A 226,674-nucleotide genomic window follows, 5' to 3' on the forward strand; every position below is an offset into this window, starting at 1 on the left:
CATGGTGGCCGGGGACGATCTCGTAGTGGACCACCGCCGGGGTGTTGTCCCTGGAGTTCTTGCGGGCGCCGGCCGGGTCCAGCAGCACCGAGGCGCGCAGCTTGTTGTCCGGGTTGTTGTAGGCGCGGCGCACGCCTTCGTTGACCATGTCCTGGACGCTCATCTTGGCGTCCCATTTCACTTCCATGCCGACCTTGAGGAACACCACGGCGATGCCGGTGTCCTGGCAGATGGGGCGGTGGCCTTCGGCGCACATGCGCGAGTTGGTCAGGATCTGCGCGATCGCGTCCTTGGCGGCCGGGCTTTCCTCGCGTTCATAAGCTTCGCCCAGCGCCTTGATGTAGTCCAGCGGGTGGTAGTAGCTGATGTACTGGAAGGCATCCGCGACGGACTGGATCAGGTCTTCTTCGCGAATCACGGTCATGGCGAGGTTCTCCGTAGTGAAGGGCGGGGCCGGCCCCGGACGGGGCGCATCGAAACCCGCAATTCTAGCACCGCGCGGCGCCCGCGCCGGGGAGCGGAGCCGGCGACGGCTCTGTAAGTCGTGTGTAAGATAGATATTCTTCAATAGCGCCCAGTTCGCGGTAGCAGGCGAAGAGAATCCCAAGGCTGGAGCCAACCAGCCAGCCCGCAGATCAAGGGCCAGATTCAACCTGATATTGAACGGTTAGGAGAGGAAAGCATGTCCAACGAGCAGCAAACCCGCGTGTATCACCCGTCCGAAGAAGTGGTGAAGAATGCCGCGGTCTCCGGCATGGACGCCTACCTGGCGCTGTGCAAGGAAGCCGAGCAGGACTACGAAGGCTACTGGGCCCGCCAGGCGCGCGAGCTGCTGGACTGGAAGGTGCCGTTCAACCAGGTGCTCGACGAGAGCAATGCGCCGTTCTTCAAGTGGTTCGCCGACGGCAAGCTGAACGCCTCCTACAACTGCCTGGACCGCAACGTCGAGAAGGGTCTGGGCGACAAGGTCGCCATCATCTTCGAAGCCGACGGCGGCGACGTCACCCGCGTCACCTACAAGGATCTGCTCGCCCGCGTCTGCAAGTTCGCCAACGCGCTGCGCGGCATGGGCGTCAAGAAGGGCGACCGCGTCGTCATCTACCTGCCGATGTCGATCGAAGGCATCGTCGCCATGCAGGCCTGCGCCCGTATCGGCGCCACCCACTCGGTGGTGTTCGGCGGCTTCTCCGCCCAGGCGCTGCGCGACCGCATCAGCGACACCCAGGCTTCGGTGGTGATCACCTCCGACGGCCAGTTCCGCGGCGGCAAGGCCCTGCCGCTCAAGCCGATCGCCGACGAGGCCATCTCGCTGGGCGGCTGCGAGTCGGTCAAGAACGTGGTGGTGGTCAAGCGCACCGGCGGTGATGTGACCATGGTCGCCGGTCGCGACCAGTGGTACGCCGACCTGGTGGCCAGCCAGTCCGAGACCTGCGAACCCGAGTGGGTCGAGGCCGAGCATCCGCTGTTCCTGCTCTACACCTCCGGCTCCACCGGCAAGCCCAAGGGCGTTCAGCACTCCACCGGCGGCTACCTGCTGCAGGCGGTGCTGACCATGAAGTACACCTTCGACATCAAGCCCAACGACGTCTTCTGGTGCACCGCCGACATCGGCTGGGTCACCGGCCACACCTACATCACCTACGGCCCGCTGGCCTGCGGCGCCACCGAGATCGTCTTCGAAGGCGTGCCCACCTATCCGGACGCCGGCCGCTTCTGGAAGATGATCCAGGACCACAAGGTCAGCATCTTCTACACCGCGCCGACCGCGATCCGTTCGCTGATCAAGGCCGCCGACAACAACCCGGCGGTGCATCCGAACAAGTACGACCTCACCAGCCTGCGCATCCTGGGTTCGGTGGGCGAGCCGATCAACCCGGCGGCCTGGGAGTGGTACTACGAGAACGTCGGCGGCTCGCGCTGCCCGATCGTCGATACCTTCTGGCAGACCGAGACCGGTGGCCACATGATCACCCCGCTGCCGGGCGTGACCCCGCTGGTGCCGGGCTCCTGCACGCTGCCCTTCCCGGGCATCATGGCCGCGGTGGTCGACGAGACCGGCACCGAAGTGCCCAACGGCCAGGGCGGCATCCTGGTGGTCAAGCGTCCGTGGCCGTCGATGATCCGCACCGTGTGGGGCGATGACGAGCGCTTCAAGAAGTCCTACTACCCGGACGACTTCAAGGGCAAGCTCTACCTCGCCGGCGACGGCGCCATCCGCGACAAGGACACCGGCTACTTCACCATTACCGGCCGTATCGACGACGTGCTGAACGTCTCCGGCCACCGCATGGGCACGATGGAAATCGAATCCGCCCTGGTGGCCCACGAGAAGGTGGCCGAAGCCGCCGTGGTCGGCCGTCCGGACGACGTCACCGGCGAAGCCATCGTGGCCTTCGTGGTGCTCAAGGGGCCGCGCCCCACCGGCGACGAAGCCAAGGCCGTAGTCAAGGAACTGCAGAACTGGGTCGGTCACGAGATCGGCCCCATCGCCAAGCCCAAGGACATCCGCTTTGGCGAAAACCTGCCCAAGACCCGTTCGGGCAAGATCATGCGACGCCTGCTGCGTCAGCTGGCGAAGGGTGAGGAGATTACCCAGGATACGTCGACCCTCGAGAATCCGGCGATCCTGGCGCAACTGAAGCACTCCGCCTGAGAGCGGGGTTTCCGGTGACCGGCCCGCAAGAGGCCGGCCCGGCAGAATAATGAGGCAAGCCGGCACTGCCGGCATGGGGAGGAGGAGAAAGGCGCGCCGCAAGACGCGCCTTTTTTTTCGCTGCCCGCAGCCCGTGCCCGTCCGGGCGGCTGCGGGCCGTCGCTATAATCGAATGGCCATCGGAGGGCGGCCCTGCGGCCGTCCGCCGCAGTGCCCGCAGGCGCCCGCGCGCGCCCGGGTTCGTGCTCGTTGCGGCGCAAGCCGTGGTCATGGAGGCGCACGATGCGCAGAGGGCTCGCAGGACAGCGGCTGGTGGTGGTGTTCCTCGCCGGCGTCGTGCTGTTCAACTATCCGGTGCTGATGCTCTTCGACCGGCCGGAACTGCCGTTCGGCTTCCCGCTGCTGTATGTCTTCGTCTTCGTGGTGTGGGCGGCGCTGATCGCGCTGATCGCCTGGATCGCGGAGCGCGGTACGCGCTGAAGGGAGCGAGGATGCTGTCCGGCGCCCTCATCGTCAGCGTCTCCTTCGCCTACCTGCTGCTGCTCTTCGCGGTGGCCTACTTCGGCGACCGGCGTGCCGACCAGGGCCGCTCCATCATCGCCAACCCGTGGACCTACGCGCTGTCCCTGGCGGTGTATTGCACCGCGTGGACCTATTTCGGCAGCGTCGGGCGGGCGGCCTCGGGCGGGGTGTGGTTCCTGCCCATCTACCTCGGACCCACGCTGGGTTTCGCGCTGTCCTGGCTGGTCATCCTCAAGATGATCCGCATCGCCAAGACCTACCGCATCACCTCGATCGCCGACTTCATCGCCTCGCGCTACGGCAAGAGCCACCTGCTCGGCGGGCTGGTGTCCATCATCGCGGTAATCGGCACGGTGCCCTACATCGCCCTGCAGCTGAAGGCCATCTCCAGCGGCTACGCGCTGCTGATCGGCGAGCACGACGCCGCCTACCGTGCGGTGCATGCCGGCAGCTGGCTGCAGGACAGCACGCTCTACATCGCCCTGGTGCTGGCGGTGTTCACCGTGTTTTTCGGCACCCGCCACCTGGACGCCACCGAGCGCCACGAGGGCATGGTGGCGGCGATCGCCTTCGAATCCGTGGTCAAGCTGGTTGCCTTCCTCGCCGTTGGCCTCTTCGTCACCTACGGGCTGTTCGACGGTTTCGGCGACATCTTCGCGCGCGCCTTCGCCGATGCCGACCTCGCCGGGCTGTTCACCCTGGCCGGTGCCGACCGCGGCTACGGCGGCTGGTTCGCGCTCACCCTGCTGGCCATGCTGTCGGTGATCTTCCTGCCGCGCCAGTTCCAGGTCACCGTGGTGGAGAACGTCAACGAGCAGCACCTGCGCCGCGCCACCTGGGTGTTTCCCGCCTACCTGCTGGCGATCAACATCTTCGTGCTGCCGATCGCGCTCGCCGGCCTGCTGCTGTTCGGCCAGGGCACGGTGGACCCGGACACCTTCGTGCTCACCCTGCCGCTCGCCTACGGCCAGGATTGGCTGGCGCTGCTCGCCTTCGTCGGCGGGCTGTCGGCCTCCACCGGCATGGTCATCGTGGAGACCATCGCGCTGTCCACCATGGTGTGCAACGACCTGGTGATGCCGCTGCTGCTGCGCCTGCGGCGCTTCAAGCAGGCCGCCTACCCGGACCTCACCGGCCTGCTGCTGGCCATCCGCCGCGGCGCCATCCTGGTGGTGCTGCTGCTCGGCTACCTGTACTTCCGGCTGGCGGGCGAGGCCTATGCGCTGGTGTCCATCGGCCTGATCAGCTTTGCCGCGGTGGCGCAGTTCGCCCCGGCCATGCTCGGCGGCATGTACTGGCGGGGCGGCACGCGGGACGGCGCGCTGGCCGGGCTTGCCGCAGGCTTCCTGCTGTGGGCCTACACCCTGCTGCTGCCGTCCTTCGCCAAGTCGGGCTGGCTGGACCCGGGTTTCCTGGAGCACGGGCTGTTCGGGCTCGCCTGGCTCAAGCCCGAGCAGCTCTTCGGCCTGCAGGGGCTGGACAACATCAGCCATGCGCTGTTCTGGAGCATGGTGGGCAACATCGGCTGCTACATGCTGGTGTCGGTACTGCGTTCGCCCACCGGCCAGGAGGCCAGCCAGGCGACCCTGTTCGTGGACGTGTTCCGGCGCGGCCAGGTGGCGATGCCGGCGGCTTCCTTCTGGCGCGGCGGCGCGGAGGTCTCCGACCTGCTGCCGCTGGTGGCGCGCTTCCTCGGCAACCGCCGGGCGGTGGAGGCCTTTGCCGACTATGCGCGCAGCCGCGGGGTGGAGCGGGTGGAAGACCTCAAGGCCGACGCCGGACTGGTGCATTTCGCCGAGACCCTGCTGGCCGGTGCGATCGGCAGCGCCTCGGCGCGGGTCATGGTGTCCTCGGTGGCGCAGGAGGAGCCGCTGGGCCTGGACGAGGTGATGAACATCCTCGACGAGGCCTCCCAGGTGCGGGCCTACTCGCACCAGCTGGAGGAAAAGTCGCGTGCGCTGGAGGCCGCCACCCGCGAGTTGCGCGAGGCCAACGAGCGCCTCAAGGAGCTCGACCGCCTGAAGGACGACTTCATGTCCTCGGTGACCCACGAGCTGCGCACGCCGCTGACCTCGATCCGCGCCTTCTCGGAGATGCTGCACGACGACCCGATGATCGACCTCGCCGAGCGCAAGCGCTTCCTGGGCATCATCGTCTCCGAAACCGAGCGCCTCACCCGCCTGGTGAACCAGGTGCTGGATATGGCGAAGATCGAATCGGGCCATGCCGAATGGCACAACAGCGACATCGACATGCGCGAGCTGGTGGCGCATGCGGTGAGCACCACCGCGCAGCTGTTCCGAGACCGCGGCGCCAGGGTGGAGCTGAGCCTGCCGGACGAGGTGCCGCTGCTGCGCGCCGACCACGACCGCATGGTGCAGGTCATGCTCAACCTGCTCGCCAACGCGGCCAAGTTCGTGCCGGTCGGCGAAGGGCGGGTGAGAGTGGCGCTGTCGTGCAGCGACGACGCCTTGCGGGTGGACGTGGCCGACAACGGTCCCGGCATCCCGGCGGACTTCCTGCCGGTGATCTTCGAGCGCTTCCGCCAGGGCGGCGACCAGCGCTCGCGTCCGCAGGGCACCGGCCTGGGGTTGCCGATCAGCAAGCAGATCGTCGAACACTTCGGCGGACGTCTGTGGGTGACGTCCGTGCCGGGCGAGGGTGCGACCTTTTCCTTCGTCCTGCCCTTGAACGGCGGCGGCGCGGAATCCGCAGCATCAGCGCACAATGAAATAGAATAGCGAGCGGGAGTGAGGCATAGATGACCAAAAAAATTCTGATCGTCGACGATGAGCAAAACATCGTCATTTCCCTTGAATTCCTGATGAAACGCGAAGGCTACGAAGTCTCCATCGCCAACGACGGCGAGGAGGCGGTGGCCCGCATCCGCAGCGAGCAGCCCGACCTGGTGCTGCTCGACGTGATGATGCCCAAGAAGAGCGGTTTCGAGGTCTGTCAGGAGATCAAGTCCGACCCGGCGCTCAAGATGGTGCGCATCCTGATGCTCACCGCCAAGGGGCGCGACACCGAGGTGGCCAAGGGGCTGGCGATGGGCGCCGACGCGTACATGACCAAGCCCTTCTCCACCAAGGATCTGGTGGAAAAGGTACGCACCATGCTGTCGGAGCGCTGACGCATGCCGGCACGTACCCGCTTCATCCTTGCGGTGGTCGTGCTCGGCTTGCTGATGACCGGGCCGTTCCTGCTCACCGCGGTGCTGATCTGGGCCGGCACGCAGGGCGCCGAGCGCGACACCCTGCTGCAGGTCATCGCCCCGCATCTGCCGCTGGGCACGCTGATCACCGCCTTCGGCTTCGCGCTCGGCGTGGTGGTGGTGCGCAACCTGTTCCGCCAGTACGTCAAGGGGCTGGACCGCCTGGGCGAGCAGCTGCGCCTGATGCTCAGCGCCAACCGTGACTTCCGCGTCAAGCCGTCCGGCCCGCCGGAAGTGCGCGCCGTGGTCAGCGTGGCCAATGAACTGGCCCAGCAGCGCGACGAGATGATGGACGACATCGAGGCGCAGATCGCCCGTGCCAAGAGCCGCGTCGAGGAAGAGAAGAACCGCCTTGCCGCGCTGATGTCCGAGCTCACCCAGAGCGTGGTGGTGTGCAATCTCGACGGCCGCATCCTGCTCTACAACCACCGCGCGCGCGCGCAGTTCCGTGCGCTGTCCGAAGCGCCCGGGGTGGCCGGCGGCGGCGAGCTGATCGGCCTCGGGCGGTCGATCTACACCGTGTTCGAGCGCAACCTGATCACCCACGCGCTGGAGACCATCCGCCAGCGCCTGCTGCGCAAGGCGGTGCAGCCGGTGGCCAACTTCGTCACCACCACCCGCAGCGGCCAGCTGATCCGGGTGCAGATGTCGCCGGTGCTCACCAACCCGCAGGCGGGCGAGGGCGGCGCGGAGGACGAGAACGGCGAACGCGCGGTCACCGGCTTCATCCTGCTGCTGGACAACATCACCCGCGACTTCGAGAGCGAGTCGCGCCGCGACCAGATGGTGCACACCCTCACCGAGGGCAACCGCGCCTCGCTGGCCAACGTGCGCGCGGCGGCCGAGATGCTGGACTACCCCGACCTGCAGGGCGAACTGCGCGAGCGCTTCCGCAAGGTGATCCGCGACGAGGTGCAGGCCATGAGCGCCCGCCTGGACGATGCGGCCAGCGAGTTCGCCGACACGCTCAAGTCGCGCTGGCCGCTGGAGGACATGCTCGGCGCCGACCTGATCTCCGCCGCCCAGCGCCGCATCGAGAGCGTGGTGGGACTGCCGACCAAGGTGGAGGAAGTCGACGAGACGCTGTGGATCAAGGTGGACAGCTTCTCGCTGCTGCAGGCGCTCACCTATCTCGCCAGCCGCCTGTCCGACGAGTTCGAGGTGCGCGAGGTGCGCTTCCGGCTGAGCGGTTCCGGCCGCCTGGTGCACCTGGACCTGATCTGGTCCGGCCAGGCGATGAGCACCGAGACGGTGATGAGCTGGGAGCTGGAGCCGATGCGCTTTGCCGGCGAGAACAGCCCGCTGGCGGTGCGCGACGTCATCGACCGCCACGGCGGTGAGATGTGGCTGGAGCGCGAGAAGGTGCGCCACCGCGCCTTCTTCCGCATCCTGCTGCCGGCCGCGGTGCCGCAGGAGGCGCCCGAGCTGGGCGAGCCGCTGCGCCCCGAGAGCCGCCCCGAGTACTACGACTTCGACCTGTTCTCCTGGTCGGAGCGCGCCCATGCGCTGGACGACTGCCTGCTCACCGAGCTGGCCTACACGGTGTTCGACACCGAGACCACCGGGCTCAACCCCTCCGAGGGCGACGAGATCGTGCAGATCGGCGCCACCCGCGTGCTCAACGGCAAGCTGCTGCGCCAGGAGTCCTTCGAGCAGTTGATCGATCCGCGTCGCCACATGCCGCGCCAGGCGGTGGAGATCACCGGCATCACGCCCGACATGCTGCGCGGCCAGCCGGCCGTCGAGAAGGTGTTGCCGGCCTTCCATGCCTTCTCGGCGGACACCGTGCTGGTGGCGCACAACGCCGCCTTCGACATGCGCTTCTTGCAGCTGAAGGAGGAGGCCACCGGCCTGCGTTTCGACCAGCCGGTGCTCGACACCCTGCTGCTCTCCGCGGTGGTGCACCCCAACCAGGAATCGCACAGCCTGGATGCCATCGCCCAGCGTTTCGGCCTGACCAACGACGGCCGCCACACCGCGCTGGCCGATGCGGTGGTGACCGCTGAGGTTTTGATCAAGCTCATCCCGCTGCTCGCCGAACGCGGCATCCGCACCCTGCGCGAGGCGCGCGAGGCGGCGGAAAAGACCTTCTATGCGAGGCTGAAGTACTGATGCGCCTGCCGGGCCGCGGCACAGGCAGGCGCCTGCAGGCGCGCGCGGGCGCCTGCGCCGCCGTTTGCAGCGGGGCGCGATGAAGGGCGGCTCGCAGTTTTCCCACCAGCTGCGGCGCTACTACGCCTGGTATACCGGCAGCTTCCTGCTGTTCATCGGCCTGCTCGCGGTGGGCGAGTACCTGGGCATGTCCCAGGCGGCCATCGGCCACGTCTTCCTGTTCGCCACCATCCTCATCTACGCCGGCATCGGCGTGATGAGCCGCACCTCCGACGTGTCCGAGTACTACGTGGCCGGGCGCCGCGTGCCGGCGCTGTTCAACGGCATGGCCACCGCCGCCGACTGGATGAGTGCGGCTTCCTTCATCGGCCTGGCGGGCACGCTGTACTTTGCCGGCTTCGAGGGCCTGGCCTTCGTCACCGGATGGACCGGCGGCTTCGTGCTGGTGGCGCTGCTGCTCGCGCCCTACCTGCGCAAGTTCGGCCAATACACCATCCCCGACTTCCTCGGCGAGCGCTACCAGGGCAACTTCGCCCGCCTGGTGGGGCTGGCGGCGGCGGTGCTGGCGAGCTTCGTGTATCTGGTGGCGCAGATCTACGGCGTCGGCCTGGTGGTCAGCCGCTTCGTCAGCGTGGAGTTCGAGATCGGCCTGTTCATCGGCCTGGCCGGCATCCTGGTGTGCTCCTTCCTCGGCGGCATGCGTGCGGTGACCTGGACCCAGGTGGCGCAGTACGTGATCCTGATCATCGCCTACCTGGTGCCGGTGGTGATCCTGTCCTACAAGGTCACCGGCATCCCGGTGCCGCAGGCGGTGTACGGCACGGTGCTGAGCAAGATCAGCGAGCGCGAGGACGAACTGCTGGTCGAGCCGAGCGAGGTCGAGGTCCGCCGCCAGTACGGCCACCGCGCGGCCGACTACGCGCGCAAGATCGAGGAACTGCCGCTGTCGCTGGATGCCGAGCGCGCCGCGCTGATCGAGCGCCTCAACGAGCAGCGCCTGGAGAACGCCGCAGCGCGCGACATCGCCCATACCGAGCGCATGCTGCGCGACCTGCCGCGCACCGAGGAAGAAGCCCGCGAGCGCTGGGCGCGCGACCGCGCCGAGGCGCTGGAGCGCGCCCGTCCGCCGCCGCGCCACTCGCAGGCGCATCCGGGCGACACCCCGGAAGCCTCCGACATCGCACGCAACAACTTCATCGCCCTGGTCTTCGTGCTCATGGTCGGCACCGCCGCGCTGCCGCACATCCTGATGCGCTACTACACCACGCCCGGCGTGGTGGAGGCGCGCCGCTCGGTGTTCTGGGCGCTGTTCTTCATCTTCCTGCTCTACGTCACCGCGCCGGCCTACGCGGTGTTCGCCAAGTGGGAGGTGTACAGCAACCTGGTCGGCTCCAGTCTCAACGAACTGCCCAACTGGGTGGCCTCCTGGGGCAAGGTCGGCCTGGTCGCCATCGAGGATCTCAACGGCGACGGCATCCTGCAGCTCGCCGAGCTCACCATCAACACCGACGTCATCGTGCTCGCCACCCCGGAGATCGCCGGGCTGCCCTACGTGGTGGCCGGCCTGGTGGCCGCGGGCGGGCTGGCTGCCGCGCTGTCCACCGCCGACGGCCTGCTGCTCACCATCTCCAACGCGCTGTCGCACGACTTCTACTACAAGGTCGTCAATCCCAAGGCGTCCACCCACCGCCGCCTGGTGATCTCCAAGTCGCAGCTGCTGGTGGTGGCGGTGGTCGCCGCTTGGGTCGCCTCGCTGCGCCCGGACAACATCCTGTTCATGGTCGGCCTCGCGTTCTCCATCGCCGCCGCCGCCTTCTTCCCCGCGCTGGTGCTGGGCATCTTCTGGAAGCGCGCCAACCGCCCGGGGGCAGTGGCCGGCATGCTGGCGGGACTGGGCGTCACGCTGTACTACGTGACCATCACCCACGGCTTCTTCGGCGGTTCCATGGACAACGCCTGGTTCGGCATCAACCCGATCGCCGCTGGCGCCTTCGGCGTACCGCTCGGCTTCCTCACCATCGTGCTGGTCAGCCTGCTCACCCCGGAACCGCCGCAGGAGATCCAGGACCTGGTCGATTTCGTGCGCTACCCGCAACTGCCGGGGGGCGAGGGGCACTAGGGCGTGATGGGTGACGCCTCATCGCTTCCCTGGGTGCTCGCCGGCCCGGTGCTGCGGCGGTGCACGCCGCAAGGCTGGACCTGCTGGCTGGCGCTGAGCCGGCCGGCGCGGGTACGCGTGCGCATCGCCCCGGAAGGCGGCGCTGCCCATGAATGGGTGCTGGCACCCGGGGAGGCCGGTTGCCGCCTGCTGAGCGCTGGGGCACATCTCCACTATCTGCTGATCGACCTTCGCTTCGACACGCCCTTGCCCGAGGATTGCTGGATCGGCTACTCGCTGGCCCTGCAGCCGCCGGCCGCCGCCGACGAGGCCTGGCTCGAGTGCGCGGACTGGGCGCCGGGGCTGTGTTACCCCGGCAGGCAGACGCCCGGTTTCGTCCTGCCCGCACGCATCCGCAGCCTGCTGCACGGGTCCTGCCGCAAGCCGCAGCACCCCGGCGGCGATGGGCTGGTCGAGGCCGACCGCATGCTCGAGAAGCTCGTTGCGCAGGATGCCTGGCGGGTGGCGCAGGCGCCCGCCAGCGAGCCGCCGCAGCCACTGCCGGCGTGGCCGTCCGTGCTGATGATGAGCGGCGACCAGGTCTATGCCGACGACGTGGCCGGGCCGATGCTGCATGCGATCCACCAGGTGATCGCCCGGCTCGGCCTGCCGGACGAGCCACTGGCCGGCGGGGAAGTGCATGGCGTGGACAGCGCACGCGCGCTGTACCGTCATCCTGCCTGCTTCTATCGTCGCGAGACCCTGTTGCCGCGTCATCCGCGCAACTACGCGCTGATCGAAGTGCTGTTCGGCGGGGTCGAGAAGCCGGTGTTCACCAGCGACAGCGCGCACAACCACCTGATCACGCTCGGCGAGGTGCTGGGCATGTACCTGCTGGTGTGGTCGCCGGCCCTGTGGCCGCAGCTGTGCCTCGATCCCCCGCCCGGACTGGATCAGAACGCCCTGGCGCTCTACCGGACTGAGCGCGAGGCGGTCGAGGAGTTTGCCGCCGGCCTGCCCGCGGTCCGCCGCCTGCTCGCCCATCTGCCCACCGCGATGATCTTCGACGATCACGATGTCACCGACGACTGGAACCTGAGCCGGGAGTGGGAGGAGGTGGCCTACGGGCATCCGTTCTCGCGGCGGGTCATCGGCAACGCGGTGTTCGGCTACCTGATCAACCAGGCCTGGGGCAACAACCCGGAGGTCTTCGACGCGCTGCTGCTCGACGAGGTCCAGCGCAGTCTCGCCGCCCCCGGGACGGCGGAGCACGATGCGCTGATCGACCGCCTGATACGCTTCGACCGCTGGCACTACAGTTGGCCGACCGAGCCGCCGCTGGTGGTGGTCGACAGCCGCACCCACCGTTGGCGTTCGGAGTCCGCCGCCCGCCAGCCTTCAGGCCTGATGGACTGGGAAGCCCTGACCGATCTGCAGCACACGCTGAAGGGGCTGCCGGCGGTGCTGCTGGTGTCGCCAACGCCGGTCTTCGGCGTGAAACTCATCGAATCCATCCAGCGGGTGTTCTCCTGGTTCGGCCAGTCCCTGATGGTGGACGCCGAGAACTGGATGGCCCACCCGGGGGCCGGCCACGCGATCCTCAACATCTTCCGCCATCCCAAGACGCCGCAGCACTTCGTCGTGCTGTCGGGCGATGTGCATTACTCCTTCGTCTATGACGTGGAACTGCGTGGCCGGGTGCGCGGCCCGGACATCTGGCAGATCTCCAGCAGCGGGCTGCGCAACACCTTCCCGCCCCGCCTGCTCGACGTGCTCGACCGCGCCAATCGCTGGCTGTACTCGCCCCGCTCGCCGCTCAACTGGCTGACGCGGCGGCGCCACATGCGGGTGATTCCCCGCAAGCCGGAGGGCACCCCGCACGGCCGCCGGCTGCTCAACGGCAGCGGCATCGGCCTGGTCGAACTCGACGCGCAAGGCGTTCCCTGGCGCATCCGTCAGTGGCTCTGCGACGGGGAAGCGGTGAGTTTTTCCCGCCGCGAAGACGAGTCGCGCTGGGACTGAGTTGCCGGGCTACTACACGGTGATCAGTGTCATCCGACGCAATCCCTGAGTCGTGTTGGCGGGCGGCATCAGCCCCGCTCGCAGACCGGGCTGGCATCTACCGTCTCCCCGCCCACCTCCCGTGCGGCTGACGTGCGTACCGACCACACGCTGTCCGGCACGCCTTCGCGGACGCGGCGCGTGGTCGCCCTTGCCATCCAGGCGAAGGCGAGGGCGCCGCATGCTGCGGTCGCGTCGACCCCCAGCGTTGCGGGCGAGGTGTGAGCCCACATCCCGAGCGCGGGGAAGAGCCAGGCGATCAGCGTGGTGAGCGGAATGGCGAGCGTGAATGCCGCGGCCGTCCACAGCAGATGCACCGAGGCCCGCGCGCCGCCGCGTGCGAAGGCCCAGGCTATCGCGCCGAAGAAGGCCGCGTAGTAGGCGAGTTGGTGCCAGAGATAGAGGTCTGCCACCTGAGCGTGCAGCCATTTGCCGGTGACGATGGTCAGCGAGATGCCGCACACCGATCCCAGGCAGACGCCGACGGTGGCAGCGGCCATCAGGCGGGTATCGAGGCGCTGCACCGGTAGCCCGGCGCCGTCGCGCGCTGCCTTGCGGCGGCGGGTCTCGATCCACAGCAGGTTGCCGCTGTAGAACAGCCAGGCGCCGGCCAGGCCGAGCAGGAAGTACATCCACTGCACTTGGGTGCCGCCGAAGGCAGCCATGTGCAGCGCGAAGAAGCTGCTGACGAGGAGGTTGGGCGTGTTCTGGTGGCCAGGCAGGAAGTCGCTGGTGATCAGCTTGCCGCTGTACGGGTCGACCACCGCAAACCCGCCGCGCGCGCGTGGCGAGACCGCCGCGGCATCCTTGCCCCATACGCGCACCGCGGCGCGCGGCCCGGTGACGTGCTGGTACTGCAGTATGGTGGGCTCGAAACCGGGGGAGATCTCGCGGACGCTGGCGAGCAGTTCGGTCGGCGTCAGCATGGCTGCGGGGTCACGCGCCGGGGCGGCGCCGGGTGCGGCGCGCGGTCCCTGGAAGGCGGCGGTGAGCTTGCCGTCGTGGAGCATCCTGTCCTGCAGGAAGTAGATCCCGTCGTGGAAGGCGAAGATTACTGCCGTCAATGCCATGACGATGTGGAAGGGCAGACTGACGATGCCCACCACGTTGTGCGCGTCCAGCCACATGCGCTTGAGGTTGCGCCCGATCCGCAGGGCGAAGAAGTCCTTGACCAGCGAGGGCAGCAGCACGATGACGCCCGAAACCAGGGCGAGCGCGTAGAGGGCGGAGACGACGCCCATGACCCAGCGGTTCGGATCGCTGTCCACCGGCAGGCCCACCACCCGGTGCAGCACGTCGATGAAGTAGGCCAGCTGGGAGGGCTGCGACTCCTCGACATGCGCCTTGCCTTGCGCGTCCAGCGTGGCGACGTAGTGGCGGTCCGCGGTCTCGTCATGGTCGTCGGCGTCCGGGTCGCGCACCTGCCAGCCCATGCGCGCGGGGACGTTCTCGGCGTCGTGCAGGTGGATGGTGAAGTCCCTGGCTGCCTCGGGGTTCGCGTCCAGGGTGCGGAGGATGAGCGTCTGTGCCTCGGCGAGCGGCACCACGGCCTGCGCAATCGGTGGCGAGGCCCAGCGTGCGAGCGGGCCCTTGAACACCGTCAGGGCGCCCGCGTAGAAGGCGATGAACAGCGCCATGCCGGTGAGGATGCCGGTCCAGGTGTGTACCGACTTGTAGATGCGGATGATGTCGGATCGCATGGCGGCCGCCCTCAGGATTGGATCAGGCGCAGCGCGCCGAAGGTCAGCAGGTTGGCGCCGCCCAGCCACAGCCAGGCGCGCAGGCCGCTGGTGAAGAAGTACACGCAGGACAGCGTGCCCAGCCAGACCGGCGCCACCATCCACATGGCCAGCTGTCCCTTGATCGACAGGGCCATCTCCGGATTCAGGCGGACGAAGAGGCCGCTGCAGCCCAGCGCCAGCGAGAAGCCCAGCAAGGCGCCGGCAAGGGTCTTGGAGATCCAGTCGCGGCGGATCGGTGGCGATTTCGTGCTCATCCTAAGATCTCCGCCGCAGTGAGATCAGCGCGCCGGCATAGGGCAGGAGGGTGAAGGCGAGCATCAGCAAGGTGAGGAAGACGAAGGCGGCGGTGGTGGCCTGCATGACCTGCCCGAAGGCGATCAGGCAGACCACCAGCAAGCCGGCACCCGTCGCGCGCGCCGGGCCGGCGCGCCATGGCGTGCTGCGCCAGCGCTGGTTGGGCGATGCCAGGTAGATGCTCGAACAACCCGCCAGTGCGGATGCGAGCGCCAGGAGGAGGTAAGCGTTCATGTCGGGAAGCGGTCCGGGGGCGTTCCGGCAGCGGCGGCCGGTGGTCGATGGGACGGTGCGTTCTTCCCGGCAGCGGCTGCACTGCCGGGAGGGTGGGGTTCAGAAGTCGACGCTGACCGAGGCCTGTACCGTGCGTCCCTGGGCCAGGGTGGCCCGCGGTTCGGCAAAGCTGCCCGACCAGTAATGGCGGTCGAACAGGTTGTTGACGTTCAGGCGCAGGACCGTCCTGTACGCTGCCACGCGCGTCTCGTAGCGTGCGCCGATGTCGACCTGGCTCCAGCCGGGAATCTCGTAGGTGTTGGCATTGTTCAGATACTGGCTGGAGGTGGCGATCACACGGCCGTTCAGGCTCAGGCCGGCCAGCGGCGTATCCCATTCCGCGCCGAGATTGCCTTGCCAGCGCGGCACACCGAAGAGCTCGTTGCCTTCGTTCACGCCGCCCGCAGCCTTGGTCAGCTCGCCCTTGTTGTAGGCGATGCCGCCCAGCACGCGGATGGTGGGCGTGAGTGCGCCGAAGGTGCTCCATTCCACGCCTCGCACGCGGGATTCGCCGTTGTCGGAGGCGATGCGGTCCGGTGCGGTGCCGCTGGTGATCAGCGCCGGCTTGGCGATCTGGAACAGGCTGATGGTGTTGGTGAAGCTGCCGGTGTTCCACTTCACGCCCAACTCGGTCTGCTTGGTCTTGTAGGGCTTGAAGGTCTGGTCTTCGGCGTAGCCGCCGGCCACCGTCACGCTGTCGCCCTGGCTCAGGCCTTCGACGTAGTTGGCGTAGAGCGAAACATCATCGCCCCAGGGCTTGATCACCACGCCTGCGGCAGGGGTGAGCGCCTGCTCGTCGTAGTCGGCCGTAAGCGCACCGGCGGCGTTGTAGGTGGTCTGCCGGACGCGCTGCTGGCGCAGGCCCAGGGTCAGGCGCACCGCGTCCTGCGCGAAGGACAGCGTATCCACCAGCGCCAGGCTGGACAGGGTGGTGTCGTTGAGCCGGGGGAGGCGTCCGTTCGGCGTGGCCGGCACGGTCGGCAGCGCCGGGTTGTAGATGTTGCTCGGCTGCATTCCGGTCACCGCGGAGAGATAGCCGGACTCCAGCTCCAGCCGGGTGGCCTGCAGCACCAACTCGTGAACCACGGCGCCGGTCTCGAAGTTCATCCGCGCGCCGACGTCGGCACTCCGGCTGTCCTCGTAGCCCACCTGGGCGACCCCCCGGACTTGGGCGCTGCCGTCGGGCTGAACGTTGTGCGCGTGGGTGCCGTTGATCCAGCCGGAGTAGTCGTAGTTCCTCACGCCGAAGCCGGCGAAGGCTGACAATCTGCTGCTGAAGGCATATTCGGCGCGCGCGATCACCGCCTGGCTCTCCAGGTCACCGGCTGCGGATCTCAGGAAGTTGGTACTGGGGTCGGGTGCGGAGGGAACGTCGGGATTGGCGAAGCCGTACATCGCCGGTGCGCCCCCGTCGAAGGAGAGATCGCTGCTGTACACGTCCAGCGAGGCGGTCAGGTACGCGCCGCGGTAATCCAGCGCGGCGGAGAGGAATTTGCGCTTCTTGTCCTGCCCGTCGAGTTCGGTCTCGCCGTCGCCATATGAACCGTTGACCCGCAGGCCGACGGACTTGTCGGCCCCGAAGCGGCGTCCCACGTCCACGCTGGCTTCGGCCTGGCTGTCGGTCCGGTAGCCCATGGTCACGCGGGTCAGCGGTTTGTCCCCGGCACGCTTCGGCACCAGGTTGATCACGCCGCCGATGCCGCCGCTGGGCGACATGCCTGTGAACATGGCGCTCGGCCCCTTGAGCACTTCGACACGCTCGACGAACTCCAGGGTGGAACTGCCGAGCGGCGCGAGCCCGTACATCCCGTCGATCGCCAGGTCCGATCCGTGCACGTCGAAGCCACGCATGCGGAAGTTCTCGAAGGCGTGCGCGCCCGAGGTGGTGAAGCGCACCGAGGGATCGTTGTTCAGCACGTCGGCCACCGTCCGGGCCTGCTGGTTCTCGATCAGTTCGGCGGTGTAAGCGGTGATGTTGAAGGGCGTATCCATGACGCCCTGGTTGCCGAGCAGGCCGAGACGGGCGCCGCGGGCGACCTGTCCGCCGGCATAGGGAGCCGGCAGGTTCGCGGACGATTCCGCGCTGGCACTGACCTCGATCGGCGACAGGGTTGTCTCGGCCTGGCTCCCGGCGCTCGAACTCGCCTGGGCCCACACCAACTGGGGCAACGCAACAATACTCAATGCCAGCGCGACAGGCGTCATTCGCAGCATCGTGATTCTCCTTGCAGGTTTACACGGGCTGGCGGCGGCTGGCTGGTGCGTTTATGGTTTTCCGGGTGGTATGCGCAGACCGTCGGCTTCGGCGCGAAACGGGAGGAAGGCGTTGCCGGCGGCTGAGGGCGAATTGTAAATGCGAATTATTAGCAGATGCAAACGAATGCAGTGCCGGGCGCGTGACTTCGCTTGCCTACCGTACGGAACCGGAGGGCGATCGCAGCCCGGTTCGCCAGGCGAGCGGCGTAGATGCAGCGAGCCGCCAGGGCTAGCGCCGCGAAGCGCTACCCCTGGCGGCTCGCCAGGTCTGTGGTCGGGTCGGGTTTCCGCCGGCCTTACGCGATGTCGAAGCGGTCGGCGTTCATCACCTTGGTCCAGGCGGCGATGAAGTCCCTGACGAACTTCTCCTTGCTGTCGTCCTGCGCATAGACCTCGGCGTAGGCGCGCAGGATGGAGTTGGAGCCGAACACCAGGTCGACCCGGGTGGCGGTCCATTTCAGCGCGCCGCTCTTGCGCTCGCGGACCTCGTACAGGTTCGTCCCCGCCGGCTTCCAGGTGTAGGCCATGTCGGTGAGGTTGACGAAGAAGTCGTTGGTCAGCGCGCCGACGCGGTCGGTGAATACCCCGTGCGGACTGCCGCCGTGGTTGGCGCCGATCACCCGCATGCCGCCGATCAGCACGGTCATCTCGGGCGCGGTCAGGCCCAGGAGCTGGGTGCGGTCGAGCAGCATCTCCTCGGGTTGGACCACGTAGTCCTTCTTCAGCCAGTTGCGGTAGCCGTCGTGCAGCGGTTCGAGCACCTCGAAGGATTCGATGTCGGTCTGTTCCTGGGTGGCGTCGCCGCGGCCCGGCGCGAAGGGCACTTCGATGTCGTAGCCGGCGGCCTTGGCAGCCTGCTCCACGCCGAGGTTGCCGCCCAGCACGATGACGTCCGCCACGCTGGCGCCGGTTTCGGCGGCGATCTTTTCATAGACCGCGAGCACCCGGGCCAGGCGGGCCGGCTCGTTGCCTTCCCAGTCCTTCTGCGGTGCCAAGCGGATGCGTGCGCCGTTGGCGCCGCCGCGGTAGTCGGAGCCGCGGAAGCTGCGGGCGCTGTCCCAGGCGGTGGCGACCATCTCGGCCACCGGCAGGCCGGCTGCGGCGATCTTCGCCTTGACCGCGGCCACGTCGTAGTCCTTGCGGCCGGCGGGCACCGGGTCCTGCCAGATCAGGTCTTCGGCCGGTACGTCGGGGCCGACGTAGCGCGCCTTCGGGCCCATGTCGCGGTGGGTGAGCTTGAACCAGGCGCGGGCGAAGACGTCCTCGAAGTAGGCCTGGTCGTCACGGAAACGCTCGGCGATCTTGCGGTACTCGAGGTCGAACTTCAGCGCCATGTCGGCGTCGGTCATGATCGGCTTGCGGCGGATGGACGGATCTTCCACATCCACCGGCATGTCCTCTTCCTTTATGTTGACCGGCTCCCACTGCCAGGCCCCGGCCGGCGACTTCTGCAGCCACCAGTCGTGCTTGAACAGCATGTCGAAGTAGCCGTTGTCCCACTTGGTCGGGTGTGCGGTCCATGCGCCTTCGATGCCGCTGGTCACCGTGTCGCGGCCGATGCCGCGGGTCGTGTGGTTCTGCCAGCCGAGACCCTGCTCCTCGATCTCCGCGCCTTCCGGTGCGGGGCCGAGCCTGGCCGCGTCGCCGTTACCGTGGGTCTTGCCGACGGTGTGGCCGCCGGCGGTCAGCGCGACGGTTTCCTCGTCGTTCATCGCCATGCGGGCGAAGGTGACGCGCATGTCCTGGGCGGTCTTGAGCGGGTCGGGCTTGCCGTCCACGCCTTCCGGGTTCACGTAGATCAGGCCCATCATCACCGCGGCCAGCGGGTTTTCCAGGTTGCGCTCGCCGGAGTAGCGGGAACCCTCGCTGCCGCTGGGGGCCAGCCATTCCTTCTCGGAGCCCCAGTAGGTGTCCTTCTCGGGATGCCAGATGTCCTCGCGGCCGAAGCCGAAGCCGAAGGTCTTGAAGCCCATGGACTCGTAGGCGATGTTGCCGGTGAGGATGATGAGGTCGGCCCAGCTCACCTTGTTGCCGTACTTCTTCTTGATCGGCCACAGCAGGCGGCGCGCCTTGTCCAGGTTGGCGTTGTCCGGCCAGGAGTTGAGCGGGGCGAAGCGCTGGTTGCCGGTGCCGCCGCCACCGCGCCCGTCGGCCACGCGGTAGCTGCCCGCGGCGTGCCAGGCCATGCGGATCATCAGGCCGCCGTAGTGGCCCCAGTCGGCCGGCCACCATTCCTGGCTGTCGGTCATCAGGGCGTGCAGGTCCTTCTTGAGTGCCGCCACGTCGAGCTTCTTGAGTTCTTCGCGGTAGTTGAAGTCCTTGCCCAGCGGGTTGGTCTTGCTGTCGTGCTGGTGGAGGATGTCCAGGTTCAGGGCCTTGGGCCACCACTCCATCACGGACTTGCCGGCAGCCGTGTTGCCGCCGTGCATCACCGGGCATTTGCTGGTACTGGTCATGACTCACTCCTCCTTCGGTTGATCCGGACAAGGCCGCAGCTGCAACTGCGGTTCGCCTCGTCCTTCATGAGTAGCTCTGGGCCGGACCTTGCGGAACCCTTCCTGTATCGGGCGGGGCCGCGTCATGCCGGCTGCGTGATGAAAGAATGCGCCAGTTGTTTTTTAATTTCAATGCGCACTAGTGATAGCTAAAAGCTATTTTTGATGGGCGCATGCGCGGCGGATGAGCTGGTGTCGATGCGCATGGCTTGATGACATTGCATTCTGGGTCGGCAAGGGCGTTTTTCAAAGGGAGAGATCGACCTCAAGCGCGGGAGTTTCCGGCCGATAATCCGTTTCCCCGATTTCGACGCCGCACCACGACAAGATGGAAACCAAGAAGACGCTGACCATTCGCACCCGGCTGTATGCCGCCTTCGGCCTGCTGTTCCTGCTGGCTGCCTGCATCGGGGCGCTGGGGCTGGACGGCATGGGGCGCACGCTCTCCGGCCTGGATTCGGTCTATGAGGACCGGGTCGTTCCCCTGCGCGATCTCAAGGTGATCTCCGACGAGTACGCGGTGGCGGTGGTGGACGCGGCGCACAAGGCGCGCGACGGGGCGCTGGGGCCGGAGCAGGCCGGCAAGCGCATGCGCGAGGCGCAGCGCACCATCGCCGAGCGCTGGGCGGCCTACCGCGCCACCCGCCTGGTGCCGGCCGAGGAGCAGCTGGTCGCGCGCATCGAGCCGCTGATGAAGAGCGCCGATGCGCTCATCGACCGCATGGCCGGCGCGCTGGAGAAGGGCTGGACCTCGGAGCTGCATGCGGTGGCGGCCAACGAGCTCTATCCCACCATCGACCCGGTGAGCGGCGCGATCAGCGAGCTGATCGAGGTCCAGCTCGACGTCGCCCGGCAGACCTACGACGAGTATCACGCGCTGTACGAGAAGCTGTGGCTGCTGATCGTGCTGGCGGTGGCCGTGTCGGTGGCGGTGGGCGCTGCCGGCTCGCTGTGGTTCATCCGCAGCGTGGTGATGGGGCCGCTGGACGAGGCGCGCGATTTCGCGCGGCGCATCGCCGGCGCCGACCTGTCGTCCTCCATCCGCGTGCATCGTTCCGACGAGATCGGCCAGCTGGCGCTGGCGCTGCGCGAGATGCAGGCCTCGCTGCGCGGCATGGTGGAGCTGATCGGCCACAACGCCGAGCGCATCGCCTCGTCCAGCGAGGAGTTGTCGGCCAGTTCGGGCCACATCGCTGAGGCCAGCGAGGAGCAGTCGCGCGCCGCTTCGTCGATGGCCGCGGCGGTCGAGGAGATGACGGTGAGCATCAACCACGTGGCCGATTTCGCCGCCGACGCCCGCCGCATGGCGGAGGAGTCCGGCGCGGCCTCGCGCGAGGGCGAGCAGGTGATCGGCGACGTGGTGGCCGACATCGGCCGTATTGCCGATTCGGTGGACCAGGCCTCCGGCGTGGTGCGCGAGCTGGGCAGCCATTCGCGCGAGATCGCCTCGGTGGTGAACGTGATCCGCGAGGTGGCCGAGCAGACCAACCTGCTGGCGCTCAACGCCGCCATCGAGGCCGCACGTGCCGGCGAGCAGGGCCGCGGCTTTGCGGTGGTGGCCGACGAGGTGCGCAAGCTGGCCGAGCGCACCGCCGCGTCCACCCAGGACATCGCGCGCATCGTCGAACTCATCACCTCGGGCACCGAGCGCGCGGTGGGCAGCATGGAGCACCAGGTCGAGGAGGTGAAGTCCGGTGTGGCGCTCGCCGCGCGCGCGGGCGAGACCATCGGCCTGATCAACGCCGCATCCGCCAAGGTGGTGGCTGCGGTCGGCGAGATCTCTCTGGCCCTGGGCGAGCAGTCCTCGGCCAGTACCGAGATCGCCCAGAACGTGGAGCGCATCGCCGGCATGGGCGAGCAGAACAGCGGTGCGGTGCGCGAGTCGGCCGCGGCGGCGCGCGACCTGGCGGCACTGGCCGCCGAGCTTCAGCAGGCGGTGGGCCGCTTCCGCATGTAATCGCGGCCCGTCGGGGTCAGCGCGGGGGCTGCAGCACGAGGATCACCGTGCCGAGGCGGGCGTTCAGTCCGTGGATGGGAATCGCCAGGCGCTCGCTGCCATCCTCGCCGGGCAGGGTCTGGATGGCCTCGGCCCGCAGCAGATCGGCCGGGAAGCCGGCGGGCAGGGGGGCGTCGACATAGGCGCGGTCGCTGGCCACCAGCACCGTGCCGGAGGGGTCCGCGAGCAGCGCCAGGTCCAGGCCCTCGGTGCGCACCAGGGCGCTGAAATACTGGTCGATCTGGTCGAGGTTGCCGCGGATCATCTCGGCGCGCACCGCCCAGGCCAGGGCGGTGCCGAACAGCTGGCGGGACTGGCTGTCCGCACGCTGCGTGGCCTCGCCCGCGGCGGTGTGCCGGCTGGCCTGCTGTTCGACCAGCGCGCGGCGCTCGGTTTCCAGCCTGCGTTCGGCGGTCGCCACGGCAAACGATTGCCAGACGAAGACGATCAGCAACAGCACCAGCAGGACCAGGCTGACCCATAGCGGCAGCTTGATCTCGTGCAGTTTGGTCAGGCGGTGCTTGCCCGCGGGCGGCGGCGGGGTAGTGGGTTCGGCTTCCATCGGCAGGCTCCTGCGGGGTCTGGTACGGGTGTCCGCTGCACGCCCCAGTATAGTGGCGCGTTCCGGATGAATCATGGCCCGGTGGTGATTGGCCCCGCATGCCCCGGCGCGCGGTCCGGCCGGTAGGAGCGGGCTTGCCCGCGATGCGGCCTTTGGCAAGCCAGCCGCTGCAATCGCGGGCAAGCCCGCTCCTACATCATCATCGGCAGCCGGATGCCGGCGCGTTCAGCCGATGACCGTGCGGTCGCGTCCCTTGCGCTTGGCGCTGAGCAGCGCATTGTCGGCGCGGCTGACGGTGGCCGAGGCGCTTTCGCCGGCCAGTTGCTGCGCGAGCCCCAGGCTGGCGGTCAGCTGGATGGGGCCGTCCGGTCGCTCGATGCGGATCTCGCTGATGGACTGGCGCACGCGCTCGGCGGTGTTCAGGGCCTCTTCCAGGCCGGTCTCCGGGAACAGCAGCAGGAATTCCTCGCCGCCCCAGCGGCCCACGGTGTCGTACTCGCGCACCGAGCTGCGCAGCACCTCGGAGATGCGCCGCAGCGTCTCGTCGCCGGCCTCGTGGCCCCAGGTGTCGTTGACCCGCTTGAAGTGGTCCACGTCGAGCACGGCAACGCACAGCGGCACGTTCTTGCGGCGCGCGCGCACCGTCTCTTCCTTGAGGCGGTCCATCAGGTAGCGACGGTTGCCCAGGTCGGTCAGCGGGTCCTTGAGCGAGGCCTCGCGCAGCGCCTCGGTGAGTTCGCGCAGGTTGTTCTGGTACAGGTCGGAGATGCGCGCCAGCTTCTCCAGCCGGCGCACCTGGCGCTCGAACTTGTCGGCGAGGTTGCTCGACTGATTGCGGCTCAGGCCGTGGTAGCCGTCGGAGATGCGCACCAGGCGCTCGACACGCTCGTTCTGCTGGCGGTACAGGGCGAGCAGGCGGTCGAGCGGGGCGTGCAGCGGGTTGTCCTGCAGGGCCGGATCGGCGAGCAGGGCGTCGAGTTCCGCGAGCAGGGCCTGCTCGCTGCGGTCGGCGGGCCGCTCGGTGCTCATGGTCAGGCCTGTGCGGTGATGTTGAAGGGGAAGCTGCAGTCCTCGCGGAACTCCTCGGCGAGCATCTCGACCCGCTCGTTGCGCGGGTCGTACAGCCAGTCCACCGACACCGCACGGCCCTTGCCGTGCGCTTCCTCGAGCAGGTCGAAGATGTCCATCATCGCCTTGACCGAGCTGGTGTTCATGTACACCAGGCGCAGTTCCAGGCGCAGCGGACGGTCGCCCTCGGCCAGGAAAGCCTCGATCCACTCGATGGTGGCGGTGAAGAAGTCGAAGGAGTTCTCGGGGTAGGAGTCACCGGCAATGCTGAGCAGGCCGGCATTCCAGTCGGCGGTGATGGCCGGGGTCGACTGGGTGGCGGGAAGCGTGAAATTCTGTGTCATGGTGCGATTCTACTCGTGCTCTGGGTCAGATGACCGCCTGGATGCTGAAGAAGGCCTTGCCGTCCGGCAGGTCGGTGAGGCGGCCGACCAGGGGTTGCGAGGACTTGCGCGCGATGTCGATCAGGCCGAGGCCGGCGCCGGAGCTGGCGGCTTCCTCGCGCGGACGGCGCAGCTGTTCCTTGTAGGCGGCCTTCAGCGCCGCCTTGTCGAGCGCGGCCAGCTCGGCCACGCGCGCGGCCAGCGCCTTGCCGTCGGCCTCTTCCACCATGTTGCCGGCCTGCACCATGTAGGCGCCGGCTTCGTTGCGGGCGACGATGATGGTCGCCGAGCTGTCGGCCTCGCCATAGCCCTGCTTCATCGCATAGTGGCGGATGTTCTGGGTCATCTCGATGTAGGTGCCGAACACGTCCATCGCCGCCGAGGGCTGGGCGTTGTCGGCCTGCAGGTAGTTCTTCAGGGCGTTGCCGATCTCTTCGATCAGGCTGCGCGAGATCGGCCCGTTGAAGCACAGCAGGATGCGGTTGCGGGTAAATAGCTCGCGCAGACCGAAGAAGTCGGTGTCGTTCATGGCAGGGGCTCCGTAGGGTCAGTCGATGCGGAAGGAGAGGATGGTGACGTCGTCGCGCTGCGCGTGGCCGCCGCGGTAGGCGTCGAGCGCGCGGTCGAGGGCGGCGGCCTGTTCGGCCATCGGCAGGCTGGCGTGCCGGCGCAGCAGTTCGGCGAAGCGGCTGTTGCCGAAGCCGAAACCGAGTTCGCCGCCCGCCTGGTCGAGGAAGCCGTCGGTGACCAGGTAGTAGGTGACTTCGGGCCGCAGCTCGAGCTCGGCTTCCGTGTACTGGCCGATGCGCCGGTCGCACAAGGCGCGCCGCGCGCCGGGCAGCTCGCCCACGTCCTTGCCGTCGCTCCAGTACAGCGAGATCTTGGCGCCGGCAAAGCGCAGGCGGCGGGTGGCACGGTCCACGCTGACCAGGCCGGCGTCCATGTTGGTGGCGATCGCGCGCGGCAGCGCCGACTGATCGAGCATGCCGCGCAGGGTGGCGTCGGCCTGGGTGAGCAGGGTGGCCGGTGCGGCGATGCCGTGGCGGTTCATCGCGTCGTCCAGCGCGGCGCGCGCCAGCATGGTCATCAGCGCGCCCGGCACGCCGTGGCCGGCGCAATCGACCACGCCGACCAGGTACTGGTCGCCTTCGGCGCGGAACAGGTAGAAGTCCCCGCCCACCACATCGCGCGGGCGCCACAGCACGAAGTGGTGTTCGCCCAGCAGGCTGGCGAGCTGGGTGTCGGGCAGCAGGGCGCGCTGGATCAGGCTGGCGTACTGGATGGAGTCGCCGATCTTCTTCTGCGCCTCGGCCATGGCCGCATTGCTCTCGCTCAGCGCCTGGGTGCGCGAGCGCACCTTCTCCTCCAACTCCTCGGTATGGGTCTTGATCTGCCGGGCCATGCGGTCGAAGGCGCGGTTCAGGTCGCCGAGCTCGTCACGCCCCGGTGGCGGCAGGTGCACGTCGTACTGCCCTTCGGCCAGCGCGGTGGCGGACTGGTGCAGGCTGCGCAGCGGGCGCAGCAGCAGGCGGTCCACCGCGAAGGTGAAGGCGCCCAGCAGCAGGAGCACGACCAGCACCAGCGCGGCCAGCGCGGCCTTGAGCCAGCCGCTCTCGATGATCTGCGCGGTGTTGAGGTCGACCGCGGTGATCACGTGCCAGCGCAGGGCTTCGAGGTAGGACAGGGCGAGCAGCTGCTTGCGGCCGTCGAGGGTGGCGTCGAGCAGTTGTACCGTGCCGGGGTCGGCGACGGCTTGCGCCATGGCCGCGGCCAGCGCGTCGCGCTCGGCCCGGTCGCCGAGCAGGGCGCCCAGGGTGGATGCCTGGTCGGCGGCCTGCGTGGCCCCGGAGCCGAAGGCGATGCGCTGGCTGTCCGGGTGGGCCTGTATCGCGCCGGCGGTGTCGACGATCATCGGCGTGACGCCGGCATCGGCGGTGCGGATGAAGGACTGGATGAAGGTGGACAGGTCGACGCCGGTGCTGGCGATGCCCAGGCGCTTGCCTTCGTCCTCGATCACCACATTTACCCAGACCATGATCTTCTGCAACCAGCGGTCGGGATTGGGGTTGAGGTTCTCGGTGGCGGGCGCCTCCAGCGAGGCGAAGAACCAGGCATCGTCCGGCTTGGCCGGGTCGAGCAGGTAGCGCGGCGCCTCGCTGTAGTCGGTGGCCTCGTCGTTGTAGTAGTAGGCGAGACCCTTGCGGGAGACCAGCGAGTAGCTGCGGCCGAGGAAATCACGGCGGAAGCCCTCGGCTTCGCGGAAGGCGCGTGCCTTGAGCGCTTCGTCGCCCTCGTCGCGCAGCCATTCGCGCACCGCCACCGAGCCGGCCAGGCGGCGGGTGAGGGCCAGTTCGCGGGCCACCGGCCCCAGGATGCGCTCGGCGTGCAGTTCGGTGAAGTTGCGAGCGTAGGCCTCGCCGAAGTGGCCGCGGATGCCGTCGACCACCTGCCAGCCGACCAGCACTGCCGGCACCAGGGCCACCAGGCAGGCGATCAGCAGTGCCAGGGTTGATTTTGCGCGTATGCCGTGACCCCAGTCCGCCATGTTCGTGCCGTCTCGCCGATGAATTCAGTAAGCGCGCGAGCATAACGGGATTCGGGCGCAGAGGCCAATCCGCGCCCGCCTGGTCAGCCGGGCGCCGCCAGCGCGTGGCCCAGCATGTCGGCGATGCCGTCCATCACGGTCAGGTTGGCGGCCTCCATGGCGGCGAGCGCTTCCAGGGCCGCGTCGGCGCGCCCCTCGTAGTACAGCGCCAGCGCGCGCTTGGCGTGGTCGTGTACCGCCTTGTGGGGCTTTTCGAGTGCGGCATAGCCGGGCAGGCGGGCGAAGCGCTCGCGGCCCTCGCCGTCGAAGTACCACTGGCCGAGGCGGCATTGCGAGTCGTCGGGCAGCTCGTCCGGGCGCAGGGTGGAGATGCCCAGGAAGACCTTGTACACCTCCAGCTTGAGCGTCAGCTCCTCGATGTTGGCCAGCTCCACGTTGGCCAGCAGCGAGGCGCCGGCCACCGTGCGTTCCATGCGTCCGGACAGGGTCATCAGGTGCTGCATGCTGTGCATGGCGGCCTCGCTGTCCTGCGAGTAGCGCGCGGCGTCCTGCGCGCCTTGCTGCATGATGGTCCTGGCGGTTTCGGTTTCGCCCTGGATGGCGCCCACCAGGCTGCCGATTTCGGCGGTGGCCTTGCCGGTGCGTTCGGCCAGCTTGCGCACCTCGTCGGCCACCACGGCAAAGCCGCGCCCGGCCTCGCCGGCGCGTGCCGCCTCGATGGCGGCATTGAGGGCGAGCAGGTTGGTCTGGTCGGCGACCTCCTTGATCAGCCGCACGATGCCGTCGATCTCGCCGGCGCGGTGATACAGGCTGTCGATGTTGCGCGAAGCCTCGTCGATGGTGCCGCACATGCTCTGCAGGTTGCCGGCGATGCGCTCGAAGGCGCTGCGGTTGGTGTCGGCGTGGGCGGCGGCGTCCACGGCGGACTGCTTCTCGTCGCTCAGCGTGGTCGCCAGCCCGAGGAAGGACGTGCGCACCCCGGTGAGCGATTCGCCGAAGCGGCCGATGTTGCGGAACACCCCGTCGAGCGAGCTGCGTTCGTGCGCAAGCTTGTGCGCCCGCTCGTTGAGGTCGTGGTTGTCGTTCTCGAGCGCGGCGATGCGGGCGCGCAGTTCTGCGTTCTCGATTTCCAGGGCATCGCGGCGTGCGGCGTCCCGTTCGCGGGATCTTCGTGCGGCGGTGAGGAACACGGTGGCTCTCCTGAGGGGTCGGGGTAATAGTTGAGTATTTTGCTCGGTTATGGCCCGATTCCCTTGATCGATCTCAATTCCACCGCGCCGAACCCGCCCCGCGCTGCCGCTATAATCGTGGGCTTGCCAACCGCCCGGAAAACCAACGTGCCCGAACGTCTCACCGTCTTGCTGCAGTACCTGCTCCCCAAGCAGGCCCTTACCGTGCTCGCGGGGCGGTTTGCCGGCTGGCGGGGCGGGGCGGTGACCACCCGGGTGATCGGCTGGTTCGTGCGCCGCTACAAGGTGAACATGGCCGAGGCGGCCAATCCGGACATCGCCGCCTACCGCAGCTTCAACGAGTTCTTCACCCGCCCGCTGCGCGAGGACGCCCGCCCGCTGGCGGCGGCCGACTTCGTCTGCCCGGTCGATGGCGCGATCAGCCAGTTCGGCGCCATCGAGCGCGACCAGATCTTCCAGGCCAAGGGGCACCGCTACTCCACCACCGCCCTGGTCGGTGGCGATGCGGAGCTGGCCGCGCGCTTCGACAACGGCAGCTTCGCCACCCTGTACCTGAGCCCGCGCGACTATCACCGCATCCACATGCCCTGCGCCGGACGCCTGACACGCATGATCCACGTGCCGGGCGAACTGTTCTCGGTGAACCCGGCCACCGCGCGCGGGGTGCCGGGGCTGTTCGCGCGCAACGAGCGGGTGGTGTGCGTATTCGAATCCGACTCCGGTCCCTTCGTGCTGGTGCTGGTCGGTGCCACCATCGTCGGCAGCATGGCCACCGTGTGGCACGGGGTGGTCAACCCGCCGCGCTCGGGCAGCCTGCGCGAATGGCGTTACGACGAGACCCCGGTGGAACTGGAGAAGGGGGTGGAGATGGGACGCTTCCTGCTCGGCTCCACCGTGGTGCTGCTGTTCCCGCAGGGCGCGATGAGCTTCAACTCCGCCTGGCAGCCCGCTGCGCCGGTGCGCATGGGCGAGGCGATGGGCAGCCTGCCCGCGCGCCAGTCCTGATCCGTTTCCTGTACGCGGAACGACGAGTGGGCCGCAAGGGTCGGATGCGGATGACACTTCCGCATCCCCACCGCCTGCTCCGATGACGCCTGCCACCCGTTCGGCCCTGACCCAGCGCTTGCGCCGCCTGGTGCGCGGGGTGCCGGCCGGCTATACGCCCCTGTTCGCCGACGGCCAAGGCATCGGCGCCCTGCCGCCGGCCTTTGCCCGTCGGGTGCGTGAGGCGGGGTCTCCTTTTCTTGCCGACGGCGACAGCTTGCGCCTCGATCCGGCATTGCCGGGCGAGGCGCTGGAGGCGGCGTGGATGGCGCAGGTCGAGGCGCTGCGCGAGGAGGGCTGGTTCCGCGCCTGGCGCAACGAGTGCTACGACGTGCGCCTGGGCGCGGCGGACGAATCCGCCGCGGTGCTGTGCCGGCTGGAGCGCGGCGCCTTCCGCCGCTTCGGCCTGCGCAGCCGGGCCGTGCACCTCAATGCGGTGACGCCGGACGGTCGCATGTGGATCGCCCGGCGTGCGGCCGGCAAGGCCATCGACCCCGGTCTGCTGGACAACCTGGTCGGCGGCGGGCTGGCCAGCGGCGAGACGCCGCGCTCCGCGCTGTTGCGCGAGTGCGGGGAGGAGGCGGGCATTGCGCCCGTCCTGGCGTCATGCGCCCGCCCCGTGGGCACGCTGCACGCGCGCCGCGAGGAGGACGAGGGCATGCACGACGAATGGCTGCACGCCTGGCAGCTCGAACTGCCGGCCGACTTCGCGCCGCACAATACCGACGGCGAAGTGGCCGGCTTCATGTTGCTCGACCGCACGGAGCTCGCGGCACGCATCCTGGGCGGCGAGTTCACCGAGGACGCGGCGGCGGTGGCGGCGGCATGGCTGCTCGGCAGCCTCGCGCCGCGCTGATTCCTGCCGTCTTCAGAGCCGTTCGCGCACCCAGCGCACGATGTCCTGGGCGCCCATCGCGCCGGCCTGGCGGGCCAGTTCGCGGCCGCCGACGAACAGCGCCAGCGTCGGGATGCTGCGGATGCCGAGTTGCGCGCCGAGCTGGCGTTCCTCCTCGGTGTTCACCTTGGCCAGGCGCAGCTGCGGTTCGAGCATGGCCGCGGCCTGGGCGAACTGCGGCGCCATCACCCGGCAAGGGCCGCACCAGGGCGCCCAGAAATCCACCAGCAGGGGAATGTCGTTGCGCGCCTGGTGCCTGGCGAAACCCGCGGCATCGAGCTCCACCGGCTGGCCGGTGAACAGCGGGCGGTGGCACTGCCCGCAGTTGGGGGCCTGGCCCAGCCGCGCGGTGGGCACGCGGTTGACCGCCTGGCAGTGGGGGCAGACGAGATGGGTGGCGTCGTTCATGGTGTGCGGGCGGCTCCGGTCGAGAGGCGGGGCAGGGGGTGCCCCTTGCCCGGCATATCGGGCCTTCGCAGTGCATTTCAAGGGCCGGCCCGCCACGTGTGGCCAGAATGGGCAGCGTGCGGTTCACCCCGATCCGGGCAGTGCACTATGATCTCTTCCTACGACTTTCGGGTGGGTGCGGCAGGATGCGGCGCGTAAGGGGATGGTACGGACGGGGCTTGCCGGCTGCGCCTCAGCGGAGGATGCGGCAGTGAGCGAGACGGCGGGCAGCTTCGCCGCGGCGCCGGGTGCCCGCCTGCTGAAACGCTTTCGTCGTTACATCGCGGTGCTGGTGGCAGTGTGGGTCGGCGCCGCGCTGCCCTTCATGCTGCTCGGGGTGCTGGAGTGGCGGCAGATTGCCGCCGACACCGAGGCGCTTGCCCGCGAACGCGGCGAGGCGCTGTTCCGCCTGATCGAGCTGACCCGCGAGTGGAACGCCCGCCATGGCGGCGTCTACGTGCCGGTAACCGGCCATCTGCAGCCCAACCCCTACCTGGTGCACCCGCGCCGCGACCTGGTCGCCAACGACGGCGGGGAGCTGACCATGGTGAATCCCGCCTTCATGACCCGGCAGGTCGCCGAACTGGCGGCCGAGCGCACCGGCGTCCAGTTCCGCATCACCAGCCTCAAGCCGATCCGCCCGGACAATGCCGGCGATATCTGGGAAGGCGACAGCCTGCGGCGCTTCGAGCGTGGCGAGATGGACCAGCGCATCGCCTTCTTCGGCGAGTACCGCCTCGGCGACACCCTGCGCCCGGTGCATCGCTACATCGCGCCGCTGCATGTCACCCCGGCCTGCATGAGTTGCCACGTCACCCAGGGCTACAAGGTCGGCGACATTCGCGGCGGCATCTCGGTGACCATGCCGGCCGAGAGCCTGCTCGCCCATCGTGACGAGCGCCAGCGCGAGTCCGTGCTGGTGCTGCTCGGCAGCTACCTGCTCACCGCCGGCCTGCTGCACGCCTTCGTGGCGCGTGCGCGGCGCCACTACCTGACCCTGGAAGACCTGGCGCGCCGCCAGGAGAGCGTGATCGTCGAGCGCACCCGCGAACTGAAGCTGCTCAACGAGGACCTGCGGCGCAAGGCGCACCACGATCCGCTGACCATGCTGCCCAACCGCCTGCTGTTCAACGACCGCCTGGATTCCGCGCTCAACCATGCGCGGCGCTACGAGCGCAGCTTCGCGCTGCTGCTGGTGGACCTGGACTACTTCAAGGAGGTGAACGACGCCTATGGCCACGCCACCGGCGACGAGTTGCTGGTGGATGTGTCGCGCCGCCTGGAGTCCTGCGTGCGCGAGGCGGATACCGTGGCGCGCCTGGGGGGCGACGAGTTCGCCATCCTGCTGTCCGAGACGACCGATGCAGGCGAGGCGGACGAGGTGGCCCGCCGGGTGGTCGAACTGCTCGGCGAACCCTATGTGCTCACCGCCGGCATGGCCCGCGTGTCCGCGTCCGTTGGCGTGGCGCGCTATCCGGCGCATGGCGAGGATGCGGAAAGCCTGCTGCGTCACGCGGACCAGGCGATGTATGCGGTGAAGCTGGGCGGGCGCAACGGCTGGCGGGTGTATGCGCCGACGATGTCGGCCGGGCGGCCGGGGCACTGAGAATGTGTGAATAAATCTACTGCGCGTGCCGATGGCGGCGTTGCGCGGTGCTCGCTCCCTCGCCTATCCATCTGATATGTCTCGGTCGCTGTGCGCCGCGCGCCTTGCCACCGACCCGCTCGCGACGATTTCTTCACACATTCTGAGCGGCCGGCGGGTGTTCATTCCCTGCGCGGGTGTTCCAGTGCGCACAGCGCGTGCGCCTCGTCCGCGTCGAGGATGCGGCCGGGCAGCGGCAGCAGCGCGTTCACCCGCTGGCGGTAGCGGGCGTACGCCGTGCCGTGCATGGCGAGCAGCTTGCGCTCCTCGAGCATCGATCCCCACCAGAAATACAGGCTCACGCACAGGGCCGACACCAGGCTCGCGGCATCCATGTCGCGTGTCCAGATCATCACCAGCGCGAGGGCGTACCAGGGGTGGCGCACCCAGCGGTGCAGCGGCGACAGGGTGAAGCGCTCGCCGTCGGCCACCGCGGCATCGCGGGTTTTCCACTGCACCAATCCGCCGAAGCGGCCCAGGTCGTAGTAGCGCAGCGACCACAGGAAGCCGCCGACGGCCGCCAGCGCGAGCGCATCGGCCAGCCAGCCGAGCGCACCGTGCCAGGCCCACAAGGCTTCGCCGCGCAGTGCGAAGCTGAGCCAGACCGGCGGCACCAGCAGCAGTACCGCGAGCAGGTTGAAGACCAGGCGGTAGGCCGGCATCAGCTGTGGCCAGCGCGCGGCGACGTGGCGTTTTACCGCGAAGGCGGCGAGCGCCGAGTGCAGCGCGCCGTAGGCCAGCCAGCAGGCGGCAAGCGCGGCGAGTTGCAGCGCGGAGGGTTCGGCGTTCATCCTTGCGCCTCCGCGGCATCGGTCTCGTAGCGTGCCGCCGCTGCGCGCAGGCGGGCGGCCACCGCCTCGCGCAGCGCGGGCGGGGCGAGCACCTCCACGTCCGGGCCGAAGCGCAGGATCTCCATGACCAGCTCGCGTGGATCGCCGTAAGGTACGGTCAGGCGCAGCCCGCCGCCGGCTTCCTGTTCGACACGCTGCTGCGGATGCCAGGTTTCGTTGCCCACCCAGGGCGCCACCTCGGGGGCAAAGCGCAGCACCGCGTGCTCGCTGGGCGCCGAGTCGAAGATGCCGAAGGCGCCGCCCACCGCCTTCTTGAGCACGCGGGGGCCGACCTCGCGGGCCGTCTCCCGGCGGACGCGGGCCTCGCGGATGGCGTCGAGCGCAAAGGTGCGCAGCGCGCCGGCGTGGTGGCACCAGCCGAGCAGGTACCAGTTCTCGCGGTAATGCAGCAGTTGCTGGGGGGAAACGATGCGCTCGCTCTCCTCGCCGCGGCTGCGCGCGTAGTAGCGCAGGGCCAGACGGCGGCGCTTCATGGTGGCCTGGGCGACCGTCTGGAAGGCCGCCGGGGTGGCGCGCCGGCTGGCCGAGTGCAGGATGCGCACGCGGCGGCCGACCTCCTGCGGATCGTCGGCCGCCGAGCCGAGCATCAGGCCGATGCGGGTCATCAGGCCGCTCACCTGGCCGGACACCAGGCCCGGCTCCATGCCGGCGGCGAGGTGCTGCATCATCAGCAGGGCGTAGATCTCGGACGGGTTGAACCACAGCCCGCGAATGCCGAAGCGCTGTGCCGCGTCGCCGCGCTCGCCGGTGAGGACGTAGCCCGAGGGCTCGCCGTTGCCGCCGCGCCGCCAGACGATGGGCGCGCCGAGGCGGTCGCGCAGGTAGTCCAGGTCGCGCTTGAAGGTGGCGCGCGACACCTCCAGGGTATCGAGAAGGCGGGCGAGCGGCACCGGCTGGCGGGCGTCCTCGAGCAGGCGCACGATCTGGTACAGGCGTTCGGTCTGGCTCATCTGGCGAATTCGATCCTCTTGCGGTGGATGCAGCGTATTCAATGAGGTTTGGCAGGCTCACAGGATAAGCCTGCAGCGCCTGCAGAATCCACTCCATCGACCAACGACGACGGAGAGGACGCGATGCGACACGAACTGTTCGGTGAGATCTTCTGCAGCCTGGCACTGTTGTGCGTGCCACTGGCCTTCCAGCTTGCCACCGCGGCGCCTGCCAGCCTGCCGGACGGGCTCTGGCTGATGCTGGTGCTGAGCATCTGGAGCGCGTTGGTCTTCCTGCTGGGGCTGCTGAGCTTGTGCGTGCGCGCCCTGCGACTGTTCTTGCGTGCCTTTCAGGAACGGCGCACCGCGCCCTGGGCGCCGCGGCTCTGTGGCAGGCATCGGCCGGTGGTGTGACTGACAGAGCGCCCGATGGTGGCAGCCGGGAATGCCACGCGTGGCAGTTGTGCCCGCATGCTGTGGCGGGCCTTGAGCGGAAAAGCAAGTGAAAACAATCAGTTGAAGCGCCGCTTCCTGTGCCGAAGCGCTGGCACGCAACTTGATTCCGAATCCTGGCAACACCGCGTGCACGCACGTGCCGCTCCATCATGCCGCTGCCAGGAGAGTCGATCCATGTCCGTTGAACTGTCTGCCGTCCCGCCTGCCGATGCCGCTTCCGGCAGCCGCCTGGCCCACTTCCCGGTGGCGCTCTTTTCCACCGTGATGGGGATGGCCGGGCTGACGCTGGCCTGGCTCAAGGCCCAGCACGTCGGCGGCGCCCCCGGGCTGCCCGGCGAGCTGCTGCGCTGGGTGGCAAGCGGCCTGTACCTGTTCCTGCTTGCGGTGTATGCGCTGAAGATCGTCCGCCATCCCGGCGAGGTGGCCGCAGAGCGCCGCCATCCGGTCAGGCTCAATTTCTTCCCTGCGATCTCCATCGGCCTGCTGCTGCTGGCCACGGCCTGGGCCGCTGCGGCGCCGGGCGCGGCACAGTGGATGTGGGGCGTGGGGGCGGCCATGCACCTTGCCTTCACCCTGTGGGCGATGGGCAGCTGGATCCACCACACCCACTACGACATCAAGCACGCCAACCCGGCCTGGTTCATCCCGGTGGTGGGCAACATCCTGGTGCCGGTGGCGGGCGTGAAGCTCGCCCCGGCGGACATCAGCTGGTTCTTCTTCAGCATCGGCCTGGTGTTCTGGCTGGTGCTGATGACCATCGTGCTCTATCGCCTGTTCTTCCACGAGCCGCTGCCCGCCCGGCTCACGCCCACGCTCTTCATCCTGATCGCGCCGCCGGCGGTGGGTTTTCTGTCCTACGTGGCACTCACCGACAGCGTCGACCCCTTTGCCCGGGTGCTGTACTTCGTCGCCCTGTTCCTGACCCTGCTGCTGGCGAGCAATGCGCTGCGCTTCTTCCGGCTGCCTTTCTTCATCTCCGCCTGGGCCTATTCCTTCCCGCTCGCGGCGATGACCATCGCCACCTTCGAGATGGCGGCGCACGGTGGCGGGGCCTTCTACCTGAACCTGGGCTGGGCGCTGATCTCGGTGCTCAGCGCAGTCGTCGCCCTGCTGGTGGCCAAGACCGTGCTCGCGGCCCTGCAGGGACGGATCTGCGTGCCGGAGTGATGGACGCATCCACCGCCCGCGCGACTTGCCGGGCGGCGGAGCCCGATTCGTACTCAGCCTGCCAAGCTGAGGCGCATTGTCGCCGCCCGCAACGTCGAGTCGGCGGATGACAAGCCCGGCGACGGCCGGAAGCCTGTCGCTGCATGACAGATGCAGCCCCCGCACGCCATAATCGACCCCCAAAAGCTGCCCTCCGCGGCGGCGTACAAGACGTCCAGGGAGTCCTTTCCGTGTCCAGCCTGCAAGATCGCGTCAAGCGCGCGATGCTTTCCATCGTGCCCGCCGACGGCGCCTCCATCGGCAACACCGCGCTGCGCCGCGAGATCGAAGCCCTGCTGCAGTCCGAGGGGCTGTCGATCGGCGAAGATGACTACTGGCAGGCCCACGGTGCCCTGGTGGCCGAGGGAGTGCTGCTTAAAGGGCAGGGGCGCGGCGGTTCGGTGCGCCGCGCGCAGGCCACGGACGCAAACGCACCGCCCCCGGCGGGCGAGCCGGTGCGCGCGGCGCAAACAGTTCAGCCCCAAGACAAAACCACGATGGCACAACGCAAGACCAGCAAGACCAGCAAGACCAGCAACAGCGGCAGAAACGCCAACGGCGGCAACCTCGGCTTCGAGGCCGAACTCTTCAAGGCCGCCGACAAGCTGCGCGGCAACATGGAGCCCTCCGACTACAAGCACGTCGCCCTCGGGCTCATCTTCCTCAAGTACATCTCCGACGCCTTCGAGGCCAGACACAGCGCGCTGCTCGCCGAAGACCCGCAGGCTGCCGAAGACAAGGACGAATACCTCGCCGACAACGTGTTCTGGGTGCCAAAGGAGGCGCGCTGGTCGCACCTGCAGGCTGCGGCCCGCCAGCCCACCATCGGCACCCTGATCGACGAGGCCATGCGCGCCATCGAGAAGGACAACGAATCGCTCAAGGGCGTGCTGCCCAAGGACTACGCCCGCCCCGCGCTCAACAAGGTGATGCTGGGCGAGCTGATCGACCTCATCTCCGGCATCGCGCTGGGTGAGGCCGGCGACCGCTCCAAGGACGTGCTCGGCCGGGTGTATGAGTACTTCCTCGGCCAGTTCGCCGGCGCCGAAGGCAAGCGCGGCGGCGAGTTCTACACTCCCCGCTCGGTGGTGCGCGTGCTGGTCGAGATGCTCGAACCGCTGCCCGACCCCGCGCGCGGCGTCGCCGGCCGGGTGTACGACCCCTGCTGCGGCTCCGGCGGCATGTTCGTGCAGTCGGAAAAGTTCGTGCAGGAGCACGGCGGGCGCATCGGCGACATCGCCATCTACGGGCAGGAATCCAACTACACCACCTGGCGGCTGGCCAAGATGAACCTGGCGGTGCGCGGCATCGATTCCGACATCCGCTGGAACAACGAGGGCAGCTTCCACAAGGACGAGCTGCGCGACCTCAAGGCCGACTTCATCCTCGCCAACCCGCCGTTCAACATCTCCGACTGGGGCGGCGACCGCCTGCGCGAAGACCCGCGCTGGAAGTTCGGCGCGCCGCCGGTGGGCAACGCCAACTACGCCTGGCTGCAGCACATCTTCCATCACCTCGCGCCCAACGGCACCGCCGGCGTGGTGCTGGCCAACGGCTCGATGAGCTCCAACCAGTCCGGCGAAGGCGAGATCCGCCGCGCCATGGTCGAGGCCGATGTGGTGGACTGCATGGTGGCGCTGCCCGGCCAGCTCTTCTACTCCACCCAGATCCCCGCCTGCCTGTGGTTCCTGGCCCGCAACAAGAACCCCGCGCATGGAAAGGACGGGGGCCTGCGCGACCGCCGCGGCCAGGTGCTGTTCATCGACGCCCGCAAGATGGGCGTGCTGGTGGACCGCACCCGGCGCGAACTCACCGATGAAGAAGTGCAGAAGATCGCCGACACCTACCACGCCTGGCGCGGGGAAGCCGGCGCCAGCGAGTACGCGGACGTGCCCGGCTTCTGCAAGTCCGCCACGCTGGACGAGATCCGCAAGCACGGCCATGTGCTGACGCCGGGGCGCTTCGTCGGCGCGGCAGAGCAGGAGGAAGACGGCGAACCCTTCGAAGAGAAGATGGCGCGGCTGTCGGCGCAGTGGCGGGCGCAGCGGGCGGAAGCGGCCCGGCTGGATGCGGAGATCGAGACCAACCTGAGGGAGCTTGGGTATGGCGAGTGAGTGGCTGACTACCAAGCTCTCAGATGTTGCGACGTTTCAAGAAGGCTATGTGAATCCTTCCCAATCGGACCCGTCCTATTTCGACGGCGACATTAAGTGGCTTCGTGCAGTGGATCTGAACAACGGCCGGGTATACGACACTTCACGTCGCCTGACCGACAAAGGATTTCGTAGTGCGGGGAAGAGCGCAACACTGTTTGCGCCGGGAACGCTTGCAATCAGTAAATCGGGAACTATTGGCCGCCTTGGAATCCTTGATGATTTCATGTGCGGAAATCGTGCGGTCATCAATATCAAGCCAACGAACGTGGTGGACACACGTTTTGTGTTCTACAGCTTGCTTCTGAAGCGCACGGATATTGAAGTTCTCGCGGAAGGAAGCGTGCAGAAGAATCTGTATGTTTCTGCGCTTCGCAAAGTCGAAGTGGCGTTGCCGCCGCTAGCCGAACAACGCGCCATCGCCCACATCCTCGGCACGCTGGACGACAAGATCGAACTCAACCGGCGCGCGAACGAGACGCTGGAGGCGATGGCCCGTGCCTTGTTCAAGGCGTGGTTCGTGGACTTCGAACCGGTGCGCGCCAAGCTGGAGGGCCGCTGGCAGCGCGGCCAATCGCTGCCCGGCCTGCCCGCGCACCTCTACGACCTCTTTCCCGACCGGCTCGTCGAGTCGGGGCTGGGGGAGATTCCGGAGGGGTGGGAATACACACGGGCAAGCCAACTCATCGAGTTCAACCCGTCCGAGCCTTTGCGAAAGGGGACGGAGGCACCATACATCGAGATGGCCGCACTCCCGACGTCAGGAAGTTGGCCTGAGCCGCCGGTATCGCGGCCGTTCGGCAGTGGCATGCGCTTTCGCAACGGAGACACTCTGCTGGCCCGGATTACGCCGTGCCTGGAGAACGGCAAGACGGCGTTTGTCCAGTGCCTGCCGGATGACGCCGTGGGCTGGGGTTCCACTGAGTACATCGTGATGCGCTCCAAGGCTTCCGTGCCGCCGGAATTCGGGTACTTGTTGGCACGCGACGCGGCTTTTCGAGAGCAGGCCATCCGGAGCATGACCGGCACCTCCGGTCGGCAGCGTGTTCAGGCTGACTCAGTGGCCGCATTCAAGATTGCGGCGCCCTCGAATGAAGCGGTATGGGACGCTTTCTCGCGCGTTGTCGCGCCGGCATTCAAGAGCATCAAGGCCAATGCCGAGGCGATTGCGATGCTCGCCCAACTCCGCGACACCCTGCTTCCCAAGCTCATCTCCGGCGAGTTGCGCGTGCCGGATGCGGAAGCCTTCCTCAAGGAGCGCGGCCTGTGAAGCCAACGTCCGAAATCGTCATCTACGAAGGCGACAAGGCCCGCGTCGAGGTGCGGCTGGACCGGGAGTCGGTCTGGCTCACGCAGGAGCAGGTGGGCCTGCTGTTCGGCCGCGAACGCTCGGTGATCACCAAGCACATCCGCAATGTGTTTGCCGAGGGCGAGCTGGACGAGAAAAGCAATGTGCAAAATTTGCACATTGCCGGCTCGGACAAACCGGTGAAGTTCTACAACCTCGACGTGATCATCTCGGTCGGCTACCGGGTCAAGTCCATCCAGGGCACGCGCTTCCGCCAGTGGGCAAACCGCGTGCTGCGCGAGCATCTGACCCAGGGCTACAGCCTGGACCGCGAGCGTTTCGAGAAGAACGCCGCCGAGCTGGAAGCCGCGCTGCAACTGGTCCGCAAGGCCGCCGCGGGCGAGGCGCTGACCGCCGAGCAGGGCCGCGGGCTGGTGGATGTGATTGCGCGCTACACCCACACCTTCCTGTGGCTGCAGCGCTACGACGAAGGGCTGCTGACCGCCCCGGCGGGCAGCCCGGGCGGGGTGCTGCCTCGGCTTGACGAAGCACAGGGCGCCATCGCGCGGCTGAAGGCCGACCTGATGGCGCGCGGCGAGGCGTCCGAACTGTTCGGGCGCGAGCGCGGCGACGCCTTTGCCGCGTTGCTCGGCAATCTCGACCAGAGCGTGTTCGGCGAGCCGGCCTATCCCAGCGTCGAGACCAAGGCCGCGCACCTGCTGTACTTCGTCATCAAGAACCACCCGTTCGCGGACGGCAACAAGCGCAGCGGCGCCTTCCTGTTCGTGGATTTCCTGGCGCGCAACGGGCGCCTGGTCCGCAACGGCGAAGCGGTGATCAACGACGTGGGCCTGGCGGCGCTGGCGCTGCTGGTGGCGGAGTCCGACGCCAGGAACAAGGACGTGATGATCCGCCTGATCGAGAACATGCTCGCCCTGCCGGGCAGCACGAAGGAGGCGTAGGCGATGGCGTTTCTGTCGGAGGCCGCGGTGGAGCAGGCGCTGCTGGAGCAGTTGAGCACGCTGGGCTACCGCATCGAGCGGGAAGAGGACATCGGCCCCGACGGGCACCGCCCGGAGCGCGAGAGCCACGACGAGGTGGTGCTCCGGCGCCGCTTCGAGGACGCGGTGGTGCGCCTGAACCCCGGCCTGCCCGCTGAGGCGCGGCAGGACGCGGTGCGCAAGCTGATGCAGTCCGAACTGCCGGCGCTGCTGGAACAAAACCGCCGCCTGCACAGGCTGATCACCGAAGGCGTGGACGTCGAGTACTACGCGACCGAAGGCGAGCAGCGTGGCACGCTCACCGCCGGCAAGGTGGCGCTGATCGACTTCGACCACCCTGAGCGCAACGACTGGCTGGCGGTGAGCCAGTTCGTGGTGATCAACGGGCAGAACAAGCGGCGGCCGGATGTGGTGGTGTTCGTGAACGGCCTGCCGCTGGCGGTGATCGAGTTGAAGGCGCCGGGCAGCGACAACGCCACGCTGGTGGGCGCCTTCAATCAGTTGCAGACCTACAAGCAGCAGATTCCGGCGCTGTTCCACAGCAATGCGCTGCTGGTGACTTCCGACGGCATCGCGGCGCGGGTGGGCTCGCTCTCGGCCGACCTGGAGCGCTTCATGCCCTGGCGCACCACCGACGGCAGCGCGGTGGCGCCGAAGGGCGCGCCGGAACTGTCCACGCTGATCGAAGGCGTGTTCGAGCAGGGCCGGCTGTTGTCCCTGCTGCGGGATTTCACCGTGTTCGGCGAGACTGGCTCGGGGCTGGCCAAGATCATTGCCGGCTATCACCAGTTCCACGCGGTGCGGCATGCGGTGGCGTCCACCTTGCGCGCTTCGGCGCCGGTGCAAGGGGTGGCCGAAGACCCGGCAAACTACGGACTGCCTTCCGTGGCCACGCAGCCCAAGGGCGACCGGCGCGCGGGGGTGATCTGGCACACCCAGGGCTCGGGCAAGAGCCTGCTGATGGCCTTCTACGCCGGGCAGCTGGTCCGCCACCCGGCGATGGCCAATCCGACCCTGGTGGTGCTCACCGACCGCAACGACCTTGACGACCAGCTGTTCGCCACCTTCTCGATGTGCCGCGACCTGATCCGCCAGACGCCGGTGCAGGCCGAGAGCCGCGAGGACTTGCAGAAGCTGCTGAACCGGGCCTCCGGCGGGGTGATCTTCACCACCCTGCAGAAGTTCGGCGAGCTGGGCGAGCCGCTCACCACGCGGCGCAACGTGGTGGTGATTGCGGACGAAGCGCACCGCAGCCAGTACGGCTTCAAGGCCAAGGTGGATGCGAAGACCGGCGAGATTTCCTACGGCTTCGCCAAGTACCTGCGCGATGCGCTGCCCAACGCCTCCTTCATCGGCTTTACCGGCACGCCGATCGAGGCGGACGACGTGAACACCCCGGCGGTGTTCGGCCACTACATCGACGTGTACGACATCAGCCGCGCGGTGGAGGATGGCGCCACGGTGCCGATCTACTATGAATCGCGGCTGGCGCGCATCGAACTGGACGAGGACGAGAAGCCGAAGATCGACGCCGAGGTGGACGCGCTGACCGAGGACGACTCCGAGGCCGAGCAGGAGCGCTTCAAGCAGAAATGGGCCACGGTGGAGGCCCTGGTGGGCAGCGACAAGCGCCTGGCGCTGGTGGCGCAGGACATGGTCGCCCACTTCGAGGACCGCGTGGCGGCGCTGGATGGCAAGGCGATGGTGGTGTGCATGAGCCGGCGCATCTGCGTGAAGCTCTACGACGAAATCATCCGGCTGCGCCCCGACTGGCACAGCGACGACGACAAGGCAGGTGCGGTCAAGATCGTGATGACCGGCGCCGCCTCCGACCCCGCCGGATGGCAGCCGCACATTGGCAACAAGGCGCGGCGCGATCTGCTCGCCAAACGCGCGCGCGACCCGCAGGACCCGCTCAAGCTGGTGATCGTGCGCGACATGTGGCTGACCGGCTTCGACGCGCCCTGCATGCACACCATGTACGTGGACAAGCCGATGCAGGGGCACGGGCTGATGCAGGCGATCGCGCGGGTGAACCGGGTGTTCCGCGACAAGCCGGCCGGCTTGATCGTGGACTACATCGGCATCGCGCAAAGCCTCAAGTCGGCCTTGCAGCAGTATTCCCGGAAGGACCAGGAGAACACCGGCGTGGACGAGGCCCAGGCGGTCGCGGTGCTGCTGGAGAAGTACGAAGTGGTGCGCGACATGTACCACGGCTTCGACTATCTCTCAGCGCTGGGCGGCACGCCGCTGCAGCGCCTGGCGATGATGGCCGGCGCCATCGAGTGGATACTCGCCCTGCAGCAGAAGCTGGCCGCGGCCGAAAAGACCCCGGAAGGCAAGAAGAACGCCCATCGCCGCTACCAGGACGCGGTACTGGCGCTGTCCAAGGCATTCGCGCTGGCTTCGGCTTCCGACGAGGCCCGCCAAATCCGTGAGGAAGTCGGCTTCTTCCAGGCCATCCGCGCCGCGCTGGTCAAGAGCGCGACCGCCTCCGGTGCGGCCCGGCAGGAGCGCGAACTGGCGATCCAGCAGATCGTCAGCCGCGCGGTGGTATCGACCGAGATCGTGGACATCCTCGCCGCTGCGGGTATCAAGAGCCCGGACATCTCCATCCTCTCCGACGAGTTCCTCGCCGAAGTGCAGCAGATGGAGAAGAAGAACCTGGCGCTGGAAGCCCTGCGCAAGCTGCTCAACGACGGCATCCGCTCAAGATCCAAGGCCAACGTGGTCGAGACGCGCGCGTTCTCGGAGCGCCTGGAAGACGCCGTTGCGCGCTACCACGCCAACGCCATCACCACCGCCGAGGTGCTGCAGGAGCTGATCGCGCTCGCCAAGGACATCCGCGCTGCGCGCCAGCGCGGCGAGGAGTCCGGCCTGTCCGACGAGGAGATCGCCTTCTACGATGCACTGGCCGAGAACGAAAGCGCGGTGCAGATGCTGGGTGACGACAAGCTGCGCCTGATCGCCCATGAACTCTTGATGAGCCTGCGCGAGAACGTGACGGTGGACTGGGCGCACCGCGATTCGGCGCGCGCGCGGATGCGGGTGCTGGTCAAGCGCATCCTGCGCAAGTACGGCTACCCGCCCGACCTGCAGGACGCGGCGGTGCAGACGGTGTTGCAGCAGGCCGAGGCGCTGTCGTCGGGGTGGTCGGTGTTGCGGTGAGGCGTGTTGCCTGCGGCCCGGTGGTAACCCGCATGGTGACTCGGCAAAAAACAAAAACCCGCAGAGCCTGTGGCTTTGCGGGTTTTGCAGAATCTCTTGGCGGACAGGGCGGGATTCGAACCCGCGTCAGGGTATTACCCTGAACACGCTTTCCAGGCGTGCGACTTAAACCACTCATCCACCTGTCCGTGGAAGCCGCGCATTCTAGCGTCAAAGGGATCGCAGGGGAAGCCCTGGGAGGCTATGAAGAAGATAGCGAGTTCAGCTGTCGTGCGCTTGCTGGTTGCGCGCTCGCAGGGCCCAGACCGCGGCGACGCCCAGCAGGGCGATGAGGCTCCCCTGGGCGGGGTGGCCGGTGCCGATCAGCAGGCCGGCGCAGATGCCGCAAGCGGCGGGCAGGGCGTTGATCCAGCGTTCCATGTGAGTGCTCCGGAAAGGATTGGGTGCGATGAAGGCTGTGATGAGGCGAACGAGGCGAGCAAGCGCTTGCTCATGAAGTGGTGTAAGAATATACAGTATTGATCTGCAGGGCAAGAAGCCAATGCCCGGCAGCCGGGTTTGCCGTGGCGGGATCGGTCGGTGCGCGGGGGTGCGCGGTCGGTCGGCTCCGTGTCGGATTAGACGCTTGCAATCCGATTGCATCGGCTCACGTGGGGGAGCGTGACGCGTTTAACATCGGCAGCCAGTGGCGCCGTCTAAGGTGTGGCAATCGATTCCGTCGGTCTGCCCGCATCAATGCTGGTCAGGGAGGAAAGACCATGCTGAAGGTTTTCAGCCACTATTTTCCGTCGCACACGTTGTTCCAGATCCTCACCGATGCGGTGCTGCTATGCGTGGCAGTCATCGTCGCGGTGGTGTTCCAGTTCGACGCCGCCAAGGTCGACTGGCGGCTGATCGTTCCGTCTGCGGTGCTGTTCGCCGTGGCGATGATCGCGCTCAACAGCGCGCTGGGCCTGTATCGCCCGCCGCTTTCGGGTTCGCCGCGCGATTCGCTGGTGCGGGTGCTGCTGGGCGTGGCGGTGAGCGTGCCGGTGGCCTACGGCGTTTTCCTGGTGCTGCCGTGGGATTACTTCGCCACCGAGGCCATCCAGGTCACCGTGCTGTTGTTGCTGGGCGGCGTGCTGGCGATGCGCGGCGCACTCAACCGGCGTCAGGAGCGCGCGCTGTTCACCCGTCGCGCCCTGATCGTGGGGGGCGGTGAGGAGGCCGCGTCGGTGGAACAGGTGCTGCGTCACCCTTCGGCCAGCGGCATGGAACTGGTGGGTTTCTACCTGCCGAACGACAGCGACGCCGACCGGATCGATCCGCAGCGCATCGTCGGCCGCGGGACGAGTCTGCTCGACGTGGCGCGCAAGCTGCGGGTCGGCCAGGTGATCGTGGCGGTTCGCGAGCGCCGGGGCGGGGTGCTGCCCCTGCGCGAACTGCTCGACTGCAAGCTCCACGGCATCGCGGTGCATGATCTGTCCAGCTTCTACGAGAGCACTTCGGGCCATGTGCGGATCGATTCGCTCAAGGCGAGCTGGCTGATCTACGGCGACGGCTTCCGCCAGGGGCGGGCGCGCGCCTTCGTGAAGCGCAGCTTCGACCTGCTGGCGGCCTCGGTTCTGCTGCTGCTGGCGATGCCGGTGATGCTGCTGACCATGCTGGCGATCCTGCTCGAGGACGGCGCGCCGGTGTTCTACCGGCAGGAGCGCGTGGGGCAGGCGGGCCGCGTGTTCAAGGTGATCAAGTTCCGCAGCATGCGCCGCGACGCCGAGCGCGACGGCAAACCGCGCTGGGCCGCCGCCGACGACGACCGGGTGACCCGTGTCGGCCGGCTGATCCGCCGTCTGCGCATCGACGAACTGCCGCAGCTGTTCAACGTGCTGTCCGGGCAGATGAGCCTGGTCGGGCCGCGCCCGGAGCGCCCCTTCTTCGTCGATCAGCTGACCCGTGACATTCCCTTCTATGCGGTGCGCCACAGCGTGAAGCCGGGCCTGACCGGCTGGGCGCAGGTGCGTTACCAGTACGGCGCGTCGGTGGATGACGCGGTCAACAAGCTCCAGTACGACCTGTACTACGTCAAGAACCATTCGCTGGTGCTCGACATCCTGATCCTCGTGGAGACCGTCCGGGTGGTGCTGACCGGCGAGGGCGCCCATTGACCAGCGCCCGCTGACGGCCGGCGGCACGCAGCGGATCCGCCGTCCGGCTCCGGGCCGGACCCTAGCCAGATCCTGGATGCATGATGTTCTCTGAATCTTCGGTCGTTGCCGTCTGGGGTTATGGTGTCGCCGCGGCGGCGTATGCGGTCTTTGCCCTGTACCTGCTCCGCGCCTGGCGCGGCGGACGGGCGGGGGGTGCCCTGCTGCTGGCGGTGGCGGCCAGCGTTGCCTGGGCCGCCTGCTCTGCACTGTTGGCCGCCTCCCCGGGCGGCCTGCTGCTGCGTCTTGCTGGGGGGCTCGAAGTCCTCCGCGTGGTGGCCTGGTACGCCTTTCTGCTGGTGCTCCTCCAGCCGCTGTGGGCGGCGGGCAGGCGCTGGCCGGTGCTGCTTGCCGCAGCGGCGTCGGCGGCGATGCTGGCCGCGGTGCTGGTGCCGACGGAACTGCTATTCGACGATGCGGCTGATGCGGTCAAGCTGCCGCTGGGTGTCTTCCTTGCTGCCGCGGTGTTCGGCCTGGTGCTGGTGGAGCAGGTTTTCCGCGGATTGCCGCGCGACTCGCGCTGGGCGCTCAAGCCGCTGTGCCTGGGGCTGGCGGCGAGCTGGATGTTCGAGCTGTACTTCTTCGCCGACGGTTTCCTGTTTGCCCGGCTGGATGCCGACGTGTGGTCGGTGCGCGGCCTGGTGCATGCGATGGTGATTCCGCTGGTGGCGGTGTCGGCGGCGCGCAATCCCTCATGGACCCTGCGCATCGCGGTGTCGCGCGAGATCGTCTTCCATTCCACCGCGCTGGCAGTGGCCGGCGCCTATCTGCTGGTGATCGCCGGGGCCGGCTACTACGTGCGCTATGTGGGCGGCGACTGGGGGCGGGCGCTGCAGACCGCGCTGCTGTTCGCCGGCCTGCTGATGCTCGGCCTGCTGGTCGGTTCGGGGGCCAGCCGCGCCCGCCTGCGGGTGCTGGTGAACAAGCACCTGTTTCCCTATCGCTACGACTATCGCAACGAGTGGCTGCGCTTTACCCAGGCGCTGTCCGCCGCCGACGACGGGCTGGATCTGGGCCAGTCGGTGATCAAGGCCTTGTCGGACCTGGTGGAAAGCCCGGGTGGCGGGCTGTGGCTGCGCACTGCCGACGGGCGCTATCCGCAGCACTCGCGGCTCAACTCGCCGCCCTGCGACGCGGTGGAGGAGGAGGGCGGCAGCCTGTGCGCCTTCCTGGCCGAGCGGGAGTGGGTGGTGAACCTGGAAGAGTTCCGCGTGCGCCGCTCGCACTACGAGGGGCTGGAATTGCCGGCGTGGCTGCTGCACCTGGAGGACGCCTGGCTGGTGCTTCCGCTCGTGTCGGGCGGGCGGCTGGTGGGCTTTGTGGTGCTCAATGCGCCGCGGGCGCCGTTCGAGATCAACTGGGAGGTGCTCGACCTGCTCAAGACCGCGCAGCGCCAGGCCGCCAGCTATCTGGCGCGCATGCAGGTGACCGAGGCGCTGATCGAGGCGCGCAAGTTCGATTCCTTCAACCGCATGTCGGCCTTCGTGGTGCACGACCTGAAGAACCTGGTCGCGCAGCTGTCGCTGATGCTCAAGAACGCCGAACGCCACCGTGACAACCCCGAGTTCCAGCAGGACATGCTGGAAACCGTCGCCCATGTGGAGTCGCGCATGCGCGCGCTGATGGGCCAGTTGCAGGAGAAGCGCTCGATCGACGCGACCCGGGCGGTAGACCTGTGCGCGCTGGTCGAACGCATCCGCAGCACCAAGCGCACCCAGCGTCCGCCGCTGGAACTGGCCTTGCCGGAGCAGGGGAGCGTGCAGGTTGTCGCACATGGCGACCGCCTGGAGCGGGTGCTGGGCCATCTTGTGCAAAATGCCCTCGACGCCACGCCTGACGATGGTAATGTCGCATTGAAATTGCATGACGAAGAGGACGGATTCGTCACCCTCGAAGTCCGCGATAGCGGTTGCGGCATGACGCCGGAGTTCATCCGCGAACGCCTGTCGCGCCCCTTCCAGACCACCAAGGAGGGCGGCATGGGCCTGGGCGTGTACGAAACCAGCCAGTACATCCGCGAACTGGGCGGAACCATTACCTACGACAGCGGCAAGGGATGCGGAACCCGCGTGACGGTGCGCCTGCCCGCCAGCCGGCGCGACGCGCCGGACGGGGGCGACGTATCCGGGGCGCCGGCCCCGACCCGAGCCGAATCGGAGCCCCTGCGTGCCTGAGCCATGTCCGACAAGCGCCGTACCCTGCTGATCGTCGAGGACGACCCCGCGCTGCAGAAGCAGATGCGCTGGGCCTTCGACGCCTTCGACACCGTGGTCGCCGACGACCGCGAAAGCGCCATCGCCCAGTTGCGTCGCCACGAGCCGGCGGTGGTCACCATGGACCTGGGCTTGCCGCCCGAGCCGGACGACGTGGGCGAGGGCTTCCGCCTGCTGGGCGAGATGCTGGACCTCGCACCCGACACCAAGGTGATCGTGCTCACCGGCCAGCACGACCGCGAGAACGCGGTGCGCGCCGTGGGCATGGGCGCTTACGATTTCTTCGCCAAGCCCTTCGAGCCCGAGCTGCTGTCGCTGACCATAGAGCGCGCCTTCCGCCTGCACGACCTGCAGGCCGAGAACCAGCGCCTGCAGGCCGCGCGCGGCAGCGCCCTGGACGGCCTGCTGACCCGCGATCCGGCCATGCTCAAGGTGTGCCGCACCATAGAGAAGGTGGCGCCCGCCAACGTCACCGTGGCGCTGCTCGGCGAGAGCGGCACCGGCAAGGAGGTGCTCGCCCGCGGCTTGCACGCGCTGTCGCCGCAGTCCTCGGGCCGCTTCGTGGCGATCAACTGCGCGGCCATTCCCGAGAACCTGCTCGAAAGCGAGCTGTTCGGCTACGAGAAGGGCGCGTTTACCGGCGCGGTCAAGCAGACCCTGGGCAAGATCGAGCTGGCCCACAAGGGCACGCTGTTCCTCGACGAGATCGGCGATCTGCCGATGTCGCTGCAGGCCAAGCTGCTGCGCTTCCTGCAGGAGCGCGTGATCGAGCGCATCGGCGGGCGCGACGGCATTCCGGTGGAGGTGCGGGTGGTGTGCGCCACCCACCGCGACCTGAAGGCGCGCATCGCCGAAGGCCTGTTCCGCGAGGACCTCTACTACCGCCTGGCCGAGATCGTCATCGACATTCCGCCGCTGCGCGCCCGCGAGGGCGACGCCGCGCTGCTGGCCCACGCCTTCGTGCAGCGCTACGCCGGCGAGAACCGCCGCGGCAGCATGCAACTCACCGACGACGCGCTGGACGCGATCGCCGGGCACGGCTGGCCGGGCAACGTCCGCGAACTGGAGAACTGCCTCAAGCGGGCGGTGATCATGGCCGACGGCAACCGCATCACCGCCGACGACCTGGGGCTGGAAGCGGTCGAGCCGGACGCCGAGTTCTTCAACCTGCGCAGGGTGCGCGACGAGGCCGAGCGCCAGGCCGTGCTGCGGGTGCTTGCCCGCACCAACGGCAATATCGCCCGTGCCGCCGAAATCCTCGGCATCAGCCGCCCGTCGCTGTACGACCTGATGAATCGCTTCGGTCTCAAGAAGGAGTCCTGACCGTGATCCATGCCCAGACACATTCCCGCGCACCCGCCGGCGGGCGCCGTCGCCCCGTCGCCGCCCTGATGATGGTGCTGCTCAGCGGCGCCTTGCTGGCGGGCTGCAGCGATTCGCCGGAGCAGATGCTGGACTCGGCGCGCGAGTACCTGGCCAAGGACGACCTCCAGGCCGCGAGCATCCAGCTCAAGAACGCCCTGCAGCAGAACGGCTCGCTGGCCGAGGCGCGCTTCCTGCTCGGCGAGGTCTATCTGCGACAGGACGACGTCCCGGCCGCGGTGAAGGAGCTGCAGCGCGCCGAGGAACTGGGCGTGCCGTCGGAGCGCGTCGCCCCGCTGCTGGCCGATGCGCTGGTGCGCTCGGCCGAGTTCGACCGGGTGATCCAGAAGTATGCCGAGCTGCGGCTCGCCGACCCGGCGGCCCAGGGACGCGTGTCTGCGGCGCTCGGCACCGCCTATCTGGCCAAGGCGCAGCTCGACCGCGCCCGGCAGACCTTCGAGTCGGCCACCGCCGCCGCGCCCGACGATCTCGACGCCCGCCTGGGGCTGGCGCGCGTCAAGTTCTTCGCCAACGACCTGGACGGCGCCGAGCGCGAGCTGGCCCCGGTGCTGGAGAAGCACCCGAACAAGGCCGAGGCCTACGTGCTGCAGGCGCAGATCATGCTCGCACGCGACCAAGCCGACCGCGCGGTCGAGGCGCTCACCGCCGCGGTGCGCAGCCAGCCGGACTCGGCAAGCTATCGCTACGACCTCGTCACCCTGCTGCTGCGGCAGAACAAGGCCGAGGAGGCGAAGGCGCAGATCGAGGAGATGCGCCGCATCGCGCCCGACGCGCCGGCCACGCACTACCTGACGGCGCTGATCGCCCATCGCGAGGGCCGCGACGCGGAGGCGCGCGATGCCGTCCGCCTGGCCCTGCGCGGCGCCCCGGACTTCCTTCCCGCACACATGCTCGCCGGCAGCGTGATGTACCGCCTGGGCGATCACGCGCAGGCCCAGCTCAGCCTCAACAAGGTGCTCGAACGGGTGCCGCGCCACCTGCAGGCCCGCCAGCTGCTCGCCATGTCGCTGCTGCAGAGCGCCCAGGCGGCGCGTGCGCTGGAAACCCTCAAGCCGCTGATCGACGCCGAACCGCAGGACGCCCGCAGCCTGATGGTGATCGGCCAGGCGCTGCTCGCCAACGGCGAGTTCGAAGCGGCCGCCGACTATTTCTCCCGCGCCTCCTCCCAGGCGCCCGACAGCGCCGGTGCGCGCATGCGCTTGGGCATGGCGCGGATGGTCGGGGGGGATTCCGCCCAGGGTCTGGCCGACCTCGAGGCGGCGACCAACCTGGACGGCACCGGCATCCAGGCCGACGCCGCGCTGGTGCTGGCCCACCTGCGCGGACGGAACTACGACAAGGCGCTGGCCGCGGCCGACAAGATGCTGGAACGTCACCCCGGCAACGCCGAAGCGCACAACCTCAAGGGCGGCGTGCACATGGCGCGGCGCGACATCGCCGCAGCGCGCGAGTCCTTCGAGACGGCGCTCAAGCTGCGGCCGGACATGCTGTCCGCCCTGGTGAACCTCGTGCGCATCGACGTCGGGGATGGCAAGCCGGAGGCCGCGCTCGGCCGTTTCGAAAGCTTCCTGGCCACCAATCCGGGCCATGTGGACGCAACGCTGGCCTTTGCCGAGTTCAAGAGCGCTTCCGGTGCGCCGGCGGGCGAAGTGCGCGCCTTGCTCGACCGGGCCGTCACCGCGGCGCCGGGCGCGCTCGGCCCCAAGCTCGCGCTGGTGCGCCACCTGCTGCGCCAGGGCGAGGCACGTCCTGCACTGTCGCTCGCGCAGGAGGCGGCCGCTGCGCATTCCGCCGATCCGGGCGCGCTCGGTGCCCTGGGCAGCGCCCAGCTTGCGGCTGGCGAACACCAGCAGGCGATCTCCACCTTCGGCCGGCTGGCTGCGCTGTTGCCGCGCTCGCCGGTGCCCCTGATCGACCTGGCAGCCGCGCAGGCCGCCGCCAAGGACCTGTCCGGCGCCGAGCAGAGCCTGCGCCGCGCCATCGGCCTGCAGCCGGCGAACGGACTTGCTCACGAGCGCCTGCAGGCGCTGCTGGTCGAGCAGCAGCGGCTGGACGATGCGCTGGCACTGGCGCGCGAGATGCAGGGCAAGCCCGCGCTGGCGCAGGCCGGCTTTGCCGCCGAAGGCGACATCCAGGCCCGTCGCGAAAACTGGGCCGCCGCGGTCGCCGCCTTCCAGCGCGCCGCGGCGGTAACGCCCAATGCCGAGGTCCAGGTGCGGCTCTACGGTGCGCTGCTGCGCGCCGGGCGCGCGGACGAGGCCGACCGCATGGCGGCTGACTGGATCCGTGCCCAGCCGCGCGACACCATGATGCGCACCCTGGTCGCCCAGCGCGCCATTGCGCAGAACCGCCTGCAGGACGCGCGCCGGCTGTACGAGGAGGCGCTGGCGGTCAACCCGGATGACGCGATGGTGCTGAACAACCTCGCCTGGGTCGAGGGCGAGCTCAAGGAACCGGGCGCGCTCGCCCGTGCCGAGCGTGCGCTGGCGCTGGCGCCGGATCATCCGGCCATCCTCGACACCCTCGGCACACTGCAGATCGCCGGCGGGGACAGCGAGAAAGGCTTGAAGAACCTCCGGCGCGCGGTCGAACTGGCGCCGGATCTCGGCCCGCTGCGGCTGAACCTGGCGCGCGCCTACCTCAAGCTGGAGCGCAAGGCCGACGCCCGCGAGCAGCTCGACATCCTGCTGGGCAAGGTGCCCGCCGGTACGCCGGTGCACCGCGAAGCCACCGAGCTGCGTGCGGCACTCTAGCGCGGCGGTTCGCGGCGCGCGCACGGCACCCCAAACATCTATCGAGGAAGCGTCACATGACGACCACCATCGCAGTCATCGGCCTGGGCTATGTCGGTTTGCCGCTGGCCGTGGAGTTCGGCAAGAAATACCGCACCCTGGGCTTCGACCTGTCCGAGGCCAAGGTGGCCAGCTACCGCCAGTTCGTCGACCCGACCGGCGAGGTCTCCGGCGAGGACCTGCGCGCGGCCACCGGACTGAGCTGCCACACCGACCCGATGGTGATCCGCGAGGCGGATTTCGTCGTGGTGGCGGTGCCCACGCCGGTCGACGTCGCCCACAACCCCGACTTCAGCCCGCTGGTCGGCGCCTCCGAAGTGGTCGGCCGCAACCTGCGGCGCGGCGCCACCGTGGTGTTCGAGTCCACCGTCTATCCGGGCGCCACCGAGGAGGTCTGCATTCCCATCCTCGAGCGCGAATCCGGGCTGAAATGGAAGCAGGACTTCTTCGTCGGCTATTCGCCCGAGCGCATCAATCCCGGTGACCGCGAGCGCACGCTGACCCGCATCGTCAAGGTGGTGTCGGGCGACACCCCCGAGACCCTGGACCGGGTGAGCGCGGTGTATGGCTCCATCATCGCCGCCGGCGTGCATCCGGCCAGCTCCATCAAGGTGGCCGAAGCGGCCAAGGTGATCGAGAACACCCAGCGCGACCTCAACATCGCGCTGATGAACGAACTGGCGATCATCTTCCACAAGATCGGCATCGACACCCTGGACGTGCTCAAGGCCGCCGGCACCAAGTGGAACTTCCTGCCTTTCCGCCCCGGTCTGGTGGGCGGGCACTGCATCGGCGTGGATCCGTACTACCTCACGCACAAGGCGGAGATGCTCGGCCACCACCCGCAGGTCATCCTCTCCGGGCGACGGATCAACGACGGCATGGGCAAGTACGTGGCCGAACAGACCGTCAAGCAGATGATCGCCGCCGGCTGCGCGGTGAACGGCGCGGACGTCATCGTGCTCGGCCTCACCTTCAAGGAGAACTGCCCGGACCTGCGCAACAGCAAGGTCATCGACGTGATCCGCGAATTGCAGAGCTACGGCTGCCGGGTGCATGTCCACGACCCCGTCGCCGCGCCGGAAGAGGCGGTGCATGAATACGGCGTCAAGCTCGTCGACTGGGACGCCCTGCCGGTGGCGCAGGCCATCGTCGCGGCTGTGGGGCACTCGGCCTACGGGGCGATGGGCGTGCCCGCCCTGCTGGAGAAGCTCGCCGGCGGCGGCGTGTTTGCCGACGTCAAGTCGGCCTTCGATCCGCTCGACCTGGTGGCCGGCGGCGCCCGGGTTTGGCGGCTGTGAGCGTGGCTGCTAGAACGCAGTAAACCAATACCGCGAATGCCGAACCGCGCCCCGGGGGCGCGGAGCGGCCAGGGAGGGGCCATGGACCGGAACCAGCCGGTGTGCCTGCATCGGACCCGCAGCCTGCTGTTCGTGCTGTGCGCCGCGGCCGCGCTCTGCACCAATGCCCATGCCGATGCACTCACCGAGGCCTTTGCCGCCCATGCCCGCTACCTGAGCAGCCGTGCGGTGGCCTACGAACATGGCGAGGGTGTCGTCCGCGATCCCGCGCGTGCCGCGGCGATGTACTGCGAGGCCGCCCGCCTGGGCGACGCCGAAGGCATGTACGCGCTGGGCTGGATGTACGCCAACGGGCGCGGCCTGCCGCGCAACGATGCCTATGCGGCGACGCTGTTCGCCATGGCGGCCTACCTGGGGCACGAGCACGCCGGGCGCATGAGCCGCTACACCGGCGACTATCTCGGCGAGGTGCCGGACTGCCTGCAACCGCCGCGCCACCTGCAGTACGCCGACCTGTGGGACCCGGGCCGCTTCCTGGCCACGCTCGACGCCCGGCGCCGGCCGGTTGCCGAACTGGTCACCGCGCTGGCGCCGGAGTACGGCGTCAGCCCGCGCCTGGCACTGGCGGTGGCGCTGGCCGAGTCCGCGCTCGATCCGCTGGCGCGCTCGCCGAAGAACGCCATGGGCGTGATGCAGCTCATCCCCGCCACCGCCGAGCGTTTCGCGGTGCGCCAGCCCTGGGACCCGGAACAGAACATCCGCGGCGGGCTGCGCTACCTGCGCTGGCTGCTCGCCTACTTCCGCGGCGACGTCCGTCTGGCGGTGGCTGCCTACAACGCCGGCGAAGGCGCGGTGGACCGCCATGGCGGCGTACCGCCCTATCGCGAAACGCGCCAGTATGTCGACCGCGTGCTCGGCTTTGCCCAGCAGCGCGCGCATCCTTACGACGAGGAACTCGTCGCCCCCAGTCCCGCCGTCGCCGTGGCGCCGGTGGCCCGCCAGGAGGATCTCGCTCCATGACCGTCCCGTTTTCCCTGCGGCGCCGCGCCGTGCTTCATGGCAGCCTGGCGCTCGGCACGGTGCTCGCCGCGCCGTCGCTGTGCGCCGAACTGGTGGAGGCGGTGCCGCGCATCCGCCCCTCGGTGGTCGCCGTCGGCACCTACATGCCCAACCGCAATCCCGCCTTCCGCTTCCTCGGCACCGGCTTCGCGGTAGGCGACGGTCGGCTGATCGCCACCAATGCACACGTCGTCCCCGAGGTGCTAGACAGCGAGCGCATGGAGGTGGTCGCCATCGCCATGGCGAGCGGGCAGACCGGCGTGGTGCGGCGCGCCGAGCGGGTGGCCTCCGACAAGGAGCATGACCTGGCGGTGCTGCGGATCGAGGGCGCCGCGCTGCCCGCGCTCGAACTGGCGCCGAACGATGGCGTGCGCGAAGGCCAGAGCATAGCGTTCACCGGCTTTCCCATCGGCAACGCGCTGGGCCTGTCGCCGGTCACCCACCGCGGGATCGTCTCGGCCATCACCCCGATCGGCATCCCCCAGGCCAACGCGCGCGACCTCAATCCCGCGCTGATCCGCCGCCTGTCCGGCGAACGCTTCGAGATCTATCAACTCGACGCCACCGCGTATCCGGGCAACAGCGGCAGCCCGGTGTTCGACCCGGGAAGCGGACAGATCATCGGTGTCATCAACATGGTGTTCGTCAAGCGCACCAAGGAAAGCGTGCTCAGCGACCCTTCGGGGATCAGCTATGCGATTCCTGTGACCTACCTGCGCGCGATGCTGCAGGGTCTGCGCTGAGCCGCGCCGGCAAGTCATGCGGCAGGGCGACAAAAAAACCGCAGGGCGCGGGCCGTGCGGTTTTCTTTTCGTGGTCCCCTCGGCAGGAATCGAACCTGCATCTGCCGCTTAGGAGGCGGCCGTTCTATCCATTGAACTACGAGGAGAGGCCGGCATTCTAGCGGTTCGGGGCGTCCGGACCAAGCGTGCCGTCGTTCCGCGCCTCGGTCTGCGCAGCGCGCGGCTGCAGCACGGACGCCACTTCGGTGGGCGGAGGAGGAGCCGGTTCCGTGGGGGCTTCCTTGAGCGGCGGCAGGATGAAATCCTGCGGGCGCGTGAGCAGCCGGGTGAGCACCAGGCGTACCAGCACGCGAGCGTTGGCAAAGGTGATGCGCCGCGCGCGCATGGCCACGTAGAGGGTCAGCGAGAAGCTGACCGCCAGGTTCACCAGGCCGATGCCGGCTACCCCGCCTGCGGCCAGCGCCACCATCTGCCAGCTCATGGCGAAGTCCAGCCCGGTTGCGGCATAGCCCACATAGGCCGAGGAGAAGGCGATGTGGCGGATGTCCAGCGGCAGGCCGAACAGCATGCCCAGCGCGGCGGCCCCACCGAGCAGGAAGCCGAAGAAGAAGTTGCCGGCCAGCGCGCCGAGGTTGTTCTCCACGTAGCCCGCCACCCGCGCGAGGCGGGCTTCGCCCAGCAGGCGGCGCGCCCAGCGCAGCTGGCGCAGGCGCTGCGGCACGCGGTTGTAGGCGGAGAGATTGTCGTAGTAGCCGGCGATCAGGCCGGAGAGGAACAGGCACACGCCGGCGACAGCGGCAAAGAACAGCGCGCCGCCGCGCGGGTCGACCTCGTCCAGCAGGGTCAGTGCCTTGGTGGCGTCGACGAAGGCTTCGCCGCTCAGTGTCTGGATGCCCAGGGCGATCAGCATGGCCACCGGCACCGCGAGCCCGACGTTGCCGAGAATGGCCGCGAACTGGCTGCGCACCGTGCGGGCGATGAGGTCGGCGAGGTTCTCCAGGTTGCGCGACTTGCCCTTGGTTTCACCGATGGAGGCGGCGATGGCGTTGGCGGTCATTGCCGGCTGCTTGGTGGCCACTGTGCCGCCGAGGATATGGATCAGCACGAAGCCGAGGCCGTAGTTGAGGCAGAAGGTCAGCGCCTCGTTGAGGGGGGCGAAGCCCTGGTCGTGCAGCACCAGCTTGAAGGCGGCCATCAGGGCGATGATGAAGCCGCCCACCGCGGCCGAGCCCAGCATGCCGAAGTATTCGCTGCGACTGGTGGTGATGTAGTGCTCGCCGGTCTTGCTGGCGCTTTCGGTCATGCGCAGCGACAGCAGCTCGACGTTCTGCCCCCAGTAGTCGGAGAGCTTGTTCTTGCGGCATTCGGCATGCACCAGCTGCTTGAACAGCGCCACCAGCTGCGGCGTAATCGTGTGCACGCTGCGTTCCTGGTGCAGGCGGCGCAGCAGGTCGAGCAGGTGGGCCATGCGGTCCAGGTGCTGGCGCAGGCGTTCGAGCTTGAAGGTGAGGGTGAGGCTGGTGCCGATCTTGGTGGCCCTGCGGCGCACGCGCTGCAGCACCTCGCCGCACTGGTCGAGCATCACGGTGAGGTGGCGCTCGTCTTCCAGCGGCATGGCCGGGTCGCTCCACCACGTACGGTAATGGGCGAGATAGGCGAGCACTTCCTCGTTCTGCGCGATGAAGGGCGATTCATGCTCCTCCAGCGTCGGGTCGATGCGCACCAGCTCCGGGTCCAGGCCGATGGCCGAGACGTGGTAGGACAGGATGCGCAGGCCCTCGATCAGCTCCTCCAGCGCGTCCGGTACCTTGCCGTCCACCTCGGCCGCGACCGGCGCGGCGGCGGGGTCGTCGGCGGCAAGCAGGCGGTCGAGGAAGGCCACCCATTCCTCATCGGGAATCGCCCGCACCCACAGTTCGTCGTCCGTGCGGTGAAAGACCACGCTCAGCAGGTCCTTCATGTAGGCGGTGTCGACCACTTCCGGCAGCAGGCGGCCGGAGATGCGCCGCGCGGTCTCGGAGAAGAAGCCGGTGGACGGCAGCAGGCCCGAGGCCACGTACATGGACACCTGCTTGCGTTCGCGCACCAGGCCCAACAGCGCGTCGCGCAGGCGGGCGCGCAGGTCCTGCCGGTGGTCGATCAGCTTTGCCAGCTCCTGCAGGTTCTGCAGCGCACGCGCGGTGTCGTGCGCCCGGCGCGGACGCAGGCGATCGACCAGCGCCACCCATGCTGCGATCTGGTCGCGGGCGGGGTCGCCGAACTGTTGCAGGATGCTTGCAAAGTCTTGTTTCAAAGGCATTTTCAGATGTTGCGGGCGGGGTGATGCTGCGCTGCATTATCACCTATCCGGGCGACGATGGTAGCAGACCGGTAGAATCGCGCTCTTTCCGTTACACGCGCCGAAACCGATGCCCTTGCTGACCGTAGAGAACGCCTGCCTGGCCTTCGGCCATGTGGATCTGCTGGCCCATGCCGACTTCCAGCTCGATGCCGGCGAACGGGTGGCGCTGATCGGCCGCAACGGCTCGGGCAAGTCCAGCCTGCTGCGTGCGCTGGCGGGCCAGGCGGCGCTGGATGACGGCACGGTGTGGCGGCAGGACGGCCTCAAGGTGGCCTACGTGCCGCAGGAGCCGGACTTCGTGCTGGAGCGCGAGGTGTTCGCCACCGTCGCCGACGGCCTGGGCGACGCCGCCCGCCTGCTGGTGGACTACCACGCGGCGATGCACGCGGTGGCCGAGTCGGCCACCCCTGCGGCGCTCGCCCGCCTGGACGAACTGCAGCACGCGGTGGAAGCGGCCGACGCCTGGCGGCTGAACCAGCGTGTGGAGCAGATGCTCGCCCGCCTGGGTCTGGCGGCCGACGTGCTGGTCTCCAGCCTCTCGGGCGGTGGCGTCAAGCGCGTGGCGCTCGCCCGCGCGTTGGTCTCCGAACCCGACCTGCTGCTGCTCGACGAGCCGACCAACCACCTCGACCTCGATGGCATCCTGTGGCTGGAAGGGCTGATCCGCGAGTTCCGCGGCGCGGTGGTGGTGATCACCCACGACCGCGTCTTCCTCGACAACGTCGCCACCCGCATCGCCGAACTCGACCGCGGCCGTCTTGCCAGCTACCCGGGCCGCTTCGCCGACTACCAGCGCCGCAAGGCCGAGGAACTGGAAGTCGAGGAGAAGGCCAACGCGCGCTTCGACAAGGTGCTGGCGCAGGAAGAGGTGTGGATCCGCAAGGGCGTGGAAGCGCGCCGCACCCGCAACGAAGGCCGGGTGCGCCGATTGGAGTCGCTGCGCCGCGAGCGCGCCGCGCGCCGGGATCGACTGGGCAATGTCAGTCTCGCGGTGGATACCGGCGAGAAGAGCGGGCAGATGGTGGCCGAGCTGCACAACGTCACCAAGCGCTACGGCAGCCGCACCGTGGTGCGCGACTTCTCCACCCGCATCATGCGTGGCGACCGCATCGGCCTGATCGGCCCCAACGGCGCCGGCAAAACCACGCTGCTGAAGCTCATCCTCGGCGAGATCGCCCCGGACGAAGGCACGGTGCGCCGCGGCACCCGCCAGCAGGTGGCCTATTTCGACCAACTGCGCGAGCAGCTCGACCCCGAGGCGCCGCTCACCGAGGTGATCAGCCCGGGCTCCGACTACGTCGAGATCGGCGGCGAGAAGAAGCACGTCATCGGCTATCTCGGCGACTTCCTGTTCGCCCCGCAGCGCGCGCGCTCGCCGGTCAAGTCGCTGTCCGGCGGCGAGCGCAACCGCCTGCTGCTCGCCCGCCTGTTCGCCCGCCCGGCCAACGTGCTGGTGCTGGACGAACCCACCAACGACCTCGACATCGAGACCTTGGACCTGCTCGAGGAGCTGCTCGCCGGCTACGACGGCACGCTCTTCCTGGTGAGCCACGACCGTGCCTTCCTCGACAACGTGGTCACCCAGGTGATCGCCGCCGAGGGCGACGGGGGCTGGGGCGAGTACGCCGGCGGTTATGCCGACTGGCAGCGCGTGAAGCAGGCGCAGGCAGAATCCGCGGCGCGCGAAACCAAGAGCGCGCCGGCCGCCGCACCCAAGCCTGCCGCCCCGGCCGAGAAGCCCGCCGCGGCGCGCAGCAGCAAGCTGAGCTTCAACGAGAAGCGCGAGCTCGAAGCCCTGCCGGACCGCATCGTCGCGCTGGAAGACGAGCAGGCTGCGCTGCACGCGCGCATGGCCGACCCCGCGCTGTACCAGGACGCGCCGCAGGAAGTCGCCCAGTGCAAGGCGCGGCTGGAGGCGATCGAAGTGGAACTGGAGGCGGCAATGCTGCGCTGGGAAGAGCTGGAGACCCGCGCAGGCGGCTGACAAGGCCCGCGTGTAGGAGCGGCCTTGGCCGCGATTGCCGAGTTGATACATCGCCCGAGCGCCGCATCGCGGCCAAGGCCGCTCCTACGCGCGGAACGCGCCAAGCAGGCCGAACCACGCGGTGGCTGCCGCCGAGCCGAAGAACACCGCGAGATGGAACACCGCCCACCAGCGGTAGCGCCGCGCGATGCGCGCCGGGTCGAGGTCGGAGATCAGGTACAGGCGGCGGCCTTCGGGCTTGCGCATCAGGTGGGCTTCGGCCGCGGCCAGCAGTTCGCGCTGCTGGCGGCTCACCTCCCGGCGCGCCTGGGCGCGGGCCAGTTCCCATTCCTTGAGGTCGATCTCGCCGTTGCCGTCCAGGTCGAAGCGGGCGAGCAGGCCGGCATGGTCGCGCTTCCACTCCGCCAGCAGTTCGGAGACCTGACGCGAGCTGTCGAGATCGGGGGAGATGCTGCCCAGGGTGCTGAACTCGCCCAGCACGTAAACCGGGTCGCGGTCGATCAGCGCCCACTGGATGTGCTGGCGGTCGCCGACCTTGAACACGTCGCGCCGGCGCACCAGCATCTCGGCGCCCTCCGGGTCCACCGCGCAGACGCCGCTGCCGTCGTCGAGCAGGAAGGATGCATCGCTCTCCACCGTGGCGACATGGCGCCACTTGCCGTCCGCCGCGCGCTCACGGGTGACCACCCGGTACCACAGCACCGGCAGGCCGTTGGCCGGCGAGCGCAGCGGCGCACCGTCCAGCGGCCGGCCGCGGCCGCGCAGTTCGGTATAGCCCTGCGCGGCGGAGGCGACGCGGGCGGTGGGGGTGTCGAGGATCAGCCGGGCGTGGCGCACCGAGCGCAGCCAGCCGTAGAGGCCGGTGCCGAGCAGCAGGGCGAGGGCGGCCACGGTGCCGGCGCCCCGGTCGAGCGTCAGCGCGAGGCCGACCAGGCCGAGTTGCAGGGCCGGCAGGCCGGCGTTGGCCAGGTCGCGGCGCAGGCGGACGAGCATGCGGAGGCGGGCCGGCTCAGGCGCCCAACAGCGCCTTCATGTCCACGTCGGCCTTCTCGGCGGCGGCAAAGCGCAGCAACGGCTGGGCGGCATAGCCGAACAGGCGGGCGACGAGGATGTCCGGGAATTGCTCGATGCGGATGTTGTGCACATTGACCGATTCGTTGTACCACTCGCGCCGGTCGGCGATGGCGTTCTCCAGCGCGGTGATGCGGCTGGCGAGCTGCATGAAGTGCTCGTTGGCCTTCAGCTCCGGGTAGGCCTCCACCACGGCGAATATCTGCCCCAGACCAGTGCGCAGCTGCGCCTCGGCGGCGCCCAGCGCGGGCACGTCATGGGCTTCGCGGGCCTGCGAGACGCGGGCCCGCGCCTCGGTGACGCGCAGCAGGGTGTCCTGCTCGAACTGCTTGTAGTGGCGGCACACCTCGACCAGCTTGGGCAGTTCGTCGTGGCGCTGCTTGAGCAGCACGTCGATGTTCGACCAGGCGCGCGCCACGTTGTGCTTGAGCCGCACCAGGCCGTTGTAGATCAGCACGCCGTAGACCAGCAGCACCGCCAGCGCAGCCCACAGCAGGGCGGCCGAAACGCTCATGACTGTATCCTCCCCTCCGTCGGGCCGCATCTTATACTCAAACAGCTTGCATAAGACCAACGATCCCCCGAACGAGCCGCAACGTGACCCCAGTCGATTCCTCCGTTCCGCTGCTGCGCCGGCCTGCCGTGGTGCTGGCCTGCGGCGCGCTGATCCTCACCCTGGCGATGGGCGTGCGCCACACCGGCGGCCTGTTCCTGCCGCCGATGACCGCCGACCAGGGCTGGTCGCGCGAGATGTTCTCCTTTGCCATCGCCCTGCAGAACCTGATGTGGGGCCTGTTCCAGCCCTTTGCCGGGGCCTTTGCCGACCGTTTCGGTGCCGGCCGCACCCTGGCCGGCGGCGCGCTGCTGTACGTGCTGGGGTTGGCCATCATGGCCCATGCCGACACCGCGCTGGGTCTCAACATGGGCGCGGGCCTGCTGGTCGGCATGGGGCTGGCGGGGACCACCTTCAGCGTGGTGCTGGGCGTGGTCGGACGCATGGCGCCGCCGGAGAAGCGCAGCCTGTGGCTGGGCATCGCCAGCGCCGGCGGCAGCTTCGGGCAGTTCGCGGTGCTGCCGGTGGGGCAGGCGCTGATCGTCGGCGTGGGCTGGCAGGAGGCGCTGCTGTGGCTGGCCTTCGGCGTGGCGCTGATCATCCCGCTGGCGCGCGGGGTCACCGGCACCGCCGGTAGCAGTCACGGCAACCAGACCTTCGGCGAGGCCCTGGTCGAGGCGGGCCGCACGCCGAGCTTCCACTTCCTGTTCTGGAGCTTCTTCGTGTGCGGCTTCCAGACCGCCTTCATCATGCTGCACCTGCCGGCCTTCGTGGTGGACGGCGGACTGTCGGCCAACGTGGGCATGACCGCGGTGGCGCTGATCGGCCTGTTCAACATCGCCGGTTCCTTCCTGTCCGGCTGGCTGGGCGGTCTGTACAGCAAGAAGTGGCTGCTGGCGTGGATCTATGCGCTGCGCGTGGTGGCCATCCTGGGCATCCTCTTCCTGCCGCTCGGGCCGCTGGTGCTGTACGCCTTCGCCGCCATCATGGGCCTGCTGTGGCTGGGCACGGTGCCGCTCACCAACGGGCTGGTGGCGCAGATCTTCGGCCTGAAGTTCGTCGGCATGCTGTACGGCATCGTCTTCCTCGGCCACCAGATCGGCGGTTTTCTCGGCGCCTGGCTGGGTGGGCGGATCTTCGACATGACCGGCTCCTACGAGCAGGCGTGGTGGCTGGCCATCGGCCTGTCGGTGATGGCCGCGCTGCTGTGCCTGCCGGTGCGCGAGCGCGCGCTGCTGCGCGGCGGGCAGCAGGCGGCCTGAGTGGAGGAGAGGGGATGAAACCCGCGCGGATGCTGATGCTGCTCTTCGCCGCGGTCCTGCTGGCCGCGGTGCTGGCGCTGCTCTTCCTGGCCTACCAGCAACCGGAACTGCTGATCGGCTTCACCAACCTGGTGTTCTGCTAGCCCGGCTCGGCCGGCAGGAAGCGCGCCAGCGCTTCCTCCGGTGCGCCCAGGCGATGGAGCAGCGGTTCGCGGTTCAGGTGGATGAGCTGTTCGATGGCCGCCAGGTCGTCCGGCAGCGCGGCGTCGTCCCAGCCGTGCGAGACATGGCGGGCGAAGTCGGTGGCGAGCAGGACGTTGCGCACCCGCGGGTTGTCCACCTGGCCTGCGTCCATCAGCGCGACCAGCAGCGCGGGCAGCTGCCAGGTGCGGATCAGCGATTGCTGGATTTCCTGGGCGGTCACGCCGAACACCTCGCGCTGCGCGACCACGCTGCGCAGGCTGCGGTCGGCGCGCTGCATGGCGTAGACGCGCTCGGTGAGCGCCGGGGCGAAGGTCCAGCAGACGATCTCGCTGGCTTCCACCAGCAGGGCCGCGACGGTGATCTCGTCCACGTCCAGGTCGTGACGCACCACCGCCCAGTCGCGCGCATAGTGGGCAGCCTTGCGCGCGCGGCCGATCACCTTGAGCACGCCGATCAGCGCCCTGGGATGCGCGGCCAGCGCGTCCTCCAGCGTGGGCATGTCGCTGAACACGCGGAAGAAGGGCTCCAGGCCCATCATCATGATGGCGCGGTCGATGGTGGTGATGTCGTGGTTCTGCGCCTGCCGCCGGTGGGCCTGCAGGTAGGTGAGCAGCTTCATCGTCATCAGCGGGTCGCCGAGCACGATGGCGGCGAGGCGCTTGCCGCTGACCGTGTCCATGTCGGCGCGCAGGGCATCGAGCTCGCGCACCGTGCGCTTGAGCACCGGCAGGGGCTGCGAGGTGAAGAACTCGACGTAGGCGTCGACCGATTCGAGTGGCTTGGCAAGCAGGACCATGTGCGGACCCCGGCGGAGCGTGTTGAGTGCAACGGATTATCGGCGCGTGCGCAGCCGACGGGAAGCCCCGGCTATAATCGTCCAGAATTTCCGCGCCACGCACAGGAGACCCGCAGTGATTGCACCCTTCAAGGCCCTGCTGATCGAACAGGACGATCAGCGCAAGGTGGTCAGCGGCCTCAAGACCCTCACCGCCGACCAGCTCGACGCCGGCGAGGTGCTGATCCGCGTGCACTATTCCAGCATCAACTACAAGGATGCGCTGGCGGCTACCGGCGCGGGCAAGATCATCCGCCGTTTCCCCTGTGTGGGCGGCATCGACCTCTCCGGCGAGGTGGTGGAGAGCAGCGATGCGCGCTTCAAGCCGGGCGATGCGGTGATCGCCACCAGCTTCGACATCGGCGTGTCGCATCACGGCGGCTATGCCGAATATGCGCGCATCCCGGCCGGCTGGGTGGTGGCGCTGCCTGCCGGGCTGGACCTGTTCGAGGCCATGGCGCTGGGCACCGCGGGCTTTACCGCGGCGCTGGGCATCGTGCGCATGGAAGACAACGGCCTGGCGCCGGCCAACGGTCCGGTGGTGGTGACCGGGGCGACCGGCGGCGTGGGCGGGCTGGCGATCGACATGCTGGCGCAACTCGGCTACCACGTGGTGGCGCTGACCGGCAAGGAAGCGGAGAGCGACTATCTCAAGGGCCTGGGTGCCGCCGAGATCCTGCTGCGCTCGACCATCGACTTCGACAAGGTGCGCCCGCTGGAGAGCGCACGCTGGGCGGGCGCGGTGGACAACGTGGGCGGGCAGATCCTGCACTGGGTGCTGGCCAACATGCAGCAGGCCGGCACCGTGGCCAGCATCGGCAACGCGGCGAGCTTCAACATCAGCACCACGGTGTTCCCCTTCATCCTGCGCGGGGTCAGCCTGCTGGGCGTGGATTCCGGCTACATGGGCTTCCCGACCCGGCAGAAGGTGTGGGACCGCCTGGCCGGCGACCTGAAGCCGCGCCACCTGGCCGAGGTGACCCGCACGATTTCGCTGGACGAACTCCCGGCCGCTTTTGAGGCCTATATCAAGGGCGAGGTCAAGGGGCGTACCGTCGTGCGCATCGCCGCCTGATCACGCAGACCGGAGCCGCCAAGCAGATGAGCGACGAGGACAAGGAAGCGCCCCCCAAGGTTCTGATCGTGGACGATTCGCGCATGGTGCGGGCGTCCATCGTCCGCCACTTGCGCGACCGTTTCCAGGTCCGCGAGGAAACCGACGGCGAAGCCGGCTGGGAGGCCCTGGTAATCGACCCGGAGATCCAGCTGGTGATCACCGACATCGGCATGCCGCGGCTCGACGGCTACGGCCTGCTGGAGCGCATCCGCAGCTCCAAGCTGTCCCGTGTGCACGATCTGCCGGTGGTGGTGATCTCCGGCGAGGAAGACAGCGAGGCGCGCGAGAAGGCCTACAAGCTGGGCGCCAACGACTTCATCACCAAGGGCATCGGTGCCACCGAACTGCTCGCGCGCATCGAGTCGCTCAGCCGCCTGGCCCAGACCAGCCGCGAGCTGGAACAGAGCCGCGCCGCACTGGCCGCGCAGAGCCCGGTCGACCCGACCACCGGGCTGGCCACCGGCGCCTACCTGGCCTGGCATGCCGAGCAGGAGATGGCGCTGGCCAAGCGTCACGGCAACGAATCGCGCGAGAAGCAGACCGACATCAGCGCGATGGTGGTCGAGATCGATCACTACGACCAGCTGGTGGAATGGCACGGCAACCATATCGCCCAGCTCGTCACCCGCAAGCTGTCGAAGATCCTCGCCACCAAAGTGCGCAAGGAAGATACCGTGGCGCAACTGGCCCCCGACCAGTTCGCCGTGCTCTCGCCCAGCACCGACCTGGTGGGCTGTTGCGCTTTCGCCTTGCGGCTGCAGAAGGCCATCGAGAGCCTGGTGATGACCTACCGCGAGGAGCGCATCCGCATCAGCGTGACCGCCGGCGTGGCCTGTTCCTCGGTCGATGGCATGCAGACGGTGAGCCACCTCATCGGCCTCGCGGTGCAGCGGGCCCAGCAGGGGCGCGCCGCGGGCGGCAACAAGGTGGTTGCCGACCAGGGCGAGGTGGGGCGTGATTTCGTCGAGCGCGTCTTCCGCCAGGCGGTCAGCATCGACCACGCGCTGTTCCAGCTCAAGGCCGGAGCGCCGGACGAGGTGGCCGAACGCATGACCGACGTGCTGGCCACGATTCTTCCCTTGCTCGAATTGGTAGAATCCCGACTTCACTGCGGCATCCCGCTTGATGCGCTCCGGCAGCATGCCGGCGATGCCGCAGCCGAGACGTACGATCCGAGACGGACGTCCATATAAAAAGATCTGGCGGCCATGTGCCGGACCAGGCGAACGATGCGGGCAGGGTCGCCCAGCCCCGCACCGCGAAACGCAAGCATGTAGGGATAATTGAAGGGAGAGGATGCTCATGAGCAGTTACAAGGATTTTCACCGCCGTTCCATCGAAGATCGCGACGCCTTTTGGGCCGAGCAGGCCGGACTGGTGCACTGGAACAAGCCCGCCGACGAGGTGTGCGATTTCTCTCGCCCGCCCTTCGTCAAGTGGTTCAAGGGCGGTGAGACCAACCTGTGCTACAACGCGGTGGACCGCCACGCGGCCAAGCGCCCGGACGACAAGGCGCTGATCTACATCTCCACCGAGACCAACGAGGAGAAGGTTTACTCCTTCGCCGAGCTGCAGCGCGAAGTCGAGCGCATGGCGGCGATCTACCAGGAGCTCGGGGTCAAGCGCGGCGACCGTGTGCTGATCTACATGCCGATGATCGCGGAAGCGGCCTTCGCCATGCTGGCCTGCGCGCGCATCGGCGCGATCCACTCGGTGGTGTTCGGCGGCTTCGCGGCCGGCTCGCTCGCCACCCGCATCGACGACGCCAAGCCGGTGCTGATGGTCAGCTCGGACGCCGGCATGCGCAACGGCAAGCCGGTGCCCTACAAGCATCTGGTGGACGAGGCCTGCAAGCTGGCCGAATTCCCGCCCGCCAAGGTGCTGATCGTCGATCGTGGCCTGGACAAGGGTTTCCCCAAGGTCGAAGGGCGCGACGTCGATTACGCCACCCTGCGCGCCAAGCACATGGACGCCCAGGTCCCGGTGACCTGGCTGGAGTCCTCCGAGCCCAGCTACATCCTGTACACCTCCGGCACCACCGGCAAGCCCAAGGGCGTGCAGCGCGACACCGGCGGCTACACCGTGGCGCTGGCCGCGTCGATGAAGCACATCTTCACCGGCTTCGAGGGCGAGACCATGTTCTCCACCTCGGACATCGGTTGGGTGGTCGGCCACAGCTACATCGTTTACGGCCCGCTGGTCGCCGGCATGGCCACGGTGATGTACGAAGGCACGCCGCTGCGCCCGGACGCCGGCATCTGGTGGAGCATCGTCGAGAAGCACAAGGTCAACGTCATGTTCTCCGCGCCCACCGCGGTGCGCGTGCTGAAGAAGCAGGACCCGGCCTTCCTCAAGAAGTACGACCTGTCCTCGCTCAAGCACCTGTTCCTGGCCGGTGAGCCCCTGGATGAAACCAGCCACAAGTGGATCATGGACGAGCTGGGCATCCCGGTGATCGACAACTACTGGCAGACCGAGACCGGCTGGCCGATGCTGGCGATCTGCCGCGGCGTGGAAGACTCGCGCATCAAGCTCGGCTCGCCCGCCTTCCCGGTGTACGGCTACGACCTGCGCATCTTCCGCGAGGACGGCACCGAGTGCGGCGCCAACGAGAAGGGCATCGTCGGCATCGTGCCGCCGCTGCCGCCGGGTTGCCTGTCCACCGTGTGGGGTCAGGACGAGCGCTTCGTGTCCACCTACTTCAGCCTGTTCAAGGACCCGGTGGTGTATTCGTCCTCCGACTGGGGCATCAAGGACGAGGACGGCTATCACACCATCCTCGGTCGCATGGACGACGTGATCAACGTCGCCGGCCACCGCCTGGGCACCCGCGAGATCGAGGAAGCGGTGCAGGCTCACTCGGCGATCGCCGAAGTGGCGGTGGTGGGTGTGGCCGACGAGGTCAAGGGCCAGATGCCGATGGCCTTCGCCGTGGTCAAGAACGCTGCCACCATCGAGACGCCGGAGCAGCGCGCTGCGCTCGAGAAGGAGGTGATGAAGACGGTGGACAGCATGCTGGGCGCCATCGCCCGTCCGAGCCGGGTGCATTTCATCACCGGCCTGCCCAAGACCCGTTCGGGCAAGATGCTGCGCCGCTCGATCCAGGCCCTGGCCGAAGGGCGCGACCCGGGCGACCTGACCACCATCGACGATCCGTCCACCCTGGAGCAGATCAAGGCCGCCCTGGCCGGCTGATCCACCCCGGTAGTTGAGCAAGTCAGAAGGCCCGCCGCGTGCGGGCCTTCTTGCGTGCACATCCGCACGGCCGCGGCGCGGCTGCGGGAACCGGCGCCGTGGCGCGCCGGTCTGTCCGTGCATACTGCAAAGAAATCTGCCCGGATGCCCGCATTGTGGGCCGGGCATGCTCAGGGAGGCTGCATGCGTAACCGGACGGACCGGGGAGGGCTGTCGTGCTGAATGCGGTGCTGGGCATCGTGTTGGCGATGATGCTCGCGCCGGTGCTGTCGCGCGTGCTCGACACGCGGGCGGGCTTTCTGCTCGCACTGGCGCCGCTGGCGGCCTTCGTCTGGTTCGTCCTGCAGGTGCCGGCGATTGCCGCGGGTGGCCAGATGCTCGAGTCGCTGCCCTGGGTCCCGGGGCTGGACATCGCGCTCAGCTTCCGCCTGGACGGCCTGTCCCTGCTGTTCGCCCTGCTGATCAGCGGTATCGGCACGCTGATCGTGCTGTATGCCGGCGCCTACCTCTCCGACCACCACCACCTCGGCCGTTTCTACGCCTATCTGCTCGGCTTCATGGCCTCGATGCTCGGCCTCGTGCTGGCCGACGACCTGGTGGCGATGTTCGTCTTCTGGGAGCTGACCAGCGTCTCCTCCTACCTGCTGATCGCCTTCCAGCACGAACGCGCCGAAGCGCGGCGCTCCGCCCTGCAGGCGCTGCTGATCACCGGCGGCGGCGGGCTCGCGCTGCTTGCCGGTCTGGTGCTGCTGGGGCTTGCCGGCGAGGCCTGGCAGTTCTCCGCGCTGTCTGCGGAGGCCGTGGCCGACCATCCTGCCTGGACGGCGATCGTGGCGCTCATCCTGCTGGGCTGCTTCACCAAGTCGGCGCAGATGCCTTTCCACCTGTGGCTGCCCAATGCCATGGTGGCGCCCACGCCGGTGTCGGCCTACCTGCACTCGGCCACCATGGTGAAGGCCGGTGTCTATCTGCTCGCGCGCCTGAACCCGGTGTTCGGCGGCGAGGACGGCTGGGGCGACGTGCTGGTGGTGGTCGGCGCGGCAACCGCCCTGCTCGGCGCCGTGCTGGCCATCCGCCAGACCGACCTGAAGCGCTTGCTGGCCTACACCACGGTTACCGTGCTCGGCCAGCTCACCATGCTGATCGGCACCAATACGTCTTACGGGCTGCAGGCCTTCGCGGTCTATCTGCTGGCCCACTCGCTGTACAAGGGCGCCCTGTTCATGGCGGCCGGTGCGGTGGACCACGCCACCGGGACGCGGCAGATCACGCGCCTCGGCGGGCTGATCCGCTACATGCCGCTCACCGGTGCGGCGGTGGCGCTGGCGGCCTTCTCCAATGCCGGGCTGCCGCCTTTCTTCGGTTTCATCGCCAAGGAGTTCAAGTATTCCGGGCTCATCGAGTTCGGGCCGCTGGGGTGGGTGACCATCTTGGTGATGATCGCGACCAACGCCCTGTTATTGACCGCCGCCGGGGTGGTGTTCATCCGCGTCTTCCTTGGCCGTCGCGGGCGTTATCCACGCGAGCCGCACGAGGTCGGGCTGCCGATGTGGCTGGGGCCCATGGTGCTGGCCTTGGGTGGTTTCTTCCTCGGTGTGTTCAACAAGCTGCCCGAGGCCTGGGTGGTCAATGCGGCGGTGCAGGCGGTATCGCGCGGGCCGGTGGATGTCGACCTGCACCTGTGGGGCGGCATCACGCCCGCGCTGGCGGCCAGCGCGCTGACCACTGCGCTCGGGGTGCTCGGCTACGTCTATCGCTACGGCTTGCGCCGCTGGCTCAACCGCCTGCGCGTGCTGTGGCGGATCAGCGGCGACCTCATCTGGGATCGCATGCTCAAGCGCCTGTTCGTGTTTGCCGGGGCGATGGCGAGCAGCTTCCAGCACGGCTCGCTGCGCCGGCACATCCTGCTGCTGGTGCTGGTGGCCAGCGGCGTGCTGCTGGCCGCTGCGGTGCCCGCGCTGGGACGATCCGGCGTGGCATGGGACGCTTCATCGCTGTCGCCGGTGGCGGTTGCCGGCTGCCTGCTGGCGGTGCTCGGCGCGGGCGGCGCGGCGGTGATGCGCGGCCGGCTGGCGCTGGTGGCCGCGCTCGGCCTGTCCGGCCTGGGGGTGGCGCTGTTCTTCCTCGGCGCCAACGCCCCCGACGTGGCGATTACCCAGGTCATGGTGGAAACGCTGACCGTGGTTTTCCTCGGGCTGGTGCTGCGGCGCCTGCCGCCGATGCGGGTGGTCGGATCGCGGGCGCCGGTGATCCGTCGCCTCCATGCCCTGGTCGCCGCGCTGTTCGGCGTGGCAGTGAGCCTGGCGCTGATCGCGGCGGTCAGTCAGCCGCTGCCGGGGGATATCGCGTCCTGGCTGCTCGCTGCCAGCTTGCCGCAGGGCCATGGTGCCAATGTGGTCAACGTGGTGCTGGTCGATTTCCGGGCGCTGGACACCCTGGGCGAGATCCTGGTGGTCGCGCTCGCCTGCGCGGCGGCCGGCGCCCTGCTCGGCGAGCGACGCAGGGCGCTGGCACGAGGCGGCCGGCCGGAGTTCGACTCCCCGCTGCTGCGCGAGGGCGTCAAGCCGCTGGCCGGCCTGCTGGTGCTGGTTGCGCTGGTCCTGCTGTGGCGTGGTCACAATCTGCCCGGCGGCGGCTTCATCGGCGCCTTGGTGGCGGCCTGCGCGGTAGTGCTGATCGCGGTCCTGCTCGGCAGTCCGGCGGCACGGCGCCTGCTGCGCGTGGGCGCCTTGCGCGTGTCGGCCTTCGGCCTGGTGCTGGCCGCGGGGGCGGGGGGTATCGGGCTGGCGGCCGGGGCGGACTACCTGACCGGCGCATGGATGTTCCCCGGCGGCCTGCCGCTGGGCACGCCGCTGCTGTTCGACGTCGGGGTGTTCTTCACGGTGTTCGGCGCAGTGGTGCATCTGCTGTTCCGCCTGCTGGAAAGCGAGGAGGGCTAGATGGAGATCGTTGCGGCGCTGACCGTGGGCGTGCTGGTGGCCATCGGCACCTGGATGCTGCTGGACCGCAACCTGGTGCGCGTGGTGCTGGGCGTGGTGGTGCTGGGGAACGCGATCAACATGGCGGTGCTGACCGCCGGCCGCCTGGGCAGCGAGGTGGCGGCCTTCGTGACGCCCGCAGGCGTGCCCGCCGGGGCGGCCAACCCCTTGCCGCAGGCGCTGGTGCTGACCGCCATCGTCATCGGCTTTGCGCTGTTCGCCTTTGCGCTGGTGGTGCTCAAGCGCACCTGGGAGGAGCACGGCAGCACGGAAACCGACCGGATCACCGCGCGCGCGGAAGCGCCTGCGCCCGATCTGCCGGACGAGCCGTCGGTGGCCGCTGCCGGCGGACGTGAGGAGGTGCGCCGATGAAGTTCCTGCTGGTCGCGCCCATCGTCCTGCCCCTGCTGACCCTGATCGCCTGCCTGTTGCTGCGCCGGCGTCATGAGCGTCTGGCGGCGGCGGTCAGCGTGGCCGGCGCCGTGCTGCTGACCCTGGTCGGCGTGGAGCTCGTGGTGCTGGCCGCCTCCGGGGAGATCCTCGCCGGCCAGATGGGCGGCTGGGCGGCACCCTACGGCATCACCCTGGTGATCGACCGCCTGGCGGCGGCGATGGTGGCCATCGCCGGGCTGATCGGCCTGGCCACCGTGGTGTACGGACTGCGCTCGGATGGCGATCCGGCCGGCGGCAAGGATTTCCACTGTTTCGTGCATGGCCTGCTCACCGGGGTGTGCGGCGCCTTCATCACCGGCGACGTGTTCAACCTCTACGTGTGGTTCGAGGTGATGCTGATCGGCTCCTTCGCCCTGATCGTGCTCGGCGGCGGCCCGCGGCGGCTGTCGGGCACGGTGGTGTATCTGTTCCTCAACCTGCTGGCGACGCTGCTGTTCCTGCTGGCGGCCGGCCTGCTGTATGGCGCCACCGGCACGCTCAACATGGCAGGGCTGGCCCAGCAGGCGGCGGCCGGCGGCCTGCCGCCCGGTGCCAGCGTGGCCGTGGTGCTGATGCTGCTCGCCTTCTCGATCAAGGCCGCGCTGTTCCCGGTGTTCGGCTGGCTGCCGGCCTCCTACCACGTGGCCTGGTCGCCGGTCTCGGCGATGTTCGCCGGGCTGCTGACCAAGGTCGGCGTCTATGCGCTGATCCGCCTGGTCACGCTGGTGTGGCCGCAGGCCGGGCCGGCGCACGAGGTGCTGCTGTGGATTGCCTGCGCGACCATGCTGGTGGGGGTGCTGGGCGCGGCGGCGCAGACCGAGGTGCGGCGCATCCTGTCCTTCCACATCGTCAGCCAGGTCGGCTACATGGTGCTCGGCCTGGCGCTGGCCACGCCGCTGGCGCTGGCCGGCGCGGTGTTCTACGTGATCCACCACATCGTGGTGAAGGCGAACCTGTTCTTCGTCGGCGGCGTGGCCGCGCGGATGACCGGCTCGGAGCGGCTGGCCGCCATGGGCGGGCTTTATGCACGGGCGCCGTGGCTTGCCTTGCTGTTCGCCATCCCGGCGCTGTCACTGGCGGGCATTCCGCCCTTGTCCGGTTTCTGGGCCAAGTTCGTGCTGGTGCGTGCGAGCCTGGAGGCCGGCATGTGGCTGGCCGCCACGGTTGCGCTGCTCACCGGGCTGCTGACCCTGCTGTCGATGAGCAAGATCTGGAACGAGGCCTTCCTCAAGGCCCACCCTGCGGGAGATGGCGGCCTGCGCGTTCCGCCCGGTCCGCGCCGGGCCTACGCGGTGATGGCGGGGCTGGGGGCGATCACCGTGCTGTTCGGTCTCGCCGCCGGTCCCTTGTTCGACTACGCCACGGCGGCCGCCGAGCAACTGGTCGATCCGGCCGGCTACATCCGCGCGGTCCTCGGCGGGGGAGGGCACTGAGATGTTCGGCCTGCACATCCTGCTGGCCGCCGGGCTGGCAGCCTTCTCCGGTGGTCTTTCGCCACTCGGCGTGCTGGTGGCCTTCGTGCTGGTATACCTGTTGTTGAAGATGTCCGTGCGCCTGACCGGCCTGCGCGGTTACCTGCTGAGGCTGGAACTCGGGCTGCGCTTTGCCGGCTGGTTCGTGGTGGAGGTCTGCCGCGCCAGCCTGGACGTCGCGCGCCTGGTGCTGGCGCGGCGGGTGGAGGTTTCGCCTGCGGTGGTGCCGGTGGCGCTCGCGCGCGCCGACGACCGGGTGGCGACGCTGATCGCCGCGCTGGTCACGCTCACACCCGGCACGCTGGCGCTGGCCTATCGGTCGGAGAGCCGCACGCTCTACGTCCATGCGCTGGACGCCGGTTCGGCAGCGGAGGTGGAGGAAGGCGTGCGGCGCATCGAGGCGCGCCTGCTCGCCTGGCTGGATGCGGGCGATGGCTTGTGGGAGGCGAAATGACCGTAGACATCGTGGGCGCCGGCTGGGTGCTGCCGCTGGCCTTCTTGCTGCTGGCGATCAGCGCCGTGCTGGTGGCGGTGCGCCTGCTGCGCGGACCGACCGCCCCCGACCGCGTGGTGGCGATCGACGCGCTGGCCCTGCTGGGCATCTCGGTCGTCGGCCTGCTGGCCCTGGCCACTGCCCAGTCCGAATTGCTGGATGTGGCGGTGGTGCTGGCACTGGTGTCCTTCCTTGGGACCACCGCCTTCATGCTGCTGTTCGCGCCGCGCAAGACCGACGCGCAGCGCCGCGCAGGGGAGCTGGCGACCGGCGAACGACGGGAGGGCGACGCATGAACGCATCGATCACCGCCTGGCTGGCGACGGTGCTGATCCTGGGCGGGGCATTGCTGGGATTGGTCGGCGCAATCGGCGTGCTGCGCCTGCCGGACTGCTACAGCCGCATGCATTCGGCCAGCAAGGCCGGCGCGCTGGGGGCGGCCCTGATCCTGGCCGGGGTGGCGGCCGCCAGCAGCGGGGAGGCCGCGCTGGAGGCGATGTTCGCCCTGGTGGTGGTGCTGGCCACTGCGCCGCTGGCGGCGCACGCGGTGTCGCGAGCAGCGCACCGGGTGGGGGTGTTGCCGGAGGTGGGGCCGCTGGGCGACGCACTCGCAGCCGACAAGGGCGCAGCCGGCGAGGCCCAGGCGACAGGCGGGAGCGCACCGGGTGATGCGCCGCCGGGGCAGGACTCAGGGCGGTCCGGGCGGTCCGGGCGGCCGGTCGGTAAGCCGTGATCCGCCGGCGCCGCGTTCGTAGCCGACTTCGATCTCTTCCCGGATCACGCGCCAGATCGGCTTCACGATCATGCGCATGTTCTTGATGATGCCCTGCACGTCCATCATCGACGGCACCCGCAGGCCGCGGTGATCCACGCCCCCGCCGATCTGGCGGATCTCCACCCCGAGCTTGGCGAAATGCGAGGCCAGGCGCGGCTCGGTGAGCACGAACAGGGTGTCGATGCCGCTGCGCGCGGCCAGCGCCACCGCGCCCAGGTAGAGCCCGATGGGGATGTAGGGAAAGCGCGGGCGTTCGGGCAGGCCGAAGTCCTCGTCGTGGATCGACATCTCCTCATGCCCGTCGGCGCGCCGGCGGCGATAGCTGGCGCGCACGGCCAGGCGCGACACCTCGGCGATGCGGTCGCGGGGCAGGCGTGCCGGATCGACGATGCGGCGGTCGATGGTTGCGGCGCAGGTGCGCTCGAACGGCAGCGGAAAATCGGGGTCGTCCGGCCGCGCCAGGACCACGCGCGTGCAGCCCACCGGCCGTTCCGGCTCGGAGTTGGTGGTCAGCAGGCAGTGCAGGCTGTGCGGATCGTACTCGTCGGTTTCGCGGCGGTCCGGGCGTTCGGGCTCGAACTTCAGCTCCTCGCAGTAGACCTCGTGGCGGATGCGGTAGACGCGATCGCGCAGGGGGTCGTCCACCGCCGGCGCGATGCGGAAGTACTTGCGGAAACCGTGTCCGAGGTTGAAACGTTCGAAGAGCAGCATGTTTGAGCTCCCGGAGCCGCTCAGGTGCCCTGTCTCAAGGCCTCAACGACCGGGGTTGCCGAAACCCGGCGCGCCGGGAACAGCGCGGCCAGGACCGTGGCCGCAAAACCGATGAGGAAGGCGGTCAGCACCGTGAGCGGGACGATGCGTATGAAGGCAGTGTAGCCGACGTTCGCGTTGGGTGGCGGGGGCATGGGAATGCCGATCGCGGATATTCCGAGTGCAAGCGTGATGCCGGTCACGACCCCGAGCAGGCTGCCGATCAGGCCCAGCAGCAGGTTTTCCGCGAGGATGAGGCGGAACACGTCGCGCTTGCGGTTGCCCAGGGCCTGCATGGTGCCGAACTCCGGCAGGCGCTCGAAGGCGCTCATGTTCACGCTGTTGGCCACCGACAGCAGCACCATGAACAGGATGATCAGTTGCAGCACGCCGAACTGGCGGTCGTAGAGCTGCAGGGTCTTGTCGTAGAAGTCCGACAGCTGCCGCCAGCTGCGCGCCTCCAGTTGCGCGGGGTCGAGCAGGGCGCCGATGGACGCCATGGCCGCATCGGTGTCTTCGGTGCGGTGCAGGGTGGCCACCAGCACGTTGGCGCCGGGGGTGTACATGAGCTCCTGTGCGGCGGCCAGCGGGATGCGCACCGCGCGCGCGTCGAAGTCCTTGGAGAAGCTCTGGAAAATGCCCACCACCTCGAAATCCAGGGTGTTCAGGGCGCCGTCTGCGGTGTTCATCACCAGGGTCAGCGGATCGCCGGGCTTCACGCTCAGCGAATGGGCCACGCCCTGGCCGAGCAGGATGCCGAAGCTGTCGCGGTCGGTGAGCTGGCGCCCGGCGGTGATCTGCAGATAGGTGCCCAGGCGGGCCTCCTTGTCCGGCTCGATGCCTTCGCCGATGATCGCCAGGTCGCGCCGGCCGTTGTTGAGCAGCCCGGCGAAGTTGAGCCGGGCGGCCACCTCGGCCACCTCGGGCAGGGCGGCGATGCGGCCGGCCAGTTTCTCGGGCTCGTCGATCAGGAAGCGGTCGGGCTGGCGGCTGCCGCGCTCGAGGAAGTCCTTGCGGAAGACCTGCACGTGACCGGTCTGCGAGTGGATGATGGCTTCGCCGAGCTGGTGGAAGATGTCCTGCACGAAGCCGCCGGAGAGGATCAGCCCGCACACCCCGAAGACGATGGCGCCCAGCGTCATCGCGGTGCGCAGCTTCTGGCGGAAGATGTTGCGTAGCGCAAGCTTGAAGAGCATGGCGGCTACCTCTGGTGGCGCAGGGCGTCGACGATGTTCATGCGCGAGGCCTTCCAGGCCGGGAAGATGCTCGCCACCAGGGTGGTGACGAAGGCGAGCAGGAAGGCGTCCAGCGCCAGCGCGGGCGAGATGGCGATCTGCCCGACGTAGCCGCGCGCCATGCCGGGCGGCGGCGGCATCGGGATGCCGATGGCCGACACCAGCGCGCCGAGCGCATGGCCGGCGAGCACGCCGATCACCCCGCCGGCCACCCCCAGCAGCGCGCCTTCGGACAGGAACAGCGCGAGGATGCCGCGCCGGCGCACGCCGATGGCCATTGCGGTGCCGATCTCTCCGGTGCGCTCGATGACCGCCATCGACAGGGTGTTGGAGATCGACAGCACCACGATCAGCGCGATCAGGATGCGCACCACGCCGACCTGGCGGGAGAACAGCTCCACCGTCTTGTTGTAGAAATCCGCCAGATCGGACCACGGGATGATCTCGAAGCGGTCCGCGGGCAGGCGCTGGCCGAGCGCGGCAACCGTGCGCGTGGTGGCGTCGGTGTCGTCGAGCAGCACCACCCAGCTGGTGGCACCCTCCACCCGCATCAGCTGGCGGGCGACCTCGATCGGCGCGCGCAGCACGGTGTCGTCGTAGGCCTTGGTGATGGTGGCGAACAGGCCTGCGACTTCGAGCTCCACCGCGTTGATGCCGCCGTCCGCGGTGGTCGCGAGCAGCACCACCATGTCGCCGGGCTGTGCGCCCAGGTTGGCCGCCAGGCCCTCGCCGAGCAGCACCGATGCGGGCGGCGCATCGGTCAGGTCGCGGCCGGCGACGATGGTGATGGCGCGGGTCACCGGCGCCTCGCGCTGCGGGTCGATGCCCTCGCCCACGAAGGAGATGGTGTCGTCCCCCTTGCTCACCAGGCCGTTGAAGGCGAGGCGGGGGGCGATGGTGCGGAAGCCGCCGTCCGCATCGGCGCCAAGCGCCGCGGTGTCTGCCGGCAGCAGGTAGCTGTAGGGGTCGCCCAGGCCCTCGCGGAAATAGCCCGGCCGGGTGATCTGGATGTGGCCGAGTTGGGAATGGATGGTCGATTCCCGCATGTCCTGGAAGATCCAGTGGATGAAGCCGCCGGCAAGCAGGTAGGCCACCACCCCGCCGCACACCGTGGCCAGCGCCAGCAGCGCGCGGCGGCGCTGGCGCAGCAGGTTGCGGGCGGCCAGGCGGAGGGTCTGGATCAGGCTGGCAATCAATGCTCACCTCGTCGAACAGGTCAATCGCAGCAGGACCGCCATCTTCGTCCGTCCTGCGCCTGAGCGGACAGGGCTCCTGTAGTAGCGGCCTTGGCCGCGATTCTCACGGAGGCCGGCACGGCAATCGCGGCCAAGGCAGCTCCTACGAAAGCGCGGACGGTTTCAACGGCGGAAGGGCTTCTCTATGATAGCTGCAGGATCCGGCGATGACTGAGGAGTTATTCCATGACCGTGGGCTTCGACTACGAGGCGGCCTTCTCGCGCAACATCGGCTGGGTGACCGAGGCCGAGCAGCAGGCCCTGCGCGGCAAGCGGGTGGCGATCGCCGGCATGGGCGGGGTGGGCGGCGTGCATCTGCTGACCCTGGCAAGGCTGGGCATCGGGGCGTTCAACATCGCCGACTTCGACACCTTCGACCTGGTCAATTTCAACCGCCAGGCCGGCGCGATGGTCTCCGCGCTCGGCCGCCCCAAGGTGGACGTGCTGGCCGAGATGGCCGCCGACATCAACCCGGAGCTGGACATCCGGCGCTTTCCGCAAGGTGTGGCGCAGGACAACCTCGATGACTTCCTGCGCGGGGTGGACCTGTACGTCGATGGCCTGGACTTCTTCGCCTTCGATGCGCGCCGCGACACCTTCGCCGCCTGCCACCGGCTCGGCGTGCCGGCGGTCACCGCGGCGCCGCTGGGCATGGGCACGGCCGTGTTGGTGTTCATGCCGGGCGGCATGTCCTTCGAAGACTACTTCTGCCTCGAAGGCTGCGACGAGGACGAGATGGCGGTGCGTTTCCTGCTCGGGCTGTCGCCGGCCATGCTGCAGCGCGGCTACCTGGCCGATCCCTCGCGGGTGAATCTCGCCGAGCACCGCGGCCCTTCCACCATCGCCGCCTGCCAACTGTGCGCCGGGGTCACCGCCACCGAGGCGCTGAAGATCCTGCTGGGCCGCGGCGAACTGCGTCCGGCTCCCCACGGCTACCAGTTCGATGCCTACCGCCTGCGCCTGACGCACACCTGGCGCCCGGGCGGCAACCGCCATCCGCTGCAGCGCCTGGGCTTGTGGATTGCCCGCCGGCAACTGACGAAGATGCGCACCTCCGGAGGCCGACATGGCTGATCGCGACACCCTGACCAAGATCCTGGACCTCGCCCGCTGGGCGCCCAGCGGCGACAACACGCAGCCGTGGCGCTTCGAGATCGTGGCCGACGGGCACATCGCCGTCCATGGCAACGACACCCGCGACTGGTGCCTGTACGACTTCGACGGCCACGCCAGTCACATGGCGCACGGCGCGCTGCTGGAAACCCTGCGCATCGCCGCCACCGGCGCCGGGCTGCGCGCGCAATGGTCGCGTCGTGCGGGGACGCCGGACACCGCGCCGGTGTTCGATGTAAAACTGGCCGACGATCCGGCGCTGGCGGCCGACCTGCTGATCCCCTTCATCGAAACGCGCTGCGTGCAGCGCCGGCCGATGAGGACGACCCCGCTGAGCGCCGCGCAGCGCCGCGCGCTGCAGGCGGCGCCGGGTCCGGGTTACAGCGTCCGCCTGTTCGAATCCGCGGCCGAGCGCCGGCAGATCGCCCGCCTGCTGTGGGACAACGCCCGCATCCGGCTGACCTGCCCGGAGGCCTTTCCGGTGCATAAGGAAATCATCGAGTGGGGCGCGCGCTTCAGCGCCGACCGCATTCCCGAGCAGGCCGTCGGCGTCGATCCGCTGACCGCGCGCCTGATGCGCTGGGTGATGCAGAGCTGGGAGCGGGTGGACTTCTTCAACCGCTACCTGTTTGGCACCGTGGCGCCGCGTGTCCAACTCGACTACCTGCCGGCGATCCGCTGTGCGGCCCATGTGCTGATCTGTCGTGACGTCGCCCCCCGGACACTGGAGGACTACGTCGACGCTGGGGCGGCCATGCAGCGGCTGTGGCTCACCGCCGAGTCGGTGGATCTGCGCCTGCAACCCGAGATGACCCCGCTGATCTTCCGCTGGTACGCGGCCAACCGGCGCAGCGTTTCGCGTTCGCCGGAGGTGGATGCGGGCGTGGCGCAGGTGGGCGCCCAGGTCGATGCGCTGCTCGGCGCCGAGGGGCGGGGCGTGTTCTTCTGCCGGGTAGGCAGCGGTGCGGTGCCGCGGTCCCGCTCGCTGCGCCGGCCACTGGAAGAACTGATGGCGGAAGCCGGTGCCGGGAAGGCGGTTTGACGGTGTCGGCATTCTTTACAGTCGGCTGGCGGGCCAGTTGGTGTCTTGCTGTGGTGATATAAAAATATCTACAAAAACAATGAAGTAGGAGTTGTTAAGGCCGGTGGCACGCATTCTGCTAAATGTTGGTCGAGCGTTCTGAGAAGTCAGGTCCGGACGGTCAGCACTTAGGAGATCGACATGAACATCCGCAAATTGCTTGCTTCGAGCCTCGTCGCCACCGGTCTGGTGATGAGTTCCGCGGCGCAATCGGCAGTCCTCACCAACTGGTATCTCGATGCCGACGGTGCGGGTGGGGCCGGGAGCGCTACCAATATCATCAGCTTCCTCGACATCGTCGGCGGTGCTTACATCACGCTGACGCCTACCGGTGGACTCAGCTTCGATTTCGAGGAGTGGGGTGCAGTACGGTCCACATCCCACGACTTCGGCCTGAGCTACTCCGGTGACCAGACCGCTGAACTCGCCGCGCTGTTCGACGCCACTGGCAGCGGCACCTTCGGCGGTTCGGCCTCCTTCACGGGCGGCACCCTGCACCTGTATTCGATACCGCTCGGTCAGTGGGGCTCCACGACGGGAACCTTCGGTGTGGACGGCACGCCGATCGCGACCTTCGAGATCACTGGCGGCGGCCTGCAGGTCAATCCTGACGGCACCCCGATCGCCAACGGTCAGGTCGAACTGGTGGCGCGGGCCACTTCGATGGATAGCGGCTACTTCTTCTTCGATGCCGGGCTGACCCAGGACATGGCCGATCTGGTCAATGATCCGAACGGTCTGCTGTTCGGCTTCGCAACGGTGAACGCCAACCAGATCCCGACCGCCCAGCTCAACACGACCTTCGCCGACGAGGTCTTCGATTACTCGGGTCTTCCGGGTACCTGGGTGAACGATCCGGCTGACGGTTCCTTCTTCGTCAGCAACAACGGCCAGTTCCGCCTGGCGGTGCCGGAGCCGGGAACGGTGGCGCTGATCGGTATCGGCCTGCTGGGCCTGGGTGTGGCACGTCGCAAGAAGGCTGCCGCCTGACCGGAAGCCGACCAACTCGCCCCTCCGGGGGCGGGTGCAGGAAAGAGAAAAGGGAGCCGCGAGGCTCCCTTTTCTCATGCGCATTCCGGGGGGGCGTAGTCCGGTCCGGCGATGATGGGCGATTCAGCGCACCACCATGTTGTTGCGATGGATCAGTTCCGGCTCGTCGATGTAACCGAGGGTTGCCTCGATCTCGCTGCTCGGCTTGCGCGCGATGCGGCGCGCCTCGGTGCTGTTGTAGTTGATCAGCCCGCGGCCCAGTTCCTCGCCGGCAGCATCGTGCAGCGATACCGCGGCACCCCGCTCGAAGTCGCCCCTGACCTCCAGCACGCCCACCGGCAACAGGCTGCGCCCGGCGCGTAGCGCCGCTGCCGCGCCTTCGTCAAGCACCAGGCTGCCGACCAGTTGCAGGTGGTCGGCCAGCCATTGCTTGCGCGCCTGCAACGGGGTGCTGCCGGCGTACAGCAGGGTGCCCAGGCCGTCGCCGGCCGCCAGGCGGAGCAGGGCGTCGGTTTCGTGGCCGCTGGCGATGCAGGTGTGTGCGCCGCTGCGCGCGGCGCGCTGGGCGGCGCGCACCTTGGTGATCATGCCGCCCTTGCTGATGCCGCTGCCGGCGCCGCCTGCCATGGCCTCGAAGCGGCGATCCTCGGCCTGGCCCTCGCTGATGAGCTCCGCGGCCGGGTCGCGACGCGGGTCGGCAGTGTACAGGCCCTTCTGGTCGGTGAGGATGATCAGTGCGTCGGCTTCGATCAGGTTGGCGACCAGCGCGCCCAGGGTGTCGTTGTCGCCGAACTTGATCTCGTCGGTGACGATGGTGTCGTTCTCGTTGATGATCGGCACCACACCGAGGTCGAGCAGCGTATTCAGCGTGGATCGCGCGTTGAGATAGCGCTTGCGGTCGGCGAGGTCGTCGTGGGTCAGCAGGATCTGCGCGGTGTGCAGACCGTGGCGTGCGAAGATTTCTTCGTAGGCCTCCACCAGACCCATCTGGCCGACCGCAGCGGCGGCCTGCAGGCGGTGCATCTCGTGCGGGCGCTTGGTCCATCCCAGGCGCTGCATGCCGGCGGCGATGGCGCCCGAGGACACCAGCGCCACGCGCTTGCCGGCGCTGCGCAATTGCGCGATCTGGCGGGCCCAGTCGGCCATCGCCTGCTTGTCGAGGCCGGCGCCGTTGTTGGTCACCAGCGCACTGCCGACCTTCACCACCAGCCGGCGGGCATCACGAATCTTCGCTCTCATGGTTCGAACCGGATTCAGTCGCGGGAACGCTGCCCGCCGTACGTATCGTCTGCGTCGTCCTCGAGGTCGGCGTCGTCCTCGTCGAGGCTTTCGTCCTCTTCATCCCCCTCTTCATCGCCGAGCGGACGCGCCCGCTCGGCGAGCAGGGCGGCCTGGGCGGCCTCGTGTGCGGCACGGCGTGCTGCGCGTTCGGCCTCGATGCGCTCGCGCTCGGCGTCGATGAAGTCCTGCAGCGCGTGGATCAGCGCCTGGCAGCCGTCGCCCTTGAGCGCGGAGATCTCGAAGTGGCGGTCGACCGGGCCATAGGCGGCCAGGAAGTCGGCCACGCGCTGCGCACGCTCGTCCTCGGGAATCAGGTCGAGTTTGTTCAGCGCCAGCCAACGGGGCTTGTTGTAGAGCTCCTCGTCGTACTTGCGCAGTTCGTCGACGATGGCCAGCGCGTCGCGTACCGGATCGGCTTCCGGATCGAAAGGCGCCAGGTCCACCAGGTGCAGGAGCACCTGGGTGCGGGCCAGGTGGCGCAGGAACTGGTGGCCCAGGCCGGCACCTTCGGCTGCACCCTCGATCAGCCCCGGGATGTCGGCGATGACGAAGCTGCGCGCTTCACTGGTGCGCACCACGCCGAGATTGGGCGCGAGCGTGGTGAACGGGTAATCCGCCACCTTGGGGCGCGCGGCGGAGACTGCGCGGATGAAGGTGGACTTGCCGGCGTTGGGCATGCCCAGCAGGCCGACATCGGCCAGCACCTTGAGCTCCAGGCGCAGCGCCCGGCGTTCGCCTTCCTCGCCCATGGTGCGCTTGCGCGGCGCGCGGTTCACGCTGGACTTGAAGTGGATGTTGCCCAGTCCGCCCTTGCCGCCGCGGGCGAGCAGGGCGCGCTTGCCGTCCTCGTCCAGGTCGGCAATCAGATCGCCGGTTTCCTGGTCGGTGATCACCGTGCCGACCGGCATGCGCAGCACGATGTCCTCGCCGCCCTTGCCGTAGCAGTCCTTGTTGCCGCCGTTCTCGCCGCGCTGGGCGCGATGGATGCGGGTGTAGCGGAAGTCGATCAGGGTGTTGAGATTGCGGTCGGCAACTGCGTAGACGCTGCCGCCGCGACCGCCGTCGCCGCCGTCCGGGCCGCCGCGCGGCACGAACTTCTCGCGCCGGAAGGAGGCGATGCCGTTGCCGCCGTCGCCGGCGATGACCTCAATGCGCGCTTCGTCGAAAAACTTCATGGGTATGAGCCTGTGATGGCCAAAAACAAAAAAGCCCTACCGCAAGGATAGGGCTTTTCGGACCGGTAAACCGGGATCAGGCAGCAGCGGGCACGATGGTGACGGTGCGGCGCCTTTGGGAACCCTTCACGGAGAACTGGACGGTGCCGTCCTTCAGCGCGAACAGGGTGTGGTCCTTGCCGATACCGACGTTCTCGCCCGGGTGGTACTGGGTGCCGCGCTGGCGAACGATGATGTTGCCTGCGAGGACCTGCTGACCGCCGTAGCGCTTGACGCCGAGTCGTTTGGATTCTGAGTCGCGACCGTTACGGGAACTGCCGCCAGCTTTTTTGTGTGCCATGACGAATTACCTCCTGGTCTTGACTTAGGCCGAAATCGCTTCGATGCGGATTTCGGTGTAGTTCTGGCGATGGCCCTGGTGCTTCTGGTAGTGCTTGCGACGACGCATCTTGAAGATCTTGATCTTGTCGTGACGGCCGTGGGAAACCACAGAAGCCTTGACGGTAGCGCCGGAAACCACCGGGGTGCCGATCTTGACCGACTCGCCCTCGCCGACCATGAGAACCTGGTCGATGGTGATTTCGGAGCCCACGTCTGCCGGTATCTGTTCTACCTTGATCTTTTCGCCGGTGGTGACGCGATACTGCTTGCCACCGGTTTTTATCACCGCGTACATGGTGTTGCTCCAGTTGATAGGTGTTGCGAAGAATCGCGCACTTTAGTGAAAAAAGCCTTATCGGTCAATAGCGAGGCGCCTACCCGAGGTCGGCCTCGTTGTCCAGGGTGGGCAGCAGGGCGTCCAGGGCCTGCTGCTCGGTGCGGAACTCGCTTTCGGGAGAAAGACGCTCCCACAGACCGTCGCGTTCCATCGCGTCTATCACCTGCTTCTTCAAGCCGCAGAAGGCCATGCGCTGGCGCTGGGTGCGCAGGCGCTCGACCAGACCGTTGAGCGTATGCAGGCCGGTGGCGTCGATGTCGTTGATGCCCGCGCCGGACACCAGCACCACGCGCACATCTTCCTGGGCGCGGACCGCACGCAGCATGCCCTCCTCGAAGGTCGCAGCGGTCACGAAGGTGAGCGGGCTGTCGAAGCGCAGGATGACGAGCCGGGGGTGAGGGTGTTCCAGCCCGAAGCGCTCGAGGTCGCGGTAGGTGCCGTCCGGATGCAGGCCCAGCAAGGCGATGCGGGGCTTCATGCCGCGGTAGAGCATCAGCGCGAGCGAGAGCAGCAGGCCGGTGAGGATGCCGTTCTGGATGTTGGGCGCGAAGGCCAGGGTGGAGACGAAGGTGAGCACCGCCGCCAGGCCGTCGTTGCGATTGGCCCGCCAGGCACGCGACAGCGCGCCGAAGTCGATCAGGTTGGCGACCGCCTGCAGGATCACCGCCGCCAGCACCGGCACCGGCAGGTGCCACAGCAGGGGCGTGAAGTAGAGCAGGGCGAGCAGCACCAGTGCGGCGGTGATCAGCGAGGAGAGCCCGGTCTGCGCGCCGCTGGCGTGGTTGAGTGCGGAGCGCGAGAACGAGGCGCTGACCGGCATCGAGCCGCAGGCCGCGGCGGCGATCTTTGCCAGGCCCTGGCCGATCAGTTCCTGGTTCTGCCGCCAGGGCTGGCGCGTCCTGCCCGAGATCAGCCGGGCACTGGAGGTGACCTCCATGAAGCTCACCAGCGCGATCACGAAGGCGGCAGGGAGCAGGGTGACCGCGGCACCGAGGTCCACCTCGGGCACGGCCAGGGTCGGCAGCCCCGCCGGAATCGCGCCGACCACCCGTCCGCCACCTGCCTCGAAGCCGATCAGCGCGGAAAGCGCCGTGGCTGCGGCAACCACCAGCAGCACGCCGGGCAGGCGCGGCAGCAGGCGGCGCAGCGCGACGAGCGTGGCCAGCGCACCCAGGCCGAAGGCGGCGGAGGGCAGGTGCAGGGCGTCGAGCCGCGCAAGCGCGCCCGCGAGGTCGGTCAGGAACTGGTCGCTGCGCGCCATCGACAGGCCGATCAGGGGTGGCAGCTGCGAGAGGCAGATGATCAGCGCGGCGGCATTGACGAAGCCCATCAGTACCGGATGCGAGAGCAGGTTGAGCAGCCAGCCCAGGCGCAGCCCGCCGAGGGCAAGCTGGATCAGCCCGGAGAGCAGCGCCAGCAGGATGGCCAGGGCGACGAACTCCGGGGTCTCGGGGCGCGCCAGGGGCAGCAGGCTGGCGCCGGTGAGCAAGGCGGTGAGCGCCACCGGGCCGGTGGACAGCTGTCCGCAGGAGCCGAACAGCGCGCCCACCACCGCGGGCAGCAGCGCGGCGTACAGGCCGATGTAGGGTGGCAGCGAACCGAGTTGGGCGTAGGCCAGCGATTGCGGCACCATCACCAGCGCCACCGTGACGCCGGCGATCAGGTCGCCGCGCAAGGTCGCGCCCGACCACTGGCGGGGCCAGGCGAGGAAGGGCAGCAGGCGTTCGAGCAGCGGGACGGGGCGCATGGGCTGCGGCGTGCGGCCAGAAGGAAAGTGCGGAATGTTAGCAAACCCTGTTGTGCGCGTCCGTGGGAGCGGCCTTGGCCGCGATGCAGCCTATGGGAAACCACCGCCGCATCGCGGCCAAGGCCGCTCCTACGCATTCTTGGCGCAGAATCATGGCTTCGTCGAACCACGCAGCCGAGATCCGCGCCATGCCCCGTTTCAGCGCCAACCTGTCCTTCCTCTACCAGGAACTGCCCTTTCTCGAGCGCTTCGCCGCGGCCGCGCGCAGCGGCTTTCGCGGCGTCGAGTTCCACTTCCCCTATGAATGGCCCGCCGACCAGGTGGCGCGCGCGGCGCGCGAGGCCGGCGTCGAGGTGGTGCTGTTCAACTTTCCGGCTGGCGACTGGGCGGCCGGCGAGCGCGGCCTGGGCTGTCTGCCCGGGCGGGTGGCGGAATTCCGTGCCGGCGTGGCGCGCGCGCTCGACTACGCACGCGTGCTCGGCTGCCGGCAGCTCAACTGCCTGGCCGGCATCGCACCGGCCGAGGCCGCGGCCGGCGAGCTGTTCGATACCTTGGCCGACAACCTGCGCCATGCCGCCGATGCGGCCGCGGCGCACGGCATCCGCGTGCTCGCCGAGCCGCTCAATACGGTGGATACGCCGGGCTTTTTCCTCAAGCACACGGCGCAGGCGGCGACGCTGATGGAAGCGGTCGGGCGCGACAATGCCTTCATCCAGTACGACATCTATCACGCCCAGGTCATGGAAGGCGACCTCGCGCGCACGCTCGCCCGCCACCTGCCGCGCTTCGGCCACATCCAGTTTGCCGACAACCCCGGGCGCGGCGAGCCGGGCAGCGGCGAGATCAACTTCCCCTGGCTGTTCGCCGAGATCGACCGCCTGGGTTATGCCGGATGGGTCGGTGCCGAGTACCGCCCGCGCGGCGCGGACACCGAATCCGGGCTGGGCTGGCTGCAGGGGTGGTGAAGGCGCGCCGTGCATGGTGGATTGCCCCAATGGCCGGTGCTGGTGAGCGCGCGTAGCATCGCTGCGCAGTTGTAGGAGCGGCCTTGGCCGCGATGCGGCGGTACGGAACCGAGCGCGATGATCGCGGCCAAGGCCGCTCCTGCAGGAATGAACGGACCGCCCGGAGGCGGTCGCAACTGGATCGAGAACCATGTCGGAAACCCAAGTCCTGCCCGACGAGCCGCTCGCCTCCGAGCGCGAAGCCGATTTTTCCGCGGTGGACAAGGCGCGGCTGATCGAGGCGCTGGCGCGTGTGCTGCCGGTGGGCGCGCTGATGTACGACCCGGAGGACCTGCGTCCCTACGAGTGCGACGGCCTCACCGCCTACCGCGCAGTGCCGCTGGCGGTGGCCCTGCCGGTCACCGAGGAGCAGGTGGTGGCGGTGCTGCGCGCCTGTCACCAGATGGGCGTACCGGTGGTGGCACGCGGGGCGGGTACCGGGCTGTCGGGCGGGGCGCTGCCGCACACCCGCGGCGTGCTGCTGTCGCTCGCGCGCTTCAACCGCATCCTGCATCTGGACCCGCATTCGCGTACCGCGGTGGTGCAGCCCGGCGTGCGCAACCTGGCGATTTCGGAAGCCGCCGCACCGCACGGCCTGTACTACGCGCCCGACCCCTCGTCGCAGATCGCCTGCACCATCGGCGGCAACGTGGCGGAGAACGCCGGCGGCGTGCATTGCCTGAAATACGGCCTCACCGTGCATAACCTGCTGCGGGTGCGCGGGGTGAGCATCGAGGGCGAGATCGTCGAGATCGGCAGCCACGCGCTGGACAGCCCGGGCTACGACCTGCTCGCGCTGATGACCGGCTCCGAGGGCATGCTGGCGGTGGTCACCGAGGTCACGGTGAAGCTGACTCCGAAGCCGGTGCTCGCACAATGCGTGCTGGCGGCCTTCGACGACGTGCTCAAGGCGGGCGACGCGGTGGCGGCGATCATCGCCGCCGGCATCATTCCGGCGGGCCTGGAGATGATGGACCAGCCGGCTACCGCCGCGGTCGAGCAGTTCGTGCATGCCGGTTATCCGCTGGACGCCAAGGCCATCCTGCTGTGCGAGTCCGACGGCACGCCCGAGGAAGTGGCCGAGGAGATCGCGCGGGTGCGCGCGGTACTCGAGCAGGCCGGCGCCACCGAGATCCGCGTCTCCAGCTCGGAAGCCGAGCGCCTGAAGTTCTGGGCCGGACGCAAGGCGGCCTTCCCGGCCGCGGGGCGGATCTCGCCCGACTACCTGTGCATGGACGGCACCATCCCGCGCCGCCGCCTGGGCGAGATGCTGGAAGCCATCCAGGCCATGGAAGGCAAGTACGGCCTGCGCTGCATCAACGTGTTCCACGCCGGCGACGGCAACCTGCATCCGCTGATCCTGTTCGATGCCAACCAGCCCGGCGAGCTCGAACGTGCCGAGCACTTCGGCGCGGAGATCCTCGAGCTGTCGGTGACCCTGGGCGGCACGATCACCGGCGAGCACGGGGTGGGCATCGAGAAGATCGGCCAGATGTGCTCGCAGTTCGCCACTGCCGAGATCGCCCAGTTCTTCCGCGTCAAGGCGGCCTTCGATCCGCCCGGGCTGCTCAATCCGGGCAAGGCCATCCCGACGCTGAACCGCTGTGCCGAATACGGGCGCATGCACGTCAAGGAAGGCCACGTCCCGTACCCGGACATTCCGCGTTTCTGAGCGGGCGCCACACGGCTCCCGTGTCCGCCGAAACGATGAACAAGGCCTGGATCCAGTTCCTGCTGGTCGCGGTGCCGGTGCTCTCGCTGGTGGGCGCCTGGCTCGCCCTGCGCGTGGTCTCGCGGCGGCACACATCGAACATCCGAAAGAAGGCATCTGAGAAATGAGCGACAGTCTCGACACCATCCTGACCGAGTGGTCCGAGCGCATCCGCGCCGCGGCGGCCGACGGCACCGCGCTGCAGCTGCGCGGTGGCGGCACCAAGGACTTCTACGGGCGCAGCCCGCGCGGCGAGCGCTTCGACACCACCGCCTACCGCGGCATCGTCAGCTACGAACCCACCGAGCTGGTGGTCACCGTGCGCGCCGGCACGCCGCTGGCCGAGCTTGAGGCCGAACTCGCCACGCGTGGGCAGATGCTCGCCTTCGAACCGCCGCATTTCGGCAGCGGCGCGACCGTGGGCGGTGCGGTATGCGCTGGCCTATCCGGGCCGCGCCGTGCCGCGGTCGGCGCACTGCGCGACTTCGTGCTCGGCGTGAAACTGGTGGACGGCCGCGGCGAGCTGCTGCGCTTCGGCGGCCAGGTGATGAAGAACGTCGCCGGCTATGACGTCTCGCGCCTGGTGGCCGGCAGCCTGGGCACGCTGGGCGTGCTGGCCGAGGTCTCGCTCAAGGTGTTGCCGCGCCCGGTGGCCGAAGCCTCGCTGCGCTTTGCGATGAACGAGATGGAGGCGATCGACCGCCTCAACGCCTGGGGCGGCCAGCCGCTGCCGATCTCGGCTTCCGCCTGGGCGGACGGCGTTCTGACCCTGCGCCTGTCCGGCGCCGAGGCCGCGGTGCAGGCCGCGCTCGCCTCCCTGGGTGGCGAGCGCGTGGGCGAGGACGAAGCCGCCGCCTTCTGGCAGGGGGTGCGCGAGCAGAGCCTGCCGTGGTTCGGCGCCGATGTGGCCGGCGGTGCGCTGTGGCGCCTGTCCATGCCCAGCGCCGCCGCACCGCTCAAACTGGCCGGCGAACAGTTCGTCGAATGGGGCGGCGCGCAGCGCTGGCTGCGCACCGGCGAGACGGCCGAGCGCATCCGCGAGCGCGCGGTGCAACTGGGCGGTCATGCCACGCTGTTCCGCGGCGACCACGCCGGCGCGGTCTTCCACCCGCTGCCCGCGCCGCTGCTGACCATCCATCGCCGACTCAAGAACGCATTCGATCCGGCCGGCATCTTCAACCCCGGTCGCCTCTACCAGGAACTCTGACCATGCAGACCCAGCTTGCCGACTTCATTCGCGACACCGCCGAGGGACGCGAGGCCGACGAGATCCTGCGCAAGTGCGTGCATTGCGGCTTCTGCACCGCTACCTGCCCGACCTACCAGCTGCTCGGCGACGAACTCGACGGCCCGCGCGGGCGCATCTACCTGATCAAGCAGGTGCTCGAAGGCCAGCCGGTCACCGAGAAGACCCGTCTGCACCTCGACCGCTGCCTGACCTGCCGCTCCTGCGAATCCACCTGTCCGTCCGGCGTGCACTACAGCCGCCTGGCCGACATCGGCCGCCATGTGGTCGAGGCCCGCGTTCCGCGCCGTGGCACCGATCGTGTGGTGCGCTGGGCGCTGCGCGAGTTCGTGCCGCGCACCCAGCTCTTTGGCATGGCAATGAAGGCCGGGCGCATGGTGCGCGGCCTGCTGCCCGAAACCCTGCGCGCCAAGGTGCCGCTCGCGCGCCCGGCCGGCCCCTGGCCGCGCCCGCGCCACGAGCGCCGCATGCTGGCGCTGGCCGGCTGTGCGCAGCCCGCGATGGCGCCGTCGATCAACGCCGCCACGGCGCGCGTGCTCGACACCCTGGGCATCTCGCTGGTCGAGCAGGCCGGCGCCGGCTGCTGCGGCGCGGTGCGCTTCCACCTCAACGACCAGGACGGCGGACGGGCCGACGCGCGGCGCAACATCGACGCATGGTGGCCGCTGGTCGAGCGTGGCGAGATCGAGGCCATCGTCATGACCGCCTCGGGCTGCGGCGTGCAGGTCAAGGACTATGGCCACATGCTGCAGGGCGATCCGGTCTATGCCGATCGTGCGCGGCGCATCAGCGAACTCACCGTCGATGTGAGCGCTGTGGTGGCGGCCGAGGCCGACCGCCTGAGCGCGCTGCTCAAGGGGCGGCGCAACGAGGTGGTCAAGGTGGCCTGGCATGCGCCGTGCACCCTGCAGCACGGGCTGAAGATCCGCGGTGTGGTCGAAGGCCTGCTGGTCACTGCCGGCTTCGAGCTGGTGCCGGTGCGCGACGCCCATCTGTGCTGTGGCTCGGCTGGCACCTACTCGCTGCTGCAGCCGGAGCTGTCCACGCAGCTGCGCGACAACAAGCTGGCTGCATTGTCCGAGGGGGGCGCGACCCTGATCGCTTCGGCGAACATCGGCTGCATCTCGCATCTGCAGGGTGGCACCGAGCTGCCGATACGCCATTGGATCGAGCTGGTGGACGCCCGTCTCAACGGGTTTGCGATCTGATAGCGCTTTAGTCGTAATCTGGCGGGGCGTCGCGGGCATGATTCGGCCTGCTTGAGCGAGCGTGACATTTGTCACGCTCCGGGGCTTCATTCGCCGAATCCGCCCGCCTGCAGACGCCCCAGTTCGGGGCGTCGTTGCTATGATTGGCGACGTTCACCATCGGGCTCCGATCAATGCCGCTCACCATAGAAACCTGCGTAGCCCGACACACCGGAGACCGCAAGGAACAGCAGGACCGCGTGGCGCTTTTCGCCCATCCGAGGATGTCCGGAACGATGCTGGCAGTGCTTGCCGACGGCATGGGCGGCCACTCGGGCGGCGCCATGGCGGCCGAGCAGGTCTTGCTCAAGGCCAAGCAGAATTTCGAGGCCTATGCTCCGCGCTCGGAAACGCCGGAGCACCTGCTCGCCAGCGTGGTGAATGAGGCGCACCTGGTGATCAAGCTCACCCGCTTCACCAGCGAGCAGGACCCGCACAGCACCGCGGTGGTGTTCATGCTGCAGCCCGGGCGCGCCGACTGGGCGCATTGCGGTGACTCCCGGCTATATCACTTTCGCGGTAGTCAACTGGTTTCCCGGACACAGGATCACTCCCTGGTCGGCGAGATGCTGCGCAGCGGCAAGATCGACGAGGAGGCCGCACTCAAGCATCCCCAGCGCAACGTGCTGCTGTCCTGCCTGGGCAGCGAGCGCGAACCCAGGATAGGACATGGAAATCAGGCGCCGCTGATGGCCGGGGATAGCTTCCTGCTGTGCTCGGATGGCCTGTGGGGTTATTTTTCCGACGCGGAACTGGGTGCCGCAGTGGCCGGCATGCCCCCGCGTGAGGCAGCCCAGAAGCTGATTTCCCAAGCACGCGAGCGTGCGGGCGGCTACGGTGACAACATCACCGTGGCGATCGTCAGGCTGGTGGAGGCACCGGCGCGCAACGGCAACGGCAACGGAAACGGTGCCGTCCGACGCTGACGAAGCGCTGCGGCGGGTATGAGTGGTTGCGCATATCATTAATATCAGTAATATCTGATGAGCGCCGCGTGCACCGGGACGGTGTGCGAGAGGGAGACATAACAAAAGGCAGGGACGGCGCGCATCCTTTCACACCCATCGACAGGGAGGAACGCCTCATGCCTCTGATTCTCGGAGTGCCTGCGGAAACCATGCCCGGCGAACGACGCTTGTCGGTCGTCCCGGACGTGGTGAAAAAATACCAGGGGCTCGGCGCACAAGTGCTGATGCAGTCCGGTGCCGGCGTGCCGGCGCATTATCGCGACGAGGCCTTTGCCGGCGTCGAGTTCGCTGCCGACGCCCCGGCGCTGTACGCCGCGGCCGACGTGCTGCTCTGTGTGCAGCCGCCCACCGCCGAACAGATCGGCGCGATGAAACCGGGCAGCGTGCTGCTCGGCATGCTGCAGCCGTGGGGCGACGCCGATCGCGCGAAGCTGCTGATGGACAAGCAGATCACCGCCTTCGCGCTGGAACTGCTGCCGCGCATCACCCGCTCGCAATCGATGGACGCGCTGTCCAGCCAGGCCGCGGTGGCCGGCTACGAATGCGCGCTGATCGCCGCCGACCACAGCCCCAAGTTCTTCCCCATGCTGACCTACGCCGCCGGCACCATCCGCCCGGCCAAGGTGCTGGTGATCGGCGCCGGGGTGGCCGGCCTGCAGGCGATTGCCACCGCGCGGCGCATCGGCGCCATGGTCGAAGCCTACGACGTGCGCCCCGAAACCCGCGAGCAGGTCGAATCGCTCGGCGCCAAGTTCGTCGACACCGGCGTGTCGGCCGCGGGCAGCGGCGGCTATGCGCGCGAACTCACCGACGAGGAACGCGCCCAGCAGACCGAACGCCTCGCCAAGGCGGTGGGCCAGTGCGACGCGCTGATCACCACCGCGGCGATTCCCGGCAAGCGCGCGCCCAAGATCATCAGCGCCGACATGATCCGCCGCATGAAACCCGGCGCGGTGGTGGTGGACATGGCCGCCGAGACCGGCGGCAACGTCGAGGGCACGGTGCCCGGCGAGAAAACCTGGATCGACGACGTGCTGGTGATCGGCCCCATGCACATCGCCAGCCGCATGCCGGTACATGCCTCCGAGATGTACGCCAAGAACCTCTTCAACTTCATCTCACCCTTCATCAAGGACGGGGCGCTTGCGCTCGACTGGGAGGACGAGGTGATGGCCGGCTGCTGCCTCACCCATGCGGGTGAGCTGCGCCATGCCGGCGTGAAGCAGGTTCTGGGACTTTGACCGGGGAGGCACACATGGACGGCATTACCGCTTTGTATATTTTCATGCTGGCCGCGTTCACCGGTTACGAGGTGATCTCGCGCGTGCCGGTGATCCTGCATACGCCGCTGATGAGCGGCTCCAACTTCGTGCATGGCGTCGTGCTGGTCGGCGCCATGGTCGTGCTCGGCCACGCCGATCCGGAGGATCCGCTGCAGCTGGCGATCGGCTTCGTCGCGGTCTTCCTCGGGGCGGCCAACGCGGCCGGTGGCTACGTGGTCACCGAGCGCATGCTGGCGATGTTCAACAAGGGTGACAAGAAGAAGGAGGGCGCCTAAATGTTGAACGGATTCATTCAATTCTCGTACTTCGTCGTGGCGGTGGTGTTCATCCTCGGCCTCAAGGCGATGAGCTCGCCGGTGACCGCGCGCAAGGGCATCGTCTGGGCCGGCTGGGCGATGGTCGCGGCCACCCTGGTCACGCTGCAGACGCCGGGCATGCAGAACTACGGCCTGATGATCCTTGCCATCGTGCTCGGCGGGGCGCTGGCCTGGTGGTCGGGCAAGGCGGTCAAGATGACCGACATGCCGCAGATGGTCGCCATCTACAACGGCATGGGTGGCGGAGCGGCGGCGGCGATCGCGGCGCTGGAGTTCGCGCGCGGCGAGGTGCACGGCACGGTAGTGGCCACGCTCGCGGTGCTGGGCGCGCTGATCGGTTCGGTGGCGTTCTCCGGCTCCTGTGTGGCCTTCGCCAAGCTGCAGGGCATCATGAAGAAGGCCTTCCGTCTGCCGCAGCAGAACAAGGTGAACATCGCCCTGGCCGCGGTCACCGCGCTGCTTGGCTTGGCGATCATCGCCTCCGACACCCCGTCGGGTTCGCTGATCGTGCTGTTCTTCGTGCTCGCGCTGGTGCTCGGTGTGATCCTCACCAGCCCGATCGGCGGCGCCGACATGCCGGTGGTGATCTCGCTCTTGAACGCCTTCACCGGCCTGGCGGTGGGCTTCGAAGGCTATGTGCTGGGCAATCCGGCGCTGATCGTCGCGGGCATCGTCGTCGGTGCCTCGGGTACGCTGCTCACCCAGCTGATGGCCAAGGCCATGAACCGGCCGATCTCCAACGTCATCTTCACCCCGCTCACCGGTGCTGCCGCGGGCGGCGAGGGTCAGGAGATCGAGGGCACGATGAAGGAGTTCTCGGCGCTCGATGCCGCCTCGGTGATGCGCTACGCGAGCAAGGTCATCATCGTGCCGGGCTACGGCATGGCGGTGGCCGGCGCCCAGCACAAGGTGTGGGAGATGGCGCAGTTGCTCGAAGAGGGCGGGGTGGAGGTGGCCTTCGCCATCCACCCGGTAGCCGGACGCATGCCGGGGCACATGAACGTGCTGTTGGCGGAAGCCGGGGTGCCCTACGACAAGATCTTCGATCTCGAGGAGATCAACGCCGACTTCCCGCAGGCCGACGTGGCGCTGGTGATCGGCGCCAACGACGTGGTGAACCCGGTGGCGCGCACCGACAAGAGCAGCCCGATCTACGGCATGCCCATCCTCAACGTGGACATGGCGCAGAACGTCATCGTCGTGAAGCGCGGCAAGGGTGCGGGCTACTCGGGCATCGAGAACGCGCTGTTCTACAAGGACAACTGCCGCATGCTGTACGGCAGCGCGCAGCAGGCGATTGCCGAGGTGATCACCCACGTGAAGGCGCTGGAAGCCTGACGCGTGCCGGCGCGCGGCGTCCCTCGTGGCGTCGCGCGCCGTTCAAGCTCGGTGGGGAAACTGCCGTAAGAACGGGGGCTGCCACTTTGCCGCGCTGACGATCTGCCATGACCCCAAACCGTATCGTTTCCTGCCTGATCTGCCTGCTGCTCGCCGGTGCGGTGCAGGCGCAGCAGGCGCCGCCTGCCGCCGCACCGCCTGTGGCGAACACGGCGCCGGCGGGTGCCGATGGCGAGGAAGCCGGGGACCAGGACGACCGGGCCTGGCGCGATACCAGCGCGTATCCCTTCGGCGCGCTGGCCGATACCGCCTTGCGCCTGGAACTCGTGGCGAAGGCCATGCAGTTGCGGGACTACTGCGCCGACCGGCGTGTGCAGGACGAATTCGTGCGCGAGCGGCTGCGGCGTTTCTCGGCCCTGTCAGGTCGGCCGGAGGACTGCCGGAGTCTGCTGGACTATTGACACGGCCTCCGGCCAGATCCCGTAGGAGCGGGCTTGCCCGCGAGCATGGCGGAGCTTCCGCCAAGGGCCGCATCGCGGCCGGGGCCGCTCCTACGAAGCGGTGCCGCGGTCGGCCACGTAGGCGGCGAACTCTTCCGCACCCATCGGCCGGCCGAACAGCGGGCCTTGCTGAAGATGGCAGTCCAGCGCGCACAGGAAGGCCTGCTGCGCCTCGCCCTCGACCCCGCGGGCGAACACTTCCAGCCCCAGTATGCCGGCCATGCTGGTCATGGCTTCGACCACCGCTTCGGCCTCCTCGCGCACGCCGACGTCGCGCACCAGCGCAGGGTCGAGCTTGATGGCGCGCAGCGGATAGCGCTTCAGGCGCGGGATGGAGCTCAGCCCGCGACCGAAATCGTCGATCGCCAGTCGCACACCCAATGCGGCAAGCTTCTCCAGCGTGCCGAGGATGCGGCTGTGCTCTTCCTTCAGCACGATCTCGTCGATGTCCAGTTCCAGCCTGTCGGCCGCAAGCCCGGAAGCCTGCAGCGCCATCGCCACACGTTCGGCCAGGTCGCCTTGCATGATCTGCTCGATGGCGACGTTGATCGTCAGCAGGGGCGGGTGCTCGCCGTCCGCGGGCCAGCGGGCGGCGTGGCGGCAGGCAGCGTGCAGCACCCAGTCGCCGAGCTCGGCGAGGATGCCGCCGTCGCGCGCGGTGCCGAGAAAACGGCGGAAGGGAATCAGTCCGAGGTCCGGGTGCCGCCAGCGCAGCAGCGCCTCACCGCCGCGCAGGCTGCCGTCGCGGCCGTCCACCAGCGGCTGGAAGTGCACTTCCAACTGTTCGCGCTCCACCGCGTGGCGCAGGTTGATCTCGAAGGCGGTGCGTTCGATCTGGGCGCCGTCCATCTCGTCGGCGTAGTACTGGTAGTTGTTGCCGCCCAGCTGACGGGCATGGGCAAGCGCCGCTTCCGCGTGGCGGGCGAGCACGTTCAGTTCGCTGCCGTTGTCGGGGAAAACCGCGATGCCGATGCTCGCGCCCAGTCTGATCTGGCGATCCTCGGCCTCGAACGGACGGCCGAGCGCGGCGAGGATCGCTTCGGCGCTGCGCCCGAACTCGCTGGTCAGGTTGGCGTCCGGCAGCAGCGCGAGGAAGGTGTCGCTGCGTTCGCGTGCCACGGTGGTGCCCCGCGGTACCGCCATCTGCAGGCGGCGGGCGATCTGTTGCAGGATGTCGTCGCCGATGTTGTCGCCGAACTCGCGGTTGACCGTCTTGAAACTGTCGAGATCGATGCGCATCAGGCCGACGCTGCGGTGGGTGTCGCGCGCGCGTTCGGTGGCCTCGATGAAACGGCGTTCGAACAGCCGCCGGTTGGGCAGGCCGGTGAGGATGTCGTGGGTGGCGACATAGTCGGCACGCGACTCGGCCTGGCGCCGTGCGGAGAGATCCGAGAACACGCCGATGTAGTGCAGCACCTCGCCGCGCGCATTGCGTACCGCGGTGACGCTCAGCCACTCGGGATAGGTTTCGCCGTTCTTGCGCCGGTTCCAGATCTCGCCCTGCCACTGGCCGGTGCTCGCCAGTTCGCGCCACAGCGTCTCGGCGAAATTCCTGTCAGGGCGGTCGGCCCCCAGCATCGCCGGATCCTGCCCGCGGACGTCGTCGAGGGTATAGCCGGTGATCTCGGTGAAGGCCTTGTTCACGGCGAGGATGCGGTTGGCGGCATCGCTTACCAGGATGGCCTGGTTGGCGGCGTCGAGCACATCCAGCGGAATGCGCAGGCTTGCGCCGAACAGCGGGGCGTCGGGCAGGTCGTGAGTCAGCACGACCGTGTGCGGCGCCTGGGGCAGTTCGAGCGGATAGCACAGCACGTCGGCGCGGAAGTCGCGGCCGTCGCGGGTGCGCAAGTGCCATTCGCCGCTGTCCGGGGATGCTCCGGCGTGATCTTCGGCAGCACGCAGATCGGCCACGGTGAGGCCGGCCATCTCCGCCTCGCTGTAGCCGTAGAGGCCGGCAGCCGCAGCGTTGGCCGCGAGAATGCGCAGTTCCGTGCCCTGACACAGCAGGGTCGGCAGGGGACTGTCGGCGAACACGCGCCTGAAGACCTCGGCCGAGGCCCGCGGCACCGGCGCCGCGTCCCGTCTCGCGGCCGCTTGCTGAGGGGCGGAAGAGTGCGCGGCGATGGCGGCGACCGGCGGCAGGATCAGCAGGCGCCAGTCGGGTTTGGGGCCGGGCAGTACGCGTGCGGTGAGTGCCGGGCCGGCAGGCGGCTGCAAGGTGGCCAGCGGCGCGGCGTCGGCCGCGGGCCAGTCGACCTGCACGCAGTCTTCGAGCGGATGGCCGACCAGCGCGGCGCGCTCGACGGTGAGGGTGCGCAGCGCGGCGGCGTTGGCGGCGGCGACATATCCGCCATCGTCGATGACCAGCACGGGCTGTTCGAGGGCTGCGGCAAGGCGCGGCCACAGGGTGTCCTTGCCGCTGTCCTCGCCGGCTGCTTCGGCATAGCCTTCGGCCGCCAGGTCGGGGCTGAGGATCAGCGCGTGGATGCCGGGGCGGATGCGCGCGGCGGCGATGAACTTGAGGTCGCGGGTGCCGGCGGGCGTGGCGACCTGCAGGCTGCCGCGCATCTCGCCCTGGATGAACAGGCGGGCGCGTGCGGTGAGGAAAGCGCGCTCGGAGGGGAAGATATCGGAGAGCGGCTGGCCGGCGAGCTGGCGGTAGTCGCGCCCGAGCAGGCGGCAGGCGGCGCTGTTGACCTCGAGGATGACCTCGTCGCCAGTGATGATCAGGCCCTCGTCGAGCAGTTCGAGCAGGGCCAGGTACAAGCCTGTCTCCGCGCCTTCCGAGAAGTCGGGCACGAAGGGCTCGTCGGGGTTTTCATCGCCCCCGGGGCGACGGGCTGTGTTCATCGAAGCGGACATTTCCAGGTCGTCGGACGTCTTAACGGCTGAGGTCCACGATACTTGAAGCCGCTCCGCCGATAGGCGGGAAAAGGCGGGGCCGAAGGCCCTATTTCCGCCCCAGCCCGCCCAGGAGGAAGGCCACCGGGCGCTGGCCGCGTCGCGGCGGCTCGTCCGGCTTGGCCGTGGTGCCAGCGGTTTCCGCAGCAGGCGCGGCGATGCTCGACTCGTAGGGCTTGCTGAAATCGAAGCCGTCCGGCGCGATCGTCGAGCGGCCCGGACGCTTGCCGCCACGCTCCGCGCGGGGCGCGGCCGGCTGGGCCGCGCGCGGCGCGCGTTCGCGCCCGCCGTCGGCCTTGTCGGCACTGCCACGGCGGCCGCGACCGCCCCTGCTGCCGGCCTCGAAGAACTCCGGTTCGGGCTCGAAGCCGGGGACGATCTCCTGCGGGATCTCCAGCTTGATCAGCTTCTGGATGTCGTTGAGCCAGTGCTTCTCTTCGGCGCACACCAGCGACACCGCGTTGCCCTTGTGCCCGGCGCGGCCGGTGCGGCCGATGCGGTGCACGTAGTCTTCGGCGGTGTGCGGCAGCTCGAAGTTGATCACGTAGGGCAGTTCGTCGATGTCGATGCCGCGTGCGGCCACGTCGGTGGCCACCAGCACGCGCAGCTTGCCGGCCTTGAAGGCTTCCAGGGTCTCGGTGCGCTGCTGCTGGCTCTTGTCGCCGTGGATGGCGTCCGCGGAGATGCCGTGGCGCTCGAGGAAGTGGGCCAGGCGGCCGCACACGATCTTGGTGTCGACGAAGACCAGCGCCTGGGTGTCGGGCTGGTGGCGCAGCAGGTGGGCGAGCAGGTTGCGTTTCATGCCCGAGGAGACCGGGTGCACCACGTGGGTGATGGTCTCGGACACCATGTTGCGGCGGGCCACTTCGATCAGCTGTGGGTTCTTCAGCATCTGGTCGGCGAGCTTCTTGATCTCGTCGGAGAAGGTGGCCGAGAACAGCAGGCTCTGGCGGGCGGCCGGCAGCAGGCCGAGGATGCGGCGGATGTCGGGGATGAAGCCCATGTCCAGCATGCGGTCGGCTTCGTCCAGCACCAGCATCTCGACCTGGGAGAGGTTGATGGTCTTCTGCTGCACGTGGTCGAGCAGGCGGCCCGGGGTGGCGATGACGATCTCGATGCCGCGGCGCAGTTCCTGGATCTGCGCGTTCATGTCCACGCCGCCGTAGATGCAGGTGGCGCGCAGCGGCACGTACTTGGAGTAGGTCTTGACCGATTCATACACCTGCATCGCCAGTTCGCGCGTGGGCGCAAGGATCAGGGCGCGCGTCTGGTGGCGGGCCGGCGAGGTGCTGGTGCTGGCATGGCGCGCCAAGCGGTGCAGCAGTGGCAGCGTAAAGCCGGCAGTCTTGCCGGTGCCAGTCTGTGCCCCGCCCATGACGTCGTGGCCGGCGATGACGATGGGAATCGCCTGGCGCTGGATCGGGGTGGGTTCGGTGTAACCGGCGTCGGCTACGGCTTTCTGCAGTTCGGGTATGAGGCCGAGTTCGGCGAAGCTCATGGGCGCCTTTCTGGTTCCGGGGCCACGGGGGCCGGAAGCGTTTGAAAACCCGGGATTATACACCTTGCGTGAGTCGCGGCCGGTTGCAGCTTCCGTGCGTGACCGGCGGGCTACTTGCGCAGCGCCAGGTAGGCGGTGACCTCCTCGCGGTCGTGGTACAGGTGCTTGATGCGCAGGTCGTAGGGGCCGACGCTGGCCAGGCGCTTCCTGATCAGTGCGCGGCATTGTTCCACTGCGTCCAGGCGGCGCTTCATCGGCAGCTTGAGGTTGAAGATGCTGCGCCGGCAGCGCCCGGTGGCCACCCACTCGGCCACCAGCGAGGCGATGCGAGAGGGCTGGTCGACCATGTCGCACACCATCCATTCCACCGTGCGCTGCGGCCGCCAGGTGAAGCCGTCGGCGCGCAGGTGCTCGACCATGCCGGTAGCCATCACCGCGTCGCCCATCGGGCCGTTGTCCACCGCGGTGACGTGCAGGCCGCGGCTGGCGAGCTGCCAGGTCCAGCCGCCGGGCGAGGCGCCCAGGTCCACCGCGCGCAGGCCGGCGCGCAGGGTGGCGGTGCGCTCGTCCTCGCCGAGCAGGGTCATGAAGGCTTCCGACAGCTTGAGCGTCGAGCGGCTGGGTGCGCCGCCGGGCATGCGCAGGCGCGGGATGCCCATCGGCCAGGGCGAGCTCTCCTGCGGCATCGCCGCGGCCAGCCAGGCGGTGGTGGCACTCTCGAACATCACGTGCAGCACCGGCAGGCCGGCCTTGCCGGTGCGTAGTGCCCCGGTCTTCTCCAGCACGCGGGCGAAGGGCTCGGTGAAGCGGCGGCAGAAACCCGAGCGCTGCTTGGCCTCGTCGGTGTCCGGGGTCTCCAGCACCAGCTCGGTGAAGCGCTGCCCGCTGCCCTTGACCGCGTCGAGCAGCGGGGTGGCGCGGTCGCGCTCGGGCAGGTCGGTGACGCGCGCGAACCACAGCATCAGCTGGCGGGCGAACACCGGGCGGCGCCAGTCGGTGAGGCCTTCGAAGGCGGTGGCGGGCAGCGGCTCGAAAGTCTCGTAGACCACGAAGCCGGTGTCGGGCTTGGCGCGCACATGGCCGATCAGGCCGGCGTCGGCGGCCAGTTCGTCGAGTTCGGCGGCGAGTTCCTTCTCGAAACCGGCGCGGCAATAGGCGAGCAGGCCGGAAACCAGCAGGCCGGAGGGCAGGGAGGCGGACATGGGGGTGGGCGGGCGCGCCAGGCGCTGGGTATCATCGGGACGAAGGCGTGGATGATAAGCCCCGTCGCCGGGGGCGCAAAATCTGAATTTTCAGGTAGGAGCGGCCTTGGCCGCGATGCGGCGATTCCAGACGCTGGCCGCCGCATCGCGGCCAAGGCCGCTCCTACCACCGCAAAGGAGAATGCAATGGAATACAGAGTGCTGGGCGAGGGCGGGCCGAAGGTGTCGGCCGTCTGCCTGGGAACGATGACCTTCGGGCAGCAGAACAGCGAGGCGGAGGCGCACAGCCAGCTCGATTGCGCGCTGGAGCGCGGCATCAACTTCATCGACACCGCGGAGATGTACGCGGTGCCGCCGCGTGCCGAAACCTACGGTGCCACCGAAACCATCGTCGGCAACTGGCTGGTGCGCCAAGCGCGCGAGCGCATTGTGCTGGCGACCAAGGTGGCCGGCCCGGCACGCAGTTTGGACTGGATCCGCGGCGGCCCGCCGGCGCTCGATCGCGAAAACATCCGCGCGGCGGTGGAAGGCAGCCTGCGCCGGCTGAAGACCGACTACATCGACCTCTATCAACTGCACTGGCCGGAGCGCAACCAGCCGATGTTCGGCCAGTGGCAGTATGACCCGGCCAAGGAGCGCGCGTGCACGCCGATCCGCGCCCAGCTGGACGCCCTGGCGGAGCTGGTGGCCGAGGGCAAGGTCCGCCATGTCGGACTGTCCAACGAACATCCCTGGGGGGTGATGCAGTTCGTCCGCCTGGCCGAGGAGCACGGCCTGACGCGGGTGGTGTCCACGCAGAACGCCTACAACCTGCTCAACCGGGTGTTCGAGTACGGTCTGGCGGAGGTCTGTCACCGCGAGCATGTCGGCCTGCTGGCCTATTCACCGCTGGCCTTCGGCCATCTCTCCGGCAAGTACCTGGACAACCCCGGCGCGCCCGGCAGGCTGACCGCCTTCGAGAATTTCGGCCAGCGCTATGCCAAGCCCGGAGTGAGGCCGGCGGTGGAAGCCTACGCCGCGCTGGCGCGCCGCCGCGGCCTGAGCCTGACGCGCCTGGCACTGGGCTTTGTGTACCACCGCGGTTGCGTGGCCAGCACCATCATCGGTGCGACCAGCCTGGCGCAACTGGAGGAGAACCTGGCCGCCTGGGACGCGCGCCCCGACGAGGAGCTGCTGGCGGAGATCGACGACATCCACCTGCGCTGCGGCAACCCCGCGCCCTAGCTAGCCGGCGGCTTGATCGGCGTGAACGGTGCGCCCGGCACGATGGCGGGCGCATCGCCGCCCTCGGTGCCGGCAGACGGTTTCATCGGCGCGGGGATGAGATGGGAAGGCACTTCCTGCAGGTTGTGCTCCATCATGTAGTCGTTCATCTCCCGCCAGCCGGCAAACACCGCGGACTTGGGCGCCTTGGGGTTGAGCGCGTAGCAGTCTTCCAGCGAGCGCCCGGTCTGCCGGCAGGCGCTGCCGATGGCGCGCCCTTCGGCTTCGGCAATCATCGCTTCCTTTTGCGGATCAGGCAGTTCGAGCAAATCGGCCAGGCGCTCGCAACCAAGCAGCATGGGCAGGAAGAGCAGGGGCAGGATGCGGCGGACAGCGGTCAACATAATTTCTTACAGCCTGTTAGGAGGCATACACCGAAAAATAACGTCACCTGACGCAGAATCTTGAAACACTTCGCGAGCGACCATCAATATGAAGTTCTCCAACAAGCCTGTGCGATGGGCCGGACGCGCGTGCGCCCTGCTGTGCATGCTTCTACCGGCAGCCCCGTCTCTTGCGCAACCGCTGGCCGCGCGTGCGAGCACGGTCCAGGACGCGCAGGAGATCGAACTGGCGCACCGCTTCGATCTTGCCAGAACGGAGGCCCTGCAGGCCCTGGTCGACCGCTTCAACGCGGGCAGCAAGGACTACCGGATCGTATTGACGCGGCGTGACTGGCAGCAGGAGGCCTTGCCGCACCTGATGGTGCTCGAAGGCGAGGAAGAGGAACGCTTCCTTGCCGGCAAACCGCGCTACCGCCCGCTGCACGAGCTGATGCGGGCGGCTGGCGTACCGCTCAAGAGCGGCCGCCCGCCGGTGACGATGACGCGCAAGCCGGTCGACGGGCAGGGGCGCTTGCAGGCATTGCCGGTGGGGCTGACCACCCCGGTGCTGTACGTGAATCGTGAAGCCTTCCGCCGTGCCGGGCTGGACCCGGCGGTGCCGATCAACACCTGGCAGGACCTGCAGAACGCGCTCGGCCAGTTGTTCGACACCGGCCATGCCTGCCCCTACACGGTGTCGGAGCCCGGCCGCGTCATGGTGGAGAACCTCAGCGCCTGGCACAACGTGCCGGTCACCGCGCGCCGCGGCCGCACCGACGCGCCCGCCTTCAACGGCATGGTGCAGATCAAGCACGTGGCGATGATGGCCAGCTGGTACCGCGCCCGCTACCTGCACATCTTCGGTCGCGGCCCCGAGGCCGAGCGGCGTTTCGCCAGCGGCGAATGCGCGGTGATCGCCGCGCCTTCGGCCAGCTGGGCGGCCTTCCGCCGGCAGACCGGGCTGGACGTGGGCGTGCTGCGCCTGCCGTTCTACGACGATTTCCCCGGCGCACCGCAGAACACCCTGGCCGACGGCGCCTCGCTCTGGGTGGCAGTGGGCAAGAAGCCGGCCGAGTATCGTGCGATGGCCCGCTTCATCGACTACTGGCTCAAGCCCGAGAACCAGCTTGCCTGGCAGCGGGACGCGGGCTTCCTGCCGCTCAACAGCGCGGGGCTGCCCGCCGGTGCGAGCGAACTTGCCGGAGCCGATCTGGACAATCTGCGGGTTGCCGTGGGTCAGCTCAACAACAAACCCGCCACGCAGGAGTCGTCGGCATCCGCGCTCGTCGGTCGCGACGGTGTGCGCCGCATCCTCGATGAGGAACTCGACGCGGTGTGGGCCGACCTGAAGCCCGCGAAGGAAGCGCTGGATACGGCGGTCATGCGCCTGGGCGCGCCCCCGGTCCGCTGAGCGCGCCCCTGCAATGACATCGGCGGTGTGGCCCTGGCCGCGCGTCCTTGCCCACCGCTGCGGCGGCGCGCTGGCACCCGAGAACACCCTGGCGGGCCTGGCGGCCGCGGCACGCAGCGGCTGCCGTGGCGTCGAGTTCGACGTCATGCTCGCCGCCGACCACGTGCCCGTACTGATCCACGACGAAACCCTGGAGCGCACCACCAACGGGCGCGGACGGGTGGCCGACACTCCATGGGGCGCGTTGAGTCGCCTGGATGCGGGCGGCTGGTTCGACGAGCGCTTCGCCGGCGAGCCCTTGCCCAGCCTGCAGGACGCCGCCGCGCGCTGTATCGAGCTGGGACTGGCCGTGAACCTGGAGATCAAGCCGGCAGCCGGGTTCGAGACGGAGACCGGACAGGTCGCCGCCCGGGTGGCGGTTGCCTGCTGGCGCGATGCCGCGCTGCCGCCATTGCTGTCGTCCTTCTCCGAATCCGCCCTGCTCGCCGCCGCCGGCGAGGCGCCCCGGCTCCCGCGTGGCCTGCTGGTCGAGCAGGTGCCCGAGGACTGGCGGGCTCGTTGCCAGCGGGTGGGGGCTGTCGCCCTGCACGCCCATCACGATGCCCTCGATGCCGGCATCGTCGCCGACGTGCGTGCGGCCGGCCTGTGGCTGGCCTGCTACACGGTGAATGATCCCGCGCACGCGGCCGAGCTTTTCGCCTGGGGCGTGGACTGCGTGATCACCGATCATCCCGACCGGGTAGGCGTGCGCTGAGCCGTCGGCGAAGGGTTTCCCCCTTCGTCTTGACGCCGCGCCAGCCGGCCTCCTACCATCCCGCTTTTTCCCGTGAGCGCGTCCGCCTTGTCCATCCAGCAGCTCTTCGCCCCGATCGCAGCCGACATGCAGGCGGTCGACGCGGTGATCCGCCAGCGTCTCCATTCGGACGTGGTGCTGATCCGCCAGGTGGCGGAATACATCATTCACAGCGGCGGCAAGCGCCTGCGCCCAGCGCTGGTGCTGTACACCGCCGGCGCCATGGGCTACCGCGGCACGCATCACCATGAACTGGCCGCGGTGGTGGAGTTCATCCACACCGCCACGCTGCTGCACGACGACGTCGTCGACGAGTCCGAACTGCGCCGCGGCAACAAGACCGCCAACGCCATGTTCGGCAACGCCGCCTCGGTGCTGGTGGGCGATTTCCTCTATTCGCGCGCCTTCCAGATGATGGTCGGGGTCAACGACATGCGCGTCATGCAGGTGCTGGCCGACGCCACCAACGTCATCGCGGAAGGCGAGGTGCTGCAGCTGCTCAACTGCCACGACGCCGATGTCGGCATCGACGGCTACCTGCGCGTGATCCGCTACAAGACCGCCAAGCTGTTCGAGGCCGCCACCCGCCTGGGCGGCATCCTCGGCGGCGCCTCGCCGGAGCTGGAGGAGCGCCTGGCCGCCTTCGGCATGCACCTGGGCACCGCCTTCCAGATCATCGACGACGTGCTCGACTACTCCTCGGACGAAGCTGCAACCGGCAAGCACCTCGGCGACGACCTCGCCGAAGGCAAGCCCACCCTGCCGCTGATCCACGTCATGCAGCAGGGCAGTGCGGAGCAGGCCGCGGTGGTGCGCAAGGCCATCGAGACCGGCGGCCGGGACGACTTCGAAGCCGTGCTCGCCGCCATCCATGCCACCGGCGCACTCGAAGAGAGCCGCCGCCACGCACGTGCCGAGGCGCAGCTGGCCATCGATGCCCTCGATGCATTGCCCCCTTCCATTTTCAAGGATGCGCTGCTACAATTATCGGACTTTGCAGTTGCGCGAAATCACTGATATATTAGTGGGCTTCGCAAGGCAGTGAAAAAAGTGTCGGGGAATAGCTCAGCCTGGTAGAGCACTGCGTTCGGGACGCAGGGGCCGGAGGTTCGAATCCTCTTTCCCCGACCAAAAATTCCCGAGGAAAAACCGCCGGTTACGGCGGTTTTTTCGTTTACGGCGCGAAGTGCAAAGACGGTTGAATTTTTGCAGACTGGTGTCCCAGCTGTCCCAAGCTTGTCCCACGTCGACGGCGCCCGACTGGCGTGGACGAAACTCCTTGTCCGGGAGACTCCTCGTACCCGGACGCCGGGCGTCCGAGGAGGCCGATCAACGGGGCGTGCCCAGTTCGTGGGTGCTGCGTCCCGGGAAGTGGCGCAACGCTTCCACGCTGCGTAGGCGAAAACGCAGCTGTACTGATGCGGTATTCAGCCCCAGCTCAAGAGTTCTTCTCTTGCCTCTCGGCGTCAGCCTTTTCCTTGGCGGCTTGAGCATCCTTTTCCATCTTCCGTTTGGCAAAAAAGATCGCCACATTTCCAACCACGATCAGCAGGCCACCCACCAGAACGATATGCAGCAACGAAGCCCGATTGTCTGAAGCCGCACTCGTCGCTTCCGCCGCCAAGGCCATTCCGTTCGGAAGACCAACGCAAAGCGTGGTCAGCAATGCCGCCATGTGCTTCATGTGATATCTCATCTCTCGATCCCGATAGTGCCCGCGCATGCGGCATCCCGACTGACGGATTCTGTAGCCTCGTCCGCATTGTACTGAATCGCCTTGTGACGGCCCAAAAAGGCCGCCGCGTACTTTTCCAGGCATTCCGGGTGAAGTACGCCTGCATCGACGCCCACTCCATGCAGTACCCGGTGCATCGCCCGTGTTCAGTACGGGCGGTTCATCTGCGTGCTTACTACGCGCAGAAGCAGTAGGGCACGGCGTGAGGGTATCGACCGTCGGTAGGACTCTTGCGGTTTTCGCGCATTGACAGCGCTCGTGCCGTCTCAAGATAATCGAACTACTGCGGGAGAGAGGGTTGCCGGATCTCCGGGCCCCGCCGAAGGCGCAAACTCCCATGATCGCTCAGGCATACCGAACCGCAGGAATCATTTGCCGGCTGGAGAGCGGTTGCGGGCCAGATGGGGCCCGGCAACCCACCGAAGGGGCAGGTCCGCGCAGGGCCGAAACTCTCAGGTAAAAGGACAGGGGGAGAGGCGTTGCGAATGCTCCGATGAGGGGCTTTCGCCTATCGACGGAGCCTCTCCCGATGTCGCACAGCATCGCCCAGTTCTTCCAGTCCTTCTCCCTTCCGCAGCTCGACCTGCTGCTGCTCGTCTATCTGATCGCCATCAGCACCGAGGCCATGTCCGGCGCATTGGCCGCGGGGCGGCGCAACATGGACATCTTCGGCGTGGCGGTGATTGCCTTCGTCACCGCGCTGGGCGGCGGGACCATCCGCGACGTGGTGCTCGGCAACTACCCGATCGGCTGGACCCAGCATCCGGAGTACGTGTACCTGGTCATACTCGCCGGCCTGGCCACCACGGTGCTTGCCCGCTTCATGCACCACATGAAGCGCAGCTTCCTGATGCTGGATGCGATGGGGCTGGTGGCCTTCTCGCTGATCGGCTGCGACGTGGCATTGCGCTTCGACTACCCGGTGGTGGTGGTGATCATGGCCGGCATGCTCACCGGGATCAGCGGCGGCATCCTGCGCGACGTGCTGTGCAACCAGGTGCCGGTGGTGTTCCGCCGCGAGCTGTATGCCAGCGTGTCGCTCTTCGTCTGCGTGCTTTTCCTGGGCCTGCGATCGGCGGGCGTGGATGACGGGCTCAACATGCTGAGTTGCTTCGTCCTGGGCTTCGGTTTCCGCATGCTGGCGCTGCGCCAGAGCTGGCGACTGCCGACGTTCTCCTATCAGCAGCGCTGGGAGTAGGCGCGGCCGGCGCGCCTTTCACCGACCGGGTGTATCCAGTCGAATCGCCGCAAACTGCGGTGCCCGATGTGGGCGTATGATTCAGCCGTGTATCCCCCAGGCATGATAATGGTGCCTGACATCCGGATTGGGCGGCGCATGAACGGACATCGAGGTTTCCTGGCGGCACTGGTTCTGGCCGGGCTGCTGATTGCCGCGGGTTGCGGCAGCGACAGCCCGGCTGGGCGCCGTACCGTGAACATCGGCCTCTACCAGAACGCTCCCAAGGTATATACCGCTGCAAACGGCAAGCCGGCCGGGCTGTTCGTGGAGCTGATCGAGGCGGTGGCAAAGGCCGAAGGCTGGACGCTGAACCACGTGCCCTGCGAATGGGCCGACTGCCTGCGCCGCCTGGAAGCGGGCGAGCTGGACCTGATGCCGGACGTGGCCTTCTCATCCGAACGCACCCGGCGCTTCGACTTCCACCAGGTATCGGTGGCCAACAGCTGGTCACAGGTCTACGCGCATCCCGGCCGGGTGATCCAGGACCTGGAGGATCTCGCCGGCATGCGGGTGGCCATCCTCGACGGCGGCATCCAGCAGTCCTTCCTGGCCCAGCTGGCGGCCGGCAGCGGTGTGGCCTATCAGGCCGTGCCGGTGAAGTCGCTCGACGAGGGTTATCGCGCGGTCGTCGAGGGGCGGGCTGACGCGGTGGTCACCAACAGCTTCTTTGCCGCGCGCAACGGCAACCAGTACCGGCTGGCGGAGACACCCATCGTCTTCCTGCCGTCCACACTGTATTTTGCCGCGCCCAAGGGGCGCAGCCTGGACCTGCTGGCGCGTATCGACCTGCATCTGAACGAATGGCGGGGTGACGCGGACTCCATTTACTTCGACGCCCTGCGCCGCACCATGGCCGCACCGCCGGAGGTGCGGATGCCGCACTGGGTGAAGTGGTCGCTGATCGGCGCCGGCGCGGGCCTGCTGCTGCTGATCAGCGTCAGCCTGCTGCTGCGCTGGCAGGTGGCGCAGCGCACCCGCGACCTGCTCGCCACCACCCGCGAACTGGAGATCGAGCGGGCCAGCCTGGAGCATCAGGTGGCCGCGCGCACCGCCGAACTGCTGGCGGCCAAGGAAGAGGCCGAGCACCTGTCGCGGGTGAAGAGCGACTTCCTGGCCAACATGAGCCACGAGATCCGCACGCCGATGAACGCCATCCTCGGCATGCTCTACCTGGCGCTCAAGGGCGAACTGTCGTCCCCCCTGCGCAACCAGCTCACCAAGGCGCAGGGCGCGGCGCATTCGCTGCTCGGCATCATCAACGACATCCTGGACATTTCCAAGATCGAGGCCGGCAAGCTGGAGATCGAGCATATCGAGTTCGGTCTGGAGGCGGTGCTCGAGCAGTTGTCCGATGCGGTGGCCTTCCAGGCCGAGCACAAGGGCATCGAATTCCTCATCCGCTATGACCCGAAGATTCCGCCCCGCCTGGTGGGCGACCCGCTGCGCCTGGGCCAGATCCTGCTCAACCTGTGCAGCAATGCGGTGAAGTTCACCGAGCATGGCGAGGTCGAACTGGCCTTCCGTTGCATATCCGCCAGCGAGAGCCGCGTCTCCATGCAGGTCAGCGTGCGCGACTCGGGCATAGGCATGAGTCCCGAGGTACAGCGCAAGTTGTTCGAGAAGTTCACCCAGGCCGACCAGACCACCACCCGCCGCTTCGGCGGCACCGGCCTGGGGCTGGCGATCAGCCGCAACCTGATCGAACTGATGGGCGGGCGCATCTGGGTGGAGGACTCGCAGCCCGGCCGCGGCACCACCATGTGCTTCGCGCTGGAACTGGAGGTCGCACACCAGGCGCAGGCGGGCCAGCGCGAGCTGGTCGAGCGCGCCGGTCCGCTGCTCGAAGGCGTGCGCGTGCTGGTGGCGGACGACAACGAGGTGTCGCGCGCCATCCTCACCGAGATGCTGCACTTCTTCCGCCTCTCGGTGCACGGCGTGTCCAACGGCGCCGATGCGCTGGCCGCCATCCGCGAGGCCACGACGCCCTTCGACCTGGTGCTGATGGACTGGCGCATGCCGGGCATGAACGGCGACGAGGTGACCCGCCGCATCCAGGGCGATCCGGCGATCGCGCACAAACCCCGCGTGGTGATGGTCACCGCCTACGGGCGCGAGGACGTGATCCGCCTTGCCGAGCAGGCCGGGGTGGACGGCTTCCTGATCAAGCCGGTGTCGCCGTCCACGCTGCTCGACACCATCCTCTCGGTGCTCGGCCGCGGGCGCTTCTTCGGACAAGGCGAACAGCGCCGCGAGGCGGCCGCGGAGCTGGCCACCAGCGGACAACTGGCCGGCGCGCGGCTGCTGCTGGTGGAAGACAACGACATCAACCGCGAATTCGCCGTGGAGCTGCTGCGCAGCGAAGGCATCGTGGTCGATGAGGCGGCCGATGGCCGGCAGGCGCTCGAACGGGTGCAGCAGCAGGATTACGACGCGGTGCTGATGGACATCCAGATGCCGGTGATGGATGGCCTGGAGGCGGCGCGCCGCATCCGCGCGCTCGCCGCCGAACCGGGCGGCGAGCGCTTCGCCCGCCTGCCCATCGTTGCCATGACCGCGCTGGCGATGGCGCAGGATGCCGAACGCAGCCGCGCCGCCGGCATGAACGACCATGTCACCAAGCCGATCGCGCCGGAGCGCCTGATGGCCGCGCTGGCGCGCTGGGTTAAGCTGCCGGCGGGGCGGCGCACGCAGCGGCCCGCGGCGTCGGACGGCGGCGGCCTGCAGGGCACCGAGCTGCCGCCGGAACTGCTGGCGCTGGGCAGCCTGGACGTGCGCGAGGGGGTGCGGCGCATCGGCGGCAAGGCAGAGGCCTACCGCAGGCAGCTCGGGCGTTTCCGCGAACACTACGCCGACGCCGCCCAGCACCTGCAACGCCTGCTGGACGAGCAGGGCAGCCAGGCGGCGGCCGAGTACTGCCATGCGCTCAAGGGCGTTACCGGCAACATCGGCGCAAGCGCGCTGTGCGAGCGGGTCGGCGCGCTCGAGGGCCAACTCCGCCAAGGGCAGCGCCTGCAGGCCGGCGACCTCGAGGCGCTGCGCAGCCTGTTGCAGCAGGTGCTGGACGACATCGATGCACTTGCCGAGCGCAGCGCGGAGGCTGCTCCGGCCCCGGGCACTTCCGCACCGCTTGCCAGCGCACGGCTGGGTGAACTGTTGCACCGCCTGGCCGATGCGCTCACCCATGACCTGGGCGTGGTCGAACCCTTGCTCGCCGAACTGCGTGCCGGTACCGTCGGCACTCCGCTGGAGGCGGAGATCGTCGCCATCGCCGCCCTGGTCGACGTCTTCGACATCGATCGCGCGCTGGCGCGGCTGCATGCCCTGCAGGTCTCCCACAGAGAAACCACACCATGACCGAAACCGACAAACCTTCCGCAGGCGAGCGCCCGCGCATCCTCATCGTCGATGACGTGCATGAGAACCTGCACGCGCTGATGAACGTGCTGCGCGACGACTACGCCATCCTCGCCGCGACCAGCGGCGAGAAGGCGCTGGAACTGGCGCGCCGCAGCCCGCAGCCCGACCTGATCCTGCTGGACATCCGCATGCCGGGCATGGACGGCTACTCGGTACTGGCCGAGCTCAAGATCGATCCGGCCACCGCCGAGATCCCGGTGATCTTCGTCACCGCCCTGTCGGAGGCCGCCGACGAGGCGCGCGGGCTCAAGCTGGGGGTGGCCGACTACATCGTCAAGCCGGTCAATCCCGAGCTCTTGCACAGCCGCATCCGCACCCAGCTGGAGCTGCAGCGCCACCGGCGCAACCCGGCGCTGTTCGACCTGGTGGCCCATGCCAACGGCGAGCGCCAGTACTCGCTGCTGGTGGTGGACGACGTACCGGAGAACATCCACGAACTGCTGGAAGCCCTGAAGGACAGCTACCGCATCCAGGTGGCCTGCTCGGGCGAGAAGGCGCTGGAGATCGTGCACGGCGCCCACCCGCCGGACCTGGTGCTGCTCGACGTGGTGATGCCCGGCATGGATGGCTACGAGGTTTGCCGGCGGATCAAGGCCACGCCCACCGGCAACCGCATCCCGGTGATCTTCGTCACCGTGATGGACGCGGTCGAGCAGAAGCTCAAGGGCTTCGAGCTTGGCGCGGCCGACTTCATCACCAAGCCCTTCGACATCGACGAGGTGCGTGCCCGGGTGCGCACCCATCTGGAACTGAGCCGGCTGCGCCGCTTCCTGGAGGACCTGGTCGCCCAGCGCACCGCGATGCTGGAGGTCAGCGAGGAGAAGTACCGCATCCTCGCGCACCGCGACCCGCTCACCGGCCTGCCCAACCGCGTGCTGTTCGCCGAGCAGCTCGAGCAGGCCATCCTGCATGCGGAGCGCAACCGCGGCCAGTTCGCGCTGCTCTTCCTCGATCTGGACAACTTCAAGACCATCAACGAGAGCCTCGGCCACAGCCGCGGCGACCAGCTGCTGATCGAGGTCGGCCGCCGCCTGCAGGCAGTGCGTCCGGGCAGCGACGCCATCGCCCGTATCGGTGGCGACGAGTTCAACATCATCATCGAGCGCCGGCCGGGCATGCCGTGGGTGGACCTGATCGCGCAGCGCATGATGGAAGCGCTGGCCGAACCCTTCCTGCTCGACGGGCAGGCAGTTTATGTCGGCGCGACCATCGGCATCGCCCTGTACCCGGCCGATGGCGCCAGCGCCGAGGTGCTGCTGAGCAATGCCGACGCGGCCCTCCACCAGGCCAAACTTGCCGGGCGCGGCACCCTGCGTTTCTTCTCCCCCGAGATGTCCAGCCGCGCCAGGAGCCGCCTGAGCCTGGAAGCCGACCTGCGCCGCGCGCTGGAGAACGACGAGCTGTGCCTGTACTACCAGCCCCTGGTCGACCTGGTCAGCGGGCAGATCGTCGGGGCGGAGGCGCTGGTGCGCTGGAACCACCCGGAGCGCGGCATGGTGTCGCCCGGCGAGTTCATCCCGCTTGCCGAGGAGAGTGGCCTGGTGGTGCGCCTGGGCGACTGGGTGCTGCGCGAAGCCTGCAGGCAGATCCGCCTGTGGTGCGATGCCGGGCTGGCGCCGCGCCAGACCTCGGTCAATGTCTCCGCGGTGCAGTTGAGCCGCGACGGGCTGGTCGAATCGGTCAAGGACGCGCTGGCCTGCTCCGGCGTGGCCGCCGAACGGCTGGAACTGGAGATCACCGAGAGCTCGGTGATGGCCGACCGCGAACGCTCGCTGCGTGCGCTGGCCGATCTGCGCCGGCTCGGCGTGAGGCTGTCGATCGACGACTTCGGTACCGGCTATTCCTCGCTGGCCTACCTGCAGCAGCTGGAGGTGCACAAGCTGAAGGTGGACATGTCCTTCGTGCGCGACATGACCACCAACAGCGGCAAGGCCTCCATCGTGCGCGCGGTCGTCGCGCTGGGGCACAGCCTGGGGCTGGAGGTGATCGCCGAAGGGGTGGAGGACGCCGGGCAGGCCCGCTTCCTCAGGGCCATGCAGTGCGACGTGATGCAGGGCTATCTCGTCAGCCGGCCGCTGCCGGCCGAGGCGATGACCCGCTTCCTGACGGAGTTCAGCCCGCTTCACGTGCCGGTGGAAGACGAAGCCCTGTCCACCCTGCTGCTGGTCGATGACGAACCGGCCGTGCTGTCTTCGCTCAAGCGGCTGCTGCGGCGCGAGGGCTATCGCGTGCTCACCGCGGGGAGCGGCGAGGAAGCGCTGGCCCTGCTGGCCGAGCACGAGGTGGGCGTGATCCTAGCCGACCAGCGCATGCCGGGCATGAGCGGCACCGAGGTGCTCGCGCGGGCGCGCCAGATGCACCCGAAGGCGGTGCGCATGGTGCTCTCCGGCTACACCGACGTGGACAGCCTCACCGAGGCGGTCAACCGCAGCGAACTGTTCCGCATCCTGCTCAAACCCTGGGAGGAGGCGGAACTGCTCGAAGCCATCCGCCAGGGCTTCCGCAGCTACGACAGGGCGGCGCAGCCCTGAGCGGTGAGGCCGGCCCCGGGGCTCGTGCCTTGGTGGTGATGCGGGAACAAGCCGGGGTGGCGGGCGGGTCGAAGCGCTGACAGGGTAGCGCAGGCGTGCGCGCCCCTGCGCCGCTTCCGCGATAATTGCGCTGTCCGACCAGGAGACCCCCATCGATGTCCGAGCTTCCCGAAAAGGCCCGCAAGGCCGGCTTTCTCGCGCGCAGGCTGCTCAAGTCCGCCTTGAGAACGGCCGGTTCGGGCGCGCACGAAATGGCCGCGCGCAAGGATGCGGTGAGCAGCGCGGTGAGCGAGGGGGTGGGTGAAGCCGCCCGCGTGGCGGCGCAGGTGCTCGGCAGCGCGGCGAACGGACTGGGTTCTGCAGCGCGTGCGCTGGACGAGGGCCGGCGCGCGCAGTCCGAAGAGGATGCCGCGGAGCAGGCGGCCACGCTCGCCGGGCGCGGCCGCGAACTGGGCGCGCGCGCCCTGCAGCGCAGCAGTGCCGCGCTGGACAAGGCGGCCGGCGGTGTGGCCGCGGCGCGTGCCGCCGGAGCGCCGCTGGGTGCAGCGGCCGGTGGCGCCTTTGCCAGTGTGGCCGGCACGCTCGGCGCTACGCTGGATGCGGCCGCACTGGACGACAGGGATTTCGCCACGGTGATGCAAGGCATCGCCGTCAATGCGGCGCGCTACGCGCAACTGAGCGCCGCCCGTGCGGCGAGGGCGGATTGCGAGGGCAGCGCTGGCGGGCAGCACGCGCAACTGCCTGCGCTGTATGTGGACTGGCTCAACCGGGGCAATTTGCCGGGCGCCTTCCATGCCCGCCTGGCGGACGAGGGATTCGCGGTTCTCGACGGGAGCGGAGCGCCCAACGAGGCGCTGCAGCGCAAGGCGGAGGAGTCCTTTGCCCACCTGCAGGCGGCGCTGGCGCGTCATCCGGACATCGTGCCCACCGACATCGAGGAACTGGCGGCCGAACTGCTGCTGCGCGCCATCCTGGAGCAGGGCCGGGACGACCGCCCCGACCTGCAGGCGGTGGAGCGCGCGCTGGCCGGCCGCGGCGTGGACGGTCTGCGCGACGCCCAGCCCGACGGCGGCTGGCTGACCAGCTCGGCCGGGCTGGCCTTCCTCGCCCTGGCCACCTTCAGCGACCGCTCGCGCAGCCTGCTCGAACGCAGCGAAAATTTCGGCGCGCGCAGTGCCGAGATCCTGCTGGCCTCCGGTGCCGGCCGGCTGGCGCTGGCCGCCGGGCATGTGTGGTGGATCGGCGCGCTGGCCGGCGCCGGCAGCTCACTGCTGTGGGGCCGCGGGCGTGCCAAGCGGGCGCGGCTCGACGCCCTGCAGGCCCTGGCCGACAGCACCGACCGCGTGCTGCGTCGCCTGGAGAACTGATGCGTCCCATCCTGCTTGCCGCGCTGGCGGCGTCTTGCCTGCACAGCGCTGCGGCAGTGGCGGACAGCGCGCCGCCAGAGGGCGGCACGAGCGAGATCCGCCCCGGCGTGGCGCTGGTGCTGTCCGGGGGCGGGGCACGCGGCGTGGCGCACCTTGGCGTGCTGAAGGTGCTGGAAGAACTGCGCGTGCCGGTCGACTGCGTGGTGGGCACCAGCATGGGCGCGATCGTCGGCGGCGCCTACGCTTCCGGCATGCCGCTGGACGAGATGGAACACCGCGTGCGCGCGGCGGACTGGACCGAGATGTTCCAGAACGCGCTGCCGCGGGACCGCCAGCCCTTTCGCGAGAAACAGGACGCCGCCGGCAACCGCGCGGCGATCACCCTGGGCTGGGGCGCTGGCGGCTTCCTGATGCCACAGAGCGCGATTGCAGGCCAGCAGCTGGACCGTTTTCTCACCGGCCTGGCGGGCGATGCCGAGTCGCTCAGCGGGTTCGACACGCTGGCGCTACCCTACCGCGCCATCGCCACCGACCTGGAGAGCGGCGCCATGGTGGTGATCAACGACGGACCGTTGTGGCGCGCAATGCGGGCCAGCATGGCGGTGCCAGGCGTGTTCCTGCCGATCGAGCACCGGGGGCGGCTGCTGGTCGATGGCGGCCTGGTGATGAACCTGCCGGTCGACATCGGTCGCGAACTGTGCGGCGGGCGGGTGATCGCGGTGAACCTCGGCACCCTGCCGCTGGGCCGCGAGCGGCTTACCACCGCTACCGAGATCGTGCTGCAGGCGATCAACCTGGCCCTGGAGCAGAACGTGCAGCAGCAACTCGGCCGGCTGGATGCCGACGATGCGCTGGTGCAGGTTGATCTGGGCGACATCACCTCGCGCGACTTCGACCGCGTGCTGGAGACCATTCCGCTGGGCGAACAGGCGGCGCGCGCGGCCGCCGCCTCGCTGGCGCGCTTCGCGGTGGACGAGGCGTCCTACGCGCAGTGGCAGGCCCGCCGGCAACTGCGCCTGCTGCGCCCGGCGCCGGTGATCACCGCGGTCGAAGTGGAGGGCGCACGGCATGTGCCCCCGCGCGGCGTGCTCGCCGGCCTGCGCCAGCGCACCGGGCTGGCGCTCGATGCCACTGCGCTGGAGGAGGATCTGGAGAGCCTGTACGCGCAAGGCGATTTCGAACGCCTGCGCTACCGGGTCGAGCGCGACGGCGCCTATGGGCGCCTGAAGGTGGAAGCGGTCGACAAGTCCTGGGGCCCCAACTACCTGCGCTTCGGCGGCGGCTTGGCGGCGGACCTGCAGGGTGACGGCGCGGTGGCCCTGTTCGCCGGGCTGTCGCGGCGCTGGATCAACGACTGGGAGGGGCGGCTCAACGTCGACCTGCAGGTCGGCACCACCAACCGCCTGCGTGGGGAGCTGTTCCAGCCGCTGGGCCTGAAGAGCCAATGGTTCCTCGCCCCGGTGCTGCAGGCCGGCAGCCGCACCGTGCCGGTCTTCCAGGATGGCCGCAAGGTGGCGGATTTCCGCGTGCGCGAGCGCAGCGCGGGGCTGGATCTGGGCTACGAGGCCGGCGCATGGGGCGAACTGCGCGTCGGCTTGCATCGCGGGCGCGAGAAGGCCGACATCGTCAGCGGCGCGGCGGTCTATCCCGGTCAGTCGGTGGCGCAGGGCAAGCTGCGCCTGAGCGCGGTGCTCGATCGCCTCGACAGCCCGTTCTTTCCGCGCCGGGGCTACAGCGCCCGCCTGCTCGGCGAGTGGCACGACGGGCGTTTCGGCAGCGATCTCGACTACCGCTATGCGGAGTTCGACGCGTCCTGGGCGGGCTCCGGCGGTCCCCACACCCTGATGCTGGGCCTCACCGTGGCCGGCAGCCCGGATCGCGAACTGCCTTCCGCGGGACGCTACACCCTGGGCGGCCTGTTCCGCCTGTCCGGCTACCGTTACGGCGAACTGGCCGCCGACCAGGTGGTGCTGGCGAGCGCCTCCTACTACCGGCGCATCTCGACCCTCCCCGAGGCGCTCGGACGTGGCGTGTATCTCGGCGGCACGGTGGAGTGGGGAAACCTGCGCAACTATGCCCTGGACGCGGCCTCTCCCGGTTCGCGCAGCTCGATGTCGCTGTTTCTCGGCGCCGACACCGTGCTGGGGCCGCTCTACGTGGGCATGGCCTACGCATCGCGGGTGGGCGAGCCGCGCTACTACCTGCTGTTCGGCCAGCCGTACTGAGGACCGTGGGTGACGCCCGTTTGACATGCCTTTGGCGCGCCGGCTAAGCTGCGCACCGCCTACGGTTTGCTGGTCGGAATGCCGACCGCGATTAAAAGGGAATCCGGTGACGTGCCTGGCGCATTGAATCCGGAGCTGCCCCCGCAACTGTGAGCGGCGAGCTGCGTGCCAAATCCATGCCACTGGCGATTCTGCCGGGAAGGCTGGCGCGACGCGATGACCCGCGAGCCAGGAGACCTGCCGTGTGCAACGTCAATCAATCCTGACAGGGGCGGGGTGTCCCCGGAGGAGCGTGAATGTCATGTTGCCAGGTCGTCGACCCGGCGGATGCGTCGCGCGGGCGCCGGCGCCACCGGTCCGCCCCCCTCTGAGCGTGCCTCCTCCTGTCCCATGCACACAGGAGATGCGCATGCAACAGCAAGGGTTCATGGCCGTCGTGGGGACGGCCGACGACAATCGTCACACTTTCCCGGAAGATGCCCACGGTTCGGCCACGCCGACCCTGATGGTCGACATGGTGTTTCCCGAGCAGGCCAATCACCACGGCACGCTGTTCGGTGGAGCGGCGCTGTCCATGATGGACAAGCTCGCCTTCCTTGTGGCCACGCGCGCCACCCGCCGGCCGATGGTTACCGCGTGCAGCGGGCAGATCGATTTCCGCTCACCGGTCGCGCAAGGGCGACTGGTCGAACTGGCGGGTGAGGTGGTGCGGCGCGGTACGCGCTCGGTGGACGTGGAGGTTCGGGTGATCGCCGAGGACCTTGCGACCGGTGAGCGTCATGACAGCCTGGGCGGCCGGTTCACGCTGGTTGCGGTGGGAGGGGAACGGGCGCGGCCGAATGCGGTGGAGTTGGCGTCGCCCGGGCCCGAAGGCATCGGTCCCGTTTCATCGATGGTGGAGATGGTCTTTCCCGGGCACACCAACCACTTCGGCACCTTGTTCGGCGGCCAGGCGCTGGCCTGGCTCGGAAAGGCTGCTTTCGTCGCCGCGGCGCGCCATGCACGCATGCCGGTGGTCATGGCCGCGTCTGAGCGCATCGATTTCCATGCGCCGGTGCTCGAAGGCGAGATCGTCGATCTGGCCGCCCGCGTGTTGCGGGTGGGCAATAGCTCGATGAGCGTGGAGGTGATCATGCATGCGGAGGAGTTGCTCACCGGCCAGCGTCGCCTGTGTACCCGTGGCCGCTTCACGATGGTCGCGCTCGGCTATGACGGTCGCCCGGTGCCGGTGCCCCAGCCGGCCGAACCCACTTGCTGAGCGCGGCGGCACGGAGCTTAGATTCGCGCCGCTTTATCTACTAAATGTAGTGTGTTCATTGGAAAAATGGGCTGTAGATAGTGTGTTCGGCTTGTACGGCAAGCCGGCACGGCGCTACACTGTCCATCGCGACGGTTCCCGCAAGGGATGAAGAGGGAATCCGGTCAGGGGCGCACAGCGATGCGCGCCCCGATGCCGGAGCTGCCCCCGCAACTGTAGACGGCGAGTCCGCCACCGATTCGAGCCACTGGAAGCTGCGTCTTCCGGGAAGGCCGGTGGCGGGCGAGGACCCGTGAGCCAGGAGACCTGCCGACGCCGTTCCGGCCCCGATCCGCGGGCCGGTTTTCTGACCTGGGGCGGGGTGTCTCCATGGCGGAGCGTGCGGCCCCGTCCGCAGTGCGTCCCGTCGTGCCGGCATACCGCTTCCGATGCTACGGGAGTGCAAGCATGCAGGCAGTCGCCAGCCATACCGAAACCGAATCCTCCGTCCCCCGCAAGGGCCCGCCGCCGTCCGAGCTGGCACAGGCGGCGCGCGCCTTTGAGGTGATCCGCCGCAACGGTGCGATCGTGCCCTTCAATGCCGACAAGATCGCGCTGGCGATGACCAAGGCCTTCCTCGCCGTCGAAGGCGGGCAGGGCGGGGCCTCCGCGCGGGTGCGTGACCTGGTGGCCCGGCTGACCAGCGCCGTGGTGCAGGCGCTCACCCGCCGCCTGCCGGGCGGCGGCACGGTGCACATCGAGGACATCCAGGACCAGGTGGAACTCGCGCTGATGCGCGAAGGCTGCCACGACGTGGCGCGCGCCTACGTGCTGTACCGCGAACGGCGCGCGGCCGAGCGCGCGGCCGAAGCCGCCGCCGGTGGCGGGCAGGCGGCCGCCGAGCCGCTGCTGCATGCGGTCGATGGCGAGCGCCGCATCCCGCTGGAGCGCGCGGTGCTGCGCGCGCGCTGCGTCGAAGCCTGCGAAGGTTTGCGCGGCGTGTCGCCCGACACCGTGCTCGAGCACGCGCTGACCAACCTCTACGACGGCGTGCCGCTGGCGGCGGTGCGCCAGGCGCTGGTGCTGGCCGCGCGCACGTTGATCGAGCGCGAGCCGGACTACGCCAAGGTCGCTGCCCGCCTGCTGCTCGACAGCCTGCGTGCGGAAGTGCTGGGCCGCGCGGCAAGCCAAGCAGACATGGTCGCCGGCTACGCCGAGTGCTTCCCTGCGCTGATCAAGCGCGGCATCGAAGCCGCGCTGCTCGACCCGCGCCTGGGCGAGTACGACCTGGCGCGCCTGGCTGCCGCGCTCGATGCGACCAACGACCTGCGCTTCAACTACCTCGGCCTGCAGACGCTCTACGACCGCTACTTCCTGCACGTGGACAACACCCGCATCGAGCTGCCACAGACCTTCTTCATGCGCGTGGCGATGGGCCTGGCGCTCAACGAGATCGACCGCGAGGCGCGCGCCATCGAGTTCTATCGCCTGCTCGCGACCTTCGACTTCATGAGCAGCACGCCGACGCTGTTCAACAGCGGCACGCGGCACTCGCAGCTGTCTTCGTGCTACCTCACCACAGTGGCCGACGACCTGGAAGGCATCTACCAGGCGATCAAGGAAAACGCCCTGCTGCAGAAGTTCGCCGGCGGCCTGGGCAACGACTGGACCCCGGTGCGCGCGCTGGGCAGCCTGATCCGCGGCACCAACGGCAAGAGCCAGGGGGTGATCCCCTTCCTCAAGGTGGTCAACGACACCGCGGTGGCGGTGAACCAGGGCGGCAAGCGCAAGGGGGCGGTGTGTGCCTACCTGGAGAGCTGGCACCTGGACATCGAGGAATTCCTCGAGCTGCGCAAGAACACCGGCGACGAGCGCCGCCGCACCCACGACATGAACACCGCCAACTGGATTCCGGATCTGTTCATGAAGCGGGTGATGGAGGGCGGCGAATGGACGCTGTTCTCGCCGGTGGACGTGCCCGACCTGCATGAGCGTTTCGGGCGCGATTTCGAGGCCGCCTACTTGGGCTACGAGGAGCGCGCCGCGCGCGGCGAGCTGAAGCTGTTCAAGAAAATCCCCGCGCTGCAGCTGTGGCGCAAGATGCTCACCATGCTGTTCGAGACCGGGCATCCGTGGATCACCTTCAAGGACGCCTGCAATGTGCGTTCGCCCCAGCAGCATGTGGGCGTGGTGCATAGCTCCAACCTGTGCACCGAGATCACCCTGAACACCTCGGCCGACGAGACCGCGGTGTGCAACCTCGGTTCGGTGAACCTGCCGGCCCATCTGGTGCAGGGCGCTGACGGGCGCTGGACGCTGGATCACGACAAGCTCGCGCGCACGGTGCGCAGCGCCATGCGCCTGCTCGACAACGTCATCGACATCAACTACTACGCCACCCCCAAGGCGCGCACCTCCAACCTGCGCCACCGCCCGGTGGGCCTGGGGATGATGGGCTTTGCCGACTGCCTGCACCGCATGGGCGTGGCCTATGCGTCCGACGAGGCGGTGGCCTTTGCCGACGTCTCCGCCGAGGCGCTGTGCTACCACGCCTACCTGGCCTCGACCGAGCTGGCCGAGGAGCGCGGGCGCTATTCGAGCTACGAGGGCAGCCTGTGGTCGCGCGGCGTGCTGCCGGCCGACACCCTGGCGCTGCTGGCCGAGTCGCGCGGCGGCTTCGTCGAGGTCGAGCGCGGCGGCGCGCTCGACTGGGAGGCGCTGCGCGAACGCATTGCGCGCCACGGCATGCGCAACTCCAACTGCGTGGCGATCGCGCCGACCGCCACCATCGCCAACATCGTCGGCGTGTCGGCCTCGATCGAGCCGGACTACCAGAACCTCTACGTCAAATCCAACCTGTCGGGCGAGTTCACCGTGGTCAACGAATACCTGGTGGAGGAACTGAAGGCGCTCGAGCTGTGGGATGACGTGATGATCGCCGACCTCAAGTACTTCGACGGCTCGCTCGCCCCCATCGACCGTGTGCCCGCCGAGCTCAAGGCCCGCTACGCCACCGCCTTCGAGACCGACCCGGCCTGGCTGGTGGAAGCCGCCGCGCGTCGCCAGAAGTGGATCGACCAGGCGCAGTCGCTCAACCTCTACGTCGCCGCGCCATCCGGGCGCAAGCTCGACGAGCTGTACCGGCTGGCGTGGACGCGCGGGCTGAAGACCACGTACTACCTACGCACCCTGGGCGCCACGGCGATGGAGAAGACCGGCGCGCGCGGCGCGGAACCGGCCGCCGAAGCGCAGTTCTGCGCCATCGACAACCCGGACTGCGAGGCCTGCCAATGAGTGCCTTCCGCTTCGATGACTGGGACGATGCGCCGGCGCGCCCGGCACCCTCCGCCCCTGCGGAGCTCTCTGCCGAGCTGGCCGTACCACTGACCCCGCGCCCCGCGCTCGCCCCGGTCAACCCGATGGACAAGCGCGTGGTCAATGGCCACGCCGACATCAACCAGCTTGCGCCCTTCCGCTACCCGTGGGCCTGGGAGTTCTTCCTCAACGCCAACAAGAACCACTGGACGCCGCTGGAAATCTCCATGGCGCAGGACGTGCACGACTACCACCACAAGCTCACGCCGGCCGAACGCCACGTGTTCGAGAACGTGCTGGCCTACCTGACCACCTCCGACATCCTCGCCATGCGCAACATCGGCCTGGCGGTGATGGAGAAGATGAGCGCGCCCGAACTGCAGATCTACCAGGCCCGTCAGGTGTACGAGGAGGCGCTGCACACCTGGACCTACCAGCACTGCATCGAGAGCCTGGGCCTGGACCAGCAGGAGATCTACAACCGCTACCGCGTGGTGCCCGAGATCCACGGCAAGATCGCGCTCGCCAACCGCAGGCTGGAGCGGGTGATGCGTTCCGACTTCGACCTGAGGAACCGCGACAACCTGCATGAGTTCGCGCTCTCCTACCTGTTCTTTGCCGGCATCTTCGAGGGCTGCTGGTTCTACAACGGCTTCACCCCGATCTTCGCCCTGCAGCGCCGCGGGCTGATGAAGGGCGCCGCCGAGCAGCTGCAGTACATCATGCGCGACGAGGTGCTGCATTGCGCCTTCGGCATCCGCGTGGTGCGCCAGCTGCTGCAGGAAGAGAACCTCACCCTCGACCCGGTGCGCCTGCGCGAACTGTGGGACGAGGCCGAGGCCGCGGAAGCGGCCTACGCGGCGTTCATCCTGCGCGAGCCCATCCTCGGCTACTCAGCCGCGCAGCACGTCGGCCAGTTCCGCTTCATCGCCAACCGCCGCGCCCGCCAGCTGGGCCTGGACGAACCCTTCCCGGGCGCGCAGAACGTGCTCTGCTGGCTGGATGAGCAGGCCAACCTGCGGAAGGAGAAGAACTTCTTCGAAACCCGGGTCACCGAGTACCAGACCGGCGGGGCGCTGAGCTGGGAGTAGCGTGCGGCGACCGTCGGCGGCGGTGCCGGAGGGAGTGCCTTGCCTGGCTTGCGCCGGGACGGCACACTCCGCCCTCCTGCACCGCCGGCATGCAAGCTGGTGGTCGATGTCATAGGGAGAACAAGTCATGAACATCAACATCAGCCTCGCTCCGCTGCTGGCGCTGATCGCCGGCATCCTGGTCCTGCTGGTGCCCAAGCTGCTCAACTACATCGTCGCGCTCTACCTGATCATCATCGGGGTGATGGGGCTGCTGGGGATCGGCAGCATCCACCTGCGCTAGGGCGATGCGGCACGCAGGGCCGGACCTGGGTTGACGGGGCCAGTCGAGTAGGAGCAGCCTTGGCCGCGATACGGCTTTCGGTGGCACCAACGCTGGAATCGCGGCCAAGGCCGCTCCTACAGGATGTGCCGTAGCGCAGCGGCGCCTCTCAAGTGCCGCACTGCACTGGACTTCTTCCCTTTGGGCCCGGTGCCGTCATGCTGCGGCGCAGATCGACCGCGCGGCGACGATCCGTTAGCGTATGCCGATATTCCGATGCGAGGTGGCGGTCATGGGTGTCCTGCGGGCGGTAGCGATGGTGATGTGCGGCTTGCTGGCGGCGGTCGCGGTGCGTGCGGCGGACATGAAGCCGGTGCAGGTGGGGCCGCACAGTTGGTACGTGATGGGCCAGGCGGGCATGGCCTCGGCGGTCAACGAGGGCTTCATGTCCAACGCCGGCTTCGTGATCACCGATGAGGGCGTGGTGGTGTTCGACGCGCTGGGTACGCCGGTGCTGGCCGAGCAGTTGATCGGCGAGATCCGCAAGCTCACCGCGCAGCCGATCCGCAGGGTGATCGTCAGCCACTACCACGCCGACCACTTTTACGGCCTGCAGGCTTTCAAGGCGGTCGGCGCGGAGGTGTGGGCGCACCAGGCCGGGCGAGCGCTGCTCGAATCCGAGGGCGCGCAGGCGCGTCTGGCGCAGCGACGCGCGGACCTCTTTCCCTTTGTCGACGACAAGACCCGCCTGGTGCCTGCCGACCGTTGGCTGGAGGGCGACAGCGAGTTCGTTCTGGGTGGGCTGACCTTCCGTCTGGTGCGCCTGGGGCCGGCGCATTCGCCCGACGACATGGGCATGGAAGTGGTGGAAGACCGCGTGCTTTACGCCGGCGACATGCTGTTCCGCGGCCGTGTGCCCTTCGTCGGTGAGGCGGACACCGCGCGCTGGCTGCAGGCGCTCGACCGCCTGATCGCCGCTCAGCCGGCGGTACTGGTGCCCGGACACGGTCCGGCGTCGACAGACCCGCAGGCCGATCTGGTGCTGACCCGCGACTACCTGCGCTTCCTGCGCGAGGAGATGGGCCGCGCGGTGGCCGAGCTGAAGTCCTTCGACGAGGCCTACGAGGAGGTCGACTGGAGCCGCTGGGCCAAGCTGCCGGCCTTCCGCGAGGCCAACCGCAACAACGCTTACAACGTGTTCCTGCAGATGGAGCGCGGCTCGCTGAAATGAAAACGGGCGGACAGCGTTCGCCTGTTTCGCTAGAACGGGCGGCTCCCGGGCCGCCCGTTCCTGCTGCGCTCAGTCGAGGGCCAGCGAGGCCTTCACCCACAGCGTGCGGCCCGGCTCGTTCACCCGGGTGTCGGCCTCGTAGCCGGTGATCGCGGCGCCGCTCTTCGACAGGTGCTCGGCGTACTTCTTGTCGAACAGGTTGTCGATGCCGGCGGTGATCTTCACCCGCTTGTTCATCCGGTAGCCGCCGTTGATCGAGAACACGCCGAAGCCGGAGGTTTCCCCGACGTCCTGGCCGGCGATGTTGCCCTTGCCCGGGTCGACCCGGTTCTGCGCGGCCACCAGCCGCCACAGCGCGCCGGCCGACCAGGTGCCGTTGTCCCAGTTCAGGCCGAATCGCGCCTCGAGAGGCGGTTGCTGCGCGAGCGCGGTGTCGTCGGTCCGGTTGCGGCCGTGGACCCAGGCGAGGCTGGCGTCGGTCTGCCAGTTGCGGGCGAAGCGCCAGGCCAGACCGGCCTCGAGGCCGTAGCTGCGGGCGTCGATGTTGCGCACGGTGGTGACGCCGCCGCCCTTGGTGACCTTGTCGATCAGGATGTAGTCGTCGATGTCGGCGTAGAAGGCCGAGACGCTGCCCGACACGGTGCCGGCGTCCCAGTTGATCCCGAGGTCGAGCTGGGTGGTCTGCTCGGGTTTGGTCAGGAAGGCGCTGTTGGTGGTCAGGCTCTGCTTGTTCTGCGAGATCAGTTCCCAGTAATCCGGGAAGCGTTCGCTGCGCCCCAGGCCGGCATAGGCGGTGGTCGCGCCGTCGGCCAGGTCATGCTCCCAGCGGGCGAAGCCGCTGGTCAGCGTATCGCTGCGGCGCTGCCCGGCGGTGACGATTGCGCCGCGGCGATGGTCCTTCGCGCGCCAGCGGTCGACCCGCAGGCCACCGATCAGGCGGTCCTGGTCGCCCAGTTCGTGGCGCAGTTCGCCGAACACGCCGTGATTGCGGAAGGTGGCGTCGGTGCTGCGGGCCTTGTCCTGGTACGCATCCTCCGCGTTGACGCCCATGGCCGAACGGAGGGTGTGATCGTTGCTCTGGCCGTCGACGCCGACGGTCAGCAGGGTCGGCTCGGCCAGGCGCAGGTCGGCGGCGACGCGCGCGCCGCGCGTCAGGCGGTCCGGGTTGCTCACCATGCGCATGCCGGGCATGGTGCCGTCGCGCAGGCTGAAGTTGTCCATCACGTGGTCGATGTAGTTGCGATAGACCAGGGCTTCCAGCTTCTCGACCACCGGGCTGAGCTTGCGCTTCTCGAAGCGCAGGCCGACGTTCTCGCGGTCGAACACCGTGCCGTCCATCGTGCGGTCGGCGTAGGCGGCCTCGCCGTCGCTGCGCGCATAGGTCAGTTCCAGCACGGTGTCGTCGTCCGGCGTCCAGCCCAGGGCCACGGTGCCGCTCCAGCGCTTGTAGGCGGAGTGCACATCGTTGCCGTCGCCGTCCTCGTAATCGTCCGCGCGCGTGCGGGTTGCGGTGCCGCGCAGGTAGAAGTCCGGCGTGGCGTAGCGGCCTTCGCCCATCAGGTCGAGGCGCTGGAAGCTGCCCGCGGTGATGCTGGCGTCCACCGCGCCGCCGGCCTCGCTCGCACGTTCGCGGCTGCGTTCGAACAGCACCGTGCCGGCCGAGTTGCCGGGGCCGTGGATCACGGTCTGCGGGCCTTTCAGCACCGTCATGCGGTCATAGGATTCCGGGAAGACGTAGGCGGTGGGCGGGTCCATGCGGCCGCCGCAGCCGCCCAGGATGTTCTCGCCGTCGAGCAGGATGTTGAGCCGCGAGCCGGCCATGCCGCGGAACACCGGGTCGCCGCTGGTGCCGCCCTTGCGGATCACCGAGAAGCCCGGGATGGTCTTGAGGATGTCGGCGCCGTCCAGTGCGGGGATAGGCTGGCGCGGTGCGCGCGGGTCGGTGACCACGGTGAGCGGTTCGCTCATCGGCGCGGCGGTGACGACCTGCGGGGCGAGGGTGGTCTCCTCTGCGGCCGCGACGGGCAGGGCGAAGGGCAGCGCGATGAGCGCGGCGGTAAGACGGGTTTGACGGTGTTGCATGAGCGTGATTCCTGAGCAGGTGCGCGGACGGGCCGCGGGCGCGGCGCGTCGGGCGCGACGATTCGACGTGGGCATTCCGCGCGGCACGGTTTCGCGGCAGGCCTTGGGCCGCGCGAACGGACGGCGGAAGCGGAGGGTGGGCTCAGGAAAGTGCGGGGGGCGCGCGCGGTGGAGGGAGCAGGCCCGGCGTCGCGGCCGGGTGGGCGAGCGTTCGTGGCGGTACCAGCCTGTCGGCTGCCGCCGTGGGGGCGGCGGCCAGCCCCTGCGCCTGCGCCGGCACCGGATCGAGCAGGGCGGCGGCGCACACCGCGCAATGCATGCCACCGCTCAGCCGGGTGGTGTCCTCGCCGGCAGGCGCCTCCCCGAGCAGCGTGTCGAGGCTGATGTACTCGACGCCGTCGGGGGTGCAGATCGCCTCCCAGGCGCCCGGCCCCGCGGCCAGCATGCGGGTCTGGTGCTGGGCGCTGGCGATGCCGAGCGCAAGCTGCGCGAGCACGGCGAAGATCGCCAGCCGGAGCGCCAGATGCCAGGTTCGGGGGGTGAGGATGCCGCGTGGATTCACGCGGTGCAGTCTAGCAGGACGGGATCATCGTCCGAGTTGAGATCCGTCAAATTTGGGGAGGCTCAAGCGCCGGTCCAGTGCCCCGATTTGCCGCCCTTTTTCTCCAGCAGGCGCACCGCTTCGATAGCCATGCCGCGATCCACCGCCTTGCACATGTCGTAGATGGTGAGCAGCGCCACGCTGGCGGCGGTGAGCGCTTCCATTTCCACCCCGGTGCGGCCGACGGTCTCCGCGGTGACGGTGCAAGCAACCGTGCTGGCCGCCTCGTCCAGTTCGAACTCCACCGCCACGCGGGTGAGCGGAATCGGGTGGCACAGCGGGATCAGCTCGCTGGTGCGCTTGGAGGCCTGGATGGCGGCGATGCGCGCCACGCCGAGCACGTCGCCCTTCTTGGCGCTGCCGGAGCGGACCATTCCGAAGGTGGCCGGTTGCATGCGGATGCGCCCGGTGGCCACCGCCACGCGGCGGGTCTCGGACTTGTCGCCGACATCGACCATGTGGGCCTGGCCGTCGGCGTCGAAATGGGTGAGGGAGTCGCTCATCGGGAGGGCGGATGCTGAGGTCTGCGGGGGCGCCGGAGGAGACCTACATGCGGATACACGCGGTGCGGAACCAGCGGCGAACGGGCGCTATCATAGCACCCGATGATGCGCCGACTTCTCGCCCTGCTGCTCAGCCTCGCGCTGGCATTTCCCGCCGCTGCGGTGGACCTGCCCGACCTCGGGGACGTCGCCTCCAGCGATCTTTCACCGCTGGCCGAGCGCCGTATCGGCAAGTCCATCATGCAGGAGATCCGCGCGCGCGACCCGGCCTGGCTGGACGACCCGGAGGTGGAGGAGTACCTCGAACGCCTGGGCCGCAAGCTCGCCGCCGCCAGCCCCAACCCCCAGCAGGAGCTGGAGTTCTTCGCGGTGCGCGACAACACGCTGAACGCCTTTGCGCTGCCCGGCGGCTACATCGGCGTGCACACCGGGCTGATCCTGGCGGCCGAGTCGGAGTCCGAACTGGCCTCGGTGCTCGGCCACGAGATCGCCCACGTCACCCAGCGCCACATCGCCCAGCTGGTCGGCAAGCAGAGCCAGGCCGGCATGGTCATGCTGGCCTCCATCCTGGTGGCCATCCTCGCCGCGCGCAGCAATTCCGAGGTCAGCGAGGCGGCACTGGCCGCCGGGCAGGCCGGGGCCATCCAGTCGCAGCTGGCCTACACCCGCGACTTCGAGCGCGAGGCCGACCGCGTCGGCCTGCAGACCCTGGAAGGGGCGGGCTTCGACGTGCGCGGCATGCCGTCCTTCTTCGAACGCCTGCAGCGCGGTAGCCGGCTGTACGAGAACAATGCGCCGGCCTACCTGCGCACCCACCCGCTGACCACCGCGCGGATTGCCGACATGGAGAACCGCGTCGGCCAGCTGCGCTACCGCCAGGTGCTCGATTCGGCCGATTTCCGCTACGTGCGCGCCAAGCTGCGCGCGGCCGGCGGCTCGCCGGTGGACACTCTCAAGGACATGGAGGCGCGCGCCGCGGATCCTGCGGCCGACGAGACCGCGCGCTACAGTCTGGTGCGTGCCCAGTTGCGCGCCGGCAAGGTGGACGAGGCCGTGCGCGGCGCGCAGGCGCTGCTGGCCGAAGCGGCGCCGTCGCCCTTCGTGGCCACGCTGGCGGCCGAGGCGGAGCTGGCAGCGCGGCGGCCTGCCGCGGCGGTGGACATCCTGCAGGATGCGCGCGACCGCTTCCACGCCAGCCGCAGCGTGCGCTATGCCCTGGGCGACGCGCTGCTGGCCGCCGGACGGGCGGAGCAGGCGGTGGCGCTGGCGCGCGAAGGCGTGCAGCAGCGCGGTGAGGACATCCGCCTGTGGACTGCGCTGGCGCGGGCCAATGCGGCGCTCGGCAAGCAGACCGCGCAGCACCGCGCCCAGGCCGAGGTCTATGCGCTGCAGGGCGCGCTGCGGGCGGCCATCGAGCAGCTGGAGATCGCCCGGCGCGCCGGTGACGGCGATTTCTTCGAACTGTCGGCGGTGGATGTGCGGATGCGCGAACTGAAGGCGGAGTTCGACCAGGAACGGCGCGAGCGCCGGCAGTGAGTAGCAGTTGGCTTCCGACGAACTGCATAAGCCATTAAAATCGAGCGATTTACTGATCCAGAGCAAGGACAAGAACCGATGGATTTCGACAAGGAAGTGGACGCCCGCGGGCTCAATTGCCCCCTCCCCATCCTGCGCGCCAAGAAGGCGCTGGCCGAGATGCTGCCGGGCCAGGTGGTGCGCGTGATGGCCACCGACCCGGGTTCGGTGAAGGACTTCCAGGCGTTCACCAAGCAGACCGGCAACGAACTGCTGCGCCAGTCGGAAACCCAGGACAAGGCTTTCGAGTTCTTCATCAAGCGCAAGTAAGCCGGGGGGAAGGGCAAGAGAAAGGGCGCCGTGGTCGGCGCCCTTTTGTCGTGCACTCAGCCGGGTAGCGGGATGAACTCGGTGTCGTCGCCCGGCACCGTCGGAAAGCGCCCTTCGCGCCAGTCGCGCTTGGCCTGTTCGATGCGTTCCTTGCGGCTGGAGACGAAGTTCCATTCGACGAAGCGCCTGCCCAGGGGCTCGCCGCCGATCAGCGCGATGCGTGAGGCCTCCAGCGCTTCGACCTCCACCGCGGGTTCATCCGTCAGGATCGCCATCGAGTGTCCGGGCAGCGCGGTATCCCGCAGCTTGAGGCTGCCCTCGGCGACGTACAGCGCGCGTTCTTCGGCATCCGGCAGGGTCAGCGTCTGGCCCGGCTGCAGGTGGGCCTCCACGTACAGGGTGCGGGCGAACACCCGCACCGGCGAGCTGAGGCCGTAGGCCGAGCCCATCAGCACCCGCACCGGCACGCCGTCCACCTCCACCGCCGGGATGTCGGCCGAGGGGTAGTGGTGGAAGGCCGGTTCGACCTCCTCGTCGGCTTCGGGCAGCGCCAGCCATAGCTGCAGGCCGTGCAGGCGGTGCGCTGCGGCGGTCACCTCCGGGCGCTCGCGCTCTGAATGCACGATGCCGCGTCCGGCCACCATCAGGTTGATGTCGCCGGGGCGGATGGCCTGCAGGCTGCCGAGCGAGTCGCGGTGCAGGATCTCGCCCTCGAACAGGTAGGTCACGGTGGCAAGGTTGATGTGTGGGTGCGGGCGCACCGCGATGCCCTGGCCGGCGGGGAAGTCCGCCGGGCCCATGTGATCGAAGAAGATCCACGGTCCGACCGTCTTGCGCCGCGCGGTGGGCAGCAGGCGGCGCACCGCGAAGCCGCCCAGGTCCTTGTCGCGCGGCGTCAGCACCAGCTCGATCGCACCGCAGCCCTGCTGCTCGGCGCATTCGCGTTCCACTTCCAGCGTCGTGTTGCTCATGCCTGTCTCCTTTTCAGGTGGAACCTGCCGTGTTCTGCGTCAACGGTACAGCCACTTGGCGACCAGGCGCGTGTAGCGCGGCATGATCACGAAGACCATCAGGAACACGATCAGTGTGGCAACCAGCAGCTTGCCCAGCAGCAGCGCGGCAATACTGCCGCCGCCGGCCAGCGGGCCGAGTGCCCAGGGCACCGCCACGGTGAGCGGGAAGATCGCCGACAGGGTGAGCAGGAACTGCTTGTAGCGCTTCGGCGGCTTGGCGGCCGGCGGGGCGAACCAGAAGTCCAGCCCGGTCTGGATCACGTAGCGGTCGCCGTCCTCCAGGGTGTGGGCGATGCGTTGCAGGTAGTCGCGGCGCACCTCGGAGTCCATCCAGGCGCGCAACTGCTCGACGCCGGCAAAGCGGATGATCACCGTGTAGCTGTTGTGCTCGCCGATTGGGCGGATGACGTCGGTGGACAGGTAGCCCGGAAACTGCCTGCACGCTTCGCGGATATCGGCCAGCCAGCGCTCGTATTCCTCATAGGCCTCGCGGCGTGGCTGGTGCACGATGATGGCGGTCACCGTCTGGCCGGGGGGCTGCTCGGACGCTAGCGTCTCGCTCATGGTGCTGCTCTCCTCCTGGTGATGCACCTTGGCCGAGACCGCCAGGGTGCCTTGGCTGCGCGGCGCGATGCTCCGCGCAGTTCATATCGCGGCCAAGGCCGCTCCTACAAGGGGTTCCATGCGTCTGGGCGCGCGCGCTAGGTTCCAATGCGCGCCACGCCCGGCAAGCTCGGCCCGAACGGCAGTTGCTTGCCGGGCTGGTCGCTCAGGCGCCGCCCTTGAGGGTGGTGTAGCTGGTGATCAGGTTGCGATAGTCGGGAATATGGTTGGAGAACAGCGCGCCGAGGCCTTCGACGTCGTTCCGCCAGTCGCGGTGCAGCTCGCAGGCCACGCCGAACCACGTCATCAGCTGCGCGCCGGCGGCGGACATGCGCTCCCAGGCGGACTGCCGGGTCAGCTCGTTGAAGGTGCCGGAGGCGTCGGTGACCACGAACACCTCGAAACCTTCCTCGATGGCGGAGAGCGCCGGGAAGGCCACGCAGACCTCGGTGACCACGCCGGCGATGATGAGCTGCTTCTTGCCGGTGGCCTTCACCGCGGCGACGAAGTCCGCATTGTCCCAGGCGTTGATCTGCCCGGGGCGGGCGATGTAGGGCGCCTCGGGGAAGGTCTCCTTGAGCTCGGGCACCAGCGGGCCGTTGGGGCCGTCCTCGAAGCTGGTGGTGAGGATGGTGGGCAGGCCGAAGTACTTGGCCGCATCGGCCAGCGCCAGCACGTTGTTCTTGAAACGGTCCGGGTCGATGTCGCGCACCAGGGACAGCAGGCCGGCCTGGTGGTCGACCAGCAGCACGGCGGCGTTGTTCTTGTCCAGGCGCACGTAGGGCTTGCTCATGATCTGCTCCTTCTCTTCCGTTGGGGGAAACCGCCCGATGCCGGCGTGAGACGCTACGGCGCTTCGGGTTCGGTTCCGGTGACTTTAGGCGCCCGGAAGGTCGGCGGGAAGACTGCAGACTCCGCATGCAGCGTTCTATAAATGGAACAATGGCGGTTGAAGAACAACTCAGGCGGAGTTCTCCATGCAGGATCTGAACGACCTCTACTATTTCGCCCGCGTGGTCGAGAACGGCGGCTTTGCCGCGGCCGGGCGCGCGCTCGGGGTGCCGAAGTCCAAGCTCAGCCGCCGCATCGCCTTGCTCGAGGAAGGCCTGGGCGCCCGCCTGCTGAACCGCTCGACCCGGCATTTCTCGGTCACCGAGCTGGGCCGGACCTTCTACGAGCACTGCCGGGCGATGCTGGTCGAGGCCGAAGCGGCGCGCGAGGCGATCGAGGCGACCCGCGCGGAGCCTTCCGGCACGGTGCACCTGAGCTGTCCGATCGCGCTGCTGCATGCGCATGTGGGGCGCATTCTGGCGGAATTTCTCGCGGCCCACCCGCGGGTCAAGGTGCAGCTGGAGGCCACCAACCGCCGGGTGTCGCCGGTGAGCGAGGGCATGGACCTGGCGATCCGCGTGCGTCCGCCTCCCTTGCCGGACAGCGAGCTGGTGCTGCGCGTGCTCTCCGACCGCGGGCAGTGCCTGGTGGCCAGCCCGGCACTGCTCGCGCGCCAGGGCAGTCCTGCGCACCCCGCTGATCTGGTCGCCTGGCCCAGCCTGTCGCTTGGTCCGCCGCAGGAAGAGCATGTGTGGACCCTGTTCGGCCCGAATGGAGAGGAGGCCACGCTGCGGCATCAGCCGCGCTACATTACCAGCGACATGGTGGCGCTGCGCGCGGCGGCGTGTGCCGGTGTGGGCGTGGTGCAACTGCCGCGCCTGATGGTGGGCGAGGACGTCGAGGCCGGGCGGCTCGTCCATGTGCTGCCCGAGTGGGCGCCGCGCCGCGAGATCATCCATGCGGTCTATCCCTCGCGCCGCTGCCTGCTGCCCGCGGTGCGCGCGCTGGTCGACCATCTGGTCGCGCGCTTCCAGGCGCTGGACGAGGAGTGAGGGGGGCTCTGCCGCCAATCGCAAGGGCCGGGCGGCGCACGTGTGGCGCGCGCTTCCTGTAGGAGCGGCCTTGGCCGCGATTGCGGCGTCGTTCCCGCACAAGGCCGTATCGCGGCCAAGGCCGCTCCTACGGGTGGTGGCACGATTTGCGCATTGAGCGCTGCTCTACACTAGATTGAAGTGACAGGCGGGCGAAGCGGTCGCGCGGTGACGCGGCCCGGGAACAACCCTTTTCTGCAAGGGAGACGCACCGTGAAGGATCGACGCATACAGCCGAGCACCGTTGAGAAGCTCATGCGCGAGGACGATTTCATCGTCTCCAAGACCGACCTGAAAGGCCGCATCACCTACGGCAATCGCATCTTCATGGAGTTTTCCGGCTATTCGGAACGCGAGCTGATCGGCACCCAGCACAACATCATCCGCCACCCGGACATGCCGCGCGCCGCGTTCGCCCTGGTGTGGAGCGAGATCCAGGCCGGCCGGGAGTGCTTCGCCTACGTGAAGAACCTCGCCAAGGACGGCAGCTTCTACTGGGTGTTCGCCAACCTCACGCCCGATTTCGATGCCGAAGGCAGGATCACCGGCTACTTCTCCGTGCGCCGCAAGCCGCGCCCCGCCGCGGTGGCGACCGCGGCGGGCCTGTACGCGGCGATGCTGAGCGCGGAACAGGCCGCCGGCCCGCGCGACGCCATCGCTGCCGGTACCCGTGTACTGACCGATCTGCTCCAGGACAAGGGGATGAGCTATGAAGAACTCGTTCTCGCCATCTGAGTTGTTGCTGCGGCTGCCGCAGGGGGTGCTGGTCGCCGCAGGGGTGATGGCCCTTGGCGCCCAGCTTCTGTTCATTGCCGGTGGCTATGCCGGCAGTCTGTTTGCGCCGCAGCTCGCGCTTGCGGGCTGTGCCGCGGCGCTGGCGGTGCTGCTCGTGGTCGCGGCGCTGCTCGGCCTGCGGCTGCGCAAGTCGATTGCCGACACCGCGCATGTCGAGGCGGAGATCCGCGGCCTCGCGGCCGGGCGCTTCTCGCGCCGCATCACCCACATCGACACGCTCTCGCCCGAGGTGCGCACCATCGCCTGGTCGCTCAATGACGCGCTCGACCAGCTGGAAACCTTCTTCCGCGAGGTCGGTACCTGCGTGCGGGCGGCGGGCAGCGGACGCTTCGTGCGCCGGCCGCAGCAGGCCGGCCTGCACGGCGAGATCGCGCGTGCCGCGGGCACGGTGAGCCGCGCGCTGGACGAGATGGCGAGCCAGCATGAGGCCATCGAGCGCAACAAGCTGTTCTCCGAGCTGTCCGGGCTGAATGCGAGCCATACCTTGTCCAACCTGTCGAGCAGCCGCGACAAGGTGGGGCGCATCGTGGGCGGCATGGAGCGCGTGAGCGAAGTCGTCCACGCGGCGAGCGGGGTGATGAGCGAAGGGCGCAGCCTGCTGCAGCAGGCGATGGACGACCAGAGCGCCGCGATTGGCGCGGTCGACGCGGCCGAGCGCATGTCGCGCGAGCTGGAGGAGAAGAACCGCGAAGTGGCCGGCGCCATGGTGCGCATCCGCGAGGTGGCGGAAAAGACCAATCTGCTGGCACTCAACGCCGCCATCGAGGCGGCGCGCGCCGGGGAGGCCGGACGCGGCTTCGCGGTGGTGGCCGACGAGGTGCGCAAGCTCGCCGAGGTGTCGCGCAACGTGTCGGCCGAAGTGGATGAGACGCTGGCCTCGTTCGACGCACGCCTGTCCGCGCTGCTGAGCGAGATCCACGGCGTGGCGCGTGTCAGCCACGCGTCGAACGCCTCGGTGGCCTCCTACCAGCAGCAGGTCGCCAGCGCCTTCGAGGCCGCGCAGCAGGCGGCGCGCGCGCTGGAAGAGGTGCTCCTCGAACTCTCCAGCCACGCCGCCAGCGTGGAGATGGTGGTCATGAAGCAGCGCGTGTATGCGGGGCAGAGCGCCGATGCGGCCCAGCCGGACCTGAACGGTTTTCCGCCCGAGCGTCGGCGGGCGATCGGCGCGGCCTGGCAGCGCTTCGACGAGGCGCTGGCCGCGGCGGCGGCCCTGCTGGCGAGCACCCGGGACACGATGTCCGACGGCGAGCGCAGGACCCTGGTCGAGAAGTTCCGCCAGGCCGAGGAAGCGAGCGACGCGATCGCCGCCATCCTCGGCTAGGGGATGTTGCCCGGTTTTCCGTAGGAGCAGCCTTGGCCGCGATTGCTTCCGATGCAAGGACGTGCGGTGAAATCGCGGCCAAGGCCGCTCCTACGGGGCTGCGCCGGCTCAGCGCCCGGCGAGCTTGTCGAGCTGTGGCTTGAGCTGCGCCAGGGTGGCGCTGAAGCCGGCCAGGCGCTCGCGCTCCTGGGCCACCACTGCGGCCGGTGCGCGCTCGACGAAGCTGGCGTTGCCGAGCTTGCCTTCGGCCTTGGCGATCTCGCCTTCCAGGCGGGCGATCTCCTTGGCGAGGCGCTCGCGCTCGGCGGCGACGTCGATCTCCACCTTGAGCATCAAACGGGTCTCATTGACCACCGCGACCGGCGCCAGGGCGTCGGCGGGGATGTCGGCGACCAGCTCGACTTCGGAGAGCTTCGCAAGGCCGGCGAGATAGGGCACGAAGGCCTGCAGGGAAGCGGCATTCCCGGCGGCCAGCAGCGGCAGGCGCTGGGCCGGGGAGATGTTCATTTCGCCGCGCAGGTTGCGGCAGGCGTGCACCAGGTGCTTGAGTTCGACGACCTGCGCTTCGGCAGCCTCGTCGATGCGTGCGGCGTCGGCCTGCGGGTAGCGCGCCAGCATCAGGCTGTCGGCCTCCTTGCGTCCGGCGAGCGGGGCGACGGTCTGCCACAGCTCCTCGGTGATGAAGGGGATCAGCGGATGCGCCAGGCGCAGCACGGTCTCCAGCACGCGCAGCAGGGTGCGGCGGGTGGCGCGCTGCTGGGCCGGGCTGCCGGTCTGGATCTGGATCTTGGCCATCTCCAGGTACCAGTCGCAGTACTCGTCCCAGACGAACTCGTACACCGTCTTGGCGGCCAGGTCGAAGCGATAGGCCTCGAACTGCTCGGCCACTTCCGTCTCGGTGCGCTGCAGGCGGGAGACCACCCAGCGGTCGGCGAAGCTGAATTCCAGATCGCCGTCGGCCGCGTCGATGCCGCAGTCCTGGCCTTCGCAGTTCATCAGCACGAAGCGGGTGGCGTTCCACAGCTTGTTGCAGAAGTTGCGGTAGCCTTCGCAGCGCGCCAGGTCGAACTTGATGTCGCGCCCCGGGCTGGCGAGCGAGGCGAAGGTGAAGCGCAGCGCGTCGGTGCCGAAGGCGGGGATGCCTTCCGGGAATTCCTTGCGGGTCTTCTTCTCGATGCTCTGCGCCTGCTTGGGGTTCATCAGCCCGAAGGTGCGTTTCTGCACCAGCTCGTCGAGCGAGATGCCGTCGATCAGGTCGATGGGGTCGAGCACGTTGCCCTTGGACTTGCTCATCTTCTGGCCCTCCGCGTCGCGGATCAGGCCGTGCACATAGACGTGCTTGAAGGGGATCTTGCCGGTGATGTGCTTGGTCATCATCACCATGCGCGCCACCCAGAAGAAGATGATGTCGAAGCCGGTGACCAGCACGGTGGAGGGCAGGTAGAGGTCGAGGGCGTCATTGCTCTTGGCCGGCCACTCGGGCGTCCAGTCCAGGGTGGAGAAGGGCCACAGCGCGGAGGAGTACCAGGTGTCGAGCACGTCGTCTTCCTGGCGCAGGCGGCCTTCCTCGTGACGGGCATGCAGCACCGCGAGGCGCTGGGCGAGTTCCGGGTACTGCTCGGCGGTCTGGCCCTGGCTCTGGCGTGCGGCGACTTCGGCTTGCAGCTTGCCGATCTCGGCTTCGAGATCGGCCTTCCAGGCGTGGATGGCCTCTTCCTCGTTGGCGGCGACGTAGATGCGGCCTTCCTCGTCGTACCAGGCCGGAATGCGGTGGCCCCACCACAGTTGGCGCGAGATGCACCAGTCCTGGATGTTGTTCAGCCACTGGTTGTAGGTGTTGATCCAGTTCTCGGGGTAGAACTTGATCTCGCCGGAGGCGACGCATTCGAGCGCCTTTTCGGTGATGCTCTTGCCGTCCGCGCCCGGCTTGCTCATGGCGACGAACCACTGGTCGGTGAGCATGGGCTCGATGACCACGTTGGTGCGGTCGCCGCGCGGCACCTGCAGCTTGTGGGCCTTGATCTCCAGCATCAGGCCGAGCGCTTCCAGTTCGGCGACCGTCTTGTCGCGCGCCGGTACGCGATCCAGCCCGGCGATGCCGGCCGGCATGGCGACGCGGCCCTTGGCCTGGCCCTGGGTGTCGAACACTTCGGCTTCCACCGGCACCGCGCCTTCGAGGGTGAGCACGACGATCATGTCGAGCTTGTGGCGCTGGCCGACCGCGTAGTCGTTGAAGTCGTGCGCCGGGGTGACCTTGACGCAGCCGGTGCCGAATTCGCGGTCCACGTAGTCGTCGGCGATGATCGGGATGTGGCGGCCGGTGAGCGGCAGTGCCACGGTCTTGCCGATCAGGTGGGCGTAGCGTTCGTCTTCCGGGTGCACCATCACCGCGACGTCGCCCAGCAGGGTCTCGGGCCGGGTGGTGGCCACGGTGAGGCCTTTCAGCTCGCCGATCGGGCCTTCCGAGAAGGGGTAGAGGATGTGGTAGAGCTTGCCGTCCTCTTCCTCGGACACCACTTCCAGGTCGGACACTGCGGTGCCGAGCTTGGGGTCCCAGTTCACCAGGCGCTTGCCGCGGTAGATCAGGCCTTCGTTGTAGAGGCGCACGAAGGTCTCGGTGACCGTCTTCGACAGGCCTTCGTCCATGGTGAAGCGCTCGCGCTTCCAGTCCGGGCTGGTGCCCAGGCGGCGCATCTGGCGGGTGATGGTGCCGCCGGAGTATTCCTTCCACTCCCACACCTTCTCGAGGAACTTCTCGCGCCCGAGGTCGTGGCGGGAGACGCCCTGGGCGTCGAGCTGGCGCTCGACGACGATCTGCGTGGCGATGCCGGCGTGGTCGGTGCCCGGCTGCCACAGGGTGTTGTCGCCCCGCATGCGGTGGTAGCGGGTGAGCGCGTCCATGATGGTCTGGTTGAAGCCGTGCCCCATGTGCAGCGTGCCGGTGACGTTGGGCGGCGGCAGCAGGATGCAGAAGGCGTTGGGGTTCGACGTGTCGAGTCCGGCGTCGAAATAGCCGCGGGATTCCCATTCCGGGTACCAGCGACGTTCGATGTCGGCGGGCTCGAAGCTCTTGGCCAGTTCCATGGTGTTCTACGCGCGTGAAGGCAAAGCGCGGATTATAGCGGATGGGGCCGGCCGCCCCGGCGCGTCTCGATCCGGCCACTGTGGGAGCGGCCTTGGCCGCGATGCGGTGGTGGCAAGAATGTGGTCGCGATCGCGGCCAAGGTCGCTCTACAGGGTCTCGGCGGACTCGCCCCAGTCGCACTCGGTCCAGGCCGGGTCGGCGAAATGCGCCTGCAGGAAGCCGATCCAGGCCTGCACCTTGGCCGGCACCAGGCGCGGCGAGGGATACACCGCATGCATCGGCTGGGCGGGCAGGTGATGGCCCGGCAGCAGGGGCACCAGGTCGCCGCGTTCGATCGCCGGCCGTGCCAGGTACACCGGCAGGATGGCAACGCCGAGCCCGGCGCAGACTGCCTGCAGCACGCAGGCGACGTCGTTGGTGCGCACCGGCCCGCCGACCGCGACCGAGCACGATCCCTGGTCCGCGTGCTGGAAGTGCCAGCGCTGGTCGCCTTGCACGCTGCTGTAGACGATGCAGTCGTGCATGGCGAGCTCGGCGGGTGCCGAGGGCGTGCCGTGACGGGCGAGGTAGGCGGGGCTGGCGGCGGTCAACCACGGGTTCAGGCCCAGGAAACGGCTGCCGAGGGCGGAATCGGCGAGCTGGCCCATGCGCAGCGCGACGTCGATGCCGTGTTCGACCAGGTTCACCATGTGGTCGTCGAGCTGGAAGTCGAAATGCACCCCGGGGTGCTTCAGCATGAAGGCTTGCGCCATCGGCATGATGACATTGCGCCCTATGCCGGCGGGGCAGGCGATGCGCAGCGTGCCGCGCATGTCGTCGCCCAGCGCGGTGACCAGCCTGTCCGCCGCTTCGAGTTCGCGTTCGATCAGCTTGCAGCGTTCGAAGTACACCGCGCCGGCTTCGGTGAGATGCATGCCGCGGGTGTTGCGGTTGAGCAGGCGCACGCCGAGACGGGCTTCCAGCGCGGCGATGTGCTTGGTGACGGTGGGTTGCGACAGGCGCATGTCGTGCGCGGTGCGCGAGAAGCTGCCGCTTTCGACCAGGCGGATGAAGAGCTGCATGTCGGTCAGGCGATCCACGGGCGCGTCTCCCCTGCAGGGCTGCGATTCATTCTAGACGGGAATAAGAGATATGCCCGTTGCCGTGTTTTTCCCGGTCGTGAAACAGCGCAAGATTCGGGAACGTCGCGCCTGCGCACCCGGGGACGGCTGTGAATCCGGCCTGGCCGGATGCCGGACGAGTGGGGCGGGCGTGTCGGGCATGAGGAGGAGACAAACGCAATCTGACCATTGCTGGCGGACGTCTGCCGCGCAACAAGCCGGCGTCATGGGCTCTCGACCGCCATACAAGAACAGGGAAGGAGGCAAGATGACCACGACAATCACCCGGCGTGAACTGCTCAAGTCCGCCGCCGCCGGCGCGCTGGTGTCGGCGCCGTTCATCGGCAACGCCCAGGCGCAGGCCGGTACCGTGTGGAAGGTGCAATCCACCTGGGACGCGGGCACCACCGGCTACCAGTTGTTCGAGGAGTGGTGCAACGGTTTCAAGGAGAAATCCGGTGGCGAGCTGACCATCCAGCCGTTTCCCGCCAAGGCGGTGGCGGCCGACAACAACTCGCTGTTCGATTCGGTGCGCAGCGGCGTGCTGCAGGGCATGAATCCCTTCACCCTTTACTGGGCGGGCAAGATCCCGGCCACCGTGTTCCTGTCTTCCTACCCGATGGGGCCCGACCAGCCGGCGCAGTGGGACACCATGTTCTACGGCCTGGGCATGCTGGAGATGGCACGCGAAATCTACGCCAAGCAGGGCCTGTTCTTCGTCGGGCCGATCCACCACGACGCCAACATCATCCACTCCAAGGTGCCGATCCGTTCGGTCGATGATCTCAAGGGCAAGAAGCTGCGCGTACCCGGCGGCATGGTCTCGGAGGTCTTCCAGCAGTTCGGCTGCTCGACGGTGTCGCTGCCCGGATCGGACATCTTCCCGGCGCTGGAGAAGGGCACCATCGACGCCGCTGACTACGTGGGGCCGGCGGTGAACTACGACCTCGGCTTCCACCAGGTGACCAAGTACATCCTGTTCGGTCCGCCGGGCACGATGAGCGTGTACCAGCCGGTGGACCTGATGGACCTCACCATCAACATGGGGGCCTGGCGGCGGCTCAACAAGAAGATGCAGGAGCTGGTCGAGGACCAGGTCAAGTCCTACTCGCTGCGGCACTTCGTGGCCATCCAGAAGGCCAACATGGTGGCGATGGACAAGTTCATCGCCGCGGGCAGCGAGGTGTCGCGCATGGGGCCGTCGGACATCGAGAAGTTCCGCAAGGCGGCGATCCCGATCTGGTTCAAGTGGGCCAAGAAGGACGCGGACGCCGCGCGGGTGTTCAAGCTCCATCTCGACTACATGAAGAACGAGATCCTGGGCTATGTGAGCGCCGAGGATCTCCAGGGCCAGAGTCTGTAGCCTGTCGCCAGCCTGCGCCGGGTGCGGCCGTGAAGGCGGCACCCGGCGGCCTTGCGTGGAGTGCCGCACATGGACGACCTCCAGGGGTTCGGATTCGTCATGCCCCACTGGGCATACTGGGGCTGGCTCGCGCTGATGCCGCCGGTCCTGATGGCGCTGGCGAGCGCCAAGCGCATCCTGCCGCCGGTGCCTCATGCCGAAGGGGCCGGTCCCGTCGAGCGGCTGATCGACTGGATCAGCGACCGCTCCGGCATGTTCGTGGCGCTGTGGAGCGTCAACGCGGTGCTGGCCTACACCTTCGAGGTGGTGATGCGCTACGCCTTCAACATGCCGACCATCTGGGTTCACGAGAGCAGCTACCTGCTGTTCGGCATGCAGTACGTGCTGGCCGGCGCCTACGGCCTGCTGCATGGCGCGCACGTGCGGGTGGACGTGATCTACACCAAGCTTTCGCAGCGCGCCAAGGGCGCGGTCGACATCATCACCTCGGTGTTCTTCTTCGCCTTCGTGGTGGTCATGCTGGCAACGTCCTGGCGCTTCTTCGCCGACAGCTATGCGCAGCAGGAGCGCACGCTGGAGACCTGGCAGATCCAGTACTGGCCGCTGAAGGCGATGATGGTGCTGGGCGCGCTGCTGATCCTGCTGGCCGGCATCGGCAGGCTGATCAGGGACATCCGTGTATTCGAACGCGCCTGCAGGGAGGGCTGACATGCCGGGTAGGTCGAATGCCGCCGGGCGCTCCAGCGCCGCCGGCCTGCGCTTTGCGGTCTATGGGCTGACCTTGCTGCTGGCAGCGGCGATGGCGGTCGAGGCGGTCAATATCGCCTTCTACGATCCGTGGGGCGAGGACTACTTCCTGTTCCGCCTGCAGGGCGTGCTGGACGGGGTGTCCATGGTCACCCTGACCTGGGTGATGTTCGGCTCGCTGTTCGTGCTGCTGATGGCCGGGCTGCCATTGGCTTTCGTGGCGGGCGGGCTGGGGGTGATCTTCCTCTACCTCGTGGGCGATTCGGCGATGCTCAACATCGTGCCCAGCCGCATCTTCCCGATGATGACCAACCCGGACCTGGCGGCCATCCCGCTGTTCATCTTCATGGCCACAATGCTCGAGCGCGCCGGGCTGATCGAGGAGATGTTCGACGCGGTGTACCAGTGGATGGGCGGGCTGCGCGGCGGGCTGGCGGTGGCCACCATCCTCGCCTCCACCATCCTCGCGGCCATGGTCGGGGTGGTGGGCGCGGCCATCGTCACCATGGGCATCATCGCCTTGCCGGCGATGCTCAAGCGCCATTACGACGAACGGATCGCCATGGGTTCGATCATGGCCGGCGGCGCGCTCGGGGTGCTGATCCCGCCGTCCATCCTGGCCATCCTCTACGCGGTGGTGGCGCAGCAGTCGGTGGGCGAACTGTATGCCGGCAGCGTCATGCCGGGGCTGATGCTCTCCGGCCTGTATGCGGCCTATGTGCTGATCCGCGCCTACCTGAATCCGGCCGTTGGGCCGGCCGTGCCGGTGAGCGAGCGGCTGGCGCTGGGCGCCAAGCTGGTGCTGCTGCGCGGGCTGATCGCGCCCATCCTGCTGGTGGTCGTGGTGCTGGGCCTGCTGTTCACCGGCATCGCCACGCCGGTGGAGGCCGCGGGGCTGGGCTCCTTCGGCGCGATGCTGGTGGCACTGATCCACCGTCGGCTCACGCTCAAGACGCTGTTCGGTGCCAGCCTGTCCACCGTGAAGGCCACCGCGATGGTGTTGTGGATCATCTTCGGCGCGTCGATCTTCGTCGGCCTCTACATCCTCAAGGGCGGGCAGACCTTCATCACCGACACCCTGCTCGGCACCGGATTGTCGGCCTACGGCATCCTGTTCCTGATGATGCTGTTGCTGGTGATCCTGGGGATGTTCCTCGACTGGGTGGGCATCCTGCTGCTGGCGGTGCCGATCTTCGTGCCCATCATCAAGCAACTGAGCTTCGACGGCCTGTTCGGGTTGCCGGGGCCGAGCCCGGACGAGGTGCTGGTGTGGTTCGGCGTGCTCTACCTGGTGAACATGCAGATGAGCTTCCTCAGTCCGCCCTTTGGTTATGCGCTGTTCTACATCCGCGGGGTGGCGCCGGAGTCCATCACCATGGCGAGCATCTTCCGCTCCTCGCTGGTGTTCCTCGCCATACAGGCGCTCGCGCTGGCTCTGGTGGTGCTGTTCCCGGCCCTGGCGACCTGGTTGCCGGGCCTGATGTACGGGCGCTAGCGGTCGTCGCCGGCGGTATCCTGCGCCTGGTCGAGCAGGCGGCTGATGCGCTCGGACAGTTCGGGCAGCAGCACGGCGCGCAGGTGGGCGATCATCTCGGCCTGCATGCGTTCGGTGAGGCGGTCGAGCTCACGGCCGAGAATCTGCGGGAACTCGCTGCTCACCCAGCTCTCGATTTCGCGGTTGAGCTCGGTGTCGAGGCGGATCAGCCGTTCCGCGAGCGCATCCGGAATCGCTTCGATGCGCGACGGTGTGCCGCTCGGTTCGGCAGCGGGTGCAGCGCTGGCCGGCGGGGCGGCCGGGGCGGTGTCCGCGACCTCGACCAGCAGGGGCAGCTCGGGGTCGGATTCGTCCACCACGTCGGTGAGGATGGGGAGGTCGTCGCCGTCGACCGGGGCGAGCGCCCCGGGCGGTGCGTCGGCGCCGCGGTGGCGGCGGAGCAGGGCGTTGGCCTGGTCGAGCAGGCGGTCGGCCGCCTCCAGGTCGTCGTCGTGCAGCGGCGGGGTGGGGGGCTGCCAGTCGCTCACATGGCCTCCCGGCGCACCGCGTCGAACAGCTGGATGGGCAGGTCGAGCGCCTTGTAGTGCTTGTAGCGCAGGCGCCCCGGTGCCTTCTCGGCCTCGCTCTGGCCGATGATCTCCACCACCACGCGAAAGGCCTGGAAGTCCGGCGGCAGGTCGTCGCCGAGGTTGAGCAGGATGTCCTGGTGGGACTGGGGTACCGGCGTGTCGCCGTGGCCGATGAGTACCGGCGTTTCGCCGGCCAGCGGCGAGTCGGCCATCACGTGGGGCACGAAGGCGAGCTGCTCGAAGTTCCACAGCGCCTGGTCGATACGGCGTGCATGCGCCGCGTCGGCCGTGCGCAGCGCCACCCGCCGCCCACCGGCGTAGGCGCGCGCCGCCAGCTCGCAGGCGAGCGCGACCCGGTCCGGGGCGTCGTGGTAGAACTGCACGCGCGGCAAGGCCTCAGCCTCCGGCGGCGCGCTTGATCAGGAATTCGCTCAACAGCGGCACCGGGCGGCCGGTCGCGCCCTTGGCATCGCCCGACACCCAGGCGGTGCCGGCGATGTCCAGGTGCGCCCATTTGTAGGCCTTGGTGAAGCGCGCCAGGAAGCAGGCTGCGGTGATGGTGCCGGCGTAGCGCCCGCCGATGTTGCCCATGTCGGCGAAGTTGCTCTTGAGCAGGTCCTGATATTCGTCCCACAGCGGCAGTTGCCAGGCGCGGTCGCCGGATTCGTTGCCGCGCGCCAGCAGTTCGGCAGCCAACTCGTCGTCGTTGGCCAGCAGGCCGCTGGGAATCTTGCCCAGGGCGACGACGCAGGCGCCGGTCAACGTGGCGATGTCGATCACGCAGGCCGGCTTGAAACGCTCGGCGTAGGTGAGCGCGTCGCACAGGATCAGGCGGCCTTCGGCGTCGGTGTTGAGGATCTCGATGGTCTGCCCCGACATCGAGGTGACCACGTCGCCGGGCTTGGTGGCGCCGCCGCCGGGCATGTTCTCGGTGGTCGGGATCAGGCCGACCACGTTGATCGGCAGGGCCATGCGCGCGAGCGCCTTGAAGGTGCCGAGCACGCTGGCCGCGCCGCACATGTCGTACTTCATCTCGTCCATCTCGGCTGCGGGCTTCAGCGAAATGCCGCCGGTGTCGAAGGTGATGCCCTTGCCGACCAGCACCACCGGCTTGTCCTTGGCCTTGCCGCCCTTGTACTGCATGACGATGAAGCGCGGCGGCTCATGCGAGCCGCGGGTCACCGACAGCAGCGAGCCCATGCCGAGCTTCTCCATCTCGGCGCGGTCGAGCACCTCGACCTTGAACTTGAACTGCTTGCCGAGCGCCTGAGCGGTTTCCGCCAGGTGGGTGGGGGTGCACACGTTGGCCGGCTTGTTGCCCAGGTCGCGCGCCAACGCCATGCCCTCGGCCACTGCCTGGCCGCGCCTGACTGCGGACTCGAGTTCGGCATTCACCTTGGCGGAGATCGCCAGGGTGATCTTCTGCGCGCCGCGCTCCTTGGCCGGTTTGCCATTGGCGGCCTTGGGCGCGTCGTAGCGGTAGGCGCCGTCGGCGAGCAGGCGCGCGGCCTGCTGCAGGCGCCAGGCCAGATCGCGCCCCGGCAGTTCGAGGTCGGCGAGGAACACCGCGGCGTCGGGTGCCGGGCTGCCCGCCAGGACCTTGGCTGTCGCCGCGACCGCATCGCGCCAGGGTTTGTCGCCGAACTCGTCCAGCTTGCCGAGGCTGACCAGCAGCACGCGCTCGCAGGCGGTGCCGGGCAGATCGTGCAGCAGCAGTTGCGAACCGGCCTTGTCGTCCAGGTCGCCGCGCTTGAGCAGGGCGGCGAGTTTGCCTTTGGAGGCCTTGTCGAGTGCCGCGGCGGCGCCGGCGGGCTTGGCGCCCGCGAACACGCCGACCACCAGGGTGCCGGTTGCGAGCTTCTCCGGGGAGGCCGTCTTTATGGTAAATTCCATCGCTATTCCTTGGGCGGGCATCTGGTGCAAAGTGTGGCCGATTATGGCCCGCGCGTGTCGAAGCCGTCAAAAGCGACGCCCGGGCACGATACCCTCCCGCACAACAAGAACCTGGCTCCCGAGTTTTCCCGCGCGATGATCTTCCGGCGCGCTCTTCAGCGCGAATTCGCCCATTCGGCCGCCGCGGTGTTCGTGGCGCTGTTCGCCATCCTGCTTACCACGGTGCTGATCCGCATGCTGGGCGATGCCGCGGGCGGCAAGGTGCCGTCCGATGCGGTGCTGGCGCTGATCGGTTTCGGCGCCCTGGCGCGCCTGCCGGTGGTGCTGTCGCTGACCCTGTTCATCGCCGTGCTGATGTCGCTGTCGCGCGGTTACAAGGATTCCGAGATGGTGGTGTGGTTCGCCTCGGGCGTGCCGCTCACCGCCTGGATCCGGCCGGTGCTGCGCTTTGCGCTGCCGCTGGTGGCGGTCGTGGCGGCCGCCACCCTGTTTCTCTCGCCGTGGGCCGAGCGCATGAGCATCGAGTATCGCGACAGGCTGGAGAGTCGCGACGACAGCTCGCGCATTGCGCCGGGTGTGTTCCGCGAGTCGACCAGCGCGCAGCGGGTGTTCTTCGTCGAGACCGGTGCGGGCGAGGACGGCAAGGTGCGCAACGTGTTCGTCAGCAGCGAGGAAGGTGGCCGGCAGGGGGTCATCGTGTCGGCCGAGGGTTCGATCATCGTGGACGAGGACGGCGACCGCTACGTGGTGCTCGACAAGGGGCGGCGCTATGAAGGTACGCCCGGTACGGCCGAGTACCGGGTGCTCGAGTTCGATACCTACTCGGTGCTGATCGAGCCGCGTGCGGCGGTTGCCCAGGCCCTGCGGACACGGGCGATGCCGACTGCGGAACTCGTCGATCGCCCCGACGGGCGCAAGCTCGGCGAACTCCTCGCGCGTATCGGCATGCCGGTTGCAGCGCTGTTGCTGGCGCTGATGGCAATCCCGCTGTCCTTCGTCAATCCGCGCGCCGGGCGTACCAACAACCTGATCGTCGCGTTGCTGACCTACCTCGTCTATAGCAATGCAATTTCGGTGTGTCAGGCCTGGGTGAACCGCGGACGCCTGTCCTTCGAGCTCGGCCTGTTGTTGCCCCATCTGGTGGTCGCCCTGCTGCTAGCGGTGATGTTCTATAGACGCCTGGCGGTGTCGCCCTTCTGGCGGGCGCGCGCATGAGCCGGGTGCTGCGACGCTACCTTGCGCGCGAGATTCTGTCGTCCACCGCGCTGGTGTTGGTGGCGTTTCTCGGTCTGTTCGCCTTTTTCGATGTCATCAACGAACTCGAGGACGTCGGCAAGCAGGGCTACGAGTTGCACCATGCGTTGATCTACGTCCTGATGACGCTGCCGAGCCGGGTCTATGAGCTGATGCCGGTGGCGGTGCTGATCGGCAGTCTGTATGCGCTGACCACGCTGGCACGTCACTCCGAGATCACCGTGATGCGGGCCTCGGGGCTGTCCAATGGAGCCATGATGCGCACGCTGGGCTTGATCGGCCTGGTGTTCGTCACGCTCACCTTCGTGTTCGGCGAGTACCTGGCGCCTCCGGCGGAGCGTGCGGCACAGCAGTGGAAGCTGGTCGCGACCCAGGCGACGGTGTCCCAGCAGTTGCGCTCGGGTTTGTGGGTCAAGGACGGCCCGCGCGTGGTCAATGTGCGTACGCTGCTGCCGGACCGTAGCATGGAGCGCGTGCGCATCTTCGAGTTCGACGAGCAACTGCAGATGACCTCGGTCAGCGAGGCGCAAGCCGGACGCTACGATGCGCAGGAAGGTAGCTGGCGACTGACCGGCGTGCGCCAGACTCAGTTCACCGACGGTGCAACCGCAGTGGTGGAATTGCCTGAGATCGCCTGGCGTTCCGAACTTACGCCCGACGTCCTGAGTGTGTTGATGGTGGCGCCGGAACGCATGTCGGTGGATGCGCTGTACGCCTACATCCGCCATCTGCAGGAAAACCGCCAGAGCGCCGAGCGCTACGAGATCGCCCTGTGGAAGAAGCTCACCTATCCGCTTGCGGCGCTGGTGATGATGGCCCTGGCGCTGCCCTTCGCCTTCATGCACGACCGGCACGGCGCGGTCAGCGTCAAGGTGTTCTTCGGCGTGATGCTCGGCGTCGGCTTTCACCTGCTCAACGGCCTGTTCTCCAACCTGGGGGCGATCAATGCCTGGCCGCCGGTGATGGCGGCCATCACGCCCAGCCTGATCTTCCTGCTGGCGGCCGGCGCGCTGCTGTACCTGGTGGAGCGGCGCTGAGCCGGGGCGGCACGGGCGCTGCGATCGCGGGCAACCCCCTGCAGGCAGGAAGCGGCCAGCGAGGGCGTGTAGGAGCTGCCTTTGTCGCGATGCGCTGCGCGGCGAAGCCGTAAACGACAGAACGGGCCCCGCGGGGCCCGTTCTGCGTTGCCAGGACCGGAAACCGGTCAGGCTTGTTGCTGCTTCTTCGCTGCGACAGCCTTGTAGTCGAGCTTTTCCTTGATCCGGGCGGACTTGCCCGAACGCTGGCGCAGGTAGTACAGCTTGGCGCGACGCACGTCACCGCGACGCTTGACCTCGATGCTGGCCACCAGCGGGGAGTAGGTCTGGAAAGTCCGTTCCACGCCCTCGCCGGAGGAGATCTTGCGCACGATGAAGTTGGAGTTGAGACCGCGGTTGCGCTTGGCGATCACCACGCCTTCGTAGGCCTGGAGACGTTCGCGGTTGCCTTCCTTGACCTTGACCTGCACCACCACGGTGTCGCCGGGGGCGAACGCCGGAATGGTCTTGCCTTCGGTCAGGCGGGCGATTTCTTCCTGTTCGAGCTGCTGAATCAGGTTCATCTATGACTCCTGTCGTTTCAATGGCCTGTGGCCTTGCATGCAGAGCAGGCGGACCTGGTGCGATGCGGTTTGTAATGGAACGTTCAGCCCGTGTTGCGGCCGGACGTTCCTTCCTGTTCCTGCTCGAATTCCTCGAGCAGGTTCAATTCTTCCTTGCTCAACTGCCGCCCGGCCAGCAGGTCGGGGCGCAGTAGCCGGGTGCGGCCCAGCGACTGCTTGAGCCGCCAGCGGCGGATTGCCGCGTGGTTGCCCGACAGCAGTACCGCCGGCACCGCCTCGTCCCGATAGACCTCGGGGCGGGTGTAGTGCGGGCAGTCCAGCAGCCCGTCGGCGAACGAATCCTCGCGAGCGGAATCCGCGTCGTTCAGCGCGCCGGGCAACTGGCGCACGATCGCGTCCAGCAGCACCATCGCCGGCAGTTCGCCGCCCGACAGCACGAAGTCGCCGAGCGAAATCTCTTCATCGACGCAGCGGTCCAGCAGGCGCTGGTCGACCCCTTCATAGCGTCCGCACAGCAGCACCAGGGCGGGCTGCGCGGCAAGCTCCAATACCTTTTCGTGATCCAGCCTGCGCCCCTGGGGCGACAGGTAGATCACGCGTCCTGCCTCGCCCAGCGCGTCACGCTGCGCCTGGCGGGCCTGGTCGATCGCCTGTGCAAGCGGCTCGGCCAGCATCACCATGCCCGGTCCGCCACCGTAGGGGCGGTCGTCCACGGTGCGATGGGCGTCGCTGGTGAAGTTGCGTGGGTTGTGGAAGGCGATCTCGTAGAGGCCGCGATCCTGCGCCCGCCGGGTGATGCCGCTGCCGGTCAGGGCGGCGAACATCTCGGGGAACAGGGTCACCACGTCGAAGCGTCGCACGCCTGCTCCTTCTTCACCCGGCTTGTTCTGCTTCACCGGTCCCTTGTTACCAATCTCTTTCCCAGGCCACCCGGATGCGCCGGCTGGCCAGGTCGACGTCCAGCACGTAGGCGGCGACGAAGGGGATCAACCTCTCCGCGTCGCCATCGGCCACCTGCAGTACGTCATGCACACCGGTCGACAACAGGCCGGAGACGGTGCCCAGCGCTTCGCCGGCTTCGTTCTCGACCACGAGGCCGACCAGATCGTGCCAGTAGTATTCGTCCTTCGCCGTATCCGGCAAGGCTTCACGCGGCGCACCGATGTACCAGCCGTCGAGCGCCTCGGCCGCGTTGCGGTCCGGGGCTTCCTCGAAGGCCGCTACCAGCCCCTTGCCATGCACCCGACAGCCCTTCAGCGTCATCGGCTGCCATGCGTCGGCGGGTGCGTCGTCGGTCGGCGCGAGCCACCACTGCGGCATCTTGCGCCAGGACAGCGGATCGTCGCCGAAGGGGTGGATCTTGACCCAGCCCTGAACGCCAAAAGGGGCGACGATGCGCCCCAGTACGATCATGGTGCTACGCGAAGCCCGCTGTTCAGGCAGCCGCGGCAGCCTGCTTCACGAGACGGGCGACCGTATCGGAGAGCTGGGCACCGTTCTGCTGCCAGTAGGTCAGGCGCTCGGTGTTGATCACCAGATTTTTCTCGGCGCCGGAGGCCACCGGGTTGTAGAAACCGACGCGCTCGATGAAGCGGCCGTCACGACGGTTGCGCGACTCGGCGGCGACGATGTTGTAGAACGGGCGCTTTTTGGAGCCACCACGGGCAAGACGAATGACGACCATCTGGGTATCCTGATCGGAAGATTCGGAAAACGAAGAACTATATCCGATCGGCTCTTCGCGGACAAGTGCGACGTGTGGAGGCGTTGTGGCCGACAGCATGCGCGACCTGGCGCATTTAATTTCTCCCCAAGGTGGGCAGGTGGAGCCTGCGCGCGGCGATTTTGAATAGAATGCGCTGAACGATAGCGATATGACCTAGACGATGCAGGCGTCCGAACGACAATCCGCCCCGGTCGAGGGGGCGCTGACCTGGTTGGCAACCGAGCCGGATGACGATCCGGTGGCCGACCTGGCCGCGCTGCGCGGACATTTCGGGCGGGTACGGGATCCGGCGGTGCCCAGCGCGGAGTTCGCCAGCTGCCTCGAGCAGTTCGACCTGCGGGTGCTGGACATCTGCGAGCGTTTCCGCGCAAGGCTGCTCGATGCCCCGCTGCCGCTGCCGGCCGATCTGCGCCTGCCGACCGAAGGCCTGATCGATGCCTTGCTCGATCTGGCGGCAGGGTTCCAGCGCGTGCTCGAGGATGTGCGCAGCCGGTGGCTCGGTGGGCAGCGCAGCGATGCGCATGCCCTGATCGTGCGCGCGATGCGGCTGTCGGCCGAAGCCTACCTGTTCGCCTGCATGATCGGTGCGCCCGCGCCCGCGGGGTTCTGGTTGCGCACCTATGCCTTGCTTGCCGTGGCCGTCCGCATCGAGGACGAGGGAGGCGAGGACGGTGGCAAGGCAGGCCCTGCACTTGCGACCGCCCAGGCCATCATGGCCGTTGCCGCCTTGCAGCCGGAAAGCCTGACAGGCCGCGAACTCGTTTGGGTTCGCGATTATCTTGACGGGGCCGAATCCGAAACCCAGATCGGACAGCGCCGTGTCGGCGATGCGAACTCGCTCTACTGGATGGACCCCGAGGCCGATGCTCCGCCGACCGCCTTGTCCCGCAGGGCGGCACCGGAAGGGGAGGGACTGTTCTACTTCAATTCCGGCGCGCTCGCCGCAGATGTGGCGAGGCGCCTCGAGTGGCTGGAACTGCGGATTGCGCAGGCCGAAGTGGTGGGGCTGGAGCGCGATGTGGACCTGCTCAACGCCGATGGTCCCGCGCTGCCGGCCGGTTTGACACCAGTCGAGGCATTGTCGCTCCTCCGCCGCATGCACGAGCGCTGGTCCGCGCCGCCGCATCGCGTGGCGCCGCGCCGCCAGCATGAGTACACGGTCCAGGTGTGTGCCGGCCTGAGGGCCATCTGGGAGATGTTCCGCCGCGGCGAAGCTCAGGCGCGCATTGCCGAATGGATGGTGTGCAACGAGAGCCCGGGCGGTTACGCGATCATGAGCGTGTCGGGTGTCTCCGGCGTGCTCAGCGCGGGAATGGTGCTGGCGCTGCGGCCGGACGCCGGCAAGCCGTGGAGTCTGTGCATCGTCCGCTGGATCCGCAGCGACAACGCGGATCAGGTGGAACTCGGCCTGCAGGTCGTCGCGCACGGCGGCACCGCGGCGACCATCGCCTTCAGGGGGGGCGATGTGAAGACCATCCTGCCGGCCCTGATCCTGCCGCCGCTGAGTGGGGTGCGGCACAACCCGGCCGTGCTGGTGAAGACGGGGTCCTACGCCTCGCGGCGCTTCGTGCTCGTTCGCGACCTGGAGCAGCGCCTCTACGTGGCGCAGGGACGGGTGATCAGTCTGGACATGCAGACGGCGAACATCGAACTCCTGCAGTACGAGATCGACCCCTATCCGATCTGATCCCCGGTCTGGTTGTCGAGCAGGTCGGCTAGCGAGATGTCTGCCTGCTGCAGGGCGGCTGAAAAGCGGGTCGCGGCCGTCCGCGCCGGAGCGCTCTGCCCGGCAGTGTCGAGCCAGGCCTGGGGCGAAAGTGCGAACTGGGCGATGATGTCGGACAGGCGCAGCCTGTCGGGCGCGATGCTCAACACCCAGTGTCCGTTTTCGGTGCGCGCGACCCAGCCTGCCTCGCACATGGCGCCGAGAACCGCCTCGCATTGATCGTCCGGCAGGCCCACCCGGCCCTGCAGGTGCCGGAACTCCGCGGATTCTCCGGTGCGCTGCGCGCTCGCCAGGTCCACCAGCATGCTGGTTGCGGCGTGCGTGCGATCGCCGGGGAAGGGCGGTGCCACCCGGCGGCGCTCGATGAAGGCCGGCAGGGTGGCGCTGAGCAGCGCGCCGAGCAGCACGATCACCCACGAGAGGTAAAGCCAGACGAGAAAGATCGGCAGCGCCGCAAAGGCACCATAGACCAGCGTATACGTGGGAAAGCGCGCGATGAACAGGCCGAATGCGCGCTGCATCAGGAAGAACGCGATGGCTGCGGCGAGCCCGCCTGCCAGGGCGTGCAGGGCCCGGACCGGGTGGTTCGGCACCGCGAAGTAGAGGTAGCTGAACAGCAGGCCGAGCATCAGCGGCGGCAGCAGGCGGGCCGCCATCTCGCCCAGCCAGGGAACGTGGTCGACCAGTTCCATCGACGCGCTGACGAGGTAGCCGGAGGCGAACACGCTGGCGCCGAGTACCAGCGGCCCCAGGGTGAGCGCGAACCAATAGACAGCGATGCGAAAGAGCAGCGGCCGCGGCTGGCGCACGCCCCAGATCTGGTTGAACACGCGCTCGATGGTGGACAGCAGCATCAGGGCGGTCACCACCAGCAGTGCGGTACCGAGCAGGGTCAGCCCGGTTGCCTTCTGCGAGAACTGCAATGCGTAGGTGGTGATGATCTTGCCGGCGCGTTCCGGCAGCAGATTCTCCAGCAGGAAGATCTTCAACGAGGTGCCGAGCTCGGCGAAGCCGGGGAAGTTGCTGAACAGCGCGATCGCCACCGTTACCAGCGGTACCAGGGCGAGCAGGGTGGTGAAGGCAAGACTGCCCGCCACCTGAGGACAGCGGGTGGCCTTGAAGCGGGTCAGCAGCAGACGGGCCAGGTCGCGCGTGGCGGAGAGCGGTTTCATCTAAGGGGCGGGTCAGGGGCGCAGGGCGTGGCGGTGACGAACGGTATAATCGCGCGATTCTAGCCGGCATTGCCCTGGCCGGCAGGCCGCGTTTCCCGCAATCGATATCCATTATTCATGAAAGAGATCCTCGTCCTCTACTACAGCCACCGCGGTTCGGTGCGCGCCCTTGCCGAGCAAATCGCGCACGGAATTCATCAGGTGCCGGGCGCCGTGGCACGCGTGCGCACCGTGCCGCGCGTGTCTACCGTGTGCGAGGCGGTGGCAGATGACATTCCGGCCGAAGGGCCGCCTTACGTCGAGGAACGCGATCTGGCCGAATGTATCGGCCTGGCCCTGGGCAGCCCGACGCGTTTCGGCAACATGGCCGCGCCGATGAAGTATTTTCTCGATGGTCTCGCCGGCGCCTGGGTGAACGGTACGCTGGTGGGCAAGCCCGCCTGCGTGTTTACCTCCACCGCCAGCCTGCACGGCGGGCAGGAGAGCACCCTGCTGTCGATGATGCTGCCGCTGATGCACCACGGCATGCTGATTGCCGGTCTGCCCTACACCGAACCGGCGCTGAACGAGACGCGCAGCGGCGGCACGCCCTATGGCGCAAGCCACGTGGCCGGGCAGGAGGGCAGCGCGGCGCTGAGCGCGGACGAGATCGCCCTGGCCCAGGCGCAAGGTCGCCTGCTGGCCGGGTACGCGCTGAAACTGGCGGTGGCGCGATGAGGCCGGCTCATCTGTCCCTGGCGGCGAGCGCCAGCCTGATCGCGCTGATGGTGCTGTGCGTGCTGTGGGAAGGCTGGCTGGCGCCGGTGCGTCCGGGGGGCTCCTGGCTGACGCTCAAGGCTTTGCCGCTGCTGCTGCCCTTGTTCGGTATCCTGCGTGGCCGGCGCTACACCTATCAATGGACGTCGATGCTCTCGTTGCTGTACTTCACCGAGGGTGTGCTGCGAGTGGGCGATCCGGGCTTGATGGGCGTATTCGCCGCGCTGGAACTGATGCTGGCGATGGTGCTGTTCTTCTCCACCATGTTCTACGCGCGGGTCACTGCCCCGTCGCGTCAGAAACCGGCCGAAGACTGACATGAGCGCACGGGCGGTGTGCGGCCAGGCCGCAGACCGCCCGCGTCGCGCCGCTCAGACCTGCGGATTGACCCGCTCGAGCTTGCTGTGCAGCTTGTTCAGCGCATTGAGATAGGCCTTTGCCGAGGCGACGATGATGTCGGTGTCCGCCCCCTGGCCGTTGACCACCTTGCCATCCAGCGCCAGGCGCACCGTGACTTCGCCCTGCGCGTCGGTGCCGGTGGTGATCGCATTGACCGAGTAGAGCAGCAGTTCGCTGCCGCTTCGCGCCACCGTCTCGATGGCCTTGAAGGCGGCGTCGACCGGCCCGGAGCCTTCGGCGGCGATGTGCGTTTCCTGTCCGCCGACCGCCAGCGTGAGCTCGGCCTGCGGAGTCTCGCCGGTTTCCGAATGGAAGCGTGAGGAAACCAGGCGGTAGTGCTCGAGCTCGGGCGTGGTGGCTTCGTCGCTCATCAGCGCGTGCAGGTCCTCGTCGAAGATCTCGTGCTTCTTGTCGGCCAGTTCCTTGAAGCGCGCGAAAGCGTGGTTGAGGTGGTCCTCGGACTCGACCACGATGCCCAGTTCCTGCAGGCGCGAGCGGAAGGCGTTGCGCCCGGAGTGCTTGCCCAGCACCAGCTTGTTGGCGCCCCAGCCGACGTCCTCGGCGCGCATGATTTCGTAGGTTTCGCGGTGCTTGAGCACGCCGTCCTGGTGGATGCCGGACTCGTGCGCGAAGGCGTTGGCGCCGACGATGGCCTTGTTGGGTTGCACCGGAAAGCCGGTGACGCCGGAAACCAGCTTGGATGCCGGCACGATCTGCGTGGTGTCGATGCCGGTGTCGCACTGGAAGACGTCGCGCCGGGTGCGCACCGCCATCACCACCTCTTCCAGCGAGGCGTTGCCGGCGCGTTCGCCCAGGCCGTTGATGGTGCATTCCACCTGACGCGCGCCGGCGCGCACCGCGGCGAGCGAGTTGGCCACCGCCAGGCCGAGGTCGTTGTGGCAATGCACCGACCACACCACCTTGTCGGAATTGGGCACGCGTTCGATCAGCGTCGCGATGGTGGCGGCGAACTGCTCGGGGACGTTGTAGCCCACGGTGTCCGGCACGTTGATGGTGGTGGCGCCCGCGTCGATGACCGCCTCGAAGATGCGGCACAGGAAGTCGATCTCCGAGCGGCCGGCGTCTTCGGCCGAGAACTCGATGTCGTCGGTGTATTCCTTGGCCCAGCCGATCGCCTTGACCGCCTGCTCGACCACCTGGTCGGGCGTCATGCGCAGCTTCTTCTCCATGTGGATCGGGCTGGTGGCGATGAAGGTGTGGATGCGCCCGCGCGCCGCGGAGCGGATGGCCTCGCCGGCGCGGCGGATGTCGTTCTCGTTGGCGCGCGCCAGCGAACAGACGGTGGACTCCTTGACCGCCTCGGCGATCGCGCGCACCGACTCGAAGTCGCCGTTGGAGGCGGCGGCGAAACCGGCCTCGATCACGTCCACCCGCATGCGCTCCAGCTGGCGGGCGATGCGCAGCTTCTCGTCACGGGTCATCGAGGCGCCAGGGCTCTGTTCGCCGTCGCGCAAGGTCGTGTCGAAGATGATCAGCTTGTCGTTCATGTTCGGCTCCAGCAGGAGAGAGGTCGATGCGGATAGAAGCATCCGCCTGCGCGTCTGGCAGGGGTGCGGCTAGGGGGAAGAAAGGGTATGTGTGGTCAGCGCGCGGGGCGCAGCAGCGGGCCGAGCGGTAGCAGGCTCGCCGGCAGGAGGCGAAGCGACAGGAGGGAGGGGTCGCGTTCGGTCGTCATGCGGCTGACTATAGATCAGCTTCCGCGACGCGCGCAAGCAAGTGGCGCGCGTCCCCGCCGCGCGCACCCCGTCAGTCGGCTTCTGTATCCTGGCCCGGCTCTCGCTGCTCGTGGCGGTGCGCCTCAGCGGCTTCCGCGCGGCGTCGGCGGCGGTTCATCCAGCGCCAGCCGTAGAGCACATAGCCGGAGAAGGCATAGGCCAGGAAGAGCGCGAACAGCACCCCGGGCGGGTAGCTGGACACCAGCGCGAAGGCGAGCACCAGCGCGATCAGCACGATGAAGGGCACGCTCTTCTTCAGGTTGATGTCCTTGCCGCTCCAGAAGAACACGTTGCTGACCATGGAGATGCCGGCGAACACGGTGAGGAAGCAGGCCAGCCAGCTGACGTCCTCGCCGGTCAGGCCGTTGTCGATCACCACCCACACCATGCCGGCCACCAGTGCGGCGGCAGCCGGGCTGGGCAGGCCCTGGAAGTAGCGCTTGTCGACCACGTCGATGTTGGTGTTGAAGCGTGCCAGGCGCAGCGCGGCGCCGGCGCAGTAGATGAAGGCGGCGATCCAGCCCAGCTTGCCGAGGTCCTGCAGGGCCCACTCGTACATCACCAGCGCGGGCGCGGCGCCGAAGGACACCATGTCGGAGAGCGAATCGTACTCGGCGCCGAAAGCGCTCTGCGTCTGGGTGAGGCGGGCGACGCGGCCGTCCAGCCCGTCGAGCACCATGGCGATGAAGATCGCCACCGCGGCGTACTCGAAGCGGTCGTTCATCGCCTGCACGATGGCGTAGAAGCCGGCGAACAGGGCGGCGGTGGTGAACAGGTTGGGCAGGATGTAGATGCCGCGGCGACGCTTTGCGATCGGGATCAGGGTCATGGATGGATTCGTTTCCGCCATGGCGCGGGCGTGCGCGTGGTTGAAGATACGGATTCTACCGCATGCGCCGGACCGGCAATCTCGCTGGGCGGGCATCGGGCCGCACTGATGCGGATTCAAACGAAAAAGGCCGGGGTGGCTCGCGCCCGTCCCCGGCCTTGCTCAAGCAGTGGCGCCGATCAGTTCTTGGACTGGTCCACCAGCTTGTTCTTGCTGATCCACGGCATCATGCCGCGCAGCTGCGCACCGACGGTCTCGATCGGGTGATCGGCGTTGAGGCGGCGGCGGGCGGTCATGCTGGGGTAGCCGGTGCGGCCTTCCAGGATGAACATCTTGGCGTATTCGCCGGTCTGGATGCGCTTGAGGGCTTCGCGCATGGCGTAGCGCGACTCCTCGTTGATGACCTCGGGGCCGGTCACGTACTCGCCGTACTCCGCGTTGTTGGAGATGGAGTAGTTCATGTTGGCGATGCCGCCTTCGTACATCAGGTCGACGATCAGCTTCAGTTCGTGCAGGCACTCGAAGTAGGCCATCTCGGGGGCGTAGCCGGCTTCCACCAGGGTCTCGAAGCCCATCTTGACCAGTTCCACGGCGCCGCCGCACAGCACGGCCTGCTCGCCGAAGAGGTCGGTTTCGGTCTCTTCACGGAAGTTGGTCTCGATCACGCCACCCTTGGTGCCGCCATTGGCCGCGGCGTAGGACAGGGCGATGTCGCGGGCCTTGCCGGACTTGTCCTGGTGCACGGCGATCAGGGTCGGCACGCCGCCGCCCTTGAGGTACTCGGAGCGCACGGTGTGGCCCGGGCCCTTGGGGGCGACCATGATCACGTCCAGGTCTTCGCGCGGCACCACCTGGTTGTAGTGCACGTTGAAGCCGTGGGCGAAGGCCAGCGCCGCACCCTTCTTGATGTTGGGCTCGACTTCTTCCTTGTACACCTGCGGGATGTTCTCGTCCGGCAGCAGGATCATCACGACATCGGCGCTCTTGACCGCCTTGGCGATTTCCTCGACCTTCAGGCCGGCGCCCTTGGCCTTGTCCCAGGAGGCGCCGCCCTTGCGCAGGCCGACGGTGACCTTGACGCCCGAGTCGTTGAGGTTCTGCGCATGCGCGTGGCCCTGCGAGCCGTAGCCGACGATGGTGACCTTCTTGCCCTTGATCAGGGAGAGGTCGGCGTCCTTGTCGTAATAAACTTTCATGGTTTTCCTTTCGGTTTTCGGTAAGGGTTGGGTCGCTCCGGCGCGCTCGCCGGCGCTTCCCCGCCTAAACTCAGGGGAGCCTGCAGCTCCGATTGGAACCCTGGTCTCGCACATGCCCCGGCATCGATGCCTGCCGTCGCGACGACTCGTGGTCAGACCGGCGGCGGCAATGATAACGGCGCTTTCGTCCGGCGCGAAACCCCTGCGGGAATCAGAGCTTGAGGATGCGGTCGCCGCGGCCGATGCCGCAGATCCCGGAGCGTACGGTCTCGAGGATCAGGCCGTTGTCGATTGCGCCGATGAAGGCGTCGAGCTTGGCCTGGTTGCCGGTCAGTTCGACGACGTAGGAGGCTTCGGTGACGTCGATGATGCGTGCGCGGAAGATGTCCGCGGTGCGCTTGACTTCCTCGCGGTCCTTGCCGGTGGCGCGCAGCTTGATCAGCATGAGCTCGCGCTCGATGTGTGCCGCCTCGGAGATGTCCACCACCTTGACCACCTCGACCAGCTTGTTCAGCTGCTTGGTGATCTGCTCGATGATGTCGTCCGAACCGGTGGTGACGATGGTCATCCGCGACATCGAGGCGTCTTCGGTGGGTGCAACGGTGAGCGATTCGATGTTGTAGCCGCGCGCGGAGAACAGCCCGGACACGCGCGACAGCGCGCCGGCCTCGTTTTCGATCAGCAGGGAAATGACGTGACGCATGGTGTTGTTCTTTCCTGGATGTCTGGGGCTGCGGTTACAGGTCTTCGGCGGAGAGGATCATCTCGGTCAGGCCCTTGCCGCCCTGGACCATCGGATAGACGTTCTCGGTCTGGTCCACCTGGAAGTCGAGAAAGACCAGTTCGTCCTTGTGCCGGGTGAAGGCCTCGCGCAGCGCCGGCTCGACGTCGGCCGGGCGGTCGACGCGGATGCCCACGTGACCGTAGGCTTCGGCCAGCTTGGCGAAGTCCGGCAGCGAATCCATGTAGGACTCGGAGTAGCGCCCGCCGTGGAACAGCTCCTGCCACTGGCGCACCATGCCCAGGTAGCGGTTGTTGAGGTTGCAGATCTTGATCGGCAGGCGGAACTGCTTGCAGGTGGACAGTTCCTGGATGTTCATCTGGATGGAGGCCTCGCCGGTGATGCAGGCCACCTGCATGTCCGGATTGGCGAGCTTGGCACCCATGGCGTAGGGCATGCCCACGCCCATCGTGCCCAGGCCGCCGGAGTTGAGCCAGCGGCGCGGCTTGTCGAAGCGGTAGTACTGCGCGGCCCACATCTGGTGCTGGCCCACGTCAGAGGTCACGATGGCGTCGCCGCCGGTGACTTCCCACAGCTTCTGCACCACGAACTGCGGCTTGATGATCTCGTCCGAGTTCTTGTAGACCATGCAGTTGCGGCTGCGCCACTCCTCGACCTGCTTCCACCACGCCGCAAGGTTGTCCGGGTTGGGACGCGCTTCGCCGGATTCGATCTGGCGGATCATCTCGTCGAGCACTTCGCGCACGTCGCCGACGATGGGCACGTCAACCTTGACGCGCTTGGAAATCGACGAGGGGTCGATGTCCACATGGATGATCTTGCGCGGCTCCTCTGCGAAGTGCGCCGGGTTGCCGATCACGCGGTCGTCGAAGCGCGCGCCCACGGCCAGCAGCACGTCGCTGTAGTGCATGGCCATGTTGGCTTCGAAAGTGCCGTGCATGCCGGGCATGCCCAGGTACTGGCGGTCGCTGGCCGGGTAGCCGCCCAGGCCCATCAGCGTGTTGGTGATCGGGAAGCCCAGCAGGCGGGTGAGCTTGGTGAGTTGCTCGGCCGCGTCGGAGAGGATGACGCCGCCGCCGGTGTAGATCATGGGCCGCTTGGCTTCGAGCAAGAGTTGCACCGCCTTGCGGATCTGCCCCTGGTGGCCGCGGACCACCGGGTTGTACGAGCGCATCGCGATTTCCTGCGGATACTCGAACTCGCACTTGTGCATGCTGACATCCTTGGGGATGTCCACCAGCACCGGGCCGGGACGGCCGGTCTTGGCCAGATAGAAGGCCTTCTTGATGGTCGGCGCGATGTCGCGCACGTCCTTGACCAGGAAGTTGTGCTTCACGCAGGGGCGGGTGATGCCCACGGTGTCCACTTCCTGGAAGGCGTCCTGGCCGATCGCCGCGGTGGGCACCTGGCCGGAGATGATGACCATGGGGATGGAGTCGCAAAACGCGGTGGCGATGCCAGTGACCGCGTTGGTGGCGCCCGGGCCGGAGGTCACCAGCGCGACGCCGACGTTCTGGGTGCTGCGCGCGTAGCCGTCGGCCGCGTGCACCGCCGCCTGTTCGTGGCGCACCAGCACGTGGCGAACCTGCTCCTGCTGGAAGAGGGCGTCGTAAATGAAGAGGACCGCGCCGCCGGGATAGCCGAACACGTGTTCAACCTTTTCTTCCTGCAGACACCTGATTACAATTTCCGCGCCCGTCAGCACCATCGCAAGCTCGCTCAGTATTACGTTCGAAACAGGCGACGTTACCGTGCGACCGGGTTTTGGTCAAGAACGTCGCGGCATTGCAGCATGACGTCCGGCTGAGCCTTGCGGCCGGGTATCTCAGCTTGCCAGTCGGGCGCCCGCAGGCACGCCGTGTTTCGGGCAAGCGCCAGCCCCGATCCCCTTCCGAACACACCCGATTTTTCCCCTCAGACGCGCGCCGCGTGCGTCGCAGAAGGACTTGTCCGATGACCGCCCCCGATGCCCGTTCCGCTTCCACCGCCGACGCCTCTTCGGCCCGCCTGGTGGTCGAGTCGGCCGGACTGCGCCGCCGCCTGGCGAGCATGCTGTACGAATCCCTGCTGCTGCTCGGCGTGCTCGCGCTTGTGTTCCTGGTGCCCTGGCTGATCCTTGGCGTGGTCTTCGGCATCGCCCCGCCGGGTTGGCTGGCCTGGATCCATGTCGTTACCGCGCTGGGTGCGTACTTCGTCTGGTACTGGCGGCGCGGCGGGCAGACGCTGGCGATGCAGACCTGGCGGCTGCGCATCGTCGACGCGGCCAGCGGCCGCCTGCCGGACGACCGTCAGTGCCTGCTGCGCTACGCGCTGGCCTGGCCCTCGGTGCTGTTCTTCGGCGCCGGCCTGCTGTGGGCGCTGATCGACCGCGACCGCCAGTTCCTGCACGACCGCCTGGCCGGCACCTGCATCGTGTTGCTGCCCGGCAACATGGGCGCCCCCAAGTAGCAGACGGCACCCGTGCGTCGCGGGGAACGGTAAGGCCGCCGTGGTGTCATTGAGGGGGTCTTCACCGATGACGAATCCATGATCTCTGCAAGAACAGGCGATACGCCCGCGGTCCACACCAAGACGGAAACTCCTGCTCACGCGGCAGCGGCGGAGAGCGTGCTGCGCGCCCAGGACGTGCTCCGGCACCTCGGCCTCGATACCTCCGAAGCCGCCCAGCGCCTGCAGCAGTACGGCTCCAACACCCTGCCGCCACCCGCGCGGCGCGGTCCGCTGCTGCGCTTCATGCTGCAGTTCCACAACGTGCTGATCTACGTGCTGCTTGCCGCCGGCGTGGTCACTGCGCTGCTCGGCCACCTGATCGACAGCGGGGTGATCTTCGGCGTGGTGCTGATCAACGCGGTGATCGGCTTCATCCAGGAGGGCAAGGCCGAGCGCGCGCTGGACGCGATCCGCAACATGCTCTCGCTGCGCGCCCAGGTATTGCGCGACGGCCGGCGCCAGGAGATCGCCGCGGACGGACTGGTGCCGGGCGACATCGTCTTCCTGGCCTCGGGCGACAAGGTGCCGGCCGATCTGCGGCTGGTCGAGGTGCGCGGGCTGCGCGTGGAAGAGGCCGCACTCACCGGTGAATCGGTGGCGGTGGAGAAGGGCGTCGATCCGGTCGCCGCGAGCGCGGTACTCGGCGACCGGCGCTGCATGGCCTACTCGGGCACGCTGGTGGCCCACGGCCAGGGCGCGGGCGTGGTGGTGGCCACCGGTGCGCAGACCGAGATCGGCCGCATCAGTGCGATGCTCGGCGAGGTGGAGACGATCACCACCCCCTTGCTGCGCCAGATGGCGGCCTTCGGGCGGCTGCTCACCTGGGTGATCCTGGCGGTCGCCGGCCTCACCTTCGCGTTCGGCACGCTGGTGCGCGGCTACACGGCGGGTGAAATGTTCCTTGCCGCGGTCGGCCTGGCAGTGGCGGTGATCCCCGAGGGGCTGCCGGCGATCATGACCATCACGCTGGCGATCGGCGTGCAGGGCATGGCGCGGCGCAACGCCATCATCCGCCGCCTGCCGGCCGTGGAGACGCTGGGTTCGGTCACGGTGATCTGCTCGGACAAGACCGGCACGCTCACCCGCAACGAGATGACCGCCCAGCGAGTCATCACCGCCGCCCATGTGTTCGAGGTGGATGGCGGCGGCTATGCGCCGCATGGCGGTTTTGCGATCGACGGCGGTGAGGTGGCGGTGGCGGCGCATCCGCTGCTGCTGGAAATCGCCCGCTGCGCGGTGTTGTGCAACGATGCCGCGCTCCACCGCGATGGCGATGACTGGCGGGTGGCCGGCGACCCCACCGAGGGCGCGCTGCTCACCCTGGCGCGCAAGGCCGGGCTGGAAGAAGGCTTCGAGCGCGAGGCGGCGCCGCGCACCGACGTGATTCCCTTCGAATCCGAGCATCGCTTCATGGCCACGCTCAATCACGACCACCACGGGCGCGGGCTGCTGTGCCTGAAGGGCGCCCCCGAGCGCGTGCTCGGCCTGTGCGCGACGCAGCGCGGCCCGCATGGCGATGAGCCGATCGACCACGCGCACTGGGATGCCGCCATGCATGCCGCCGCCCGCGACGGCATGCGCCTGCTGGCACTGGCGGTGCGCGAAGGCGAGGATGCGCTCGAGACGCTGACCTTTGCCGACGTGGAGCGCGGCGGCTTCACCCTGCTCGCGGTGCTGGGCCTGTCCGACCCGCCGCGCGAGGACGCCATCCGTGCGGTGGCGCGCTGCCGCAGCGCCGGCATCCAGGTGAAGATGATCACCGGCGACCATGCCGCCACGGCGCGCGCGATCGGCGAACGCCTGGGGCTGGCCGCCGAGGTCAACGCGATCAGTGGCGCGCAGATCGAGAGCATGAGCGACGAGGCCTTGCAGCGCATCGTCGCGGACACCGAGATCTTTGCCCGCGCCAGCCCCGAGCACAAGTTGCGCCTGGTGCGCGCGCTGCAGGCACGTGGCGAGGTGGTGGCGATGACCGGCGACGGGGTGAACGACGCCCCCGCGCTCAAGCGCGCCGACGTCGGGGTGGCGATGGGGCGCAACGGCACCGAGGCCGCCAAGGAGGCCGCCGAGATGGTGCTGGCCGACGACAACTTCGCCTCGGTGGCCGCCGCGGTCGAAGAAGGCCGTACGGTTTACGACAACCTGCGCAAGGCCATCGCCTTCATCCTGCCGACCAACGTCGGCCAGGGCGGCATCCTGCTCGCCGCGGTGGTGCTGGGCATGACGCTGCCGATGACGCCGGCGCAGATCCTGTGGGTGAACATGGTCACCGCGGTGACCCTGGCGCTCGCGCTGGCCTTCGAGGCCCCGGAGCGCGACATCATGGCGCGTCCGCCGCGCGACCCCGCCGAGCCGCTGCTGACCCGCTTCCTGGTCTGGCGCGTGCTTTTCGTCGGCCTGCTGCTGGTGGGTGGCGGGCTGGGGATGTTCGTCTGGGAGATCGGGCAGGGCGCCAGCGTGGAGTTCGCCCGCACCGCCGCGGTTAACGCGCTGATGATCGGCGAGGCCTTCTACCTTTTCAACGTGCGCAGCTTCACCGGCTCGGTGCTCAACCGTGGCGGCTTCCTCGGCAACCGCTACGTGCTGATCGCCATCGGCCTGATGCTCGCCTGCCAGGCGGCCTTCACCTACCTGCCGGCCATGCAGGCGCTGTTCGGCACCGCGGGGCTGGATGTTGCTGCCTGGACGCGTATCCTAGGCTTCGGCGTGCTGACGCTCCTGCTCGTGGAAGCCGAGAAGGCGCTGATCAAGAACCTGAACCACGGCCGCAAGGCCGGCAACACAAGAACGACACAATGAGAACCGAACAAGCCCCCATCATCCACCGCAGCGACTATGCCCCGCTGGCGTGGACCGTCACCCGGGTCGACCTGCACTTCGCGCTCGACCCGCAAGCCACCGTGGTCACCAGCCGGCTCGCGTGCCGGCGCAACCCGGAAGCGGCCGCCGGCCCCATCCTGCTCGACGGCGAGGAACTGGAGACCCTGTCGCTCACCGTCAATGGCCTGGACCCGGCCGCCGGCACGGTGCGCCGCGGCGAGACCCGCATCGAGATCGACGTCGAGGGCGACGAGGCCGAGCTGGAGATCGTCACCCGCATCAACCCGCAGGCCAACACCGCGCTCTCCGGCCTGTACCGCTCGCGCGGCGGCTACTTCACCCAGTGCGAGGCCGAAGGCTTCCGCCGCATCACCTGGTACCCGGACCGCCCGGACGTGATGGCGCGCTTCACCGTCACCGTGGAAGGTGACAAGGCGACCTGCCCGGTGCTGCTCTCCAACGGCAACCTGGTGGAGGAGGGCGAACTGCCCGACGGTCGCCACTACGCGCGCTGGGAAGACCCCTTCCTCAAGCCCTGCTACCTGTTCGCCCTGGTCGCTGCCGACCTGGTGGTGCTGGAGCGCCGCGAGCTCACCGCCTCGGGCCGCGAGGTGCTGCTGCAGTTGTGGGTGGAGAAAGGCAACCTCGACCGTACCGAGCACGCCATGGAGTCGCTGGTGCACTCGATGCGCTGGGACGAGGACAGCTTCGGCCTGGAGCTCGATCTCGACCGCTTCATGATCGTCGCGGTGAGCGACTTCAACATGGGGGCGATGGAGAACAAGGGCCTCAACATCTTCAACGCCAAGTACGTGCTGGCCAAGCCCGACACCGCCACCGACACCGACTACGAGCATATCGAGAGCGTGGTGGCCCACGAGTATTTCCACAACTGGACCGGCAACCGCGTGACCTGCCGCGACTGGTTCCAGCTCACCCTCAAGGAAGGCCTCACGGTGTTCCGCGACCAGCAGTTCTCCGCCGACATGCTGGCGAACGCTGCGGGCGCGGAAGGCGCGGATTCCGCCCGCGCGGTCAAGCGCATCGACGATGTGCGCGTGCTGCGTGCTGCGCAGTTTTCCGAGGACGCCGGGCCGATGGCGCACCCGATCCGCCCGGAGAGCTACCAGGAGATCAACAACTTCTACACCGCCACGGTGTACGAGAAGGGCGCCGAGGTCATCCGCATGCTGCACACCCTGCTGGGACCGGAGGGTTTTCGCAACGGCATGGACCTCTACTTCAGCTACCACGACGGCCAGGCCGTCACCTGCGACGACTTCGTCGAGGCCTTGTCCGAAGCCAACGGCGTGGACCTCGACCAGTTCATGCGCTGGTACAGCCAGGCCGGTACGCCGCGGGTGCGCGCCACGGGCGATTGGAACGCCGCCGACGGCAGCTACACCCTGACGCTCGCCCAGCACACCCCGCCCACGCCGGGGCAGGCCGACAAGCTGCCGCTGGTGATTCCGGTGGCGGTCGGCCTGATCGGTGCGGACGGTACCGACCTGCCGCTGCAGCTGGACGGCGAGCAGCATGGCGGCGCCACCACCCGCGTGCTGCAGCTCACCGAGGCCACCCAGCAGTGGCGCTTCACCGGTCTCGCGGCCGAGCCGGTACCCTCGCTGCTGCGCGGCTTCTCCGCGCCAGTGATCCTCGAACTGGACGAGGACGATGCGCGCCTGGCCTTCCGCATGGCCCACGACAGCGATGCCTGCAACCGCTGGGATGCCGCCCAGCGTTACGCCGAGCGCGTGCTGCTGGCGCTGGCCGCCGATGCCGCGGCGGGCCGTGCGCTGAACGTGCCCGCGCCCTTCGTCGAGGCCTTCGCCCGGCTGCTGAGTGACGAGCGGCTCGACCCGGCCTTCCGTGCGCAAGCGCTGACCTTGCCGAGCGAAGCCTATCTGCTGGAGCGCATGGAACCGGCCGATCCGGCGGCCTTGCGCGCGGCGCAGATCCACCTCACCGCAGCGCTCGGCAAGGTGCTGTCGGACGACTGGCAGAGTCTGGCCGAGGCGCTCGCGGTGCCCGGCGAGTACCGCTATCACCCGGCCGATGCCGGCCGGCGCGCGCTGGTGAACCTCGCGCTGCGCTACCTGGCGGCCGGGCAGGTGGAAGAGGGTGTGGCGCTGGCGGTGCGGCGCAGCGAATCGGCCACCAACATGACCGACCGTTTCGGCGCGCTGGCCGCCCTGGTGCACGGCGCGGTGCCCGCGGCACAGGCGGCGCTGGGCGCCTTCTATCGCCGCTATCGCGAGGACGCGCTGGTGCTGGACAAGTGGTTCGCGCTGCAGGCCGGTGCCTGGCGGCGCGACCCGGCGGCCGCGCCGGTGCTTGGCCGGGTGCGCGAGCTGATGGCCGATCCGGCCTTCAGCCTGTCCAATCCCAACAAGGTCTATGCCCTGCTGGGCGGCTTCTTCCGCGCCAATCCGGGTGAGTTCCACGCCGTGGACGGCAGCGGCTACGCCTTCTGGGCGGAGCAGGTGATTGCGCTCGATGCCGCCAACCCGCAGGTCGCCTCGCGCATGGCGCGCGCGCTGGAGAACTGGCGGCGCTTCACGCCTGCCCTGCAGGCCTTGATCCGTCCGCAGCTCGAGCGGGTGCGCGATGCGGACGGGCTGTCGCCGGATGTGGGCGAAATCGTCGGCAAGGCGCTCGCCGACTGAGCGCGCGCACCAAGCCCCCGCGGGCGCGTGCCCGCGGGGGCGTTGATCCTGCGACAGCCGGTGCGCCGAACCTCAGCGCAGGCCGATCACCATGCTGAGCGCGAGCACCAGCACCACCATCAGGGCGGCCCAGGCGATGATGCCGGCGCCGAGCACGAAGCTGCCCATCAGGCGTGACTTGTTCTCGTCCTCGATGTCGAACAGCGGCTTCACGCCGTGGTAGATCAGCGCGGCCGAGGCCACCCAGGCCGCCGCCACGACGATGCCAACGACCCAGCTGGAGGGGATGAACAGCGCCAGCGCCGATAGCCACAGCGGCGTCGGTGCGACCGCTGCGAGCATGAAGGCGTCGTGGTAGTCGGGCTTCACGTTCACCACGTCGCCCATCTGCTGGATGATGGACGCCATCAGCGGCACCATGGCCAGCTGGGCCAGGTAGAAGGCCACCACGACCGCCAGAGCTTCCATCGGCGTGATCTGCGGCACCAGGGCCGGGAAGATCGCCCCGGGCGTCACCGCGACCGCATAGATGAACATGGCCGGCGGGATCAGCGACATCGGCATCACGTATTGCAGGAACATCTTCTGCACCGACGGATGGATACGGATCAGCTCCGGCCAGCCTTCGGTGTAGGAGACCATCATCTTGGGAAGATCCTGGAGGGTCATGGCGTACCTCCTCTGCGGTTCTCTTTGCGTGGGAAAAAGAGCGTGCCGGACGCCGCCTGGACCCGAACCACCGCAGCCCGCCGTGGGGCGATGATCCGTCGAGAGTCAGGACGTCCGGCACTCGGTTGACCGGTCCGCACGTGAAAGGTGCCCGGCGCGCGGGTTGACCCCCGCGGGCGATTCATGGTCTGGTAAAAAAACGTCATCAAGCGAGGCGGTCCGCGTGGCGGGCTGCGAACCGGACCCATGGCAGAACTGCACGCGCTTGACTACGCCGTCCTGGCCGCCTATTTCCTCGTCGTCGTTGCGCTGTGCGCCCGCGTCACGCGGCGCAGCCCCGACAGCGACGAGCTCTTCCTCGCCGGGCGCAGCCTGGGTGTCGGCGTGGTCGGCATGTCGCTGTTCGCCTCCAACATCTCCTCGACCACGCTGATCGGCCTGCCCGGCGCCGCCTGGGCCTCGGGCATCGCGGTGGCCAACTACGAATGGATGGCCGCGCTGGTGCTGGTGTTCACCGCGATTTTCATCGCCCCGGTGCTGGTCGGCCGGCGCCTGTCCACCATCCCCGAACTGCTCGAGCGCCGCTTCGACGCGCGCCTGCGCAAGTACCTGTCGGCGGTCACCGTGTTCCTCGCACTGGTGCTGGATACCGCCGGCAGCCTGTACGCCGGCTCGGTGGTGCTGATGCTGTTCTTCCCGCAACTCGGCCTGCACCTCACGGTGGCGCTGATCGCCGCTTTCGCTGGGCTGTATACCGCGGCCGGCGGGCTGCGCGCGGTGGCCTACACCGACGTGCTGCAGGGCATCGTGCTGCTGAGCGGTTCGGTATTGATGTTCGTGCTGGTGTTCGGCGAGTTCGACTACTCGTGGGCGGCGGTGCGCGAGGCGCTCGGCCCCGACCGCCTGTCGCTGCTGCGCCCGCTGGACGACCCGGACCTGCCCTGGCTCGGCACGCTGGTCGGCCTGCCCATCCTCGGCTTCTACTACTGGACGATGAACCAGTACGTCAGCCAGCGCCTGCTCGGTGCGCGCGACGTGCAGACCGCCGGCTACGGCGCCTTGCTCGCCGCCGGGTTGAAGCTGCTGCCGCTGTTCCTGATGGTGCTGCCCGGGGCGATGGCCTTTGCGCTGTTCTCCGACCTGGAGCGTGCCGACGCGGTCTATCCGCGGCTGATCGCCGAGTTCGCCCCGGTGGGCGTGGCCGGCCTGATCCTGGCCGGTTTGCTGGCGGCGATCATGTCCAGCGTGGATTCGGCGCTCAACTCCTCGGCCACCCTGATCACCCTGGATTTCGTCCAGCCGCGCCGCCCGCGCATGAGCACCGAAGCGATGGCCCGCCTGGGTCGCGTGCTGGTGCTGGTCATGGTGGTGCTGGCCGCGCTGTGGGCGCCGGCCATCGACCGCTTCCCCGGCCTGTTCGCCTACCTGCAGCAGACCTTCGCCTATGTCACGCCGCCGCTGGTCGCGGTCTTCCTGCTCGGCTTCTTCGGGCGTTGGCTGGGCGCGCGGGCGGCGCTGCGCGCACTGGCGAGCGGCCATGCGCTGAGCGCGGCCTGGTTCGTCGCCACCCAGCTGGGTTGGGTCACGCTGCATTTCACCCTGGTGGCCGGCGTGCTGCTGGCCTTCACCGTGCTGGTCGCGCTGTTCTGGCAGAAGCTCGACGGGCAGCCGCCGCGGGCGGAACAGCTCGACGCGGTCGACCGCCGTGCCGTGCCGCGGCCTTCGTCCGCCCTGCGCGCACTCGCCGCCGCGCTGGCAGTGGCAAGCTTGGTGCTCGTGTACTTGTTCCGCTAGCGCGTTGCAGTGCGATGGCGTGTGAGCGCGGCCTGGCTGCGACTGCGGTGCTGCTTCGTCATCCGCGGTATCGCGGCCAAGGCCGCTCCTACCCATGCGCCTGAGGCGCTTGCCTCTTACTGGCCGGCTTCCCAGTAGGGTCGCGCTCCGATGCGCTCGGCCAGGTAATCGACCAGCACGCGCACCCGGTGCGGCACGTAGCGGCTCCCCGGCAGTACCGCGTGGATGCCCAGTTCCGGCGTGGGGTAGGCGGTGAGGATCTCACGCACCAGGCCGGCACGGATGGCCGGGCCGGCGATGAAGGTAGGCTGGCAGGAGATGCCCAGGCCGCGGATCGTCGCGTCCAGGATCGCGTCGCCGTTGTTGGCGCGCAGCCGTCCGCGCACCGGCACCTGCTGACGCTTGCCGTCGATCAGGAAGTTCCAGCCGGCCTGCTGGGAGGGGATGTAGACCAGGCATTGATGGCCGGCGAGTTCGGTAGGGTGCCCGGGTTCGCCATGGCGGGCGAGGTAGTCGGGCGAGGCCAGCACGGTCAGGCGGCTGCTGCCGATGCGGCGCGCCACGTCCAGCGGGTCGAGGTGGGCCGCGATGCGGACGGCGAGGTCGAAGCCTTCCTCGATCAGCTTCACCCGCCGGTCGGTGAAATCCAGCTCCACGTTGACCTCCGGCCAGGCCACGGTGAAGTCGGCGATCAGCGGGGCAAGATGGCGCAGGCCGAAGCTCAGCGGCACGCTCACCCGCAGGGGGCCGCGCGGCGCCTGGTGCTCCTCTTCGACCACGCTGTCGGCGGCTTCCACCAGATTGAGGATCTCGCGGCATTTCTCCAGATAGGCGGCGCCAGCGGCGGTGAGTGCCTGGCTGCGGGTGCTGCGCGCGATCAGCTTGCTGCCCAGGCGGGCCTCCAGCGCCGCGATCTGGCGGGTGACCACCGAGCGGGCCACGCCCATCTGCCGCGCCACCTCGGAAAAACTGCCGAGCTCGGCCACGCGCACGAAGGTGCTCATGCTGTCGAGGCGGTCCATTGTTGCTCCATTTGCAACGGTAATTTGCGCATTGTCGTCTATTTCATCGTCTGCCGCCCGACTACAGTAGACCTGTGAGCGGCAAGTGACCCAGCCGCCGGACGAGGACCCTAATGCCCGACACCCGCTACACCACCACCGCGATGACCCTGCACTGGCTGATGGCCGCACTGCTCATCGGCCTGTTCGGCTTCGGCCTGTACATGGTCGAGCTGCCCCTGTCGCCGCGCAAGCTGCAGCTCTATTCCTGGCACAAGTGGGCCGGCGTGACCGCCTTCGCGCTGGTGCTCGCCCGCCTGGCATGGCGCCTGACGCATCGTCCGCCGCCCCTGCCGGCGACGATGACAGGCCTGGAGCGGCTGGCCGCCGAGGCCGCGCACTGGGGGCTCTACCTGCTGATGATCGCCGTGCCGCTGTCCGGCTGGCTGATGAGTTCGGCCAAGGGCTTCCAGACCGTGCTCTTCGGCGTGCTGCCGATTCCCGACCTGCTGGACAAGGACAAGGCCTTGGGCGACCTGCTGCTGAGCGTTCATGTGACGCTGAATTACACGTTGGCGGCGGTGGTCGTCGGCCATATCGCCGCCGCACTGAAGCACCGCCTGATCGACCGCGACGAGGTGCTCGCCCGCATGCTGCCGGCCGGAGCCGGCAGGAACCGAACCATGGAGGAATCCCGATGATCCGTACTTTGTCGCGGCTGCTTGCGCCGCTGATGTTGCTCTCTGCCGGTGCCGCGTTTGCGGCCACCTACGCCCGCGTGCTGCCGGAGCGCAGCGCGGTGGAGTTCGTCTCCAAACAGATGGGCGTGGAGGTGGGCGGCAGCTTCGAGCGCTTCGACGCCCGCCTTGAATTCGACCCGACCAAGCCCGAGCAGGGCAGCGCACGGCTGGAGATCGACCTTGCCAGCATCGATGCCGGCTCGGCGGACGCCAACGAGGAGGTGGTGGGCAAGGCCTGGTTCAACGTCAAGGAACACCCGCGGGCGACCTTCGTGTCCGAATCGGTCAAGGCGCTGGGCGGCGGTCGCTACGAGGTGAGCGGCCAACTCACCATCAAGGGCCGTACCCGGCCGGCCACCGCGCCATTCACGTTCCGCCAGGACGGCGAGGCTGGCGTCTTCGAAGGGCAGTTCACCATCAATCGCCTGGACTTCGCCATCGGCGAAGGCATGTGGTCGGACGTCGGCGTGGTCGCTGACGAGGTGCAGGTCCGCTTCCGGGTCATGGCCGCTGCCGGCCGATGAGCCCGGCACGGTTACCCCCACAACCGCAATGCCCCGATACCCCTGATACCCCCAACCAACGGAGATCATCCCCATGAAAAAACAGATCGCCCTCCTTGCCATCGCGTCCATGCTCGCCGCCCCGGCGCTGGCTGCGCCCGAAACCTTCGTGGTCGACAACACCCACACCTTCCCGCGCTTCGAGTACAACCACTTCGGCTACACGAACCAGATCCACCGCTTCAACAAGACCAGCGGCACCATCGTGTGGGATCGCGTCAAGCGCACTGCCGCGCTGGACATCACCATCGACGCCACCTCGGTGGATACCGGCTACGCGCTGTTCAACGGGCACATCCAGGGCGAGGACTTCCTGCACACCGCCGCGTACCCGACCATCACCTACAAGTCGACTTCGGTGCACTTCGACGGCGACAAGCCGGTGGCGGTGGAGGGCGAGCTGACCATCAAGGGCATCACCCGCCCGGTCAGGCTGGAGCTGACCTCCTTCCACGAGATGCCGCACCCGATCGCCAAGAAGCCGGCCATCGGTGCCAATGCGGTGGCGAAGATCAAGCGTTCGGACTTCGGCGCCGGCAAGTACGCGCCCAACGTCAGTGACGAGCTCACGCTGTCGATCGCGGTCGAGGCGATCCAGCAGTAAGTGCCGCATGAAAAAAGGGCCGGTGCCCCCGGGGGGTGCCGGCCCTTTGTTATTCCTGCGGCGGTGTCGCTCAGGTGGCGATGTCGCCGGCGATGTAGTTGGACAGGTGGGAGATGGTGCGGCGTTGCTGGTCGATCACCGACTTCACCACGTCGCCGATGGAGATGATGCCTGCGATGCGGCCGTCGTCGAGCACCGGCAGGTGGCGGAAGCGTTTCTCGGTCATGATGTTCATGACCTCGTCCACCGTCTGATCCATGCCCACCGTTGCCGGCGAGGTGGTCATCAGCTCGCGGACGCTGACGTCGGTGGAGCGCAGACCTTTCAGCACCACCTTGCGCGCGTAGTCGCGCTCGGTGAAGATGCCGACCAGCCGCTCATTGTCGGTCACCAGCACGGCGCCGATGTTGTGCTCGGCCATCAGCCCGAGCGCCTCGAACGCCGTCACCCCCGGCGCCACGCAAAAGGCCTTGCCACCCTTGGCGTCCAGAACCTGCCGAACCGTCGTCGTCATCGTCCATCCCTCCTGTTGTTGGCGGTGCACATGCCGCCAGTCTGATTGTTCTTCTGGCAATAGGTTCTTACGAACCGTCCGCCAACGCAAGGTTCGGAAAACCCCAATAGGCGGATGTCGTGCATGTCCATGGGACCATGAGGGCGGGCGAAGGGTTCGCCGGCCGCGGGCCGGGAGGGCGGGGCGTTCAGATCTCCAGGTTGTCGATCAGCCGCGTCTTGCCCAGGCGGGCGGCCGCCAGCACCACCAGCGCGGCGGTCTCGCCGTGCGCGGGCGGCTGCAGGTCGGCACGCCGGCGGATGCTGACGTAGTCTGGCTGCCAGCCGTGGGCGGCCAGTTCCGCCACCGCCTCGGTCTCCAGCTTCAGGTAGTCGCGCTCGCCGGCCTGCACCGCGTCGCGGATGCGGGCGAGCTGGCGGTACATGCGCGGCGCCTCGGCTCGTTCCCCGGCGGACAGATAGCCGTTGCGCGAGGACAGCGCCAGGCCGTCCTCGGCGCGCGCGGTTTCGCCGCGCACGATGTCGATGGCCAACGCGAACTCGCGCACCATGTTCTGGATCACCATCAGCTGCTGGTAGTCCTTCTTGCCGAATACGGCGACCTGCGGACGGACGATGCTGAAGAGCTTCAGCACCACGGTGGCCACGCCGCGGAAATGCCCCGGGCGCGCCGCGCCGTCGAGCATGTCGACGTGGGCGGGTGCCGGGTCCACATGGTAGGTCTGCGGGCTCGGGTACATTTCGCCCTCGTCGGGGGCGAACAGATGATCGACCCCGGCCGCTTCCAGCTTGGCGCAGTCGTCGCGGAAGGTGCGCGGGTACTTGTCGAAGTCCTCGCTGGGGCCGAACTGCAGGCGATTGACGAAGATGCTGGCGACCACGCAGTCGCCGTGGGCGCGCGCCTGCGCCATCAGGCCGATGTGGCCGGCGTGCAGGTTGCCCATGGTCGGTACGAAGACGATGCGGCCGGCCCCGGCAAGGGCGGCGCGCAGGCTGGCGATGGTGTGATGGATCTGCATGATGCCGCGCTTCAGTAGCAGTGTTCCGGCGCCGGGAAGCTGCCGTCCTTGACCGCGGCCACATAGCGCGCCACGGCCTCTTCGATGCTGGTCGCGCCGTCCATGAAGTTCTTGACGAAGCGCGCGGTCTTGCCGGGGTAGACGCCCAGCATGTCGTGCAGCACCAGCACCTGGCCGTCGCAATCCGGGCCTGCGCCGATACCGATGGTGGCCATGCTGGTGAGCGCCGCGGTGACCTCCTTGGCGACCGCCGCGGGCACCATCTCCATGACCATCAGCGCTGCGCCGGCCTGTTCGAGGGCCAGGGCGTCGGCCTTCAGGCGCGCCGCGCCTTCCTCGCTGCGGCCCTGCACGCGGTAGCCGCCGAGCTGGTGCACCGACTGCGGGGTGAGGCCGATGTGGGCGCACACCGGCACGCCCCGCTCGACCAGGAAACGCACGGTCTCGGCCATGAACTCGCCGCCTTCGAGCTTGACCATCTGCGCGCCGGCGGCCATCAGGCGGGCGGCGTTGCGCATCGCCTGCGCCGGGCTCTCGTGGTAACTGCCGAAGGGCAGGTCGGCGACGATCAGCGGTCGGTTGCAGCCGCGCACCACCGATTCGGTGTGGTAAGCCATGTGCTCGACGGTGACCGGCAGGGTGGATTTCTGGCCCTGCAGCACGTTGCCGAGCGAATCGCCGACGAGGATGACGTCGACCCCGGCGCGCTCTTCCAGCGCCGCGAAGCTGGCGTCGTAGCAGGTGAGCACGGCGATCTTGCGCCCTTCGGCGCGCATCTTGCCCAGTTCGAACAGAGTGACCGGGCGGGTGTCCTGGAGGTAGCTCATCACGCTCTCCCGTAAGGGGGTGCAGGAAAAGGACGGGAGTGTTCCCGATCCTATTGCGTTGCACAAGCCTGTTGGTGGAAATGCGTCGCGTGGCGCGAGGAAGGCGCTCAGCCCGCGTAGGCGAAGAACTCGCGGTAGCTGCGCATGTTGCGCAGGCGGTCGAGCAGCAGTTCGAAGTCGTCGTCGCGATCGACCGGATTGAGCACTTCGGCATCGACGATGAACAGCGGCGCGGCGTCGTACTGGTAGAAGAACTGGGCGAAACGCTCGGCCACGCGCTGCACGTAGCTCTCGGAGATGCGCCGCTCGGCGTCCATGCCGCGGCGGCGGATGCGTTCCATCAGCGTCTCGGGACGGGCCTGCAGGTAGATCACCAGGTCGGGCTTGGGCGGCGCGGGCGGCATCATGGTGTCGTAGATGCGCTGGTAGATCGCGAGTTCGTCCGCAGGCAGGTTCAATGCGGCGAACAGCGGGTCTTTCTGCAGGATGAAGTCCGACACCACGCGGCGCTCCGGGTCGCCGGCGACGAATTCGGCGAGCTGGTCGATGCGCTGGAACAGGAAGGAGACCTGCGTGGCGAGCGCCCAGCGGTCCATGCTCTGGTAGAAGCGGCCGAGGAAGGGGTTGGCCTCGGGCTGTTCGAACAGGGTTTCGGCCGGCAGGCGTTCGGCCAGGCGGCGGGCGAGCGAACTCTTGCCGGCGCCGATCGGCCCCTCGACGACGATGTAGCGAGCCTTGTCGAGCATGAATGGTGGATGCCGCTAGCTGCGGAAGATGAAATAGACCGCGCCAAGCATACACAAGGCGGCCCAAAGATAGTCAAGCTTGATCGGCTGCTTCATGTACAGCACGACGAAGGGGACGAAGACCAGCAGGGTGATGACCTCCTGCATGATCTTCAGTTGCGGCAGGCTGAGCGCGGTGGCGCCGATGCGGTTGGCCGGCACCTGCAGCATGTACTCGAAGAAGGCGATGCCCCAGCTGATCAGCGCGGCGTAGAACCAGGGCCGGGCCTGCAGGCCCTTGAGGTGGCCGTACCAGGCGAAGGTCATGAACACGTTGGACAAGGTGAGCAGGAAGGCGCTCTGCAGCCACACCGGCACGGTGTGTACGGTGGCGGGCAGTGCTTGCAACCAGGCAGGCATGGTGGAACTCCTCGCAAGGAGAACGTGGGATCAGAGTCGGGCGATGCGCTGCTCGGCCACGCCGGGCAGCAGGTCGGCCACCGCGCCGCGGCCTGGAATCGTCGCCTCGGGGGCGATCTCGGCGAGCGGCAGCAGCACGAAGGCGCGCTGGTGCATGCGCGGGTGCGGCACCTCGAGCTGCGGCAGGTGGATCTCGGCGTCGCCATAGAGCAGCAGGTCGAGATCCAGCGTGCGCGGCGCCTGGTGGTAGTCGCGAGTGCGCCCGGCGGCGTGCTCGATGGCGAGCAGGGCGGAAAGCAACTCGGCGGCGGGCAGCGTGGTGTCCGCGGCGATCACCGCGTTGAGGTAGTCCGGCTGGCCGGCAACGCCGACCGGGGCGCTGCGGTAGAGTGAGGAGCGCGCCACCACGTGGGTGCCGGGCAGGGCGGCGATGCGCTCGCAGGCCAGTTCCAGCGCCGCGGCCGGTTCGCCCAGGTTGGCGCCGAAGGCGATGTAGGCCCGCACCGGACCGTGGCCCGGAGAAGGGTGGCTCACGATGCGTCGGCGGTTTCGGCGGCGCCCGCGCCGGCCGGCTTGCGGCGCCGGCGGCGGCGCTTCTTGGCCGGGGCATCACCCGTGGCCGGGGCGGCGCGCAGCAGGGCTTCGCGCTCGTCGTGGCCGGCATGGGCGAAGCGGTCCCACCAGTCGGGCAGTTCCATGTCGATCTCGCCCGATTGCGCGCGCAGGCGCAGGAAGTCCCAGCCGGCGCGGTAGCGCGGCTGCTCGATCAGGCGGTAGGGCACTTTGCCGCTGCGCTTCTCGAAGCGCGGCTGCAGGGCCCAGATGTCCTTGATGTCGCCGACGATGCGCCGGGTGATCGCCAGCTTGCCGGCCTGTGCGTCCAGCACGTCGTCCATGGCCTGGAAGAGCGCGGGCTGGGCGTGCTCGCCCTCGGCCTTCTTGGCTTCCCAGGCGGCCAGCACCTCGTGCCACAGCAGGGTGGCGAACAGGAAACCGGGGGACACGGACTTGTCGGCGCGCACGCGCTCGTCGGTGTTCTCCAGCGACAGCCACACGAAGCGCTCGCCCAGCGGCTGCTCCAGGATGACGTCGAGCAGCGGCAGCAGGCCGTGGTGCAGGCCTTCCTCGCGCAGCTGCTTCAGGCAGCGCACCGCGTAGCCGGAGAACAGCAGCTTGAGCATCTCGTCGAACAGGCGGGCGGCGGGCACGTTTTCCAGCAGCACCGCCATTTCGCGGATCGGGTTGCGCGCCGCCGGGTCGATCGCCAGGCCGAGCTTGGCGCCCAGGCGCACCGCGCGCAGCATGCGCACCGGGTCCTCGCGGTAGCGGGTGCGCGGGTCGCCGATCATGCGCAGGGTCTTCTGCTGCAGATCGGCCACGCCGTGATGGTAGTCGATGATCTGTTCGGTGGTGGGGTCGTAGTACAGCGCGTTGACCGTGAAGTCGCGCCGGGTGGCGTCCTCGGCCATCGAGCCGTAGACGTTGTCGCGCAGCACGCGGCCGTGCTCGTCGGTTTCGGCGCTTTCGGCGTCCTGGCTGGCGCGGAAGGTGGAGACCTCGATGGTCTCCGGGCCGCTCATCACATGCACGATCTTGAAACGCCGGCCGATGATGCGCGAGCGGCGGAACAGCGCGCGCACCTCCTCGGGCGTGGCGCTGGTGGCGACGTCGTAGTCCTTGGGCGGGTGGCCGATCAGCAGGTCGCGCACTGCGCCGCCCACCACGTAGGCCTTGTGGCCGGCTTCCTGCAGCACCTTGCAGGTCTTGCGGGCGGCGGGCGAAACCTGCTCGCGGCGGATGCCGTGGCGGTCGACCGGGATCAGGGCGGGTTCGGAGACGGTGTCGTCAGCGGCGCGGCGGAACACCTTGCGCAGCAGTTTGCGGATCATTGGCGGGAAAATTCAGCGTGCGACATAAGCGCGCAATCATAACTCATGCGCCTTGCGGATAGCGGATGCAGGTGGTGTGCGTCGTTCAGCGCGGCGCGCCGAATGCATCGACCAGGGTGTCGATGAAGGCACGCACCCGCGCTGGCGGGCTGAGGCGCAGGGGCGGGAACCGTGCCGGCCGATGGCGGCTCATACCGCAGCAGGCGCGCATTCCTGCGCCCGCCGCCAGGGCGGGCCGACCGTCCCGGCATTTTTCCGTCTGCAAGGAGGCACTGCCATGACCACCACCGTCACCGCCACCTTCGACTCCCGCGAGGCCGTGCACAACACGCTGGACGATCTGGTCGACATCGGCCTGTCCCGCGAGACCATCTACACCAACGACCAGGCACAGCTGGTCAAGGTGGTCGTGCCCGACGACATCATGCCCGAGGTGTCGGAGATCATCGGGCGCCATCACCCGCTGGACATGAATTCGGTCCCGCCCTACAGCCCGACCCACTGATCCCTTGGGCAATCCGCGGCGGGCGCTTCAGCCGCCCAGCCAGGACAGCAGCCACAGCGCGGACATGCCCGCCAGGATGGTGGCCATCACCGAGCGGCTGGCCAGCGCCACCGCGATGGCCACCAGCCCGGCGAGCAGCCGGGCGTTGTCGGCGCCTATCGACAGCGCGCCGTCGCGCACCAGCAGTTCGGGGGCGATCAGCGCGGCGAGCACCGCCGCCGGCACGTAGCCCAGCACGGTGTGCAGGGCGTCGCTGCGCGGAAGCCAGCTTTCGCCGGCGATGAAGGACAGGCGGATCAGGAAGGTCGCCAGCCCGGAGACCAGCAGGGTGAGGAGCAGGCCGAGGTCGCTCATCGCGCCGCTCCGGTGACGGCGCGCGGCGCGTCCAGCGCGCGGCTGGCCAGCCCGGCCAGGATGCCCGCCGCGGCGGCCGCGAGGATCCACAGCTTGTGAGGCAGCGGCTGGGCGATCACCGCCACCGCCGCGGCCACCAGCGCGGCGACCAGTTCACTGCGTCTGTGCACCGCCAGCACCAGCAGGGCGATGAAGGTGAGCGCGATCGAGAAATCCAGCGACCACGAGGCGGGGATGGCGGCGCCCACCATTACCCCGGCCACGGTGGCCAGCTGCCACCCGGTCCACAGCGTGATGCCGGTGCCGAACAGGAACCAGTGGCGATGCGCGCCGGGCGGTCCGTCGCGAAAGCGCACCAGCGCCGCAGCGTAGGCTTCGTCGGTGAGCAGGTAGGCGAGCAGCAGCTTCCAGCGCCAGGACAGGCCGCGCAGCCATTCGGCCACGCTGGCGCTGTACAGCGCGTGGCGCAGGTTGACCACCGCGACCGTGGTGCCGATGACCGCGGGCGGCGTCATCGCGGCCCAGAGCTGGGCGAACACCACCTGCGAGGCGCCGCCGAAGACGATGGAGGACATCGCCACCACCGCCCAGGCGGGCAGGCCGGCGGCCAGTCCCAGCAAGCCGTACATCAATCCGAAGGGCACCACGCCGAGCAGCAGGGGCAGTTCCGCGCGGATGCCGGCGAGCAGTTCCGCCCGTGCGGACGGGCCGGTATCGCGGCGGCTGGCGGGTGTGTCGGGGTCGTGCATCGTGCCGGGTTCTCGTGCGTGGCGAGGCAGCATTATCGCCCATCGCAGCGGTGCTCCCGAAGCCGCGGGTGCCGCCCGCGCCCTACCTGCGGGTTTTGATTTATGCGGACACGGTGCGCTAAGGTGAAATAGCCGATCACTACCGGAGGAATGCACCATGGCGAATGAGGGCTATCACGAACCGGTTTCCGAGTTGTCGCTGGAAACCCGCGACATGCACCGCGCGATCGTCTCGCTGATGGAGGAACTCGAAGCGGTCGACTGGTACAACCAGCGGGTGGATGCGTGCTCCGACCCCGAGCTGAAGTCCATCCTGCGGCACAACCGCGACGAGGAAAAAGAGCACGCCGCCATGGTGCTCGAATGGATACGCCGGCGCGATCCCTCCTTCGACAAGGAGTTGCGCGACTGGCTGTTCACCGACAAGTCCCTGGATCACGAATGAGCGACCGGTCGTCGCGATCCGGTGAAGCCGGGGCGGAGCGGCACCAGGCCTACCGCCTGCCGCCGGTGCGCCAGGCCGCCGACGGCCGGGTGCGCACCGTGGGTTTCGAGCTGGAATTCTCCGGTCTGACCCTGGACGCGACCGCCGCAGCCGTCCGGCACGCCCTGGGCGGCGAGATCCACCGCGTGTCGGCGGCCGAGCGCCGCGTGCGTTCGGCCGAACTTGGCGAGTTCAACATCGAGATCGACTGGGCCTATCTCAAGCAGGCTGCCGGGCAGGACGGCGACGACAGCGAATGGCTGGAGCGCCTGTCGGAGCTCGCCAGCCTGCTGGTGCCCATCGAGGTGGTGTGTCCGCCGGTGGCGCTCGACCGGCTGGAGTCGCTCGATGCCATGGTCGCCGCGCTGCGTGCGGCTGGCGCGGTCGGCACCGAGGAATCGCTGATCGCCGCCTACGGGGTGCATATCAATGCGCAGATCCCCAGCCTGGATGCAGCGACCCTGGATGCCTACCTCAAGGCCTTCGCGCTGCTGCAGTGGTGGCTGGTCGATGCCCACCGGGTGGACCCCGCCCGCAGGCTCAGCCCCTACATCGACCTCTATGCCGAGGACTATGTGCGGCGCGTGCTGACGCGCGAGGCGCCCACGCTGGACGAGCTGTTCGACGACTACCTCGCCTTCAACCCCGACCGCAACCGCGCGCTCGATCTGCTGCCCTTGCTGGCCGAGATCGACCGTGAGCGGGTGCGCCGTGCGGTGGACGACCCGCGGGTGAAGGCCCGCCCCACCTTCCACTACCGCCTGCCCAACTGCCACATCGAGCGTGCCGGCTGGTCGCTGGCCGAATCCTGGAACACTTGGTGCGTGGTGGAGGCGCTGGCCGCGCAGCCGACCGCTCTGCGCGAACTGGGGGCGGAGTTCCTGGGGGGCGCCCGGCCCTTGCTCGGGGTGTCGCGCGCGGACTGGGTGGCCCGGATCGACCGATGGCTCGGAGACCACGAGTCGGCGTGACCGGTAACGCCCGGCGCTGGTCGCCGGGCTGGTGGTGCACCGCGCTGGCCCTGCGCCTGGCCGGTGCGGTGCCCGAGCGCCTGAGCGTGCGCCACCGCCCCAGCGGGCAGCCGCTGGACGCGCTGGTGATCGGCGGTGGCGACGACATCAGCCCGGAGCACTACGGCGGCGACCTCGACGCCAAGGTGGTGCTGGACCCCGCCCGCGACCGCCTGGAGATCGACTGGATCCGCCACGCGCTCGAACACGGCTGGCCGCTGCTGGGCATCTGTCGCGGCGCGCAGCTGATCAACGTGGTGCTCGGCGGCGCGCTGCACCAGGACATCCGCCCGATGCGGGTGCATACCCACAACCGGCCCGGCCTGCTGCCGACCAAGCGGGTGACGGTGGCGGACGGCTCCCGCCTGGCGGCGATCTGTGGCACCACCCGGCTGCAGGTGAACAGCCTGCATCATCAGGCGGTCATGCGCACCGGCCGCGGGTTGCGGGTGGTGGCGCGCGACCGCGACGACATCGTGCAGGCGGTGGAGGCCGAGGAACGCGGGCGGGCGGTCGTCGGCGTGCAGTGGCACCCCGAGTACCTGTTCTACCTGCCGGCCCAGTTCGCCCTGTTCCGCTGGCTGGTGCGCGCCGCGGGGCGCTCGGGTGAGGGCGCCTAGACACAACGGTGCGACAATGCGGCCTGCGTGCCGCAAAACGATACCCGCCCGCCGAAACGGAAGCCGCCCTACGTGACCAGTCCCGACCACGCCAGCCCCCGCAGCGAGACCGACGACATCCTCCAGGCCCTGGAGCAGGGCCGCTACAAGCGCGTGCGCAAGCGCCTGCGCCACATGCATCCGGCCAAGATCGCCGGCCTGCTGGAAGCCCTGGAGCCTGGCCAGCGCACCGCGGTGTGGCAGCAGGTGGACGCAGGCAGCGAGGCGCGCGTGCTGGCCCACCTGAATGCGGAACTGGTCCGCCAGCTGGCGGGCGATTCCGCCGAAGCCGCGCACGAGCTGCCGGAGGCCGAGGCCGCCGAGCATCACGACGCCGCCACCCAGGTGCAGGCGGTGCGCGAGGCGCTGGCCGCGGGCAAGCTCAAGCGTGTGGGCAAGATCCTGCACCACATGCACCCGGCCAAGGTGGCTGCGCTGCTCGAGGCGCTGCCGCCTCCCGAGCGCAAGGCGGCGTGGAGCATGGTGGAGACCGACCGTGCGGGCAAGGTGCTCACCTACCTGCACGACGAGATCTGCACCGCGCTGGCGCTGGAACTGGAGCACGACGACCTGGTGGCCTCGGTGCAGCGCCTGGAACTGGACGACCTGGTCGATCTGATCCAGTCTCTGCCCGACGAACCGGGCCGCGAGCTGGTGCACGCCATCGGCGGCGCGCGCCGCGCACAGCTCGAATCGATGCTGTCCTACCCGGAGGATTCGGCCGGCGGCATCATGAACGCCGACCCCATCGTGGTGCGCGCCGACGTCAAGCTCAACACCGTGCTGCGCTACCTGCGCCTGCTGGAGAACCTGCCGGCGCAGACCGACGTGCTGATGGTGGTCGACCGCAAGGGCCATTACCAGGGCGCGCTGCGCCTGGCTACCATGCTCACCGCCGCGCCCGAGGCGCGGGTGGCGGAGCTGATGGACACCACGCTGGCCGCCATCCCGGTGAATACCGCTGCCGGCGAGGTGGCCCGCCGTTTCCAGGATCTGGACCTGCTCTCCGCGCCGGTGGTGGACGACGAAGGCGTGCTGCTCGGGCGCATCACCGTGGACGACGTGGTCGACCTGATCCGCGAGGACTCCGACCGCGCGGTGATGCAGATGGCCGGCCTGGACGAGGAGGCCGACATGTTCGCGCCGGTGCTGGTCAGCTCGCGCCGCCGCGCGGTGTGGCTGGGCATCAACCTGGTCACCGCTTTCCTGGCCGCCTGGGTGATCGGCCTGTTCGAGTCGACGCTGCAGGACCTGGTCGCGCTCGCCGTGCTCATGCCCATCGTCGCCAGCATGGGCGGCATCGCCGGCAGCCAGACGCTGACCCTGGTGATCCGCGGCCTCGCGCTGGGCCAGGTGCAGAAGGGTAATACCCGGCTGCTGCTCAACCGCGAGGTCGGCGTGTCCATCCTCAACGGCCTGCTGTGGGCCGCGGTGGTGGCGCTGCTGGCCGTGCTCTGGTTCGGCAACTGGGGGATAGGCGGGGTGATCGCCGCGGCCATCCTCATCAACCTGCTGGCCGCCGCGCTCGCCGGCCTGGCGATTCCGCTGCTGCTCGAGCGTATGGGCATCGACCCGGCGCTGGCCGGCAGCGTCATCCTCACCACCGTCACCGACGTGGTCGGCTTCTTCGCCTTCCTGGGGCTGGCGACCGTGCTGCTGATCTGAGCGGATGGCTGCAGGCCATCTCCCTTGTGTGGCGATGACGAACGGGTTGATTCATGCGCTGAGACGGCTCGCGTAACGCCCGGGCAACATGTGTTGGGCATGCTGCGCGACGTTGCCGCCGGGCGTGTCGCCCATCCTGCCGCGATCGGCGAGCGGACTGTGGACATCCGCAATTGCCCGGCAAGGACGGGGGCCGAACAATCCGGTGGTTCGTCAGGAGATGATCCGCCATGTCACGAGTACTCCGCAGTTTCAGCGTCGTCGCCAGCCTGCTGGCCTTCTGCCTCCCGCTCGACCTCGCCGCCCAGGGGCGCGAGATCGTCGTCGGCCAGGTGGCGCCGTTCTCCGGGCCGCAGGCGGTCACCGGGCGGGCGATCCACGCCGGGGTGAAGCTCTACCTCGATCATGTCAACGCGCAAGGCGGCGTGCGTGGCGCGAAGATCCGCCTGCTCACCCGCGACGATGCGCAGCAGGCGGCGCAGACCGTGGCGCTGACCCGGGAGCTGATCGCCAGTGAGTCGCCGGTGGCCCTGATCGGCACCGTGGGCACCGCCAACGTGGAGGCGCTGATCGCCGACGGCGTGCTGCAGAAGAGCGGCGTGCCGCTGGTCGGCGCGGTATCCGGCGCCTCCAGCGCCATCGCCGGCAACAAGGTGTTCGTCATCAAGGCGAGCTATCACGAGGAGGTGAACCGCCTGTTCACCAATCTGGCGGGACTGGGCATCAAGCGCGTCGGGCTGGTGTATCAGGACGATGCGCTCGGCCAGGACGTGATCGCCGGCGCCGATGCCGCCGCGCGCCGCCATGGCATCGAGCTGATCGCCCGCGCCGGCTATCCGCGCAACACCGTGGAAGTCGGGGAGGCGGTCGCCGCGATGGTGAAGGCCGAGCCGCAGGTGGTCTTCCTCGGCGCCACCACGGCGGCGGCGATCGAGTTCGTGCGCCAGTACCGCGAGGGCGGAGGACTGGCGACGCTGTACGGCATGTCCATCATCGACACCCGCCAACTGCTTGCCAAGCTCGGCCCGGAAGGCGCGCGCGGCTTCGCCTTCTCGGTGGTGCTGCCGCTGGAGACCCAGCGCACCATCGCGGTCAATCTCGAATACCTGCGCCTGCGCGACCAGAGCAAGGACGCGGACCTGTCGGCGCGCTCCATCGAAGGCTTCATCGCTGCCAAGGCGCTGGTCCATGCGCTGCACAACGCCGCAGTGGGCGGCGCGCCCACCCCGGCGGCGGTGGTGAAGAGCCTGCAGGCGATGCGCAAGGTGGATCTCGGCGGCTACACGCTCGACTTTGGCCAGCAGGGCCGGTCGGGTTCCAGCTACGTTGACTTCGCCATGCTCGGCGACGGCGGGCGGGTGGTGCACTGAGTCACAAAGTGGCCCAGCGCGCGAACTCGCTGCCGAAGAAGGCAATGCCCAGCAGCGCCAGCGGTGTGAAGGCGACGAAGGCGTAGACCAGCCCGCGGATGAAGGGATGCGCGTGCGCCGTCTCGATGAAGCGGCGCGCCACCAGCATGCCCTTGAGCCAGATCAGCAGGGCCACCACCGGCTGCAGCCAGGCCGCGCCGTGGAAGGCGGCGCCCAGCGCGAGACCGAGCAGGGTCAGGGCGACCAGCGCCGCCCAGGCGGTGGCGAGCGGGGCCAGGGTGGCCGGCGGATGGGCTGTGGAGGGGGAGCGATCCATGATTCAGGCCAGCACGTAGAAGAAGGAAAAGATCACCAGCCAGATGATGTCGGTGGCGTGCCAGTAGCTCGCCAGCGCCTCCAGCCCGCCGTGGTTCTCCGCGCTGTAGCTGCCCGTGCTGTGGCGCGCCAGCACCCACAGCATGCCCAGGATGCCCCAGAAGGCGTGCACCAGGTGGGTGAGGGTGAGGTAGTAATACACCGTGAAAAAGATGCCCGCCTCGCCGGTGATGCCCTGCGCCATGTTCCAGCGGAACTCCAGGTACTTGGCCAGCGGATAACCGAGGGCAGTGACCAGTCCGGCCACCAGCCAGGCGATAGACGCGCGGCGCCGGCCGGCGCGCAGGCTGACAACCGAGCTGGCGACGAAGAAGCTGCTGGTCACCATGATCAGGGTGATCGCGGTGCCAGCCAGGGTGTTCAAGCGCCCGGAACCGGCCTCGAAGTCGGCCGGGAAGTGCGCGCGGGCGACGAAATAGACGATGAACAGCACCGCGAACTCGACGAACTCGCAGCCGATGCCGGCCCAGATGCCGTGGTTGCCGGGCACACGTCCGCGCGCCGGGGGCGCAGCGGGGGAGTCGGCGGGCAGGGCGAGCGTGCTCATGGATGCTCCATGGCGGTTGGCGAAGCGGGCATGTTGCCGGGATTGCCGCGGCCGGCACAGACTCAGAACGCTGGATTTCCGATCCGCACAGTTTGCCGCCGCGCTGCCCTGCCTGCCTTGTCGCCGGGCAAGAAGGGCGAACGGGCCGTGCTCGCTTCATCGTGTAGGAGCGGGCTTGCCCGCGATGCTGCCTGCGACAGGACCACCGCCGCATCGCGGCCAAGGCCGCTCCTACGGAAGGCGACGATCGGTTTGCTAGACTGGCCGCCCGCCGCCCGTACGACACCTTGTCCATGACGCTCTACCAGCAGATCGCCGAACAGACCGGCCAGCTGATCGCCGCCGGCGTGCTGCGCCCCGGCGACCGCCTGCCCTCGGTGCGCCACGTATGCCGCAGCCACGGGGTGAGCGCGGTCACGGTGATGCAGGCCTACTACCTGCTGGAGAGCCGCGGGTTGATCGAGGCGCGGCCCAAGTCCGGCTACTTCGTGCGCGCCCGTCTCGGCCAGCGCCTGCCCGAACCGCACATGCCGCGTCCGGCGGCCGGCAGCGCGCCGCTGGCGGTGAGCGACTTCATCTTCCAGATCCTGGAGAGCGTCAAGGATCGCAGCGTGGTGCCGCTCGGCTCCAGTTTCCCCGCGCCGGAACTGTTCCCGTTCGCCAAGCTCGGCCGCTTCCTGGCCGCCGCGGCTCGCCGGCTCTCCCCCGGCGACACGGTGGCCGACCTGCCGCCGGGCCGTGCCGCGCTGCGCCGGCAGATCGCGCTGCGCTACCACGCGCGTGGCGCGGCAGTGTCGCCCGAGGAGATCGTCGTCACCTCGGGGGCGATGGAGGGGCTCAACCTCTGCCTGCAGGCGGTGACCCGCCCGGGCGACGTGATCGCGGTCGAGTCGCCGACCTTCTACGCCGGCCTGCAGGCGAGCGAGCGCCTGGGCCTGAAGGTGATCGAGATCCCCTCGCACCCGCGCGAGGGGGTGAGCGTGGAGGCGCTGGAAGCGGCGCTGCGCACGCATCCGGTGAAGGCCTGCCTGTTGATGCTGAACTTCGCCAACCCCACCGGCGCGCTGGTGCCGGCGGCGCGCCGCGAGGCACTGGTGGAACTGCTGCGCCGCCACCAGGTGCCGCTGATCGAGGACGACGTGTATGCCGAGCTCTTCTTCGGCGCCGAGCCGCCGCCGTGTACCCGCGCGCTGGAAGCCGACGGCCTGCTGATGCACGTGTCCTCGTTCTCCAAGAGCCTGGCGCCGGGTTTCCGGGTCGGCTGGGTGGCCGGCGGGCGTTTCGCGGCGCAGATCGTGCGCCAGAAGCTCACCACCAGCCTGGCGACCACGGTGGCGGTGCAGGACGCGCTGGCCGAGTTCCTGCAGCACGGCGGCTACGACCGCCACCTGCGCCAGCTGCGCGAGCGCCTGGCGCAGGGCGAGGCCGCGCTGGTGGAGGCGGTGGAGCGCCACTTTCCGCCCGGCACCCGGCTCGCGCGCCCGGCCGGCGGTTACTTCCTGTGGCTGGAACTGCCGCCCGGCGCGGATGCGCTGGCGCTGCACCAGGCGGCGCTGGCACGGGGCATCAGCCTCGCGCCCGGGCCGATCTTCTCCGCGCAGCGCGAGTTCGGCCGCTGCATCCGGCTCAACTTCGGCCATCCGCTCGATGGCGGGGTCGATGAGCCGGTCGCCACGCTCGCTGCCTTGTTGCGCGAGCAGCTCGGTGCTGCGGCATCTGTTGCTATCGGAAATCGCGTCGACTGAATCTGCTGCCATCCGCGCCCGGGTGGTGTACTGCGTCGCATCGATTCTCCGGGAGCGGAAGGTGGCAAGTGCGGCGAGCAGGGTTCAGGAAGCGCGGATCGAGTTGTACCGGCGCAAGGGCAAGATCCACGCGCGCGAGACGCGTGGGCGCTGGAACAGCCTGCGCTGGGCAATGGTGTGGCTCACCCAGATCGTTTTCTATGGCGGTTGCTGGCTGAGCTGGGAACGCGGCGGCCAGGTGCAACAGGCAGTGCTGTTCGACATCGCCGGGCGCAAGTTCCATCTCTTCGGGCTCACGCTGTGGCCGCAGGACGCGCTGCTGCTCGCCATCATGCTGATCGTCGCCGCGGCGGCGCTCTTTCTCGCCACCGCGCTGGCCGGGCGGGTGTTCTGCGGTTTCGCCTGTCCGCAGACGGTCTACACGGCGATCTTCGCCTGGGTGGAGGCGCGCGTCGAAGGCGACCACCTGGCGCGCGCGAAGCTCGACGCCGCGCCGCTCAGTGTGCGCAAGGCCGCACTGCGAGCCACCAAGCATGGGGTGTGGGCGCTGATCGCCGGATGGACCGCGATCAGTTTCGTCGGCTACTTCACCCCGATCCGCGAGCTGCTGCCCGCGCTCGCCGGCCTGCAACTCGGGCCGTGGGAGGGGTTCTGGCTGCTGTTCTACGGCAGCTTCACCTACGTGCAGGCCGGGCTCGCGCGCGAGGCGGTGTGCCAGCACATGTGTCCCTACTCGCGCTTCCAGGGCGTCATGGTCGACCGCCACACCCGCAACGCCTCCTACGACGCCGCGCGCGGCGAGCCGCGCCGGGCCGGGCGGCGCGACGGAGCCTGCGTCGATTGCGGCATCTGCGTGCAGGTGTGCCCGACCGGCATAGACATCCGCGACGGCCTGCAGTACCAGTGCATCAACTGCGGCCTGTGCGCCGATGCCTGCGACACGGTGATGGCGAAGCTCGGCGCGCCTGCCGGGCTGGTGCGCTTCGCCTCGGAGGCGGAACTGGCCGGCGAGCGCGTGGCGGCCGGGCTGCGGCCGCGGGTGTGGGTGTATGGCGCGCTCGCCGTCGCCTTTACCGTCGCTGGCCTGTGGCTGCTGGTCGAACGCCCCTTGCTGCGCGTGGATGTGCTGCGCGACCGCGGCACGCTGCTGCGCGAAACCCAGGACGGGCAGGTGGAGAACGGCTACACCTTGAACGTCGCCAACCTGCTGGAAGCGCCGCGCCGGCTCGCGGTGGCGGTGGAAGGCCTGGGCGGTGCGCAGATTGTCGGCGAACGGGTGTTCCGCGCCGGGGCCGGCAGCGTGACCCCGCTGCGGGTGACTGTGGCCATGCCGGCCGGCGGCGGCCTGTCCGGCGTGCAGGCGCTGCGCTTCGTGGTCACCGACGAGGGCGATGGCGCCACGCGGGTGGTGGAGCCCAGCACCTTCATCCTGCCCTGAGCAGGTGAGGGTGGCCGGCGGGCCAACCGCCGGCCAGCGCGTGCCTGTCTCTCAGGCGCCGCGCAGCGAGATCACCGGCCAGCCATTCTGCTGCGCGTGGGCGCGCAGGGTGTCGTCCGGGTCGACCGCGACCGGCTTGTCCACCCGCGCCATCAGCGGCAGGTCGTTGTGCGAGTCGCTGTAGAACCAGCTCTGCTCGAAGCTGCCGAAGTGCAGGCCGAGCGATTCCAGCCAGGCTTCGACGCGCTCGATCTTGCCGGCCTTGAAGGCCGGGGTGCCGCGCGGCTTGCCGGTGAAGGCGCCGTTTTCCATCGCCGGAATCGTCGCCACCAGATGCGGAATGCCGAACTCGCGGGCGATCGGCCCGGTGACGAAGGCGTTGGTGGCGGTGACCACCGCGACCAGGGCCCCACGATCCAGATGGTGGCGCGCCAGTTCGCGGGCCGGCTGGCCGATCATCGGCGCGATGGCGCTTTCCATGAACTCGCGGTGCCAGGCGTCCAACTGGGCGCGCGGGTGGCGGGCGAGCGGGGCGAGCTGGAAGTCGAGGAACTCGAAGATGTCCAGCGTGCCGGCCTTGTACTGCTCGTAGAAGGCGACGTTCTTCGCCTCCTGTACTTCGCGGTCGAGCACGCCCTTGCCGATGAGGAACTGCGCCCAGGCGAAGTCCGAGTCGCCGATGAGCAGGGTGTTGTCGAGATCGAAGAGAACCAGGTCCACTTGGGTGTTTCCGTTCAGGGGTGGGTGAAGAGGGATGGGGCGGGCGGACGAACCGTCCGATCGCGGGCAAGCCCGCTCCTGCCTGAGGTGTTGGATGTAGGAGCGGGCTTGCCCGCGATCATCCGCCAGCCGCAGCATGGGCGAGCGGGCGGCTAGATGTCCAGCCCGCCCTGCATCAGTTCGCGCAGCAGGGGCAGGGTGATGGCGCGCTTGCGCTCCAGCGAGGCGTCGTCGAGCGCGTCCAGCGTGGCCAGCAGGCTGGGCAGGTCGCGGCGGCCGTGGCGCAGCAGGTAGTCGAGCACATCGTCGCCGAGGCGCAGGCCGCGGCGTTCCGCCTGGCCGGCGAGGATGGCGGCGCGCGAGGCGTCGTCCAGCGGCTGCACTTCGTAGATCAGGCACTGGCCGATGCGGGTACGCAGGTCCTCGCGCAGGGCGAGCGCGAGCGGGGCGCAGGGGCCGGCGAGCAGCAGGGTCTGGCGGTTGGCGCGGGCGCGGTTGAAGGCGTTGAACAGCGCCACTTGCGCGTCCTCCGCAAGGCGGTCGACGTCGTCGATGGCGAGCAGGGCGTCGAGGGTGTCCGGCAGGCTGTCGCATACCTCGCCGCCGGGCAGATAGACCACCGGCCGGCCGGCGGCCTGTGCCTCGGCCACGCTGGCCTGCAGCAGGTGGCTGCGCCCGCCGCCGAGCGCGCCCCACAGGTAGAGGTGGGACTCGCCGAGGATGGTCGCGCGCAGCGCGGCGATCAGCTCTTCATTGTTGCCGGCGACGAAATTGTCGAAGGAGGGCGCCGCGTCGCGGCGGATGTCGAGGACGAGCTGCTTCACGCGCCGTCCCCGTTGCCACCCTCACCGCGGTACAGGCGGCTGGCGAACCAGGCGCCCTTGACCTCGCGCAGGCCCACCAGCAGCGCGGCGCTTACCGGCAGCGCGACCAGCATGCCGACGAAGCCGAACAGCTGGCCGAAGGCCATCAGCGCGAAGATCACCGCCAGCGGATGCAGGCCGATGCGCTCGCCCACCAGATAGGGCGTGAGCACGAAGCTCTCCAGCAATTGGCCCAGGCCATAGACCACTGCCACGCCGATCAGCGGCGCCCAGCCGCCGCCTTGCAGCAGCGCGGCGAGGATGGCCAGCAGCAGGCCGCCGCCGAAGCCGACATAGGGGATGAACACCAGCAGGCCGGTGATGACGCCCACCGGCAGCGCGAAATTGAGCCCGGCCAGCCACAGCCCCAGGCTGTAGAACACCGCCAGCAGCATCATCACCGAGAGCTGCCCGCGCAGGAATTCGGACATCACCGAGTCGATGTCGCCGATGATGCGCATGCTGCGCTCCAGCCAGGGGCGCGGCACGATGTCGCGCAGGCTGGCGAGCAGGCGCGGCCATTCCTGCAGCAGGTAGAACATCACGATGGGGATCAGGAAGAGGTTGGCGACCAGCGCGATCAGCGCCATGCCGCCGCTGCGCGCATGGGTGAGCAGCACGCGCAGCAGGTCCTGCGCGTTCTCGCCGTGTTCGCGCACCAGCTCGCGCAGGAAGGCGGCGTCGAGCTGGACGTCCACGTTGAAGCGCTCGGTCAGCCACGGGGCAACGCGCTGGTTGAAGTGGTCCAGCAGGTCGGGCAGGCGGCGGAAGAGGGCGGTGGTCTCGGAATACACCATCGGCACCATGATGCCCACCAGCAGGGTGAGCAGCAGGCCGATGCCGAGGATGACCAGCAGCACCGCGGCCGGGCGCGGTACCCGGCGTGCCACCAGGGCGTTGACCGCCGGGTCGCAGATGTAGGCCAGTACCGCGGCAATGGCGAAGGGCGCCAGGATGGGCGACAGGACGTAGAACAGCGCCAGCAGGGCCAGGCCGACCCCGATCCAGACCAGGGTCTGGCGGGTATCGGACGCGCGGGAAGGGGTCATTTCAAGTAAAATCGCGGACTTGGCGCGGGGCTGCCGGCCCCGCAGAATCCGTAAATGTAGCCATTTGGCGTGACGCCCTCAAGCTCGCGGGGCGCAGGCACAGTGGCCCGCCCGACTCCATTGCCCGCTAGAGGACCGATCTTGACCGCCTCCAAACCCTCTCTTTCCTATCGTGACGCCGGTGTGGACATCGACGCCGGCGACGCCCTGGTCGACCGCATCAAGCCGCTCGCCAAGCGCACCATGCGCCCCGAAGTGCTGGGCGGCATCGGCGGCTTCGGCGCGCTGTTCGAGCTGACCGGCAAGTACCGCGAGCCGGTGCTGGTGTCCGGCACCGACGGCGTGGGCACCAAGCTCAAGCTCGCCTTCCAGTGGAACAAGCACGACACCGTGGGCCAGGACCTGGTGGCGATGAGCGTGAACGACATCCTCGTGCAGGGTGCCGAGCCGCTGTTCTTCCTCGACTACTTCGCCTGCGGCAAGCTGGAAGTGGATACCGCCGCCGATGTGGTGTCCGGCATCGCGCGCGGCTGCGAACTGTCCGGCTGCGCGCTGATCGGCGGTGAAACCGCCGAGATGCCCGGCATGTACCCGGCGGGCGAATACGACCTGGCCGGCTTTGCGGTCGGCGCGGTGGAGAAGTCCGAGATCATCGACGGCTCGAAGATCGTGCCGGGCGACGTGGTGCTGGGGCTGGCCTCCAGCGGCGCGCATTCCAACGGCTATTCGCTGATCCGCAAGATCATCGACCTGGCCCGGCCGGACCTGGATGCCGACTTTCACGGCCGCCCCTTCCGCGACGTGGTGCTGGAACCCACCCGCATCTACGTCAAGCCCATGCTCGCGCTGATGCGCGCGATGCCCGGCGCGGTGAAGGGCATGGCCCACATCACCGGCGGCGGCATCACCGAGAACGTGCCGCGCATCCTGGCCGAGGGTCTCACCGCGCGCATCGACGCCGCGGCCTGGACCCTGCCGCCGCTGTTCCAGTGGTTGAAGGAGGCCGGCAACGTGGACGCGCAGGAAATGTACCGCGTGTTCAACTGCGGTATCGGCATGGCGGTGATCGTCTCCGCGGCCGACGCCGACGCCGCCCAGGCCAAGCTCGCCGAGGCGGGCGAGACCGTGTTCCGCATCGGTCGTATCGACAGCCGCGTCGAGGGCGAGGCGCCGACCATCGTCGGCTGACTCACGGCGGCCCGCGCGGCGTGCAACTTGTACGTGCCGCGCGGGTCTTGAAACCGGGCATTCCATGAACTGAACTTCCCCGGCTGCGCGAAGCGGCCTTGGGGCAGAAGGGACCACGTACGCATGCCGGGAAATCGGAAGTTGACCGTGGTGGCGAGCCTGGCGGGCATCGTTGCGCTGGCCGGCGCCGCCTGGTATGCCAATCGCACGCCGCCCGCAGCGCCGGTCGCGACTGCTCAGGGCAATGCGGCGACCGTCGTCGAGACGGCCGAGGTCCGCCGCGTGGCCATGGCCGACGAGGCCGCCGCGCTGGGCACGCTGCGCTCCAACGAATCGGTGGTGCTGCGCCCGGAGGTGGCCGGACGCATCAAGGCCATCCTGTTCCGCGAAGGCACGCCGGTGAAGCGCGGCGCGGTGCTGGTGGAGCTCGACGCCGCGGTGCAGCGCGCCGAACTGCAGCAGGCGCGGGCCAGCCTGGATCTCGCGGAATCCAACTTCCGTCGTACCGAGGACCTGTTCGCCCGCCGCTTCGTCAGCCAGAGCGCGCGCGACGAATCCGCCAGCCGCCTGGAGGTGGCACGTGCCGCGGTGGCGCTGGCCGATGCCCGCCTGCGCCGCATGCTGCTGGTCGCGCCTTTCGACGGCGTCGTCGGCATCCGCCAGGTCAGCGTGGGCGACTTCGTCAAGGATGGCGATGCGTTGGTGAACCTGGAGGACATCTCGGTGCTGAAGGTGGACTTCCGCCTGCCCGAGACCCTGCTGCCGCGCCTGCGTGTCGGCCAGGCGCTGGAGGTGGGCAGCGATTCGCTGCCCGGCGAGCGCTTTGCGGCGCAGGTCGATGCGATCGATCCGCTGGTCGACGCCCAGGGCCGCGCGGTGCTGATCCGTGCCAGCCTGGACAACCCGGAAGGCCGCCTGCGCCCCGGCATGTTCGCCCGCGTGCGGCTGATCCTGGAAGAACGCCCCGAGGTTGCCGTGGTGCCGGAAGAGGCACTGGTGCCCTCGCCGGGTGACACGCAATACGTGTTCCGCGTGGTCGGCGAGCGTGCCGAGCGTGTGGCCATCCGCACCGGCGTGCGGCGCGATGCGCTGGTGGAAGTGCTCGAAGGCCTCGCCCCCGGCGACCGGGTGGTGACCGCAGGCCAGCTCAAGCTGCGCGACGGCGCGGCCGTGCGTGTGGTCCCCGGCGCCGCCGGCGGCTGAGCGGGGCGTGCGGTCATGGTGATCTCCGATACCTGCATCCGCCGCCCGGTGTTCGCCACCGTGCTGTCGCTGCTGGTGGTGCTGGTCGGCGTGGTGTCGTGGACCAAGCTCACGGTGCGCGAGTACCCCAACATCGACGAGCCGGTGGTCACCGTGGACACCACCTACCGCGGCGCCAGTGCGGAGATCGTCGAATCCCAGGTCAGCAAGCCGCTGGAGGATTCGCTCGCCGGCATCGAAGGGGTGGACGTCATCCAGTCGATCAGCCGCCAGGAGCGCAGCCAGATCACCGTGCGCTTCCGCATCGAGCGCGACCCGGACAGCGCCGCGGCCGACGTGCGCGACCGCGTCTCGCGGGTGCGCCGCCGTCTGCCGGACGACGTAGACGAACCGGTGATCGCCAAGGTCGAGGCCGACGCCAGCCCGATCATCTGGGTGGCCTTCTCGTCCGACCGCCACAGCCCGCTGGAAGTCACCGACTTCGCCACCCGCATCGTCAAGCCGCGCTTCCAGACCCTGCCGGGCGCGGCCGATGCGCGGGTGTACGGCGGTCGCGACTACTCGATGCGCATCTGGCTGGACCGCGACCGCCTTGCCGCCTACGGCCTCACCGTGCAGGACGTGGAGGACGCGCTGCGCCGGCAGAACGTGGAAGTGCCCGCCGGGCGCATCGAGAGCACGCGGCGCGAGTTCGCCGTGGTTGCCGCCACCGACCTGACCCGCCCCGAGCAGTTCGAGGCCGTGGTGGTGCGCGCGCCTGCGAGCGCCGACGACTACCCGGTGCGCCTGCGCGACGTCGGCCGGGTGGAGGAGGCCGCCTCCAGCGAGCGCACGCTGGTGCGCTTCATGGGCAAGCCGGCCGCCTCGGTCGGCCTGATCAAGCAGGCCACCGCCAACCCGCTGGATCTGAAGCGCGGGTTGGTCGAGATGATGCCGGTGCTGCAGGCCGAGCTACCCGAAGGCATGACGATGACCATCGCCAACGACACCACGGTGTTCATCGAGCGCTCGATCTCGGCGGTGTTCGCCACCATCTTCGAGGCCATCCTGCTGGTGGCGCTGATCTGCCTGTTCTTCCTGCGCAACTGGCGCGCCATGCTGGTGCCGCTGGTGACCATCCCGGTGTCGCTGATCGGCGCCTTCGCGCTGATGCTGGTGTTCGGCTTCTCGATCAACACGCTCACCCTGCTCGCCCTGGTGCTGGCCATCGGCCTGGTGGTGGATGACGCCATCGTGATGCTGGAGAACATCTACCGCCACATCGAGGAAGGCGTGCCGCCACTAAAGGCCGCCTTCCAGGGTTCGCGCGAGATCGCCTTTGCGGTGATCGCCATGACCCTCACGCTGGCCGCGGTGTATGCCCCGGTGGCCTTCATGAGCGGGCGCACCGGCAAGCTGTTCACCGAATTCGCGCTCACGCTGGCCGGCGCGGTGCTGGTGTCCGGCTTCGTCGCGCTGACCCTGTCGCCGATGATGTGCTCGAAGATGCTGCGCCACGAGCCCAGGCACGGCCGGCTCTACAACGCCATCGAGCGCTTCCTCGAAGGCCTCACCGCCGGCTACCGCGCGACCCTGGTGCGCGCCCTGCGCGTGCGCTGGCTGGTGATGCTGGCTTTCGCGCTGGTGGCCGGCAGCGCGGTGGTGCTGCTCGGCCAACTCAAGCAGGAACTCGCCCCGATCGAGGACCGCGGCCGGGTCATCGGCCTGTTCTCGGGGCCGGAAGGCGCCACCGTGGACTACATGGCGCGCTACGCCGAGCAGATCGAACGCATTTACGCGAAGACCGCGGACGTGGACCGCTACATGGTGATCAGCGGCAACCCCACGGTGTCGCAGGGCATCTCCTTCGTCGGTTTCACCGACTGGGACGAGCGCACGCGCAGCGCCACGCAGATCGCCACCGAACTGCGCCCGCAGATGAACGACATTCCCGGGGTGCGCGCCTTCCCCAGCCTGCCGGCGGCCTTCGGCCAGAGTTCGCGTTCGCGCCCGGTGACCTTCGTGGTGATCGCCTCGGCCTCCTACGAGGAACTGGCGCACTACACCGACCTGATCGTGGACGAGATCGCCGACCATCCGGGCTTCATCTCCCCGGAGAGCGACCTCAAGCTCACCCAGCCGGAGCTCGCGGTGGAGGTCGACCGCGACCGCGCAGCCGACCTGGGGGTGTCCGTGGAAGTCATCGGCCGCACGCTGGAGACCATGCTCGGCGGCCGCCAGGTGACGCGCTACAAGCGCGAGGCCGAACAATACGACGTGCTGGTGCAGGTGGAGCCCACCAGCCGGGTGAATCCGGCCGACATCCGCGACCTCTACGTGCGCGCGCGCGGCGGTGAGATGGTGCCGCTGGCCAGCGTGGTCAAGGTGCGCGAGACGGTGAGCCCGCGCGAGCTGAACCACTTCGCCCAGCGCCGTGCGGTGAAGATCAGCGCCAACCTGGCACCGGACTACTCGCTGGGCGAGGCCCTGGCGCACCTCGAGCAAGTGGCCGGCCGCATCCTGCCGGCCGGCTATGCGATCGACTACGACGGCCAGTCGCGCGAGTTCCGCACCAGTTCGGCCAGCCTCGCAATCACCTTCCTGCTCGCCCTGGCCTTCATCTACCTGGTGCTGGCGGCGCAGTTCGAGAGCTTCCGCGACCCGCTGATCATCATGCTTACCGTGCCGCTGTCGATGGCCGGCGCGCTCGGTGCGCTCTACCTGACCGGCGGCACGCTCAACGTCTACAGCCAGATCGGCCTGATCACCCTGGTCGGGCTGATCACCAAGCACGGCATCCTGATCGTCGAGTTCGCCAACCAGCTGCGCGACGCCGGGGAGCAACTGTTCGACGCGGTGATCGAAGCCTCCGTGCTGCGCCTGCGTCCCATCCTGATGACTACCGGGGCGATGGTGCTGGGCGCGGTGCCGCTGGCGCTGGCCACCGGGGCAGGCGCGGAGAGCCGTCAGCAGATCGGCTGGGTGATCGTCGGCGGGCTGCTGCTCGGCACCTTCTTCACCCTGTTCGTCGTGCCGACGGTTTATACTTTGCTTGCACGCCGCGAACGCAACCCGCTCGCCGCGGCGTCCGACCACTCAGCCGCGCCGCTTTCGACCGGAAAGCCGGATCTTGCGGCAGACAGGAGGGGATGATGGATACCTCGATCACGCTCGCCAACGCCAGCACTGCACCGCTGCAGACCACGCGGCCCCTGCCGCCGCGCGGCGAGGAGCGCGAGGCGACGCCGGGGGCGCCTGCCGCCGCACCCGAGAGCACCCAGGTCAATATCAGCGCCGAAGCGCGTGCCGCCGAACAGGCTGCCCGCAGCGCAGGCGTGCCGCCCGCAGCGGCGCCGGTGGCGCAGGCAGCCAGCGCCGACCCGGTGCAGGCATCGTCGGCCACGCAGCGCGCGGAGGCAACGCCGTCGGCCACCGCCCGGCCTGCGGCGGCCGCGGAATCGGCCAACGCCGCGCGTGCGGTCGGCGCACCGGCCGAAAGTCCGGCCGGTGGCAGCGCGCCCGCCGGGCAGCCGGATGCCCCGACGACGGCCGCCAGCCCCGCGGCCCAGCTCTACCTCGATAACGCAGGCCGCCCGGAGACCCAGCCGACACCGTCGGCGGTGCGCACCTCCGCCTGATCCAGGCGGGACGAACCGGCAGGACGCCGGACGCCCGCTTCCCGTACATGTGCCGCCGGCCGGAGTCTTCCGGCCGGTTTTTTTCTTGTTCCCCGCCCGTCTGCAGACGCACTCCGCGATCGTGTCCGATCCCTTGCCCCACGCCTTGTCCCGCCCGCGCGCCGCCGGTGCCGCCTGGGCGATGTGCGCGATGATCCTGCTGGCGCTGCTGTACGGCGCCCGCGCCTTGCCGGCCTGGCCGGCCGGCATCGCCGCGTGGACGGCCGGCGTGCTGCTGTGGCCGCGCCTGGACCGGCGGCAGAAGCGCTTCGCCATGGGGCTTTCCGCGCTCGGCGGGCTGGCGCTGGCCGGGGCGGTGTGGCAGGGGCTGGCGCCGGAGTGGTCGCGCCTGCTCACCCAGAACACCGCGCTGCTCGGCATGCTGGGCGCGGTCAGCTTCCTGCAGCTGGTCGGCCTCGGGGTGGGGGCGGACGACCTGCCGCGCGGCGCGAAGGCGCGCTGGCTCACGCTCGGCGGCGTGCATCTGTTCGGCGCGGTGATCAACATGTCGGCCATCTTCATCATGGCCGAGCGCATCTCCGCCGGTGGACGCCTGAGTCCGCGGCAGGCGGCGGTGCTGGCGCGCGGCTTCCTGGCGGCGGCGCTGTGGTCGCCCTTCTTCGCGGCGATGGCGGTGGCGCTCACCTATGCGCCCGGCGCGCGGGTGGGCGAGGTGGTGCTGGCCGGGCTGCCGCTGGCGCTGGGCGTGCTGTGGCTGGCCGGTCGCATGCCGGTGCGGCGCGACCCGGCGGCCGAAGCGGAGGCCGCCTTCATAGGCTTCCCGATGCGTCTCGGCGCGCTGTGGCTGCCGGTGGTGCTCAGCGTGGCGGTCATCGTCGGCCACGCCTGGCTGCCGGGCTGGAGTTCGCTGGGCATCATCAGCGCGGCGGCGCTGGGCCTGGCGCTGCTGGCGGCGCTGGCGGCCAATGGCCTGCGCGACGGCGCCGGGCGCGTGCTGCGCCACGCCGAGCACCGCCTGCCGGCGATGTCCGGCGAGATGCTGCTCTTCCTCTCCGCCGGGGTGTTCGCCACCGGCCTGCAGGCGCTGTTCGGGGCGCAGGCGGGCTGGATGCCGTTCTCGCACTTCGGTCCGCTGCAGGCGGCGCTGTTGCTGGCGGGCATGATGCTGCTCTCCGCGCTCGGCATCCACGCGGTGGTCAGCATCGTCATGGTCTCCGCCTGGCTCGCGCCCTTGTCGCCCGACCCCCTGCTGCTGGCGATGATCTTCCTGCAGTCCTGGGCCATCGGCCTGGCGGCCAATCCGATGGCCGGCGTCCACCTGTCGCTGCAGGGGCGCTTCGGCCTGTCGGCGCTCGCCCTCGCACGCGGCAACCTGCGCTACTGCATGGCGGCCTACGGGCTGTGCGTGCTGTGGCTGGCGGTGGTCGGCACCTGGCGGGGGTTGTGGTGAGTCAGCCGCCGAAGAGGTAGGGGAACAGGCGGCGGCGTTCTTCCGGGCTGAGCGCCTCGACCCGCGCGATGTTGCGCTCGGGGATGCCTTCCACGTCCGGGTGGCTGGACAGCGCACGGTCGATGCTCGCTTCGCGGATCAGGTGAAACACCGGCCAGGGCGAGCGGTTGGTGAGGTTGCCGGGGTCGTCCGGGTCGGTGTCGGCGAACTGGTAGTCGGGGTGGAAGCTCGCCACCTGGTAGTCGCCTTCCCAGCCGAACTCGCGCAGCCAGACGTCGACCAGATCGAAGAAGGCGTTGTACTGCTCGAAATCGTCGAGCATGTGCGGGGTGACCAGCAGGGTGGTCTCGATCTCGCTCTCCTCGCTGGCGTCGAGCAGGCTCATCTCGTCCTGCAGCGCCTCGAGCAGGCTCTCCTCGTCGGCGGCTTCGCTGACCGCGATGCGGATGCGGCCGAGCTTGTTGGGCTGGTGGGCGAAGGGGCACAGATTGAGCCCGATCACCACCTCTTCCAGCCAGCGGCGTACCTCTTGTTGGATCTCGGCGTTGTCGTCCATGGCGTGTAGTCCTTTCAGTTCGGTTCGAGAAGGCGGCGGGCGGTGGCGAGCACCGTGCCGGCGAGGTTCGGGGCGAGGCAGTCGATCTCCACCAGTTCCGGCCAGGTTTCGCGGAACTGGCGCTGCCAGGTGAGCTGACGCTTGGCGAGCTGCCGGGTGGCGGCGATGCCCTTGAAGCGCAGGGTGTCGAGGTCGTACTGGCCGTCGAGGTGCTCCCAGGCCTGGCGATAGCCCACGCAGCGCATCGACGGCATGCCGAGGTCCAGCCGGTACTTGGCGCGCAGGCGGCGCACTTCGTCGAGCAGGCCGGCGGCGAGCATGGCGTCGAAGCGTTGCGCGATGCGCGCGTGCAGCACGCTGCGGTCCGAGGGCGCGAGCGCGATCGGCAGCAGGCGCCAGGGAGGGGTGGCCATCTCGCGGCGCGCGTAGCTGTCGGCCAGCGGGCGGCCGGTGAGGCGCACGATCTCCAGCGCGCGCTGGATGCGCTGCGCGTCGGTGGGTTCCAGGCGGGCGGCGGCGGCCGGGTCCAGGGCGGCCAGCTCGGCGTGCAGCGCCGGCCAGCCGCGTTCCAGGGCGGCGCGGTCGAGTTCGGCGCGCAGCGCGGCGTCGGCCGGCGGCAGGTCGGAGAGCCCCTCGCGCAGGGCCTTGAAATACAGCATGGTGCCGCCGGCGAGCAGTGGAATACGCCCGCGTGCGGCGATCTCGTCCATCACGCGCAGCGCATCGGCACGGAAGCGTGCGGCCGAATAGGCCTCTTCCGGCGAGACGATGTCGATCAGGTGGTGCGGGCAGGCGGCCAGTTCTTCCGGCGTGGGCTTGGCGGTGCCGATGTCCATGTCGCGATAGACCAGCGCGGAATCCACGCTGACGATCTCCACCGGCAGCGCGGCGGCGAGCGCCAGCGCGCAGGCGGTCTTGCCGCTGGCGGTGGGGCCGAGCAGGAGCAGGGCGGGTGGATGGGGGGCGGACACGGGGCGTTACGAGAAGGGCTGCGTGCGGGGCGGCCATTATCCTTCATCGCGGGTATGATTGCGCCCCGGAATGGCCACTCCCCCTGCCAGGAAGGACGACAGTCGCGTGAAAATCTTCTCCCCGCTCTATGAACGCGCCATGCGCTGGGCGCGCCATCGCCACGCCCCCTGGTACCTGGGCGGGCTGAGCTTTGCCGAATCCTCCTTTTTCCCGATTCCGCCTGACGTGATGCTGGCGCCGATGAGCCTGGCGCAACCGGCGCGCGCCTGGTGGTTCGCGCTGCTCACCACGCTCGCGTCGGTGGCCGGCGGGCTGCTGGGCTACGCGATAGGGATGTTCGCCTTCGACCTCATCGAGCCCGTGCTGCGCGGCAGCGCCTACTGGGAGAAGTACCAGGTGGCGCAGGAATGGTTCGGCCGCTGGGGCTTCTGGGCGGTATTCCTGGCGGGCTTCTCGCCGATTCCCTACAAGGTGTTCACGATTGCCGCCGGCGTGGCGGCGATGACGCTGGGCCCCTTCGTGCTGGCCTCGCTGATCGGTCGCGGCGCACGCTTCTTCCTGGTTGCCGGGCTGATGGCTTGGGGCGGGCCGCGCATGGAGGCGGCGCTGCGCCGCTCGGTGGACCTGATCGGCTGGGTCACCGTGGCGCTGGTGGTGCTGGTGGTCGCGGTGATGCAGTTGAGGGGCTGAAGATGGGCTTCGTTGCGGATTTTTCGCCAACGTCGCCGACTCGGGACGAGGTGGATGCCTTGTCCGGCGCGGTGCTGCTGGAGTTCGGCACGCCCTGGTGCGGCCACTGCCGCGCGGCCCAGCCGCTGCTGGCTGCGGCATTGGCCGCGCATCCGGCGGTGCGTCACATCAAGGTCGAGGACGGCCCCGGCCGGCGGCTGGGGCGCAGCTTCCGGGTCAAGCTGTGGCCGACGCTGGTGTTCCTGCGCGACGGCGCAGTGCTCGCCGAACTGGTGCGCCCGGCCGACGAGGCGGCGATCAACGCCGCGCTGGCGCAGATCGACCAGTAGGAGCGGGCTTGCCCGCGATGCGGCCGGTGGGATGACGGCAGCCGCATCGCGGGCAAGCCCGCTCCTGCACGCGAAAAATCGGCCGCGCGGTTCGTCCCCGGTGGGAGCGGCCAACGCCGCTCCTACTGGCCGCGCATGAAGAAGCGGTCGAGCTCCTGCATGCTGAGCTGGGTCCAGGTGGGGCGGCCGTGGTTGCACTGGTCGGCGCGTTCGGTGGCTTCCATCTCGCGCAGCAGCGCGTTCATCTCAGGCACCGTGAGCTGGCGGTTGGCGCGCACCGCGCCGTGGCAGGCCATGGTGGCGAGCAGTTCGTTGCGCCGCGCGGTGATGACCTCGGTGGCCGGAAACTCGCGCAGTTCCTCCAGCAGCTTGCGCACCAGCTCCGCCACCGGCGCATTGGCGAGCAGGGCGGGCACGCTGCGTACCGCAAGCTCCTGCGGGCCGGCTGGGGCGATCTCGAAGCCCATGCGGCTCAGCACCTCTTCATGTTCCTCGGCCGCGGCCATGTCGCGTGCGCTGACCCCGAACACCGCCGGAATCAGCAGGCGCTGCACCGAGGGGCGGCCGTCGATCACGGTCTTCAGCTTCTCGTAGAGGATGCGCTCGTGAGCGGCGTGCATGTCCACCAGCACCAGGCCGTGCTCGTTCTGCGCCAGCACGTAGATGCCGTGCAGCTGGGCGAGCGCGTAGCCGAGCGGCGGTGCATGTTCGGTGCTCGGTAGCGGACGCGGCGCGAGGGCCTGCGCCGGCGCGGGGATGGCGCCGGCCCCGGGCGCGCTGCCGCCTGCCGCCGGGCGCACGCCGCCGACGAAGTCGTAGTAGGCGCGGCTGGCCGATTCCATCGCCAGCTGGCCCTGTACCGGCGGCGCCGAGGGGTAGGGCGCGCGCGGCGTGGCGGCTGCAGGCGCGGGCGTTGCCGCGGTGGGGGTTGCCGGTTCGGCGACGGCCTCCCGCCCGGCGAGCGCGGCGCCCGATTCGGCCAGTGCGCGGGTCAGCGCGTGGAAGACGAACTGGTGCACCGCGCGCGAGTCGCGGAAGCGCACCTCGATCTTGGCCGGATGCACGTTCACGTCTACGCCGGCCGGGTCCAGGGTGAGGAACAGCACGTAAGCCGGATGGCGCGCGCCGTGCAGGATGTCGGCGTAGGCCTGGCGCACCGCGTGGGTGAGCAGCTTGTCGCGCACGAAGCGGCCATTGACGAAGAAGTACTGCGCGTCGCGGCTGGCGCGCGAGTAGGCGGGCAGTGAGGCCAGGCCGGTGAGGCGCAGTACGCCGGATTCGGCCTCCACCTCGCGTGCGTGGGCGACGAAATCGTCACCCATCAACGCCGCCACGCGGGCGAGCGGGGTGGCCACCGGCAGGCGGTGCGAGACCCGGCCGTTGTGCGCGAGCTGCAGCGCGATGTCGGGGCGGGCCAGCGCCACGCGGCGGAACATCTCGTCGCAGTGGGCGAACTCGGTGCCTTCGCTCTTGAGAAATTTCCGTCGCGCCGGGGTGTTGTAGTAGAGGTCGGCCACGTCCACCACGGTGCCGTGGTTGAGCGCGGCCGGGGCCAGGCTGCGGTCGTCGCCATCTATCCGCCAGGCGTGCGCGGCGCCCGTCGCGCGGCTGGTGATGCTGGTGCGCGCCACCGCGGCGATCGCCGCCAGCGCCTCGCCGCGAAAACCCATGGTGCCCACGCGCTCCAGGTCGTCGAGGCTGGCGATCTTGCTGGTGGCGTGGCGTTCCAGCGCCAGCGCGAGATCCTCGCGCTCGATGCCGCAGCCGTCGTCGGCCACCCGGATGCGGCGCACGCCGCCCTGTTCGAGTTGCACCTCGATGGCGCGCGAACCGGCATCCACCGCGTTTTCCAGCACTTCCTTGAGCACCGAGGCGGGCCGTTCGACCACCTCGCCGGCGGCGATCTGGTTGACCAGCAGGTCGGGCAGGCGGTGGATCACGGACATGGCGGGAGGCGCATCGACGGAAAGGGGCGGATTATACGCCGCGCCGCAGGGGCACCCCGGGCGTGCGGCAGGGCGTAATGCACGCCGTGCCGCGGATGCGTTCCGGTATCATGTGCGGCGCAAACATTTTGGTGCAATAGGCCTTGCGCATGTCCTTGCCTCGCACGTTGCCATTCTCCCGTCGCCTCGCAGGCATGCGCCTGGGCGTTCTGGCGGTGGGCGCCGCGCTGCTCGCCGGCTGTTCCTCGCCGGGCACCGCCCCGCGCGATGCGCGCCTGCCGTCCTTTGCCCCCCAGCACCTGATCAAGACCGATGTCGACCGTTTTGCCGAGGCGAACCAGCAGCGCGTATTCGCCAGCCTGCGCCGGCTCGCCGAGAAGCTCTACAAGCGCAATCCGCGCGAGTGGCGCAAGAGCGGGGCGGCAGGGCCGGATGAGGCGGTCGCGCGCATCTTCGCGCGCAACCACGGCTGGCGGCTGGAGGAACTGGGCTACCGCCGCGACATCGACGCGCTGCAGATCGCCTTTCATGCCGACTACCGCGGCGACAGGGTGGCGGCCTTCATCGTCGGGCTGGCCAGCATGGTGCAGACCGCCTTCGGCGACAGGGTCGAGTTCTATCTTCTTGATGAACTAAACGCGCAGCGCATCTACAATGCGGCCCGCAACGTCGAGATCGCGGCCTGGAAGCTGGCCAGCGCGCGCGACGGGAACGGCGAACCGCTGCTGCTCTCCAACGAGATCGGCGAGGTCACCAATCTCAGCTTCGAGCGCGAGTTCGGCCGCATCATCGGCCATCTGGAAGTGCTCTCCGACGTTGTTGAGGAAAAGACCGAACGTACGGTCACCCGGGTGGTCCAGAACATGGCCACTGCCGTCTTCCTGCCCGTGCACTGAGCCTGTGCGGGCGCATTCCCTCACAGGATCATGAAGTCCATCGTCATTCTCGTTTCCGGCCGCGGCAGCAACATGGAGGCCATCGTGCGCGCGGCCATCCCCGGTGCGCGCATCGCTGCGGTGATCAGCAACCGCCCCGACGCCAAGGGCCTGCAGTTCGCCGCCGAACAGGGCATCGCCACCGCGGTGGTCGATCACAAGGCCTATGCCGACCGCGAGGCTTTCGACACCGCGCTGGCCGAATCCATCGAAGCCTACGCGCCGGACCTGGTGGTGCTGGCCGGATTCATGCGCGTGCTCACCGACGGTTTCGTGCGCCGCTTCGAAGGCCGCCTGCTCAACATCCACCCCTCGCTGCTGCCGTCCTTCCCGGGCCTGCATACCCACCGCCGCGCGCTGGAAGCCGGGGTGCGGGTGCATGGTGCCACGGTGCATTTCGTCACCCCCGCGCTCGACTGCGGACCGGTGGTGATCCAGGCGGTGGTGCCGGTGATGGATGGCGACGACGAGGAGCGCCTGGCCGCCCGGGTGCTGGTCGAGGAACACCGCATCTATCCGCAGGCGGTGCGCTGGTTCGTCGACGGCCGCTTGCGGCTCGACGGCAACCGCGTGCACCTGGCCGACGAGCCGCAAGCGGGCGCGGCGCTGGTGGTGCCGGCACTGGAGTCGGTGCGATGAACGCCTTGTTGCTGCGCGCGGGACGGCGTCTGGCGCTGCTGGTGCTGATGGCCGTGATGCCCATGTTTGCCCAGGCCGCTGACTGGCCGGCAAGCGGGGAGATCGTCTACCAGATCACCATGGGCGACGGGCCGCAGATCGGCGAGGCGCGGCACAGCTGGTCGCATGACGGACGGCAGTACCGCATGCAGACCGCGGTACGCACGGTCGGACTGGCGGCATTGATCAAGAACCTGCATTACGTGCAGCGCAGCGAAGGCGAAGTGACGGCCAAGGGCTTGCGCCCTGCGCGTTTCAGCGTGGAGCGTGAAGGGAAACTGGCCGAACTCGCCGAATTCGACTGGCAGCGCAAGCTCGTGGCCCATACCCGCAAAGGGCGCACCCGCGAATCCGCACTGCTGGCCAACGACCAGGATGTGCTCAGCCTGTGGCATCAGGTGTCCATCGGCAACGGACGGCCGCTGCCCGGGACGCTCAATGTGGTGACTGGGCGCAAGGCCGCCGATTCGACCCTGGCCTGGGTGGGCGATGAAACCGTCGAACTGCCGATGGGGCGGATCAAGGCCAGGCGGCTCAAGGCACGGGCGGTCGATGGCAGCATGGAGATCGAGGTGTGGTTCGCGGCCGAGCAGCACATGCTGCCGGTGCGGATCCGGATGACCGACGACGATGGTGAGGTGCTGGACCAGCGTGCCAGCGAACTGCGCATCGGCGAGGCCACAACTGGAAAGGGTTCATGAAGGCGAACGGAAAGCAGGGCAAGCAGAACAAGAAGCCGGTGATGGCACCGAAGGTCAACGCCGCGGGGGTCAGCCGCCCGCTGCTGGTGCAGGCCACCCAGGTGCTGGGGGCGGTGCTGAGCATGGAACATCCGGCCGATGCGGTGCTCTCGCGGCATTTCCGCGAGAACCACGCGCTGGGCCAGCGCGACCGTGCTTTTGTCGCCGAGGCCATCTACGGCGTACTGCGCCGGCTGCGCTGGCTGCACCGCCTGGCCGGTGCCGAGGCGACCGCGCGCCAGTTGCTGCTGGCCTGGCTGGCACGCGGCGAAGGCTGGCCGATGCGCCACTTCGAGGACGTCACCTCGCCCGCCGAGCGCGAATGGATCGCCGGGCTGAAGGCGCAGGACATGGACGAGGGCAGTCTCGCCGAACGCGCCGACCTGCCCGACTGGCTGGCCGAGCGCCTGCTCGCCGGCACCGACGAAGCCGGTCTGCTGGCCCTGGCGCACAGCCTCAACCGCCCGGCGCCGCTCGACCTGCGCGCCAACCTGATCAAGACCGACCGTGACGCGCTGCTCGCCCGCCTGAAGGCCGACGGCATCGCGGCCGAGGCCGGTGCCCTGTCGCCGCAGGCTATCCGCCTGGCCGGCAAGCCGGCGCTGCAGAAGCATCCGGCCTTCCTCGACGGCAGCTTCGAGGTGCAGGATCAGGGCTCGCAGTTGCTCGGTTTCCTGGTGCAGCCCAAGCGCGGCGAGATGGTGGTGGATTTCTGCGCCGGCGCCGGCGGCAAGACCCTGCAACTGGGCGCGATGATGCGCTCGACCGGGCGGCTCTACGCCTTCGACGTGTCCGAGCGGCGGCTGGCCAAGCTCAAGCCACGCATGGCGCGTGCCGGGCTTTCCAACGTGCATCCGACGGTGATCGCCCACGAGAACGATGCCAAGGTCAAGCGCCTGGCCGGCAAGGCCGACCGCGTGCTGGTCGACGCGCCCTGCAGCGGCCTGGGCACGCTGCGCCGCAACCCCGACCTGAAGTGGCGCCAGAGTCCCGAATCGGTGGCCGAGATGGTCGCCAAGCAGGGCGGCATCCTGGCCTCGGCCGCGCGCCTGGTGCGCCCCGGCGGCCGGCTGGTGTATGCCACCTGCAGCCTGCTCGCCGAGGAGAACGACGGCGTGGTGGACGCCTTCCTGGCCGCGCACCCGGAATTCCGCGAGGTGAGCGCGCAGGAAGTGCTGGCGAAACAGGACATTGCGCTGGAAACCGGCACCCGCCTGCGCCTGTCGCCGGTGGAGCACGACACCGACGGGTTCTTCGCCGCGGTGCTGGAGCGCAATGCGGGTTGAGGTCGTGCTCGCGCTGGTGGCGTTGGGCGCCTGCGCGCCTGCAGCCGCCGGCGAACGCCTGCCCGCACAGGGCAGTGTGGAAGTGGTCTTTTCCCCGGCGGACGACCCCGAGGCGGTGCTGGTCGAGCTGATCGGCGCCGCACGCCGCAGCCTGCAGGTGCAGGCCTACGTGTTCACCAGCCGCAAGCTCGCCACGGCCCTGGTCGAGGCGCAGCGCCGCGGGGTGGTGGTGGAGGTGCTGGCCGACGCGCAGATGCACAAGAGCGGGCGCAACGCGCTGCCGCAGCTGCTCGAGGCCGGCATTCCGGTGGCCTTCGAGACCGCCTATGCGGCCGCGCACAACAAGGTGCTGATCGTCGACGCGGCCGGTCCCGGCTGTGCGGTGGCGACCGGTTCGTACAACTACACCTGGTCTGCGCGCAACCGCAACGCCGAGAACCTCATCGTGCTGCGCGACAACTGCGCGCTGGCGCAGCTCTACCTGCGCAACTGGCAGCGCCACCGCGAAGCGGCCACCGAGCTGCGCAGCCTGCCCTGGGAGCCCCGGCCCGGGGCTTCGCCGGACGGCTGAACTTACGTCCCGTGCCGGAGTCTCTGCAGGGGTCGCCGGGCGCTTGTCGGGCGGCGTGTGCGGCGTAGAATCTTCCGGCCGCATCATCCACAAGAAGGACACACGCACGCATGTATCTCGGTCTGATCGATCTGCCCTGGTGGGGCTACGTCCTCGTCACCCTGGCGCTGACGCATGTCACCATCGCCTCGGTGACCATCTTCCTGCACCGTCACCAGGCCCACCGGGCGCTGGAGCTGCACCCGATCGCCAGCCATTTCTTCCGCCTCTGGCTGTGGCTCACCACCGGCATGGTGACCAAGGAATGGGCCGCCATCCATCGTAAGCACCACGCCAAGTGCGAAACCGTCGAGGACCCCCACAGCCCGCAGACCCGCGGCCTGCTGAAAGTGCTGCTGGAGGGCGCCGAGCTCTATCGCGCCGAGGCCAAGAACCCCGAGACGCTGGCGCGCTACGGCCACGGCACGCCGGACGACTGGCTGGAACGCAAGGTATACCGCCACTCCGTCCTGGGCGTGTCGATCATGATGATCATCGACCTGGTGCTGTTCGGCCCGGTCGGCCTGAGCATCTGGGCGATGCAGATGGTGTGGATCCCGTTCTGGGCGGCCGGCGTGGTCAATGGGCTGGCGCACTTCTGGGGCTACCGCAACTTCAACTGCGCGGATGCCTCCACCAACCTGCTGCCCTGGGGCATCCTGATCGGCGGCGAGGAACTGCACAACAACCACCACAGCTTCGCCACCTCGGCCAAGCTGTCGGCCAAGTGGTACGAGTTCGACATCGGCTGGATGTACATCCGCATCCTCGCCATGCTCGGCCTGGCCACCCCGCGCAAGGTGATCCCCAAGCCGCGCTTCGATGCGGCCAAGCAGGTGGCCGATCTCGATACGCTGCAGGCGGTGATCACCCATCGCTACGACGTGATGACGCGCTACGTGGCCTCGCTCAAGCGCATCTGCAAGGACGAGATCGCGCAGCTCAAGACCCGCCATGCGGGCCGCTTCGACCCCAAGGCGCTGCGCCGCTGGGTGCTCTCGGGCGAAGACCGCCATCTGGACGAGCACGAGAAGCGCCAGTTCGCCGAGGTGCTGCGCGACAGCACGGCGCTGGCCACGGTGGTGGCGATGCGTGAGGAACTGGCGGCGATCTGGGCGCGCTCCAATGCCACCCGCGAGCAGTTGCTGGCCCAGTTGCACGACTGGATCCAGCGTGCGGAGCAGAGCGGCATCCAGCAACTCCAGGAGTTTTCGCTGCGCCTGCGGCGCTACGCGCTGTAACCCGCACCGGGCGGGTTCACGACAAAGGGCGGGGAATCATCCCCGCCCTTTGTTTTGCGCATGCGTGTTACGTGAAGCGGCTCAGCGATAAGCCCCTTCGTTCTTGTTGAAGATGATCCAGGTCAGGTGGCCGCTGCTCCAGTCGCCCACCGAGCCGCCGGAGAAGATCAGGCGGCCCTGGCCCTTGTAGATCAGTTCGTGGCGGTAGCGGTCGGCGCCGAAGTAGAAGGGGATCCAGGCCTTGCCGGTGACGTAGGAGCCCTGGTCCGAGGGCTGGCCGATCAGGTCCATCACCTGCCGCATCGGCATGCCGATCTTGAGCTTGGTGAACTTGCTGCCCGGGAAGGGCTTGCCGGTGATCTCACCTTCCCAGTCGTTGAGGCCCTTGACCTGCTGGCCGTGGCCGGCTTCGATCTTGGTGGAATCCACCACCTCGCCATTGGCGTTCATGCCCGGCGGGATTGCGCTGCTCTTCTGTTCCGCCGGCTTCTGCTCGGTCTGCGCGGCGGTGGCGGTCTTGCTGCTGTCGCTGGCCTCGCCTGCCTGGTCGCTGCTCTTGTTGAACGGGTTGGAAACGCAGGCGCTGAGCACGAATGCGCTGCACAGCGTCAGGGAAACGGTTCGGATGGTGTTGTGCTTCGACATGGCATCGTCCTGTGCGGATTGGGGCGAAAACCCGCGCAGCCCAGGGTGTGATCACAGTATCCGGGAGGGATCGCAGGGTGCTGTGAACATGCCCTGACGGCGGGGCGTTTCAGTGTAGTCGATGATCATGGCGCGCGTCGATCATCCGCCCGGTCAGGGAAAGCCCCAGTGCTAACCGCAGAAACTGTCGCCGGCCGCGAGCGTCGAAACCGCATGCAGGCAAGACCCGGCTGGCGGGCGGCATGGCGTTCAGCACGAGGCCCCTGCGTGCGCACCCGAGGAGGGACGGGACATGGGACAAAGATGGAATCGACTGCCGGGTTCGAGGCGCGAGCCGCCCGGCCTGGAGCGCACGGTGCTGCGCAAACTTCCGCTGCTGGCCTTGTGGGGTACCGCGGTGGCCGTCTTGCCGGCGCTGTTCGCCCGTGTGGCCTGGGGCGCGAGCACGAGCCCGGAAGTGTATCGCGCGGTGCACATGGCCGACATCTGGGCGCTGGGCAGCGTGACCCTGTTCTGGGCCGCGCTGCTCACCGTGGGCATCTTCTGCGTGGTGGTGCTGGTGATGAAGGGGCCGGCCTACATCGCCGACCGTTACGATCTGCCGGACAGCGACCGGCCCGACTGAGCCGGTCGCCCCGGGCTCAGGGTGCCTTGCGCGCCGTGGCAGGCTGCGCGCCGGGCTCGTGTTCGTCTTCGTCCTCCCAGCCGGTGATCATCGCCTTGATGTGGGCGAATACGGTGTGCCCGGTGGTGGTCAGATAGACGTGCACGATGAAGAACACCAGCATCATGAAGGCGCCGGCGGTGTGGGCGGTGGCCACCCAGTCCAGCGACAGCCAGCGGTCGATGCCGTAGTCGCCCCAGTAGGCGTAGAACAGGTAGAGCAGGCCGGACACCCAGATGATGGGCGAGACCACCGCCAGCAGGGCCAGGTAGGCCAGGCGCTGCAGCGGATTGTGCTTCTTGAGCACGGTCTTGCGGTAGGGGTGGGGCGCGCCGCGGAAGATGCCCCAGGCGTAGTAGCGCACCATGGCGTCCACCTTCTTCAGCGTGGGGATGTACTGGCGCCATTCCCCGGTGGTGAATTGCCAGAAGATGGTGAAGGCCCACAGCACCAGCAGCGTCCAGGCGGCCAGGGTGTGGTACTCCACCGCGCGCTGGAAGCCGAAGTTCTGGTAGGTGCCGGCGATCTCGAAGCCGGTGAGCATCATGAATATGATCAGCGCGGCCTGCGACCAGTGCCAGAAACGCTCGTAGCGCTTGAAGACGTACATGCGGCCGCTGGTTTGATGTTCGCTCATGGTCACTTCCCCCGGTAGTGGGTGAGGATGCGCAGCGCGCCGTGGATCAGCACGCCGGCCAGCGCGGCGGCTGCAGCCAGCCAGCCGAGCATGCGCAGCCAGGGCAGGCCGTCGCGGCCTGGCAGGTAGACGCCCTCTATGCCGGCGAGCCGCCCGTCGCGGCTGTGGCATTCGTGGCAGGCCACCGCGTCTTCCTTGGGGGCGACCATGTGGGTGATCGGCCAGATCATGCGGGTGGCGACGAAGTCGAACTTGCCGCTGTAGGGTTGGCCGGTGGCTGCGGCGCCGGCGGCCAGCGCGCGGGGCCAGTCGAAGTTGTACCAGAAGGCGGTGTCGTCCGGCGTGGCGGTGTGCGGCACCAGCAGGGTGCGGTGCTCCACGTCGTAGGGCTGCTTGCCATGGAAGACCTTCACCGGCCAGATGCGTGCGTCCGGGTCGCCGGGTTTGCCGTGGAAGGTGTTGATCGGCACTTCGGCAGACGGGTCGATGCGGGTGTCCACCGTGGTGTAGGTGACCTGGCCGTTGAACCACAGGTACTCGGGCACCACGTCCTCGCCGAGGACGAAGTCGCCCTTCTTGCTGTCGTAGATCACGTGGCCCTTGTCGTCCTTCTTCTGGAAGGGCTTGCCCGCGTCGGTGAGCTTGCCGGCAGTGGACCAGTCCCAGCCCATCTTGGTGGGCACGCCGCCGCGCGCGAAGCTGGGGATGTGGCAGGCCTGGCAGGCTAGCGTGTCGGTGTGGGCGTTGAGCCGGCCGGCCTGCAGCAGGCTCTCCTTGTGCGGCTTGTCACCGTGGCAGGACTGGCAGGTCGCCGGGTTGCGCTCGCTCTTCTGGCCACGTACCAGCGGGCCGTGCGGGTCGGCGGCGGTCATGGCGATGCGGCTGCCCGGCACCTTGTGCTCTTCTGCCTTGTGGCAGTCGCTGCAGGCGAAGTTCAGGCCGTCGGTGGCCATGTGCACATCCAGCTCGCGGCTCGCCTTGTTGAGCGAGGAGTCGAGGTCGCCATGCTTGACCCCGTCGCCGCCACCGCCGTAGTAGTGGCAGCTGCCGCAGGTCTCGCGCGAGGTGGGGCCGACATGCTGCGCCACCCAGGCGAGGTCGGTCGGTTCGAGGAACTTGCCCGATTTCGGCGGCCATTCCATGCGTTCGTAGGCCGGATGTCCGGCGAGGCCGGCGATCTTCTTGTAGCCGCCGGTGTTGTGGCAGGCCAGGCAGTCGACCTTGTCCTCGGCCGTGAAGTCGAAGCTGTCGTCCTTCCAGCCGTAGCCCACATGGCAGGACTGGCAGAAGGCTTCGTTGGACTTGTCGCCGATGCAGAAGCCGTTGAGCATGGTCTTCTTGCCCAGCTTGCTGCCGTCGACAGGGTTCTCGTATTCCCAGGTCCAGTGGCGGGTGGCCATCACCTGCTTGGCGGCCTCGGTGTGACAGGACAGGCAGGCGCGGGTGACCTCCTCGCCGCTGGCAAATGGCCCCTGCAGTTCCTTGAACTTGCCGTGGTCCGCTGTGGCGGCCAAAGCGGCGCCGCCGGCCCACAACGCGATGCCGACGGCGAGCGCCGCCGCCCGGCTGATGATTGTTTGCATGCTCGTCTCCTCCCTTATCGTTATCGTAGGTTTCGTCAGGCTGCGCCGCCGCCATCGTCACCGATCAGCAGCTTGGTCGCGCTGAGCCAGGCATGTGGCGGTATCTCCAGGTTGGTGGGCGCCGGCTGGTGGCGGAATACCCTTCCGGCGAGATCGAAGATCGAGCCGTGGCAGGGGCACAGGAAGCCGCCGGGCCAGTCCGCTCCCAGCCCGCTGGCCGGGCCGGCCTGCAGCTTCTCGCTGGGCGAGCAGCCCAGGTGGGTGCAGATGCCGATCACCACCAGGTATTCCTCGTTGATCGCACGCTGGCGGTTCGCGGCATAGTCCGGCTGTAGCGATGCGGCGGACAGCGGGTCGGCCAGGCGATCCTCGTGTCCGCTGAGGCTTGCAAGCATCTCGGGCGTGCGGCGCAGGATCCAGACCGGTTTGCCGCGCCACTCCGCGGTCATCATCTCGCCGGGGGCGAGCTTGGCGACATCGGCTTCGACCGGTGCGCCGGCGGCCTTGGCGCGCTCAGAAGGGGTCAGGCTGGCGACGAATGGGACGGCCGTTGCCGCGGCGGCGGCGGCGCCTGCGGCCGAGGTGGCGATCAGCAAATTGCGACGATCCCTGGCAAGTTCCGGCATCGCGGGTACTCCCTGAACGGATTCAAAAAAAGTGCCGGGCATCATCGATGCCCGGCAGCCAAGGTGAAGCGGGAGCCCGGAGACTCGGGTAACGGCCCCTGCTGGGGGTTGGGGGACGTCGAGGTGACGCTGCAGCGACCGTTTGGGCAAGTACTCCCGCTTCTGACGGGAGTTAACTCAAGTAGCGTGCCAGCCGGGTCTATTGGTCGAATTTTGGTGAGCGTTCGTTAAAAAACAAAGGCTTAAATAATGTGTCCAGCCGTTCCAGATGATCAGGTTGACTGCCAGAAATGCCGTTTGTGGCGTTTTCTGGCAGACGCTGGCGGACGACTGGCAGCTTCCCGGTCAGGCCGCTATTCCTGCTGGTACTGCCTGAGCTTGCGGTACAGGGTGCGCTCGCTGAGTCCGAGCTTCTCGGCCAGCGCCTTGCGGCTGCCGCGGTGGGCATGCACGACCTGCAGGAAGCTGCGCCGCTCGATGTCGTCCCAGCTCGGTGCGCCGTCCGCGCTGCGGTGGCGCTGTCCATCGGCGTCGCTTGCGTCGGCAGTCGCCGCGGGGATGCGCAGCTCCTCGTCCAGATGCTCCGCGCCGATCTCGTCGCCGTCGCACATCAGGCTGGCACGCTCGAGCACGTTGCGCAGTTCGCGCACGTTGCCCGGAAAGCTGTAGGCAGTGAGCACCGCCATGGCGGCCGGCGAGACGCGCAGCCGGCGCCCGGCGGCGACACGGGCGAGCAGCGACTCCACCAGCAGGGGAATGTCGCTGGCGCGCTCGCGCAGCGGCGGCACGGTGATCGGGAAGGTATTGATGCGGTAGTAGAGATCCTGGCGGAAGCTGCCCTGCGCGATCATGCGCTTGAGCGGCCGGTGAGTGGCCGATACCAGGCGGATGTCGGCGCGGCGCAGTTCGGTGGAGCCCACCCGGCGGTAGGTGCCGGTTTCCAGCAGGCGCAGCAGCTTGACCTGCATGCCCAGCGGGATGTCGCCGACTTCGTCGAGGAAGAGGGTGCCGCCGCTGGCCGCCTCCACCAGGCCGGGCTTGCGGCTGGTGGCACCGGTGAAGGCGCCGCGTTCATGGCCGAAGACTTCGCTCTCGAACAGGGTCTCCGGCAGGCCCGAGCAGTCCACCGCGACGAAGGGATGGTCCGCCCGGTGGCTGGCGGCGTGAATGGCGTTGGCCACCAGCTCCTTGCCGGTGCCCGATTCGCCCTGCAGCAGGATGCTGGCGTTGGAGGGCGCGGCGCGTGCGATCAGCCCCAGCATGTGCTGGAAGCTTGGTGCGCGACCCACCAGTCCGGCATGGTCGGAGAGGCCGCGCGCCACGTTCATCGGCTCCATCTTTTCGATGAACCAGGCGATCTCGCCGCTGGCGTCGCGAATCGGCGAGAGCTCGATGTTCACGTATTCCTCGCCGCGCGGGGTGTGGTGCAGGTGCAGCACGCGCTCGCGCTGGCCGGACTTCAAGCCCTTGGCCAGTGGGCAGGACTCACCGGCCTGGTCGCAGGGGACGTTGTAACGGTGGGAGACCTCGTAGCAGGTGCGCCCGATCACGCTGCGCCCGGTGGCGAAGCCGGCGCGGTAGGCCGCGTTGGCCGCGATGATGCGGTAATCGCGGTCGCACAGGATGTGCGGCTCCGGCAGGGTGTCCAGAAAGGACAGGAGTTCGGGCAGGGGGCGGGTGTCGTTGTGCATGGCGCTGTCCAGAGTGGCAGCGGACTGGCAGTCCGCACTGTCAGAGTGTCCTTGCTGGCAGTTCCGCGGTCAATCCTGTTGTGTCGGTTCGTGAGCGAAACTTGATTCAAAGCAATGATTTGCCGCGCCCGCGGGGTGACTGGCACGCCCCTTGATACATGCGGGACGTACCCCGGAGAAAGACATGCAAGCATCCGACCGGAAACTGCTGCGCGAGATCGTCGTGGTCGTCGTGCTCAAGCTGGTGCTGATCACCGCCCTGTGGTGGGTGTTCATCCGCGACCACAAGGTCGAGGTGGATACCGCACGCATGGCGGTGCACGCGGCCGGGGGCGTACAACAACCTGACGACGGAGAGACCGATGGTCACAGAGCAACTCGTTGACCTCTCGCGGCTGCAGTTTGCCGCGACCGCGATGTACCACTTCCTGTTCGTGCCGCTGACCCTCGGGATGGTCTGGCTGCTGGTGATCATGGAAAGTGCGTACGTGATGACCGGCAAGCTCATCTACAAGGACATGACCCGCTTCTGGGGCAAGCTGTTCGGCATCAACTTCGCGCTGGGCGTGACCACCGGGATCACGCTGGAATTCCAGTTCGGCACCAACTGGGCCTACTACTCACACTACGTGGGCGACATTTTCGGCGCGCCATTGGCCATCGAGGGGCTGATGGCCTTCTTCCTGGAATCGACCTTCATCGGCCTGTTCTTCTTCGGCTGGGACCGCCTGTCGCGGGTGCAGCACCTGATGGTGACCATCCTGATGGCGGTGGGCACCAACCTCTCCGCGCTGTGGATCCTGATCGCCAACGGCTGGATGCAGCACCCGGTGGGTGCCGAGTTCAGCTACGAGACCATGCGCATGGAGCTCACCGACTTCTGGGCGGTGATGTTCAACCCGGATGCGCAGGCCAAGTTCGTGCATACCGTGTCGGCCGGCTACGTGACCGGGGCGATGTTCGTGCTGGCGATCTCGGCCTGGTATCTGCTGCGCCGTCGCGATCTGGAGTTCGCCCGGCGCTCGTTCTCGATCGCCGCGGCCTTCGGCTTCGCCTCGGTGTGCTCGGTGATCGTGCTGGGCGACGAATCCGGCTACGTGGTGAGCGAGGCGCAGCAGACCAAGCTCGCCGCCATGGAGGCGATGTGGGAGACCGAGCCCGCACCGGCCAGCTTCAACGTCATCGCCATTCCCAACGAAGCGGAGATGAAGAACGACTACGCCCTGCACATCCCCTGGGTGATGGGCATCATCGGCACCCGCTCGCTGGACAAGGAGATGCCGGGCATCCGCGAGATCGTCGCGCGCAACCGCGAGCGGGTCGAAGTGGGCGTCGAGGCCGTGCGCCTGCTCGAAGCCCTGCGCGCCGACCCGGGCAACGCAGAGCTGCGCCAGCGCTTCGACGCGGTCAAGGACGATCTGGGCTTCGGCCTGCTGCTGAAGAAGTACGTCACCTCCATGGACGACGTCACCCCCGAGCTGATGGACCGCGCCGCGCGCGACACCATCCCGAAGGTGGCGCCGCTGTTCTGGAGCTTCCGCATCATGGTGGCGCTGGGCTTCGCCATGCTGGCGCTGTTCGGCCTGGCGCTGTGGTACTCGGTGAAGGGCAGCTTCGAGCACAAGCCCTGGCTGCTGCGCTGGGCGCTGTGGTTCCTGCCGGCGCCGTGGATCGCCTCCGAACTGGGCTGGATCGTCGCGGAGTATGGCCGTCAGCCCTGGACCATCTACGGCGTGCTGCCCACCCACCTGTCGGTGTCCACGCTGTCGGTGGAAAGCCTGTACGGCTCGCTCGCCGGCTTCGTCGGCTTCTACACCGTGCTGCTGATCGTCGAGATGTACCTGATGGTGCGCTTCGCCCGCCAGGGACCGGGCAGCCTGGGCACCGGCCGCTACATGAACGAAACCGCGCACGCCTGAGAGGATCCCGGATCATGATCATCGACTACCCGACCCTGAAACTCATCTGGTGGCTGCTGGTGGGCGTGCTGCTCGTCGGCTTCGCCATCATGGACGGCCACGACATGGGCGTGGGCACGCTGCTGCCCTTCGTCGGCAAGAACGACACCGAGCGCCGCGTGGTGATCAACACCGTCGGCCCGCACTGGGACGGCAACCAGGTGTGGTTCATCACCGGCGGCGGGGCGATCTTCGCTGCCTGGCCGATCGTCTATGCCACCGCCTTCTCCGGCTTCTACTGGGCGATGCTGGCGGTGCTGTGGGCGTTGTTCTTCCGCCCGGTAGGCTTCGACTACCGCAGCAAGATCCACAACGCCACCTGGCGCAGCACCTGGGACTGGGGCCTGTTCGTGGGCGGTTTCGTGCCGCCGGTGATCTTCGGCGTGGCCTTCGGCAACCTGTTGCAAGGCGTGCCCTTCCACTTCGACGACACCCTGGTGCCGTACTACACCGGCAGCTTCTGGGGCCTGCTCAATCCCTTCGCCCTGCTGTGCGGCGTGGTGGCCAGCGCGATGATCACCCTGCAGGGCGCGGTGTACCTGATGCACCGCACCGAGGACGAGATCTACGCCCGCAGCCGCAAGGCCATGCTGGGCGCGGGCATCGTGCTGCTGGCGGCCTTCAGTGCGGCCGGCGTGTGGGTGCAGGACATCCCCGGCTATGTGATCACCAGCGCCTTCGACTCCGCGGCGCTGCCCAACCCGCAGGCCAAGACGGTGGCGCGCGAGGCCGGCGCGTGGATGGCCAACTATCGTGCCATGCCTGCCACCTTGCTGGTGCCGGCGCTCGCCTACCTGGGCGTGATCGGCGCCGTCTGGCTGGCCTGGCGCGGACGTACGCTGGCGGCCTTCGTGGCCTCCTCGCTGGCCATCGTCGGGGTGATCGGCACCGCAGGGGTGTCGATGTTCCCCTTCGTGATGCCTTCGATCAGCGCGCCGGACATGAGCCTCACGGTGTGGGATGCGGTCTCCAGCCACCGCACGCTGACCATCATGTTCTGGGCCACGCTGATCTTCATGCCGCTGATCGTGCTCTACACCAGCTGGGCCTACAAGGTGATGTCCGGCAAGGTCACCGCGGCCTACGTGCGCGAGAACGAACACTCCGCCTACTGAAACAAGGAGAACACGAATGTGGTACTTCACCTGGATGCTGGGTATCGGCTTCGCCGTTCTGATGGCGATCCTCAACGTGCTGTGGATGGAGAATGAAGATGGACGGCGCAACAGCCTGCGGGCACGACGGGAAGGCGATGACGCCTGAGACCGGACGGGAGGTGGCGGCGCCGGTCGGGCAGGTCAAGCTGCTGGCCATCGCAGTTGCGCTGGCGATCACGCTCGGCGTCACCATCTACCCGCATGCGCTGGCCGGCCCCGACGGGGCGGCCGACCACTGGGCGGCCATGGCGGCCTTCTGGGCGATGAGCGCCGGCTATGTGAGCGGCGTCGGCTTCCGGCCGCAGCGCCTGGTGTTCCGCCTGATCTTCTCGGGCTGGACCTGCCTGGCGGCCTTGCTCCTGGCCGGTGCGCGCATGGCCTGGCTGTGGGGGTAGGGCGATGTACTTTCGCATCATCGAGGACAGCCGCTCCAGCGCCGTGGGCTACCTGCTGGCCGATGCCGAGCGGCAGTCCGCGGTGGCGATCGACCCGCCGCCCGGCCAGGAGGCGCTGATCTGCGCACTGCTCGACGAGTGCGGCCTGCGCCTGCAGCACGTCGCGCGGACCCATGTTCACCGGCCGGACCATGCCGGTTGCACGGGCCTGTGCAGCCGCACCGGCGCCTCCTGCGTTGCCGGTGTCGAAGCCGGCCTCGCGGACGCTGCGCGACAACTGGTGCATGGCGACACGCTGGTGTTCGGTGACGAGGTGCTGCATGTGCTCGCCACCCCCGGACATACCCCGGGCTGCATCAGCTTCCGCTGGCGGGACCGGCTGTTCTGCGGCGACGTGTTCGAGGTAGGCGGGTGTGCCGTCGGCGGCAGCGAATCCGACCCGGCGCTGCTCTACGACAGCCTGACGCAACGCATCTTCACCCTGCCCGACGAGACGCTGGTGTTTCCGTCCCATCGCTCGAAGGGGCGGACCGTGTCGACCGTGGCCGACGAACGGCGCCGCCACGCGCGGGTGATCGGTGGTTCGCGCGAAGGCTTCCTGACCGAGATGGCCTTCCGCCGGGTCGTCCATCCACGTTTGACGCAGGCCCTGAACGCTGCGGGGGATGAGCCCCGCGCAGGCAAGGGCGGGCTCGAGCGATGAGTCTATAACCATATAAGCGTACGATGATATACTGACGCCGAAACATCATTCGGCCAGGCGGCAAGGGGTCGCTTCGCCGGTACACGGAGGAGGCGAGGATGAGCTCTCAAGAACACGAAAACCGATTGCTGCAGAGTCTGGCGCGTGCGCCGCTCGATCGGCGAACCTTCCTGACCCTGGGTGCCGCCGGCGCGGGCAGCCTGATGCTGGGCGCCAAGCCGGCCCGGGCGGCCGAACGGGTCAGGACGGCGGCGCACATCGTCATTGCCGGCGCGGGCGCTGCCGGGCTGGCGACCGCGTCGCGGCTGGCCGCGCGTCTCGATGGCGCGAAGATCACCCTCATCGATGCGCGCAAGCCGCATTTCTACCAGCCCGGCTTCACCCTGGTGGCGGCGGGCATCAAGCCGGCCGACTACGTGGTGTCGACCACCGCCGAATACGTGCCGGGCGGTGTCGAGCTGATCGAGGAGGCCGTGGCCGAGTTCGACCCCGAGGGCAAGCGGGTGGTCACCGCCAGCGGCCGCGCCCTTGCCTACGACTACCTGGTGGTCGCCACCGGCCTCAAGCTCGACTACGAGGCCATCGAAGGCATGGACGTCTCGCTGATCGGCCAGAACGGCATGGGCAGCATCTACCACAGCCCGCAGGCCGCGGCGGCCACCTGGGGTGCGCTGTCGCAGTTTGCCGACCGTGGCGGGGTAGGGGTGTTCAGCCGCCCGGCCACCGAGATGAAATGTGCGGGCGCACCGCTCAAGTACACCTTCATCGCCGACGACCACCTGCGCCGGCGCGGCAATCGCGGCAAGGCGGAGATCATCTACAACGCCAACAACAAGTCGCTGTTCAGCGTGCCCATCGTGCATGAGAAGGTGCGCATGCTGTTCCGCGACCGTGGCATCAAGACCCACTACGACCGGGTGCTGACCCGCATCGAGCCGGGTCGCCGCGTGGCCACCTTCAGCACGCCGGACGGCCTGGTCGAGCAGCCCTACGACTTCATCAACGTGATCCCGCCGATGCGCGCGCCCGATGCGGTGCGCAACAGCCCGCTACGCTGGCAGGACGGCCCCTGGGCCGCAGACGGCTGGATGGACGTGGAGCGCGGCAACCTGCGCCACAAGCGCTACCCGGAGGTGTTCGGCATCGGCGACATCGCCGGCGTGCCCAAGGGCAAGACCGCGGCCAGCGTGAAGTGGCAGGTGCCGGTGGCGGTCGATCACCTGGTGGCGGACATCGCTGGCCGGCAGAGCGACGCGGTGTATGACGGCTACACTTCCTGCCCGCTGATCACCCGCCTGGGCCGGGCGATGCTGGTCGAGTTCGACTACGAGAACAACCTCACCCCGTCCTTCCCGGGCATCGTTGCGCCGCTGGAGGAACTGTGGGTGAGCTGGGTGATGAAGACCATGGCGCTCAAGCCCACCTACATCAGCATGCTGCGCGGTCGCGCCTGAGGAGGACGGAAAGATGAAAGAACTCGACCCGATGGTCTTCCTGGCCGTGTTCCAGGAAATGCTCGGCCCCTTGCTGTGGTTGCTGGTGTTGCTGGCGGTGGGCGGCATCGCCGCCTTCGTCGCGGTGCTGGTGAAGGAGCGCCACATCGTCAGCCGGCGCCTGGTGCGTGCCGAACTGCTGGGCCTGGTCGGCGGCGCGCTGTCGCTGGTGCTGATGGCCAAGGTGTCCTCGTCGGGCTTCACCGACGCGGGCGGGCCGGCCGACTGGTTCCTGATCGCGCTGGTGTTCGGCGTGGGTCTCGCCGGCACCACCATCCTGGTCTATGCGTTGGCCGGCTGGCGCGACCTGCTGAGCGGTTCGCGCTGAGCCGCAATGCGGGGCCGGTTCAGCCGGCCCCGCGAATGGCGTCCGCCCAGCAGTTGGGCGTCTCGAACAGGCGCACCTGCTCCAGTCGCAGGTCGTTGCCGTAGCTGTCCCGATACAGCGGGTCCAGGATCTCGAAGGCAAGCCGGGCAAGGTTCTCGGCCGTGGGGATGACGTCCAGCACCACGGTCTTGTGGCCCGGAATGCGGGCCAGCAGGTCGACCACCACGGTGTCGCCGCGATAGACCAGGAAGGCGTGATCCCACAGATCCACCAGATGGTGCTTGGCGATGGTCTTCACGTCGGCAAAATCCATCACCATGCCGTTGACCGGCTGGCCGGCCGCGTCGATGATGCGTCCTGAGAGCGTCACCTCGATCGCGTAGCGGTGGCCGTGCATGTGACGGCACTGGCTCGCGTGATCGGGAATCCGGTGTCCGGCGTCGAACTCCAGTCGGCGGGTGATGCGCATGATCAATCTCGGCGGTAAAGGGCGCGGATTATACACCGCGTGCAGTGCCGCCGCTGGCCGTTTTTCCTTCCGCCACAATGACTTCCAGCAAGATTGAGCTGAGCGTTCGCAATCATGACCGCGATCTTGCGGGCATGACCTACGTGTACCCGGTCCTGTCCCGCCGGGCCGGCGGCGTGTCGGTGGGGGTGAATCTCAACCCCAACAACGCCTGCAACTGGCACTGCGTGTACTGCCAGGTACCGGACCTCGTTCGCGGTGCCGCGCCGCTCATCGACCTGGCGCGGCTGGAGGCGGAACTCGACGGCTTTCTCAACGCGCTGGTCAACGGCGACTGGCTGCTGCGCAATGCGCCGGAAGGCGCGCGCGAAGTGCGCGACATCGCGCTCTCCGGCAACGGCGAACCGACCAGTGCGGCGGCCTTTCCCGAGGTCGTCGAACTCATCCATCGCCTGCGGCAGAAGTACGGTCTGACCCGGGTGCCGCTGCGGCTTATCACCAACGGCAGCCTGCTCGGCCGGGAGCGTGTGCGTGCCGGCATCGCGCGCATGGGCGAGATCGGCGGCGAGGTGTGGTTCAAGGTGGATGGCGGGCGGCCCGAGGATATCGAGCGCATCAACGGCGTGCGCATGCCGGTGGCCCGCGTGGTGCGCAACCTGGCCGCCTGCGCGCAGCTGTGTCCCACCTGGGCGCAGACCTGCGTGTTCCGCTGGGATGGCGTCGGACCGGATGCCCAGGCCCTGGCGGCCTATCTGGACGTGCTCGAGCGCGCCGGCAGCGACCGCCTGCGCGGTGTGCTGCTCTACGGCGTCGCGCGCCCGTCCATGCAGCCGGAGGCGCCGCGCGTCAGCCCGGTGAGTCTGGACGAGCTTGAATGCGTGGCCGAAGCCATCAGAAAAAAGGGGCTGACCGTAACGGTCAGCCCCTGATGCAGCCAGCCGCCGACGGCGGCGCTGCAGTGTTCAGCTGCGTTCCTTGCGCTTGGCGCGGGCTTCCTTCTTGAGCGACTTGTAGAGCTCGGGATTGCTGGCCTTGAGGTATTCGGCCACTTCCACGTCTTCCTTCTTGACCTTGTTGATGTCGATCTGCTCGATATGCACCAGGCGGAGCAGCGCCTGCACCGGGCGGGGGATGTTGCGGCCGCTCTCGTAGCGCGAACCGCCGCTCTGGGTGACGCCGATCTTGGACCAGAACTGCGACTGGTTCATGCCGAGCTTGCGGCGGATCTCGCGGACATCGATGTTGTCAACGTTTTTCATTGCCTCTCTTCCTGTCGAGTAATGTCAGGCGCGTTATGAGACACGACTGACTGATAATGGTTCCATACAACTTAAGTTGTATGATGAGCGCAGTATAGATCAGCATGTCCGGAACATACAACCACGATATGAACATAACTAGGGTTAACCACAGTCGACATGCGCTTACCCACTAGCCTGAAAGGGAAATTCGAAAGTTGTAACCCTATGTGAGTAGTGCTTTCGGCCGGTTTTCGTGCCCACTCCGGGCGCTTTCAGAAGGGCGTCCGGGAGGGCTTGAGCGCCACGTCTCGCGGCGCAGCGCGGCCAGTCATGCGGCCGCCTGCGGATTGGGCCGGCAACGCCCGCCGGGATGCCGGAAAACCCGCCTTCAAGCTGCCCTTTCGCTGCCACATTCGTTAGAATTGCGCCTTTTATCCACAGGCACTGGATACGACGATGGCACTGATAGTTCAGAAGTACGGCGGCACCTCGGTCGGCAGCCCGGAGCGCATCAAGAACGTCGCCAAGCGGGTGGCGAAGTTCCAGGCTCAGGGCCATCAGGTGATCGTCGTGGTTTCGGCGATGAGCGGCGAGACCAACCGCCTGATCGCGCTGACCAAGGAGGTTGCCGCCAACCCCGATCCGCGCGAGCTCGACGTGGTGGTGTCCACCGGCGAGCAGGTCACCATCGGCCTGCTGTGCATGGCCCTCAAGGACATCGGCCAGAAGGCCAAGAGCTACACCGGCGGCCAGGTGCGCATCCTCACCGACTCCTCGCACACCAAGGCGCGCATCCTGAACATCGACGAGGCGCCGATCCGCCGCGACCTCAACGAAGGCAACGTGGTCGTGGTGGCCGGCTTCCAGGGCGTTGACGAGCACGGCAACATCACCACCCTGGGCCGTGGCGGCTCCGACACCACCGGCGTGGCGCTGGCCGCCGCGCTGAAGGCCGACGAGTGCCAGATCTACACCGACGTCGACGGCGTCTATACCACCGACCCGCGCATCGTCCCGGAAGCGCGCAAGCTCGACACCATCACCTTCGAGGAAATGCTGGAAATGGCCAGCCTGGGCTCCAAGGTGCTGCAGATCCGCTCGGTCGAGTTTGCCGGCAAGTACAAGGTCAAGCTGCGCGTCCTCTCCAGCTTCCAGGAGGAAGGCGAGGGCACGCTCATCACTGTTGAGGAAGATTCGAACATGGAACAACCCGTCATCTCCGGCATCGCCTTCAACCGCGACGAAGCCAAGGTCACCGTGCTGGGCGTGCCCGACAAGCCCGGCATCGCCTACCAGATCCTCGGCCCGGTGGCCGATGCCAACGTCGACGTGGACATGATCATCCAGAACGTCAGCCACGACGGCACCACCGACTTCTCCTTCACCGTGTCGCGCGGCGACCTGGACAAGGCGGTCGGCATCCTGGAAGGCGTCAAGGCCCACATCGGCGCCCGTGCGGTGGAAAGCGACAAGACCGCCGCCAAGGTCTCGGTGGTCGGCGTCGGCATGCGCTCTCACCCCGGCGTGGCCTCCAAGATGTTCCGCACCCTGGCCGAGGAAGGCATCAACATCCAGATGATCTCCACCTCCGAGATCAAGATTTCGGTGGTCATCGAAGAGAAGTATCTGGAACTTGCGGTGCGCGTGCTGCACAAGGCTTTCGGCCTCGACGCCGCCTGAGCGCAAGTAAATTGACCGGGAGGCGCCGAATCGCTATGATCGCGCCTTCCTGACGGAGACGTGGCCGAGAGGTCGAAGGCACTCCCCTGCTAAGGGAGCATGCGGGCTAAAACTCGCATCGAGGGTTCGAATCCCTCCGTCTCCGCCAAGCAAAGCAAAAAGCCCTTGAGTTTCAAGGGCTTTTTCTTTTTCTGCGGCGCTTGGGCTAAGCACTGCCCTCGTGCGCGCACTCCGCGATCAGCGCTGCGAGCGCTGGCAGTCCCTCGCGGATGGCCACCGGTCCGGGCGAGAGAATGATCGCCGACTTGATCTCGTGCAGGCGGCCGGTGCGTACCGCCGGCACGGCTTCCCAGCCGGGGCGTGCGGACACTTTCTCGGCACGGAAGCGCTTGCCGCACCATGAACCGATGACCAGTTCAGGCGCTCGGCGTGCGGCCTCCAGCGGATCGGCGAGGATGCGGTCGCGCGCCGAGGGGCGGGTGGCAAGTTCGGCGAAGATGTCCTCGCCGCCGGCGATGGCGATCAGTTCCGATACCCAGCGGATGCCCGATATCGGCGGTTCGTCCCACTCCTCGAAGTACACCCGCGGGCGCCGCGGCAGGGTTGCGGCCGCGGCGCGGGCCTGCGTAATGACGCCTTCCAGTTCGGAGATCAGTGCGCCGGCACGCGCCTCGGCGCCCACCAGCCGGCCGACGGTGGCGATCATCGCCAGGATGTCCTCGACACTGCGCTGGTTGAACACGTGCACCGCCACGCCGGCCTTGACGAGGTCGCGGGCGATGTCCGCCTGCAGGTCGGAGAAGCACAGCACCAGGTCCGGCCGTACCGCGAGGATGCGTTCGAGATCGCCGCTGGTGAAGGCGAACACCTTGGGCTTTTCCTTGCGTGCAACGGGCGGGTACACGGTGTAGCCGGAGATGCCGGCAATCCGCCGTGCTTCGCCCAGCGCGTAGAGCACCTCGACGGTTTCGGTGCTGAGGCAGACGATGCGTTCGGGCAGTCGGTTCATGCGGTCGATGTGCGGTGGATGGCGGGACAATGGGGCGCAGAGTATCGCGGATGGCGCGTGCGGCGGTCCACTGCGGGCGGATGACGCGACCGGCTTGTCATGTTGCGGACATGTTCTGCCGCTAGGCTGGCGGCATCGCAAAGTGCATGGCAGAACGGTGGATACTGCGGCAATCATGGGTTTGGCGTCGCCGGGGGCGAGCCCGCATGGCGGGGCGCCGGCGGCTGAGGGGGTGCCGCTGCTGCGCCCGCTGGGTGCGGCGGATGCGACCGCGCTGGGCGCCTTCGTGAGCGCTCTGTCTTACGGCGCGCGCTACTTCCGCTTCGGCCATGGCGATACGGTGCTGGCCGCGGACGAGTTGCACGCGCTGTGCACGCCCGACCCGCGCGACGGGGTGAGCTACGGGGTGTTCGCCACGGCCGGTGGCCGAGTGGACATGGTCGGCCTGGCCGGGTACTGCGTGGGGCGCGATCCGCGGGCCTGCGAGTTTGCCCTGGTGGTGGCCGACGCCTGGCAGGGGCGGGGCATCGGCCGCCGGCTGATCGCCACGCTGGCCGACGATGCGCGGCGCCGCGGCTTGTGGCGCCTGACCGGGCGGGTGCTGGCGAGCAACCGGCGCATGCTCGACTGCGCGCGCGAGTCCGGCTTCCTGGTCGAGCCCTGGGAGGGTTCGGCGGTGGTGATGCGGGTCACGCTGCCGCTGGCGCTGAGTCAGCCTCCGTCCGGCATCGCCAGCCAGTCCTCCGCAGGCTGCGGCCGGCCGAACAGATAGCCCTGGTGGATGAGTTCGCCGCGGGCGTTGAGGAAATCCGCCTGCTCGCGGGTCTCCACGCCTTCGGCCACCACCTGCAGGCCGATGCGCGAGGCCACCGCCAGGATGGCGTCGACCAGCGCGGCGTCGTTGTCGTCGGTGGTGAGGTCGCGGATGAAGCTTTTGTCGATCTTCACCTCGTGTATGGGCAGGCGCTTGAGGTAGGCGAGACTGGAGTAGCCGGTGCCGAAATCGTCGAGCGAGAAGCGCACGCCCAGCGCCTTGAGCTCGCCCATGCGGGCGATCACCGCGTCGATGTCGTCGATGACCAGGCTTTCGGTGACCTCCAGCACCAGCCGCGCGGGATTGGCGCCGCTTTCGGCCAGGCACTGGCGCACCCCGTCGACGAAGTCGCTGCGGCGGAAGTGCCGCGCGCTGATGTTCACCGCCAGCGTCATGGGCCCGGCGTCGGTGGTCGCCGGGGTGCGGTCGCTGCGCGCTAGCAGGCGGCAGACTTCGGCGAGCACCCAGCGGTCGAGGGCGACCACCAGGTCGGATTCCTCCGCCAGCGGCACGAACTCGATCGGCGCCAGCAGGCCGCGTTCCGGGTGTGCCCAGCGCACCAGCGCCTCGGCGCCCACCGGCCTGCCGCTGCGGTCGACCTGGGGCTGCAGATACACCCGGAGCTGGTCCTGGGCGATGGCGGCGCGCAGGGCCTGCTCGGTCTGCGAGCGGCGGCGGATGGCCTCGCCCATGGCGAGCTCGAAGAACACGCTGCGGTTGCCGCCCTGGGTCTTGGCCTGGCGCATCGCCACGTCGGCCTGGCGCAGCATGTCGGGCGCGGTGATGTTGTGCGACAGCGGAAACAGGGCGATGCCGGTGCTGATCTCCAGCTGCAGGGCTTCGCCGCCCACCGTCATGCCGGCGTTGAGCGTGGCGCGGATGCGTTCGGCCACCGCCAGGGCGTGCTGGCCGGCCAGATCGCGGGCGCTGCGCGGACGGCGCAGCATGACGGCGAACTCGTCCGACCCCAGATGGGCCACCACGTCGTCGGCGTGCAGGCGATGGGTGAGAACCTCGCCGACCATGCGCAGCAGGGTGTCGCCAAAGCCCAGGCCGCGGGCCTCGTTGACCGTCTTGAAGCGGTCAAGGTCGATCAGCAGCACGTCGGCGTAGCGGTCCTCGCGGTGCGCGGTGGCTAGGGCGTGGTCGAGCTGGCGCAGGAACTGCGCGCGGTTGGCCAGGCCGGTGAGCGGGTCGCGCCACATCAGGCGTTCGGCGGCCTCCTGGGCGCGGCGGATCTCGGTGAGGTCGTTGAGCACCGCGACGTAGTGGCTGACCTTGCCGTGTTCGTCGCGCAGCGCGGTGACGCTGTGCCACAGCGGGCGGATCGCGCCGTCGCGGCAGCGGTACCACAGCTCGCCCACCCAGCGTCCGCTGTACTGCAGGGTCTCCCACATTTCCGTGTGGTAGGCCTCGTCATGGCGGTCGGCGGTGAGAAAGCGCGGGCTGCGGCCGGCGACCTCGGACTCGGTGTAGCCGGTGATCTGCGTGAAGCTGGCATTGACGCGCTGGATGACGGTCTGCGGGTCGGTGACCATCACCGCCTCGCCCATGGTCTCGAAGATCAGCGCGGCCAGGCGCTGGCGACCCTGCGCCAGCTTGAGGTCGGTGATGTCCAGGCAGTGGCCGACGTAGCCGCTGAACTCCCCGCGCTCGTCGTAGCGTGGCGTGCCTTCCACCGACATCCAGCGGTACTCGCCGTCGTGCCGGCGCAGGCGCCAGGCGAGCTGGAAGGGTTCCTGGCGCTCGAAGGCGGCAAAGTAGATGCGCCGGCAGGGGCCGATGTCCTGCGGATGCACGCCCTTGACCCAGCCCCAGCCGCGTTCTTCCCCGGCGCTGCGGCCGGTGAAGGCGAGCCAGGGGCGGTTGAAGAACTCCAGCTTGCGGTCCGGCCCGGAGGTCCAGATGAGGATCTGACCGTTGTCGATCACCGCGCGGTAGTGCGCCTCGCTCTGGCGCAGGTGGGTCTGCACCCGGGTTTTTTCGGCGATCTCGTCCTGCAGCCGGCGGTTGAGTTCCAGCAGTTCCAGGCTGCGCAGGGCGACGTCGTCGTAGAGATCGCTGACCACGTCCGCCAGGCCTTTCTCCGGTGCGGCGGCGGCGGGTGTGTCGGCTCGGGCAGCTCCACCGGGCGGCCGCGAGTCGCCGCGCAGCTCCTGGATCTCGCGGGCGAGGCGGGCGTCCACGCTGCCGATGTGGTGCAGCAGCCAGCGGGCCAGGAAGGCGAGCAGGTTGGCCAGTACGTCGCGCTGCGGTTGGGTGATCAGCTCGCCGACACGGTCCAGGTACTGCACGAAGCCGGCGTGCGCACGCAGATGGCGCGCGCGATTGGCCGGGTCGACCGGCCAGGCGGCCATCAGCGCCGCCTCGGTGTCGAAGTGATAGCGGGTGTAGTCGCGCAACTGGTGGTAGAGCGCCTGCACCCGCTCGGCGTCGGGCGGTGCGGCCTGCAATACCGCCAGTTCGCCGACCAGGCCGATCAGGTGGCGGTGCTGGTCGTCGATCTCCGCCAGCCCGGTGGCCAGTCCGTCGTGCCAGACCAGTTCGTGCAGCATGTTCATGCGGTGTCGTCCCCGTCCCTGCCGCCAGCGCACGGTGCGCCGAGCCGGCGCGCGGTGTCGGCCAGGGCCGGCAGCAGGGCGGTGGCCTGGGCGGGATCGAAGCCGGTCTTCTTGCGCTTCTTCACGCCGAGCAGATCCAGGCGCACGTGTTCGGCCGGCACGATGCCCTCGGTGGCCAGCGTCTCGCGCACGCAGGCGAGCACGCAGCCGTCCAGCGCCAGGATGGGACGGCCCGAATGGGCGATCTTCAGCAAGGCCGGCACCTTGCCGCCGATGCCGGCGATGCAGGACATCTCGGCCACGCCCAGCGCGTCGAGGT

Annotated in this window: 199 protein-coding genes, 4 tRNA genes and 3 riboswitches (2 of these 206 running past the window's edge); of the genes, 118 read left to right on the top strand and 85 right to left on the bottom strand. The window is 68.5% G+C overall.

What is annotated here, in order from left to right; genetic code table 11:
* Window positions 1-424 carry the 5' portion of a fumarate hydratase gene (locus IAI53_RS03340; RefSeq protein ID WP_187716722.1) on the bottom strand. The gene continues 1,109 nt to the left of window position 1, outside the view, so 424 of the gene's 1,533 nt are visible here — the first part of the coding sequence; the start codon lies at window positions 422-424; the stop codon falls past the left edge of the window.
* Between the two features lie 258 nt (window positions 425-682).
* Between IAI53_RS03340 and acs the strand changes: the two genes are divergently transcribed.
* From acs to IAI53_RS03375, 7 genes are all read left to right on the top strand, one after another.
* Complete coding sequence (gene acs, locus IAI53_RS03345; protein ID WP_187716723.1) at window positions 683-2,653, top strand: acetate--CoA ligase; 1,971 nt, start codon at window positions 683-685, stop codon at window positions 2,651-2,653.
* 282 nt (window positions 2,654-2,935) lie between these two features.
* On the top strand, window positions 2,936-3,133 hold the full coding sequence (locus IAI53_RS03350) for a hypothetical protein (RefSeq protein ID WP_187716724.1): 198 nt from the start codon (window positions 2,936-2,938) through the stop codon (window positions 3,131-3,133).
* Between the two features lie 11 nt (window positions 3,134-3,144).
* Window positions 3,145-5,916 carry a sensor histidine kinase gene (locus IAI53_RS03355; protein ID WP_187716725.1) on the top strand — a complete coding sequence of 924 codons (2,772 nt, stop codon included), beginning with the start codon at window positions 3,145-3,147 and terminating at the stop codon, window positions 5,914-5,916.
* A 20-nt stretch (window positions 5,917-5,936) separates the two neighbouring features.
* The gene (locus tag IAI53_RS03360; protein WP_187716726.1) at window positions 5,937-6,308 is read left to right on the top strand and encodes a response regulator transcription factor; all 372 of its coding nucleotides are present in this window, start codon (window positions 5,937-5,939) and stop codon (window positions 6,306-6,308) included.
* A gap of 3 nt (window positions 6,309-6,311) precedes the next feature.
* Window positions 6,312-8,501 carry an exonuclease domain-containing protein gene (locus tag IAI53_RS03365; RefSeq protein WP_187716727.1) on the top strand — a complete coding sequence of 730 codons (2,190 nt, stop codon included), beginning with the start codon at window positions 6,312-6,314 and terminating at the stop codon, window positions 8,499-8,501.
* A 79-nt stretch (window positions 8,502-8,580) separates the two neighbouring features.
* Complete coding sequence (locus IAI53_RS03370; protein ID WP_187716728.1) at window positions 8,581-10,620, top strand: VC_2705 family sodium/solute symporter; 2,040 nt, start codon at window positions 8,581-8,583, stop codon at window positions 10,618-10,620.
* A gap of 6 nt (window positions 10,621-10,626) precedes the next feature.
* Window positions 10,627-12,621 carry an alkaline phosphatase D family protein gene (locus tag IAI53_RS03375; protein ID WP_187716729.1) on the top strand — a complete coding sequence of 665 codons (1,995 nt, stop codon included), beginning with the start codon at window positions 10,627-10,629 and terminating at the stop codon, window positions 12,619-12,621.
* 68 nt (window positions 12,622-12,689) lie between these two features.
* On the opposite strand, the gene IAI53_RS03380 is transcribed toward IAI53_RS03375, so the two are convergent.
* The 5 genes from IAI53_RS03380 to katG all read right to left on the bottom strand — a co-directional run bounded on the left by IAI53_RS03380 (window position 12,690) and on the right by katG (window position 19,681).
* Window positions 12,690-14,360: a PepSY-associated TM helix domain-containing protein gene (locus IAI53_RS03380; RefSeq protein ID WP_187716730.1), complete on the bottom strand. Its 1,671-nt coding sequence runs from the start codon at window positions 14,358-14,360 to the stop codon at window positions 12,690-12,692.
* Between the two features lie 11 nt (window positions 14,361-14,371).
* Window positions 14,372-14,656, bottom strand: a complete 285-nt coding sequence (locus IAI53_RS03385; protein ID WP_187716731.1) for a hypothetical protein — start codon at window positions 14,654-14,656, stop codon at window positions 14,372-14,374.
* Window position 14,657: 1 nt separating this feature from the next.
* Window positions 14,658-14,930 (bottom strand): hypothetical protein, encoded by a 273-nt coding sequence (locus tag IAI53_RS03390; protein WP_187716732.1) that lies wholly within the window; start codon window positions 14,928-14,930, stop codon window positions 14,658-14,660.
* Window positions 14,931-15,029: 99 nt separating this feature from the next.
* Window positions 15,030-17,183 (bottom strand): TonB-dependent receptor, encoded by a 2,154-nt coding sequence (locus IAI53_RS03395; protein WP_187716733.1) that lies wholly within the window; start codon window positions 17,181-17,183, stop codon window positions 15,030-15,032.
* Between the two features lie 338 nt (window positions 17,184-17,521).
* The gene (gene katG, locus IAI53_RS03400) at window positions 17,522-19,681 is read right to left on the bottom strand and encodes a catalase/peroxidase HPI (protein WP_187716734.1); all 2,160 of its coding nucleotides are present in this window, start codon (window positions 19,679-19,681) and stop codon (window positions 17,522-17,524) included.
* A 367-nt stretch (window positions 19,682-20,048) separates the two neighbouring features.
* Here katG and IAI53_RS03405 point away from each other — a divergent pair, with 367 nt between their 5' ends.
* Entirely contained in the window at window positions 20,049-21,677 is a 1,629-nt protein-coding gene (locus tag IAI53_RS03405; RefSeq protein ID WP_187716735.1) for a methyl-accepting chemotaxis protein, read from the top strand.
* 16 nt (window positions 21,678-21,693) lie between these two features.
* On the opposite strand, the gene IAI53_RS03410 is transcribed toward IAI53_RS03405, so the two are convergent.
* The 6 genes from IAI53_RS03410 to IAI53_RS03435 all read right to left on the bottom strand — a co-directional run bounded on the left by IAI53_RS03410 (window position 21,694) and on the right by IAI53_RS03435 (window position 27,464).
* Window positions 21,694-22,278, bottom strand: coding sequence for a hypothetical protein (locus IAI53_RS03410; RefSeq protein ID WP_187716736.1), 585 nt, complete (start codon window positions 22,276-22,278; stop codon window positions 21,694-21,696).
* 225 nt (window positions 22,279-22,503) lie between these two features.
* The gene (gene siaD / locus IAI53_RS03415) at window positions 22,504-23,307 is read right to left on the bottom strand and encodes a biofilm regulation diguanylate cyclase SiaD (protein WP_187716737.1); all 804 of its coding nucleotides are present in this window, start codon (window positions 23,305-23,307) and stop codon (window positions 22,504-22,506) included.
* A 2-nt stretch (window positions 23,308-23,309) separates the two neighbouring features.
* Complete coding sequence (gene siaC, locus IAI53_RS03420) at window positions 23,310-23,690, bottom strand: biofilm regulation phosphoprotein SiaC (protein WP_187716738.1); 381 nt, start codon at window positions 23,688-23,690, stop codon at window positions 23,310-23,312.
* 25 nt (window positions 23,691-23,715) lie between these two features.
* On the bottom strand, window positions 23,716-24,258 hold the full coding sequence (siaB, locus tag IAI53_RS03425; RefSeq protein WP_187716739.1) for a biofilm regulation protein kinase SiaB: 543 nt from the start codon (window positions 24,256-24,258) through the stop codon (window positions 23,716-23,718).
* Between the two features lie 18 nt (window positions 24,259-24,276).
* Window positions 24,277-26,274, bottom strand: coding sequence for a biofilm regulation protein phosphatase SiaA (gene siaA / locus IAI53_RS03430; protein ID WP_187716740.1), 1,998 nt, complete (start codon window positions 26,272-26,274; stop codon window positions 24,277-24,279).
* A gap of 83 nt (window positions 26,275-26,357) precedes the next feature.
* Window positions 26,358-27,464: a methyl-accepting chemotaxis protein gene (locus IAI53_RS03435; protein ID WP_349771883.1), complete on the bottom strand. Its 1,107-nt coding sequence runs from the start codon at window positions 27,462-27,464 to the stop codon at window positions 26,358-26,360.
* Between the two features lie 147 nt (window positions 27,465-27,611).
* Between IAI53_RS03435 and asd the strand changes: the two genes are divergently transcribed.
* Entirely contained in the window at window positions 27,612-28,469 is an 858-nt protein-coding gene (gene asd, locus IAI53_RS03440; protein ID WP_187716741.1) for an archaetidylserine decarboxylase, read from the top strand.
* A gap of 82 nt (window positions 28,470-28,551) precedes the next feature.
* Window positions 28,552-29,364: an NUDIX hydrolase gene (locus tag IAI53_RS03445; RefSeq protein WP_187716742.1), complete on the top strand. Its 813-nt coding sequence runs from the start codon at window positions 28,552-28,554 to the stop codon at window positions 29,362-29,364.
* Between the two features lie 12 nt (window positions 29,365-29,376).
* On the opposite strand, the gene trxC is transcribed toward IAI53_RS03445, so the two are convergent.
* Window positions 29,377-29,811, bottom strand: a complete 435-nt coding sequence (gene trxC / locus IAI53_RS03450) for a thioredoxin TrxC (protein ID WP_187716743.1) — start codon at window positions 29,809-29,811, stop codon at window positions 29,377-29,379.
* A gap of 250 nt (window positions 29,812-30,061) precedes the next feature.
* Between trxC and IAI53_RS03455 the strand changes: the two genes are divergently transcribed.
* The gene (locus IAI53_RS03455) at window positions 30,062-31,456 is read left to right on the top strand and encodes a diguanylate cyclase domain-containing protein (protein ID WP_349771884.1); all 1,395 of its coding nucleotides are present in this window, start codon (window positions 30,062-30,064) and stop codon (window positions 31,454-31,456) included.
* Between the two features lie 161 nt (window positions 31,457-31,617).
* Here the strand turns inward: IAI53_RS03455 and IAI53_RS03460 are convergent, their stop codons facing one another.
* Together IAI53_RS03460 and IAI53_RS03465 are read right to left on the bottom strand one after the other, a co-directional pair.
* The gene (locus IAI53_RS03460) at window positions 31,618-32,286 is read right to left on the bottom strand and encodes a methyltransferase family protein (protein WP_187716745.1); all 669 of its coding nucleotides are present in this window, start codon (window positions 32,284-32,286) and stop codon (window positions 31,618-31,620) included.
* A complete protein-coding gene (locus IAI53_RS03465; protein WP_187716746.1) occupies window positions 32,283-33,296 on the bottom strand; it encodes a helix-turn-helix transcriptional regulator in 1,014 nt (337 codons plus the stop codon). The genes IAI53_RS03460 and IAI53_RS03465 overlap by 4 nt, the downstream gene beginning before the upstream one ends.
* Before the next feature lie 123 nt (window positions 33,297-33,419).
* Here IAI53_RS03465 and IAI53_RS03470 point away from each other — a divergent pair, with 123 nt between their 5' ends.
* From IAI53_RS03470 to IAI53_RS03495, 6 genes are all read left to right on the top strand, one after another.
* Complete coding sequence (locus IAI53_RS03470) at window positions 33,420-33,689, top strand: hypothetical protein (protein ID WP_187716747.1); 270 nt, start codon at window positions 33,420-33,422, stop codon at window positions 33,687-33,689.
* A 216-nt stretch (window positions 33,690-33,905) separates the two neighbouring features.
* The gene (locus tag IAI53_RS03475) at window positions 33,906-34,898 is read left to right on the top strand and encodes an SLAC1 anion channel family protein (protein ID WP_187716748.1); all 993 of its coding nucleotides are present in this window, start codon (window positions 33,906-33,908) and stop codon (window positions 34,896-34,898) included.
* A gap of 230 nt (window positions 34,899-35,128) precedes the next feature.
* A complete protein-coding gene (locus IAI53_RS03480; protein WP_349771885.1) occupies window positions 35,129-37,051 on the top strand; it encodes a class I SAM-dependent DNA methyltransferase in 1,923 nt (640 codons plus the stop codon).
* A complete protein-coding gene (locus tag IAI53_RS18560) occupies window positions 37,041-38,360 on the top strand; it encodes a restriction endonuclease subunit S (protein WP_187716749.1) in 1,320 nt (439 codons plus the stop codon). The genes IAI53_RS03480 and IAI53_RS18560 overlap by 11 nt, the downstream gene beginning before the upstream one ends.
* The gene (locus tag IAI53_RS03490) at window positions 38,357-39,340 is read left to right on the top strand and encodes a virulence RhuM family protein/type II toxin-antitoxin system death-on-curing family toxin (protein ID WP_187716750.1); all 984 of its coding nucleotides are present in this window, start codon (window positions 38,357-38,359) and stop codon (window positions 39,338-39,340) included. Before IAI53_RS18560 ends, IAI53_RS03490 begins: the two co-directional genes overlap by 4 nt.
* A 3-nt stretch (window positions 39,341-39,343) precedes the next feature.
* A complete protein-coding gene (locus tag IAI53_RS03495; RefSeq protein WP_187716751.1) occupies window positions 39,344-42,547 on the top strand; it encodes a type I restriction endonuclease subunit R in 3,204 nt (1,067 codons plus the stop codon).
* 97 nt (window positions 42,548-42,644) lie between these two features.
* On the opposite strand, the gene IAI53_RS03500 is transcribed toward IAI53_RS03495, so the two are convergent.
* Window positions 42,645-42,735: transfer RNA gene (locus IAI53_RS03500), tRNA-Ser, on the bottom strand.
* A 73-nt stretch (window positions 42,736-42,808) separates the two neighbouring features.
* Window positions 42,809-42,967: a hypothetical protein gene (locus tag IAI53_RS03505; RefSeq protein WP_187716752.1), complete on the bottom strand. Its 159-nt coding sequence runs from the start codon at window positions 42,965-42,967 to the stop codon at window positions 42,809-42,811.
* A gap of 338 nt (window positions 42,968-43,305) precedes the next feature.
* Here IAI53_RS03505 and IAI53_RS03510 point away from each other — a divergent pair, with 338 nt between their 5' ends.
* From IAI53_RS03510 to IAI53_RS03540, 7 genes are all read left to right on the top strand, one after another.
* The gene (locus IAI53_RS03510) at window positions 43,306-44,691 is read left to right on the top strand and encodes a TIGR03013 family XrtA/PEP-CTERM system glycosyltransferase (protein ID WP_187716753.1); all 1,386 of its coding nucleotides are present in this window, start codon (window positions 43,306-43,308) and stop codon (window positions 44,689-44,691) included.
* Window positions 44,692-44,774: 83 nt separating this feature from the next.
* A complete protein-coding gene (gene prsK, locus IAI53_RS03515; protein ID WP_222948221.1) occupies window positions 44,775-46,904 on the top strand; it encodes an XrtA/PEP-CTERM system histidine kinase PrsK in 2,130 nt (709 codons plus the stop codon).
* A gap of 3 nt (window positions 46,905-46,907) precedes the next feature.
* Window positions 46,908-48,266, top strand: a complete 1,359-nt coding sequence (gene prsR / locus IAI53_RS03520) for a PEP-CTERM-box response regulator transcription factor (RefSeq protein ID WP_187716755.1) — start codon at window positions 46,908-46,910, stop codon at window positions 48,264-48,266.
* Window positions 48,267-48,268: 2 nt separating this feature from the next.
* Window positions 48,269-51,079: an XrtA/PEP-CTERM system TPR-repeat protein PrsT gene (prsT, locus tag IAI53_RS03525; protein ID WP_187716756.1), complete on the top strand. Its 2,811-nt coding sequence runs from the start codon at window positions 48,269-48,271 to the stop codon at window positions 51,077-51,079.
* 56 nt (window positions 51,080-51,135) lie between these two features.
* On the top strand, window positions 51,136-52,419 hold the full coding sequence (locus tag IAI53_RS03530; protein WP_187716757.1) for a nucleotide sugar dehydrogenase: 1,284 nt from the start codon (window positions 51,136-51,138) through the stop codon (window positions 52,417-52,419).
* Window positions 52,420-52,500: 81 nt separating this feature from the next.
* Window positions 52,501-53,439 (top strand): lytic transglycosylase domain-containing protein, encoded by a 939-nt coding sequence (locus IAI53_RS03535; RefSeq protein ID WP_187716758.1) that lies wholly within the window; start codon window positions 52,501-52,503, stop codon window positions 53,437-53,439.
* Window positions 53,436-54,221 (top strand): S1C family serine protease, encoded by a 786-nt coding sequence (locus IAI53_RS03540; RefSeq protein WP_187716759.1) that lies wholly within the window; start codon window positions 53,436-53,438, stop codon window positions 54,219-54,221. The genes IAI53_RS03535 and IAI53_RS03540 overlap by 4 nt, the downstream gene beginning before the upstream one ends.
* 71 nt (window positions 54,222-54,292) lie before the next feature.
* On the opposite strand, the gene IAI53_RS03545 is transcribed toward IAI53_RS03540, so the two are convergent.
* Together IAI53_RS03545 and IAI53_RS03550 are read right to left on the bottom strand one after the other, a co-directional pair.
* Window positions 54,293-54,367, bottom strand: a tRNA-Arg gene (locus tag IAI53_RS03545).
* Between the two features lie 11 nt (window positions 54,368-54,378).
* Window positions 54,379-56,520, bottom strand: a complete 2,142-nt coding sequence (locus IAI53_RS03550; protein WP_187716760.1) for a site-specific recombinase — start codon at window positions 56,518-56,520, stop codon at window positions 54,379-54,381.
* Between the two features lie 109 nt (window positions 56,521-56,629).
* Between IAI53_RS03550 and IAI53_RS03555 the strand changes: the two genes are divergently transcribed.
* On the top strand, window positions 56,630-58,546 hold the full coding sequence (locus IAI53_RS03555; protein ID WP_187716761.1) for an ATP-binding cassette domain-containing protein: 1,917 nt from the start codon (window positions 56,630-56,632) through the stop codon (window positions 58,544-58,546).
* A gap of 84 nt (window positions 58,547-58,630) precedes the next feature.
* On the opposite strand, the gene IAI53_RS03560 is transcribed toward IAI53_RS03555, so the two are convergent.
* Both IAI53_RS03560 and IAI53_RS03565 read right to left on the bottom strand, forming a co-directional pair.
* Window positions 58,631-59,539 carry a hypothetical protein gene (locus IAI53_RS03560; protein WP_187716762.1) on the bottom strand — a complete coding sequence of 303 codons (909 nt, stop codon included), beginning with the start codon at window positions 59,537-59,539 and terminating at the stop codon, window positions 58,631-58,633.
* Window positions 59,540-59,555: 16 nt separating this feature from the next.
* Entirely contained in the window at window positions 59,556-60,131 is a 576-nt protein-coding gene (locus IAI53_RS03565; RefSeq protein WP_187716763.1) for a LemA family protein, read from the bottom strand.
* 83 nt (window positions 60,132-60,214) lie between these two features.
* Here IAI53_RS03565 and IAI53_RS03570 point away from each other — a divergent pair, with 83 nt between their 5' ends.
* Together IAI53_RS03570 and IAI53_RS18565 are read left to right on the top strand one after the other, a co-directional pair.
* A complete protein-coding gene (locus tag IAI53_RS03570) occupies window positions 60,215-61,432 on the top strand; it encodes an MFS transporter (RefSeq protein ID WP_432813909.1) in 1,218 nt (405 codons plus the stop codon).
* Window positions 61,433-61,446: 14 nt separating this feature from the next.
* The gene (locus IAI53_RS18565; protein ID WP_262407727.1) at window positions 61,447-61,575 is read left to right on the top strand and encodes a hypothetical protein; all 129 of its coding nucleotides are present in this window, start codon (window positions 61,447-61,449) and stop codon (window positions 61,573-61,575) included.
* On the opposite strand, the gene IAI53_RS03575 is transcribed toward IAI53_RS18565, so the two are convergent.
* Complete coding sequence (locus IAI53_RS03575) at window positions 61,572-62,432, bottom strand: HDOD domain-containing protein (RefSeq protein WP_187716764.1); 861 nt, start codon at window positions 62,430-62,432, stop codon at window positions 61,572-61,574. The two genes, IAI53_RS18565 and IAI53_RS03575, sit on opposite strands and share 4 nt — an antisense overlap.
* Before the next feature lie 118 nt (window positions 62,433-62,550).
* Here IAI53_RS03575 and IAI53_RS03580 point away from each other — a divergent pair, with 118 nt between their 5' ends.
* From IAI53_RS03580 to mnhG, 9 genes are all read left to right on the top strand, one after another.
* The gene (locus IAI53_RS03580) at window positions 62,551-63,546 is read left to right on the top strand and encodes an oxidoreductase (protein WP_187717942.1); all 996 of its coding nucleotides are present in this window, start codon (window positions 62,551-62,553) and stop codon (window positions 63,544-63,546) included.
* Between the two features lie 26 nt (window positions 63,547-63,572).
* Complete coding sequence (locus IAI53_RS03585) at window positions 63,573-64,781, top strand: response regulator (protein ID WP_187716765.1); 1,209 nt, start codon at window positions 63,573-63,575, stop codon at window positions 64,779-64,781.
* 109 nt (window positions 64,782-64,890) lie between these two features.
* Window positions 64,891-66,783 (top strand): propionate--CoA ligase, encoded by a 1,893-nt coding sequence (locus IAI53_RS03590; protein WP_187716766.1) that lies wholly within the window; start codon window positions 64,891-64,893, stop codon window positions 66,781-66,783.
* A 215-nt stretch (window positions 66,784-66,998) separates the two neighbouring features.
* Complete coding sequence (mbhE, locus tag IAI53_RS03595; protein WP_349771886.1) at window positions 66,999-69,722, top strand: hydrogen gas-evolving membrane-bound hydrogenase subunit E; 2,724 nt, start codon at window positions 66,999-67,001, stop codon at window positions 69,720-69,722.
* Window positions 69,723-70,133, top strand: a complete 411-nt coding sequence (locus tag IAI53_RS03600; RefSeq protein ID WP_187716767.1) for a sodium:proton antiporter — start codon at window positions 69,723-69,725, stop codon at window positions 70,131-70,133.
* Window positions 70,130-71,626 (top strand): proton-conducting transporter transmembrane domain-containing protein, encoded by a 1,497-nt coding sequence (locus IAI53_RS03605; RefSeq protein ID WP_187716768.1) that lies wholly within the window; start codon window positions 70,130-70,132, stop codon window positions 71,624-71,626. The genes IAI53_RS03600 and IAI53_RS03605 overlap by 4 nt, the downstream gene beginning before the upstream one ends.
* A gap of 1 nt (window position 71,627) precedes the next feature.
* On the top strand, window positions 71,628-72,119 hold the full coding sequence (locus IAI53_RS03610; protein WP_187716769.1) for a Na+/H+ antiporter subunit E: 492 nt from the start codon (window positions 71,628-71,630) through the stop codon (window positions 72,117-72,119).
* Window positions 72,116-72,454 (top strand): MrpF/PhaF family protein, encoded by a 339-nt coding sequence (locus IAI53_RS03615; protein ID WP_187716770.1) that lies wholly within the window; start codon window positions 72,116-72,118, stop codon window positions 72,452-72,454. Before IAI53_RS03610 ends, IAI53_RS03615 begins: the two co-directional genes overlap by 4 nt.
* Window positions 72,451-72,891, top strand: coding sequence for a monovalent cation/H(+) antiporter subunit G (mnhG, locus tag IAI53_RS03620; protein WP_187716771.1), 441 nt, complete (start codon window positions 72,451-72,453; stop codon window positions 72,889-72,891). Before IAI53_RS03615 ends, mnhG begins: the two co-directional genes overlap by 4 nt.
* On the opposite strand, the gene IAI53_RS03625 is transcribed toward mnhG, so the two are convergent.
* From IAI53_RS03625 to IAI53_RS03635, 3 genes are read right to left on the bottom strand one after another with little or no spacing between them, the layout of a single operon-like run.
* Complete coding sequence (locus IAI53_RS03625; protein WP_187716772.1) at window positions 72,847-73,644, bottom strand: PEP-CTERM/exosortase system-associated acyltransferase; 798 nt, start codon at window positions 73,642-73,644, stop codon at window positions 72,847-72,849. The genes mnhG and IAI53_RS03625 overlap by 45 nt on opposite strands.
* Window positions 73,645-73,664: 20 nt before the next feature.
* Window positions 73,665-74,879: an ABC transporter permease gene (locus IAI53_RS03630; protein WP_187716773.1), complete on the bottom strand. Its 1,215-nt coding sequence runs from the start codon at window positions 74,877-74,879 to the stop codon at window positions 73,665-73,667.
* A 5-nt stretch (window positions 74,880-74,884) separates the two neighbouring features.
* Window positions 74,885-76,114, bottom strand: coding sequence for an ABC transporter permease (locus IAI53_RS03635; RefSeq protein WP_225433128.1), 1,230 nt, complete (start codon window positions 76,112-76,114; stop codon window positions 74,885-74,887).
* Window positions 76,115-76,339: 225 nt separating this feature from the next.
* On the opposite strand from IAI53_RS03635, the gene IAI53_RS03640 reads away from it, so the two are divergent.
* The 3 genes from IAI53_RS03640 to pepA all read left to right on the top strand — a co-directional run bounded on the left by IAI53_RS03640 (window position 76,340) and on the right by pepA (window position 79,337).
* Entirely contained in the window at window positions 76,340-77,227 is an 888-nt protein-coding gene (locus tag IAI53_RS03640; RefSeq protein WP_187716774.1) for a ThiF family adenylyltransferase, read from the top strand.
* Window positions 77,220-78,308, top strand: a complete 1,089-nt coding sequence (locus IAI53_RS03645; protein ID WP_187716775.1) for a nitroreductase family protein — start codon at window positions 77,220-77,222, stop codon at window positions 78,306-78,308. Before IAI53_RS03640 ends, IAI53_RS03645 begins: the two co-directional genes overlap by 8 nt.
* Before the next feature lie 180 nt (window positions 78,309-78,488).
* The gene (gene pepA, locus IAI53_RS03650) at window positions 78,489-79,337 is read left to right on the top strand and encodes a flocculation-associated PEP-CTERM protein PepA (protein WP_187716776.1); all 849 of its coding nucleotides are present in this window, start codon (window positions 78,489-78,491) and stop codon (window positions 79,335-79,337) included.
* Window positions 79,338-79,460: 123 nt separating this feature from the next.
* On the opposite strand, the gene proB is transcribed toward pepA, so the two are convergent.
* The 5 genes from proB to IAI53_RS03675 form a co-directional block, all read right to left on the bottom strand.
* A complete protein-coding gene (gene proB / locus IAI53_RS03655) occupies window positions 79,461-80,576 on the bottom strand; it encodes a glutamate 5-kinase (RefSeq protein WP_187716777.1) in 1,116 nt (371 codons plus the stop codon).
* Between the two features lie 14 nt (window positions 80,577-80,590).
* Complete coding sequence (gene cgtA, locus IAI53_RS03660) at window positions 80,591-81,793, bottom strand: Obg family GTPase CgtA (protein ID WP_187716778.1); 1,203 nt, start codon at window positions 81,791-81,793, stop codon at window positions 80,591-80,593.
* A gap of 76 nt (window positions 81,794-81,869) precedes the next feature.
* Window positions 81,870-82,133 (bottom strand): 50S ribosomal protein L27, encoded by a 264-nt coding sequence (rpmA, locus tag IAI53_RS03665; RefSeq protein ID WP_187716779.1) that lies wholly within the window; start codon window positions 82,131-82,133, stop codon window positions 81,870-81,872.
* 24 nt (window positions 82,134-82,157) lie between these two features.
* A complete protein-coding gene (gene rplU, locus IAI53_RS03670) occupies window positions 82,158-82,469 on the bottom strand; it encodes a 50S ribosomal protein L21 (protein ID WP_187716780.1) in 312 nt (103 codons plus the stop codon).
* 79 nt (window positions 82,470-82,548) lie between these two features.
* The gene (locus tag IAI53_RS03675) at window positions 82,549-84,258 is read right to left on the bottom strand and encodes a SulP family inorganic anion transporter (protein WP_187716781.1); all 1,710 of its coding nucleotides are present in this window, start codon (window positions 84,256-84,258) and stop codon (window positions 82,549-82,551) included.
* A 188-nt stretch (window positions 84,259-84,446) separates the two neighbouring features.
* Between IAI53_RS03675 and hyi the strand changes: the two genes are divergently transcribed.
* From hyi to IAI53_RS03720, 10 genes are all read left to right on the top strand, one after another.
* Window positions 84,447-85,223, top strand: a complete 777-nt coding sequence (gene hyi / locus IAI53_RS03680; RefSeq protein WP_187716782.1) for a hydroxypyruvate isomerase — start codon at window positions 84,447-84,449, stop codon at window positions 85,221-85,223.
* Between the two features lie 190 nt (window positions 85,224-85,413).
* Window positions 85,414-86,934: an FAD-linked oxidase C-terminal domain-containing protein gene (locus tag IAI53_RS03685; RefSeq protein WP_187716783.1), complete on the top strand. Its 1,521-nt coding sequence runs from the start codon at window positions 85,414-85,416 to the stop codon at window positions 86,932-86,934.
* 35 nt (window positions 86,935-86,969) lie between these two features.
* Window positions 86,970-87,101, top strand: a complete 132-nt coding sequence (locus IAI53_RS18570) for a hypothetical protein (RefSeq protein ID WP_262407728.1) — start codon at window positions 86,970-86,972, stop codon at window positions 87,099-87,101.
* Window positions 87,098-88,180 (top strand): glycolate oxidase subunit GlcE, encoded by a 1,083-nt coding sequence (glcE, locus tag IAI53_RS03690; protein WP_187716784.1) that lies wholly within the window; start codon window positions 87,098-87,100, stop codon window positions 88,178-88,180. Before IAI53_RS18570 ends, glcE begins: the two co-directional genes overlap by 4 nt.
* Window positions 88,181-88,182: 2 nt before the next feature.
* On the top strand, window positions 88,183-89,427 hold the full coding sequence (gene glcF / locus IAI53_RS03695) for a glycolate oxidase subunit GlcF (protein WP_187716785.1): 1,245 nt from the start codon (window positions 88,183-88,185) through the stop codon (window positions 89,425-89,427).
* Between the two features lie 173 nt (window positions 89,428-89,600).
* A complete protein-coding gene (locus IAI53_RS03700; RefSeq protein WP_187716786.1) occupies window positions 89,601-90,392 on the top strand; it encodes a PP2C family protein-serine/threonine phosphatase in 792 nt (263 codons plus the stop codon).
* Window positions 90,393-90,550: 158 nt separating this feature from the next.
* The gene (locus tag IAI53_RS03705; RefSeq protein WP_187716787.1) at window positions 90,551-91,675 is read left to right on the top strand and encodes an NAD(P) transhydrogenase subunit alpha; all 1,125 of its coding nucleotides are present in this window, start codon (window positions 90,551-90,553) and stop codon (window positions 91,673-91,675) included.
* A 14-nt stretch (window positions 91,676-91,689) separates the two neighbouring features.
* Entirely contained in the window at window positions 91,690-91,992 is a 303-nt protein-coding gene (locus IAI53_RS03710) for an NAD(P) transhydrogenase subunit alpha part 2 (protein WP_021248654.1), read from the top strand.
* Window positions 91,993-93,372 carry an NAD(P)(+) transhydrogenase (Re/Si-specific) subunit beta gene (locus IAI53_RS03715; protein WP_187716788.1) on the top strand — a complete coding sequence of 460 codons (1,380 nt, stop codon included), beginning with the start codon at window positions 91,993-91,995 and terminating at the stop codon, window positions 93,370-93,372.
* 107 nt (window positions 93,373-93,479) lie between these two features.
* Window positions 93,480-93,833 carry a hypothetical protein gene (locus tag IAI53_RS03720; protein WP_187716789.1) on the top strand — a complete coding sequence of 118 codons (354 nt, stop codon included), beginning with the start codon at window positions 93,480-93,482 and terminating at the stop codon, window positions 93,831-93,833.
* A 90-nt stretch (window positions 93,834-93,923) separates the two neighbouring features.
* Here the strand turns inward: IAI53_RS03720 and IAI53_RS18575 are convergent, their stop codons facing one another.
* The 3 genes from IAI53_RS18575 to rlmM all read right to left on the bottom strand — a co-directional run bounded on the left by IAI53_RS18575 (window position 93,924) and on the right by rlmM (window position 99,473).
* Window positions 93,924-96,722, bottom strand: a complete 2,799-nt coding sequence (locus IAI53_RS18575) for a putative bifunctional diguanylate cyclase/phosphodiesterase (protein ID WP_225433130.1) — start codon at window positions 96,720-96,722, stop codon at window positions 93,924-93,926.
* A gap of 100 nt (window positions 96,723-96,822) precedes the next feature.
* The gene (locus tag IAI53_RS03740) at window positions 96,823-98,271 is read right to left on the bottom strand and encodes a DEAD/DEAH box helicase (RefSeq protein ID WP_187716790.1); all 1,449 of its coding nucleotides are present in this window, start codon (window positions 98,269-98,271) and stop codon (window positions 96,823-96,825) included.
* Between the two features lie 110 nt (window positions 98,272-98,381).
* Window positions 98,382-99,473 carry a 23S rRNA (cytidine(2498)-2'-O)-methyltransferase RlmM gene (gene rlmM / locus IAI53_RS03745; RefSeq protein ID WP_187716791.1) on the bottom strand — a complete coding sequence of 364 codons (1,092 nt, stop codon included), beginning with the start codon at window positions 99,471-99,473 and terminating at the stop codon, window positions 98,382-98,384.
* A 186-nt stretch (window positions 99,474-99,659) separates the two neighbouring features.
* Between rlmM and IAI53_RS03750 the strand changes: the two genes are divergently transcribed.
* A complete protein-coding gene (locus tag IAI53_RS03750) occupies window positions 99,660-100,697 on the top strand; it encodes an aldo/keto reductase (protein WP_187716792.1) in 1,038 nt (345 codons plus the stop codon).
* On the opposite strand, the gene IAI53_RS03755 is transcribed toward IAI53_RS03750, so the two are convergent.
* A complete protein-coding gene (locus IAI53_RS03755) occupies window positions 100,694-101,077 on the bottom strand; it encodes a hypothetical protein (RefSeq protein ID WP_432813910.1) in 384 nt (127 codons plus the stop codon). The two genes, IAI53_RS03750 and IAI53_RS03755, sit on opposite strands and share 4 nt — an antisense overlap.
* Before the next feature lie 148 nt (window positions 101,078-101,225).
* On the opposite strand from IAI53_RS03755, the gene IAI53_RS03760 reads away from it, so the two are divergent.
* The 4 genes from IAI53_RS03760 (at window position 101,226) to IAI53_RS03775 (ending at window position 104,394) form a co-directional block, all read left to right on the top strand.
* On the top strand, window positions 101,226-102,470 hold the full coding sequence (locus IAI53_RS03760) for an extracellular solute-binding protein (protein WP_187716794.1): 1,245 nt from the start codon (window positions 101,226-101,228) through the stop codon (window positions 102,468-102,470).
* Between the two features lie 25 nt (window positions 102,471-102,495).
* Window positions 102,496-103,224, top strand: a complete 729-nt coding sequence (gene ugpQ, locus IAI53_RS03765) for a glycerophosphodiester phosphodiesterase (protein WP_349771887.1) — start codon at window positions 102,496-102,498, stop codon at window positions 103,222-103,224.
* Between the two features lie 87 nt (window positions 103,225-103,311).
* Window positions 103,312-104,280: a polyprenyl synthetase family protein gene (locus IAI53_RS03770; protein WP_187717946.1), complete on the top strand. Its 969-nt coding sequence runs from the start codon at window positions 103,312-103,314 to the stop codon at window positions 104,278-104,280.
* Window positions 104,281-104,317: 37 nt separating this feature from the next.
* Window positions 104,318-104,394 (top strand) — tRNA-Pro (locus IAI53_RS03775).
* Window positions 104,395-104,701: 307 nt separating this feature from the next.
* On the opposite strand, the gene IAI53_RS03780 is transcribed toward IAI53_RS03775, so the two are convergent.
* Window positions 104,702-104,947 (bottom strand): hypothetical protein, encoded by a 246-nt coding sequence (locus IAI53_RS03780; RefSeq protein ID WP_187716796.1) that lies wholly within the window; start codon window positions 104,945-104,947, stop codon window positions 104,702-104,704.
* A 327-nt stretch (window positions 104,948-105,274) separates the two neighbouring features.
* A riboswitch (glycine riboswitch) is annotated at window positions 105,275-105,370 on the top strand.
* A gap of 157 nt (window positions 105,371-105,527) precedes the next feature.
* Between IAI53_RS03780 and IAI53_RS03785 the strand changes: the two genes are divergently transcribed.
* The 10 genes from IAI53_RS03785 (at window position 105,528) to IAI53_RS03830 (ending at window position 122,914) form a co-directional block, all read left to right on the top strand.
* The gene (locus IAI53_RS03785; RefSeq protein WP_187716797.1) at window positions 105,528-106,196 is read left to right on the top strand and encodes a trimeric intracellular cation channel family protein; all 669 of its coding nucleotides are present in this window, start codon (window positions 105,528-105,530) and stop codon (window positions 106,194-106,196) included.
* Window positions 106,197-106,334: 138 nt separating this feature from the next.
* Entirely contained in the window at window positions 106,335-109,592 is a 3,258-nt protein-coding gene (locus IAI53_RS03790; protein WP_187716798.1) for a response regulator, read from the top strand.
* Entirely contained in the window at window positions 109,589-112,186 is a 2,598-nt protein-coding gene (locus tag IAI53_RS03795; RefSeq protein WP_187716799.1) for an EAL domain-containing protein, read from the top strand. The genes IAI53_RS03790 and IAI53_RS03795 overlap by 4 nt, the downstream gene beginning before the upstream one ends.
* 155 nt (window positions 112,187-112,341) lie before the next feature.
* Window positions 112,342-113,553 (top strand): hypothetical protein, encoded by a 1,212-nt coding sequence (locus IAI53_RS03800; RefSeq protein WP_187716800.1) that lies wholly within the window; start codon window positions 112,342-112,344, stop codon window positions 113,551-113,553.
* The gene (locus tag IAI53_RS03805) at window positions 113,553-115,778 is read left to right on the top strand and encodes a patatin-like phospholipase family protein (RefSeq protein WP_187716801.1); all 2,226 of its coding nucleotides are present in this window, start codon (window positions 113,553-113,555) and stop codon (window positions 115,776-115,778) included. Before IAI53_RS03800 ends, IAI53_RS03805 begins: the two co-directional genes overlap by 1 nt.
* A gap of 45 nt (window positions 115,779-115,823) precedes the next feature.
* A riboswitch (cobalamin riboswitch) is annotated at window positions 115,824-116,037 on the top strand.
* Window positions 116,038-116,181: 144 nt separating this feature from the next.
* Window positions 116,182-117,036: an acyl-CoA thioesterase gene (locus tag IAI53_RS03810; RefSeq protein ID WP_222948153.1), complete on the top strand. Its 855-nt coding sequence runs from the start codon at window positions 116,182-116,184 to the stop codon at window positions 117,034-117,036.
* Between the two features lie 115 nt (window positions 117,037-117,151).
* A riboswitch (cobalamin riboswitch) is annotated at window positions 117,152-117,364 on the top strand.
* 119 nt (window positions 117,365-117,483) lie between these two features.
* Window positions 117,484-120,309 (top strand): ribonucleoside-diphosphate reductase subunit alpha, encoded by a 2,826-nt coding sequence (locus IAI53_RS03815; protein WP_187716802.1) that lies wholly within the window; start codon window positions 117,484-117,486, stop codon window positions 120,307-120,309.
* Window positions 120,306-121,421, top strand: coding sequence for a ribonucleotide-diphosphate reductase subunit beta (locus IAI53_RS03820; protein WP_187716803.1), 1,116 nt, complete (start codon window positions 120,306-120,308; stop codon window positions 121,419-121,421). Before IAI53_RS03815 ends, IAI53_RS03820 begins: the two co-directional genes overlap by 4 nt.
* Window positions 121,422-121,548: 127 nt before the next feature.
* Entirely contained in the window at window positions 121,549-121,704 is a 156-nt protein-coding gene (locus IAI53_RS03825) for a DUF3096 domain-containing protein (RefSeq protein WP_187716804.1), read from the top strand.
* 271 nt (window positions 121,705-121,975) lie between these two features.
* Window positions 121,976-122,914, top strand: coding sequence for an MBL fold metallo-hydrolase (locus IAI53_RS03830; RefSeq protein WP_187716805.1), 939 nt, complete (start codon window positions 121,976-121,978; stop codon window positions 122,912-122,914).
* A gap of 69 nt (window positions 122,915-122,983) precedes the next feature.
* Here IAI53_RS03830 and IAI53_RS03835 read toward each other — a convergent pair whose 3' ends face one another.
* From IAI53_RS03835 to moaC, 3 genes are all read right to left on the bottom strand, one after another.
* Window positions 122,984-124,996 carry a TonB-dependent copper receptor gene (locus tag IAI53_RS03835; protein WP_187716806.1) on the bottom strand — a complete coding sequence of 671 codons (2,013 nt, stop codon included), beginning with the start codon at window positions 124,994-124,996 and terminating at the stop codon, window positions 122,984-122,986.
* A gap of 142 nt (window positions 124,997-125,138) precedes the next feature.
* The gene (locus IAI53_RS03840; RefSeq protein WP_187716807.1) at window positions 125,139-125,558 is read right to left on the bottom strand and encodes a DUF2946 family protein; all 420 of its coding nucleotides are present in this window, start codon (window positions 125,556-125,558) and stop codon (window positions 125,139-125,141) included.
* A 62-nt stretch (window positions 125,559-125,620) separates the two neighbouring features.
* Entirely contained in the window at window positions 125,621-126,100 is a 480-nt protein-coding gene (moaC, locus tag IAI53_RS03845; RefSeq protein ID WP_187716808.1) for a cyclic pyranopterin monophosphate synthase MoaC, read from the bottom strand.
* 102 nt (window positions 126,101-126,202) lie between these two features.
* On the opposite strand from moaC, the gene IAI53_RS03850 reads away from it, so the two are divergent.
* Both IAI53_RS03850 and IAI53_RS03855 read left to right on the top strand, forming a co-directional pair.
* Window positions 126,203-127,636 (top strand): M48 family metalloprotease, encoded by a 1,434-nt coding sequence (locus IAI53_RS03850; RefSeq protein WP_187716809.1) that lies wholly within the window; start codon window positions 126,203-126,205, stop codon window positions 127,634-127,636.
* 78 nt (window positions 127,637-127,714) lie between these two features.
* Window positions 127,715-127,945 (top strand): sulfurtransferase TusA family protein, encoded by a 231-nt coding sequence (locus IAI53_RS03855; protein ID WP_187716810.1) that lies wholly within the window; start codon window positions 127,715-127,717, stop codon window positions 127,943-127,945.
* Between the two features lie 56 nt (window positions 127,946-128,001).
* Here the strand turns inward: IAI53_RS03855 and IAI53_RS03860 are convergent, their stop codons facing one another.
* From IAI53_RS03860 to ycaC, 3 genes are all read right to left on the bottom strand, one after another.
* Entirely contained in the window at window positions 128,002-128,916 is a 915-nt protein-coding gene (locus tag IAI53_RS03860) for a pirin family protein (protein WP_187716811.1), read from the bottom strand.
* A gap of 39 nt (window positions 128,917-128,955) precedes the next feature.
* The gene (locus IAI53_RS03865) at window positions 128,956-129,522 is read right to left on the bottom strand and encodes an antibiotic biosynthesis monooxygenase (protein ID WP_187716812.1); all 567 of its coding nucleotides are present in this window, start codon (window positions 129,520-129,522) and stop codon (window positions 128,956-128,958) included.
* A gap of 205 nt (window positions 129,523-129,727) precedes the next feature.
* Complete coding sequence (ycaC, locus tag IAI53_RS03870; protein ID WP_187716813.1) at window positions 129,728-130,354, bottom strand: isochorismate family cysteine hydrolase YcaC; 627 nt, start codon at window positions 130,352-130,354, stop codon at window positions 129,728-129,730.
* Window positions 130,355-130,538: 184 nt separating this feature from the next.
* Between ycaC and IAI53_RS03875 the strand changes: the two genes are divergently transcribed.
* From IAI53_RS03875 to IAI53_RS18580, 3 genes are all read left to right on the top strand, one after another.
* The gene (locus tag IAI53_RS03875; protein ID WP_187716814.1) at window positions 130,539-131,444 is read left to right on the top strand and encodes a LysR family transcriptional regulator; all 906 of its coding nucleotides are present in this window, start codon (window positions 130,539-130,541) and stop codon (window positions 131,442-131,444) included.
* Between the two features lie 294 nt (window positions 131,445-131,738).
* Window positions 131,739-132,218 carry a PAS domain-containing protein gene (locus IAI53_RS03880; RefSeq protein ID WP_187717948.1) on the top strand — a complete coding sequence of 160 codons (480 nt, stop codon included), beginning with the start codon at window positions 131,739-131,741 and terminating at the stop codon, window positions 132,216-132,218.
* Window positions 132,193-133,599: a methyl-accepting chemotaxis protein gene (locus tag IAI53_RS18580; RefSeq protein ID WP_187716815.1), complete on the top strand. Its 1,407-nt coding sequence runs from the start codon at window positions 132,193-132,195 to the stop codon at window positions 133,597-133,599. Before IAI53_RS03880 ends, IAI53_RS18580 begins: the two co-directional genes overlap by 26 nt.
* 108 nt (window positions 133,600-133,707) lie before the next feature.
* Here IAI53_RS18580 and IAI53_RS03890 read toward each other — a convergent pair whose 3' ends face one another.
* Together IAI53_RS03890 and IAI53_RS03895 are read right to left on the bottom strand one after the other, a co-directional pair.
* Window positions 133,708-136,683 (bottom strand): valine--tRNA ligase, encoded by a 2,976-nt coding sequence (locus tag IAI53_RS03890; protein ID WP_187716816.1) that lies wholly within the window; start codon window positions 136,681-136,683, stop codon window positions 133,708-133,710.
* 147 nt (window positions 136,684-136,830) lie between these two features.
* A complete protein-coding gene (locus tag IAI53_RS03895; RefSeq protein ID WP_187716817.1) occupies window positions 136,831-137,763 on the bottom strand; it encodes a LysR family transcriptional regulator in 933 nt (310 codons plus the stop codon).
* A gap of 289 nt (window positions 137,764-138,052) precedes the next feature.
* Here IAI53_RS03895 and dctP point away from each other — a divergent pair, with 289 nt between their 5' ends.
* The 3 genes from dctP (at window position 138,053) to IAI53_RS03910 (ending at window position 141,389) form a co-directional block, all read left to right on the top strand.
* Window positions 138,053-139,147: a TRAP transporter substrate-binding protein DctP gene (dctP, locus tag IAI53_RS03900; protein WP_187716818.1), complete on the top strand. Its 1,095-nt coding sequence runs from the start codon at window positions 138,053-138,055 to the stop codon at window positions 139,145-139,147.
* A gap of 69 nt (window positions 139,148-139,216) precedes the next feature.
* A complete protein-coding gene (locus tag IAI53_RS03905) occupies window positions 139,217-139,855 on the top strand; it encodes a TRAP transporter small permease subunit (RefSeq protein WP_187716819.1) in 639 nt (212 codons plus the stop codon).
* A 1-nt stretch (window position 139,856) separates the two neighbouring features.
* Window positions 139,857-141,389, top strand: coding sequence for a TRAP transporter large permease (locus tag IAI53_RS03910; RefSeq protein WP_187716820.1), 1,533 nt, complete (start codon window positions 139,857-139,859; stop codon window positions 141,387-141,389).
* Here the strand turns inward: IAI53_RS03910 and IAI53_RS03915 are convergent.
* From IAI53_RS03915 to IAI53_RS03925, 3 genes are read right to left on the bottom strand one after another with little or no spacing between them, the layout of a single operon-like run.
* Window positions 141,386-141,916, bottom strand: a complete 531-nt coding sequence (locus IAI53_RS03915) for a hypothetical protein (RefSeq protein WP_187716821.1) — start codon at window positions 141,914-141,916, stop codon at window positions 141,386-141,388. The genes IAI53_RS03910 and IAI53_RS03915 overlap by 4 nt on opposite strands.
* Window positions 141,913-142,341: a DNA polymerase III subunit chi gene (locus IAI53_RS03920; protein ID WP_349771911.1), complete on the bottom strand. Its 429-nt coding sequence runs from the start codon at window positions 142,339-142,341 to the stop codon at window positions 141,913-141,915. The genes IAI53_RS03915 and IAI53_RS03920 overlap by 4 nt, the downstream gene beginning before the upstream one ends.
* A 13-nt stretch (window positions 142,342-142,354) precedes the next feature.
* On the bottom strand, window positions 142,355-143,851 hold the full coding sequence (locus IAI53_RS03925; RefSeq protein WP_187716823.1) for a leucyl aminopeptidase: 1,497 nt from the start codon (window positions 143,849-143,851) through the stop codon (window positions 142,355-142,357).
* A gap of 135 nt (window positions 143,852-143,986) precedes the next feature.
* On the opposite strand from IAI53_RS03925, the gene lptF reads away from it, so the two are divergent.
* Together lptF and lptG are read left to right on the top strand one after the other, a co-directional pair.
* Window positions 143,987-145,066 (top strand): LPS export ABC transporter permease LptF, encoded by a 1,080-nt coding sequence (gene lptF / locus IAI53_RS03930; RefSeq protein ID WP_187716824.1) that lies wholly within the window; start codon window positions 143,987-143,989, stop codon window positions 145,064-145,066.
* Window positions 145,063-146,142 carry an LPS export ABC transporter permease LptG gene (gene lptG, locus IAI53_RS03935; protein WP_187716825.1) on the top strand — a complete coding sequence of 360 codons (1,080 nt, stop codon included), beginning with the start codon at window positions 145,063-145,065 and terminating at the stop codon, window positions 146,140-146,142. The genes lptF and lptG overlap by 4 nt, the downstream gene beginning before the upstream one ends.
* Before the next feature lie 167 nt (window positions 146,143-146,309).
* On the opposite strand, the gene rplS is transcribed toward lptG, so the two are convergent.
* The 4 genes from rplS to rpsP all read right to left on the bottom strand — a co-directional run bounded on the left by rplS (window position 146,310) and on the right by rpsP (window position 148,389).
* Window positions 146,310-146,705: a 50S ribosomal protein L19 gene (gene rplS, locus IAI53_RS03940; RefSeq protein ID WP_187716826.1), complete on the bottom strand. Its 396-nt coding sequence runs from the start codon at window positions 146,703-146,705 to the stop codon at window positions 146,310-146,312.
* A gap of 83 nt (window positions 146,706-146,788) precedes the next feature.
* Window positions 146,789-147,565, bottom strand: a complete 777-nt coding sequence (gene trmD / locus IAI53_RS03945) for a tRNA (guanosine(37)-N1)-methyltransferase TrmD (RefSeq protein ID WP_349771888.1) — start codon at window positions 147,563-147,565, stop codon at window positions 146,789-146,791.
* Between the two features lie 46 nt (window positions 147,566-147,611).
* A complete protein-coding gene (gene rimM, locus IAI53_RS03950) occupies window positions 147,612-148,118 on the bottom strand; it encodes a ribosome maturation factor RimM (RefSeq protein WP_187716827.1) in 507 nt (168 codons plus the stop codon).
* A gap of 22 nt (window positions 148,119-148,140) precedes the next feature.
* The gene (rpsP, locus tag IAI53_RS03955) at window positions 148,141-148,389 is read right to left on the bottom strand and encodes a 30S ribosomal protein S16 (RefSeq protein WP_187716828.1); all 249 of its coding nucleotides are present in this window, start codon (window positions 148,387-148,389) and stop codon (window positions 148,141-148,143) included.
* A 202-nt stretch (window positions 148,390-148,591) separates the two neighbouring features.
* On the opposite strand from rpsP, the gene IAI53_RS03960 reads away from it, so the two are divergent.
* Entirely contained in the window at window positions 148,592-150,118 is a 1,527-nt protein-coding gene (locus IAI53_RS03960; protein ID WP_187716829.1) for a cyclic-di-GMP receptor FimW-related protein, read from the top strand.
* Here the strand turns inward: IAI53_RS03960 and IAI53_RS03965 are convergent.
* A complete protein-coding gene (locus tag IAI53_RS03965; RefSeq protein WP_187716830.1) occupies window positions 150,106-151,329 on the bottom strand; it encodes a YihY family inner membrane protein in 1,224 nt (407 codons plus the stop codon). The two genes, IAI53_RS03960 and IAI53_RS03965, sit on opposite strands and share 13 nt — an antisense overlap.
* A 117-nt stretch (window positions 151,330-151,446) precedes the next feature.
* Between IAI53_RS03965 and wrbA the strand changes: the two genes are divergently transcribed.
* A complete protein-coding gene (gene wrbA, locus IAI53_RS03970; RefSeq protein WP_187716831.1) occupies window positions 151,447-152,046 on the top strand; it encodes an NAD(P)H:quinone oxidoreductase in 600 nt (199 codons plus the stop codon).
* Window positions 152,043-152,402 carry a DUF2069 domain-containing protein gene (locus IAI53_RS03975; RefSeq protein WP_187716832.1) on the top strand — a complete coding sequence of 120 codons (360 nt, stop codon included), beginning with the start codon at window positions 152,043-152,045 and terminating at the stop codon, window positions 152,400-152,402. The genes wrbA and IAI53_RS03975 overlap by 4 nt, the downstream gene beginning before the upstream one ends.
* 54 nt (window positions 152,403-152,456) lie before the next feature.
* Here IAI53_RS03975 and IAI53_RS03980 read toward each other — a convergent pair whose 3' ends face one another.
* From IAI53_RS03980 to IAI53_RS04000, 5 genes are all read right to left on the bottom strand, one after another.
* Window positions 152,457-153,992 (bottom strand): 2-isopropylmalate synthase, encoded by a 1,536-nt coding sequence (locus IAI53_RS03980; protein ID WP_187716833.1) that lies wholly within the window; start codon window positions 153,990-153,992, stop codon window positions 152,457-152,459.
* 259 nt (window positions 153,993-154,251) lie between these two features.
* Window positions 154,252-155,049, bottom strand: a complete 798-nt coding sequence (pssA, locus tag IAI53_RS03985; RefSeq protein WP_222948154.1) for a CDP-diacylglycerol--serine O-phosphatidyltransferase — start codon at window positions 155,047-155,049, stop codon at window positions 154,252-154,254.
* A gap of 179 nt (window positions 155,050-155,228) precedes the next feature.
* On the bottom strand, window positions 155,229-156,245 hold the full coding sequence (gene ilvC, locus IAI53_RS03990) for a ketol-acid reductoisomerase (RefSeq protein ID WP_187716835.1): 1,017 nt from the start codon (window positions 156,243-156,245) through the stop codon (window positions 155,229-155,231).
* A gap of 211 nt (window positions 156,246-156,456) precedes the next feature.
* The gene (gene ilvN / locus IAI53_RS03995) at window positions 156,457-156,948 is read right to left on the bottom strand and encodes an acetolactate synthase small subunit (RefSeq protein WP_187716836.1); all 492 of its coding nucleotides are present in this window, start codon (window positions 156,946-156,948) and stop codon (window positions 156,457-156,459) included.
* Window positions 156,949-156,982: 34 nt separating this feature from the next.
* Entirely contained in the window at window positions 156,983-158,695 is a 1,713-nt protein-coding gene (locus IAI53_RS04000; RefSeq protein ID WP_187716837.1) for an acetolactate synthase 3 catalytic subunit, read from the bottom strand.
* A 245-nt stretch (window positions 158,696-158,940) separates the two neighbouring features.
* Between IAI53_RS04000 and IAI53_RS04005 the strand changes: the two genes are divergently transcribed.
* From IAI53_RS04005 to pepN, 3 genes are all read left to right on the top strand, one after another.
* Window positions 158,941-159,435: an RDD family protein gene (locus tag IAI53_RS04005; protein WP_187716838.1), complete on the top strand. Its 495-nt coding sequence runs from the start codon at window positions 158,941-158,943 to the stop codon at window positions 159,433-159,435.
* Window positions 159,436-159,513: 78 nt separating this feature from the next.
* Complete coding sequence (locus IAI53_RS04010) at window positions 159,514-162,276, top strand: cation-transporting P-type ATPase (protein ID WP_187716839.1); 2,763 nt, start codon at window positions 159,514-159,516, stop codon at window positions 162,274-162,276.
* Complete coding sequence (gene pepN, locus IAI53_RS04015; protein WP_187716840.1) at window positions 162,273-164,963, top strand: aminopeptidase N; 2,691 nt, start codon at window positions 162,273-162,275, stop codon at window positions 164,961-164,963. Before IAI53_RS04010 ends, pepN begins: the two co-directional genes overlap by 4 nt.
* 72 nt (window positions 164,964-165,035) lie before the next feature.
* Here the strand turns inward: pepN and IAI53_RS04020 are convergent, their stop codons facing one another.
* Entirely contained in the window at window positions 165,036-165,632 is a 597-nt protein-coding gene (locus IAI53_RS04020; RefSeq protein ID WP_187716841.1) for a Yip1 family protein, read from the bottom strand.
* A gap of 246 nt (window positions 165,633-165,878) precedes the next feature.
* Between IAI53_RS04020 and IAI53_RS04025 the strand changes: the two genes are divergently transcribed.
* Window positions 165,879-167,426, top strand: coding sequence for a sodium:solute symporter family transporter (locus tag IAI53_RS04025; protein ID WP_187716842.1), 1,548 nt, complete (start codon window positions 165,879-165,881; stop codon window positions 167,424-167,426).
* Between the two features lie 116 nt (window positions 167,427-167,542).
* Here the strand turns inward: IAI53_RS04025 and IAI53_RS04030 are convergent, their stop codons facing one another.
* Window positions 167,543-168,448 (bottom strand): LysR family transcriptional regulator, encoded by a 906-nt coding sequence (locus IAI53_RS04030; protein ID WP_187716843.1) that lies wholly within the window; start codon window positions 168,446-168,448, stop codon window positions 167,543-167,545.
* A gap of 113 nt (window positions 168,449-168,561) precedes the next feature.
* Here IAI53_RS04030 and IAI53_RS04035 point away from each other — a divergent pair, with 113 nt between their 5' ends.
* From IAI53_RS04035 to IAI53_RS04045, 3 genes are all read left to right on the top strand, one after another.
* Entirely contained in the window at window positions 168,562-169,128 is a 567-nt protein-coding gene (locus IAI53_RS04035; protein WP_187716844.1) for a cytochrome b, read from the top strand.
* A complete protein-coding gene (locus IAI53_RS04040; RefSeq protein ID WP_187716845.1) occupies window positions 169,125-169,691 on the top strand; it encodes a YceI family protein in 567 nt (188 codons plus the stop codon). The genes IAI53_RS04035 and IAI53_RS04040 overlap by 4 nt, the downstream gene beginning before the upstream one ends.
* Before the next feature lie 73 nt (window positions 169,692-169,764).
* On the top strand, window positions 169,765-170,334 hold the full coding sequence (locus IAI53_RS04045) for a YceI family protein (RefSeq protein WP_187716846.1): 570 nt from the start codon (window positions 169,765-169,767) through the stop codon (window positions 170,332-170,334).
* Window positions 170,335-170,404: 70 nt separating this feature from the next.
* On the opposite strand, the gene IAI53_RS04050 is transcribed toward IAI53_RS04045, so the two are convergent.
* The 7 genes from IAI53_RS04050 to pcnB all read right to left on the bottom strand — a co-directional run bounded on the left by IAI53_RS04050 (window position 170,405) and on the right by pcnB (window position 175,727).
* Entirely contained in the window at window positions 170,405-170,848 is a 444-nt protein-coding gene (locus tag IAI53_RS04050) for a CBS domain-containing protein (protein WP_187716847.1), read from the bottom strand.
* 187 nt (window positions 170,849-171,035) lie between these two features.
* The gene (gene panC / locus IAI53_RS04055; RefSeq protein ID WP_187716848.1) at window positions 171,036-171,866 is read right to left on the bottom strand and encodes a pantoate--beta-alanine ligase; all 831 of its coding nucleotides are present in this window, start codon (window positions 171,864-171,866) and stop codon (window positions 171,036-171,038) included.
* An 11-nt stretch (window positions 171,867-171,877) separates the two neighbouring features.
* Entirely contained in the window at window positions 171,878-172,693 is an 816-nt protein-coding gene (gene panB / locus IAI53_RS04060) for a 3-methyl-2-oxobutanoate hydroxymethyltransferase (protein WP_187716849.1), read from the bottom strand.
* Window positions 172,694-172,800: 107 nt separating this feature from the next.
* The gene (locus tag IAI53_RS04065; RefSeq protein WP_187716850.1) at window positions 172,801-173,439 is read right to left on the bottom strand and encodes a deoxynucleoside kinase; all 639 of its coding nucleotides are present in this window, start codon (window positions 173,437-173,439) and stop codon (window positions 172,801-172,803) included.
* A 15-nt stretch (window positions 173,440-173,454) separates the two neighbouring features.
* On the bottom strand, window positions 173,455-173,838 hold the full coding sequence (locus tag IAI53_RS04070; protein ID WP_222948155.1) for a DMT family protein: 384 nt from the start codon (window positions 173,836-173,838) through the stop codon (window positions 173,455-173,457).
* Between the two features lie 30 nt (window positions 173,839-173,868).
* On the bottom strand, window positions 173,869-174,375 hold the full coding sequence (gene folK, locus IAI53_RS04075; protein ID WP_187717951.1) for a 2-amino-4-hydroxy-6-hydroxymethyldihydropteridine diphosphokinase: 507 nt from the start codon (window positions 174,373-174,375) through the stop codon (window positions 173,869-173,871).
* Complete coding sequence (gene pcnB, locus IAI53_RS04080; protein WP_187716851.1) at window positions 174,369-175,727, bottom strand: polynucleotide adenylyltransferase PcnB; 1,359 nt, start codon at window positions 175,725-175,727, stop codon at window positions 174,369-174,371. The genes folK and pcnB overlap by 7 nt, the downstream gene beginning before the upstream one ends.
* Window positions 175,728-176,004: 277 nt before the next feature.
* Here pcnB and IAI53_RS04085 point away from each other — a divergent pair, with 277 nt between their 5' ends.
* The gene (locus IAI53_RS04085) at window positions 176,005-176,232 is read left to right on the top strand and encodes a hypothetical protein (protein ID WP_187716852.1); all 228 of its coding nucleotides are present in this window, start codon (window positions 176,005-176,007) and stop codon (window positions 176,230-176,232) included.
* A 27-nt stretch (window positions 176,233-176,259) separates the two neighbouring features.
* Here IAI53_RS04085 and IAI53_RS04090 read toward each other — a convergent pair whose 3' ends face one another.
* Window positions 176,260-176,586, bottom strand: coding sequence for an AzlD domain-containing protein (locus tag IAI53_RS04090; RefSeq protein ID WP_187716853.1), 327 nt, complete (start codon window positions 176,584-176,586; stop codon window positions 176,260-176,262).
* A complete protein-coding gene (locus IAI53_RS04095) occupies window positions 176,583-177,335 on the bottom strand; it encodes an AzlC family ABC transporter permease (RefSeq protein ID WP_187716854.1) in 753 nt (250 codons plus the stop codon). Before IAI53_RS04095 ends, IAI53_RS04090 begins: the two co-directional genes overlap by 4 nt.
* 157 nt (window positions 177,336-177,492) lie before the next feature.
* On the opposite strand from IAI53_RS04095, the gene IAI53_RS04100 reads away from it, so the two are divergent.
* From IAI53_RS04100 to IAI53_RS04120, 5 genes are all read left to right on the top strand, one after another.
* Entirely contained in the window at window positions 177,493-177,780 is a 288-nt protein-coding gene (locus IAI53_RS04100; protein WP_187716855.1) for an encapsulin-associated ferritin-like protein, read from the top strand.
* The gene (locus IAI53_RS04105) at window positions 177,777-178,790 is read left to right on the top strand and encodes an amidoligase family protein (RefSeq protein ID WP_187716856.1); all 1,014 of its coding nucleotides are present in this window, start codon (window positions 177,777-177,779) and stop codon (window positions 178,788-178,790) included. The genes IAI53_RS04100 and IAI53_RS04105 overlap by 4 nt, the downstream gene beginning before the upstream one ends.
* On the top strand, window positions 178,787-179,449 hold the full coding sequence (locus IAI53_RS04110; protein ID WP_222948156.1) for a gamma-glutamyl-gamma-aminobutyrate hydrolase family protein: 663 nt from the start codon (window positions 178,787-178,789) through the stop codon (window positions 179,447-179,449). Before IAI53_RS04105 ends, IAI53_RS04110 begins: the two co-directional genes overlap by 4 nt.
* A gap of 72 nt (window positions 179,450-179,521) precedes the next feature.
* The gene (mgtE, locus tag IAI53_RS04115; RefSeq protein ID WP_222948157.1) at window positions 179,522-181,153 is read left to right on the top strand and encodes a magnesium transporter; all 1,632 of its coding nucleotides are present in this window, start codon (window positions 179,522-179,524) and stop codon (window positions 181,151-181,153) included.
* Window positions 181,154-181,383: 230 nt separating this feature from the next.
* On the top strand, window positions 181,384-182,523 hold the full coding sequence (locus IAI53_RS04120) for an ABC transporter substrate-binding protein (RefSeq protein ID WP_187716858.1): 1,140 nt from the start codon (window positions 181,384-181,386) through the stop codon (window positions 182,521-182,523).
* A 1-nt stretch (window position 182,524) separates the two neighbouring features.
* Here IAI53_RS04120 and IAI53_RS04125 read toward each other — a convergent pair whose 3' ends face one another.
* Together IAI53_RS04125 and IAI53_RS04130 are read right to left on the bottom strand one after the other, a co-directional pair.
* Complete coding sequence (locus IAI53_RS04125; RefSeq protein WP_187716859.1) at window positions 182,525-182,839, bottom strand: hypothetical protein; 315 nt, start codon at window positions 182,837-182,839, stop codon at window positions 182,525-182,527.
* Between the two features lie 3 nt (window positions 182,840-182,842).
* Complete coding sequence (locus tag IAI53_RS04130; RefSeq protein ID WP_187716860.1) at window positions 182,843-183,445, bottom strand: cytochrome c oxidase subunit 3 family protein; 603 nt, start codon at window positions 183,443-183,445, stop codon at window positions 182,843-182,845.
* A 293-nt stretch (window positions 183,446-183,738) separates the two neighbouring features.
* Here IAI53_RS04130 and IAI53_RS04135 point away from each other — a divergent pair, with 293 nt between their 5' ends.
* Window positions 183,739-185,190 (top strand): aminotransferase-like domain-containing protein, encoded by a 1,452-nt coding sequence (locus IAI53_RS04135; RefSeq protein WP_187716861.1) that lies wholly within the window; start codon window positions 183,739-183,741, stop codon window positions 185,188-185,190.
* Window positions 185,191-185,251: 61 nt separating this feature from the next.
* A complete protein-coding gene (ccoG, locus tag IAI53_RS04140) occupies window positions 185,252-186,628 on the top strand; it encodes a cytochrome c oxidase accessory protein CcoG (protein WP_187716862.1) in 1,377 nt (458 codons plus the stop codon).
* A 51-nt stretch (window positions 186,629-186,679) separates the two neighbouring features.
* Here the strand turns inward: ccoG and IAI53_RS04145 are convergent, their stop codons facing one another.
* The 3 genes from IAI53_RS04145 to IAI53_RS04155 all read right to left on the bottom strand — a co-directional run bounded on the left by IAI53_RS04145 (window position 186,680) and on the right by IAI53_RS04155 (window position 189,260).
* A complete protein-coding gene (locus IAI53_RS04145) occupies window positions 186,680-187,348 on the bottom strand; it encodes a histidinol-phosphatase (RefSeq protein WP_187716863.1) in 669 nt (222 codons plus the stop codon).
* A 152-nt stretch (window positions 187,349-187,500) separates the two neighbouring features.
* Window positions 187,501-188,172 (bottom strand): DnaA regulatory inactivator Hda, encoded by a 672-nt coding sequence (gene hda, locus IAI53_RS04150; protein ID WP_187716864.1) that lies wholly within the window; start codon window positions 188,170-188,172, stop codon window positions 187,501-187,503.
* Complete coding sequence (locus IAI53_RS04155; RefSeq protein WP_187716865.1) at window positions 188,169-189,260, bottom strand: AI-2E family transporter; 1,092 nt, start codon at window positions 189,258-189,260, stop codon at window positions 188,169-188,171. The genes hda and IAI53_RS04155 overlap by 4 nt, the downstream gene beginning before the upstream one ends.
* A 141-nt stretch (window positions 189,261-189,401) precedes the next feature.
* Here IAI53_RS04155 and purM point away from each other — a divergent pair, with 141 nt between their 5' ends.
* From purM to IAI53_RS04180, 5 genes are all read left to right on the top strand, one after another.
* Entirely contained in the window at window positions 189,402-190,448 is a 1,047-nt protein-coding gene (gene purM, locus IAI53_RS04160; RefSeq protein WP_187716866.1) for a phosphoribosylformylglycinamidine cyclo-ligase, read from the top strand.
* Between the two features lie 147 nt (window positions 190,449-190,595).
* Window positions 190,596-191,651: an efflux RND transporter periplasmic adaptor subunit gene (locus IAI53_RS04165; protein ID WP_432813919.1), complete on the top strand. Its 1,056-nt coding sequence runs from the start codon at window positions 190,596-190,598 to the stop codon at window positions 191,649-191,651.
* A gap of 15 nt (window positions 191,652-191,666) precedes the next feature.
* The gene (locus IAI53_RS04170) at window positions 191,667-194,783 is read left to right on the top strand and encodes an efflux RND transporter permease subunit (protein ID WP_187716868.1); all 3,117 of its coding nucleotides are present in this window, start codon (window positions 191,667-191,669) and stop codon (window positions 194,781-194,783) included.
* Window positions 194,783-195,268, top strand: a complete 486-nt coding sequence (locus IAI53_RS04175; protein ID WP_187716869.1) for a hypothetical protein — start codon at window positions 194,783-194,785, stop codon at window positions 195,266-195,268. The genes IAI53_RS04170 and IAI53_RS04175 overlap by 1 nt, the downstream gene beginning before the upstream one ends.
* A gap of 121 nt (window positions 195,269-195,389) precedes the next feature.
* A complete protein-coding gene (locus tag IAI53_RS04180) occupies window positions 195,390-196,718 on the top strand; it encodes a hypothetical protein (RefSeq protein WP_187716870.1) in 1,329 nt (442 codons plus the stop codon).
* A gap of 1 nt (window position 196,719) precedes the next feature.
* Here the strand turns inward: IAI53_RS04180 and IAI53_RS04185 are convergent, their stop codons facing one another.
* Together IAI53_RS04185 and miaA are read right to left on the bottom strand one after the other, a co-directional pair.
* Window positions 196,720-197,274 (bottom strand): DUF1415 domain-containing protein, encoded by a 555-nt coding sequence (locus IAI53_RS04185; RefSeq protein WP_187716871.1) that lies wholly within the window; start codon window positions 197,272-197,274, stop codon window positions 196,720-196,722.
* Window positions 197,275-197,288: 14 nt separating this feature from the next.
* Window positions 197,289-198,245 (bottom strand): tRNA (adenosine(37)-N6)-dimethylallyltransferase MiaA, encoded by a 957-nt coding sequence (gene miaA / locus IAI53_RS04190; protein ID WP_187716872.1) that lies wholly within the window; start codon window positions 198,243-198,245, stop codon window positions 197,289-197,291.
* A 106-nt stretch (window positions 198,246-198,351) separates the two neighbouring features.
* Here miaA and IAI53_RS04195 point away from each other — a divergent pair, with 106 nt between their 5' ends.
* Window positions 198,352-198,936, top strand: coding sequence for a YqaA family protein (locus IAI53_RS04195; RefSeq protein WP_187716873.1), 585 nt, complete (start codon window positions 198,352-198,354; stop codon window positions 198,934-198,936).
* A 2-nt stretch (window positions 198,937-198,938) separates the two neighbouring features.
* Entirely contained in the window at window positions 198,939-199,265 is a 327-nt protein-coding gene (locus tag IAI53_RS04200) for a thioredoxin family protein (protein ID WP_187716874.1), read from the top strand.
* 122 nt (window positions 199,266-199,387) lie between these two features.
* Here the strand turns inward: IAI53_RS04200 and mutL are convergent, their stop codons facing one another.
* Complete coding sequence (gene mutL / locus IAI53_RS04205) at window positions 199,388-201,211, bottom strand: DNA mismatch repair endonuclease MutL (RefSeq protein WP_187716875.1); 1,824 nt, start codon at window positions 201,209-201,211, stop codon at window positions 199,388-199,390.
* A gap of 194 nt (window positions 201,212-201,405) precedes the next feature.
* On the opposite strand from mutL, the gene IAI53_RS04210 reads away from it, so the two are divergent.
* From IAI53_RS04210 to IAI53_RS04235, 6 genes are all read left to right on the top strand, one after another.
* Window positions 201,406-202,107 (top strand): hypothetical protein, encoded by a 702-nt coding sequence (locus IAI53_RS04210; protein ID WP_187716876.1) that lies wholly within the window; start codon window positions 201,406-201,408, stop codon window positions 202,105-202,107.
* Between the two features lie 30 nt (window positions 202,108-202,137).
* Window positions 202,138-202,785, top strand: a complete 648-nt coding sequence (gene purN / locus IAI53_RS04215) for a phosphoribosylglycinamide formyltransferase (protein ID WP_187716877.1) — start codon at window positions 202,138-202,140, stop codon at window positions 202,783-202,785.
* Window positions 202,782-203,525 carry a DUF3108 domain-containing protein gene (locus IAI53_RS04220; protein WP_187716878.1) on the top strand — a complete coding sequence of 248 codons (744 nt, stop codon included), beginning with the start codon at window positions 202,782-202,784 and terminating at the stop codon, window positions 203,523-203,525. The genes purN and IAI53_RS04220 overlap by 4 nt, the downstream gene beginning before the upstream one ends.
* 41 nt (window positions 203,526-203,566) lie before the next feature.
* Window positions 203,567-204,850 (top strand): RsmB/NOP family class I SAM-dependent RNA methyltransferase, encoded by a 1,284-nt coding sequence (locus IAI53_RS04225; RefSeq protein ID WP_187717953.1) that lies wholly within the window; start codon window positions 203,567-203,569, stop codon window positions 204,848-204,850.
* Window positions 204,840-205,421: a phospholipase D family nuclease gene (locus tag IAI53_RS04230; protein WP_187716879.1), complete on the top strand. Its 582-nt coding sequence runs from the start codon at window positions 204,840-204,842 to the stop codon at window positions 205,419-205,421. The genes IAI53_RS04225 and IAI53_RS04230 overlap by 11 nt, the downstream gene beginning before the upstream one ends.
* A 110-nt stretch (window positions 205,422-205,531) precedes the next feature.
* Window positions 205,532-206,701, top strand: a complete 1,170-nt coding sequence (locus IAI53_RS04235; RefSeq protein ID WP_187716880.1) for a DesA family fatty acid desaturase — start codon at window positions 205,532-205,534, stop codon at window positions 206,699-206,701.
* A gap of 81 nt (window positions 206,702-206,782) precedes the next feature.
* Here the strand turns inward: IAI53_RS04235 and IAI53_RS04240 are convergent, their stop codons facing one another.
* Window positions 206,783-207,346 carry a hypothetical protein gene (locus IAI53_RS04240; protein ID WP_225433133.1) on the bottom strand — a complete coding sequence of 188 codons (564 nt, stop codon included), beginning with the start codon at window positions 207,344-207,346 and terminating at the stop codon, window positions 206,783-206,785.
* Between the two features lie 292 nt (window positions 207,347-207,638).
* Between IAI53_RS04240 and IAI53_RS04245 the strand changes: the two genes are divergently transcribed.
* The gene (locus IAI53_RS04245) at window positions 207,639-207,971 is read left to right on the top strand and encodes a hypothetical protein (protein WP_187716881.1); all 333 of its coding nucleotides are present in this window, start codon (window positions 207,639-207,641) and stop codon (window positions 207,969-207,971) included.
* A gap of 16 nt (window positions 207,972-207,987) precedes the next feature.
* Here IAI53_RS04245 and IAI53_RS04250 read toward each other — a convergent pair whose 3' ends face one another.
* The 4 genes from IAI53_RS04250 to IAI53_RS04265 form a co-directional block, all read right to left on the bottom strand.
* Window positions 207,988-208,647: a cytochrome b/b6 domain-containing protein gene (locus IAI53_RS04250; protein WP_187716882.1), complete on the bottom strand. Its 660-nt coding sequence runs from the start codon at window positions 208,645-208,647 to the stop codon at window positions 207,988-207,990.
* 2 nt (window positions 208,648-208,649) lie between these two features.
* A complete protein-coding gene (locus IAI53_RS04255) occupies window positions 208,650-210,230 on the bottom strand; it encodes a tetrathionate reductase family octaheme c-type cytochrome (protein WP_187716883.1) in 1,581 nt (526 codons plus the stop codon).
* 35 nt (window positions 210,231-210,265) lie between these two features.
* Window positions 210,266-210,856, bottom strand: coding sequence for a ubiquinol-cytochrome c reductase iron-sulfur subunit (gene petA / locus IAI53_RS04260; protein WP_187716884.1), 591 nt, complete (start codon window positions 210,854-210,856; stop codon window positions 210,266-210,268).
* A gap of 353 nt (window positions 210,857-211,209) precedes the next feature.
* Window positions 211,210-212,547, bottom strand: coding sequence for a sigma-54 interaction domain-containing protein (locus tag IAI53_RS04265; RefSeq protein ID WP_187716885.1), 1,338 nt, complete (start codon window positions 212,545-212,547; stop codon window positions 211,210-211,212).
* Between the two features lie 184 nt (window positions 212,548-212,731).
* Between IAI53_RS04265 and cydP the strand changes: the two genes are divergently transcribed.
* The 8 genes from cydP to IAI53_RS04305 all read left to right on the top strand — a co-directional run bounded on the left by cydP (window position 212,732) and on the right by IAI53_RS04305 (window position 218,581).
* Window positions 212,732-212,932: a cytochrome oxidase putative small subunit CydP gene (cydP, locus tag IAI53_RS04270; protein WP_187716886.1), complete on the top strand. Its 201-nt coding sequence runs from the start codon at window positions 212,732-212,734 to the stop codon at window positions 212,930-212,932.
* On the top strand, window positions 212,910-214,466 hold the full coding sequence (locus IAI53_RS04275) for a cytochrome ubiquinol oxidase subunit I (RefSeq protein WP_187716887.1): 1,557 nt from the start codon (window positions 212,910-212,912) through the stop codon (window positions 214,464-214,466). The genes cydP and IAI53_RS04275 overlap by 23 nt, the downstream gene beginning before the upstream one ends.
* Window positions 214,467-214,480: 14 nt before the next feature.
* A complete protein-coding gene (gene cydB / locus IAI53_RS04280) occupies window positions 214,481-215,620 on the top strand; it encodes a cytochrome d ubiquinol oxidase subunit II (protein WP_187716888.1) in 1,140 nt (379 codons plus the stop codon).
* A gap of 16 nt (window positions 215,621-215,636) precedes the next feature.
* The gene (gene cydX / locus IAI53_RS04285) at window positions 215,637-215,768 is read left to right on the top strand and encodes a cytochrome bd-I oxidase subunit CydX (protein ID WP_187716889.1); all 132 of its coding nucleotides are present in this window, start codon (window positions 215,637-215,639) and stop codon (window positions 215,766-215,768) included.
* Window positions 215,758-216,057 (top strand): cyd operon YbgE family protein, encoded by a 300-nt coding sequence (locus IAI53_RS04290; protein ID WP_187716890.1) that lies wholly within the window; start codon window positions 215,758-215,760, stop codon window positions 216,055-216,057. Before cydX ends, IAI53_RS04290 begins: the two co-directional genes overlap by 11 nt.
* Before the next feature lie 4 nt (window positions 216,058-216,061).
* Window positions 216,062-216,760 carry an MBL fold metallo-hydrolase gene (locus IAI53_RS04295; RefSeq protein ID WP_187716891.1) on the top strand — a complete coding sequence of 233 codons (699 nt, stop codon included), beginning with the start codon at window positions 216,062-216,064 and terminating at the stop codon, window positions 216,758-216,760.
* 98 nt (window positions 216,761-216,858) lie between these two features.
* Window positions 216,859-218,214 carry an NAD(P)/FAD-dependent oxidoreductase gene (locus IAI53_RS04300; protein ID WP_187716892.1) on the top strand — a complete coding sequence of 452 codons (1,356 nt, stop codon included), beginning with the start codon at window positions 216,859-216,861 and terminating at the stop codon, window positions 218,212-218,214.
* A gap of 13 nt (window positions 218,215-218,227) precedes the next feature.
* Window positions 218,228-218,581, top strand: coding sequence for a DUF5368 domain-containing protein (locus IAI53_RS04305; protein ID WP_187716893.1), 354 nt, complete (start codon window positions 218,228-218,230; stop codon window positions 218,579-218,581).
* 19 nt (window positions 218,582-218,600) lie between these two features.
* Here IAI53_RS04305 and queD read toward each other — a convergent pair whose 3' ends face one another.
* Complete coding sequence (gene queD, locus IAI53_RS04310) at window positions 218,601-219,050, bottom strand: 6-carboxytetrahydropterin synthase QueD (RefSeq protein WP_187716894.1); 450 nt, start codon at window positions 219,048-219,050, stop codon at window positions 218,601-218,603.
* 77 nt (window positions 219,051-219,127) lie between these two features.
* Here queD and IAI53_RS04315 point away from each other — a divergent pair, with 77 nt between their 5' ends.
* Window positions 219,128-219,979 (top strand): radical SAM protein, encoded by an 852-nt coding sequence (locus tag IAI53_RS04315; RefSeq protein ID WP_187716895.1) that lies wholly within the window; start codon window positions 219,128-219,130, stop codon window positions 219,977-219,979.
* Window positions 219,980-220,012: 33 nt separating this feature from the next.
* On the opposite strand, the gene IAI53_RS04320 is transcribed toward IAI53_RS04315, so the two are convergent.
* The gene (locus IAI53_RS04320) at window positions 220,013-220,309 is read right to left on the bottom strand and encodes a helix-turn-helix domain-containing protein (protein ID WP_187716896.1); all 297 of its coding nucleotides are present in this window, start codon (window positions 220,307-220,309) and stop codon (window positions 220,013-220,015) included.
* Window positions 220,310-220,747: 438 nt separating this feature from the next.
* On the opposite strand from IAI53_RS04320, the gene IAI53_RS04325 reads away from it, so the two are divergent.
* Together IAI53_RS04325 and IAI53_RS04330 are read left to right on the top strand one after the other, a co-directional pair.
* Entirely contained in the window at window positions 220,748-221,971 is a 1,224-nt protein-coding gene (locus IAI53_RS04325; RefSeq protein ID WP_187716897.1) for an aspartate kinase, read from the top strand.
* A gap of 54 nt (window positions 221,972-222,025) precedes the next feature.
* A tRNA-Ser gene (locus tag IAI53_RS04330) sits at window positions 222,026-222,119 on the top strand.
* A 57-nt stretch (window positions 222,120-222,176) separates the two neighbouring features.
* Here IAI53_RS04330 and IAI53_RS04335 read toward each other — a convergent pair.
* Window positions 222,177-222,980, bottom strand: a complete 804-nt coding sequence (locus IAI53_RS04335; protein ID WP_187716898.1) for an ABC transporter substrate-binding protein — start codon at window positions 222,978-222,980, stop codon at window positions 222,177-222,179.
* Between the two features lie 175 nt (window positions 222,981-223,155).
* Here IAI53_RS04335 and IAI53_RS04340 point away from each other — a divergent pair, with 175 nt between their 5' ends.
* Complete coding sequence (locus tag IAI53_RS04340) at window positions 223,156-223,752, top strand: GNAT family N-acetyltransferase (RefSeq protein ID WP_187716899.1); 597 nt, start codon at window positions 223,156-223,158, stop codon at window positions 223,750-223,752.
* Here IAI53_RS04340 and IAI53_RS04345 read toward each other — a convergent pair.
* Both IAI53_RS04345 and IAI53_RS04350 read right to left on the bottom strand, forming a co-directional pair.
* Window positions 223,692-226,355, bottom strand: coding sequence for an EAL domain-containing protein (locus IAI53_RS04345; RefSeq protein ID WP_187716900.1), 2,664 nt, complete (start codon window positions 226,353-226,355; stop codon window positions 223,692-223,694). The two genes, IAI53_RS04340 and IAI53_RS04345, sit on opposite strands and share 61 nt — an antisense overlap.
* Window positions 226,352-226,674 carry the 3' portion of a putative zinc-binding protein gene (locus IAI53_RS04350; protein ID WP_187716901.1) on the bottom strand. It continues 103 nt past the right edge of the window, so 323 of the gene's 426 nt are visible here — the last part of the coding sequence; its start codon lies off the right edge, out of view; its stop codon occupies window positions 226,352-226,354. The genes IAI53_RS04345 and IAI53_RS04350 overlap by 4 nt, the downstream gene beginning before the upstream one ends.

This window comes from Thauera sedimentorum (assembly GCF_014489115.1).
Taxonomy (GTDB): Bacteria; Pseudomonadota; Gammaproteobacteria; order Burkholderiales; family Rhodocyclaceae; genus Pseudothauera; species Pseudothauera sedimentorum.

Bases quoted from the DNA above. Each gene is read 5' to 3' on its own strand.
- acs (WP_187716723.1), top strand. From the start codon at position 683: ATGTCCAACGAGCAGCAAACCCGCGTGTATCACCCGTCCGAAGAAGTG.
- IAI53_RS03350 (WP_187716724.1), top strand. From the start codon at position 2,936: ATGCGCAGAGGGCTCGCAGGACAGCGGCTGGTGGTGGTGTTCCTCGCC.
- IAI53_RS03355 (WP_187716725.1), top strand. From the start codon at position 3,145: ATGCTGTCCGGCGCCCTCATCGTCAGCGTCTCCTTCGCCTACCTGCTG.
- IAI53_RS03360 (WP_187716726.1), top strand. From the start codon at position 5,937: ATGACCAAAAAAATTCTGATCGTCGACGATGAGCAAAACATCGTCATT.
- IAI53_RS03365 (WP_187716727.1), top strand. From the start codon at position 6,312: ATGCCGGCACGTACCCGCTTCATCCTTGCGGTGGTCGTGCTCGGCTTG.
- IAI53_RS03370 (WP_187716728.1), top strand. From the start codon at position 8,581: ATGAAGGGCGGCTCGCAGTTTTCCCACCAGCTGCGGCGCTACTACGCC.
- IAI53_RS03375 (WP_187716729.1), top strand. From the start codon at position 10,627: ATGGGTGACGCCTCATCGCTTCCCTGGGTGCTCGCCGGCCCGGTGCTG.
- IAI53_RS03380 (WP_187716730.1), bottom strand. From the start codon at position 14,360: ATGCGATCCGACATCATCCGCATCTACAAGTCGGTACACACCTGGACC.
- IAI53_RS03385 (WP_187716731.1), bottom strand. From the start codon at position 14,656: ATGAGCACGAAATCGCCACCGATCCGCCGCGACTGGATCTCCAAGACC.
- IAI53_RS03390 (WP_187716732.1), bottom strand. From the start codon at position 14,930: ATGAACGCTTACCTCCTCCTGGCGCTCGCATCCGCACTGGCGGGTTGT.
- IAI53_RS03395 (WP_187716733.1), bottom strand. From the start codon at position 17,183: ATGCTGCGAATGACGCCTGTCGCGCTGGCATTGAGTATTGTTGCGTTG.
- katG (WP_187716734.1), bottom strand. From the start codon at position 19,681: ATGACCAGTACCAGCAAATGCCCGGTGATGCACGGCGGCAACACGGCT.
- IAI53_RS03405 (WP_187716735.1), top strand. From the start codon at position 20,049: ATGGAAACCAAGAAGACGCTGACCATTCGCACCCGGCTGTATGCCGCC.
- IAI53_RS03410 (WP_187716736.1), bottom strand. From the start codon at position 22,278: ATGGAAGCCGAACCCACTACCCCGCCGCCGCCCGCGGGCAAGCACCGC.
- siaD (WP_187716737.1), bottom strand. From the start codon at position 23,307: ATGAGCACCGAGCGGCCCGCCGACCGCAGCGAGCAGGCCCTGCTCGCG.
- siaC (WP_187716738.1), bottom strand. From the start codon at position 23,690: ATGACACAGAATTTCACGCTTCCCGCCACCCAGTCGACCCCGGCCATC.
- siaB (WP_187716739.1), bottom strand. From the start codon at position 24,258: ATGAACGACACCGACTTCTTCGGTCTGCGCGAGCTATTTACCCGCAAC.
- siaA (WP_187716740.1), bottom strand. From the start codon at position 26,274: ATGGCGGACTGGGGTCACGGCATACGCGCAAAATCAACCCTGGCACTG.
- IAI53_RS03445 (WP_187716742.1), top strand. From the start codon at position 28,552: ATGACGCCTGCCACCCGTTCGGCCCTGACCCAGCGCTTGCGCCGCCTG.
- trxC (WP_187716743.1), bottom strand. From the start codon at position 29,811: ATGAACGACGCCACCCATCTCGTCTGCCCCCACTGCCAGGCGGTCAAC.
- IAI53_RS03460 (WP_187716745.1), bottom strand. From the start codon at position 32,286: ATGAACGCCGAACCCTCCGCGCTGCAACTCGCCGCGCTTGCCGCCTGC.
- IAI53_RS03465 (WP_187716746.1), bottom strand. From the start codon at position 33,296: ATGAGCCAGACCGAACGCCTGTACCAGATCGTGCGCCTGCTCGAGGAC.
- IAI53_RS03470 (WP_187716747.1), top strand. From the start codon at position 33,420: ATGCGACACGAACTGTTCGGTGAGATCTTCTGCAGCCTGGCACTGTTG.
- IAI53_RS03475 (WP_187716748.1), top strand. From the start codon at position 33,906: ATGTCCGTTGAACTGTCTGCCGTCCCGCCTGCCGATGCCGCTTCCGGC.
- IAI53_RS18560 (WP_187716749.1), top strand. From the start codon at position 37,041: ATGGCGAGTGAGTGGCTGACTACCAAGCTCTCAGATGTTGCGACGTTT.
- IAI53_RS03495 (WP_187716751.1), top strand. From the start codon at position 39,344: ATGGCGTTTCTGTCGGAGGCCGCGGTGGAGCAGGCGCTGCTGGAGCAG.
- IAI53_RS03505 (WP_187716752.1), bottom strand. From the start codon at position 42,967: ATGGAACGCTGGATCAACGCCCTGCCCGCCGCTTGCGGCATCTGCGCC.
- IAI53_RS03510 (WP_187716753.1), top strand. From the start codon at position 43,306: ATGCTGAAGGTTTTCAGCCACTATTTTCCGTCGCACACGTTGTTCCAG.
- prsK (WP_222948221.1), top strand. From the start codon at position 44,775: ATGTTCTCTGAATCTTCGGTCGTTGCCGTCTGGGGTTATGGTGTCGCC.
- prsR (WP_187716755.1), top strand. From the start codon at position 46,908: ATGTCCGACAAGCGCCGTACCCTGCTGATCGTCGAGGACGACCCCGCG.
- IAI53_RS03530 (WP_187716757.1), top strand. From the start codon at position 51,136: ATGACGACCACCATCGCAGTCATCGGCCTGGGCTATGTCGGTTTGCCG.
- IAI53_RS03535 (WP_187716758.1), top strand. From the start codon at position 52,501: ATGGACCGGAACCAGCCGGTGTGCCTGCATCGGACCCGCAGCCTGCTG.
- IAI53_RS03540 (WP_187716759.1), top strand. From the start codon at position 53,436: ATGACCGTCCCGTTTTCCCTGCGGCGCCGCGCCGTGCTTCATGGCAGC.
- IAI53_RS03550 (WP_187716760.1), bottom strand. From the start codon at position 56,520: ATGCCTTTGAAACAAGACTTTGCAAGCATCCTGCAACAGTTCGGCGAC.
- IAI53_RS03555 (WP_187716761.1), top strand. From the start codon at position 56,630: ATGCCCTTGCTGACCGTAGAGAACGCCTGCCTGGCCTTCGGCCATGTG.
- IAI53_RS03560 (WP_187716762.1), bottom strand. From the start codon at position 59,539: ATGCTCGTCCGCCTGCGCCGCGACCTGGCCAACGCCGGCCTGCCGGCC.
- IAI53_RS03565 (WP_187716763.1), bottom strand. From the start codon at position 60,131: ATGAGCGTTTCGGCCGCCCTGCTGTGGGCTGCGCTGGCGGTGCTGCTG.
- IAI53_RS18565 (WP_262407727.1), top strand. From the start codon at position 61,447: ATGAAACCCGCGCGGATGCTGATGCTGCTCTTCGCCGCGGTCCTGCTG.
- IAI53_RS03575 (WP_187716764.1), bottom strand. From the start codon at position 62,432: ATGGTCCTGCTTGCCAAGCCACTCGAATCGGTCGACGCCTACGTCGAG.
- IAI53_RS03585 (WP_187716765.1), top strand. From the start codon at position 63,573: ATGAGCGACGAGGACAAGGAAGCGCCCCCCAAGGTTCTGATCGTGGAC.
- IAI53_RS03590 (WP_187716766.1), top strand. From the start codon at position 64,891: ATGAGCAGTTACAAGGATTTTCACCGCCGTTCCATCGAAGATCGCGAC.
- IAI53_RS03600 (WP_187716767.1), top strand. From the start codon at position 69,723: ATGGAGATCGTTGCGGCGCTGACCGTGGGCGTGCTGGTGGCCATCGGC.
- IAI53_RS03605 (WP_187716768.1), top strand. From the start codon at position 70,130: ATGAAGTTCCTGCTGGTCGCGCCCATCGTCCTGCCCCTGCTGACCCTG.
- IAI53_RS03610 (WP_187716769.1), top strand. From the start codon at position 71,628: ATGTTCGGCCTGCACATCCTGCTGGCCGCCGGGCTGGCAGCCTTCTCC.
- IAI53_RS03615 (WP_187716770.1), top strand. From the start codon at position 72,116: ATGACCGTAGACATCGTGGGCGCCGGCTGGGTGCTGCCGCTGGCCTTC.
- mnhG (WP_187716771.1), top strand. From the start codon at position 72,451: ATGAACGCATCGATCACCGCCTGGCTGGCGACGGTGCTGATCCTGGGC.
- IAI53_RS03625 (WP_187716772.1), bottom strand. From the start codon at position 73,644: ATGCTGCTCTTCGAACGTTTCAACCTCGGACACGGTTTCCGCAAGTAC.
- IAI53_RS03630 (WP_187716773.1), bottom strand. From the start codon at position 74,879: ATGCTCTTCAAGCTTGCGCTACGCAACATCTTCCGCCAGAAGCTGCGC.
- IAI53_RS03640 (WP_187716774.1), top strand. From the start codon at position 76,340: ATGACCGTGGGCTTCGACTACGAGGCGGCCTTCTCGCGCAACATCGGC.
- IAI53_RS03645 (WP_187716775.1), top strand. From the start codon at position 77,220: ATGGCTGATCGCGACACCCTGACCAAGATCCTGGACCTCGCCCGCTGG.
- pepA (WP_187716776.1), top strand. From the start codon at position 78,489: ATGAACATCCGCAAATTGCTTGCTTCGAGCCTCGTCGCCACCGGTCTG.
- proB (WP_187716777.1), bottom strand. From the start codon at position 80,576: ATGAGAGCGAAGATTCGTGATGCCCGCCGGCTGGTGGTGAAGGTCGGC.
- cgtA (WP_187716778.1), bottom strand. From the start codon at position 81,793: ATGAAGTTTTTCGACGAAGCGCGCATTGAGGTCATCGCCGGCGACGGC.
- rpmA (WP_187716779.1), bottom strand. From the start codon at position 82,133: ATGGCACACAAAAAAGCTGGCGGCAGTTCCCGTAACGGTCGCGACTCA.
- rplU (WP_187716780.1), bottom strand. From the start codon at position 82,469: ATGTACGCGGTGATAAAAACCGGTGGCAAGCAGTATCGCGTCACCACC.
- IAI53_RS03675 (WP_187716781.1), bottom strand. From the start codon at position 84,258: ATGCGCCCCGTCCCGCTGCTCGAACGCCTGCTGCCCTTCCTCGCCTGG.
- hyi (WP_187716782.1), top strand. From the start codon at position 84,447: ATGCCCCGTTTCAGCGCCAACCTGTCCTTCCTCTACCAGGAACTGCCC.
- IAI53_RS03685 (WP_187716783.1), top strand. From the start codon at position 85,414: ATGTCGGAAACCCAAGTCCTGCCCGACGAGCCGCTCGCCTCCGAGCGC.
- IAI53_RS18570 (WP_262407728.1), top strand. From the start codon at position 86,970: ATGAACAAGGCCTGGATCCAGTTCCTGCTGGTCGCGGTGCCGGTGCTC.
- glcE (WP_187716784.1), top strand. From the start codon at position 87,098: ATGAGCGACAGTCTCGACACCATCCTGACCGAGTGGTCCGAGCGCATC.
- glcF (WP_187716785.1), top strand. From the start codon at position 88,183: ATGCAGACCCAGCTTGCCGACTTCATTCGCGACACCGCCGAGGGACGC.
- IAI53_RS03700 (WP_187716786.1), top strand. From the start codon at position 89,601: ATGCCGCTCACCATAGAAACCTGCGTAGCCCGACACACCGGAGACCGC.
- IAI53_RS03705 (WP_187716787.1), top strand. From the start codon at position 90,551: ATGCCTCTGATTCTCGGAGTGCCTGCGGAAACCATGCCCGGCGAACGA.
- IAI53_RS03710 (WP_021248654.1), top strand. From the start codon at position 91,690: ATGGACGGCATTACCGCTTTGTATATTTTCATGCTGGCCGCGTTCACC.
- IAI53_RS03715 (WP_187716788.1), top strand. From the start codon at position 91,993: ATGTTGAACGGATTCATTCAATTCTCGTACTTCGTCGTGGCGGTGGTG.
- IAI53_RS03720 (WP_187716789.1), top strand. From the start codon at position 93,480: ATGACCCCAAACCGTATCGTTTCCTGCCTGATCTGCCTGCTGCTCGCC.
- IAI53_RS18575 (WP_225433130.1), bottom strand. From the start codon at position 96,722: ATGAACACAGCCCGTCGCCCCGGGGGCGATGAAAACCCCGACGAGCCC.
- IAI53_RS03740 (WP_187716790.1), bottom strand. From the start codon at position 98,271: ATGAGCTTCGCCGAACTCGGCCTCATACCCGAACTGCAGAAAGCCGTA.
- rlmM (WP_187716791.1), bottom strand. From the start codon at position 99,473: ATGTCCGCCTCCCTGCCCTCCGGCCTGCTGGTTTCCGGCCTGCTCGCC.
- IAI53_RS03750 (WP_187716792.1), top strand. From the start codon at position 99,660: ATGGAATACAGAGTGCTGGGCGAGGGCGGGCCGAAGGTGTCGGCCGTC.
- IAI53_RS03760 (WP_187716794.1), top strand. From the start codon at position 101,226: ATGCTTCTACCGGCAGCCCCGTCTCTTGCGCAACCGCTGGCCGCGCGT.
- IAI53_RS03780 (WP_187716796.1), bottom strand. From the start codon at position 104,947: ATGAAGCACATGGCGGCATTGCTGACCACGCTTTGCGTTGGTCTTCCG.
- IAI53_RS03785 (WP_187716797.1), top strand. From the start codon at position 105,528: ATGTCGCACAGCATCGCCCAGTTCTTCCAGTCCTTCTCCCTTCCGCAG.
- IAI53_RS03790 (WP_187716798.1), top strand. From the start codon at position 106,335: ATGAACGGACATCGAGGTTTCCTGGCGGCACTGGTTCTGGCCGGGCTG.
- IAI53_RS03795 (WP_187716799.1), top strand. From the start codon at position 109,589: ATGACCGAAACCGACAAACCTTCCGCAGGCGAGCGCCCGCGCATCCTC.
- IAI53_RS03800 (WP_187716800.1), top strand. From the start codon at position 112,342: ATGTCCGAGCTTCCCGAAAAGGCCCGCAAGGCCGGCTTTCTCGCGCGC.
- IAI53_RS03805 (WP_187716801.1), top strand. From the start codon at position 113,553: ATGCGTCCCATCCTGCTTGCCGCGCTGGCGGCGTCTTGCCTGCACAGC.
- IAI53_RS03810 (WP_222948153.1), top strand. From the start codon at position 116,182: ATGCGCATGCAACAGCAAGGGTTCATGGCCGTCGTGGGGACGGCCGAC.
- IAI53_RS03815 (WP_187716802.1), top strand. From the start codon at position 117,484: ATGCAGGCAGTCGCCAGCCATACCGAAACCGAATCCTCCGTCCCCCGC.
- IAI53_RS03820 (WP_187716803.1), top strand. From the start codon at position 120,306: ATGAGTGCCTTCCGCTTCGATGACTGGGACGATGCGCCGGCGCGCCCG.
- IAI53_RS03825 (WP_187716804.1), top strand. From the start codon at position 121,549: ATGAACATCAACATCAGCCTCGCTCCGCTGCTGGCGCTGATCGCCGGC.
- IAI53_RS03830 (WP_187716805.1), top strand. From the start codon at position 121,976: ATGGGTGTCCTGCGGGCGGTAGCGATGGTGATGTGCGGCTTGCTGGCG.
- IAI53_RS03835 (WP_187716806.1), bottom strand. From the start codon at position 124,996: ATGCAACACCGTCAAACCCGTCTTACCGCCGCGCTCATCGCGCTGCCC.
- moaC (WP_187716808.1), bottom strand. From the start codon at position 126,100: ATGAGCGACTCCCTCACCCATTTCGACGCCGACGGCCAGGCCCACATG.
- IAI53_RS03850 (WP_187716809.1), top strand. From the start codon at position 126,203: ATGATGCGCCGACTTCTCGCCCTGCTGCTCAGCCTCGCGCTGGCATTT.
- IAI53_RS03855 (WP_187716810.1), top strand. From the start codon at position 127,715: ATGGATTTCGACAAGGAAGTGGACGCCCGCGGGCTCAATTGCCCCCTC.
- IAI53_RS03860 (WP_187716811.1), bottom strand. From the start codon at position 128,916: ATGAGCAACACGACGCTGGAAGTGGAACGCGAATGCGCCGAGCAGCAG.
- IAI53_RS03865 (WP_187716812.1), bottom strand. From the start codon at position 129,522: ATGAGCGAGACGCTAGCGTCCGAGCAGCCCCCCGGCCAGACGGTGACC.
- ycaC (WP_187716813.1), bottom strand. From the start codon at position 130,354: ATGAGCAAGCCCTACGTGCGCCTGGACAAGAACAACGCCGCCGTGCTG.
- IAI53_RS03875 (WP_187716814.1), top strand. From the start codon at position 130,539: ATGCAGGATCTGAACGACCTCTACTATTTCGCCCGCGTGGTCGAGAAC.
- IAI53_RS03880 (WP_187717948.1), top strand. From the start codon at position 131,739: ATGCGCGAGGACGATTTCATCGTCTCCAAGACCGACCTGAAAGGCCGC.
- IAI53_RS18580 (WP_187716815.1), top strand. From the start codon at position 132,193: ATGAAGAACTCGTTCTCGCCATCTGAGTTGTTGCTGCGGCTGCCGCAG.
- IAI53_RS03890 (WP_187716816.1), bottom strand. From the start codon at position 136,683: ATGGAACTGGCCAAGAGCTTCGAGCCCGCCGACATCGAACGTCGCTGG.
- dctP (WP_187716818.1), top strand. From the start codon at position 138,053: ATGACCACGACAATCACCCGGCGTGAACTGCTCAAGTCCGCCGCCGCC.
- IAI53_RS03905 (WP_187716819.1), top strand. From the start codon at position 139,217: ATGGACGACCTCCAGGGGTTCGGATTCGTCATGCCCCACTGGGCATAC.
- IAI53_RS03910 (WP_187716820.1), top strand. From the start codon at position 139,857: ATGCCGGGTAGGTCGAATGCCGCCGGGCGCTCCAGCGCCGCCGGCCTG.
- IAI53_RS03925 (WP_187716823.1), bottom strand. From the start codon at position 143,851: ATGGAATTTACCATAAAGACGGCCTCCCCGGAGAAGCTCGCAACCGGC.
- lptF (WP_187716824.1), top strand. From the start codon at position 143,987: ATGATCTTCCGGCGCGCTCTTCAGCGCGAATTCGCCCATTCGGCCGCC.
- lptG (WP_187716825.1), top strand. From the start codon at position 145,063: ATGAGCCGGGTGCTGCGACGCTACCTTGCGCGCGAGATTCTGTCGTCC.
- rplS (WP_187716826.1), bottom strand. From the start codon at position 146,705: ATGAACCTGATTCAGCAGCTCGAACAGGAAGAAATCGCCCGCCTGACC.
- rimM (WP_187716827.1), bottom strand. From the start codon at position 148,118: ATGATCGTACTGGGGCGCATCGTCGCCCCTTTTGGCGTTCAGGGCTGG.
- rpsP (WP_187716828.1), bottom strand. From the start codon at position 148,389: ATGGTCGTCATTCGTCTTGCCCGTGGTGGCTCCAAAAAGCGCCCGTTC.
- IAI53_RS03960 (WP_187716829.1), top strand. From the start codon at position 148,592: ATGCAGGCGTCCGAACGACAATCCGCCCCGGTCGAGGGGGCGCTGACC.
- IAI53_RS03965 (WP_187716830.1), bottom strand. From the start codon at position 151,329: ATGAAACCGCTCTCCGCCACGCGCGACCTGGCCCGTCTGCTGCTGACC.
- wrbA (WP_187716831.1), top strand. From the start codon at position 151,447: ATGAAAGAGATCCTCGTCCTCTACTACAGCCACCGCGGTTCGGTGCGC.
- IAI53_RS03975 (WP_187716832.1), top strand. From the start codon at position 152,043: ATGAGGCCGGCTCATCTGTCCCTGGCGGCGAGCGCCAGCCTGATCGCG.
- IAI53_RS03980 (WP_187716833.1), bottom strand. From the start codon at position 153,992: ATGAACGACAAGCTGATCATCTTCGACACGACCTTGCGCGACGGCGAA.
- pssA (WP_222948154.1), bottom strand. From the start codon at position 155,049: ATGACCCTGATCCCGATCGCAAAGCGTCGCCGCGGCATCTACATCCTG.
- ilvC (WP_187716835.1), bottom strand. From the start codon at position 156,245: ATGAAAGTTTATTACGACAAGGACGCCGACCTCTCCCTGATCAAGGGC.
- ilvN (WP_187716836.1), bottom strand. From the start codon at position 156,948: ATGCGTCACGTCATTTCCCTGCTGATCGAAAACGAGGCCGGCGCGCTG.
- IAI53_RS04000 (WP_187716837.1), bottom strand. From the start codon at position 158,695: ATGGTGCTGACGGGCGCGGAAATTGTAATCAGGTGTCTGCAGGAAGAA.
- IAI53_RS04005 (WP_187716838.1), top strand. From the start codon at position 158,941: ATGACCGCCCCCGATGCCCGTTCCGCTTCCACCGCCGACGCCTCTTCG.
- IAI53_RS04010 (WP_187716839.1), top strand. From the start codon at position 159,514: ATGATCTCTGCAAGAACAGGCGATACGCCCGCGGTCCACACCAAGACG.
- pepN (WP_187716840.1), top strand. From the start codon at position 162,273: ATGAGAACCGAACAAGCCCCCATCATCCACCGCAGCGACTATGCCCCG.
- IAI53_RS04020 (WP_187716841.1), bottom strand. From the start codon at position 165,632: ATGACCCTCCAGGATCTTCCCAAGATGATGGTCTCCTACACCGAAGGC.
- IAI53_RS04025 (WP_187716842.1), top strand. From the start codon at position 165,879: ATGGCAGAACTGCACGCGCTTGACTACGCCGTCCTGGCCGCCTATTTC.
- IAI53_RS04030 (WP_187716843.1), bottom strand. From the start codon at position 168,448: ATGGACCGCCTCGACAGCATGAGCACCTTCGTGCGCGTGGCCGAGCTC.
- IAI53_RS04035 (WP_187716844.1), top strand. From the start codon at position 168,562: ATGCCCGACACCCGCTACACCACCACCGCGATGACCCTGCACTGGCTG.
- IAI53_RS04040 (WP_187716845.1), top strand. From the start codon at position 169,125: ATGATCCGTACTTTGTCGCGGCTGCTTGCGCCGCTGATGTTGCTCTCT.
- IAI53_RS04045 (WP_187716846.1), top strand. From the start codon at position 169,765: ATGAAAAAACAGATCGCCCTCCTTGCCATCGCGTCCATGCTCGCCGCC.
- IAI53_RS04050 (WP_187716847.1), bottom strand. From the start codon at position 170,848: ATGACGACGACGGTTCGGCAGGTTCTGGACGCCAAGGGTGGCAAGGCC.
- panC (WP_187716848.1), bottom strand. From the start codon at position 171,866: ATGCAGATCCATCACACCATCGCCAGCCTGCGCGCCGCCCTTGCCGGG.
- panB (WP_187716849.1), bottom strand. From the start codon at position 172,693: ATGAGCTACCTCCAGGACACCCGCCCGGTCACTCTGTTCGAACTGGGC.
- IAI53_RS04065 (WP_187716850.1), bottom strand. From the start codon at position 173,439: ATGCTCGACAAGGCTCGCTACATCGTCGTCGAGGGGCCGATCGGCGCC.
- IAI53_RS04070 (WP_222948155.1), bottom strand. From the start codon at position 173,838: ATGCCTGCCTGGTTGCAAGCACTGCCCGCCACCGTACACACCGTGCCG.
- pcnB (WP_187716851.1), bottom strand. From the start codon at position 175,727: ATGATCCGCAAACTGCTGCGCAAGGTGTTCCGCCGCGCCGCTGACGAC.
- IAI53_RS04085 (WP_187716852.1), top strand. From the start codon at position 176,005: ATGACCACCACCGTCACCGCCACCTTCGACTCCCGCGAGGCCGTGCAC.
- IAI53_RS04090 (WP_187716853.1), bottom strand. From the start codon at position 176,586: ATGAGCGACCTCGGCCTGCTCCTCACCCTGCTGGTCTCCGGGCTGGCG.
- IAI53_RS04095 (WP_187716854.1), bottom strand. From the start codon at position 177,335: ATGCACGACCCCGACACACCCGCCAGCCGCCGCGATACCGGCCCGTCC.
- IAI53_RS04100 (WP_187716855.1), top strand. From the start codon at position 177,493: ATGGCGAATGAGGGCTATCACGAACCGGTTTCCGAGTTGTCGCTGGAA.
- IAI53_RS04105 (WP_187716856.1), top strand. From the start codon at position 177,777: ATGAGCGACCGGTCGTCGCGATCCGGTGAAGCCGGGGCGGAGCGGCAC.
- IAI53_RS04120 (WP_187716858.1), top strand. From the start codon at position 181,384: ATGTCACGAGTACTCCGCAGTTTCAGCGTCGTCGCCAGCCTGCTGGCC.
- IAI53_RS04125 (WP_187716859.1), bottom strand. From the start codon at position 182,839: ATGGATCGCTCCCCCTCCACAGCCCATCCGCCGGCCACCCTGGCCCCG.
- IAI53_RS04130 (WP_187716860.1), bottom strand. From the start codon at position 183,445: ATGAGCACGCTCGCCCTGCCCGCCGACTCCCCCGCTGCGCCCCCGGCG.
- IAI53_RS04135 (WP_187716861.1), top strand. From the start codon at position 183,739: ATGACGCTCTACCAGCAGATCGCCGAACAGACCGGCCAGCTGATCGCC.
- IAI53_RS04155 (WP_187716865.1), bottom strand. From the start codon at position 189,260: ATGACCCCTTCCCGCGCGTCCGATACCCGCCAGACCCTGGTCTGGATC.
- IAI53_RS04170 (WP_187716868.1), top strand. From the start codon at position 191,667: ATGGTGATCTCCGATACCTGCATCCGCCGCCCGGTGTTCGCCACCGTG.
- IAI53_RS04175 (WP_187716869.1), top strand. From the start codon at position 194,783: ATGGATACCTCGATCACGCTCGCCAACGCCAGCACTGCACCGCTGCAG.
- IAI53_RS04185 (WP_187716871.1), bottom strand. From the start codon at position 197,274: ATGGACGACAACGCCGAGATCCAACAAGAGGTACGCCGCTGGCTGGAA.
- IAI53_RS04200 (WP_187716874.1), top strand. From the start codon at position 198,939: ATGGGCTTCGTTGCGGATTTTTCGCCAACGTCGCCGACTCGGGACGAG.
- mutL (WP_187716875.1), bottom strand. From the start codon at position 201,211: ATGTCCGTGATCCACCGCCTGCCCGACCTGCTGGTCAACCAGATCGCC.
- IAI53_RS04210 (WP_187716876.1), top strand. From the start codon at position 201,406: ATGCGCCTGGGCGTTCTGGCGGTGGGCGCCGCGCTGCTCGCCGGCTGT.
- purN (WP_187716877.1), top strand. From the start codon at position 202,138: ATGAAGTCCATCGTCATTCTCGTTTCCGGCCGCGGCAGCAACATGGAG.
- IAI53_RS04220 (WP_187716878.1), top strand. From the start codon at position 202,782: ATGAACGCCTTGTTGCTGCGCGCGGGACGGCGTCTGGCGCTGCTGGTG.
- IAI53_RS04225 (WP_187717953.1), top strand. From the start codon at position 203,567: ATGGCACCGAAGGTCAACGCCGCGGGGGTCAGCCGCCCGCTGCTGGTG.
- IAI53_RS04230 (WP_187716879.1), top strand. From the start codon at position 204,840: ATGCGGGTTGAGGTCGTGCTCGCGCTGGTGGCGTTGGGCGCCTGCGCG.
- IAI53_RS04235 (WP_187716880.1), top strand. From the start codon at position 205,532: ATGTATCTCGGTCTGATCGATCTGCCCTGGTGGGGCTACGTCCTCGTC.
- IAI53_RS04240 (WP_225433133.1), bottom strand. From the start codon at position 207,346: ATGTCGAAGCACAACACCATCCGAACCGTTTCCCTGACGCTGTGCAGC.
- IAI53_RS04245 (WP_187716881.1), top strand. From the start codon at position 207,639: ATGGGACAAAGATGGAATCGACTGCCGGGTTCGAGGCGCGAGCCGCCC.
- IAI53_RS04250 (WP_187716882.1), bottom strand. From the start codon at position 208,647: ATGAGCGAACATCAAACCAGCGGCCGCATGTACGTCTTCAAGCGCTAC.
- IAI53_RS04255 (WP_187716883.1), bottom strand. From the start codon at position 210,230: ATGCAAACAATCATCAGCCGGGCGGCGGCGCTCGCCGTCGGCATCGCG.
- petA (WP_187716884.1), bottom strand. From the start codon at position 210,856: ATGCCGGAACTTGCCAGGGATCGTCGCAATTTGCTGATCGCCACCTCG.
- IAI53_RS04265 (WP_187716885.1), bottom strand. From the start codon at position 212,547: ATGCACAACGACACCCGCCCCCTGCCCGAACTCCTGTCCTTTCTGGAC.
- cydP (WP_187716886.1), top strand. From the start codon at position 212,732: ATGCAAGCATCCGACCGGAAACTGCTGCGCGAGATCGTCGTGGTCGTC.
- IAI53_RS04275 (WP_187716887.1), top strand. From the start codon at position 212,910: ATGGTCACAGAGCAACTCGTTGACCTCTCGCGGCTGCAGTTTGCCGCG.
- cydB (WP_187716888.1), top strand. From the start codon at position 214,481: ATGATCATCGACTACCCGACCCTGAAACTCATCTGGTGGCTGCTGGTG.
- cydX (WP_187716889.1), top strand. From the start codon at position 215,637: ATGTGGTACTTCACCTGGATGCTGGGTATCGGCTTCGCCGTTCTGATG.
- IAI53_RS04290 (WP_187716890.1), top strand. From the start codon at position 215,758: ATGACGCCTGAGACCGGACGGGAGGTGGCGGCGCCGGTCGGGCAGGTC.
- IAI53_RS04295 (WP_187716891.1), top strand. From the start codon at position 216,062: ATGTACTTTCGCATCATCGAGGACAGCCGCTCCAGCGCCGTGGGCTAC.
- IAI53_RS04300 (WP_187716892.1), top strand. From the start codon at position 216,859: ATGAGCTCTCAAGAACACGAAAACCGATTGCTGCAGAGTCTGGCGCGT.
- IAI53_RS04305 (WP_187716893.1), top strand. From the start codon at position 218,228: ATGAAAGAACTCGACCCGATGGTCTTCCTGGCCGTGTTCCAGGAAATG.
- queD (WP_187716894.1), bottom strand. From the start codon at position 219,050: ATGCGCATCACCCGCCGACTGGAGTTCGACGCCGGACACCGGATTCCC.
- IAI53_RS04315 (WP_187716895.1), top strand. From the start codon at position 219,128: ATGACTTCCAGCAAGATTGAGCTGAGCGTTCGCAATCATGACCGCGAT.
- IAI53_RS04320 (WP_187716896.1), bottom strand. From the start codon at position 220,309: ATGAAAAACGTTGACAACATCGATGTCCGCGAGATCCGCCGCAAGCTC.
- IAI53_RS04325 (WP_187716897.1), top strand. From the start codon at position 220,748: ATGGCACTGATAGTTCAGAAGTACGGCGGCACCTCGGTCGGCAGCCCG.
- IAI53_RS04335 (WP_187716898.1), bottom strand. From the start codon at position 222,980: ATGAACCGACTGCCCGAACGCATCGTCTGCCTCAGCACCGAAACCGTC.
- IAI53_RS04340 (WP_187716899.1), top strand. From the start codon at position 223,156: ATGGGTTTGGCGTCGCCGGGGGCGAGCCCGCATGGCGGGGCGCCGGCG.
- IAI53_RS04345 (WP_187716900.1), bottom strand. From the start codon at position 226,355: ATGAACATGCTGCACGAACTGGTCTGGCACGACGGACTGGCCACCGGG.